Annotated in this window: 156 protein-coding genes and 5 pseudogenes (1 of these 161 running past the window's edge); 73 read left to right on the plus strand and 88 right to left on the minus strand. The window is 61.4% G+C overall.

All coding sequences use genetic code 11. The features are described 5' to 3' along the window. The 5 genes and pseudogenes from U1737_RS07565 to U1737_RS07585 all read right to left on the minus strand — a co-directional run. A protein-coding gene (locus U1737_RS07565) for a glycoside hydrolase family 3 protein (protein ID WP_332796237.1) crosses the window boundary here: on the minus strand, window positions 1-1,516 show its 5' portion. The gene continues 443 nt to the left of window position 1, outside the view; 1,516 of the gene's 1,959 nt are visible here — the first part of the coding sequence; the start codon lies at window positions 1,514-1,516; its stop codon lies off the left edge, out of view. 76 nt (window positions 1,517-1,592) lie between these two features. Continuing rightward, entirely contained in the window at window positions 1,593-2,960 is a 1,368-nt protein-coding gene (locus U1737_RS07570; protein ID WP_332796238.1) for an MFS transporter, read from the minus strand. 12 nt (window positions 2,961-2,972) lie between these two features. Beyond that, window positions 2,973-5,450 (minus strand): TonB-dependent receptor, encoded by a 2,478-nt coding sequence (locus tag U1737_RS07575; RefSeq protein WP_332796239.1) that lies wholly within the window; start codon window positions 5,448-5,450, stop codon window positions 2,973-2,975. A gap of 376 nt (window positions 5,451-5,826) precedes the next feature. Then, window positions 5,827-6,117 (minus strand): annotated as a pseudogene (locus U1737_RS07580) (integrase core domain-containing protein); the annotation flags it as partial. 16 nt (window positions 6,118-6,133) lie between these two features. After that, window positions 6,134-6,595 (minus strand): annotated as a pseudogene (locus U1737_RS07585) (transposase); the annotation flags it as partial. Window positions 6,596-6,847: 252 nt separating this feature from the next. Between U1737_RS07585 and U1737_RS07590 the strand changes: the two are divergent. From U1737_RS07590 to U1737_RS07600, 3 genes are all read left to right on the plus strand, one after another. Next, window positions 6,848-8,284, plus strand: a complete 1,437-nt coding sequence (locus tag U1737_RS07590) for an aldehyde dehydrogenase (protein WP_332796240.1) — start codon at window positions 6,848-6,850, stop codon at window positions 8,282-8,284. 75 nt (window positions 8,285-8,359) lie between these two features. After that, window positions 8,360-9,196, plus strand: coding sequence for a p-hydroxycinnamoyl CoA hydratase/lyase (locus U1737_RS07595; RefSeq protein ID WP_332796241.1), 837 nt, complete (start codon window positions 8,360-8,362; stop codon window positions 9,194-9,196). An 87-nt stretch (window positions 9,197-9,283) separates the two neighbouring features. Beyond that, entirely contained in the window at window positions 9,284-11,401 is a 2,118-nt protein-coding gene (locus U1737_RS07600) for an acetate--CoA ligase family protein (protein WP_332796404.1), read from the plus strand. A 140-nt stretch (window positions 11,402-11,541) separates the two neighbouring features. Here the strand turns inward: U1737_RS07600 and U1737_RS07605 are convergent, their stop codons facing one another. From U1737_RS07605 to U1737_RS07615, 3 genes are all read right to left on the minus strand, one after another. After that, complete coding sequence (locus U1737_RS07605; protein ID WP_332796242.1) at window positions 11,542-12,009, minus strand: MarR family winged helix-turn-helix transcriptional regulator; 468 nt, start codon at window positions 12,007-12,009, stop codon at window positions 11,542-11,544. A gap of 27 nt (window positions 12,010-12,036) precedes the next feature. Further along, a complete protein-coding gene (locus U1737_RS07610; RefSeq protein WP_332796243.1) occupies window positions 12,037-13,302 on the minus strand; it encodes an MFS transporter in 1,266 nt (421 codons plus the stop codon). A 699-nt stretch (window positions 13,303-14,001) separates the two neighbouring features. Then, complete coding sequence (locus U1737_RS07615) at window positions 14,002-14,469, minus strand: DUF3237 domain-containing protein (protein ID WP_332796244.1); 468 nt, start codon at window positions 14,467-14,469, stop codon at window positions 14,002-14,004. Window positions 14,470-15,581: 1,112 nt separating this feature from the next. Between U1737_RS07615 and U1737_RS07620 the strand changes: the two genes are divergently transcribed. Both U1737_RS07620 and U1737_RS07625 read left to right on the plus strand, forming a co-directional pair. After that, a complete protein-coding gene (locus U1737_RS07620; protein WP_332796245.1) occupies window positions 15,582-16,934 on the plus strand; it encodes a transposase in 1,353 nt (450 codons plus the stop codon). A 332-nt stretch (window positions 16,935-17,266) separates the two neighbouring features. After that, the gene (locus tag U1737_RS07625; protein WP_332796246.1) at window positions 17,267-17,905 is read left to right on the plus strand and encodes an HWE histidine kinase domain-containing protein; all 639 of its coding nucleotides are present in this window, start codon (window positions 17,267-17,269) and stop codon (window positions 17,903-17,905) included. Between the two features lie 299 nt (window positions 17,906-18,204). Here the strand turns inward: U1737_RS07625 and U1737_RS07630 are convergent, their stop codons facing one another. Further along, window positions 18,205-21,069 carry a PAS domain S-box protein gene (locus U1737_RS07630; RefSeq protein ID WP_332796247.1) on the minus strand — a complete coding sequence of 955 codons (2,865 nt, stop codon included), beginning with the start codon at window positions 21,067-21,069 and terminating at the stop codon, window positions 18,205-18,207. A gap of 115 nt (window positions 21,070-21,184) precedes the next feature. After that, window positions 21,185-22,420, minus strand: a complete 1,236-nt coding sequence (locus U1737_RS07635) for an integrase (protein WP_332796248.1) — start codon at window positions 22,418-22,420, stop codon at window positions 21,185-21,187. 441 nt (window positions 22,421-22,861) lie between these two features. Here U1737_RS07635 and U1737_RS07640 point away from each other — a divergent pair, with 441 nt between their 5' ends. After that, window positions 22,862-23,662, plus strand: a complete 801-nt coding sequence (locus tag U1737_RS07640) for a hypothetical protein (protein ID WP_332796249.1) — start codon at window positions 22,862-22,864, stop codon at window positions 23,660-23,662. An 83-nt stretch (window positions 23,663-23,745) separates the two neighbouring features. Here the strand turns inward: U1737_RS07640 and U1737_RS07645 are convergent, their stop codons facing one another. The 5 genes from U1737_RS07645 to U1737_RS07665 all read right to left on the minus strand — a co-directional run bounded on the left by U1737_RS07645 (window position 23,746) and on the right by U1737_RS07665 (window position 26,991). After that, entirely contained in the window at window positions 23,746-24,096 is a 351-nt protein-coding gene (locus U1737_RS07645; RefSeq protein WP_332796250.1) for a hypothetical protein, read from the minus strand. Beyond that, window positions 24,093-24,776, minus strand: a complete 684-nt coding sequence (locus tag U1737_RS07650) for an AAA family ATPase (RefSeq protein ID WP_332796251.1) — start codon at window positions 24,774-24,776, stop codon at window positions 24,093-24,095. The genes U1737_RS07645 and U1737_RS07650 overlap by 4 nt, the downstream gene beginning before the upstream one ends. 897 nt (window positions 24,777-25,673) lie before the next feature. After that, entirely contained in the window at window positions 25,674-26,426 is a 753-nt protein-coding gene (locus U1737_RS07655) for a hypothetical protein (protein WP_332796252.1), read from the minus strand. Between the two features lie 81 nt (window positions 26,427-26,507). Then, complete coding sequence (locus tag U1737_RS07660) at window positions 26,508-26,744, minus strand: hypothetical protein (RefSeq protein ID WP_332796253.1); 237 nt, start codon at window positions 26,742-26,744, stop codon at window positions 26,508-26,510. Beyond that, window positions 26,734-26,991, minus strand: coding sequence for a hypothetical protein (locus U1737_RS07665; RefSeq protein ID WP_056414067.1), 258 nt, complete (start codon window positions 26,989-26,991; stop codon window positions 26,734-26,736). The genes U1737_RS07660 and U1737_RS07665 overlap by 11 nt, the downstream gene beginning before the upstream one ends. A 648-nt stretch (window positions 26,992-27,639) precedes the next feature. Here U1737_RS07665 and U1737_RS07670 point away from each other — a divergent pair. The 8 genes from U1737_RS07670 to U1737_RS07705 all read left to right on the plus strand — a co-directional run bounded on the left by U1737_RS07670 (window position 27,640) and on the right by U1737_RS07705 (window position 42,930). Next, window positions 27,640-31,107, plus strand: coding sequence for a DEAD/DEAH box helicase (locus U1737_RS07670; RefSeq protein ID WP_332796254.1), 3,468 nt, complete (start codon window positions 27,640-27,642; stop codon window positions 31,105-31,107). 239 nt (window positions 31,108-31,346) lie between these two features. Then, window positions 31,347-32,609, plus strand: a complete 1,263-nt coding sequence (locus tag U1737_RS07675; protein ID WP_332796255.1) for an AAA family ATPase — start codon at window positions 31,347-31,349, stop codon at window positions 32,607-32,609. After that, on the plus strand, window positions 32,606-33,256 hold the full coding sequence (locus U1737_RS07680) for a retron system putative HNH endonuclease (RefSeq protein WP_332796256.1): 651 nt from the start codon (window positions 32,606-32,608) through the stop codon (window positions 33,254-33,256). Before U1737_RS07675 ends, U1737_RS07680 begins: the two co-directional genes overlap by 4 nt. Window positions 33,257-33,467: 211 nt before the next feature. Beyond that, the gene (locus tag U1737_RS07685; protein WP_332796257.1) at window positions 33,468-35,534 is read left to right on the plus strand and encodes a site-specific DNA-methyltransferase; all 2,067 of its coding nucleotides are present in this window, start codon (window positions 33,468-33,470) and stop codon (window positions 35,532-35,534) included. A 1-nt stretch (window position 35,535) separates the two neighbouring features. Continuing rightward, window positions 35,536-38,130: a DEAD/DEAH box helicase gene (locus U1737_RS07690; protein ID WP_332796258.1), complete on the plus strand. Its 2,595-nt coding sequence runs from the start codon at window positions 35,536-35,538 to the stop codon at window positions 38,128-38,130. Further along, window positions 38,096-39,664, plus strand: a complete 1,569-nt coding sequence (locus U1737_RS07695; protein ID WP_332796259.1) for a toll/interleukin-1 receptor domain-containing protein — start codon at window positions 38,096-38,098, stop codon at window positions 39,662-39,664. Before U1737_RS07690 ends, U1737_RS07695 begins: the two co-directional genes overlap by 35 nt. Continuing rightward, window positions 39,661-41,181: an argonaute/piwi family protein gene (locus tag U1737_RS07700; protein ID WP_332796260.1), complete on the plus strand. Its 1,521-nt coding sequence runs from the start codon at window positions 39,661-39,663 to the stop codon at window positions 41,179-41,181. Before U1737_RS07695 ends, U1737_RS07700 begins: the two co-directional genes overlap by 4 nt. An 891-nt stretch (window positions 41,182-42,072) precedes the next feature. Continuing rightward, on the plus strand, window positions 42,073-42,930 hold the full coding sequence (locus U1737_RS07705; protein WP_332796261.1) for a hypothetical protein: 858 nt from the start codon (window positions 42,073-42,075) through the stop codon (window positions 42,928-42,930). A 190-nt stretch (window positions 42,931-43,120) separates the two neighbouring features. On the opposite strand, the gene U1737_RS07710 is transcribed toward U1737_RS07705, so the two are convergent. After that, window positions 43,121-44,317, minus strand: a complete 1,197-nt coding sequence (locus U1737_RS07710) for a tyrosine-type recombinase/integrase (protein ID WP_332796262.1) — start codon at window positions 44,315-44,317, stop codon at window positions 43,121-43,123. Beyond that, window positions 44,314-45,498 (minus strand): tyrosine-type recombinase/integrase, encoded by a 1,185-nt coding sequence (locus tag U1737_RS07715; RefSeq protein ID WP_332796263.1) that lies wholly within the window; start codon window positions 45,496-45,498, stop codon window positions 44,314-44,316. Before U1737_RS07715 ends, U1737_RS07710 begins: the two co-directional genes overlap by 4 nt. Window positions 45,499-45,939: 441 nt before the next feature. Between U1737_RS07715 and U1737_RS07720 the strand changes: the two genes are divergently transcribed. Next, window positions 45,940-46,164: a hypothetical protein gene (locus U1737_RS07720; protein ID WP_332796264.1), complete on the plus strand. Its 225-nt coding sequence runs from the start codon at window positions 45,940-45,942 to the stop codon at window positions 46,162-46,164. A 728-nt stretch (window positions 46,165-46,892) separates the two neighbouring features. Here U1737_RS07720 and U1737_RS07725 read toward each other — a convergent pair. The 3 genes from U1737_RS07725 to U1737_RS07735 all read right to left on the minus strand — a co-directional run bounded on the left by U1737_RS07725 (window position 46,893) and on the right by U1737_RS07735 (window position 49,693). Further along, entirely contained in the window at window positions 46,893-47,234 is a 342-nt protein-coding gene (locus tag U1737_RS07725; protein ID WP_332796265.1) for a hypothetical protein, read from the minus strand. Between the two features lie 601 nt (window positions 47,235-47,835). Then, a complete protein-coding gene (locus U1737_RS07730; RefSeq protein WP_332796266.1) occupies window positions 47,836-48,924 on the minus strand; it encodes a DUF2493 domain-containing protein in 1,089 nt (362 codons plus the stop codon). A 76-nt stretch (window positions 48,925-49,000) separates the two neighbouring features. Then, complete coding sequence (locus U1737_RS07735; RefSeq protein ID WP_332796267.1) at window positions 49,001-49,693, minus strand: DUF736 domain-containing protein; 693 nt, start codon at window positions 49,691-49,693, stop codon at window positions 49,001-49,003. 791 nt (window positions 49,694-50,484) lie between these two features. Here U1737_RS07735 and U1737_RS07740 point away from each other — a divergent pair. Together U1737_RS07740 and U1737_RS07745 are read left to right on the plus strand one after the other, a co-directional pair. Then, complete coding sequence (locus tag U1737_RS07740) at window positions 50,485-50,895, plus strand: hypothetical protein (RefSeq protein WP_332796268.1); 411 nt, start codon at window positions 50,485-50,487, stop codon at window positions 50,893-50,895. A gap of 276 nt (window positions 50,896-51,171) precedes the next feature. Beyond that, on the plus strand, window positions 51,172-51,384 hold the full coding sequence (locus U1737_RS07745) for a hypothetical protein (protein ID WP_332796269.1): 213 nt from the start codon (window positions 51,172-51,174) through the stop codon (window positions 51,382-51,384). A 41-nt stretch (window positions 51,385-51,425) separates the two neighbouring features. Here the strand turns inward: U1737_RS07745 and U1737_RS07750 are convergent, their stop codons facing one another. Together U1737_RS07750 and U1737_RS07755 are read right to left on the minus strand one after the other, a co-directional pair. Beyond that, window positions 51,426-51,851 carry a type II toxin-antitoxin system VapC family toxin gene (locus U1737_RS07750; protein ID WP_332796270.1) on the minus strand — a complete coding sequence of 142 codons (426 nt, stop codon included), beginning with the start codon at window positions 51,849-51,851 and terminating at the stop codon, window positions 51,426-51,428. Beyond that, a complete protein-coding gene (locus U1737_RS07755; RefSeq protein WP_332796271.1) occupies window positions 51,851-52,159 on the minus strand; it encodes a type II toxin-antitoxin system Phd/YefM family antitoxin in 309 nt (102 codons plus the stop codon). Before U1737_RS07755 ends, U1737_RS07750 begins: the two co-directional genes overlap by 1 nt. A 78-nt stretch (window positions 52,160-52,237) precedes the next feature. Between U1737_RS07755 and U1737_RS07760 the strand changes: the two genes are divergently transcribed. Next, window positions 52,238-52,726 carry a hypothetical protein gene (locus U1737_RS07760; protein ID WP_332796272.1) on the plus strand — a complete coding sequence of 163 codons (489 nt, stop codon included), beginning with the start codon at window positions 52,238-52,240 and terminating at the stop codon, window positions 52,724-52,726. Between the two features lie 448 nt (window positions 52,727-53,174). Here U1737_RS07760 and U1737_RS07765 read toward each other — a convergent pair whose 3' ends face one another. Together U1737_RS07765 and U1737_RS07770 are read right to left on the minus strand one after the other, a co-directional pair. Then, window positions 53,175-53,564, minus strand: coding sequence for a type II toxin-antitoxin system VapC family toxin (locus U1737_RS07765; protein ID WP_332796405.1), 390 nt, complete (start codon window positions 53,562-53,564; stop codon window positions 53,175-53,177). 14 nt (window positions 53,565-53,578) lie between these two features. Then, entirely contained in the window at window positions 53,579-54,055 is a 477-nt protein-coding gene (locus U1737_RS07770; protein ID WP_332796273.1) for an antitoxin, read from the minus strand. Between the two features lie 455 nt (window positions 54,056-54,510). On the opposite strand from U1737_RS07770, the gene U1737_RS07775 reads away from it, so the two are divergent. Then, a complete protein-coding gene (locus U1737_RS07775; protein WP_332796274.1) occupies window positions 54,511-55,617 on the plus strand; it encodes a PAS domain-containing protein in 1,107 nt (368 codons plus the stop codon). Then, the gene (locus U1737_RS07780) at window positions 55,614-56,060 is read left to right on the plus strand and encodes a response regulator (RefSeq protein WP_332796275.1); all 447 of its coding nucleotides are present in this window, start codon (window positions 55,614-55,616) and stop codon (window positions 56,058-56,060) included. Before U1737_RS07775 ends, U1737_RS07780 begins: the two co-directional genes overlap by 4 nt. A 38-nt stretch (window positions 56,061-56,098) precedes the next feature. Here U1737_RS07780 and U1737_RS07785 read toward each other — a convergent pair whose 3' ends face one another. From U1737_RS07785 to U1737_RS07860, 15 genes and pseudogenes are all read right to left on the minus strand, one after another. Further along, window positions 56,099-56,809: a Crp/Fnr family transcriptional regulator gene (locus tag U1737_RS07785; protein WP_332796276.1), complete on the minus strand. Its 711-nt coding sequence runs from the start codon at window positions 56,807-56,809 to the stop codon at window positions 56,099-56,101. 80 nt (window positions 56,810-56,889) lie between these two features. Further along, window positions 56,890-59,301 carry a PAS domain S-box protein gene (locus U1737_RS07790; RefSeq protein ID WP_332796277.1) on the minus strand — a complete coding sequence of 804 codons (2,412 nt, stop codon included), beginning with the start codon at window positions 59,299-59,301 and terminating at the stop codon, window positions 56,890-56,892. Window positions 59,302-59,553: 252 nt separating this feature from the next. After that, complete coding sequence (locus U1737_RS07795) at window positions 59,554-60,591, minus strand: serine hydrolase domain-containing protein (protein WP_332796278.1); 1,038 nt, start codon at window positions 60,589-60,591, stop codon at window positions 59,554-59,556. A 147-nt stretch (window positions 60,592-60,738) separates the two neighbouring features. Beyond that, complete coding sequence (locus tag U1737_RS07800; RefSeq protein WP_332796279.1) at window positions 60,739-62,190, minus strand: serine hydrolase domain-containing protein; 1,452 nt, start codon at window positions 62,188-62,190, stop codon at window positions 60,739-60,741. 289 nt (window positions 62,191-62,479) lie between these two features. Further along, window positions 62,480-63,889, minus strand: coding sequence for a hypothetical protein (locus U1737_RS07805; protein ID WP_332796280.1), 1,410 nt, complete (start codon window positions 63,887-63,889; stop codon window positions 62,480-62,482). A 29-nt stretch (window positions 63,890-63,918) separates the two neighbouring features. Next, window positions 63,919-64,419: a hypothetical protein gene (locus tag U1737_RS07810; RefSeq protein ID WP_332796281.1), complete on the minus strand. Its 501-nt coding sequence runs from the start codon at window positions 64,417-64,419 to the stop codon at window positions 63,919-63,921. A 76-nt stretch (window positions 64,420-64,495) separates the two neighbouring features. Then, a complete protein-coding gene (locus tag U1737_RS07815; RefSeq protein ID WP_332796282.1) occupies window positions 64,496-64,807 on the minus strand; it encodes a hypothetical protein in 312 nt (103 codons plus the stop codon). A gap of 19 nt (window positions 64,808-64,826) precedes the next feature. Beyond that, window positions 64,827-65,123, minus strand: a complete 297-nt coding sequence (locus U1737_RS07820; RefSeq protein ID WP_332796283.1) for a hypothetical protein — start codon at window positions 65,121-65,123, stop codon at window positions 64,827-64,829. Window positions 65,124-65,136: 13 nt separating this feature from the next. Continuing rightward, window positions 65,137-65,781, minus strand: coding sequence for a hypothetical protein (locus tag U1737_RS07825; RefSeq protein WP_332796284.1), 645 nt, complete (start codon window positions 65,779-65,781; stop codon window positions 65,137-65,139). 230 nt (window positions 65,782-66,011) lie between these two features. Then, window positions 66,012-66,617, minus strand: a pseudogene (locus U1737_RS07830) (DUF7007 domain-containing protein). Window positions 66,618-66,668: 51 nt separating this feature from the next. Beyond that, window positions 66,669-67,202, minus strand: a complete 534-nt coding sequence (locus tag U1737_RS07840; RefSeq protein ID WP_332796287.1) for a thermonuclease family protein — start codon at window positions 67,200-67,202, stop codon at window positions 66,669-66,671. After that, window positions 67,193-67,384: a hypothetical protein gene (locus U1737_RS07845; protein ID WP_332796288.1), complete on the minus strand. Its 192-nt coding sequence runs from the start codon at window positions 67,382-67,384 to the stop codon at window positions 67,193-67,195. The genes U1737_RS07840 and U1737_RS07845 overlap by 10 nt, the downstream gene beginning before the upstream one ends. 11 nt (window positions 67,385-67,395) lie before the next feature. Then, a complete protein-coding gene (locus U1737_RS07850; protein WP_332796289.1) occupies window positions 67,396-68,019 on the minus strand; it encodes a DUF6927 domain-containing protein in 624 nt (207 codons plus the stop codon). A gap of 30 nt (window positions 68,020-68,049) precedes the next feature. Next, window positions 68,050-68,958, minus strand: a complete 909-nt coding sequence (locus U1737_RS07855) for an ArdC family protein (protein WP_133032503.1) — start codon at window positions 68,956-68,958, stop codon at window positions 68,050-68,052. 95 nt (window positions 68,959-69,053) lie between these two features. Further along, window positions 69,054-71,306, minus strand: a complete 2,253-nt coding sequence (locus U1737_RS07860) for a ParB/RepB/Spo0J family partition protein (protein WP_332796290.1) — start codon at window positions 71,304-71,306, stop codon at window positions 69,054-69,056. 193 nt (window positions 71,307-71,499) lie between these two features. Here U1737_RS07860 and U1737_RS07865 point away from each other — a divergent pair, with 193 nt between their 5' ends. Beyond that, window positions 71,500-71,997, plus strand: coding sequence for a Ros/MucR family transcriptional regulator (locus tag U1737_RS07865; RefSeq protein WP_332796291.1), 498 nt, complete (start codon window positions 71,500-71,502; stop codon window positions 71,995-71,997). Between the two features lie 290 nt (window positions 71,998-72,287). Here U1737_RS07865 and U1737_RS07870 read toward each other — a convergent pair whose 3' ends face one another. Next, entirely contained in the window at window positions 72,288-72,887 is a 600-nt protein-coding gene (locus U1737_RS07870) for a hypothetical protein (protein ID WP_332796292.1), read from the minus strand. Window positions 72,888-73,013: 126 nt separating this feature from the next. On the opposite strand from U1737_RS07870, the gene U1737_RS07875 reads away from it, so the two are divergent. Then, complete coding sequence (locus tag U1737_RS07875; protein WP_332796293.1) at window positions 73,014-73,160, plus strand: hypothetical protein; 147 nt, start codon at window positions 73,014-73,016, stop codon at window positions 73,158-73,160. 12 nt (window positions 73,161-73,172) lie between these two features. Next, on the plus strand, window positions 73,173-73,316 hold the full coding sequence (locus tag U1737_RS20690) for a GNAT family N-acetyltransferase (protein WP_443027102.1): 144 nt from the start codon (window positions 73,173-73,175) through the stop codon (window positions 73,314-73,316). Window positions 73,317-73,670: 354 nt separating this feature from the next. Here the strand turns inward: U1737_RS20690 and U1737_RS07880 are convergent, their stop codons facing one another. The 3 genes from U1737_RS07880 to U1737_RS07890 are packed head-to-tail and all read right to left on the minus strand — an operon-like array spanning window position 73,671 to window position 75,101. After that, on the minus strand, window positions 73,671-73,907 hold the full coding sequence (locus U1737_RS07880) for a transposase (protein ID WP_332796294.1): 237 nt from the start codon (window positions 73,905-73,907) through the stop codon (window positions 73,671-73,673). Window positions 73,908-73,919: 12 nt separating this feature from the next. Then, a complete protein-coding gene (locus tag U1737_RS07885; RefSeq protein ID WP_503676866.1) occupies window positions 73,920-74,828 on the minus strand; it encodes a transposase in 909 nt (302 codons plus the stop codon). Between the two features lie 48 nt (window positions 74,829-74,876). After that, window positions 74,877-75,101 carry a transposase gene (locus U1737_RS07890; protein WP_332796296.1) on the minus strand — a complete coding sequence of 75 codons (225 nt, stop codon included), beginning with the start codon at window positions 75,099-75,101 and terminating at the stop codon, window positions 74,877-74,879. Between the two features lie 429 nt (window positions 75,102-75,530). Here U1737_RS07890 and U1737_RS07895 point away from each other — a divergent pair, with 429 nt between their 5' ends. Beyond that, a complete protein-coding gene (locus U1737_RS07895) occupies window positions 75,531-76,592 on the plus strand; it encodes an endonuclease/exonuclease/phosphatase family protein (protein WP_332796297.1) in 1,062 nt (353 codons plus the stop codon). Between the two features lie 106 nt (window positions 76,593-76,698). On the opposite strand, the gene U1737_RS07900 is transcribed toward U1737_RS07895, so the two are convergent. Beyond that, entirely contained in the window at window positions 76,699-77,991 is a 1,293-nt protein-coding gene (locus tag U1737_RS07900; RefSeq protein WP_332796298.1) for a sigma-54-dependent transcriptional regulator, read from the minus strand. After that, a complete protein-coding gene (locus tag U1737_RS07905; RefSeq protein WP_332796299.1) occupies window positions 77,988-79,670 on the minus strand; it encodes a sensor histidine kinase in 1,683 nt (560 codons plus the stop codon). The genes U1737_RS07900 and U1737_RS07905 overlap by 4 nt, the downstream gene beginning before the upstream one ends. 220 nt (window positions 79,671-79,890) lie before the next feature. Between U1737_RS07905 and U1737_RS07910 the strand changes: the two genes are divergently transcribed. The 4 genes from U1737_RS07910 (at window position 79,891) to U1737_RS07925 (ending at window position 85,540) form a co-directional block, all read left to right on the plus strand. Next, window positions 79,891-81,237 carry a dicarboxylate/amino acid:cation symporter gene (locus tag U1737_RS07910; protein WP_332796300.1) on the plus strand — a complete coding sequence of 449 codons (1,347 nt, stop codon included), beginning with the start codon at window positions 79,891-79,893 and terminating at the stop codon, window positions 81,235-81,237. A gap of 51 nt (window positions 81,238-81,288) precedes the next feature. Beyond that, complete coding sequence (locus U1737_RS07915; protein ID WP_332796301.1) at window positions 81,289-82,821, plus strand: alginate export family protein; 1,533 nt, start codon at window positions 81,289-81,291, stop codon at window positions 82,819-82,821. A 73-nt stretch (window positions 82,822-82,894) separates the two neighbouring features. After that, a complete protein-coding gene (locus U1737_RS07920) occupies window positions 82,895-84,448 on the plus strand; it encodes an NAD-dependent malic enzyme (RefSeq protein ID WP_332796406.1) in 1,554 nt (517 codons plus the stop codon). Between the two features lie 348 nt (window positions 84,449-84,796). Beyond that, window positions 84,797-85,540 carry an SDR family NAD(P)-dependent oxidoreductase gene (locus U1737_RS07925; protein ID WP_332796302.1) on the plus strand — a complete coding sequence of 248 codons (744 nt, stop codon included), beginning with the start codon at window positions 84,797-84,799 and terminating at the stop codon, window positions 85,538-85,540. 32 nt (window positions 85,541-85,572) lie between these two features. On the opposite strand, the gene U1737_RS07930 is transcribed toward U1737_RS07925, so the two are convergent. The 3 genes from U1737_RS07930 to U1737_RS07940 are packed head-to-tail and all read right to left on the minus strand — an operon-like array spanning window position 85,573 to window position 88,552. Then, the gene (locus tag U1737_RS07930) at window positions 85,573-86,202 is read right to left on the minus strand and encodes a LysE family translocator (RefSeq protein ID WP_332796303.1); all 630 of its coding nucleotides are present in this window, start codon (window positions 86,200-86,202) and stop codon (window positions 85,573-85,575) included. Window positions 86,203-86,233: 31 nt separating this feature from the next. Further along, the gene (locus U1737_RS07935) at window positions 86,234-87,727 is read right to left on the minus strand and encodes an MFS transporter (RefSeq protein WP_332796304.1); all 1,494 of its coding nucleotides are present in this window, start codon (window positions 87,725-87,727) and stop codon (window positions 86,234-86,236) included. A gap of 57 nt (window positions 87,728-87,784) precedes the next feature. Beyond that, a complete protein-coding gene (locus U1737_RS07940) occupies window positions 87,785-88,552 on the minus strand; it encodes an SDR family NAD(P)-dependent oxidoreductase (RefSeq protein ID WP_332796305.1) in 768 nt (255 codons plus the stop codon). 160 nt (window positions 88,553-88,712) lie between these two features. Between U1737_RS07940 and U1737_RS07945 the strand changes: the two genes are divergently transcribed. Next, window positions 88,713-89,600, plus strand: coding sequence for an AraC family transcriptional regulator (locus U1737_RS07945; RefSeq protein WP_332796306.1), 888 nt, complete (start codon window positions 88,713-88,715; stop codon window positions 89,598-89,600). Between the two features lie 59 nt (window positions 89,601-89,659). Here U1737_RS07945 and U1737_RS07950 read toward each other — a convergent pair whose 3' ends face one another. Continuing rightward, complete coding sequence (locus tag U1737_RS07950; RefSeq protein ID WP_332796307.1) at window positions 89,660-90,649, minus strand: saccharopine dehydrogenase family protein; 990 nt, start codon at window positions 90,647-90,649, stop codon at window positions 89,660-89,662. 174 nt (window positions 90,650-90,823) lie between these two features. On the opposite strand from U1737_RS07950, the gene U1737_RS07955 reads away from it, so the two are divergent. The 3 genes from U1737_RS07955 (at window position 90,824) to U1737_RS07965 (ending at window position 94,325) form a co-directional block, all read left to right on the plus strand. Beyond that, complete coding sequence (locus tag U1737_RS07955; protein ID WP_332796308.1) at window positions 90,824-91,714, plus strand: AraC family transcriptional regulator; 891 nt, start codon at window positions 90,824-90,826, stop codon at window positions 91,712-91,714. Window positions 91,715-91,811: 97 nt separating this feature from the next. Continuing rightward, a complete protein-coding gene (locus tag U1737_RS07960; RefSeq protein WP_332796309.1) occupies window positions 91,812-92,246 on the plus strand; it encodes a GFA family protein in 435 nt (144 codons plus the stop codon). A 168-nt stretch (window positions 92,247-92,414) separates the two neighbouring features. Next, window positions 92,415-94,325 (plus strand): M61 family metallopeptidase, encoded by a 1,911-nt coding sequence (locus U1737_RS07965; RefSeq protein ID WP_332796310.1) that lies wholly within the window; start codon window positions 92,415-92,417, stop codon window positions 94,323-94,325. Between the two features lie 139 nt (window positions 94,326-94,464). On the opposite strand, the gene U1737_RS07970 is transcribed toward U1737_RS07965, so the two are convergent. The 3 genes from U1737_RS07970 to U1737_RS07980 all read right to left on the minus strand — a co-directional run bounded on the left by U1737_RS07970 (window position 94,465) and on the right by U1737_RS07980 (window position 96,378). Further along, entirely contained in the window at window positions 94,465-95,031 is a 567-nt protein-coding gene (locus tag U1737_RS07970; RefSeq protein ID WP_332796311.1) for a recombinase family protein, read from the minus strand. Between the two features lie 97 nt (window positions 95,032-95,128). Beyond that, window positions 95,129-95,761: a bifunctional phosphoserine phosphatase/homoserine phosphotransferase ThrH gene (gene thrH / locus U1737_RS07975; protein ID WP_332796312.1), complete on the minus strand. Its 633-nt coding sequence runs from the start codon at window positions 95,759-95,761 to the stop codon at window positions 95,129-95,131. Then, the gene (locus U1737_RS07980; protein ID WP_332796313.1) at window positions 95,758-96,378 is read right to left on the minus strand and encodes a LysE family transporter; all 621 of its coding nucleotides are present in this window, start codon (window positions 96,376-96,378) and stop codon (window positions 95,758-95,760) included. The genes thrH and U1737_RS07980 overlap by 4 nt, the downstream gene beginning before the upstream one ends. Before the next feature lie 87 nt (window positions 96,379-96,465). Here U1737_RS07980 and U1737_RS07985 point away from each other — a divergent pair, with 87 nt between their 5' ends. Continuing rightward, window positions 96,466-97,332: a LysR family transcriptional regulator gene (locus tag U1737_RS07985; RefSeq protein ID WP_332796314.1), complete on the plus strand. Its 867-nt coding sequence runs from the start codon at window positions 96,466-96,468 to the stop codon at window positions 97,330-97,332. A gap of 119 nt (window positions 97,333-97,451) precedes the next feature. Here the strand turns inward: U1737_RS07985 and U1737_RS07990 are convergent, their stop codons facing one another. Together U1737_RS07990 and U1737_RS07995 are read right to left on the minus strand one after the other, a co-directional pair. Continuing rightward, window positions 97,452-97,955, minus strand: coding sequence for an ester cyclase (locus tag U1737_RS07990; RefSeq protein WP_332796315.1), 504 nt, complete (start codon window positions 97,953-97,955; stop codon window positions 97,452-97,454). A gap of 1 nt (window position 97,956) precedes the next feature. Beyond that, window positions 97,957-98,877, minus strand: coding sequence for an aromatic alcohol reductase (locus U1737_RS07995; RefSeq protein WP_332796316.1), 921 nt, complete (start codon window positions 98,875-98,877; stop codon window positions 97,957-97,959). Between the two features lie 67 nt (window positions 98,878-98,944). Between U1737_RS07995 and U1737_RS08000 the strand changes: the two genes are divergently transcribed. Next, complete coding sequence (locus U1737_RS08000) at window positions 98,945-99,403, plus strand: winged helix-turn-helix transcriptional regulator (RefSeq protein WP_332796317.1); 459 nt, start codon at window positions 98,945-98,947, stop codon at window positions 99,401-99,403. Between the two features lie 66 nt (window positions 99,404-99,469). On the opposite strand, the gene U1737_RS08005 is transcribed toward U1737_RS08000, so the two are convergent. Next, window positions 99,470-100,357 carry a LysR family transcriptional regulator gene (locus U1737_RS08005; RefSeq protein WP_332796318.1) on the minus strand — a complete coding sequence of 296 codons (888 nt, stop codon included), beginning with the start codon at window positions 100,355-100,357 and terminating at the stop codon, window positions 99,470-99,472. 106 nt (window positions 100,358-100,463) lie between these two features. Here U1737_RS08005 and U1737_RS08010 point away from each other — a divergent pair, with 106 nt between their 5' ends. Both U1737_RS08010 and U1737_RS08015 read left to right on the plus strand, forming a co-directional pair. Next, window positions 100,464-101,330, plus strand: coding sequence for an SDR family oxidoreductase (locus U1737_RS08010; RefSeq protein ID WP_332796319.1), 867 nt, complete (start codon window positions 100,464-100,466; stop codon window positions 101,328-101,330). A gap of 295 nt (window positions 101,331-101,625) precedes the next feature. Next, a complete protein-coding gene (locus U1737_RS08015) occupies window positions 101,626-102,354 on the plus strand; it encodes a Crp/Fnr family transcriptional regulator (RefSeq protein WP_332796320.1) in 729 nt (242 codons plus the stop codon). Between the two features lie 102 nt (window positions 102,355-102,456). Here the strand turns inward: U1737_RS08015 and U1737_RS08020 are convergent, their stop codons facing one another. The 6 genes from U1737_RS08020 to U1737_RS08045 all read right to left on the minus strand — a co-directional run bounded on the left by U1737_RS08020 (window position 102,457) and on the right by U1737_RS08045 (window position 110,048). Then, complete coding sequence (locus tag U1737_RS08020; RefSeq protein ID WP_332796321.1) at window positions 102,457-103,284, minus strand: IS5 family transposase; 828 nt, start codon at window positions 103,282-103,284, stop codon at window positions 102,457-102,459. Window positions 103,285-103,787: 503 nt separating this feature from the next. Further along, window positions 103,788-103,928 carry a hypothetical protein gene (locus U1737_RS08025; protein WP_332796322.1) on the minus strand — a complete coding sequence of 47 codons (141 nt, stop codon included), beginning with the start codon at window positions 103,926-103,928 and terminating at the stop codon, window positions 103,788-103,790. Further along, complete coding sequence (locus U1737_RS08030; protein ID WP_332796323.1) at window positions 103,921-104,097, minus strand: hypothetical protein; 177 nt, start codon at window positions 104,095-104,097, stop codon at window positions 103,921-103,923. Before U1737_RS08030 ends, U1737_RS08025 begins: the two co-directional genes overlap by 8 nt. Before the next feature lie 592 nt (window positions 104,098-104,689). Beyond that, window positions 104,690-108,919 (minus strand): strawberry notch-like NTP hydrolase domain-containing protein, encoded by a 4,230-nt coding sequence (locus U1737_RS08035; RefSeq protein ID WP_332796324.1) that lies wholly within the window; start codon window positions 108,917-108,919, stop codon window positions 104,690-104,692. Window positions 108,920-108,956: 37 nt separating this feature from the next. Then, complete coding sequence (locus U1737_RS08040) at window positions 108,957-109,811, minus strand: DUF7146 domain-containing protein (RefSeq protein ID WP_332796325.1); 855 nt, start codon at window positions 109,809-109,811, stop codon at window positions 108,957-108,959. Between the two features lie 12 nt (window positions 109,812-109,823). After that, the gene (locus tag U1737_RS08045) at window positions 109,824-110,048 is read right to left on the minus strand and encodes a hypothetical protein (RefSeq protein ID WP_332796326.1); all 225 of its coding nucleotides are present in this window, start codon (window positions 110,046-110,048) and stop codon (window positions 109,824-109,826) included. Window positions 110,049-110,280: 232 nt separating this feature from the next. On the opposite strand from U1737_RS08045, the gene U1737_RS08050 reads away from it, so the two are divergent. Next, window positions 110,281-110,550 (plus strand): hypothetical protein, encoded by a 270-nt coding sequence (locus tag U1737_RS08050; protein WP_332796327.1) that lies wholly within the window; start codon window positions 110,281-110,283, stop codon window positions 110,548-110,550. Window positions 110,551-110,554: 4 nt separating this feature from the next. Here U1737_RS08050 and U1737_RS08055 read toward each other — a convergent pair whose 3' ends face one another. Then, window positions 110,555-111,847 carry a DUF8535 domain-containing protein gene (locus U1737_RS08055; RefSeq protein WP_332796328.1) on the minus strand — a complete coding sequence of 431 codons (1,293 nt, stop codon included), beginning with the start codon at window positions 111,845-111,847 and terminating at the stop codon, window positions 110,555-110,557. Window positions 111,848-111,871: 24 nt separating this feature from the next. On the opposite strand from U1737_RS08055, the gene U1737_RS08060 reads away from it, so the two are divergent. After that, window positions 111,872-112,864: a lytic transglycosylase domain-containing protein gene (locus tag U1737_RS08060; protein ID WP_332796329.1), complete on the plus strand. Its 993-nt coding sequence runs from the start codon at window positions 111,872-111,874 to the stop codon at window positions 112,862-112,864. Here U1737_RS08060 and U1737_RS08065 read toward each other — a convergent pair. The 4 genes from U1737_RS08065 to U1737_RS08080 all read right to left on the minus strand — a co-directional run bounded on the left by U1737_RS08065 (window position 112,861) and on the right by U1737_RS08080 (window position 116,884). Next, window positions 112,861-113,736 carry a replication initiator protein A gene (locus U1737_RS08065; protein WP_332796330.1) on the minus strand — a complete coding sequence of 292 codons (876 nt, stop codon included), beginning with the start codon at window positions 113,734-113,736 and terminating at the stop codon, window positions 112,861-112,863. The genes U1737_RS08060 and U1737_RS08065 overlap by 4 nt on opposite strands. 183 nt (window positions 113,737-113,919) lie before the next feature. Further along, complete coding sequence (gene repC, locus U1737_RS08070) at window positions 113,920-115,269, minus strand: plasmid replication protein RepC (RefSeq protein ID WP_332796331.1); 1,350 nt, start codon at window positions 115,267-115,269, stop codon at window positions 113,920-113,922. 535 nt (window positions 115,270-115,804) lie between these two features. Beyond that, complete coding sequence (locus U1737_RS08075; protein ID WP_332796332.1) at window positions 115,805-116,323, minus strand: hypothetical protein; 519 nt, start codon at window positions 116,321-116,323, stop codon at window positions 115,805-115,807. 81 nt (window positions 116,324-116,404) lie between these two features. Beyond that, window positions 116,405-116,884: a hypothetical protein gene (locus tag U1737_RS08080; RefSeq protein ID WP_332796333.1), complete on the minus strand. Its 480-nt coding sequence runs from the start codon at window positions 116,882-116,884 to the stop codon at window positions 116,405-116,407. Window positions 116,885-117,229: 345 nt separating this feature from the next. Between U1737_RS08080 and U1737_RS08085 the strand changes: the two genes are divergently transcribed. The 9 genes and pseudogenes from U1737_RS08085 to U1737_RS08125 all read left to right on the plus strand — a co-directional run bounded on the left by U1737_RS08085 (window position 117,230) and on the right by U1737_RS08125 (window position 123,358). Then, entirely contained in the window at window positions 117,230-117,550 is a 321-nt protein-coding gene (locus U1737_RS08085) for a TrbC/VirB2 family protein (protein WP_416366575.1), read from the plus strand. Between the two features lie 59 nt (window positions 117,551-117,609). After that, a complete protein-coding gene (traL, locus tag U1737_RS08090; RefSeq protein WP_031439148.1) occupies window positions 117,610-117,900 on the plus strand; it encodes a type IV conjugative transfer system protein TraL in 291 nt (96 codons plus the stop codon). Between the two features lies 1 nt (window position 117,901). Continuing rightward, on the plus strand, window positions 117,902-118,486 hold the full coding sequence (locus U1737_RS08095) for a type IV conjugative transfer system protein TraE (protein ID WP_332796334.1): 585 nt from the start codon (window positions 117,902-117,904) through the stop codon (window positions 118,484-118,486). Beyond that, a pseudogene (locus tag U1737_RS08100) lies at window positions 118,377-118,943 on the plus strand (TraB/VirB10 family protein); the annotation flags it as partial. The gene U1737_RS08095 and the pseudogene U1737_RS08100, both read left to right, overlap by 110 nt. Then, window positions 118,930-119,808 carry a DsbC family protein gene (locus U1737_RS08105; protein WP_332796335.1) on the plus strand — a complete coding sequence of 293 codons (879 nt, stop codon included), beginning with the start codon at window positions 118,930-118,932 and terminating at the stop codon, window positions 119,806-119,808. The pseudogene U1737_RS08100 and the gene U1737_RS08105, both read left to right, overlap by 14 nt. Continuing rightward, window positions 119,808-120,761 carry a conjugal transfer protein TraV gene (locus tag U1737_RS08110; protein WP_332796336.1) on the plus strand — a complete coding sequence of 318 codons (954 nt, stop codon included), beginning with the start codon at window positions 119,808-119,810 and terminating at the stop codon, window positions 120,759-120,761. Before U1737_RS08105 ends, U1737_RS08110 begins: the two co-directional genes overlap by 1 nt. Next, window positions 120,758-121,636, plus strand: a pseudogene (locus U1737_RS08115) (conjugal transfer protein TraC); the annotation flags it as partial. The gene U1737_RS08110 and the pseudogene U1737_RS08115, both read left to right, overlap by 4 nt. A 15-nt stretch (window positions 121,637-121,651) precedes the next feature. Next, on the plus strand, window positions 121,652-122,872 hold the full coding sequence (traN, locus tag U1737_RS08120) for a conjugal transfer protein TraN (RefSeq protein WP_332796337.1): 1,221 nt from the start codon (window positions 121,652-121,654) through the stop codon (window positions 122,870-122,872). Window positions 122,873-123,016: 144 nt separating this feature from the next. Then, on the plus strand, window positions 123,017-123,358 hold the full coding sequence (locus U1737_RS08125; RefSeq protein WP_332796338.1) for a hypothetical protein: 342 nt from the start codon (window positions 123,017-123,019) through the stop codon (window positions 123,356-123,358). Between the two features lie 300 nt (window positions 123,359-123,658). Here the strand turns inward: U1737_RS08125 and U1737_RS08130 are convergent, their stop codons facing one another. The 4 genes from U1737_RS08130 to U1737_RS08145 form a co-directional block, all read right to left on the minus strand. Beyond that, on the minus strand, window positions 123,659-124,165 hold the full coding sequence (locus U1737_RS08130; RefSeq protein WP_332796339.1) for a Ros/MucR family transcriptional regulator: 507 nt from the start codon (window positions 124,163-124,165) through the stop codon (window positions 123,659-123,661). 814 nt (window positions 124,166-124,979) lie between these two features. Further along, complete coding sequence (locus tag U1737_RS08135; protein ID WP_332796340.1) at window positions 124,980-128,243, minus strand: error-prone DNA polymerase; 3,264 nt, start codon at window positions 128,241-128,243, stop codon at window positions 124,980-124,982. Then, window positions 128,240-129,775 (minus strand): DUF6504 family protein, encoded by a 1,536-nt coding sequence (locus U1737_RS08140; RefSeq protein WP_332796341.1) that lies wholly within the window; start codon window positions 129,773-129,775, stop codon window positions 128,240-128,242. The genes U1737_RS08135 and U1737_RS08140 overlap by 4 nt, the downstream gene beginning before the upstream one ends. A 163-nt stretch (window positions 129,776-129,938) precedes the next feature. Then, window positions 129,939-130,643 carry an ImuA family protein gene (locus tag U1737_RS08145; protein WP_332796342.1) on the minus strand — a complete coding sequence of 235 codons (705 nt, stop codon included), beginning with the start codon at window positions 130,641-130,643 and terminating at the stop codon, window positions 129,939-129,941. Window positions 130,644-130,895: 252 nt separating this feature from the next. Here U1737_RS08145 and U1737_RS08150 point away from each other — a divergent pair, with 252 nt between their 5' ends. Continuing rightward, window positions 130,896-131,342 carry a hypothetical protein gene (locus U1737_RS08150; protein WP_332796343.1) on the plus strand — a complete coding sequence of 149 codons (447 nt, stop codon included), beginning with the start codon at window positions 130,896-130,898 and terminating at the stop codon, window positions 131,340-131,342. On the opposite strand, the gene U1737_RS08155 is transcribed toward U1737_RS08150, so the two are convergent. Beyond that, a complete protein-coding gene (locus U1737_RS08155) occupies window positions 131,339-131,515 on the minus strand; it encodes a hypothetical protein (RefSeq protein WP_332796344.1) in 177 nt (58 codons plus the stop codon). The two genes, U1737_RS08150 and U1737_RS08155, sit on opposite strands and share 4 nt — an antisense overlap. A gap of 41 nt (window positions 131,516-131,556) precedes the next feature. On the opposite strand from U1737_RS08155, the gene U1737_RS08160 reads away from it, so the two are divergent. The 3 genes from U1737_RS08160 to U1737_RS08170 all read left to right on the plus strand — a co-directional run bounded on the left by U1737_RS08160 (window position 131,557) and on the right by U1737_RS08170 (window position 133,162). Next, on the plus strand, window positions 131,557-131,826 hold the full coding sequence (locus tag U1737_RS08160; RefSeq protein WP_332796345.1) for an HU family DNA-binding protein: 270 nt from the start codon (window positions 131,557-131,559) through the stop codon (window positions 131,824-131,826). Window positions 131,827-131,878: 52 nt separating this feature from the next. Continuing rightward, on the plus strand, window positions 131,879-132,550 hold the full coding sequence (locus tag U1737_RS08165; RefSeq protein WP_332796346.1) for an SOS response-associated peptidase: 672 nt from the start codon (window positions 131,879-131,881) through the stop codon (window positions 132,548-132,550). Between the two features lie 321 nt (window positions 132,551-132,871). Beyond that, entirely contained in the window at window positions 132,872-133,162 is a 291-nt protein-coding gene (locus U1737_RS08170; RefSeq protein WP_332796347.1) for a DUF1488 family protein, read from the plus strand. Between the two features lie 82 nt (window positions 133,163-133,244). Here U1737_RS08170 and U1737_RS08175 read toward each other — a convergent pair whose 3' ends face one another. From U1737_RS08175 to U1737_RS08190, 4 genes are all read right to left on the minus strand, one after another. Next, window positions 133,245-133,430 (minus strand): hypothetical protein, encoded by a 186-nt coding sequence (locus U1737_RS08175; RefSeq protein WP_332796348.1) that lies wholly within the window; start codon window positions 133,428-133,430, stop codon window positions 133,245-133,247. A gap of 426 nt (window positions 133,431-133,856) precedes the next feature. Further along, on the minus strand, window positions 133,857-134,201 hold the full coding sequence (locus U1737_RS08180) for a helix-turn-helix domain-containing protein (protein ID WP_332796349.1): 345 nt from the start codon (window positions 134,199-134,201) through the stop codon (window positions 133,857-133,859). Window positions 134,202-134,229: 28 nt separating this feature from the next. Then, window positions 134,230-135,237, minus strand: a complete 1,008-nt coding sequence (locus U1737_RS08185) for a class 1 fructose-bisphosphatase (protein ID WP_332796350.1) — start codon at window positions 135,235-135,237, stop codon at window positions 134,230-134,232. A 156-nt stretch (window positions 135,238-135,393) separates the two neighbouring features. Next, window positions 135,394-137,295, minus strand: coding sequence for a phosphoenolpyruvate carboxykinase (GTP) (locus tag U1737_RS08190; RefSeq protein WP_332796351.1), 1,902 nt, complete (start codon window positions 137,293-137,295; stop codon window positions 135,394-135,396). Between the two features lie 114 nt (window positions 137,296-137,409). Between U1737_RS08190 and U1737_RS08195 the strand changes: the two genes are divergently transcribed. Beyond that, window positions 137,410-138,603, plus strand: coding sequence for a LysR family transcriptional regulator (locus tag U1737_RS08195; protein ID WP_332796352.1), 1,194 nt, complete (start codon window positions 137,410-137,412; stop codon window positions 138,601-138,603). Between the two features lie 543 nt (window positions 138,604-139,146). Here the strand turns inward: U1737_RS08195 and U1737_RS08200 are convergent. Further along, window positions 139,147-142,230 (minus strand): autotransporter outer membrane beta-barrel domain-containing protein, encoded by a 3,084-nt coding sequence (locus tag U1737_RS08200; RefSeq protein WP_332796353.1) that lies wholly within the window; start codon window positions 142,228-142,230, stop codon window positions 139,147-139,149. A 488-nt stretch (window positions 142,231-142,718) separates the two neighbouring features. On the opposite strand from U1737_RS08200, the gene U1737_RS08205 reads away from it, so the two are divergent. Genes U1737_RS08205 through U1737_RS08215 form a run of 3 tightly spaced genes read left to right on the plus strand, consistent with a single transcriptional unit; the run spans window position 142,719 to window position 148,005 of the window. After that, window positions 142,719-144,878: a TonB-dependent siderophore receptor gene (locus tag U1737_RS08205; protein ID WP_332796354.1), complete on the plus strand. Its 2,160-nt coding sequence runs from the start codon at window positions 142,719-142,721 to the stop codon at window positions 144,876-144,878. Then, on the plus strand, window positions 144,878-145,549 hold the full coding sequence (locus U1737_RS08210) for a hypothetical protein (protein ID WP_332796355.1): 672 nt from the start codon (window positions 144,878-144,880) through the stop codon (window positions 145,547-145,549). The genes U1737_RS08205 and U1737_RS08210 overlap by 1 nt, the downstream gene beginning before the upstream one ends. Further along, complete coding sequence (locus U1737_RS08215) at window positions 145,546-148,005, plus strand: PepSY domain-containing protein (RefSeq protein ID WP_332796356.1); 2,460 nt, start codon at window positions 145,546-145,548, stop codon at window positions 148,003-148,005. Before U1737_RS08210 ends, U1737_RS08215 begins: the two co-directional genes overlap by 4 nt. Here U1737_RS08215 and U1737_RS08220 read toward each other — a convergent pair. Then, entirely contained in the window at window positions 148,002-148,781 is a 780-nt protein-coding gene (locus U1737_RS08220; protein ID WP_332796357.1) for a COG4705 family protein, read from the minus strand. The genes U1737_RS08215 and U1737_RS08220 overlap by 4 nt on opposite strands. A 129-nt stretch (window positions 148,782-148,910) precedes the next feature. Here U1737_RS08220 and U1737_RS08225 point away from each other — a divergent pair, with 129 nt between their 5' ends. Genes U1737_RS08225 through U1737_RS08245 form a run of 5 tightly spaced genes read left to right on the plus strand, consistent with a single transcriptional unit; the run spans window position 148,911 to window position 156,419 of the window. Continuing rightward, a complete protein-coding gene (locus U1737_RS08225) occupies window positions 148,911-149,900 on the plus strand; it encodes an efflux RND transporter periplasmic adaptor subunit (protein ID WP_332796358.1) in 990 nt (329 codons plus the stop codon). Next, window positions 149,900-153,001 carry an efflux RND transporter permease subunit gene (locus U1737_RS08230; RefSeq protein ID WP_332796359.1) on the plus strand — a complete coding sequence of 1,034 codons (3,102 nt, stop codon included), beginning with the start codon at window positions 149,900-149,902 and terminating at the stop codon, window positions 152,999-153,001. The genes U1737_RS08225 and U1737_RS08230 overlap by 1 nt, the downstream gene beginning before the upstream one ends. Next, on the plus strand, window positions 152,998-154,401 hold the full coding sequence (locus tag U1737_RS08235; RefSeq protein ID WP_332796360.1) for an efflux transporter outer membrane subunit: 1,404 nt from the start codon (window positions 152,998-153,000) through the stop codon (window positions 154,399-154,401). Before U1737_RS08230 ends, U1737_RS08235 begins: the two co-directional genes overlap by 4 nt. 9 nt (window positions 154,402-154,410) lie before the next feature. Continuing rightward, window positions 154,411-155,088, plus strand: coding sequence for a response regulator transcription factor (locus tag U1737_RS08240; protein ID WP_332796361.1), 678 nt, complete (start codon window positions 154,411-154,413; stop codon window positions 155,086-155,088). Further along, entirely contained in the window at window positions 155,085-156,419 is a 1,335-nt protein-coding gene (locus tag U1737_RS08245) for a sensor histidine kinase (RefSeq protein WP_332796362.1), read from the plus strand. Before U1737_RS08240 ends, U1737_RS08245 begins: the two co-directional genes overlap by 4 nt. A gap of 694 nt (window positions 156,420-157,113) precedes the next feature. On the opposite strand, the gene U1737_RS08250 is transcribed toward U1737_RS08245, so the two are convergent. Further along, window positions 157,114-157,617, minus strand: a complete 504-nt coding sequence (locus tag U1737_RS08250; protein WP_332796363.1) for a hypothetical protein — start codon at window positions 157,615-157,617, stop codon at window positions 157,114-157,116. Here U1737_RS08250 and U1737_RS08255 point away from each other — a divergent pair. Beyond that, the gene (locus U1737_RS08255; RefSeq protein WP_332796364.1) at window positions 157,594-159,273 is read left to right on the plus strand and encodes a hypothetical protein; all 1,680 of its coding nucleotides are present in this window, start codon (window positions 157,594-157,596) and stop codon (window positions 159,271-159,273) included. The two genes, U1737_RS08250 and U1737_RS08255, sit on opposite strands and share 24 nt — an antisense overlap. Before the next feature lie 194 nt (window positions 159,274-159,467). Here U1737_RS08255 and U1737_RS08260 read toward each other — a convergent pair whose 3' ends face one another. The 3 genes from U1737_RS08260 to U1737_RS08270 all read right to left on the minus strand — a co-directional run bounded on the left by U1737_RS08260 (window position 159,468) and on the right by U1737_RS08270 (window position 162,391). Then, on the minus strand, window positions 159,468-160,217 hold the full coding sequence (locus U1737_RS08260; RefSeq protein ID WP_332796365.1) for an XRE family transcriptional regulator: 750 nt from the start codon (window positions 160,215-160,217) through the stop codon (window positions 159,468-159,470). A gap of 114 nt (window positions 160,218-160,331) precedes the next feature. After that, complete coding sequence (locus U1737_RS08265; protein ID WP_332796366.1) at window positions 160,332-161,276, minus strand: trypsin-like peptidase domain-containing protein; 945 nt, start codon at window positions 161,274-161,276, stop codon at window positions 160,332-160,334. Between the two features lie 92 nt (window positions 161,277-161,368). Next, window positions 161,369-162,391: a hypothetical protein gene (locus tag U1737_RS08270; protein WP_332796367.1), complete on the minus strand. Its 1,023-nt coding sequence runs from the start codon at window positions 162,389-162,391 to the stop codon at window positions 161,369-161,371. A gap of 490 nt (window positions 162,392-162,881) precedes the next feature. On the opposite strand from U1737_RS08270, the gene U1737_RS08275 reads away from it, so the two are divergent. Next, on the plus strand, window positions 162,882-164,141 hold the full coding sequence (locus tag U1737_RS08275) for a PIN-like domain-containing protein (protein ID WP_332796368.1): 1,260 nt from the start codon (window positions 162,882-162,884) through the stop codon (window positions 164,139-164,141). A 336-nt stretch (window positions 164,142-164,477) separates the two neighbouring features. Here the strand turns inward: U1737_RS08275 and U1737_RS08280 are convergent, their stop codons facing one another. Next, a complete protein-coding gene (locus U1737_RS08280) occupies window positions 164,478-164,927 on the minus strand; it encodes a PIN domain-containing protein (RefSeq protein ID WP_332796369.1) in 450 nt (149 codons plus the stop codon). Continuing rightward, a complete protein-coding gene (locus tag U1737_RS08285; RefSeq protein WP_332796370.1) occupies window positions 164,924-165,658 on the minus strand; it encodes a DUF433 domain-containing protein in 735 nt (244 codons plus the stop codon). The genes U1737_RS08280 and U1737_RS08285 overlap by 4 nt, the downstream gene beginning before the upstream one ends. A gap of 371 nt (window positions 165,659-166,029) precedes the next feature. Here U1737_RS08285 and U1737_RS08290 point away from each other — a divergent pair, with 371 nt between their 5' ends. From U1737_RS08290 to U1737_RS08310, 5 genes are all read left to right on the plus strand, one after another. Next, window positions 166,030-166,425: a helix-turn-helix domain-containing protein gene (locus U1737_RS08290; protein WP_332796371.1), complete on the plus strand. Its 396-nt coding sequence runs from the start codon at window positions 166,030-166,032 to the stop codon at window positions 166,423-166,425. Further along, window positions 166,422-167,315, plus strand: coding sequence for a restriction endonuclease (locus U1737_RS08295; RefSeq protein ID WP_332796372.1), 894 nt, complete (start codon window positions 166,422-166,424; stop codon window positions 167,313-167,315). Before U1737_RS08290 ends, U1737_RS08295 begins: the two co-directional genes overlap by 4 nt. 128 nt (window positions 167,316-167,443) lie before the next feature. Beyond that, window positions 167,444-170,215: a DNA methyltransferase gene (locus U1737_RS08300; RefSeq protein ID WP_332796373.1), complete on the plus strand. Its 2,772-nt coding sequence runs from the start codon at window positions 167,444-167,446 to the stop codon at window positions 170,213-170,215. Beyond that, the gene (locus tag U1737_RS08305; protein ID WP_332796374.1) at window positions 170,212-172,368 is read left to right on the plus strand and encodes a DEAD/DEAH box helicase; all 2,157 of its coding nucleotides are present in this window, start codon (window positions 170,212-170,214) and stop codon (window positions 172,366-172,368) included. Before U1737_RS08300 ends, U1737_RS08305 begins: the two co-directional genes overlap by 4 nt. After that, entirely contained in the window at window positions 172,361-173,407 is a 1,047-nt protein-coding gene (locus U1737_RS08310; RefSeq protein WP_332796375.1) for a GIY-YIG nuclease family protein, read from the plus strand. Before U1737_RS08305 ends, U1737_RS08310 begins: the two co-directional genes overlap by 8 nt. Before the next feature lie 418 nt (window positions 173,408-173,825). Here the strand turns inward: U1737_RS08310 and U1737_RS08315 are convergent, their stop codons facing one another. Further along, complete coding sequence (locus U1737_RS08315; protein WP_332796376.1) at window positions 173,826-175,106, minus strand: three-Cys-motif partner protein TcmP; 1,281 nt, start codon at window positions 175,104-175,106, stop codon at window positions 173,826-173,828. 179 nt (window positions 175,107-175,285) lie between these two features. Between U1737_RS08315 and U1737_RS08320 the strand changes: the two genes are divergently transcribed. The 3 genes from U1737_RS08320 to U1737_RS08330 all read left to right on the plus strand — a co-directional run bounded on the left by U1737_RS08320 (window position 175,286) and on the right by U1737_RS08330 (window position 177,769). Next, window positions 175,286-176,026, plus strand: coding sequence for a DUF5131 family protein (locus U1737_RS08320; RefSeq protein WP_332796377.1), 741 nt, complete (start codon window positions 175,286-175,288; stop codon window positions 176,024-176,026). Further along, the gene (tcmP, locus tag U1737_RS08325; protein ID WP_332796378.1) at window positions 176,026-177,189 is read left to right on the plus strand and encodes a three-Cys-motif partner protein TcmP; all 1,164 of its coding nucleotides are present in this window, start codon (window positions 176,026-176,028) and stop codon (window positions 177,187-177,189) included. Before U1737_RS08320 ends, tcmP begins: the two co-directional genes overlap by 1 nt. A gap of 397 nt (window positions 177,190-177,586) precedes the next feature. Then, window positions 177,587-177,769 (plus strand): hypothetical protein, encoded by a 183-nt coding sequence (locus U1737_RS08330; protein WP_332796379.1) that lies wholly within the window; start codon window positions 177,587-177,589, stop codon window positions 177,767-177,769. An 18-nt stretch (window positions 177,770-177,787) separates the two neighbouring features. Here U1737_RS08330 and U1737_RS20695 read toward each other — a convergent pair whose 3' ends face one another. Further along, on the minus strand, window positions 177,788-178,189 hold the full coding sequence (locus tag U1737_RS20695; RefSeq protein ID WP_443027098.1) for a hypothetical protein: 402 nt from the start codon (window positions 178,187-178,189) through the stop codon (window positions 177,788-177,790). Between U1737_RS20695 and U1737_RS08340 the strand changes: the two genes are divergently transcribed. Continuing rightward, window positions 178,188-178,631, plus strand: a complete 444-nt coding sequence (locus U1737_RS08340; RefSeq protein WP_332796380.1) for a hypothetical protein — start codon at window positions 178,188-178,190, stop codon at window positions 178,629-178,631. The genes U1737_RS20695 and U1737_RS08340 overlap by 2 nt on opposite strands. Before the next feature lie 198 nt (window positions 178,632-178,829). Further along, on the plus strand, window positions 178,830-179,375 hold the full coding sequence (locus U1737_RS08345) for a hypothetical protein (protein ID WP_332796381.1): 546 nt from the start codon (window positions 178,830-178,832) through the stop codon (window positions 179,373-179,375). 147 nt (window positions 179,376-179,522) lie between these two features. Here the strand turns inward: U1737_RS08345 and U1737_RS08350 are convergent, their stop codons facing one another. After that, window positions 179,523-179,750, minus strand: coding sequence for a hypothetical protein (locus U1737_RS08350; protein ID WP_332796382.1), 228 nt, complete (start codon window positions 179,748-179,750; stop codon window positions 179,523-179,525). Window positions 179,751-179,968: 218 nt separating this feature from the next. On the opposite strand from U1737_RS08350, the gene U1737_RS08355 reads away from it, so the two are divergent. Next, window positions 179,969-180,994, plus strand: a complete 1,026-nt coding sequence (locus U1737_RS08355; RefSeq protein WP_332796383.1) for an IS110 family RNA-guided transposase — start codon at window positions 179,969-179,971, stop codon at window positions 180,992-180,994. A gap of 205 nt (window positions 180,995-181,199) precedes the next feature. Here the strand turns inward: U1737_RS08355 and U1737_RS08360 are convergent, their stop codons facing one another. Together U1737_RS08360 and U1737_RS20700 are read right to left on the minus strand one after the other, a co-directional pair. Continuing rightward, the gene (locus tag U1737_RS08360; protein WP_332796384.1) at window positions 181,200-181,355 is read right to left on the minus strand and encodes a hypothetical protein; all 156 of its coding nucleotides are present in this window, start codon (window positions 181,353-181,355) and stop codon (window positions 181,200-181,202) included. Window positions 181,356-181,397: 42 nt separating this feature from the next. Then, window positions 181,398-181,559, minus strand: a complete 162-nt coding sequence (locus U1737_RS20700) for a transposase (protein WP_443027099.1) — start codon at window positions 181,557-181,559, stop codon at window positions 181,398-181,400. Window positions 181,560-181,754 lie beyond the last annotated feature (195 nt).

Here is a 181,754-nt window from a genome sequence, read left to right on the forward strand (position 1 = left end):
GCCCGGCGTCACGGGCAGCGGCGGCATCGACCCCCGACAGCCAGACCCGTCGCCCGCGGGACAGCGGCAGCACCCCACCGCGGTTCTGGATCACCACCTGGGCGGCGCGCTGCGCGGCATCCGCCTCGCGCTGAGTGGCCGGATCGCCGACGATGCGCGTCGCCGCTGTGACATCGACATAGGGGTTGTCGAAAAGTCCTAGCTCGAACTTGAGCGACAGGACCCGGCGCGCCGCCTCGTCGACCCGAGTCGCAGCAATCTTGCCCGCCTTGACCGCAGCAAGCAGCGGGCCGGGATCGTTGATGCCACCGAACTGGTCGATCCCGGCATTGGCCCCCTTGGCGAAGCGATCTTCCTTGGCAAGCGCCTCGACGCCCCATGGCATGCCGATCGCCGGCGGCACCTGTGGTCGGTCCGCGGTGGGTGCCGCGCAGGTGTCGAGACAATCGTTGGTGATCGACCAGTCGGAAACGATCAGGCCGGCATAGCGTTTGGTCCCGCGGAGCAGGTCCGTGAGCAACTGCCCGCTGAACCCCGCGCCGACCGGTTCCAGCGGCCTGCCGTTCACCGTGACGCCGTCGATGATCGGATAGGTCGGCATGACCCCCGCCGCCCGCGCCTTCAGGGCACCGTCGAACGCAGCGACGTGGAGTGCGAAGCTGCGGTTGGAATGGCGCACGATCCGGCCGTACTGGTTGTGGCCATCGAACCCGTCGGGCTCGGCCCCGTAGCCGACCCAGTGCTTCACGACCGCAGCGACGCCGTTCGGACGCAGTCCGGCGGCACCGCCCTGAAAGCCCTCGACATATGCACCCGCAAGCCGGGACACCGTCGCCGGATCGGACCCGAACGTGCCCGTACCGCGCGGCCAGCGAGGTTCGGTGAACAGATCGGCCTGCGGCGACAGAGCCATCTGAATGCCGACCGCGCGATATTCGGCAGCGACACGCTGGCCGAAACGGCGCACGCTCGCCGCATCGCCGAGAGCGCCGAACCCCAGCGTCTCGGGCCAGCGCGAGAAACCGCCAGCGGCGTTGCTCGTGCCGATGACGGCCTGGAAATGGTTGCGCGGATCCGTGCTGATCGTGACCGGGATGCCGAGCCGTCCGCCTTCCGCCAGCTTCTGGACGGCATTGTTCTGAGCCGCAAAGGCGGCGGCCGGGATCGCCAGGCGGGTGATGAAGCTGTTGATCCCGGCGGTGCCGATCAGTTCAGCAACCACCGCCATGTCGTACCCTTGCGTTGAAGCACCGATCGCCGACCCCGTCGCGGGCAGCGTGCCGTGGAGCATTAGCCCGACCCTCTCGTCCAGGGTCATGCGGGCGAGCAGATCGTCGACCCGTCGGGCGACGGGCAGCCGCGCATTCTCGTAAGGATCGAGGCGACCGTTGTGGTTTAGATCACGGAACCGCGTCACCGGTGCCGTCTGCGCTGCTGCCGCCGCCGCCGCCGCCGCCGCCGCCGCCGCCGCCGCGAACGCGATCACCGCTGATCCACCGAGTATCCGTCTCATCATGTCGGTCGTTCCTTGTTGCAGGTGACATAGGCCCGTGCATGCCGGTAGATGGGTGACGACGTTCGCGCCGGGACCGTCATGCGACGGGTCCGGCGGTATCGAGGCGTTGCACGTGCGCCAGTCCGCGCATGCCGATCAGCAGGCACAGTACCGCGAGCGGCGACGCGACTGCACAGGTGATCGCGATCGCGTCGGGCAGGCGCTGCGGGTCGCCGAAGCCGTAATCGGTGACGAGCGCGACTACCGTCGGCCCCAGCGCTGCGCCGACGACGTTGGCGAACACCATGTAGCTCGCCGCGAGCAGCGCGCGCATCCGGTTGGGGGTCATGTTCTGCAGCGTGGCCAGCCCGCCGCCAAAGTTGAACCCTGCGAAAAAGTTCATCGCACCGATCATGGCCAGCGCCGGCCAGGCCGTCGGCACCAGCGGGAAGCCGATCGTCAGCGGCAGGAGCGCGACAAACCCGATCAGCGCGGCGACGAGGTTACCGCGCGACAGCCCGCGCCGTTCCAGCCAGCTTGCAAACACTCCGCCTGCCAGCGCGCCGCCCGACCCGCAGACGAAGACCGTCAGGCCGTATCGGGCGCCGATCTCTGCGGTCGTCCAGCCGAACTTGCGGACAAAGGGGGTCATAATCCAGGCACCGGTGCTGTTGCCGACAAGGATCTTCAGCGCAAAGGCCAAGCCGATGCCGACATACGCCTCGCGACGCTGGACGACGTGCGCAAAGAAGGTGGAAAGCGGAACCACGGCGTCGGTCCTGGGTGCGCCGCGACGGACGGGTTCGCGCAGGGCAAACAAGAGCGCCGACAGCGCCAGCTCGGGCGCGCCGAGGGCGAGGACGACAATATGCCAGCCTTTCACCTTGCCACCCAGCGGAAGCATGATCGGTACGCCGGCCGGCAGCATGCCCGCGTTGAACCCGCCGCCGAGCAGTGCCGCCGCGCCGCCGAGATAGATGCCGGTCTGATAGACGCCGATCGCGGCGGCCAGCCGTTCGCGCGGAAAGCAGTCGGCCAGCATCGAATAGGCGGCGGGATTGAGCCCCGCCTCCCCCGCCCCGATGCAGAGGCGCGCGGCGAACAGCCCAGCGAAGGAACGCGTGAGGCCGCAGGCAGCGATGGCAAGGCTCCACACGACGATCGATCCCGCAATGACGTTGCGCCTGTTCGCCCGGTCGGCAAAACGCCCGACGGGCACGCCTACCGTGACGTAGATCAGCGTGAAGCTCATGCCGTAGAGCAGGCTGATCGCGGTGTCGGACACGCCAAGGTCCGCCTTGATCGGCTCGACGAACGGGGCGAGCCCCTGCCGGTCGACGAACGCCAGCGCATTAGCGAGCGTCAGGACCAGCAGGACACACCGGGCGTTGTCCGGTCGGCTCCAGCGCTCGGTCGCATCGGTCAGGGCAGCTCTCCGGCTAGAGGCGGGCGGCGTGCGGGACACGGCACTGGTTCGTCAGAAGCGAAGACCGAAGGCTGCTCCAAAATAGCGGTCGGCGTCCTTGTTGTAGTTGGCAATCAGATCGAACGGATTGGCTGCGGTCGCCAGCAGCGAATTGTGCGCGATGTTGGTCAAGTAATTCTCGTTGAACAGGTTCTTGACGAATACCGAGACGGTATAGCGGTTGTTGGCGTCGTGAACGCCGACGCTCATGTCGACTAGCGCGTAGGCCGGCTGTACGAGCAGCGGATCCTGTTCCAGCGAGAAATTCTGCTTCGACGTTAGATTGATGCTCGTCTGGACGAAACCGGCGAGCCCGGTGTTACCGATTTCCGCGTCGTAGCGCGGCGTCACCGACACGCGGACGCGCGGCGAGGCCGGAAGTGTTCCGCGGACGTTCTGCTGTGGTCCCGATATGATCGTCGCCCCGTTGACCACGGTCGCACTGCGGAAGCAGGCATTGGTCGGAAAGCCGGATGTGATCGGTGTCGACGCATTGGCCGCGGCCTGGAATTGCAACGGGCAGTTCAGCCCGTCCACAGCGACCGTCGCCTTGGCATAGGTAAACGACGCATTCACTGAGAAGGCGGCGGATGGGCGTAACGTGGCCTCCAGCTCGAAGCCCTGCGTCCGCGACGAGCCTGCGTTCGTGGTCACAAACTGTGTAATGCCGGTGACGGGGTCGGAGCGGTTCGCCTGCACCTGAAGGTTGCTGTAGTCGGCGCGGAACAGGGCTGCTGCGAAGCTCAGCTTCCGATCGGACGACTGGCCCTTGAACCCGATTTCATAGGCGTCGACGGTTTCCGGCTCGACCGGGTTCTGCGTCGCGAAATTCGCGCTGATCTCGGTGTCGAAGCCGGGCCCCTTGTAGCCGCGGGTCCACGAGCCGTAGAACTGCGCATTGCGGCTGACTTCATACTGGAGACCCGCCTTGCCGGTAACCGCGGTGTCGCTGGTCGAACGCCTGCCCGAGATCACCGGGCTGGCCGGGAAGACGGCGTCCCCGGCGACCGCAGGCGAAATGCGCGAGCCCTCAACCGCGACCGTCTCATGCTGGACGCGGATTCCGCCAAGTGCTTTCAGTCCGCCGACCAGACGGTATTCGAGCTGCGCGAAGGCGGCGATGCTTTCGCTATCCAGGTGCGAACGGCTCGACGACGACTGGAAAACCGGGTTGGCGCAGGGCTGGCCGATCGTCCCGGTCGCACAGACCGCGCGGCGTCGCGCATAGGGACGATCGATATCGAGGTTCGAGTAATAGGCACCGACCACATAGGTCAGGTCGCGGCTTCCGTTCGACCCGAGCCGAAGTTCTTGGGTGAAGTTTTTCAGGTCGACCTGACCACCGTTGACTGGCCATGCCGCATACGCCGCTCCAGCACCGACGAAGCGCACCGGATCGCTGTCGATACGGTCGATCGGCTGGTTCACGTCCAGATAATAGTCCTGATAGGCCGTAATCGACGTCAACGTCGCCGAACCGAGATCCCAGTCGCCCTGCAGCGAAAACGTCTTCTGATTGCTGTTTGAGAACGTCTCGACATCCTCGGCAATCTGGCGGTTGCGGCGCGAGGCGACGACTGGCGCGGTCAGTTGAGCAACCACGGGGTTGACAAGGCTGATCGCGACCGAGGCGCAGCAATCGCTGTCGTTCTTGCGGTAATCGGCGGCGAGCAGGAAGTTGAGGCTGTCGGTCGCGTCCCATTCCAGCTTGCCGCGAACGCCCCAGCCCTCTGATCCGTTGACCTCGCGGCCGGTGACGACGTTCTCGGTGATGCCGCCGACATGGTTATAATAGCCGGTAATACGCGCGCGCAGCGTTTCGCCGATCGGGCCGGAGACGGTCCCCTTCGCCCGATATTCGTTGCCCTCAGCGATAGTGACGTCAGCGCGGCCCTCTAATTCGCGCGATGGACGTGCGGTGACGACGTTGATGACGCCCGCGGTTGCGTTGCGTCCGAACAGCGTGCCTTGCGGGCCGCGCAGCACTTCGACCCGGTCGATGTCCGCGAAATCTGCGAAGCCCTGCGCCTGGCGGGCGACGACGACCCCATCGACCACGACCGACACGGCCGCCTCGACACCTTGGCTGAAAAGCGACGTCCCAATGCCACGTATTCGGAAGGTGGTATTTGAAGGATTTGCGCCCTGCTGAAAGGTCAGCGACGGCACCGCCTGAACAAGGCTATTGCTGTCGTTAATCTGGCGACTGGCGAGCATGTCGCCGCCGACCGCGGTGACCGCGAGCGGAACATCCTGAAGACGCTCGACCCGCTTCTGCGCGGTGACCACGATGTCTCCGGGCATGATACTCTCGTCAGCGACGCCCACCTCGACTTGTGCGTTGCCGCTAACTGAGCTGTTCGGCGCGGGCGTGGTGGGCACGTTTGATGCGACCTGTCCCGCGACTACTTGCGCAGATACCGTGCCGGAAAGAGTGACCAGCGTAAGCGCGCTCGCGGATAGCATCTGGATGCGGAAGATGTTCTTCATAGCGTTCCCCTTTAGTATCGATCAAATCGCTGCCGTAGGCGGCATCGAAAGGGGGCGTCGGAACCATTGTGTTCTCTCATCCTCCCTAATAACCGGTCTGTAGCTGGCTTTAGCGCTAAATGCCGTGAAGCGACCTGAGTGTCAATGGATAGCTATGCCAAATAACATTGCGATGTGACGGATGAGGAAAAGGGTCGATAGCGATGGCAGGGGCATTACGACGCGTTGGGGGCGCGATGACAATGAAAATGGTGGCGGCACGCGGGTGTGTCCGCGATGACGGTATCGAACGTCGTGAACGGCTGCCGGGTTAAAGAGGTGGCCCCTGTTGTCTGAACAGGCTCGCGGTCTGGATAAGTGGATCGCCGCTGGTTGATCATGCCGCTGCGAGCAGCGGCTGGTCGAAGTATACCTGGTCCGGTGTCCTGGTACCAAAGGCTGAATGTGGCCGAACGCCGTTAAAAAATGCAAAGTATCGGCCGATGCCGGCGCGTGCTTCCGGGACTGAGGTGTATGCGTTGAGGTACAGCTCCTCGTATTTCACCGAGCGCCAGAGTCGCTCCACGAACACGTTGTTGCGCCAGCAACCCTTTCCATCCATGCTAATGGCGATCTTCTCTCGGTGAAGGACAGCGGTGAAAGCCGCACTGGTAAATTGCGAGCCCTGGATGCCCTTCTGTTTGTCAAGCAGCCGGCCGGAGCTGATTTACATCGAGGCGACGCTGTCTCATCAGGGTAAAGACTTCACGAGCAATGTAGCGCTTGAGGCATCGGATGACCTCCAGCTTCGAATGGCATTCGGCGACGCGCTTCGCCAAGTAAGCTTTCGTGCGTGGGTCGGTGCGTAGCCGGCCGAGCGCGATGATATGCAGCGCGCTGTTTGCCGCGCGATCACCCCCTCTGTTGAGACGGTGACGGGTCGTCTTGCCGGAAGACGCTGGCACGGGGCTTGCGCCGCAGAGGGCGGCAAAGCTCGCCTCGGAGTTGAGTCGCTCGATATTATCTCCAGCCGTCAGCAGCAGCTGCGCGGCAGTGCCGTGACCGATCAAGTTTCTGGCGACAAGTGCTGGAGCCAGTTCATTGACGATTGGGATGATGATGGCGTCAAGATCTGCAATTTCGTCGTGAAGCTTGCTTCCTCTTCGCTGCCAGCATGGCCGCTGTCAGATCGGCAATCCACTTATCCTCGCTGTTCAGATTCCTAGAACCACCTCTGTTTGCGACAGGAGCGATCCGCGGCGCACGCGATGCGGCGGCGATGCAGGCGCAGATTGATACCGAACTGCTCGAGGCTGAGGCGCTGGCATAGCCGTAAGATGACCGCACGTCCCACGTACAAAAGCGATTGCACACACCGCCAAACAAGCTATGGACCATAGCAATTAGGAGAGTGTGTGTTGGATACAGCGATTCATTCGGATACGCCCCGCGCAGCTGCGACGTTCGATCGTCTGAACCCGATGACGGGAGTCGTGGCATCCACCGTGCCAGCCGCGACCATCGCCGATGCGAATGCCGCCTGCGATGCCGCCGCCGCCGCGTTTCCCGCCTGGTCCGCCATTGGCCCGAACGCACGCCGCGCGATCCTAACGAAAGCCGCCGAAGCGCTCGAAGCGCGCGCGCCGCAATTCATCGACGCGATGACGGCGGAGATCGGCGCGACGCAGGGCTGGGCCAGGTTCAACCTGATGCTGGCGCTAGGAGTCGTGCGCGAAGCCGCGGCGATGACCACGCAGATTCAGGGCGAGGTCATTCCGTCAGACAAGCCTGGTTGCATCGCGATGGCGCTGCGCGAACCGGTCGGCGTGATGGTCGGTATCGCGCCGTGGAACGCGCCGATCATCCTGGGCGTCCGCGCGATCGCGATGCCGCTCGCCTGCGGCAATACGGTGGTGCTGAAGGCCAGTGAGCAATGCCCGCGTACCCATGCCCTGATCGTCGAGGCGTTTGTCGAGGCGGGCATGGGCGACGGCGTAGTCAGTCTCGTCACCAACGCGCCGCAGGACGCCGCCGACATCGTCGGCGCCCTGATCGATCATCCCGCGGTCAAACGGATCAACTTCACCGGATCGACGCATGTCGGCAAGATCATCGCCAAACGTGCGGCCGAGCATCTGAAACCCGTCTTGCTCGAACTCGGCGGTAAGGCACCGCTGATCGTACTCGACGATGCCGATCTCGACGAGGCGGTGAAGGCGGCGGCGTTCGGCGCGTTCATGAACCAGGGCCAGATCTGCATGTCGACCGAGCGGATCATCGTCGTCGATGCCGTCGCCGACGCCTTCGCCGCAAAGTTCGCCGTTAAAGTCGGGTCGATGCCGGTGGGCGACCCGCGCGAGGGCAAGGCGCCGCTCGGCGCGGTGGTCGATTCCAAGACCGTGGCGCATGTCGGATCGCTGATCGAGGACGCGCTGGCGCAGGGCGCGGTGCAGCTTAACGGCGGCGCATCGGACGGAGTGCTGATGCCCGCACACGTCATTGACAAGGTGACGCCCGCGATGAAGCTGTTCCGCAACGAGAGCTTCGGCCCCGTCGTCGGCATCGCCCGTGCGCGCAACGAGGCGCATGCTATAGAACTGGCCAACGACACCGAATATGGCCTGTCCGCCGCGGTGTTCACGCGCGATACCGCACGAGGCCTGCGCGTCGCCCGCCAGATCAAGTCGGGCATCTGTCACATCAACGGCCCGACGGTCCATGACGAGGCGCAGATGCCGTTCGGTGGCGTCAAATCGTCGGGCTATGGCCGTTTCGGCGGCAAGGCCGGTATCGACAGCTTCACCGAGCTGCGCTGGATCACCATCGAAACACAGCCGGGCCATTACCCGCTCTGATCGGCGCGCATCCGCGCAGGTCGTCCCCCACCCCCCAGGCCTCTCCCGTGGTGGAGGGGAGCGAGAGAAACCAGCATGACCGAAACTTCGCCCAACGGCACCGTGGCCTACGAGATCGTCGACAACATTGCCTGGGTCCGGTTCAACCGCCCCGACAAACGCAACTGCATGTCGCCGACACTGAACCGCGACATGATGGTCGTGCTCGACGCGCTCGAGTATCGCGACGATGTCGGCGTGCTGGTGCTGTCGGGCGAGGGCACCGCCTGGTCGGCGGGCATGGACCTGAAGGAATATTTCCGCGAGGCCGAAGCCCAGGGCCTGGGCGCGACCCGCGCGGTGCAGCGCGAGGCCTATGGCTGGTGGCGGCGGCTGCGCTGGTATCAGAAGCCGACGATCGCGATGGTCAATGGCTGGTGCTTCGGCGGAGGCTACGGCCCGCTGTTTGCGTGCGACCTGGCCTTTGCGGCGGAGGAGGCGCAGTTCGGTCTGTCCGAGATCAACTGGGGCATCCTGCCCGGCGGCGGGGCGACCAAGGTTGCAACCGAATTGCTGCCGTTCCGCAAGGCAATGTACCACGCGATGATGGGCGAGAATGTCGACGGCCGGACCGCCGCCGAATGGGGCCTGGTCAACGAAGCGCTGCCGCTCGATGCGCTGAAGACGCGCGTGACCGAGGTCGCCAACGTCCTGCTCAAGAAGAATCCCGTTGCGCTGAAAGCCACAAAGGATGCCGTCCGCCGCGTCGGCGTGCTCAGCTATGACGATGCGGAGGATTATCTGATCCGCATGCAGGAAGCCGCCAATTCCTACGACAACGAAGGTCGCAAGGAAGGCATCAAGCAGTTCATCGACGACAAGACGTTCAAGCCCGGCCTGGGCGCCTACGACACGTCAAAGCAGAAGGCCTGACCGGTCGATCGTCTTGTCGGCGTCCACCCGACAGGACGGTTCCCCAAAGCCCCGTGCGCCCAACGGAGACCCACTGTGACCACCGACATGAAGCCCGCCACGCGCTCGCTCGATCGCCTGCTCCGCCCGCGCTCGGTCGCGATCCTGGGTGCGTCGGAGAAGCCGAGTGCTCTCGGCAATCAGGTGCTGGCCAATCTCGAACGCCACCGCTTCACCGGCGATATCCACCTCATCAACCCGAAGCGCGACGAGATTGCAGGCCGCATCTGTCTGCGGTCGGTCGCCGATCTGCCGGAGGGCGTCGATGCGGCGGTGCTCGCCATTCCGGGCGGCGCGGTGCTCGATTCGATCCGGGCGCTGGCCGCACGTGGCGTCGGTGCGGCGGTGATCTTCTCGGCCGGCTTCGCTGAAGGCGGTGAGGAAGGTCTGGCCGCTCAGCGCGAGGTCGCTCGGATCGCCTTTGACCATAACATGGTCGTCGAGGGTCCGAACTGCCTTGGCATGACCAATTATGTTGACGGCATCCCGTTAACCTTCGTCGAGACGCCGCCGCTGCGGCTGAACGGCCGGCCGGGCGTCGCCATCGTCTCGCAGTCGGGCGCGATGGCGGTGGTGCTCGGCACCACGCTGATGAGCAAGAATCTCGGCATCTCCTTCTCGGTGTCGACCGGTAACGAGGCGGCGAGCGGTGTCGAGGATTATGTCGAATTCCTGCTTGACGATCCCGATACGCGTGCGATCGCGATGATCGTCGAACAATTCCGAAAGCCGGCCCGCTTCCTCGCACTGGCCGCCCGCGCCCGCGCGCTCGGCAAGCCGATCGTGCTTTTGCACCCGGGCCGCAGCAGCGCCGCGCGCGAATCCGCCGCCACGCACACCGGCGCGATGGCGGGCGATTATCAGGTGATGCGTACGAAGGTCGAACGCGTGGGTGTCCTGCTGGTCAACGGGCTCGAGGAACTGGGCGATGTTGTCGATATCGCGATCCGCTGCGGCCCGCTCCCCGCCGGAGGGACCGCGGTCCTGACCGAATCGGGCGCGTTCAAGGCACTGACGCTCGACCTATGCGAAACCCTTGGCCTCGCCTTGCCCGCACCCGCGCCCGAAACCGAAGCCGCGTTGCGCGCGACGATCCCCGATTTCATTCCGGTCAGCAATCCGATGGACCTGACCGCGCAGGCGCTGGTCGATCCCGATCTCTATCGCCGCACGATGCAGCCGCTGCTCGCCGACGATGCGTTCGGAAGCATCGTGCTCGGCCTCATCCAGACCGACGCCGCGACCTCTAAGCAGAAATTCGAGGCGATCATCGACGCGATCCGCCGGTTGGAGCCCGACAAGCCGGTACTCTTCGCTGGGCTCGACGAAGGCGCGCCAGTGCCGCCTGCTTATATCGCGACCTTACATGGGTTGAACGTTCCCTATTTTCCGTCCCCGGATCGCGCCTTTCGCGCGCTGGCGCAGCTTGCGTCCGCCAGCGCGCGCGACCCTTCATCCGCGGGTACCGCGCCGATCTCCGGAACGCTGCCGCATGGCGGCGTCATCTCCGAGCATCGCGCGAAGGCGCTGCTTGCACCGCTCGGCATCCCCGTCCCCAATGGCGATTTCGCCGCGACCGTCGCCGATGCGCAGGCGATCGCCGCGCGCGTCGGCTATCCGGTAGTCATTAAGGCGCAAGCACAAGCGCTGAGCCATAAAAGCGAAGCCGGTGGCGTGATCCTGAACCTGGCCGATGCCGAGGCCCTTGCCGAGGGCTGGACGCGCTTGTGCTCCAATGTCGCGGCGCATGCCCCGAACGTGGTGATCGAGGGAGTATTGGTCGAGGCGATGGGTAAGCGAGGCGTCGAACTCATCGTCGGCGCGCGCAACGATCCCGAATGGGGCGCTGTCATCCTGGTCGGTTTCGGCGGGGTCCAGGCCGAGATACTCCAGGACGTCCGGCTGCTGGCGCCCGATCTTCCCCGCGACGCGATCATCGCCGAATTGCGGGCCCTGAAAAGCGGCGCGCTGCTCGACGGCTGGCGAGGTTCCCCCGCGCTCGATATCGGCGCAGTCGCCGATATCATCGGCACGCTCGGGCGCCTGCTGCGTGGCACGCCCGCGATCCGGGAAATCGATCTCAATCCCGTGATCGCCTATCCACAGGGCGAAGGGGCTGTCGCGCTTGATGCACTGATCCTCGCCGACGAACCGGACCGACGATGAGGACAGCGGTCGATATCGCGGATCTCGTCGCGATCGACATCCATGTCCACGTCGAGCACAGCTGCCGCCCACCGAGTGGTCCGATCAATGCCGGTTCGAAACGTTCGCCAGCATCTATGTCATGGCCAGGCTAGACCGAATTAGGCTCGGTCCTGCGCCTCGATCCGGGTAAGTAAGGCGATCAATCGGGTGCGATCGACCAAATTCAGGTCGGACAGCATCTCCTCTTCATGCGCGCCGATACGGTCAATGCATTCGGCCAGCTTCGCAACTCCGGCCTCACTCAGCCGAAGCGCGAAGGCGCGACGGTCGCCAGCGGAGACGCGTCTTTCAATCAGCTCCTGGTCAACGAGCTCGTTAATGAGCGCCACCATGTTGGCGCGCTTAATGCCCAGACTGCGGCCTACCGCCCCCTGGTTGATGTCGGGGTTGGCGGCGATGACCGACAGTATCCCGAACAGGACTTGACGCATCCCCGTACCGTCGAGCGCCCGCAAGAAGTCCGCGGCGAACGCCCCCGAAGCACGGCGCAGGTGATAGCCCGCAAGCCCGCTCAACACGCCGAGCTCGACGGCCTCTTCCGCTCCGTCCTGCGGCACTATCGTCATCGTCACGCACCCCTTGGCAACCACGCATCAGGTCTCCCCGGTCCTGTTGCCCAAAGCAAGCAGCGCAAGCAACGCTATTACCGATCCTGATGCCATCAGGATCGCCACCGTCTGCAGGCCATAGCCGGCGGCGAACAGGAACCCGGCGAGCGCGGGCGCCAGTGCCGACCCCCCGCGCCCTACCCCGATCGCAAAGCCCGTTGCCGTCGCCCGCACCCCGGTCGGGAAGGATCGCGCTAGCATCGCATACAGCCCGACGATGCCGCCGTTGGTGAAGAAGCCGGTGATCGCCGCCATCAGTGCAAGTCCGGCATAGCTTTCCTGCCCATGGCCGAACCACGACACCATCGGCGCCGACACTGCTATCATCCCCATCGTCAGCATCCGCACCCGTACCTTTACGGTTAGGAGGCCCAGCACCAACGATCCGATCAGCCCGCCGCAATTGGTGAACACTAGGATCGTGCCCGCCGAACTGGGCGCGAAGCCCATGTCGACGACGATCTTCGGCACCCACTTGAGCAGGAAGTAAAAGGTCATCAGCTGCGCGGTATAGGCCAGTGTCACCAGCAATGTGATCCGCACCAGATCGCCCGAAAACAGCGTTGCGATCGGAAGCCGCGTACGCACCGCCCGCTCGGCCGGCAGCGCGTCGATCGTACGATGCCCCATCCGCGCTAGCGTGCCATTGACCGCAGCGAGCGTGCCCGGCCCGCGCCGCTGCATTTCGAACGCGATCGATTCGGGCGCGCGCCACAGCACTATCGGGATGAAGCATAGCGTGACGACCCCGCCGAACTGGAACACGATCGGCCAGTCGAAATGCTGCAGCAATGCCGAGGAGATTGCGCCGCCGAGGATCGCGCCGAGGGGATAGCCTGCCGCCATCAGCACCACCGCCAGATTGCGTCGCGCGACGTTCGACGCCTCCGACACCGCCGCGTTGGTCGTCGCCAGCATCCCGCCGATGCCGAGGCCGGTCAGAACCCGCCAGACCGACAGCGTCGCGACGTCATGCGCGGTCGATGCGGCAAACATGCCCGCTGCCATGACGATCAGGCATCCCAGGATCGTCTTGCGCCGCCCCAGCCGGTCCGCCAACCCGCCGAGGATGATCGATCCGATTGCCATTCCGATCAGCTCCATCGACAGCACCAGCCCCAGCGCCGCGCGGTCGATGCCCCAATTTTTGACGATCCCGGGCGAGGCAAAGCTGATCGACAGGACGTCGAACCCGTCGAGCGCGTTAAGCCCGATCATGATCGCGACTATCACCCACTGGAATTGCGACATTGGCGCCCGATCGATAATATCCCGTGGATCGTCCACTACGCTCTCCAGTCCTTGTTATTATCGGGGCAGTATCAGACGAAATGTTATACAAGGCAACAATTACCGTGGCGTGAAATCGTGTATTCTGTCAGTCACTCTGGCATAAAAGCGCTTTGGAGCGCTCGTCGGATGTCCGGTGCGGCCTGTCGCGCCCCGGCTGAACGCGCGGGTCTTGCGGATCAGCCGGTCGAGCTGGTTACGCTCCGCCTTGGTCAGCACGGAAAAGAACTCGCATCATGTTCCGCGGTCATTTGGACGACCTCGCCGCTCAATCGCTGGCCCTTGCGGTGAGATGCAGTGCGTTGCTCCGCCGGTCGCGATCCGGGCGCCGTTCGCCCGCACCGAGCGACGGCGGTTGACCGTCGTCACCGCCTTGGCGCGATTGATACCAAGTTCGTTGTCGAGCGCGTCTGATCGCATGCCGCATGCAACTTGATGAAGACCAGCGCGGACGCACGAGCGGGGGTCAAGCCGACGCGCGACAAGGTCTCACCGTTGTAGGCCATCATCAGCACGTGCATCCGGTGAGCTTGATGACCCATATTAGCGGAAAACGCCCCAAAATCGTCGGCGTTGCGCGTGATTGTTATCTACAACCAATCAACCCCGATCTTTAGCAGCATGATGCCCCGACGACGAACGGGAGGCAGAAGACGTCGCTTAGCCTACGGCATAGACCCGGATGATCGCATGATCGGGCGTTCGCGCGCCAATCGCGACGAACACCGTTTCGTTCAGCCAGCGATGCGGACCGTCGCCTACTTCGAAACTAGGCGACGTGCGGAAATAGTAGCTTGCCGGGGGCACCATCTCGCCTGCCATCAGGCGCTTCATCACCGCAGCATTGGCCCGACGAATGCCCGCATTCTGGACCGAGATGATCTGGCCGTCGTCCGCCTTAACCCAGTAATGCGCAAAAACCCGGGTCAGGAAGTCGCCGGGCCGGATACCCTGCCAGTCGGCCCCGCCCGGCAGGACGATTCCCGACAGCCGCGGCCCGGCGATCGTCCCGCCGACTATCGGGACGATACGCCGCCGGACGCCGTCGATCGTTCCCAATTCCTGAATCGGCCCAAGCGCGACATCAGCCTGAAACGCGTATTCGAGGTAGGGTTCAGGAAAGTCCATACGCCTAAAATCTTGGGTTCCAGCCGGGGAGAGCGCAAACGCCGGGGTCGCCGCCGCACCCATCGCCAGCACCGCGCGTCGGTCAACCCAATCCCGAGGCATGCTCGACCTCCCAGCCAATGATTTGACTCTTGTTAGAAGAACGACAAGCAACCTACCCGTCATGAATCGCAAGAGAATTTATTTCATTATTCAGTATATAAATTTCTGTGTCAACAAATCGAAATCTTTACGCGTCGTATCGGAAAATACGATCGACACTTCGATGATGGTGAACCGGCTGAACATGTATTGGCGTGGAATGGGTTAAAACGGCAGATCTGGCTCGCTAAAGCTCGGTCGATCGTGGCTGACCGGGTTATGCGGGCACGATTTTGATCGCTTCCGCGAACCCAATGGTGTGGACGATAACCCCAGCTTCGTCGTGAACGTCGATGCGGAATTTAAGTTCGAGACGTCCACGGCGGACATCGCCTGCAATACAGTCGCGGTCGGCAGACAAGGCGGTGCCCTAAACTGCCTCAGCAAGCAACACAACGCCATCGGGATCCAGTACTTCGTCAGTGCCGTCGCGTAGATGAAGAAAGTAAAGCGGCAAAGAGGCTCCACGCATTGGGGTACGAGCAATTAACTCTCAGGCAGCAGAGCCCTGAAGAGCCTGGCGATAGATTACACCAATCTTCCGCATATTCTTCAACATGGATCACCTACGAGTCATTAAGTCAAACTGTGTGACGATTTCAGCCAATCGGCTTCCCGATTGGGAACCACACAAGAGAGTCTGACACTTGTTTGGACTTCTATAATCCTGCGTCCGAGCCATTCTCCCGAAATCTGTTCCCAAATCGATTTTTTTCGAAATTAGCCAACGACGATGGAATTTCGGGAATGCGAGAGTGGCTAGAATGACTCGGCCTTGGCTGAGCCAGTTGCCCCCCTGCCCTCAGCGCGGGTGCCTACAATGTTGATCGATCGTCTTGCCCCCGATGCGTTTTGTGCATGGAAGCCTCCTTGTTTTTCAACGCCCGGGGACGCTGCCACCCTGCAGCGTGTTGACGAAGTCGGGCCTGACTGATTCATTGAGCGTCGATCGATGATGCAGGTGTGCCGGTATGGCGATGAAGCGCGACGGTGAGAGTCAGCCGGATCTGATTGTATCGTGGGCCGATGTGCCGCGGTCTCCGGGCCACGCCTTTTACGACAGGCTCCAGAAACTGCTGGTCGAAGCTGGGTTCGACCGCTTCGTCGAGGACAGCTGCCAGGCTTGCTACGCGCCGCGGATGGGCGCGCCATCAGTGCCACCGGGCCGCTATTTCCGGATGCTGTTGATCGGCTACTTCGAGGGCATCCATAGCGAGCGCGGCATCGTCTGGCGCTGTTCGGATTCGCTGTCGCTGCGGGAGTTTTTACGGCTGACGAACCGGGAGAAGGTGCCGGATCACAGCTGGATGTCGAAGATGCGCAGCCGCATGCCGCACGAGGTGCACGACAAGATTTTTGGCTGGGTGCTCGCGCTGGTCGCCGGCCATGACCTGGTGAAGGCCGAGCGGATCGGGGTGGACGGCTCGACCATGGAAACCAATGCGGCGCTTCGCACGATCGTACGTCGCGATACTGGCGAGACGTACCGTGAGATGCTGACGCGGATGGCAAAAGAAAGCGGTATCGATACCCCGACCGCCGATGATCTCGTCCGGCTCGATCGCAAGCGCAAGAGCAAGAAGCTGTCGAATACGGATTGGGAAGGCGCGACCGATCCCGATGCCAAGGTCGCCCGGATGAAGAACGGCTCAACCAGGCTGGGCTACAAGCCCGAGCATGCAGTTGATCTCGACACCGGTGTGATCGTCGCGGCGCCGATCCACGCCGCCGACCAAGGCGATACCAACACGCTTGAGCCTACTCTGGATGCAGCAGTGCAAAACCTCGCCAGCGTCGGTCTGGCGCTGACATGCGAACACCCCTGCGATCTCGTGGCGGATAAGGGTTACCACTCGCGCGGCGTCCTCAAGCAGCTCGACGGCGATGTGTGGAGGAGCCGTATCTCTGAACCCAAACCGGCCAATGGTATTTTGCGCTGGCACGGCGACGATGCAGCGCAAAAGGCAGTCTACGCCAACCGGTCCCGGCTGAAGTCCGCCGTCGGCCGAAGGGCGATGCGCAAGCGCGGCGAGTTGGTCGAGCGCAGCTTCGCCCATGTCCTCGACCGCGGTGGTATGCGCCGTGCATGGCTGCGTGGGCGCGAGAACCTCCACAAACGATACCTAATCCACGTCGCAGGCTTCAATCTCGGCATTCTCATGCGGGCTCTGTTCGGATGTGGCACACCGAGGGAAGCTGCAAGTGCAGCTCCGGTCGTCTTGTTCGTCTTTCAGACCGAGAACATGCTGCTTTTCGCGTTCGTCGCCCGTGCCGGCAACAAGAATGCCGCATTGCTCATCGCCATTTCAACCGACATCGGCTGACGTTCGCGCCGCCAAAAGCGACTTCGTCATCGTGCTGCTAGCCCCAATCCACGGACTTCGCGCGGCGATGAGGACATTGCTCCGGTTGAATACAGGGGCGCCGTCGAGCGCCTGGGCGTGCCCGAAAGCACGAGCAGACTGGTGGCTATTCTGCGATGGTACAGGGGGCCGGCGCCAACGCGCCCTCTAATGGTACACCGTAGCCACTATGAACCAGGTCGACGCCTGGTCTGTACAAGCTTCCCGTGATCCAACGCCGCTTAGGTCCCGACCACTTTCGTTCCCCCGACGCACCTGATGAGTCCGAACGTCGAGCGCTGCGCGATCACGCAATGACGGAGACGCTGCGCAAACAGAGCCGGGAGCACCAAGGCGAGACTTTACGTCATGTTCGTAATGCGCTTGGAGTCGTTCGTACAATCGCATGCCGCCCCGTTGCGGTAGATGAAACCGCTGAGGAGTATCAGGCTCGACTTGTCGGACGCCTTGATTCCTTTGCACGACTTCAAAGCTACCTTTTTCGCGATCCGGCCGCTGGAGTGGATCTCTACTCGCTGATTGCCGACGAACTTGTAGCCTTCTGCGTGCAATTGGGAACAGAAGCTCAGGTTGACGGGCAAGCGGTCTTCGTCAAACCAAAGGCGGCAAGCGCGCTTGCGGGTGTTTTTCATGAGCTGACGCGCATTTCGATCGAGGGTGGCGCGCTGACGTATGGTGACAGTCGGATCACAGTCAGTTGGAGTGTCGAGGGGCAAGGCGATGCCGCTCCCGATCTCTGGATTAACTGGACTGAGAGGGGACGCCAGACGGGACTTTCTTCAGACGCGGAAGACGAGTTCAGCAGGGAACTGGAAGGCCCCATAGCTTATGCACTCGCCGGGACCGTCGCGCTCGATATCACCGGCGATACGCTCAGTTGTCGGTTCCGTATTCCTGCAAGTTGGATAGTCTGCCCGGCAGACGCTCCCTAGATATGTCGGGGCGGCCGCCCGGCCGCTCTGTCCCGAACATCGACCAGCGATATAAAGGTTTTGCGGGGTGACGCTCATTGGCGCTCGTCATATCGACGGGGTGGCTGTCGTCAGATGTGAAGCGTCGAACCGTAACCTTGCCGAACTTTTACCTATAATCGTAATATTTTCCAACTTGAGTCTCCAAGATGACCCGATTAGGCGCTGTTTAAGATCTTCATAAACCTGTATTGTTGGGCGCTGTTAACAAGTCGGAGTTTGATTTGACGCCTTTTTAAACACCCTGGTGAAAAGGTGTACTACGTAGATGTTTTCAGCATTTGCGCGACCTTCGTCGAGATTGCTTCCAGAGTAAAAGGTTTAGTCAGCAATTCCATTCCCGGTTCCATATGGCCATTCCCGACCGCGGCATTCTCCGCGAAGCCGGTGATGAACAGCACCTTTAGCCCGGGCCGTAACATTCTCGCGGCGTCGGCGACTTGCCGACCGTTCATGCCATTGGGCAAGCCCACATCAGTGATCAGTAACTCAACCCTGGCGCCGGACTGAAGCACCTTGATACCTGCCGCGCCGTCGGCTGCGCCAATCACAGTATAGCCAAGATCGTCCAGCACTTCGTCTATCAGGTGGCGGATTGTCGCTTCGTCGTCGACGACGAGCACCGTCTGGGCGTTGCCCCCTTCCACGACAGCGGTTGTTGCCTCTTCATGGTCGTCGTCTGCGTCCCCATGGTGCCGCGGCAGATAAACACACACGGTCGTGCCTTGTCCGACCTCCGAATAGATACGGACTTGCCCCCCTGATTGCCGGGCAAACCCGTATATCATCGACAGGCCAAGCCCTGTTCCCTGCCCAATCGGCTTCGTCGTGAAGAAAGGCTCAAACGCGCGTTGAATTGTCTCAGGCGTCATGCCGGTACCCGTGTCCGTTACGCAGATCGAGATGTACTGCCCAGGCGAAAGATCACGGTCCCGTCCCGTGCGATCATCGATCCACTTGTTTGCAGTTTCGATCGTCAACTTGCCCCCATCGGGCATGGCGTCACGGCCGTTAATACAAAGATTGAGGACAGCGTTTTCAAGCTGCGATGCGTCGATATCTGCGGCCCACAATCCGGCAGCGCCAACGATCTCGATACCGACCGTGGCGCCTACCGTCCGGTGCAACAGCTCTTCCAGCCCCAGGATCAGCCGATTTACGTCTGTCGGCTTGGGATCAAGCGTTTGGCGCCGCGAGAAGGCTAGAAGACGCTGGGTCAAAGACGCAGCACGTCGCCCCGCCCCTTGGGCGGCACTGATAAACCGATCAAGATCGTCAAGGCGGCCTCGCCCAATGCGAAGCTGGAGCAACTCAAGATTGCCCATCATGCCGGTGAGAAGATTGTTAAAGTCGTGAGCGAGGCCGCCAGTCAGCTGGCCGACCGCTTCCATCTTCTGTGCCTGACGAAGCTGTTCTTCGGTTTTGCGTAAGGCGTCTGCTTGCTCCCTCTCGGCAGTAATGTCGCGCCCCGTCGCGTACGTCATATCGCCTGCCGGAACGGCAACCCACGAGAGCCACCGCGTAGATCCATCCTTATGGCGGTAGCGATTCATTACGATAGGTCGGCCACCTTCTGCGGCGATCTCATACGCATTGGTGGTCGCGTCGTGATCGTCAGGCACAACGAATTCATTCACGTGATGGCCTACCAGTTCGCCAACGCTATAGCCTAGCATTGCCGTCCAGGCGGGATTCACACGTCTAAACACCCCGGAAAAATCGATCACGAGCATAAGGTCTGGCGATGTTACCCAAATCCGGTCACGTTCCGCCGTGCGCTCGGCTACCTCCTCCTCGAGTGTTTCATTCAGCCGTTGCAGTTCCTTTTCAGCCCGCTTGCGATCACTGATGTCGATCGACGAGCCCACCAAGCCAGTTACGACACCGTTGGCGTCAAGGAACGGCGATTTGGTCGACAGCCACGTTGCGCAAACGCCGTCCGGAAGACTCACCTCTTCTTCGATGACCTCGCTATTCCGTTCGGTCATGACACGCGCATCGTTCGCCATGACGGCCTCCGCCTGAGCGGAGTCATCGAGAAACTCTCGGTCGGTTCGACCAATAATTTGCGCTAACGGCTTGCCGACCAGGTTCGCCGTGCCACGGTTTGCGGCGAGCATGCGTCCAGTGCGGTCTTTGGCGTAAACCACGCCTGGTACAGCTTCCATGACTGCCGTTAACAAGGCATTTGCACCGCGAAGGGCATCCTCTGCCTCACGACGATCGGCAATGTCGATAACTGAGCCGATGTACCCGAGGAACTCGCCATCAGGGCCAAACCGCGGCGAAGCCGCATCGATCGTCCACCGATACGTTCCATCGGCACGCTGCAACCGGTACTCCAGCCGAAATGGCTCGTGCTTTGCGTTCGCTTCGAGGAATGTTTGACCTGCCGCGGCCATATCTTTGGGATGGATAGCATCCAGCCAGCTGAGGCCCTCGGCTTCACCAGGCGTTTGCCCCGTGAATGCGTACCACTGCCGGTTGAGATAGGTGGAGTTGCCGTCCGGATCAGTGACCCACAACATCACTGGTGCATGATCCGCCATGTTCCGAAACCGCGCTTCGCTTTCGACGAGGTCAATCTGGGCAGCCTTGAGCTTCTCCTCGTTCTCGATTGCTGCCTGATACCGTCGATCCCGGTCCTGGACCGCGCGGCGCAAATCCAGTTGGGCCATGACCTGCCGTGCCAGGACCTGAAGGGTATCCAGCTGCAGCGCAGTGAACGGTCGTGATCGATAGTCCAGCACGCAGAGCGTGCCGATTGCCAAGCCATCTTCCGTCTTTAGCAATGCCCCTGCGTAGGAACGGATGTGAGGGTCGTCGGTCACGAGTGGGTTACGGCTGAACCGTGGATCCTGCGTCAGGTCTGGCACGACGAGCAGCTCGTCTTCCAAAAGCGCGAAAGCGCAAAACGACGTTTCGAGCGGCGTCTCTCGAACATTAAGACCGACCTCTGCCTTGAAGAACTGGCGGCATTCGCCGATCAAGTTGACGACTGCGATCGGAGCTTCACAAAGCCGAGCAGTCAATTCCGCAAGTTCGTCGAATGATTGCTCCCGTGGTGTATCCATCACCTCGTAGCGCGCTAACGCAGCCAGTCGCTCTTGCTCGTTCGCACTCATTGTTTGCCGCCTTCGAATGCAAAGCTGGTGTCAGTTATCTGGGCTGTCCGCGCGTAAGCCTACTGCTACTAGCCCGCAGCACCCTGATGTAAAATGCAAATTTCGCTGTACGCCATTAGCTCCTGATCCGGGATAAAACCCGTGCCGCGACGTTGCTTCGGGCTGCAAGCTTCCGGCCGTAGCGCAGCGCGGTCGACGGCGAGGACCAACGCAGCGCCTGCGCGATCCCGACACCGTCCTCCCCGGCCGCAAACAGGTCCTGCGTAAGTCCAACGCGCAGCGAGTGGCTCGACAGCGCCCTTGCCGCCTCCTCAACTTTCGCGAGCGGCATCTCGACCAGCCCATGATCGAAGGCACTCAGCGCCACACGCCGATAGATCCCATTGACGCCCTGCCGGCTCAGCGACGCGGTACCCACGGTATAGACCGTCCGCGCCGGTTCGGCCTTCTTGCCCTTGAGCTTCTCCTGCCAGTGCCGGGTGTGCCCCGGGATTGCCTCGTACGCCATTGGCGGAACCGCGGCGCGCAGACGTCGACGATCGACCCCGACACGGCGGAAGACAGGCCCCTCGGTGATGGCACTCGCTACCAGCCAAGCGCCGACCCGGCGCATCGTGTCCGCGGACAGCCAGCCCCAGGCCCCCTGCCCTTCCTGATCGGTCTTGGACGACGGAATGAACAGGAGTGCCGAACCGTCGCTGTGCGGATCGATATGCGCGACGGTGACGGCGACGAGCTCGCTGACCCGCAGTCCAGCGTCATAGCCGAGCGACAGCAGCGCTGCGTCCCGCAAGCCTTGTAGATCGCCCCCACAGGCCTCCAACAAGGCAGTTAGGGTGAATCCCTTGGTATGCGGGTCCAGGGTGGCGCCGAAGCGCAACGGCGCAGCCTGGCGTTGGGCAGCGCCACGACGCCGGCGCAGGCCTTTGAGCGCCGCACGGACCATGACGTGGCTCGTGGGCGCATGCCCCCTCTCCTGCAGGCCTGACAGGCCGTGTGCGGTGGCGAGACTGGCAACCCGTCGGGCGACTGTGGCGGGCTTGGCGCCCCGCGCCTCGAGCATGGCAATGTAGCGGACCAGGTTTTCGGGCTCGGCGGGCAGCGGGGCGACACGGATGTCCTCACACCAACGCAGATAGCAGGCCAGGTCCGATGCCAGTGCCGCCTTGCTCGCTGCTGCCATAGCACCAAGCTGCGCTTCGAAGCCGATCTCGCTGACAGGGCCGGCGTTGGCGGGCAGCGCAAGGCCCAGCAACCGTGTCACGCGGGCATCGATCGGCTCAACTAGGCTACGCCGCGCTCGGACCGGAAGCCCCTCCCCGTCTGTGCGGTGAATGACGATCTCGCTCATGCGGCGCCTGCCGGCTGGTCCAATTCACCCTGCATTCCGGCTCCGTAGCACATCTCTGTACTTACCATAATGTCCGATTATGGTAAGTTGGTATACATGACATATAAAGCTGCCTAGCGATCGTGCGATTGCTAGCATATGTCGGGCGCAATGACGTTCGCTTATCATACTTCGCTAGGCTACGCAGTCGGTCGACTGGGGGGTGCAATTCGCTTTGCCTCCCCAGAAATCCGCAAGGTTGCGAGCCTCGCCACCGTGGCTGACGCGTGGCGCGCGTATCGACGCGATGCCGGCGTTGGCAACGTCGGCCCTGCCCACCAACCTTCTACTGACGCCCTCTCGATCCTCCTGACCGACGACCCCCGCCGCGACGCCGTCGTGCTCTGGCTTGCTGCACACGGGGTGCCACCGATTGCCGACGCTGCAACGACGGTCGTTCGCATGGTCAACGCGACGCGCGGGTTCGAGGTCGATGCGCTGGCATTGCTCAACGCCGCCCAGGACGCCTTGGCGCAGGCGACTGCTGGTGGCCCCCTCACCGGTGCCTGCGGACTGGCGGACGCCGGTCCGGATCATCCGCTCCATGGGCTGGCGCGCGCTGCGGTGGCGGTCGACGTTTTGATCCGCGCGCCGGACTTCGCCGAAAGCTCTGGGCACGAGGCGCTACTCCCCCTGCCCTCCCGATCGATGCGGCATTACATTGCGTCCGAGCCGGCCGGATGCTGGGCCCTGAACCTTGTGCTTGTTGCACGCGGCATCGTCCCACAGGTTACCGGGATAGTCCCGCGCACGGTCTTTCGCCTCGATGTCACGGATGCCCAGCGGGCTGCTGCGCTCGTCGACCATAGCACGCATGAAGCGTTGGCCGCGTTCACGAATTTGGAGCGGATAGAATCGGTGTTGGGTCGCGGTCGTGAGGCCCTCGCCGGCTTATCCCGCAACGCCCGTACCTTTCAGGCTTGGACGCTTTTGGCGGCGCTCGGTCCGACCACGCGCAAGCAGCTCATGCGCGCACTTAGCTTGTCGCGCGCCGGTGCCGATATCCAGGCGCGCGCGCTTGCTGCTGCGAGACTCGTTGGGCTCGAAACGGGAGGTTTGGTATCCCCTGCCCTCCCCGGTCCGTCTCCGTCGCCGTCTGCGTCCCTCGATCACGGTCCGCTTTGTGCAGCGGCTGCGGATCTTGATATCGCAATGGCAGAGATTGACCGCCTCCTCACACGGGGTCTCGATAAACGAAACTAGCCAGTGCGATTTTTGGATACCCACGAAAATTATTAGCCCGTTCGCTTGCCTTACTTGCAGGAGGCTCGGTGCCTAGAAAGATCCTAACCCTTCGCGGTAAGTGCCCGCAGTTCCTCAAGTGCCTGCCAATAAGAGCGGTGACCGCGCTGGTTGGTAAATTCAACGAACCAGTCGAGTGTTTCTTGTGGACCCTTAATAAAGAGATTTCCCTGAGCGACGGTTTCCCGCCGACGTCGACTAGGTCGAGCCGAGACACTCTCGCCCTCCCCCTGGGCGCGATCGACGAACCCCATTGCGGCGCCACGCGCAACTGCCTCCTCTTCTCTCACACGATCGATACGAAGGGGCGCTTTCGAGAGGCCGGAAAGATTTAGTTTGTCGGCGACTTCGTCAGCCGATGCCGCATTAGGCTTCTTGAACCCATAACCGCTCATCGGTCAGTCTCCTCACGCACAGCCTCTACGACTGCGTACGCAACTTCGAATGCGTTTCGTTTGGCTGCCGCAAGTCCTGAAGTCTTTTCATCGGACAGTTCTTCCAATGTTGATGCAAAATCGAATACGTCACGGTAAGCCGCTCGTTCTACCAGTCCCTTGCTGAGCAAGGGTAGATCAGCGTCCTTGATTGCTGAGGTAATTCGTTTCGCAGATTTCGTCTCAATCGCCGCGTTGTCACGACTCCGGACGAGGCGGTACGGAATAACGCGGCCTAAGGCTTCCGCCTCCTCGTGTATCAAACCAACGGCATTAGCTGCTAATTCTGCGTCAATCGGCGAGAGATTGAACGGAATCAGTACCAAGTGAGAGCGGGCAAGTGCTCGTGATGTCATTCTCGAAGCAGTCCCCTCAAGATCGATCAAAACAAAGTCGTTCTTCTCTGTGAGGGCGTCGAGCACTTTAACTAGCTCTGACTCTTTAGGGCTTGCTACGATCTCAAACGGAAGTGCCCTCCCCTCAGCGGTACGCCTGGCGCCCCACTTCGCTATGATTGCGTTTGGATCAGCATCGACGACGACAACCGACGCGCCGCTGCGAGCCAACTCCCCAGCGAGAATGAACGTAAGGGTCGTTTTGCCGGCACCCCCTTTCGGGTTTGCTACTGATATCGCTGGCATGCCTGCGTTTCCTCATTAACATCTTACTAGGCTACTAATTGCCTATTGCGATCGATTGGCCACGCATAGGCTGCTGGAGGCCTATCGAAACCCAATTGATAGCGCAATACATATACGATGGATATCCTTTCGGCAGCCTTTGGATAGCCTAGCGATATGGTTGCATAGGGATATGGTTGCATAGGGATATGGTTGCATAGGGATATGGTTGCATAGGGATATGGTTGCATATGGATATGGTAGCCTATGCCTATAGTGGCATATGGATATGGTGGCATATGGATATGGTGTCCAGTGGATGATCGCCACCCGAAGAATATTAACTGGATATCCTTATGGTGGCCAAATCAAATGGATATCCTCGAGATATCCACCCTCCTCACGGGCCTACGTTGTGGTCTGCTGGAGTTAGACGACCACCGCTGCTGCCAGGATCGTTGTCAGAATAGAGTAGCTTTGCATGCAATAGGTAATCTGCCGCCTTCAGCGCAGCCTGATTGTTTGCGCCAGCGACCGATCCACCCGCAGCAAGCTGCCGCCCGCGCCGAAGGCCATCTATACCCTCTCCGCAGGCGACGAGCAGGGGATCACCCGACTATGACACCAACAGCTTCAGCAATGGGGGAGGGGAGGTCAACACCCGGGCATCCACCGCTCTGCGTCAGCCACCCAAATCAGAGCCACCATAACGGCAAAGAGCCCGTTGGCAGAGTTCACCGGGTACGCTTCTAGCTTAGCGCGATTGTCCCTAGCGATCGGTCGCCGCAAGGCACCTCCATGTCACCATCAATGCCGCTGCCGCCCTTAACGAGCTTTTGCGCCGTCGCGAGGGGAGGGGAGGGCGATCGCCAGCATTCCAAGGATTGCGAGTGTCCGATTCATGTCTGTTCCCCTTGTTCAGTTGAGCGGTTTTGGGTTGGTAAAGTTGATTCTGGTGTGGAGGTTGCCGGCCGGCGACCGGTTAAGATCGACTCTCCAGGTGCCCCGGGGCTTAAAGATCATTGGCTTCACCACGGTTTCATAGGTGATCGATGTACCGAACCATGTCGTCAGGCCGTGCCACTTGTCCCCCTCGATGATCTTCATCCGGTAAGTGCCAGGTGGCACCGGTACGGATACATCCTCGTTTCGGTTCACATAGACCGAGATAACGTGCACATCGGTCTTCCGATCGAACAGCTGTACGACAGCATTCGCATCTGCCGCTGTCACCCCAATTTTTGAGGTCGCCGTTTTCGGGTCGACGCTATTGTTAACCGTGACGGTCCCGGACGCGGGGAAGGGCAGCGCCACCGCGCGATCTGGAATCCAGGCTGAGCGTTTTGCCTCACGATACGCGGGGATCAGGATTGGTATCGCCCACAACAGGAACATCCATTTCTGCGCCGGGTGCGCCCGGTTGTGCCGCCTGGGTCGATGTCGGTTCTTCTGATAGTCGAAGCCTCGATTGGCGGCATCGAACCAGCCACCACCAACCCCGCTGCCGCTGCCGCCTCCGCCAATCCAGCTAGCGCTTGCCAGCGGCACCGCCTTGCGGTCTTCATGAAGCTCCCGTCGGCCTTTGCGGTCATTCCACCATGGTGTGCCGGCGCCAAGTCCTTGGCGCTGGCGATAGCGATCGCGCATGTAGTCGCGGTCATCAATGCCCATTGGCGGAACTCCGGACTTCCTGTGCTCGCCGGTTGACTGCGCGGCGGTGCAGGACACCGAGCTGCTGCGCGAAATCGACAATCACGTAAGCGAGAGGATCGTCGAGTACGCTATGAGGAAAATGCCAAGCCACATGTAGATCGGCATTTTGGCGCCCTGTAGCCACATCAGGACCTGGGTGTTGAGAAGCTGGCTACCTCGGGTGAAGTTGCCCGAATTGCGCGGTGCTTCACCGCGCGCGCTATGGTGCTTCTGGGGGATCGGACGCCGGTCGTTACGGATGTCCTCGCGGGGCGCTTTGGGGTCGTCACGCGCCATGATGAAGCTTCATGCGACGGTCGGCCTCGAGGACGAGCGTCTCGCGCAATTCCGGGTGGTTTTCCCGGATGATCGCGTCGATCGCGACCTGCATATATTCCGTTACGCGAAGCTGGCGACGATGGCTCTGGCTCATGAGGGCCGAGCGGCCAAGATGCTGCTCAATTGCGCTTCGGATGATGTCGGACGGCGTGCAGCTCTCGGCTTCCGCCTGAGCATCGATGCGCGTGTACAGGTCGAGCGGCAACCTGACCGAGCATTTACGGAATAGTTTCAACTTCCAGCTCCCTAGCAGGGGGGCTGGTGGACTCTTCGACGGACTTCCTGTTTAGCCGGGACGCGTATACGGTTCAAGGGCCGTCAGGAGACAGTTCGAGAATATGTACTACGTCGTCCGACGAAAAAACGGTTGATAACCGCCATTCCGTGGGCGTCGGACAATGTCCCGCAATCTGTCGGACGTGGTCCGCCGCAACTCGTACTTTCTAAGATGCTGATATAGCTCGGGAAAAGGCAAGCGCAGCTTGCGTAAGGTGTGCTGTCAAATCCGCATGAAATTCGCCTTAACCTGGGCCCACACTCATCCGTTGAAGAGGACCCCATTATTCTTTTTCAACAGTAACTTAAGCGCGCGGGACAGCGCGCTAGAGTGCTGCCCATCTTCCGATGGCAAACTCAATGTTTCTGGTCTGATCCGATTTGGGGATCAAATAGCCATTACGAGGGAGTAAACTTGCTGTCCGGCTCCGAAGCCTCGCAAAGTTGCCCCTACCGAACACCTAAAGGTTGGACACCGGCGACGGCGCCCGCCTTATCCGGTGCGGCATGGCGCATCAGGAATGGCTCACTGGCCATCCATATTGCGTTGTGTCGCCGAGACTAACTAAAGGTGGTCATGACATTTAAGCAACGGCCACTGGCAGCAAAAAGCATTGCCGATCTAGAGATCCTGCATGCAGCCTCCGGCAGTGAACCGGCAGTGTGTGAGATGTTACGCAAAGAGCTGTCGCACCGCTCCACAGAGCGAGCGCGTAAGCTGCGCGAGCGGCTCGGAACACCGGCCGCTGCCACCCAGCAACCGGCTTCCACCACCGTGCCACGATCGAAGCGAATTTTGACACATCCTGACCCGCCGCATCGTGCGGACGAGCCCCGATCGATCCTGTCTGCCTGGGCCGCGCTAGAAGCCTTGTCGCCGCAGACCTATCGGCGTCCAGAAAACTGCGCGAACGATGATCTTAGGTGCGTGGCGCCACTGCATGACCAGCTACCGTGGACACTACGTGAGCGGTCCAAGCCGGACCGGCAACTTTACTATCAGGTGGTTCTCGGCGCGGTCCATGTCGACGGCGCCATGCAACGTCTGATTCAGACGTTCGGCGTGGATGAGGAACGCTCCAATCGAGCCCGCGAAAAGGCCATCGTTGCGGCGCTGCTCGTGGATCGTGAAGGCTGCCTGCTGCCTGAGAAATCTATTGGCATATCGAGCTTTGGATGGGCGCTGCCGCTAGCTCTGGAGATGCGGCTCGGCGAGCTGGGCAACTGGCCTAACGTCGAAAGTGACATGGTCGAACAACTAGAAAAAATGCTCCGCCGCGTTGACGAGGATGGGCGACCGGTGCCGCTTGATTTACCCCTAATCGATCGTGCCTTTCGCTACCTAGTGGAGACCTTTGGCATTCCTAGTGACCTCGTCGAACCACCCAGTTTCGCGGTGCGCGTTTACCACTATTACAAGGCAGCCAAACCCCCTGAAGTAGACCTGCTTAACTCGTTCTTTCTGGGTGATCTCAGCAAGGCCCGCAAGCTCGATCCCACCCGCATGCCCGAGACGCTACGCCGCTATCTTGGTGTCGCCACGTCCGAGCGCACTTTCGACCTCCAACTTGAGCCATCGGCACTGGAAGCCGCGGTAGCGCCCAAGCTTATGCCCGCTGCGCGTTGGCCAAGTCCCAGCGGGCATCCGCTGGTGCTTCTTCAGCAGGCTGCAGTCAATTTGGCGCGACGCGAGCCAGCTATTGGTGGGCTGCTTGCGGTCAATGGTCCACCGGGGACCGGCAAGACCACGCTACTGCGCGATGTCGTCGCCGGCGCCGTGCTCGACAGGGCCCTGGCGCTAATTGAATTTGATGATCCGAATGACGCCTTCACCGTCACCGGTCAGAAGATGGCTGCCGGGCCAAAGGCCTTCTACAATTTCTACCGGCTGGCCCCCAACGTGCGCGGTCACGAGGTGGTCGTCGCGTCCAGCAACAACAAGGCGGTCGAGAATGTCAGCCGCGAGTTACCCGCCGCCAAGGCAGTGGGTCGTCCGCTGGAGGAGTGCAGCTATTTTCGCTCCATCAGCGACCACATGCACGGCACCGCGGAAGGGGAAGGGGAGGGGGAGAATACCGTCCCGATCGAGACGTGGGGACTGGTGGCGGCGGTTCTGGGTAATGCCCGCAACCGCTTCAAGTTCACGCAGCGCTTCTGGTGGGACAGGGATCGTGGCTTCCGGATATACCTGAAGGCGGTAAAGGGCGACTCCGTCCTCCGCGAGATCAAGGACGAGGAGAGCCACGTTATTAGGCGGGAGTTGCCCTCTGTCGTGCTGCGTGAGCAGCCACCGGCTTCTGGCACTGTCGCCAGAGCGTGGCTGCGTGCGCGCCGATCTTTCACAGAACTGCATCGGGAGGTCACTGCGGAGCTGGCCGCATTGGAGGCTGTGCGACAGACCTGTCTGGAGCTTGCCGGCGCCCGTCAGGCGCTTGCCTTGGCGGAGGCGGCGCTGACACCGCTCGTCGTCTTCCAGGTCCACGCCAAAGCCCGCGAGAAGGTCGAGCGCCACTCACGTGCCGATGCCGCCTCGGTACACGATTATCGCATGGCGGCGTTGGCCCAGCATCAGAGAATCCGGCCGGGGCTGTTTGCCCGGTTGTTCCGCACGGTGCCGTGGCGCAACTGGTCGAATGTCTTGGTGGGATTGCAGACCGACGCTGATCGGAGCCGGGAAGTGCTGACCACGAGCGAGCGAGTCCATGCCACAGTAGCCAATGAGCTTCGTACGGCCACTGCTGCGGTTGAGGAGCATCAGCGTGTGCGCGATGGCAAGGCGACCGAGGTGGTGCGGCTTGTTTCTGCCGTAGATGCGCACCGACCGCGGCTGGGCAATCGCATTGTCGACGGCGCCTTTTTTGCGCAGGGACATAACGCAACCAACCTTGCCGCCCCCTGGATCCCCGACACGCTGCACCGGAAGCGAGAGGCGCTGTTCCTGGCTGCGCTTGCGCTGCACCGCGCCTTCATCGATGCCGCTGCCCAGAAGGTCCTTCACAACCTCAGCGTGCTGATGGGCGTGCTGCAGAACGGGCCACCCAAAGATCCGGCCAAGCTCGCGCTGCTCGGCGACCTGTGGTCCACCCTGTTCCTGGTTGTGCCGGTGTTGTCGACCACCTTTGCCTCGGTAGATGCCATGTTCGGCGAGCTGGGGGAGGGCTCGTTCGGCTGGCTGCTGATCGACGAAGCAGGCCAGGCTCTGCCACAGGCGGCCGTGGGAGCGGTGATGCGCGCGCGTCGGGTAGTCGTGGTCGGCGATCCACTGCAGGTGCCGCCCGTCGTGTCGCTACCAGACCGGCTGACGAAAGAAGTCTGTCGATGGTTCAAAGTAGACGCCGACATGTGGGGCGCGCCCGAGGCGAGCGTCCAGACCGCTGCTGACCGAGCCTCACGCTTCAAGGGTGGTTTCGACACTGACCGGGGCCGGCGCGAGGTGGGTGTGCCGCTGCTGGTCCATCGCCGCTGCCAAGAGCCAATGTTCGGGATCGCCAACGCGATCGCCTATGATCACCAGATGGTGCACGCGGCCGGCCCGCGTATGCCGGGGCGGGTTGGCGAATTACTTGGTCCGTCCGGCTGGTTCGACATCGTAGGTGAAGCAACATCCAAATGGTGTCCAGCCGAAGGCGAGCGTATCGTCGGACTGCTACGCACGCTCGCCGATGGTGGCATTGTTAGGCCCGACCTGTTTATCGTCACACCGTTCCGGATCGTCGCGCAGGAGATACGGCGTCGTCTCGATCAGGAGGGGAGTCTATTGTCGACGCTGGGCCTCGAAGGCCGTGAATGGCTGCGCGATCGGGTAGGCACTGTCCATACAGTTCAGGGGCGTGAAGCGGAGACAGTAATCTTGGTATTAGGTGCTCCAGCCGCTTCGCAGGGTGGAGCACGTGCTTGGGCGGCCAGCACCCCCAACATCCTCAATGTTGCCGTTTCTCGCGCCAAGCAAAACCTGTACGTGGTCGGGTCTCACGGTGCTTGGCGAGGCGTCGGGCATGCATCAGAAATGAGTCACCAGCTTACACTGCTCCAGGCCAGAATTTGATCAACTGAGGTTTAATCTGACGTTCTGACATCGTCGATCCGTCAGATTTCTAGTGGAAAACAGCCTCTTCGCTTTCGGTGGCGATCACCGTAAACTGGGCCCAATCAGGTGACAGGCAGTGGCCGGAGACGGCGGTTCTCAGGGCGCAAGTGGACTCAAATCTATGACAGGGCTATTCCGCAATTCGACTAAATATTTTGTCCGTAACGAAGTGTTAATGCATATGGATCGGCTGATAAATGCGTCTTCATAGGCTTGTCCTTCGTGATTTTCGCGGCTTCCATCGTACCGTAATTGATTTCGACAAGCAGCTTACGGTGCTCGTTGGAGCAAATGGCGCCGGTAAAACTAGTGTGCTCGACGCAATTGCGATCTTATTGGATCAATACTCAGCGCGACTATTGTCTACACGGGCTACAGCCCGGCGCCTTAGCGAATATGACGCGCGAGCGAACACGCCGGAAACCAAAATAGCGCTTGAGGTAGAAGAAGGCGGAATGTCATATCGCTGGTCGCTAGCGAAACAAGGAGCAAGAGAACGCGTCCTAAGACCGAGATCGAGCGAATTGGATGGCCTTAATCAGCTCGTGCGATTTATCGCTGACTCGGCGGAAGAGGAGCAGTATTATCTAACTGATACAAGCTTGCCGATTTATTATGACCAACGCCGTGCTCTAGTGGATATCCCGAAGCGTAAGACGGGATCTGCAAAGCATAATGCCCACGATGCTTTTGTAGAAAGCCGAAGCAATTCTGGTTTGGATTTTCGCGGGTTCACGTATTGGTTCCAAGAAAGAGAAACGGAAGAACTTCGCATTCAGCGGCGGGACAACGATTATAAGGACCCGCAACTCGACACGGTGCGTCGAGCTATAAAGGCAGCAACAGGCCTAAGCGAACTAAGTTACAGTACCGTTCCCCCTAGAGGCTTAACAGTTCGAAAGGGCAAGGTTGAACTTCATATAGAGCAGCTCTCGACGGGTGAACGTACGTTTCTATCTCTCGCTGGCGACCTTGCGCGGCGGTTGTCAATGATTAGCAGCATTAGCAAGGATGCTCGTCTGGGCAGTGCAATTGTATTGATCGACGAAATCGAGTTACACCTTCATCCCCGCTGGCAACGCAAGGTAATGCCGTGGTTGATGGAAGCATTCCCCAATTGTCAATTTATTGTTACTACGCACTCTCCGCAGGTAGTTGGGGAGATTGGTGCACACCATCTTCGTGTTCTGGAATTCTCATCTCGTGGCAGCAGGATCAAGAAGGTTGCTGCTACCCGCGGGCGGGATAGTAATTTCATTCTGGCAAGCGCGCTAGGTGCCGATGAACGAAGTGCCGAGGCGCAAAATGCGTTGGAAGCCGTTGAGATCGCACTTTCTGAAGGTGACCTTGAGAGAGCGAAGGACGCACTTGAAGCGGCCGCGTCCGCGATCGAGGGCTCGGCACCCGAAATTGCGATAGCAGAGGCTCGTATCCAACGTCGGACTACGAGGGCGAAGTGAGAACCGTGGTTAAAGGAGCGGCGCCACTGGCGTTCGTCGCGTGGCTAAATCTGGCTAACGAGGACTGGACACCAACCTATGGAAACCTGAGCGGCGAGCCGATGACGGCAGCGCGCGAAGCGCTGCTGAAAGAACATCAATTCCTCTGCGCCTATTGCGGGCGAGCGGTTCTCGCCGATGGAAGCGATAGCCACATTGAGCACTTTTTCCCCCAAAAAAAGTTTCGGAACTGGTCAGTCGAGTGGTGGAACCTCTTTATTTCGTGTGGTCGAGCTACGGGCGACACATGCCCCGCGACGTGCGGCACAGAGAAGGAAGATTGGATACCCAGCCCGAACTTTATCATTCCTTCATCGCCGGATAGCGACAGCCGTTTCAGGTACGACGGCCTAGGCAATATAGGTCCGACCAACTCACCTGATCTCGCTGCGACCACTATGATCCATCGCCTAGCTCTGGATGATGACGCGTTAGCTCTCGAACGAAGGCAAATCATCGCCGCATTGGAAGCCGACGTCGCCGCCGGCGAACTAAGTCCAGCTACGATAGCCGCAGAGATTGAGCGATGGCACACCGCTGACCCTAGTGGCCGCCTTAAGGCATTCAGCCAAGTCGCTGCCCGATACCTAGAGGACGAGCTAATCTAGGAGAACCGCCCGGGTTAAGGCCCGCTCAGCCGCAGCTGCCGAGGTATCGGTTGCGGCAGTGGACGCTGCGGAATAAGCCGTCATAGTAGGCCGTCGAAACGACAGTGGCATGAGGCACAAGCGTGATTATTAAGGTGCGAAACCCCGAGGGCGATAATTTTTGTCGCGCCTGACAGACCTGATCCAGCGAGTGCGAGGCCTGGACACCCATTTGAGCACCGAATTGGAGCACGAATTCAAAGCGATAGCGGCAAGGCGCGCGTTCGGGCTTAACTTCGAACGGCATCAGCCAGAAACTGTCGAACTTCCAGGACGCACGATCAGGAAGGGCGGCAAGGTGCGAGTTTTACCCCAACGCGGGGCGCTTGCATCCGGTGATACTGGCCTATGGAAGGTAATCGGAATTGAGGGTAAGGGGGCTGACCGAAAAGGCGTTCTGACACCTCTGCACTCGCCGGCTGATCCGCCGATGGCCATTCCGGTTGACGAGCTGGTTGCCGTGGCGGAGTTTCGCGACAGCATTTACCCGGGCTTGCTCAGCACTGGGAAGATCGAGAAAGATAAGAATAAACCCTCCCACGTCGTCATTAACGGCGAAAACTTTCACGCGCTCCAGGCCCTGCTTTTCACTCACCGTGGTCGCGTAGATGCGATTTACATCGACCCTCCTTATAATTCCGGCGCTCAGGACTGGAAATATAACAATAATTACGTAGAGAAGGATGACCTTTACCGCCATTCAAAGTGGCTAGCGATGATGGAGCGAAGACTTCTACTGGCTGGTGACCTACTGAATCGCGAGAATAGTGTGATGATTGTCGCTATTGATGACAAGGAAGTTTCGCGGCTTTCCCTTTTGCTAGAACAGACTTTTCCAGAAGCTCGCATGGAGATGATCACGTCAGTAATCAATCCACGTGGGAAGTACCGACAAGGAGAGTTTGGTCGATCAGAAGAGTACCTTTTCTTTCTCGCCTTCGGAAAAGCTTGCGTTCTTGGTGAACCCGACGAGGATTTTGGGACCGGTGCTCAGGTGCCTTGGAGAACACTAAGGCGAAGCGACCTCAGCTCCCGCCGAGGAACGCCGAAGGGCGGAACCGGACAGTTTTTTCCAATCTACGTAGACAGCTTGGGCGTCATTCAGGGTATTGGAGCGGCACTCCCGCACGCTGTCGATCGAAGCACAGCACCCAACCTCCCGGGTTGCACGACTGTTTTTCCAATTCGTGAAGATAGTACTGAGATGAACTGGGGCCTGACAGCCCCCTCTCTAAAAAACCTGCTCGCAAAAGGTTATGTCCGCGTCGGACGGCATGCGCCCGGAAAGCCACAGCCTTTCGAGATTTCTTATCTTACGTCCGGACGGATCGCTGACATTACGACCGGCCGAGCCCAAGTCGTTGGAAGCAATAGCGACGGAAGTGTCATCGCCAAGTATATAACCAGTAAAGTAAAGATGCCGACTTCAACTTGGCTTCGCCCGTCTCATAATGCCGAGATATACGGAACGGATTTGTTGAAAAGTATGATTGGTGAGCGGAATTTTCCGTTTCCAAAGAGCCTTCATGCCGTGGAAGATTGCTTGCGTCTGTTCGTAGCTAACAAACCAGATGCGGTTGTTCTGGATTTTTTTAGCGGTTCGGGAACAACAGCACACGCAGTAATGCGGCTGAACCGGCAAGATGGCGGCCATAGACAGAGTATCTCGATTACCAACAACGAGGTAGGCCCGGCCGAGAATATCGCTCTACGTAAAGCCGGCTATAGGCCGGGCGATGCTGAATGGGAGGCGCAAGGTATATGCGAATTTATCACCAAGCCCCGCATTCGTTCCGCCATTGAGGGAAAGCGTCCGGATGGAACCGATCTTCAAGGCGAGTATCGTGTTAACGACAGTTTTGCCATGGCGGACGGTTTTGACGAAAATGCCGAGTTCTTTACACTCACCTATGAAACCCGAGTTACCATCGAGCATGATCTCGCCTTCGAACGTATAGCCCCCCTGTTATGGATGCGAGCCGGTGGTAGGGGCCCTAGGATAGACCAGATACCATCGTGTGGATGGGGCGTTTCTGAAACCTACGCGATTTTGGCAGACCTTGATCAAGCTGCCGAGTTTTACAATGGAATAGCCAATAGCACTATCGCCGTCACTTACATCGTGACTAACGACGACGGTCTATTTCAATCCGTTGCTCAAAAACTTCCGCCTGGTATCGAGCCAATACGGCTTTACGAAGCCTACCTTTCCAACTTTCGCCTCTCTGCTGGTCGCTGATATGAAGTTCACACTTAAAGATTACCAGGACGACGCCGTCCGCGACGTTCTTCAGAATCTTCGCAAAGCGACGCGACGCTGGCACGAAGACGGCGAACGCAGCGCATTTTCTCTGACCGCCACAACAGGCGCTGGAAAAACCGTCATGGCGGCAGCCGTCTTTGAGTCATTGTTTTATGGCGATGACGCAAGTGGCGCGGCGCCTGATAGCGGGGCTGTAGTGATATGGCTAAGCGACGACCCATCCCTAAATGAGCAGTCCAGATTTCGTCTGCGCGAGGCGTCTGACCGTATACCGATCTCCAGTTTAGTAACGATCCAGAACACCTTTAATCGGGACAAGCTGGAAGGTGGAAAAGTCTACTTTCTAAATACCCAAAAGCTTGGCCGAAGCAGCCTGTTAGTTCGCGGCGCCGACGACACCATAGACGGTTCGGGTGCCGACGGCCGCCAAGGGGTAATGCCCGATTTGCGATCGTTCACGATCTGGGACATCATCCAAAACACGATCGACGATCCAAGCCTGACGCTTTTTCTCGTTCTTGACGAAGCTCATCGCGGAATGAAGACCTCGACCCGGTCGTTAAGCGATGAACGCCCGACGATCGTCAAAAGGTTAATCAACGGCTCAGGCGGTACCGAAGGAATTCCTGTCGTTTGGGGAATATCGGCCACCGTCGAGCGGTTTAACTCAGCTATCTCGGAGATGGAAGATCGTACCACTCTTCCGAACGTAGTAGTTGACGCAGTCAAGGTTCAGAGTTCCGGCCTTCTCAAAGATACGATTATTCTAGACGTGCCAACCGGGGTTGGCCAATATGACACTGTTTTAGTTAGGCGGGGTACAGAGAAACTTAAAGATATCTCAAAAGCCTGGGACGCTTACGCAATTGAGCAGCGTTTGACTAACGGGGTTGTCCCGTTAATGGTTCTTCAGGTCCCAAACACGCCTGATCATGCCGAAATTGGCGCCGCGATTGCGACTATCTACAAGCATTGGCCGAGCTTGCCTGACGACGCAGTTGCTCACGTCTTTGGGGAGCACACCGTACAAACGTTTGGGCCATATAACGTACCTTATATTTCACCAGAGCGTGTACAGGAGTCCACCTGGGTGCGGATATTAATTGCGAAAGATGCAATTAGTACCGGTTGGGATTGCCCGCGAGCCGAGGTGATGGTCTCGTTTCGCCCGGTCAAGGACAAGACCCAGATAACTCAGCTTCTTGGCCGGATGGTGCGAACGCCACTTGCGAGACGTATACCGGGCAATGAGCGGCTTAATTCGGTCGACTGTCTTCTACCCTTTTTTGACGCCCGTTCGGTAAAGGAAGTAGCCATCGCGTTGATGTCCGGCGTCGATAGCGGCGAAGAACTATCTGAACGTCGCGTTTTGATTAACCCGAAAGAAATGCGGCCAAATAAAACCATATCATCTGACGTTTGGGACAAACTTCTTTCGTTACCTTCGCAGTCGCTTCCTCGCCGTCAAACCCGGCCTGTGAAACGGCTTATGGTACTTGCCCACGAGCTTGCGGTTGACCGTCTTCTCGATGGTGCGGGTAAATTAGCGCGAACCGAAATGCACAAGAGCCTTGATGCGGCGAGTGCACGATACAGCGTCCAGATAGCAGAGGCCCGAACAAGCGTCTTGACCGTAGAAGGCAAAAGCCTCCGAGCCGAACTCCACTCAAAGCGCATGTCATTCGACGACTTCGTTGAAGCAGCAGACAACGCGGCCATCGAGGCAGCGTACCGTCGGTCTGCCCGGGTGATCGGCTTTGATCTAGCGAAGACGTACGTAGAGTATTTGGCAACGTCGCTCGGCGACGGCGAACTTGATGAGGAAACGCTGAATGAAGCTCATACAGTCGTAGCTGCGCTGGGTATGGTTTCCGAAGTGTCCCAGTATCTCGACGCCGAGGCTGACAAGCAGGCAAACTTATGGCTCACCACATACCGCGTGCAAATCAAGGATCTTGGGGATGAACGGCAAGATGTATACCGGCTGATCCGCGAGATGAGTCCCACTCCGATGGACATCGACCTGGCTAAGCCAAGGCTGTGGATGCAGCCGACGGTCGCACGCGGTCTTGATGGAACAGAGACTCCGATACCTCGTCTCAAAAACCATTTACTATGCGATGAGGAGGGCTTGTTCCCCGAGCAGCTTAATGCGTGGGAGGAGCAGGTAGTCGCAGCGGAACTTGAGCGGGCTAGCACGGTTGCATGGTATCGTAACCCACCTCGCGCCAGCCAGGATTCGTTAGGAGTCACATATGAGGATAATGGCTCTATTAAAATAACCCGCCCGGATTTCATCTTTTTCTCTGAGCTACCTGATGGTTCTATAGCTGCAGATATCGTCGATCCACACGGTATTCACCTAAGCGACTCGGTCCCAAAACTTCGGGGGATGGCTGAATATGCGAGAGTTAACCATGCTGCCTATCGACGCGTCGATGCCATTGCCAAGGTAGGCGACAGGTATAGGGTTTTGGATCTAACCGAACCAACCGTACGGGCAGCCGTTAATTCTGCATCGTCAATCCAAGCGTTGTATGAGAGCGGCGCAGCTGCCGATTACGTCGCTTGATATACCTAAGCGACCTTGTGCGCGGCGCGCTTTGCGAGCGGAAGTTCAAGGAGGTATCATTGCTTTGAGCTCCTTGAAGTCAACCACTCCCGTTAGCGGTCGAAACGTCATCTTCCTCAGCCACGCGATGCCTGAGGACACCGAGTTTGCAGTTTGGTTGAGCATCCAGCTTGCTAACGCTGGCTATCAAGTTTGGTCCGAAGCGACCCGCTTGATTGGCGGCGAGCGATTTTGGACGGATATCGAGGAAGCCTTCGATACTGTTATTGGTAAGACAGTCGTAGTGGTCTCACCAATTACACGCCTCAAGAACGGCGTTCTAGACGAGATCGAGCGTGCTACAGCGACCGCTGAGGCACACAGCATTCCGCACGACAAGTTTCTGCTTCCAATAACGCTGGCGCCATTGAGCCGCAAAGACATGCCAATCCAGTTGGGCCGGCAGAACGCCATACCTTTTCATCCGTCATGGGCTGAGGGGCTGGGAAGGCTAATGAAAGTGTTGACCAAAGAAGCGTTTCCCAAAACAGCTCAGCCTGCGGCCGTTGGAGCTTGGGTCGCCGATTGGTTCGAAGGCCGACATCGAGTCATCGAACGCGACGAGTTGCATATGTCAAATACCTTAGGACTTGCACAATTACCCGCGGCTATGAAAATTTATAACCTATCGGTAGCACCAGGCGCGTTGAAGTCAGTCGCGAGTACGCTGCCCATATCATGTGCCGTACACGACAACTTACTTCTGTCTTTCTGCGGTTTAGACGAGATTCAGGCGCTTCTACCGGAATGTGAGATTCGTACCCGTGCTGAGGTAGAGATTAATCGCTTCCTTGACGGCCGCCCGGAAAAGGGTGCCCCGAATATACTTTCCAGGGATGCCAGCAATCATACTGCTAATATTCTCCGACAAGCCTGGGACAGGCATTGCGTAAGCAGAGGATTGGCAGCCCTCAATCTTTCGTCAGGACGAACCGGGTGGTACCTACCCGCGGGAACTATACCTGATCGGTATGTAAATTTCGAAGATCTTGATGGCCGTCGCCGTAAGAAGGTTTTGTACGGAATAAAAACCAAGCAAGCGGCAGAGGGGCGGGTGGTCGACATGCACTGGCATTTCGCACCCCGAGTTTGGTTTTCGCTTGGTCGTAGCCGCGAAGAGGTTATTGTCGAGCCACACGTAGCATTTACTACCGATGGTAAGTCCCTACTGGGAGACGCGGAACGTGCTCACAAAATACGTCGATCCTTTTGTAAATCGTGGTTCAATGAGCAATGGCGAACTTTGCACCTTGCATACTTTTCTCATCTTGCGGACGCAGACGGCTTTGTAGATCTGCCCGTTTCGCGCGACCAAGTATGTGAACTGGACGTTCGGCCCGAGCAGTTTTTGAGTCCCGTGGGTTTCGACCTGCCAGTTAAAAGGGCTCGGCCTGGCGCCCCAGTTACAGAAGTCGACGCCGTCCCCGATGAAGATCCGTACGCCGAGGATGACGGTGGCGATGATTGGGTTGAGATAGAGGGATCTGACCTTTGAAAGATTTACTCTATATACCCGAGCCGCGCTGCCTTTTCGGCTTTAACCAGTCGATGGAACATCCAAAGGACGGCTTAACAGCGTTTGGACCGGTCAGCGACCGGCGTCAGCCCAAGCAGCTACGAATAGGCGCCATCGGCACCCGCGCAGGCTTAGCGCACCTGAATACATGGGTATCTGGTATTCAGATGCCAGTTGCGGTGTCAGTGCCGGGAGATCCGAAAGAGTCAACTTTTCCGGGCTTTCAGGTGACGTTTCGCTGCGAGTGGCCAACAGAGCCAGTCGCCAGCATCGAAATCGATGCTGGCACTATTACCGATGTCCTGCGCCATGCAGATCCCCATCAGCGGATTTACAACGCTGTGAGCATATACCGGGATCGTATTGCGCAATATGTGAACGAAGAAGAATTCCCGGTCGATTTCTGGTTTGTGATCGTTCCAGAGGAATTGTTCGAACGCGGACGGCCACTGTCACAAGTCCCAATGGCCGAGCGTACTAATCAGGCTCAGCGACTGAAGCATAGCGATGCAAAATCGATGGCGGCCTCGCCTCTATTTTCTTTTTTAGATGATGTTAATGAAGCTGCTCAGAAACACCGCTATGCTCGAAATTTCCATGACCAACTGAAAGGTCGGCTGTTGGAAGTTCGTGCCGTGGTGCAGGTGGTCCGGGAAACGACGCTAAATCCCAAGGCTTTCGTTCGGCCGGACGGCCGGCCCGGTAGAAGGCTCCAAGGACCGGCAGATATCGCTTGGAATTTGAGCACTGCAGCCTTTTACAAGGCGGGGGGGCAGCCTTGGCGAATTGAAGGAATTCGCCCAGGGGTTTGCTACCTGGGCATGGTCTATAAACGTTTAGACGAGAGTTCTGGAAACCAGGCATGCTGCGGTGCCCAGATGTTTCTTTCAGACGGCGATGGTCTTGTCTTCAAGGGCGCAGTTGGCAACTGGTACTCTGATCGAACCGGCGAATACCATCTTGATAGATGCAATGCCGAATTGTTGATGAAAAAGGCTATCGGCGCCTACACCTCACAGCATGGGGGGCCGCCAAGCGAGGTATTTATCCATGGAAAGGCGCGCTTCACCGACGCCGAATGGCAAGGATTCTTAGACGGCGTTCCCGACACTACCAAACTTGTTGGAGTGAGAATACGTCGGAGTGGTCAGCACAAGCTATATCGAAGTGATCGGTTTACAGCTTTGAGAGGCCTGGCACGTAGGTTATCGCATACCCAAGGGCTGCTTTGGACGATCGGTTTTGTACCTCGCCTACAAACATATCAAGGCCGAGAGGTTCCGAGTCCGCTTTTGATTGATATTTGCAGAGGAGAAGCCGATCTCCAATTAGTTATGTCGGATGTTCTTGCTCTCACTAAGGTTAACTTCAATACTTGCATTTACGGCGACGGTATTCCGGTAACGCTACGTTTTGCCGATAGGGTAGGAGCGGTACTAACGGCAATCCCACCAGAGATAAATCCACCACCGCTGCCATTCCGACATTACATTTGATTTTTTAACTCACTTGTTTTGCGACCCTCCGCTTTAGGATGCGATAAATGTGATTTGTGAGGCTGCCTTTCTGGTATAGTATAGAACGCGAACGCACATGCCGCCAGGATAGGATAGTAAAACAATAGCAAGGATGGGCTTCGCATAGCCTTCGCCACGTTACTAGTTTTTATCTTTCGAGGGGCAATGGCTAGATCCGCTTTTATGAAGCTCCTCGACGATATATCGGAGTAGAGGTCTCGAAAACTTCTTTCTAAGATAAGATAGTATAAATCGATAGAACCTAACAATATCGTTAGCGATATTGCACCTAGCAACAGCTTACCTGCATTTTCTTGGCTTGATAGAGCAATAAGTGCCGCTAACACTGTAACACAGAAGTTTTTGGCGGTAGCGCTGTACCCTGCCATTCGCGATATGGTAGCTTGGATCATGCTCAAATGGGCGATCCGAAGGTTAACCAGGTTGTCCATAGAGGGTTTTTCATCAAGCTCGGTAGGAGCGGAATTTACTGTTGCCATTTAAAAGCCCTAAGTTTGGACGGTTTTTAGTAACGTTAAGCTTCAAAGATATGCCAGCTTCGCGGAGTTTGCCAGGTGCCGACTGTTGCCATGCGACACCTCTATCGCGTGCGTACAAATCGCTCCCGATATAGGCACGTTAATTCTTTAAGCAGGAGCATTGGCCGTTGGGCAAATTCAGTATGCCGGGGTTGGATTGATCGGTTCCATATGTTCGGAAACCTTATCCGGGTAGGGGGCTATGGTCTTTGCCGAAGAGGATCGTATCCTCGCAGCTCAGAAATGACGGGAGGGGAGACCGATGGTTACGAGCCGAGCGCGATACGCGGCGACGAACGACAACCTGCTCCAGCATGGGCTGGCGCCTACTATGCGCTGGCTGATCGCAGCGGCTTTGGACGGGGCAACGATTTCATATGGGGAGGTGAAACATCGACTGGAAGCGGAAGCCGGCTTCTCCACCGTGTTTGCGACCCGGATCGGGCTTGTGGCTGGAGAACTCATGAACCACATCCAAGCTGTCGAGCCGGATGCGCCGCTAATCAACGTCCTCGTGGTTAATCAGAAGGACCGCATGCCTAGCAAGGGAGCGGGTTCTTACATGGCGACCCGGTTCCGTAATCCAAAGCTGGCGTCCAAGAGCTACAAGCAGCGATACCCTGCGAGCTGGCGGGAACACTTTGAGAGGGCCGCGGCGGAGGTCTATGCCTATTCCCCGGCCGAATGGTTTGCGCTGTACCAGCGCGTATTCGGTGACGAGCTCGACGACGCCGTCATCGGCGCCGAGCGCGACCGACGCCACAAAGGCAAAGAGGACGACTACGGAACCGGTTCGCACAAGTATGGCGCGGGCGGAGAAGGCGACCACCATCGTGCCCTACGCCTGTGGGTGACGGCCAATCCAGCTGAGATACGCCGCGGATTCGCCGCAGCCAGGACCGAGACCGAGTTTCGGCTCGATTCGGGCGACCGTATCGATTCAGTCTACCATCTGGAGAACCGTACCGTGGTGCTTGAGATCAAGTCCCGCATCTCGAACGAGGTGGATCTACGGCGCGGCGTCTATCAGTGCATCAAGTATCGCGCCGTGAAGGAGGCGATGGATGTGCGTGAGCAAGTGCCCGTTGAGGCGTTCCTTGTGACAGAGGTAAAGCTATCGGGGGAGATCGCAGCCTTGCTCCGATTGCATGAAATTCGTCATTTCTTGGCGCCGTTGGTCAGACCGTGAGCAGTCCCGGTGTGAAATAGACCGATCTGCACGGCAAGCGGGCGGTCAGCCGACTGACCAATTTGAGCCATATCCTAGCCGGTCCGGCATACTTCTTGGTACCAAACGGTAGCCATTGCGTTGGTACCATCCGGTACCTTTCGTCGGTCGTTTGGTCGGCGATGCAGCCATACCCCAGTAGCTGGTATGATCAGGCGATCATTCGCTCGATAGCTGCGCCAATCTGTTCGGCTGCGCTGAGCACATGCTCGTCGTCGAGATGCGCGTAGCGGGAAGTCGATTGCGTGTTGCGGTGTCCGAGTAGGCGCCCGATCATTGGCAGCGTCTCCCTGTTCATTGCCGCATGGCTGGCGAACGTGTGTCGCAGATCATGAAGCCGAACTGCGAACAAGCCAGCTCTGTCGCGGATCGATGCCCAATGATTGCGGATGTGCAGCACCGGCTTGCGCAGTACCGGATTCCAAAACAGCCATGGCACGTTAGGCTGGCGGGGCAGGCCGGCAATCACTGCCCGAGCCTCGTCACCCAGCCAGACGGTGCGCGGCCCGGTCTTGCTGTCGCGCAGCTTGAGCCGGTTGCCCTTTACGTCCGACCATTGCAGGCTTGCTACCTCGCCTGAGCGACACCCCGTCAGCAGCAACAGGGCTACCGCCGACGCCGTCACCGCCTTAAGCCTGTCCTCGCCGGTCCGATCCTCTGCCAGCACTTTTCCCAACCGCGCCAATTCCGCGTGTGAGAGAAACCGCTCGCATCGGTGCTTTCGATTGGGCCGGACAACCCGGCAGGGATTGGTGTTCTCTAGGCGGTAGCCCCAGCTCTCCGCCTTGGTGAGCATGTTGGCGAGGATCGTCAGACAACGGTTAGCGGCCCCTGGTCCGGTCTCGTTGTTAAGCGAGGCGAACCACTTGGTGACGTGGGCCTCGTTCAGCTCGTCAATGAAGATGCCGGGGAAGGCGTCGTCGAGATAGAGCCGTCGGTAAACTCCGTGCGTGGCGAGGGTGGAGGCTTTCCACTGAGGTGACCAGCGCCGCCAATACTCATCGAGGAAGTCATCAAAGCGTGGTGCGGAGCGGATGCGTTTGCGATCGGTCGCCGGATCGTGACCGACCTGTGCATAGGCGATCACGCGGCGCGCGACCGTCAGCGCCTGATGCTGCGTAATGATCGTAGTAGGTGCGATCGTGACGGTGCGAAGGCGACCTACCATGCGGGTCTGGACTATGTAGACCTCACGGCCCGTTGCATAGTGACGCAGGCCGAAGCCGCGCTCGTGCGCAAACCACGTCGTGCTCCGGGCCCTGGTTTGATATTGATATGGATATTGAAAGGATATCCCAACCTCGGCCAGAGCCTGATTTACGATTTTTTGTAAAACCAGCGCGGTCATGGCCGTAGCCCAATCGCTTGCGCCAGCCCACCGGATATCCGCTGCGCTGCGTCCGCAATGACGTCGTCGGCAAGGTGGGCGTACCGGGCGGTGGTCTCTGGAAGGCAGTGACCGAGCAGCTTTCCGATTGTGGCCAGCGGAACATTGTCCATGATGGCTGTGGACGCGAAGCTATGGCGGAGGTCATGGATGCGCAGGTCAGGCATCGAGCAGCGACGCCGCAATGCGGTCCACCAGCTGATCACGGCAACGGGTGCCTTGCCGGTTTTGTCAGGGAACACCAGCGGGCAATCTGCGCGGCGGGGAAGTGCCTCTAAGATCGCGAGAGCTTGGCTGTTCAGCCAGATGGTCTTAGGCCCCGTCTTGCTGTCCGGCAGCGCTAAACGGGGCGGCTGGATCCATTCCCACCGAAGGTCGCGGATCTCGCCGACCCGCGCGCCCGTGTAGAGCAGTAGCCTGATGATCGCGACCTGCGCCGGGTGGGTCGCTTCCGCGTCCCGAAGCGCCGCACCCAGTCGGCAATATTCGATCTGTGACAGGTAGCGCTCCTTTGCCTCGCGCGGGTAGCGCGGCAGGCTCCGACACGGGTTTGAGCCCCTGCGCCGGAAATGAAGCGCCTCGGCATATTTGAGCAGGCTGGCGAGCACCGGCACGGCGCGATTGTAACGGGTTTCCGCCGAACCCGCGCAATCGTCACGCCAGCGAACCACGTCGGCGGGCAACACCTCAGCCACCCGCATCGCGCCGAAGACCGGCGCGAGATCGCGCCGCCATGCGTCGCGGTTGCGCTTGGCCGTGGATGGTTTCCAGTAGCGGGCAATGTCGTCCCAGTAAGTCTCGACGTAGGCGGACAGCGTTGGCGTGGCCTTGACCGCCGTCCGCTTGGGCAAGCCGTCGAGCGCCACCTCGGCGAGCAGGCGCCGCGCTTTGCCACGGGCGAACGTCGCCTCGACATCTTCGGCACGCCCAAGCGTGACGCGGCGCTGCTTTCCGCGATGGCGTAGCCGAACTGTCCAGAAAGCGTTGCCACTCGGTCGTATCCGAAGGCCAAAACCGGCAAGCTCGGTGTCCCAGATCATATATTCCAAGGGGCGGGCAGGGTGGCTTTTTCGGGCAAAATTGCCGTCCAGGAAGGCCTGTTGAGCGGCTCTACCCGCGTTGGGGAGCAGATAGCCGTCCAAGGCTGTCAAATCTCGGTTGCAAGCTTCTGACAACGCTAACTTTTCGGGGAGCATATGGCCATCGCCACACCCCAAACTGCTAGGTGTTTCTGAAACTACTACCGTTGATTTCGTTGATCTTTTTTCCATTCTGCAAGCGTAGCTTGCGTAAGGTGTGCTCTACTGTAGTCCCGGTTCCCATTTGTCGATTTGATCTCCCCAGTCCTTCGTATCGATATGATGGCATCTCTGTTTTCCTCGGGGCAAAGGCCCGCCCTCGCGGCGGAATGATGGTCGAACTGGTTGCTTTGGCGTGGTGTCTTGGGATCGTTCTGCGATGATCGTCACCGGGGTTTCCTTGGTGTTCGAAGCTGGTCGTGGGTTGCCGCTTTTCCCTCGCCTAATCGATAGCTATACCGGTCCCGTTCAGAGCCCGATCAGCCTGACCAAAAGGCAAGTATTATGGCGAAGTCACTGGACGCTGAAATGGCCGCGATCGAGGCCGAGGAACGCAAGCTGGCAGATCGCCGAAAGGCGCATCTGAGGAAGCTGCGGGATACGGCTATTGGGACGGTCGAGAAGGTAGGGTTGCTCAAGCTCCCGCTGGATCGACTGGAGCGGTGGATGGAGGCGGTGAAGACGCTGGGCGTGGACGAGGTCGAGAAGCGGCTCACGGCGAAAGCCTGAGACGGTTCGAGACCGAGGCCCACGCTAGTGGCCGCACGGGTTTGCTACCTCGTGCGGCCATTCCCTTTTTGGACAGGGAGAGGCGCAGCCGGCTTAGTAGCATCAGGCAAAAAAAGGGACGCGCCAGCCGGTAGGCTGGGCGTCCCATGCGGTCGTTTTAGTTACACGCGGACCGATCAGACCCACGCGAGTAGGTACTCCCCTTCGATCGGTTTGAGTGCCGCCATCGTCGCCAGCGTTTCAATGCTCTCGGCCATGTCCGGATGCGAGCTGGTCGGATGTGATGATTGCCGCCACTGGCGCGAGGATGGCGCGGCCGTCTTCTACGCGGAACGTAATGGTCATGGTGACCTCCTTCGTTGAAACCGCACATCCCTCCCTCCTCTCCGGAGAGGTTTCGCGACGCCTGCGATCGAGCACCACGGTCGAGGCTGCGACGCCTATTTAGCGCACGGCCGAAGGGCCGCTGCGCGCAGGCGGGCGAGGCGTGCGGGGTAACGCTGTCGGATGTTGGAAAACCGCGTCAGCAGCGCCGGGCAGGCTCGATGCCCGCACCAGCGCTTCACCGGCCGATACGTAGCCAGGGGAGGCCCGACGGGGCCGTACCGACGCGAGCGAGCCGGTGCCGCGCGCCCGTCGAAATCAGCAACGGAAAAGGGCCACCCGATTTCCCGGATAGCCCTTATCATTTGGAGAATGAAGGAAGGGGCCGGAGCCCCTCCCGGACGTTATTTGATGAACTGCGCCCAAGCGGTCAGACCGCCTCCGAGTGCGATCGCGAACGTCATTACCGACCCCGTGATGATGACGTACCATTTGAGACCGTCGATCGACGTCTGCATGCCCTTCAGTCCGGCGTCTAAGCGCGCCTCGATCCCGGTCTGCATGGCTGTTATCTTGCCTTCGAGCGCCCCGATCTTGCCTTCGAGCGCGTCGATTTTGTGTCCCATCGGCTGCATTGCGCGACTTACGGCCATGTCGATCTGCTCCTCGACGACGACGACTGCCTTTGCAGCTGCCTCATCGTCGATATTAGCCGATTTTAGTGCTCTGAACAACGCGACTTGCATTTCGTCCTCCTTCTTCTTCAAGACGCATTCCGGATTAGGGCGGCGCGGCGAGGGTCAAGGGATCGCTCTTGCGACCGCTTTAGCGGCGGTAGGGGCAACGATTTTTCGCAGAAAAATGGTGGGACCCTGCCGTCCCTTGAGGCTCGTCGCGCCGCCCGGGATAATAGGACGACTTGAGATAGATTTTTCCCCCGCGGCAGCAGCGCCAGGGCGGGCTCGATGCCCGCACTGGCGCTTCCCCGGCCGAGGCGTAGCGAAGGGCAGGCCGAGGGGCCTGACCGATGCGAGCGAGCCGGGTGCCGCGCCAGCCTCAAACCGGACGGTCGGGCAGCTCGTTCGCGATGCTTCCAAAGCTGCGGCAGCGCAGTACCGGAGGGGGGAAGGCGACCGGCTGCGCGGCGTCAAGGTGCGGCCCGACGGGGCCGTGCCAAGGATGTCGCGCGGCCGGTCGCCTGGCGTGGGGGGAACCGTAGGGTTCCCCCCACAGCAACGCTGACAAAAAAGAGCCAGCGCCGGGATTTCGCCCGTCGCTGGCCTAGTGTTTTCCTGCCAAGGAAAGGGGAGGGGGCGGCGCGCTCTGGGCTGGGCCGCCCGGATAGGGTTAGCCGACTGCCTGCCGCTTGGTTGCGGTCGGTGCCGGTGCCTGTCCGTCGATGCGGAAGGCGTGGGTCGGGACGCGGGCGTCCTTCAAGGTCTGCAACAGGTTCGATTGCAGGCCGGAACCTTGGCAAACGACGGCTTCGACGGGGGCGAGTTTTACAAGCTGCTCGTTGCGAACGAACCCGGCGCGGTTGCCATAGCGGCCCGTCTGCGGTGTGAAGGCAACCACGGTAACGCCACGGCTTGCGGCCCATGATGCGGCGATCATGTCGCACCCCTTACGCTGCGCGGTGGTGCAAAGCGTCATGTGCGGGATACGGGTTTTAATCTGGTCGAGGCGGTCCCAAAGCTGTTTGAAGTCGTGCCACTCCTGACCGCCCGAAAAGACGACAAGCGGGCCGGTGGGGTTGCGCTTTTCGCGGTGGTCCTGCGCGCGGGCCTTGAGAAAATCGAGGGCGGCAATCTGGCTTGCGGTCCCTCCGCTGGAAACCTTCGATCCGCGCGCGGGGGACCAAGGGTGGCCGGACTGTGCCCGGTAGCAGTCGGCGGCATAGTCGCGCATGCATTCGATGGCGGCGCGCTGTTCGGTCTTGGTCTGCGCGCGGAGTTGCAATTCCTCCATTTCGACGGCGTAAATCTCGGACGGATCATAGCGGCGCGTCATCTCGCCAAGGTCGCGACAAAGCGTGTCTTCCTCGCGTTCCAGTTTCTGCGCTTCGTAGTGAAACGAATTGACGAAACCCCATGCAATCGCCTGTGCACTCGCTTCTAGGCGGGTATCGCGGAACAGGTCGAAAAGCGTTGCCATGATCGCCGCGCAATCGTGCTGCGCCTCGATCGGCTCGGGCATGTCGAGTTCGGCGCGCTCGTCGCCCATTTCGACAATCGAAAGCGCACCAACGTCGCCGAACGCTTCCTGAAAATTGGTCGTCGCGGTCTCTTCGGCCAAGCTCTCGGCAATCTCTGCCGTGCGGGGGTCGGTCGCGTCGTCGGACGCGCTGCCGGTCGCGGGCTTGGCGTTGGTGCCGTTCATGGCTTCGCCCAAGTCGGCAAAGCTGGTAAGGCGCGGGGAGGTCGTTTTCTTGGTCATGGTGCTAACCTTTGGCAGGGATTGCGGTTTAGGGTCGGGGGAGGGTTGCACCCCTCTCCCCGCCCGTCTTGGTTGCTTAGAACGCGGGGATTTCGTCGTTCAGCGGTTCGGAAAGCTGGCCGTTGTCGGTGGCGTTGCCGGTGCCGAAACCATCGTCCGTTGCCTTGCGGCGGTTCTGGCGGGTGCCGTCCAGATTTTCGCGGCGCGTGGTCGGGCGGTTCCAGACGACGCGGAAACCTTCCTCGTTATTGCCGAAAAGCATGATCTGGAGGGGTTCGCTGATGCTCGGGTCGTCCAGCTTGCCCTGATAGAAAACTTCGCCGCTGCTGTTGCTGGTCATTTCCCAAAGCGCGCCGATCTGCACCCAACGCTTCGCGACGTTCAAAACCATGATCTCGAACGCGGGGGCCTTGTCGTTCGTGCTTTCGACGGGCCGGAGGCCAAGCCGCGCGAGGTCGATGGTTGCCGTTGCGACCGAACCGAGAAGCTGACCGCCGACCGACTTGAAAGAACCAATGTTCATAGTATTCACTCCACATTGCGGGGGCCTATCCCCCTGTTTGCCGGTGCTTGGGGCCTTTCCCCTCCGGCATCTTCTTTTTACCCCCTCCACTCTGTTTGGCCAACCTGATTGATTACTTGACGCCCAATCATCGTACACGGTGAGTCCGAGCATCAAAAAGCCCCCGACTAGGGGGCGTAAATAACAAATCAAAGACGCATTGATCGCGATAGCGAGCAATTCTGTTTCTACCGTGCTGATGGGCAAGGCCCGGCCTTTGTTCTCATCGCACCCGGAGCCGTCCTCGCAGGGGCTCAAGAGGCAGGCACGGCTGGCGGGGTCAACACGAATGACGGAGGCTCCGCGACGCGCAGCGACGTGGAAACCGTAGGGCCTTTAGGCCCGGTATTCTTGTTGAGGCGTCTTCAAATCAAACAAAAGCATTGTCCGCTCCAGCGGACAATTCTCCTTTGACGCCGACCCCGTCGGACGGGTCTGCCACGCCGAGACACTGAGAGACGGCGAAGGGTGTGATGAGAACACAGGCCCACAAAGCACACATCATGCGCCTAGCGCATGATTCCACAGCCGAAGGCTGCCTGCGGTGGTCATCGTCCTAGATATGACGTCAGTGTGGATCGACACCCCCGCCCCACGCCATCCGCAAACCTGGCGCACGAGCCCTGTCAGCGTGCCCTGGGAGCCCGACAAGTGATTGTACCCGAAGGGCCGAGACCCGCTCTTCGCGGGGCTCGGGGAGGTCCGTGCCGACTATTGAACGGTCCCGCCCTCTTGGGCGGGATGTCCCAACCCTTCCTATTCTTGCTTGGACTCTTCGAGAATTTAAGCCGGCTGTTCCCCGGCCATAAGCCACATTCGAGACGGCCCCATCGACAGACAGGCTCCCCGGTTCCGTAGCGGAAAAGCTTGGCTTGAGCCGATCAATCAAGTGTTTAGAGGGACATATTTCGAAGGGCGAACGTCGCGTCGACGCTGGTCGAAAACATGAAACATGTGCCTCGCGATTTATGATCGTCCGGCAGGGTAGGGTTACAAAAATGAATCCGGAAGCGATGCTCGGCACATTGGAAGGGCATCATCGAGAGATCATGGCTGGCCTTCGCGAAATCAGGCGGCACTGCGGCGAAAAAAACCCAAACAGTAGTAAGCTGGCGGACGCCCGTGAACAGTTGACCGCAGCCAGCCTGGCGCGGTCCAGGTATGTCAGCGAGGTGATCGTTCCCACGTTACTAAAAGATGCCGACGATGGCTTGAGGACAGAGTTGTCCGAGTTACTTTTTGCGACCGCAACGATGCGAATGTTTTCGCGAGCGCATATTGCCCAGTGGACGTCGACGTCGATCGAGGCGGACTGGTCAGGTTATTGCGCCGCGGCGCGTGGTATTTGGCCAATGATGGAAGAGCAGATTGAGCGTGAGACGAGGGTGTTGGCTACACGGCTCAAGTAGCATAGCGACATCAAGCCGGGTTGGGTTCCTTCAGACCAAGGCTGTGCCGAAGGTACCGTCAGGCGCACCGGGCAGCGTTCGGCAGACAAAAAAAGGGCCAGCGTGAGCCGGCCCGGATAGTTTTTAGGAGAGGATGCCTGAAAGGCGTCGCCAAGCTGCATTTGCGAAGAACATATTGCAACCGCGAACAGGCTTGAACCGCATAATTTTTTGGTCGTTAACCGGCGAAAGCCGGCAGCCGCATTTCGCGCGATCGATCGGCTATCCGGGGGGACATTGAGCGACACGCGCATCGGCACTGTTGAGCGGGCATTCCAGCTGGCGAGGGAAGGGGCCTGTCGCTCTGTTTCGGACATTCGAGAACGCCTTACCGCCGAGGGTTATGAGGGCGTGTTTAGCCACCTGAACGGCATGAGCATCAGGCGTCAGCTGAATGCCGCGCTCGTAGCGCGTGGCGTGATGGCGCCGGTCGAGAGCGACGACGTCTGAACCACGCCGTCCTACCCGGCTCAGGCCGCGTTCTTGAGCAGTCACTGAGGATAGGTCCACGGATCCAAAAGCGTAACCTCTGTGCCCGCGAAGTCGACGACATTCCGGGTGACGATCGTCAGGTCGTGTACGAGGCCCGTCGCTGCGATCCAGGCGTCGCGTTCGCTCTTGGTGTCCGGAACGTGCAGCCGCGCGCAGCGCAGCGCGATCGTTGTGTCGACGGGGAGTATGCGGCCGGCAAAGGCGGGCATGACCTTGTCGTGTAGCCAGAGCCGCAACACGCCGGCTTGCCGCGTATCGCGCCGTTCGAGCGATGCGATGCCAAGCTCGATCTCCATGATCGTGATGACCGAAAGGTACATGTCCGCCTGATCGACGCTACCGGCCCACGCTTCGACGGCTGCGCTGATCTTACCGCTGCGCCGCTTACGCAGCTCGGATAGGGCGTTGGTATCGAGCAAGTACATCAGTCGAAGACCGCCGGACGCGGGAACGATGCTGCCCGGCTGAAGTCTACCTCGATGTCTCCGACCTCATCCATGTCGAGGGCGTCGAGGATGTTGACGGGAGGCGCTTTCAGCCGCTCGTATTCGGCAAAGGGCATGACCGCGATGATAGGTCGACCGCGCTCAGTTATGATGACTGGGCCATCAACCGCGGCGCGCTTGATGCGACCTGGTTCGCGATTGAAGTCGCGACTGGAAAAAGTTTGCATGGCGGCTTGACCTTCTTTGTCGTGACGTACAGACATTGCCGCAGGCAGCGGAATTGTCAATGTTCGTCACGCGACCGGGTATTGCTCGATTGCATGACAATCCCGCCAAATCCGAGGCCTCACCCGAAGGAGGATATGATGAAAGTACAGGATATGATGCGGGGGTACGACTATGACCTCCCGCTATACGACGTGCTGAACAACAGCGGCACCAACGAGAACGGCGACCCCGAAATATCGACCGATCGCCGGGTGCTGGCAGGCGCCACGATCGGGATCGGGCTCGACGTCGCCTATTTCGCGATCACGGAGATGCAGGAAGCGTTCACCGCACTGGCGAGCGAAACGAGCAACGGCATGGTCCGTGGCAAGGGGCACAAGGATCTCGAAGAGATCCTGTGCGACAAGAGCCCGTTCCAGATGCGGCTTTGGTATCTGCTGTACGACACACCTATCGAGCAGGCGATTACAGAACTCGCCTGGTTGCAGAGCCTGACGTACCGTCGTGGTCGGATGTGCATGGTGATGCGCGACGAGAAGCTCGCGGTGATTTACGCCACGAACGCCCAGTTGTGCGAGAGCCTGACGGCCGCGCAGATCATGGCCAACGTGACGACTGAGGGCTGACAATAGTCGCCCGGTCAGGCGACCAGGGCGAGAAGACTCTCCGGGTGATGTGGCCGGCACCGGGAGACACGAAAAGGCTGAATGGGATTGTCAGTGCGGACCACAAACTGGTCGACGCCAGTGCTCTCACGAAACTGAATAGTAACGGCGTAGGCGTTCTCGAGTGAACTCAGTGAACTGCGTCGGGCTGAAGGTGCAATGACGGTCATGGTGATGTCCCTTCGGGATGAAGTCCTTCGGGTGAAGTGCCGTATGGCGGGTGGAACGGCCGAAAGGCCCGTTCATGGAAAATTGACGACGATCCGTATATCGAGGGTGGTGGACCGGATTCGACGCAGATGCGTTATGCCAGTCTATCCACCGTTTTGACGGAGGATCCTTCGATCGACGGGGTCGAAACCGCTGCTATCGGTTCCGACTCCGTTTTCGTCTGCGGCAGCCATCAGCGTTAGCAAAGCCAGTTTTCCACACTAAGGCCTCGGACTTTCGCGAACTCGCCTACGTTGGCAGTGACCAGAGTGGCCCCCAGCGCGTAGGCGTGCGCCGCGATCAGGAGGTCATTCGGACCGATCGGTCTGCCAGCGGCCTCGAGCTCGGCACGGATGCCGCCATATTCGACATCAGCTGGGACATCCAGCGGAAGGATATCGAGGCCGCCCAGGATAGCTTCGACCTGCTGAAGAAGGCGAGGGGAGCCTTTACGGGCGCAACCGTAGCGGAGCTCGGCCGCGGTGATGATGCTGACGCACAAATTGTCGCTTCCGATCTTGACGATCTTGTCGAACACTGCGCCTTGCGGATTTCGAACGAGATCGGAGACGATGTTGGTGTCGAGCATGTAGCGCGAGCCGGTCACAGGTCGACTGCCTTGAGCGGAAGCAGCGAGGCATTGAGATCGTATGGCAATTGATCGTCGGAGGGGAGGGGGGCTAGCCCTCTCAGGATGTCGAGCAGTCGAGCCTTGGGTTCGGGTTCGATAATGAGCTTGTCACCTTCCTTGTGGATGAGCACTCGGCTTCCCGAAAACTCAAATTCGACTGGTATACGAACTGCCTGACTGCGATTGTTACGGAACAGCCTGGCTTCGCGCACGTCGAAGTTCGAAGATGATTGTGACACGACACGCTCCTTGCATATGCCATGTATATACCATGCGAGCTGGCGTTTATCAATTGCGATGAAACGAGCATCGCGGATGCTACCGTATCGTCTATTACGATTTGAGCGCAGCCCAAACCAGCCCCGCCGATACTGTCGTGCACGACAGTAGCTACCGTCCATCTCGGGAAAACTCAGAACGAAAACTTCGCGCATCGTGAGGATGCTCAAAGGCTCGTCCTGCAGCACTTTGTTCCTATATCGACCTAGGCAAGATCGGTGCCCAATATGCCACTAAGTCACTGATTTAACATAAATACTATTATCGATCCGGACAGTTCGAACTGGGTGTAAGCGCAACGTAGAAATGGCATGATCCCGCTACATAGAGATGGCACAACGAGTGCCGTTCTATAATCAGCTCGGCGCCTTGGAACCGAAATCCTCCCGCTTTCCCATATACGACAGGCCGTTTTGAGAAAACTCAATCGGGAACAGTTTCGAGAAAGTAGCCCCTTGGACTGATCAAAAGAACGGTGCTAGCCGGCTTTCCTCGCTGCACCTCGCTCTTTGAGAAGGTGTGTACCAGACCAAAGCGATAGTCCCCGATCTCAAGGGGTTGGAACCGATTTACGCTATGGACGTTCTACGGACGCGTAGCCCTCTGGCATTCGCCGGAGGTACCTTTGAAGCAACGTGAAGACTGGCATCTAACTGACAAGCTTGCATATGAGCATGGTCGAGGCGATCCATTTGCGGCTGCAGTCCGCGCTACCAGAATGCCGATGGTCGTTACCGATCCGTCGCTACCAGACAATCCTATCGTGTTCTGCAATGTCGCGTTTCAGGCGCTAACGGGCTACGAGCGAGAAGAAATCATCGGCCGCAATTGCCGGTTCTTGCAAGGGCCGGACACCGACGCGAAGACGATCGATCGAGTACGGGCAGCGATCAAGGATGGTCATGACGTTGACGTCGACCTGCTGAATTACCGCAAAGACGGAACGACGTTCTGGAATGCCCTTTATATGTCGCCGGTGCGCGACAAGGATGGCGTCCTGCGGTTCTTTTTTGCCTCGCAGATGGACGTGACAGATCGCGTCGAAGCTCAGAACGTTATCAGCCAGCAAAAAGAGTTGGTCGAGCGTGAGGTGGAACGCCGAACAGCCGATCTACGCGCCGCCCTCGATGCGAAGACTATCCTTCTTCACGAAGTCGATCACCGGGTTAAGAACAATCTGACGATGATCGGTTCGCTGCTTCGGTTACAGGTCCGGTCGATCGACGATCCAGTCATGACCGCAAGACTGGATTCGATGCTGGAGCGTGTCGATGCGCTCGCCGTCGTCCATCGTCAGCTATATCAGTCGTCCGACATTTCTTCATTCGACATCGGTACTTTCGCTGAGAATCTGACTCTTGATGTCGTCGGAGCAAGCGGACGAACCGACATCGCGATCAGCATCGATGCGCAGCCGTTGTTCATAGATGCCGCCAACGCATCAGCACTCGGACTCATTCTCAACGAGATCCTGACCAACTCGATCAAGCACGCCTATGCAGATGGGCGGCCGGGAAGCCTGTCGTTGCTGGTCACGAATGTCGATGATCGCGGCGTCATTCGGCTCTGTGATGATGGCCCGGGCGTACCATCGACCCAGCGGACGAAGAGCATCGGAACGTCGCTCATAACCCGGCTTGCACGACAGGCAAAGGCGGAAGCGGTCTGGACCAGCAATTCGCCCGGTACATGCGTGACTATCACCTTCCCAAAACGCGAGGCAGCAAAATGACCAACGCGATGGGCGTGCTGATTGTCGAAGACGAAATGCTACTCGCGATGGACATCGAAGCCATGGTCGAAGACAGCGGCCACCACGTTCTTGGTGAGGCGGCAAGTCTAAGGGACGTGGAGGCATTGCCCGACGGCATCAGTCCGCAGCTGGCTTTCGTCGATCTCCATCTCGCTGACGATTCTAATGGGCTTGAGGTAAGTCGTTTCATTCAGGGGCGCTGGCCTGACGCTTTAATCGTATTCATAACGGCAAATGTAGCACGAATACCGGCGGACTTCGCTGGCGCTCACGGCGTCATTGCAAAGCCCTTCTCCCAAGCCGGCATCGTCAATGCGATCAACTATCTCGCCAATGGCGTTTTTGATCCGCCGCCAACCACCCCACAACCGGCTAGCTTCACGCCGTCCCCTCTTCTCCAACGCCGCTGGGCCTCGGCGTAGCCGTCCGGAACTGCATCGATCTCGAGAACGCTCTTGCCTTAGATCGCAACGGCCTGCAAATATCCTGGATCAAAGCTAGCTGCTTTGGCCAATAGCGACGCATCCAAAAGCGTAAGCATACGATTTTGCAGTGTCATCAAGCCTTCGTCGCGTAGTCTTTTGAGCACTCGGTTCACGTGAACCGCAGTTAGGCCAAGGGCGTCGCCAAGATGCTCCTGCGTCAGTGGCAGATCAAATTCAATTTGCTGGAGTAAGCCCAAATTAGACATACGAGCGTGAAGTTCGCAAATTAAGTGGGCGACCCGAGCGTACGCGTCACGGCGCCCGAGATTGATCAGCCAAGCGCGCAGCACGGCTTCGTCGACCAAGGTAGCTCGCCAAAATGCCTGAACCAATTTCGGCCGTTCCAGTGTCGCTGCGATTAGGGCATCCCGACCGATTACCGCGACAGTAACCGGAGTAAGCGCGATTACATTGTAATCCATCTTCTTGAGGACGGTAACTTCGCCATTGCAAAGATCTCCCGGCATCAAAAACGCTGTGAATTGCCGGGATCCATCGGGTAAGGTCTTGTATCGTGCGGCCCAGCCGTTTAGCATGATATACACGTTCTCAGGGTTTCCGGCCTCACGAACTATATCCCTACCACGATCCACGGCCTGTTGGTGTTCACAAAACGACGTCAACTTTGCCCGATCATCGTTGGATAGCGTGGCAACTATCTCAAGTTTGCTTATGAGGGGATTCATATTACCCGAGTTTTTTGAGTGGATTATACGCAGTTACTGGATCGTATATCGATATTTACGTCTTCTGCTCATAACCGGGATCAGTGAGAGGATTGCCAAACGATGGCCTTGCGAAGAACCCGCGATAACTGCTCGATTGAATAGGGTTTATGCAACAGTTCGAAGCCATGGTGCCCACTCTGCGCCAGTACGTGACTGTAGCCGCTGGTCAGAATGACGGGTAGGTTTGGATAGATGCGCCGTACCTCTTCGGCGAGTTCGACGCCGCTCATGCCCGGCATCACGACGTCAGAGAACACGGCGTTGAACCGGTCGGCGTTTTCCTTAAGCGTTGTAAGTGCTGCTTTGGCGTCGATAGCTAGTTCACTTTCGTAACCCAGTTCGCGCAAGGCAGCCGTCGCAAAATTACCGACGTCCCGATTGTCCTCGACTACCAGCACGCGCGCGCCGTTCCCGTTGACACGGTCAGGCTCTCCTCTTTCCACGGCGTTCGTCCTATTGTCCGGAAATGCTCGCGGAAGGTAAAGGGTGAACACCGTGCCGGTACCCGGTGTGCTATCCACACGGATGTCGCCGCCCGACTGTTTGGCGAACCCGATTACCTGACTTAGCCCTAGGCCAGTGCCCTGCCCGACACCCTTGGTGGTGAAGAACGGTTCGAAGATGGTATCCACCTGGCTAGGCGCGATGCCACCGCCGGTGTCGGCGATCGTCACTACGATAAAGTCGCCTGGGACGGCAGCGTCGCCCCTTATCGACGGGATGCCTGACACGGGCCCCATTGCGATTGTGAGCCGGCCCTCGCCATGCATCGCATCGCGGGCGTTAATGCCCATGTTGACGATCGCGGTATCGAACTGGCTTTTGTCGGCAACAATCCAGAAAGACTCGCGCGGCATTTGCAAGTCGAGCACGATGCGCGAACCGGTCATTGTCCGGAGCATGGTTGCGACCTCATTCAGCGATTCCGCAACATCGAATAAATCGGGACTGAGCGCCTGCCGGCGTGCAAAGGCAAGAAGCTGACTGGTCAGCTTGGCGGCGCGGTCAGCCGTGTCGCCGATCGCGTCGATGTAGCGGACGCGTTTTTCTTCACTAAGATTGTCACGGCGGAGGAGATCGACAGAGCCGCGGATCACAGTCAGCAGGTTGTTGAAGTCGTGTGCGACACCGCCTGTAAGCTGGCCAATTGCTTCCAACTTCTGGCTTTGGCGAAGCGCGTCTTGCGCGGTCTCAAGCGCGATCGACCGTTCTCGATCGACAGTGACGTCTCGTCCGGTTGCGTAGGTTATGTCCTCAGCAGGGGCTGCGGTCCATGAGATCCACCGCGTCGAACCGTCCTTGTGCCGGTAGCGGTTGACGATGACCGGCAACCCGCCGGCCGCTGCTAGCTCATAGGCACCTACGGTCCCAACGTGATCTTCAGGGACCACAAACTCGGTAACGTGACGCCCGACCAGATCGTCGGACGCGTAGCCTAACACCCTGCCCCAGGCCGGGTTCACGCGCCGAAATACGCCGTCAAAATCTATGACGAGCATAAGATCCGGCGAGGTTTCCCACATACGGTCACGCTCGGCGGTTCGAGCAGCAAGTTCCGCTTCCCGCTCCTTGTCGTCGGTAATATCGCGCGCGCTGCAATACACCTTGCCATTGTCAGGCACCGCCACCCACGACAGCCATCGCCATCCGCCGTCTTTCTTCCGGTAGCGGTTGTCGAACCGCAACGCGGGCGAGCCTCGTTCCGTCGCATCCGCCCACGCAACCTGCGTCTTTGCGAGATCATCGGGGTGGATAAGGTCGAGGAAAGGCGTGCTTCGGATCTCCATCTCCGACCAGCCGAGGGTGGTCTCCCAGGCAGGGTTCGACTGCTCAAAATATCCGTCAGCGTTGATAACGCCCATGAGGTCAGGACTGACCAACCACGTCCGGCTGCGTGCCATCGCGCGCTCAGCGATTTTACTCTCCAACTCGCGCTGGGCGTCTTCGCCATCCTGGATAACGCGACGTAATTCCAACTGTGCCATAACCTGGCGGGCAAGCTGGCGAAGCGCACGCTGTTGGATCTCGGTCAGTGCCCGCGGCTCATAGTCCAGCACGCACAACGTACCAATCGGTAGGCCGTCAGACGTTTTCAGGAGCGCGCCAGCATAGAAACGCAATCCCCCATGCACTGTTACTAACGGATTACAGGCAAAGCGCTCATCCCGGGTAGCGTCGGGGACCAGCAGAAAGTCTTCTTCAAGGATCGCAGTTCCGCAGAATGACGTCTCCAATGGCGTGGAATCGACGCCTAATCCAACTTCGGCCTTGAACCATTGCCGGTCGCTCGCGATCAGGTTGATGATCGCGATCGGCGTGCTGCAAATTTCGGCCGCAAGCGCGGCCAGATCATCGAACCCGCCCTCGCGCGGCGTATCCATGACATTGTACCTGGTCAGGGCTGCCAATCGTAGCTCTTCTCTAGCCACCGGAGAATGGTCGTTCTTCATGCGTGACGATACGTAGCGACGAAAATGCGTATGAACCAGAGCCAGTTACCGCCCAAAACTGGCAAGGAATCATCGCCACGCGGTAGAAATCCCCCTCCCGTTTCCACGTTCGAGCCGGATGTTGAGAACCCATCGAATTTCCCGAGTCACCATCGATTCCCAGAACACCGATACCTTCACGTCCGCCGTTCGTTGATCGGCAACGCCGCTGCGGTCTTACGGGCCGCTACGATCCCTTTTTCGAACGCCGTTTTAAGCGCGCGCTATAGCTTCGACCCAGGTACCGATCTGTGATTGCTCCAGGTCTGTTGTGTTGAAGATCACAATCGTTTCGCTCCGGTCGAGCCGATGCGCGATGTGGGCGCGATACCCTTGGACCTTGCCTGTCTCCCAAGCCCAAAGTGTGCCGTCGATCGGATGTACGCGACCCCCAAGGGTATATTCCTGTTCCGGCCATCGGATCGTCGTGAGTTCACGCCGTGAGGCTGCGCTCAATAACGGGCCATGGAAGATGCCATGTGCCGCACGCACTGCGTCACGCACGGTTCCAGCCACATTGCCGCTTGCGGCAATGAACGGCGGGATCGGGGCCATCTTACGCACTGGCGGCAATGCACTGCCGTAGGCAGCAGCCAGCTTCGGCATCAGCGGTTGGTCTGATTGCGCAAACCCGGTAGCCGACATGCCGAGTGGGCGAAGCGTCTGCTTCGCGACGACCTCTGGAAATGACTCTCCGGTCATCCGTTCAAGAATTGCCGCAACAATCACCCAATTTAGCGCGGCATAGTCCCACCCCTTGCCGGGCACGAACGACAAATCACCACCACCGAAGCGCGAAACCATAGCTGCCGCGCTCGCGGACGAAGTTCGCAGATCCGGCTCTTTCCCAAGCTGGAGGCTCAATAGATCAGGGATGCCGCTGGTGTTCGATAGCACATGCTTCAACAGCACCTGTTCGCCGGTATCGGGCCGGAAATCCGGGAGATACGCGGTGATCGGGGCATCGAGAGCCAATCGCTTCTGTTCGACGAAGCGAAGCACGGTAACGCTCGCCAGCCACTTCGATGCCGAGCCCCATTTGAATTGGGTATCGGGTGAAATAGCCTTACCTGCTTCAACGTCGGCCATGCCGACATACCGGGCATGTTTAATGTTGCCGCTACTCGCGTAGGCGAACGTACCATTGAAGCCGGGCGGTAGCTGGATCGCGTTAATGGCCGCGCGCTTTGGGTCTGGCGATGGTTGCGCTGCCAATGCGCGTGTTGCACCCAACGCAAGGCCACCAGCCATGAGCATACGTCTATCAATCATGTATTTCCCCCCGTCTTTTCAAGATCATATGCGAGCAAGACCGTCCCGGCCAGCCTTCCTCAAAGTGGGCCTCAAAGGAGACGGCACCACCCGTCTCGCGGCCATTCCCGGTCGGAACATCAAAATTTAAGGTTTGGCATCCGTTTCTCTCGCGAACGGCCAGTCGAAAGATCCCATAACAAGCCGCCCAGTGGCCTTAGGCTCGCGACTGTTCACCCGCAGCACCAAGTCGGTTGAAAGGACGAAATAGCTGTCCGGCGCCGACGCATAGAGCGGTTCGCTGACACCCTCCTTGAGCGAGATAGCCAAGCCCGATCCGTCCGCGGTGATCGAAAAGGAGCCGAGATCGGAGACAGTGTAGGTTCCGATCAGACGAGTGCGGATGTCGGCCGGGATTGGCACGCTCGCGCGCTCGATGCTGTGGTAGCTCGGCCAGCCGTAGGCGGCTGCCACGCGGCGGGTGATTTCCGATCCCAGCTCGGCACCCTGGGCCCCGTTCGTCATGACCGCCACCCCGTCGCCCGACCCGGTATAGGCGACCATGAAGTTCTCGTATCCCTCGTTGCTGCCGCCATGCGCGAAGGCGCGATCGGCAGGTGTTGGGTGGACTTCAAGGCCGAGGCCCCATTCCCCCTTGCCGGGCGTCAGCATTGCTGTCGCCAGCGATTGATCGAGAATGCTGTCCTTCTCGCCGCGCGCACTGTCTCGCACGGCGATAGTGAAACGCAGCAAATCACTTGGCGTACTCCACAGACCAGCGGCGGCCAGCTCCGGATAGATGTGTGGCCCGCCGGGCACTGGCTTGCCCGACCCGTCATGCGGCCATGCGGCAGTCGCCAGCGAAGCGGCGTCGAGCGGCTGGGCGAAGCTGCTGCTCGTCATGCCGGCGGGCTGAAGTACCTCGCCTAGGAGAACGTTGGCGAATGGCCTGCCCGTCACATCGCCGATGAGTTTCTGAATGACCGTGTAGCCACCGCCGGAATAGCGCCACGTCGTCCCCGGCTTCGTATCCACGACAACCGGTTTGGTGTTTGCAGGCGCACGCCCGGCAAGCACGTCGTCCACGCTCGGCACAGCGCTCCCGACAGCGTAGCCGGGGAAGCCATGCACCGTAGTTCCCGCCGTATGCGACAGTAATTCGCGCAGCGTGACGTGTTCACCGGGTGGCGTCGGCAGCTCCCATTCCTTGAGCTGCACATTGACATCGCCGTCCAGCGTCAAGCGGTGCTGCTGGACAAGGCGCAACGCAGCCAGCGCCGTGATCGGTTTGCTGATCGAGCCCGCCTGGAACAGCGTATCCGGCGTTACGGATGGCCCACCCGCTCGCGTGGTTCCGTACCCCTTCGACCATTCAATGATGCCGCCATGCAGAACGGCGACGCTGACCCCGGGCACATTCAGCCGGCGCATCTCCGCTTCGATCGTGCGGCGCGGGGCTGGCGTACCCGACAGCACAACAGCCGGCGTCAGTCCCTGCTCGACCACAGCGATCTTCGATGGTGTGGAAGCGGCCTGCTGGGCTGCCGCAGGGAGAGGCAGCACGGCCATTACGTACGCCACTCGGATCAACTTGCTCATCGCCTCACTCTCTCGTGTATTATCCATGCAATACACCTGGCATTATTGCGTAGCAAGCGCCCTTCGCGCTTTGGTGTCTTTCAAGCGGCTACCTCCGCGGATTCCAATTTCGCGATCCTTCTCGAGAAAGGCAGCAACGCGACACAGTGGCATCTATTAAGCCTACCTCCCGGAAAGCGGTCGGATTGCTTCTCTCCAAGCTTCGTCGTTCGTTGTCCGTTCGCTCCTAGCGTACGCAGGTTCCACTTTCGTGTTGTGACCCCAAGTTGGAAAAGCGGGTCCCGCCGCGTCAGCCGCAGGCGTCCATCAGACGGGTTGCGCCGCCAAAGGCGCGCAGGGCCGCTGCCATTTCGCGGCGGATGTTCGTCTTGTTGGAGACGGTGATTTCAGTCGCGAGGCGTTCGCCGGTGGAGCTGGCGTAGCCTTCGGCAAGCATGCCGCCTTCGGCATCGATCCGGATCAGGTGGCCGCGGCGCGGCGCTGGACCGACATGGCGGGCGGTGAACTCCCCGAGCTTGCCAGTCAGACCCTTTATGGCCTTGCCCCACCGGATGTGGCCGGCGCCCAGATTGTCCGCGCCGTCATAGCCTCGGTCGAGCCAGCAGCGCAGATGCGCACGCTGTTGCAGGAGCGAGTTTTGCGATCGCTCCATGTTCGCACACAGCGGCAACGCGCTTGCGAAGGCGTCGACGATGCGAAGGTAGTCGCCCTGAACCGCTATCAGGACGTCATCGATCTCGTGTTCACTGAGGATGGCGCGGAGGGCATCGCCGTGGCTAGGATCCGCGATCATTTCGTCGGCGCGGGAAGCCGCGATCGGCACTTTCGTCTCAACCGGGCAGCCATTCACGACGAAGCCGTCATGGCGGTCGATCGTGACGATCGTCATGGCCTCGGTGCCGGGTCGGGCGCGGATCTCATCAACGAGGCGCAGACTCGAGACGCGCATCAACCCTGGCGTCACCTCTTCGATCGTGGCGTCAGAGACAATCAGCAGACGCCTTGACCACCGCGTTGGGCGGGCATGATCGTTCGGCTTGGGCCAGCTGCTTGGCGCCGGTCGTGCCCTCGGCGGTAGCGGCGCTACCGGGCGTTGATTATCCCGGCGAATGGCGGCGAGGTTGCTGCGGCGCGCGGCGTCGAACAGGTCGCCCTGGTCACCGCCGCCATCGGCAAAACCACGGTCATAGGCCTCGCGCTTGGCGTCCTGCCTGCGCGAGCCATCGGCGCAAAAGCGATGCTCGCAACCGGCATCGGCCGCGGTCCAGCCGCTCGCGTAGGCAACGGCCAGATCCCAGTCATAGCCGTAGCGATCCCGGCCACGCAGGATCGCAATCTCGCTATCGACGATCGTCCCTTCCTGGGCGCGCGATTCGATGAAGGCGAAGTTCCGGGTCTGCCGTTCGGCCTCCGTCCTGGCAGCGATCGAGTCGTTCAATGGCTTCATCGCCGCGATACGTTCGCGTCCCCTTGCCATCCGGTCCTCCAGTGGCGCCGTGGGTGGCAAGTCCGGATAGGATCCCCAGATCAGGGCCAGCTCCGTTGCCTGTTCGACCGACCGGCCACGCGTCAGCCAGCAACGTATATCGGTGGAATCAAAATAGTCCGGCTCCACGGCCTCGGCGTCACGCGGTGACCGGACAAGGGGGAACGCTCCCGCCGGGACGATCCCGGCGGGCTGCGATTGCAGCATCGGCATTGGCTCAATCCTTCAGAGGATGGGCGGGATTACGCTTCGGCCAGACGTTGGCGCGCGGCCTCCGCCTGTTGTGGAAAGGCCGCTGCGAGGTGGCCGTGAAGGATACCGAAGTCAGCGGTCGGGAACGTCCCGTCGGCGTTCGGCCTTGTCGCCAGCAGCGCACCGATCACCAGCTCGACGTGGTCTAGGCGTTCGATCTTGGCGACCGAACCAGCGTAGATGACCGGGGGCGTAAATCCGGCCTCGAGCCATGACCCCAGGCCTTCCTCTACCGCCTCGGCATACGCCTGAACGGCTTCGTCTTCCTCGTCCTCGATGTGGAGGGCAAGCGTCCGATAGACACCAAAGTCATGCCGGTTCGTATGCGGGCCAAGCTTGCAGCCGGCAGGCGGCATACCGTGCCGCGCGATGATCGCCAGCTTATAAGCGAGGACCTCGAACGTGTTCACTGCCTCAAAGTCCGGCGTCTGGCCAAGTTGGGCGCAGTCCTCGTTGGCCGGTGCGCCACCAATATCGATAATGTAGGACATGGGGTATCTCCATCGATCCACCTGGATCGACTCAATCCCCATCCCCCTTCCCTCTAACGCCTGCGAAGCAGGTTGCTCAGGATCGATAAAGGAACGGGCGCACCGCGCGCTGCGCCGGTCCATCGACCGATCCGAGCGTCTTGAGGCGGTCGGTCTCAAGCGTAGCGCCGAGCGTTTCCGGCAGGTCGGCATAGCGTGCGGCGATCTCGATCGCCGTTGCTGCGCTCGGTAGCTCGTCGGGCTCCGTACCCTGCCATTCGACCATGTCATCTTCGCCTTTCAGGGACGGGTGAGGACGCAGGACCTGAACGAAAAACGTCGCCAAGGGTCGATCCCAACCGATCGCTACGGTGGTGCCGGCGTTGCCGGTGAAAGTATGACGGCTCATCAATTGATCCCCCAGTCGGTCAGGAAGCGAGCGTGATCCACGCAAGCTGCCACGGGCGCGGATGCGGCGTAAAGCGGAGTACGCCGGGGACCTGTTCAGCATCACCAGCCAGCCGCTCGACCAGCCAGTCGATATAGAGGATGGCATCGGCCATATCCCCCTCGAGCAGGTCGTCGAGCATCGCCGACTGTCGCGCGTGATCCTCGGTCAGCATCGACCAGTCGAGCGCATCAAGGAAACGCTCCCGTCGCTCGATGAAGTGCGCAATGCGCGTGGCGTCGGCTCGTGCAATCGCGAGCGCGTCCTGGATGTGCATGGGCATCACTCCTTCAGGCGGCGATCAGGACCGGGGCGACAGGCGCGACCGGGCGGACTTCGATCGACAGATCACGGCGCAGGCGATCAGCGAAGCGGTCCGGCTTCAGCAGATCGGCCATCGGTGCGTAGTGGTTGGGCGGGCTCGTGCTATCGCAGACAGCCCGGTACGCTACCTCGCGACCCTCGTGACGTGCGCCGATCCTGACGGTGACGGCAAACTCGCCGGCCGCCAGCAGGACATGGCCGGATTGATCGCGTTCGCCCTGAAGCGACACTATCTCGAATGTCCCCGGTGCCAGGCCAATGCAGACGGTGAGGGCGTTCATCGCCTCGGTCGCTTCGATATGAAAACGCTCCTTGGCGCCGGCGTCATATTCCACGCCGCGGATTGCGAGCGCCAGCAGCGTCGGGAACCGCTTCAGGTCTTCGAGGCGGCGCCTGCAGGCGTGGCGAAGTACGTCGCGGGGCGCACGATTGGTCGACACGGTTGCCATGTGACGCGCCAGCAGGACGACAGCGGGGTCGCTGTTGGGATCGACGCCGGCATTGCGGCAGTCGTCGACCGCTTTTCCCATTGCGTGCAATGTCGCGACGACGGTGGTGAGGGCGCTCGGGTCCAGCGCTTGTTGGTGGCGGAAAGGCACATCGTAAATCATCGACGCATGCTCCGAATGAGGACCGTGCGCTCTTTCGGCGCACACTCTTCACCCCCCTCTCTTCTCCCGCGACACCCGGTTTGCGCTCGTATCGTCAGCCCCTCAGGGCTGGGCGCCTGGGCACGCCTCGGGGAAAGATGTTGCCGGATTTTGGCAACATCTTTCCGGTCCCTTAGTCGGCCCTCGCCCTCCGTTACCCAGAGGGGGTAGAGCGACGGTGCTCTTGATCGTCACGGTACCAGTTCAACATCAAGTTCGGCGAAGGTGTTGACCGGGCGGGAGCTGTCGTAGCGCGCTGCATCACATAGGCCTTTGAAGTCCGGTCCTTCATACTGTGCGAAGCCCAGGTGATCGCAGCCGGTGATGCGCTGCCCGGTGACGCCGACCTTGCCCTTGGGCACCCAGTCGGCCCAATCTCCGGATGCTGAGCGTACCCCGATCTCTCCGATCGCGGCCTCGTAGAGCGCTACCTTCTTCAGGACGTAGCTATCGCTTGGGCTGATAACCTCGCCGGTGAAGGCACCGTATTGCATCGGTCGCCAGTGACGTGCCGTTTGATGGGCAAGGTTGCGCTCGATGTCGAACAGCGGGTCTTTCAACGCTGCGAACTCGGTTTCGAACCCGACGACCACCAGCGACCAGTTGACGTCCTCCTCTCAGTAGATGCTGTCGAGGCGCAGGGCTTCCGGCATTGCAGCCTGACGCTCATCCGACAGGACGAAGCCACCATGCGAGGGAGTCGTAACGAACCAGATACCCGGCAGGCGCTGGATCGCGGTATCGGGGGTGTCCCAGAGCGTATGCACGGGCGCGGTGGTCGAAGTGAAAGCGGGCATGATCGTCTCCTTGATCGATGCCCTTCCCCTCCCCCTTCTCTCCCACGCGATTTAGCGCTCTCGGCTGCTTTTGCCCCGCGCCTCGCACGAGAGGCGTTCGCCGTGACGCCATTTTGCCGGATCGATGAAGTAGCCGGCATGGACGCCGGCATGTCTGGCCTCGGCGTTTTCATAAGCGGCGAGATAACGCTGGGCGCGCTCGGGGTCGCTTTTCAGGTAGCTGGTCGCCGGCACGGCAAGCCCCGCGGCGATCATGCTCTCACCAAGGTCCTGGCCCCCGATCTCGACCGTTCCGATCGGACGACCGTAGCTTTGCTTGCCCGTCAGGCGGATCGTGCTGCTTCCTGATTTCAGGAGCTTCGACGCGTAGTCCTGCGCTGCCTTGCCGCACGGCCAGCAGCCATCCGTATTTCGACACAATTGCCGCTTCTCGAAGGCATCAGCCCCAAAAATCCGGACGTCGAACGATACGGTGTCACCGTCAATCGCGCGACCGTCGGCGCGTATCAGCGCTGTGTCTTCGGCTTGGGAGGCGGCTCCTCCGCAGGCGGCAAGGGCAAAAGCGAGGACAAGGGTCATGCGCATGCGAGTGCGTCCTGGATCAGGGCGGCGGTCGTCTCGACGATCAGCCACGGCTGCAGCGGCTCGCCCGTAGCGACGATGTCGGTGTGGATCCCGTCAAGGCGCATCCATGCGGCGACCCTGACGGCGTTGGATCTGCTGCACAGGACACGGCGCAGCGGCGAGAGGGGAGTGTCGGCAGACATGGGGCTATCCATCATGCAGGTGTCGCATACGCGGTAGGAGCCGCGAAGACGGTGCGGTGAACTTTGGTTTCTGGAACGACAGACCAGGCCAGGTCGCGGAAATGCGAGATGCGGTAGTGGCCGTGCCCCTTGTCGCTCCGGAAGGTGATCTTTTCGCCGCGTTTCACGACGATGAACTCGGTGCCGGTATGGCCGTCGCTGAACGAAACCGGGCGGGGAAGTTTGATCCGCATCCCGTTATCGATTTTGCGGGCGTGCAGCCTTAGCCGAACGAGACAACGGCGCCGCCAATCCAACGCGCTTTCTTTGCTAGTTGGCGACAGGAGACGCAGGATCCGGGCCGGGCATCCGGCCTCGCAGGGGCCCATCGATTCTTCCTGGTCCTTGTACGCAAATACGTATCCGTCTCTGGCCTTGGGGTTCCAGCGGACCAGACACACGAGTGCGATGACGTAGAGCGTATCGCCGTCTGAAATGATCTCAGCTGCTGCGTACCAGACGCGGTTTCCGACGAACGCGCTGTCGATAACGCGCATGCCGCGCGTGCCGCCACCATCCAGCGCACGACTGTAGGTGAACTGGTCGTCGAGATAGGCCTTGGGGTTCGGGTGGCCGGCCATGCCGGCGCTGGTCATCGAGAGCCAACCCATGTCGTTTACTCCGGTTCATGCGGCGAGCCGCGTTTCTGCTGCAGCCTCGGTCGAGAAGGCGCGAAGGTAGGAGAAGGCCTGTTCAGCCTTGGTCGCGGCGAGGAAGATCGCGGTCTTGTCGGCGCGCAACACCCCCAACCAGTTGGCGAGGTAGGAGGCATGGCTGTCGTGCAGCTCGGTCGGAAGGCCGAGATCGCCGCAGATCATGGCCGAGCCAAGCTCAGCGACCAATTCTTCGACGCAATATGCGTTGTCGCCGAAGCGCTTCCCGAAGGTGCGATCGAGTCGGGAGGCATGGCCCGCCCAATGGACAGTCTCGTGCGCCCGAACTGATGCGTATGCGTCGCCTGACTTGAAGCTGCCGGTGTGCGGCATCTGGATATAGTCGAAGGTTGGGTGGAAGAAGGCGCGGTCACCGCCGTGACGGACCTTGGCCGGAATACCGCCAAAGAAGGCGTCGATGCGATCCTGCCGTTCTGAGATCAGCAAAGGGGTCGGTGCCACCTCTCGCGGGTAGTAATAGTCCGGCAGGCCAACGATTTCGTCGGCGTTGAAGACGACATAGGAGCGCAGAAAGCGGATCATCTGGTCGGCGGTCGCGCCGAGGAGGTTGGGCATTCCGGCCTTGCGGAAGGTCGACGCGTAGACCGAGAACGATGGCCTCGCATCGCGGTTGATCTCGCCGCCCAGTTCGCGGGCCTGACGGGCGGTCATCCAGTAGCGGCTGCGATAGCCATAGGTGTCGGCGGTCGCCCAGAGCCACAGGGCGTTTATTCCGGTGTACGGAACGCCCTCGTGGCGCAGTGGCCTGCCGCCCTCGCCGGTAACCGACCAGGAGCGCTGCCACGGCAGGGTCCCGGCTTCGAGCCGTGCGATGATGGCGGCGGTGATGTCGGCTGCGATGTCGCGGGTTGTAGCGGTCATGACGCTGGCCTCGTTAGCGATGAGGAAAAAGCACCGCCGGCGCCACGAAGTCGCGGGCCGGCAGTGAGGCTGCTCAGAATTGAACCGTCGTGCCGCTATTCGGCCGCGACGATCTCGTTCACATCGTCATCGTTCTGGTGATCGAGTTCGATCTGGGCGCTGCCATTCGTCTCGACCCCGTCCTTCCCGACATCGTCCGGGCCGTCACCGACCAAGGGGGCAAGATCGTCCTCGCCGGTGTCGTCGCTGTCCGCCTCGATCAGGTCCGCGAGATCGCACTGCGCGCCGTCGTCTTCGCTCTCACCCGCGACGACAGTGTCGCTGAAGCGCATCGCGGTCGGCACCCATTTCAGGGCAGCTTCCTTGACGTCGGTCTCGACGATCGCCTCGCCAGCGAAGAGCTTCTGGCAGGATGCCGAGATCTCGGTCTTCTTCTCGCTGGCGTGGCGGCTCGACAGCGCTGGGCCTCCGGCCTCGTGAAGCAGTGAGATCAACGCCCCCTTGGAAACCCGGTCGAAGAAGTTCTCCGACGTCGGACGCCACCAGCTGGCGACATCGACCTCGAGGATGCTGGCCATGCGGCCGTGGAGCGGGTTCTGGCGATTGGAGCCGTAGGACTCCTTGGCCTCCAGCGACGTCGCGACAATGTAGGCCAGCCATGCGCTCTTCACCTCGTCGCCGAGCGCGCGGAATGCCTGGAACCGCATGACCTTATTGTCGGACTCGCCCCACGATTCATCTAGCCCGTCCCGTACCTCGGCGAGGTAGTCGCGCGCGCGCGATCCCGGCATGTTGGTCGACAGGATCGGATCCTGCGGCGCTTGAGCGCTGATCGTCGTGCCGTCGTTCGACGAGGTGCCGCGCCGTGCATCCACCATGGCGAACAGCATGTAGTCCAGCGCCAGGCCGGGACTGGCGATCAGTGACGCCGCCAGGACATCGCGACGCTGCATCGCGAGTTGGTCGCTCAGGACCTGGCTGAGTGCCTTGCCGCCCGGCGCCGCGTTATCGGGGTCGACCTCCTTGGGACCGCCTGCCGTCACCGGCGTCACCGCGCCTTCCTCGATGCGGAAGGTCGGCTCCGCCCGGACCCGTTCCGACCCCTCGCTCTCGCTGTCGGCAAACCCGTCGTCCGTCTCGTCGGTCTCCCCGTTATCACCTTCGACCGGCTCCGGCTCGACCACTGTCACGCGGATCGGCGTTTCGCTGTAATAGGTCTCATCCAGGACCATCGTACCGGTCTGCGACAGCGTCAGAAACGCGCCGACCCTCGACACGAGTTCAGCGGGGAGTACCGAGGGGCGACGTTGCAGCGCTTCGAGTTCCTCGCCAAGCGCATCATGCTCTGCGTCGCAAGCGGTGAACGCTTCTTCGGAAAGCTCGTCGTTCTCCATCTCCTGCTGCAGTTCGCCCATGCGCTGCTCGATCTCGTCTACGCGCTGTGCCTTGGCCGGCGACATAGGCTGGACCGGCAGGGCGATGCGGTGGAGGCTGCGGGCCGCATCCCAGGTGCTGTGGCTGGCGACAGGCCGGATCCAGGCAAGACCGCGTTCCTCGCCGATACGCTTGGCTTCCGCTTCCATCATCGCGCCCGCGAGGGTCTGTGCGATCTCGGGGTTGGTCCAGCGCTCGCCGGCGTTGCTGAACAGGTCGCGGTCAACGACGCCGCCTGCGGCCTCGTAAGCCTCGACGCCGATCAGGAGCGCGATCGGATCGTTGGCCCGCATCGTGTCGTTGGCGATGACCCGGCGGATGGCGTCCGCGTTGTAGTGGACCATCGAGCTGTAGGTCTGCCAGACGCGCAACTGACGCTCGTGACTGCCGGTCGAGGCATAGGCCTTGGCCATGTCGAGGGTCAGGTCGCCGTTGGCGAGAGCAGAGAAGATCGGCTCGGCAAGATCGGCGAGGCGTAGGCGACCGTCGATGAAACGGCGGGTAACGCCAAAGCGCTTGGCCACAGCGTCGATATCGGTACTGCCGTTCAAAAAATGCTGGAAGGCGCGGCATTCCTCGGCCGGGCTGAGCTTCATGTGATGGAAGCTGACCGCGAGCGAGGTTTCAGTCAGTTCGGCATCGTCACCCTTCAGGACACGCACCGGCACGTCATACTCGTCGGGATTGATGACGCCGCGAGCGACCAGCATGTTGAGCGCACGCCAGCGCCGGCCGCCGTCGAATACCTCGAACGTCCCGCGTGGCCGCGAGACCGGCGTAACGAGCAGGTTCTGGAGGACGCCGCGGGCTTCGAGGTCGGCTGCGAACGGCTCGATCTGCAGCGATTCATCGGGCGCGGTGCGGACGTTGCTGGCGGAGAGGCGGAGCTTCGAGAGTTTTACGGACTGGATCATGGGAAATCACCCTTCGTTTCTGAGCATCCGGAATCTTTTCCGAACACCCATCCCCTCCCCCCTTCCTCTCCTTGTCGTTTCGTATTTCCCGGTTCATCTCGATGTTATTGTTAGATTAAGTATTGCCTGTGATGCCTCGGCTACTATCTAGCGGCGATATTCAAAGCGTTCTCACCTTATCACGGGAAAATTGATGACGAATGATATCAATGCGGTCGAACTTGCAACCGAACTGACCATTGCATGGCTGGGTAACCCAAATACGCGGACCACAGCTGACGACGTTCCTGCGTTTCTACAGTCGATGCATGCGGCTGTGGCGAAGCTAAGCGGTGAACAGAGCGTAGAGGCTCCGGAAGCGTCTGCGCCAGAATACACGCCTGCGGTAACCGCGCGAAAGTCGCTTGCCAGCAAGGATCACATCATCAGCATGATTGATGGCAAGCCTTACAAGACGCTGCGGCGTCACCTCGCTACGAATGGAATGACCCCGGCCGAGTACCGCGAACGGTATAATCTCAAGGCGGATTATCCCATGGTTGCGGAAACCTACAGCGAGAGCCGTCGCGCCATGGCCAAGAAGATCGGTCTAGGTCGTAAGCCTGGCCAGACGGTTCAAAAGGCCGCTGAACCTGCCGCTGCCAAGCCACGCCGTAACACGAAGCCCGCGGTAACGAGCGACGCTGAATAAGCAGATGTGAGGATCAGCGCGTGGCATAATACCATGCGCTGAGACCTCCAGCGGTATCACGTCCATGGGGTCAACACGAACGTAAGTTGCGTGTCCGCTAGGAGCGACCGGTAACAATGGGTGAAAGCGGTCCGTTCGTTTTGGGGATGAAGGTAGGATAGCTGACGCGGAGTGACGTTGCTGGCTTTCTCGAAAAAGATCGAATTTTGGGAATGTACCCGACCTTCCCGATACCCAATCCAATTTGATTTCGGGAAAATAAAGCGATCTCAATATCCCTGCCCCCAGTCCTAGCTGACCGGCATAGGACAGCGGTACGCGGCCTTATAGCTCTGCCCCCAACAGCGGAGAAAACTGTCGAGAACGCGAATGTTCATCGGCCAACGAACTGCCTTCGGTTTGCCTTCAGGACCGATCATCTCCTTGAGTTCGAAAGGGCGAGGCAGCGCCGCGAGTTTGGCGCGCGTCGTTTCTAGATCGCGGCGATTACCGCGAAGGAACGCGACAGTGCTGTCCACGTACAGGTTCCAGCCCCATTTCGCATCCTCGGTGGCGGGGTGCCTTCCTGCCTCAAAGAGCCTGATCGCATCGGTATACTGGCCTACGTCGGCTCGCCGCTGTCCCTCATGCCTTGAAAGAAGGGTGTCCGCAGCCCCCATGCTTCCATGCGCCTTTCGCCAATCTCGGATCAAATCGGCAGCTTCGACAGTGCAACCTTTAGTTTCCAGGGTCCGCCATCCGCCGTTCATATCCTGATCGAACGCACGAAGGTCGAGCGCCAGTAAGGAAGATCGATCATACTGCCCCGCCATTCGGGCGGTATGACCGCTGTTCCCCTTGGCCCGATCGTCCCCGAAGCAATCCGGCCTTTGCCGGGGTTTGAGCGCCATGTTGGCAAGGCCGTTACGCTCGAACCGCTCTCTACTCGGCACGTCGACGATCTATGGGAGGCGGGCCAGGCAGCGGACGCGTCGTGGGCATATCTGAAGTACGGGCCGTTCCCGACCAAGGATGACATGGCCGGGCATATCTCGCGGATCAGTGGTCTTGAACAGCAGCCCTTTTTCGCTTTCATTCCGGCATCCAGCGGCAAGGCCGAAGGACGGGCGTCGTTCTGTGATATTGCGCCTAACGACGCCGCGATCGAGATTGCGAGCATCTGACTATCGCCCCGGCTGCAACGCACGCGCGCCGCCACGGAAGCCATTTTCCTGATGATGCAGCACGCCTTTGCACTTAGCTATCACCGGGTCGTGTGGCGCTGCAACGCGCTGAACGCTGCCTCCATGCGGGCTGCGCGCCGGTTCGGCTACCTATGAAAGAACGTGGCGCGGTGACGGCATCGTGAAGGGCCGCCGGCGCGACACCGCCTGGTTCTCGACCCTGGGGGGAGAGTGGCCGGCACGACGCGCCCTGTTCGAGACATGGCTGGACGACAGCAAGTTCGACGCGGAGGGCATAGCGTTCAAGCCGTTATCGCCCAGCACCTGACGGAGACCGCGCCTTCCCTAAAGGATCCAGACTGTGCGGAAACTCGCCGTTGGCTGATGCCGCGCCTGGAATGCGCGGGATGAGGGCGGGGATAGTGGCTGAGGATTATAGGGGGCACAGGGCCACCGATAGAGCGCCATCAGCCGCCGAGCCTGGCCGGGATGGGGCATTTTGGCGTTAGATCAGGCCTGCACTGCGCGGATCAGCCCTTGGACGCCGACCAGGTTTATCGCCCGCCTGAGATTATAGGCGAGTGCCGTTAAACTGAGCTCGGCCCGCACCTTGTCGAGCCCGCGCATCAGGAAGGCACCCTGGTTCATCCATTGCTTGAGCGAACCGAACGGGTGCTCGACCGTCTCGCGGCGAATATCCAGGATCCCGGGCCGGGCGGCGAGGCGTATCGCCATGCGGTCGAGCACGGCTTCGCCTTCCTACCGCGTGATGCAGCGGAAGTTTCCGCGGGCGCACTGCGCCTTGAGGCCGCAACCGCCACAGGCGCGCGGGTTTGAATATTGCACGATGATATGACCGCCCTGAAGCCAGCGGTACCGTGTATCGAGCCGTTGGTCGGCGGGGCAGTGGTAGCAATCCGTGGCTTCATCGTAGCGGAACCGCTCATTGGGAAAGCGCCCGTCGCCAACGGCCGTGCCGCGCTGCGGGCGGGCGACATAGGGCGTGATGCCGGTCCGCTCGCACGCGGCGATGTCCTCGCCCATGTAGTACCCCATGTCGGCGACCACATCGATCCGCTCGACGCCGAGGATGTCCTTTGCGGCGCCGGCTGTCTCAGCCAGAAAACCCAGATCGCTGCCCGCGTTGGTGACATGCTGTTCGGCAATCAGCTTGTGCTTGGCATCGACTGCGACCTGAGCGTTATAGCCGACGCCGACCTTGGGATGGGCTGCCATCGCCCGGGCGTCCGGGTCGGTGAGCGAAATCTGACTCTCTCCGCTGGCCTTTAGTTGCTCCAGCATCGCCTGGTTGACCTGACGCTGTTCGCGCACCTTCGCGATCTTGGCCGCCAGTGCCTCGCTCCGTCTGGTCGTACCGGCCTCCTCGCCACGGTCGGCATTATCCAACTGCCCGAGGTACGTCTCGAGCCGCTCGTCGGCAGACTTGATGTACTTGTCGAGCTTGGCCTTCGTGAAGTTACGCTCGCGGCTATTCACCGCCTTCAGCCGCGTACCGTCCACCGCTAGCAGCTCGCGCCCGAACAGGTCGAGCTTGCGGCACAGGAGTACGAAGGCGCGGAAAATCGCCTTGAAAGCGGAACGGTTGTCGCGGCGGAAGTCAGCGATCGTCTTGAAGTCGGGCCGCAGCCCGCGCAGCAGCCAGATCACCTCCAGATTGCGTACCGCTTCCGCTTCCAGGCGACGGCTCGACCGCACTCAGTTGAGATACCCGTACAGGTACAGCTTCAGCATATCGCCCGGATCATAGCCCGGTCGCCCCGTCGCCTTCGGCCGCGACCGCAGGAAACCTGCATCGCCCAGATCAAGATCGTCGACGAAGGCATCGATGAAGCGCACCGGGTTGTCCGCCGATACGTAATCCTCAACCGATGCCGGCAGCAGCAGCGGCTGGTCGCGCGCATGACCTTCGATATACGCCATGCCCGAATAATACGCCGATCTGCAGTCTAGGGGAATCGCAGATGCGACTTTTCACACGGTCTGGATCGTGGACCAGGAAAGCGTGAGTTAGGTGGTGCTAGCCGACTGTGTATACCTTTTGCACGATGCCTTCTGGCGCACGGTAGTTTTAGAGGCCCATCGCCTCATAGTAGGGGGCTGAGTAGCAACGGAACAGAAAACCTACATAAGACTTAGCCCGCCTCGACGATAAACATGCGCGCTTCCTGCGCCTCGTGGCGCTTGGTCTTGATCGGCACGCTTCCGCTACATGAACTTCGTGAAGGTCGGCTTGCCACTGAACCTCATTACCTATGCCGTGGCGATCCTAGCGATCCGGCCGTTCTTTCCCTTCTCACAAAAAAGTGATCCTCGCTTGGTCAGGGCCCATGCCGCCCCTAAGCGGTCAATATGCGCATAGTCATCATTCTGATCCGGGTCCTGGCCAGTCTGCTAGTCGCCGTCACTGGCCTCAGTCTTTTCGAGTCTAACGAATGGTGGATCAGGATCTGGGATTTCCCGCGCGTCCAGATCCTTGCCGGGCTGGCGCTGACGGGCGGGCTATTGCTTTGGCTGGATCGACGGGTAGGGCGGTGGACGGCGCTGCTGTGCGCCGTGGCGGCAGGGTGGCAGCTGTATCGCATCTTTCCATACACCCCGTTGGCCAGGACAGAGCTGGCTTTTGCCGACGATGCCTCGGTCGCAAAGGACAAGTGCTTCAGCGTGCTGTCGCTGAATGTGTTGGAATCCAATCGGGATTATCGGCGGACGGCGCAGCTGATCGATAGGCTTCACCCGGACATCTTGCTTCTCATGGAGACGGACCAGCGCTGGGCGGATGCCTTGGCTACCCAACTAGGGCGCTATCCCAACCGTCTAGAGCGCCCCATCAGTAACACCTATGGCATGATCTTCGCCACGCGCCTGCCGATGCGCGATGGCCGGATTGAAACGATCGCTCAGAAAAATACGCCGTCGATCCATGTCGAACTGACTGCGGGCGATTCTTTCCGATTAATCGCGCTGCATCCGCGGCCACCGGTTCCCGGGCAAGATACCGAGGCGCGTGATGCCGAGATCGCGATCGCCGCAGGGCGCGCCGCACGTATGAAGCTGCCCGTGCTTGCTATCGGCGACTTCAACGATGTTGCCTGGTCCCACACGTCACAATTGTTCAAACGCGTCGGTGGCTATCTCGATGCGCGAATCGGTCGGGGGACGTTCCCAACGTTCCCAGCGCGCACGCCGCTGCTCGGCTGGCCGCTTGACCACATGTTTGTCACCCCCGAATTCAAGGTTCGCAATCTTGAGGTGACAGACGATGTCGGCTCCGACCATCTGCCAATTCACTCGCGCGTTTGCCTCACCGGACGAACGGTCGCCAACGGGACGCCCGAGGCCGTATCGCGTGAAGACCGCAAGGACGTGAAGGAGGTTCTGCAGGACTATCGTGAGGAACGTCGCAACCGCTGAGCGGGCGAACGATTTTTGTGCAACATTGACTGATCTTTCGGTGTCAAAACCGACCGTGGCTGTTAGAAATCTCGTTGATCGCTGATCCTGTCCCGATTGAGAGAAGTTAGCTGGCAAGACGCCTCACTCGTGATGAGGCCCTGATTGATGGAAGGTCGATGTCGAGGCGCTTGATGCGGTAGTAGAACGTTTCCCGCTTCATACCGAGCGACTGGATCGCGGATGATACATCGCCGGAGGCCTGAGCAATCGCCTCGACGATGGCTGCCCGCTCGAAAGCATGGAGGCGCTCGTTGAGAGGCGTTTTGATCACAGCTTTTGGCCCGCTGTCTTCCAGGCCAAGAACCAGCCGCTCCACGGCCATTTCGAGCTCTCGTACGTTGCCGGACCAGGTTTGGCGCGCCATCAATGCCGCGGCGTCCCGCAGTGTTGGCACTGCACGCCGATGCGTCTCAGCGATGCGTCCGAGGAAATGTGCTATCAGAATGGAAATATCATCCGAACGCTCGTGAAGCGGTGGCAGGCGGAGCGCGATACCAGCCAGGCGATGATACAGCGCGGGCTGCACATGCTCGCGGCCACCGTCGTCGATCGCGGCGATGATCCGCGCGTCGATCGGCTGAGGTTCGCGCGCGTCGAGCGCCAAAGCGCGATGCTCGACGAATTGCGATAGCCGGTGCTGAAGCAGAGGATCGGCGCGATCGAGATTGTCGAGGAACAGCGTCCCGCGATGGGCGCGCGACACCAGGCCAGCGCCGTCGAAAAGGTCGCGACCGGCCCCTGAGGGCGGCGCGGCGCAGTCGATCGCGACGAACCGGTGGCGAGCCCGACGCCCCGCCCGGTGGATCAGGCGCGCCACCAACTGCTTCCCCGTCCCGGTCGCACCTTCCACCACCATGTCGAGGTCGAGGTCGCCTACCGCCGGGATCATCGACCGCACCTGACGGATCGCAGCGCTCTGCCCGACGAGATCCCCGGCGCCGGTCGCTTCGGCAGCAGCCCGCAGGCGACGGTTCTCGATAACCAGCGTCCGGGCGGCCACACCACGTGCGACCGCCCCCTGCAGCGTCTCGGGATCGCATGGCTTGACCAGAAAGTCCCAGGCTCCGGCCTTGAGCGCGTCGACCGCCGTTTCGACGTCACCGTGACCGGTGATGAGGATGACCGGCAGTTCCGGATCGATGCGATGCACCGCCCTGAACAGATCAATGCCCGACATGCCGGGCATCCTGATGTCGGTAAGGATGACCCCGGGAAAGTCGATGCGGACGGCAGCGAGCGCGGATTCGCCGTCGGGATGAGCGAGAACGCTGTAGCCGGCCACCGTGAGAAGCTGGACGGTGGACGCACGAAGGTCGGCGTCGTCCTCGGCCAGCAGGATCGTCCGAAGCTCACTCATGCAATCACAATCACGATCTCGAACCGCGCGCCGACTGGAGTGTCGGCATGACGGAGCGTGCCCCCAAACTCAAGCATGATATCATGGGCGATGACGAGCCCGAGCCCGAGACCTTCGGGGCGGCTGGTCACGAAGGGCGTGAACAGCCGGGACCGCACCGCGTGAGCAAGGCCCGGCCCATTGTCATCGACGGTCAGCACGACCGTCTCACTATCATATCGCAGATGCAGGTCGATGCGGGGGTCGGCTCGTTCCCGCACGGCCTCCAGCGCGTTCTGAAGGATATTTACCAACACCTGTTCCAGTCGGACGCGTCCCCCTCGGACCATCACAGCGGGATCGATCACGGGACGATCGCCGGCGACGGCGCGCAGCTGCTCGCGCAGGATCAGGAGCGCGCCATCGACGACTTCCGCGAGCGAAACGGCGCGAACCGGACCCGTCCTGCGCCGCGAGAAGCCGCGCAGCTCGGCGGTCACCGTTCCGATCCGGTCCGCGAGACGCGCGATCGCTTCAAGGTTCTCAAGAACGTCGTGCGCGTTGCCCCGTCTAAGCAGCGTCGCACTCACCGCGGCATAGTTGCGAATGGCGGCTACGGGCTGTGCCGTCTCGTGCGCCACGCTGGCGGTCACCTGCCCGAGCGTGGCGAGCCGGTTCGCCTGGCGCAAGCCTTCGCGCAACTCGATGGCGCGCGCCTCGCTCGCTGCCCGCTCCTCGATTTCACGCGTCAGCTCTGCCGTCCGCGCCGCCACCGCTTCCTCAAGGTCGGCGGTCCGGCGTCGCTGGAGAAGCCGCCGCTGGCGGAAACCCCAGGCAAGCGCGCTGATCGCGGCGACGATGATGGCGGCCACGGCGCTGGCCGTGCGCTCGGCGAAGCGCGCGTCCGCCTCCGGCCGGCGCCGGGCGGTCAGGGTCCAACCAGGTTGCGTGGTCGCCACCGTATCGGCGACCATCTCCGCCGGTCCGGGCAAATGCTGCAACGTGGTGGCGGGCAGGCTCGACTCAATCCGGACTGCCGCCAGACGCGGGGGCGACAGCGGCTTCGTTATGGCGAAGCGCCACTGCGGACGGCTGCTGACCAGCACCAGCCCGTTGGGATCACGGACATAGGTGTCGCCGCCGGCCTTCGCCCAGTCGGCTTCGACCCGGTCAAACTCCAGCTTGACCACGACAACGCCGCCTTCGGCGGCCCGTTGCGAGAGGTAGAGGCCGGGGCGACCGCTGACCGTCCCGCGCGCGAACTGACTGGCCGATCCCGTGCGGACCGCGTCCCGCACGTAGCGCCTGAAGCGATAGTCGGTGCCGACGAAGCTGTGCGCGGAGCGCCAGTTGCTGGCCGCGATCGCGGTGCCGCTGCGGCCTACCGCGTAGATCGCCGCCGCTCCCGTCTCACCGGCGAGGCGCTCCAGCTTGCGATCGAGAGCGATAATCGCTGCGGCGTCGCCGCGGACCGCCGCGACGACGTCCCGGTCGTCTCGCAGCGCAACGGGCAACAGGCGAAACCGAGCGACCTCGCTGTCGAAGAGTGCCGCCCTGAGCGTGGCGTCAGTCCCGACCCGCCGCGCAAGCGCGCCACGCGCGCGGTCCCTCGCCACGAGACCAATGATGGTCGCGGCAAGCGCCGCGAGGAGCACGGTCGCCGCCAACCATCGCCATTGCGTTACCCATGCGCGAGTCATGTCGCTTCCTTAGAAACGGTCCTGGCAAATGTGCAATATTCTGCACGCGGTGGTGAAAAGGCGTGCAGAATCTTTACTAGCATTTGTCGCCAAAGATCGAACAAGCCGTTGATATATAGCATTAAAGATAATTCATAGAAACTCTCTAGCACCGCATGCTCATAGGCGCACGATCTGCCTTCAAGCCAGTCGCCGGCAAGGCGCGCGAAGGAGAGGTGGAATGAGATATAATACGATGGCGAAGCCCTATGCTGGAGCGCCCTATGGCGCCAAGCCGTGGTACGCGCATCTCTATGTCCAGGTCGTGATCGCAATCACTGCCGGCGTGCTGCTCGGCCACTTCTATCCGAGCGTCGGGGAGGCGATGAAGCCGATCGGTGACGCCTTCATCAAACTCGTCAAGATGATCATCGCTCCGGTCATCTTCCTCACCATCGTCACCGGCATCGCCGGCATGCGCGACTTGGCCTCGGTCGGGCGCGTCGCCGGCAAGGCGTTCATCTACTTCCTGTTCTTCTCGACCCTGGCGCTCATCATCGGCCTGATCGTCGCGAATGTCGTACATCCGGGAGCAGGCCTCAACATAAATCCCGCCACGCTCGATACATCGAAGATCGCCGACTATACTGAAAAGGCGCACGAGACTACGATTACAGGCTTCCTGACCAGCATCATCCCCGACACCTTCGTCGGCGCGCTGACCGAGGGTAGCATCCTCCAGACGCTGTTCGTCGCGATACTGTTCGGCGTCGGCCTCGCCCTCATCGGCGAGCGTGGCGCTCGGCTCACGCGCGCGCTCGAGGATATCTCGCTGGCGATCTTCAAGGTGGTCGCGATCCTGATGAAGGCGGCGCCGATCGGCGCGTTCGGCGCGATGGCCTTCACGATCGGCAAGTACGGCGTCGGCTCGCTCGCCAACCTCGCCGCACTCGTCGGCACCTTCTATCTGACCAGCTTCCTGTTCGTGGTCGTGGTCCTCGGCATAGTCAGTCACCTCGCCGGCTTCTCGATCTTCAAGCTGATCGCCTATCTCAAGACTGAACTGCTGCTGGTGCTGGGCACTTCGTCTTCCGAGAGTGCCTTGCCGGCGCTGATCGAGAAAATGGAGCGGGCGGGCTGCCCCAAGTCGATCGTCGGGCTGGTCGTGCCGACCGGCTATTCGTTCAACCTCGACGGCACTAACATCTACATGACGCTGGCGGCGCTGTTCATCGCCCAAGCCTGCAATGTCGACCTGACACTCGGCCAGCAGCTCCTGCTGCTCGGTGTCGCGATGCTGTCGTCCAAGGGTGCCGCCGGCGTGACCGGAGCGGGCTTCATCACGCTCGCGGCCACACTCTCGATCGTGCCGTCGGTGCCGGTCGCCGGCATGGCGTTGATCCTCGGCGTCGACCGCTTCATGTCCGAGTGCCGCAGCCTCACCAACTTCATCGGCAACGCGGTTGCGACCATCGTCGTGGCGCGGTGGGAGGGGCGCCTCGATCGTGAGCAGCTCGCCCGCGCCCTGGCCGGCCACGCCGGTCCGCGCGTCGACGAACTGCCGGCCGAGGCCGTCGCTGCCGAGTAGATAACACGGACGGGCGGCGATGACCGCCCGTCCCCGGAGGGGAATACCACCATGAAATGTTTGTCGCGGCGCTGCATCGGCGCTGCCACCCTGGCACTCGCCTTCGGCACGGTGCATCCGACCGCTCTTCTGGCACAGACGGCGAGCCGGTCCGAACCCGTCAGTCAACTGCCCGGGCCGATCGACCGTCCCCGTCAGACGCTGGCTGCGCCGCTATCGGAAGCTTATCCGCTGGAGGGCGCCGGTGACGGCGTCACGACGAGCGGGTTCAATCAATCGCGCTGGGTTGAGGACTGGTCCCGACTCCGCGATCCCAAGAAGCGCAAAGGACCATTCGACCGGCTCAAGTTCATCCCGTTCGATAAAGCCGGCGACATCTATCTCACGCTCTCGGGAGAGTTTCGTCAACGTACCAACGTCACCACCAACCCCGACCTGCGCGAGACCGAGCACCAGCGTCAGGACTTCACCCGCATCGTGGGCGGCGCTGATCTCCACATCGGCACGCACTTCCGCGCCTATGGCGAGATCGCGCACGCCGGCCTGTCCGGTATCAACCTCGGCACCCCCTCGGGCTTCTTGCGCAACGACGCGATCGTCCAGCAGTCCTTTGTGGAACTGACGGCGCAGGTTGCCCGGGTCGATCTCGGCGTCCGCTATGGGCGACAGACGTTCGCGGATGGTCCCAACCTCTTGGTCGTACCTCGCGACAACAACACGGTGTTTCTTAGCTTTAACGGCGTGCGCGGCTGGGCGAAGGCCGCGGGCTTTCGCGTCGACGCCTTCGACTTCACGCCGACCAGGCCGGGCAACGAGGGGACGGACGACGACCTCAACAAGGACACGAGGCGTTTCTCAGGTGTCTCGGGCGGCGTCGCCGTGCCACACACACTGTTCGGACAGTCCAAGCTGTTCGTCGATCCCTTTGTCTGGCGACTGCGCAACACGGCGGCTGTCTGGGGAGGACGCAGCGCCCGTGAGGTCCGTAATTTCTACGGTATCCATACCTATGGCGATATCGGGCCGATCAACCTGGACTGGACCGTCAATCATCAGGGCGGAAGCTACAACGGCCGCGACATTTCGGCGTGGCAGCTTCTTTTCGCGCAGAGCTATCGGGTCGGCAAGGATCGCAGCGCCCCTCGCGTCGGCTTCCACGCCGACTATGCAACGGGGGGCGGTGCTTACGGCACGGGCAAGCTGCGGACCGCGCTCGCGCCCTTCGGCAACAACATCTATTACAGCTACCAGCTCTACGCGACGCCAACCAATCTGATCGCCATCGCGCCGAACGTTAGTTTCCAGCCGGTCGCTAAGGTGCGGATGGCGCTCGAATATCAGTTCTCCTGGCGCGACGACGTGCGTGACGCCGTCTACCGGGCGAACGGCACGGCTCTGCCCCGCACGCAGTTGTCCGACGCTCGCAAGATCGCCGAGACGGCACGAGCGCAGGTGGTCTGGACGATCTCCCCCTATCTCTCGATCACCGGTCGCTACGAGCATCTCGACGCCGGTCCGGCCCTTACCGACGCCGGCCTGCACAGCTCGGACTTCTTCGCAGGCTGGGTCAGCTTCCGCTTCTAAACGGCCTTAGGAGGACGTCATCACTACCCCGAACAGCGCTCATGCCGCCGCGCGTGCCATTCTGGCGGACCCGCTGACCAACAAGGGGACGGCATTCACGGAGGCCGAGCGCGACCGGCTCGGCCTCCACGGCCTGCTGCCGCCGCACGTCGCGACGCTCGAGACGCAGATCGAGCGTCGCCGCCGCGCGCTCGACGCGCTGCCCGACGATTTCCATCGCTACGCCTTCCTCCGCGAACTTCAGGACACCAACGAGGTGCTGTTCCAGGCGTTGGTACAGAGCGATCTGCCGCGCATGCTGCCGCTCGTCTATACGCCCACGGTCGGCGAGGGCTGTCGGCGCTTCAGCGAGATCTGGCGCCGCCCTCGCGGGCTGTTCCTGTCCTGGCCGTACCGGGAGCGCATCGCCGACATCCTGGCGGACCCGGCACTCGACCGGATCAAGGTGATCGTCGTCTCCGATGGCGAGCGCATCCTGGGCTTGGGCGATCAAGGCGCCGGTGGGATGGGAATCCCGATCGGCAAGCTGGCACTCTACACCGCCTGCGCCGGCTTCCACCCGGCCGAGGTGCTGCCGATCCTGCTCGACGTCGGCACCGATAATCCGGCGCTGCACAGCGATCCGCTGTACGTGGGCTGGCGCCACTCCCGTGTCCGCGGTGCGGACTATGACGATTTCGTCGAGCGTTTCATCGAGGCGGTCGTGGCCCGTTGGCCGGGCGTGCTCCTCCAGTGGGAGGACTTCGCTGGGACGAATGCTTACTGCCTGCTCGATCGTTACCGTGACCGGCTGCCGAGCTTCAACGACGACATCCAGGGCACTGCGGCGACGGCGCTGGGCGCGTTGCTGGCCGCGGTAGGCCGGACCGGGAGCCGTCTTGGCGAACAACGGATCGTCCTCGTCGGGGCCGGCGCGGCCGGGACCGGCATCGCCGAATTGGTCATTCAAGCGATGGTCGCCGACGGCGTGGCGGCACCGGACGCGCGTCAGGCGATCTGGGCGGTCGATCGGGCGGGACTGGTAATCGCCAGTCAGGCAGGGCTCACCGACGCGCAGACGGCGCTCGCCCGCGACGCGAGCGAGACGCTGGACTGGACGCGCGACGCAAGCGGGGTGATCCCGCTCGTTGAGGTCGTGCGGCGCGTCCATCCGACCGTGATGATCGGGACGACGGGACGACCGGGCACTTTCCGAGAAGACGCCGTGCGCGAGATGGCGGCGGGCACGGCACGGCCCATTATCCTGCCCTTGTCGAACCCGGCGACCCATGCCGAGGCGCATCCCTCGTCGCTGCTAGAGTGGACCGATGGACAGGCAATCGTTGGCACTGGCAGCCCGTTCGGCGTCCCCGGCGTCTCGCAGGTAAACAACGTCCACATCTTCCCCGGCATCGGGCTCGGTGTCGTCGCAAGCGGCGCGCGTTATGTGAGTGATGGGATGTTCCTGGCCGCCGCCCGTACACTTGCCGGTGAAGCGGCTCGTGCCGATGCCCTGCTTCCACCGATCACATCGTTGCGTGCGACCGCCTGCGCCGTTGCTCGAGCGGTTATTGCGTCTGCCCAGTCCGAAGGTCTCGCGGTCCGTGAACCGTCACCGGCAGAAACGCTCTGGGAAGCCACATATTAGCAGTCCTTCCCGAAAACGCAGGTTGGTCGGGACGGCTGCCGCAGCGAGACACGATGGATGGCAAAGTGGGTGCCGTTTTTTCGAAATCTGTTCTGAATCGTATTTCTCCCGAAACTGCCGGCCGGACTGGAAAGCGGGACGCTCAGACCGGTCATCATCGCCAGAAAAACGACCGGGGCTGTTGAAAAGGTCTGACGTTCCCCTGCTCGTCCCGATTGGGATGCTACTTCGAGAATCCATATGGTGCCTACGATTGGAGCAGAAATAGGCAGGTTTGAGATAGGAACGCTAGCAGCCAGCGAAGCTTGGCACCCGTAGACCGTCTTCAGCACCAAGCGGAGACGACATATGACAATCGCAATCATCACCGGCGGAAGCCGCGGCCTCGGACGCAGCGCCGCGCTGCAATGCGCAGCACGGGGTAGCGGGGTCATCCTGACCTATAACAGTCATCCTGAAGGTGCCGACCAGGTTGTGCACGAGATTGAGGCAATCGGAGGCCAAGCCGTTGCACTGAAGCTCGACGTTTCGGACACCCGTTCTTTCTCGGCGTTCAAGGACGCTGTCGCAACGGCTCTGGCTGGAACATGGGATCGGACGGAGTTCGATCACCTCGTGAACAATGCCGGCTACGGACTTTTCAAGCCAATCACCGGCGTCACCGAGACCGAGTTCGACGGACTTTTTGCAGTCCACCTCAAGGGCCCGTTCTTTCTCACGCAGACACTGTTGCCGTTAATGGCCGACGGCGGATCGATCGTGAATCTGACGAGCGCGACGATCCGCGTGGCGACCGCAGGTGTGGCCCCCTATGCCGCGTTCAAGGGCGGGCTTGAGGTTCTGACCCGCTACATGGCGAAGGAGTTCGGCGACCGCCGCATCCGCGCCAACGCGGTATCTCCTGGACCGATCCGCACTGAGCTAGGTGGCGGGCTGAACGATGAGTTCGAAGCGCTCCTTGCTGGTCAAACAGCGCTTGGTCGCGTGGGTGAGCCCGACGATGTCGGTCGCGTCGTTGCCAGCCTTTTGTCGGGCGACAGTGGCTGGATCAATGCCCAGACGATCGAAGTCGCTGGCGGCTACATCATCTAACCAAGCCATTGCAGAATGTCGTGCAGCTCGCGCTATCGGGCGGATAATGCGAGCTTCACACCAAACCCAATGAAGACCCCACCCGTCATCCTGTCGAGGATTCGAACAACCGCGGGCCGGCGCAACTGCCGGTTCAACGGGGCAGTCGCCGCGATCAGGATAGCGAACCACGCCGTGCCGAGCGTGACATGAATGCAGGCAAGCGCGAAAGAGAAGAGAGCGACATTCGTGCCGACCGGTACGAACTGCGGCAGGAAGGTCACGTAGAACACGCCGATCTTGGGATTGAGCAGGTTCGTGAGCAAGCCGCGTCGCATGGCGCCACTACGGATGAGGGGAACAACCAGGCTTGCCGCTTCGTCAGCCATTTGGCTTCTCGGTCGGAACACCAGGTTTATCCCCAGCCAAAGCAGGTAGGCCGCACCGGCCCATTTCAGGATAGTATAGGCAAGCGTCGAGGCCGTCAGGACGATCCCAAGACCCAACGCGACGGCCGCGCCCCACGCAAGGCAACCGAGACCAATACCGATCGCCGTCGCGATCGCCTGGCGCGGTCCGCCCGCTACCGCGCTCCGCAGGACCATCGCCGTATCTAGCCCTGGAGTGATCGTCAGTAGCGTGGCCGCCAGGCCGAACGCCAGCAGGGACGGAAGAACGGTCATTCGAACCTCCCTTCGGAAATCGGCGTCATAGTCATGGCCGTATAACGGGAGTTGGCCCCGATGGCGTCGCAACACCCTTCGCGGACGAACCCATCGCTCGCCATGCGACGATCGCTGCCAGAACGGCAAGAATGGCACCGCCCTTGAACGCTTCAGGCAAGCCCGCAGCAAACGTGCCGGGAACGCTCGCGAACGCGTAAATCGCCGTCATCACAGCAATCCCTAGCGCCCCGCCTATCTGCTGGTCCATTTGCAACAGGCCCGACGCCGTGCCGGCGTGTTCTTCCGGAACGCCGTCCATGATCGCAACAGTACCCGGCGCGAAGATGAGGGCGATACCCGTTGCATGGATCAACAGCGGGATGAAGACAGCCGGGAAGTAGCTGCTGGCATTGTCGAGCATCGCAAATCCGAGAAGGCTGACGGCGACGATCGCGCTTCCCGCAACCATGAGCGCGCGAGCTCCAAATCTGACGATCAGACGGGGTGCGAAATGGCTGATCGCGTAGACCGTAATCGTGAGGGGCATGTAGCCGAGGCCGGCCCCGAGCGGGGTCCAGCCCAAGACGCGCTGAAGGTACTGCACGAGCATAAAGAGCACGGCGAAATGTACGCCGACGATCAAGGCCATTACCGCCAGCCCGCCGAGCCGAGCGCGATCACGGAGCAAGCTCAAGTCGAGGAGCGGCGCTGCGTGGCGTTGCTCGATCTGGAAAAAAGCGACGAGCAGGATTGTCGCCGCAAGGAAGGACCCCAGCGTGCCGGCTGCGATCCATCCATGATCCGCAGCACTGATGAACCCGTAGACCAGTGCTACCGAACCAATTGTCGCAGTGAGCGCCCCGGACACATCGAGACGGGCGGGCTTTGGATGGGTTTCTGCCACCAGACGGCCTATCGCGATCACCACGAATATGCCGACAGGCACGTTGATGAACAACGCCCACCGCCATGAGAGGAAGTCGGTGAGGATACCGCCAAGGATCAGGCCGGCAGACGCGCCGATCGACGAGACGGCGGTGAACAGCGACAATCCCCGCGCCCGCTCCGCGTCGTCACGCGACATCACCATGACAAGAGCCAGGACGCTTGGCGCGGCAAGCGCTGCGCCGATGCCTTGCACGACACGGGCTGCGATCAGGATCATGGGCGCTTGCGCAAGACCGCCGACCAGCGACGCCGCAACGAAGATTGTGAGCCCCATCCTGAATGCGCGAACCTGACCGATAATATCCCCGAGCCGACCGCCAAGCAGTAGCAGGCCACCAAATGCCAACCCGAACGCGTTTGGTACCCAAGTCAGGGCAGCAGGGGTGAATCCAAGGTCTAACTGGATTCGCGGCAAGGCGACGACGACGATGAGAAAATCCATGGCGAGCATGAGTTGCGCTGCCAGGACGATCCACAGCGCGAACGCGCGCCGGTGCGACACGGGAGGGCTGCCCCCGAGGGTTAAGCTTGGCATGTGCATGTTCCCATGTGGCTGATTGCAGGCGAGCGCCTGGAAGAAAGCGAAGGATGCCATCGGCTTCAGCTAGCCGATGGCATCCAGATCAGAGGCGCGTACCCCCGACTTTTTGTGTCAGAGGCCGCGTGCGCCGCCTGTGACACGGATTGATTCACCACTGATCCAATGGGAGTCATCGGAGGCCAGGAACACGGCAGTCGGGGCGATATCCTCCGGCTCGCCAACGCGGCCCAGAGGTGTCTCTGCCAGCAGCCGGTCACGCAGATCTCCGACGAACGCGCCGTCCGTAGCTGGCGTGTTGGTATAACCCGGCATGATGGCGTTGACGCGAATGTTGCGCGGACCGAGTTCCCGCGCGAGGCCATAGGTCATGTTGTCGACAGCGCCTTTGGTTGCCGAGTAGACGCTGCCGCCAGCGGACGGGTGCGTGCTGAGGATCGAGCTGATGTTGACGATGCTACCGCCCGCCTCGCCAAAGTGCTTCACCGCTTCGCGCGTTGCGAGGAAGTAGCCCAGCACGTTGACGTTGAACTGCTTGTGAAACGCGTCCTCGGTCAGGTCGGCAACCATTTCAAAAACCGCAACGCCGGCATTGTTGACGAGTACGTCGATCTTGCCGTGATCGGCGACGACGCGATCGAACAGGCGCGCGACGTCAGCCGACTTCGACATGTCCGCCTGGACGGCAAACGCCGTACCGCCAGCGGTCTCAATCGAGGCAACGACAGCGTCGGCACCGCTCTTGCTCGAATTGTAATTCACGATGACAAGCGCGCCTTCGGCACCGAATGCCTTGGCAATGCTTGCACCGATGCCACTCGACGCACCTGTGACGATCGCGACTTTGTTGCTGAGTTTCATGGGACTGTCTTTCTCGATCAAAGGATCTGGTGCGAAAGGCACAAAGCCCCTCGTTCGCCTTTCCGATATGGCAGCGCGGGGTATGGAGCCCATGCCGCTTATTCTCTCATTCCTGCCTAATCTTCTCAAAGCAGGTTGTTCGCGCTTACCAGCGGGCCATGTGTGATGGATGAAAAATGTTATGGACGAGCTCCGCGGCATCGTGATGCGTGCCGGAAGCCGGTGGACGGACACCGGCATTCCTCGTGTCTCAATGGTCAGATCGGAGGGATGTGCTGACCAGGTTTACGAGCCAATGCTCCACCTCGTGCTTCAAGGCTCGAAGAGCTTGTCGATCGGAGACCAAAATCTGCGCTTCGATGAGGCGACCTACTTCGTCGTCCCCGTCCACGTTCCCGCAACCGGCGAAGTCCAATCGGAAGGGACGGACCAACCCTACCTCGCCGTCAGTCTGAAGCTCGATCCTACGATCATCGCAAATCTAATGGCGGAGATGCACAGCACCGGGACGACGCCGAACCCGAGCGGCTTTTCCGTTTCGACGGCCACGCCCGAGTTGATTGATGCCTGGTTACGCATGATGCGGCTTATCGACCGTCCTAACGAAGCACCTATCCTGGGTGCCATGATCGAGCGCGAAATCCTCTTTCGTGTGCTGATCGGACCGCAGGGGGACAAACTTCGGGAGGTCGCATGTGCCGACAGCCGGCTTGCGCAGGTCCGGCCCGCCATCGACTGGATTCGCGACAATTTTGCGGAGACGATCCACTCAGAGCCGCTGGCCGGGATGACCGGCATGAGCGTTGCCGCATTTTATCGCCACTTCAAGGCGGTGACGTCGATGGCCCCGATCCAGTATCAGAAGCGACTTCGCCTGCTGAAGGCCCGACGGCTCCTGCTGTTCGAAACGCACGATGTCGCCAAGATTGCTTACGGCGTCGGATATGAAAGCGCATCGCAGTTCAGCCGCGAATATGCGCGCATGTTCGGTATGCCGCCAGGACGGGACGCGGCCCGCTTCCGGGTCGAAGCGACGGTAGATAACGTCGAGTTGGCTGCGGCAGAATAGATATGGATCGGCACCGGGGAAAGGCATGGCCCTTACCCGGCGCCGATCACTGATATCGCTTAAAGATCGACGATAGTCGTGTCAGCAATCGTCTCGGCAAAGCCGTCGCCGAACAGACCAGCCGGCGTTTGGAAGCCTGGGCGCGCTTCACCATTCAGCACGCGACGAGCCGCTTCGGCCGCGGCAATGGTCGTGAACGTATAGCCGTTGACCGTCTCCAGGATTGAACGGGCCACCGTTCCGTCCTCGCCGGTAACTTCGACGGACGCATGGTAGCGATTGGCGTCGCGCTCGGCGGACGTCGGGCCGTCAGGCATGGCGGTAACATCGCCTTCCGGAAACGCAGTGTCTGTCAGGTAGACGAAGGTCTCAATGTTTGGGATGTCCGTGGCACGCCAGATCGTGATCAGATCCGGCAAAGTCACCGGGAACGATGACGCGGGGCCATTGCCGAAGTCGAAATCGCGAACATCCTGTGGGCTCCAGCTGACCAGCTTTCCATCCACACGGTGCAGCAGACCAGTGGTGACGTTTTCGCTCGCCGAGATGGCCGAACCGCGAGAAAAACCGCCTGCCACGTGCATGGCAATGCTGACGCTGTGAGGCTTGCTGACGCGCTTTGCGGCATGGGCCGCGAGCGATCCAAGCATTGCAACACTGCCACCGCTGCCTGGGAGAAGCATCACGCCTGCCGCAGTTGCAGCTTCATTCAGCGTCTCGGCCAACTGGTAGCTGTCCAGTTCAGCGGCGATATCGAGGTAATGAACGCCCGCCTCGATGCACGCCTTCATCAACGGCTCGGCGGTGAGCATGAATGGCCCTGCGCAATTCAACAGGACGTCGATATCCGAAAGGGCCGCCTGGACTGCGGACAGATCGTCCGCGGCAAACAGGCGGTATTCCACACCTAGCTCGCTACCCAGTATGGCGAACTTCACCTTGTCCTGCTCCCGGCCCGCAAGGACGATCTGGACGCCTGCCTTTTGCGCATTCGTGGCGGCCATTTTACCAGTGTATCCGGCTGCGCCGTAGATCATCAGTTTTGCCACGTCGGTAACTCCAATTTGCTGAGGGCAATCGCCGCAACGCCGCATTATCCGGTCGCTGCTGCCTGCACCTCAAATGGGCACGCGCGCCATCGCATGCCTATCCGATCCTCTTCGAAACCTGCCTGATCCTGCTTGATGGTAGGTCGATACGGTTGGATCGAGTACCATGGTGATATGAACACCAACCTCGAAGAGCTTCGCCGCCTGGCTGCGCGGGCCCAGAACCGGGCTACGCCAACCGGCATACCACGGGTTGCCATGGTCCAGGGCGAGATCCCCGAGCACAAGCTGGCGGCTGTTTACAGTCCAATGATCAACCTCATCCTGACCGGTTCGAAGACGATGACAGTGGGAGCACGCACCTTCCAATATGATCCCGCGACCTATTTCGTAATGTCCGTCGATCTTCCTGCGGTCGGGTCCGTGCATCCGAGCGATGCCGGTGCTCCCTACCTTGCGGTCAGCCTGACGCTCGAACCGTCGATCGTTGCGAACCTACTGGCCGATATGCCTAAACCTGCCGGGGGCGAACTCTACAGCTCCGGCTTTTCGGTGGCTCCCGTCACTGATGAACTCCTTGATGCTTGGGTCCGTATGCTGCGGCTGATGGACCGGCCTGACGACATACCCGCACTTGCCCCCGCCTATGAGCGAGAATTGCTCTACCGCGTCCTGCAAGGCCCGCATGGCTGGATGCTGCGTGATATCGCGGCACCAGGGACCGCCCTGTCGCGGATAGGCGTCACAATCCGCTGGATTCGCGACAACTTCACAGTTCCCCTTAGGGTAGAGGCACTGGCATCCATGGCGGCGCTCAGCATCTCGGCGTTCCATCGGCACTTCAAGGCGGTAACGGCGCTCAGTCCGCTCCAGTATCAGAAGCGGATCAGGTTGTTGCATGCGCGGTCCCTGCTAATTGCCGGCGAAGGGAATACGACGTCGGTTGCATTCGGCGTCGGCTATGAAAGCCCGACCCAGTTCAGCCGGGAATACTCTCGTTTCTTTGGTCTCCCGCCATCGAAGGATAGCCGGCAGATCGTTCGAGCTTTGCAGACGACTGGCTAGAAGTTGCCGATCCTGGCGAGACGGTTGAGACGGCGTTTCCACAACGGAAGGTCGATCGAGAAGCGTGGGAGTTCTCGAACGGGATCGAGAAAGGAGAATGGCCGATGCAACCGCCGGCGGTCGATCTATAGATGACCTGCGGGAGGAGCGAGCGATGGAATGGCAGGCAGAATGCAATTGTGGCCAGCTTCGTGCAACCTGCGCCGGCGAGCCGGATCGCGTCTCCGTTTGCCACTGCACGAACTGCAAGCGGCGGACAGGCAGCGCCTTTGCATGGAACGCCAGCTTTCCTGCCAAGGCGGTAACGACCGCTGGCGAACGACAGAGCTTTGCCCGTGCGACGGATTCCGGGCGAACCAACGTCTATCACTTCCGCCCGACCTGCGGCTCGATCGTCTTTTACGACGTGGAGATGCGTTCCGGCATGATCTCCGTGCCGGCTGGGGCATTCGCATCCGCCGACTTTCCTCCGCCTACTGTGCAGGTGTTCGACCAGCGGCGCGTAGCCTGGTGCACGATCGAGGCGGAGTAAGAGGCGCTTCCCAAAGGGATGGTAATTTGAGAAAACATCGCAGCGGGCACACTGGGACCAACGCTGATTCCCTCGCGGGTTTGTCTAATCGCCTGCTAACGAACGGGCAAAAGGTGCTCGTCGCGTAAAGTTCGGCGGAGCTGGGCAACCGCAGATAAAGGGGAAAAAATGACGAAGCGCCATGTTGGCTTGGCTCTAGCGAGCTTAGGCTTTTGGGCAACGATCGCGGGCGCACAAAGCGTTGGCGGACCGGTGCAGGTGATCGCCAGCGCGGAGACCGTTCCGGTGCCGGTCGACCATGCTTATGGCGGCGTGATCGCTCTCGATATCAACGCTACCGATGTGGGGCATAGGGTCTTTACCGTGCAGGAGCGAATTCCCCTTCATGGTGAGCGGACGGTAACGCTGCTCTATCCTCGCTGGGAGGCGGCTAGCCATGGTCCAAGCCTGACTGTTACCAACCTTACTGCCCTTGAAGTTCGCGCAAGCGGCCAGCGGGTTGCTTGGCGGCGTGACCCAATCGAACCGCATGCCTTCCGCATCGACGTGCCGAACGGCGCTGGCGAACTCGATGTGCGCTTTGAAATGGTGGCCGGCGCCGATCTGCTTACGCCCGATGTCGTCGCAATTTCGTGGCAACAGCTGATCTTGTACCCGGCGGGCTGGTATGCCCGCAATATACCGGTCTCCGCGACGTTGGCGCTACCTGCCGGCTTGCACCCCTTCACGTCGCTTGCCACGAGGAGCGTAGACGGCACGACGGTACGCTTCGTCACTAAATCGATGGAAACGTTAGTGGACTCGCCGGTGCTCGCGGGACGATATGCAGCCAGCATCCCATTGGCGGAGCAGCAACCCGGCGCGGTGATGCTCGACCTAGTGGGCTTGCGGCAAGGCGATCTTTCCATTCCAACCCCGCGTCTTGACGAGCTTCGCCGGCTGATCACCCAGATGCGCCTGGTTTTTGGCGAAACGCCGTACCAGCAGTACCGTGTGCTGGTGCGGCTCAGCGACGATGGCTCTGCAGGGGGCACCGAGCATCGCGCTTCAACCGAATTAGCTCTGAGATCTTCGCTGTTTCGCGAATGGGACAAGCAGCTTCTCTCCCGCGACCTCATCGCGCATGAAATGGTCCATGCCTGGAACGGGCTCTACCGGACGCCCGCCGATCTATGGGCTCCAACGCCCAACGTACCGGTCAGCGGCAGTCTATTGTGGGTTTACGAGGGGCAGACGGAGTTCTGGGGACGTGTGCTGGCAACCCGCGCCGGGCAGTTCACCTCTGCTGAGTTGCGTGATCGCGTGGCGATCGAGGCGGCAGAGATGGCCGCGCGACCTGGCCGTGCCTGGCGGCCCTTGTCGGATGACGTCAACTATCCGTCGTTCATGCTCCGCCAACCGGTGCCATGGCGCGATTGGCAGCGGCGACGCGACTATTATTCGGAAGGCGTGCTGCTGTGGCTCGATGTAGATGCCGAGCTACGCGAACGAAGCGGAGGAAGGCGCAGTATCGACGATTTCGCTCACCTCTTCTACGCTGGAGCCAGCCCAGAGGCGCCCGCACGCCTCTACGATTTTGATGCCATCTGCCGCACCCTTGATGCGGTCGCACCGAGCGACTGGCGCTACTTCTTGGGTAGTTGGCTCGAAGCGCACGAGGAATTGGACGTAACTCGCGGTCTCAAGCGTCACGGCTGGCGCCTTGTGTTCACCGACGTTCCGACGCCGGCCTTCGAGCAGAGTGAGGCCGAGGATGGCGTGGCCGATCTCTCCTATTCAGTCGGACTGACCGCTACGGATAGCGGAATGGTGCGCGCGGTGTCTTGGAGTGGCCCGGCCTTTCGCGCTGGTATGCGAACAGGCGTTCGGATCGTAGCGGTTGGTGGCGTGCCGTACACGCGCGACGTACTGCTCGCGGCAGTCCGGGCCGCACTGCACGTACCGATCGTCCTGAGTGTTGAGCAGGATGGTACTCGCTCCGATCGCATGATTGGATACCGTGGTACGCTTAGATATCCTCGTCTGGGGCGGATCACCGAACAAGCTGACACTCTTACGAAGCTGCTTGTTGCACGTTGACAACAACCAACGGCATTACGCCTGCTCTGAGCACCACCCGTTCTTTCAGTAAGGTAGAGCTTCCCAGAAACGAACGGTGAATGAGATGGCCAAAGCCTTCCCAATCGCCCTTGCTTCCAGGGCAATGAGAAAAATCGTTTTAGTCGGGTGGAGCTTGGCCACCTGGGCAGTGGCGGTAAAATGTCGATACACCGACATTTAGCAGCTTGGCGATCTTGGCAGGCTTATCTCCCGCCGCGAGCAACTTGCGTGCAGTGTCGATCTTCTCCGGCGTCATCGCCAGCTTCCGCCCTCCGCAGCTGCCCCCCTTCGCGCGAAATACGGCCAAGCCGGCGATGGTCCGCTCTTTGACCAGTTCGCGTTCCATCTCGGCTACGGAAGCGGGAATATGAAATAGAAGCCGTCCAGAAGGGGTGGCCGTGTCGAAGCCATCAGTCAGTGATCGAAAGTCGACGTTTCGAGCCGATAAACCGGCCACCATTTTGATGGGACCACGGATCGACCGGCCAAGCCGATCCAACTTCCAGATGACAAGCGTATCACCGCCCCGGGCAAATTGCAGCGTATCGGTCAGGCCCGGACGATCCGATTTCGCCCCGCTCGCCTTGTCGGTGAAAATCTTCTCGCAACCGGCTTTCGTCAGTGCATCAATCTGTAAAGACAGATCCTGATCGGCCGTCGATACACGGGCATAGCCTATCAGCATCGTCGGTCGTCCCGTTGCAGCCCGCAACCGGCTCCCTCTAGATCGAGAAGCTGGCGCTTGCGTTCAGCGCCCCGGCGGTAGCCGGATAATCCTGTTCTCAAAATTCACCCTGATCGAGAACACCGGTGCCTTCGTGTATCGCGAAGGCGTCGGTCACTTCCGTATAAGTCGTCGCGACCAAGAGGCTCCCACCTGCCCGCCTCGTCTTCGGAGAGGGCCGGAACAGGATGCTGCAGGTCGCTGCGTGCAGCAGCGGGAGGTAGTTAAAGGCGTCGCCAATCGCCACCGTGGCGTCTTTGATACCGGCCAGGCAATGCTGCTTGCCGGCCAGACCGTTCCAATAGACGCAATGGGCGATGAAGCCTCGGGCGTCGGGGACGAACCGATGGTTCAGGACGCGATCCACCTTGAAGGCGGCGATCAGGCCCGTGTTCATCGGAGCGAACGAGTCGGTCACCAGCGTGACCGGTCCATGCCGGCGTAGCGTGGCAATGAAGGCGACAGCCCCTTCATAGGGCGTCACGTCGGCGACGGCGTCACTGAGCGCGGCCAGAGTGACACCATGCGCGCGCAGCGTCGCGATCCGCGCGGCGACAAGGCCCGCGTAATCGGGATGCACCCGCGTGGTCGCGGCGAGGGCCGGTATGTCGAGCCGCACTGCGACATGCGGCCACATCTCCGGCACCAGCACGCCTTCGAGGTCGCAGAAGATTTGCAGGGGCGGCCTCATACGCGCGCCCCTAAGTCAGCAAAGCCCAGCGCGATGCCGAGCAGGATCAGCACCGTGCCGATAATCCGATTGACGACATGCTGCCGCGCCAGCACCCAAGCCCGGATCGAGGGATGCGACAGGAAGACCGCGACCGCCGCGAACCAAGCGAGATGCGAAAGCGAGATGACAGCGCCGTAGCCGAGCTTGGCGGCCAACGGCGTACCCGGCCCGATCGCTTGTGCGTAGAGGCTGACGACGAAGATCGACGTTTTCGGGTTGAGGGCATTCGTCAGCAGGCCCGTCGCCAACGGGTGCCTGCGGCTTTGCGAGGATGCTCCCTCAGCCGCGGCAGTCACCATCTTGGCCGTTGCCATCGTCCAGCCGAGCCATATCAGGTAGAGTGCGCCAGCGACCTTCAGCACCGTCAGGAACTGCGGAAACAGCCGGGCGACGACGCCAAGGCCGAAGACGGCATAGGTAATGTGCAGCCAGCAACCGAGGGCGATGCCAAGCGCGGCCATGATGCCGGCGCGGCGGCCATCGATGCAGCTCACCCGCGAAATCATCGCAAAATCGGCACCGGGGCTGACGACGGCCAGCCATATGACGGGAAGGATCAGGAATAGGTGGGACATGACTGGAATCCGGGTTCGAGGGACCGCATTTCATCACGCACACCGATCGTCTGGAAAATCGAATGTTCGTCGCCTAATCCGTGAATGATGCTCACCGATGCCCAACCCCGCCTGCCGGCTCTTGGTTCGCTCCGTGCGTTCGAGGCGGCAGCCCGTCACCGCAGCATGATGGCCGCCGCAACTGAGTTGAACGTCACGCATGGCGCGGTGTCCAAGCAGGTGCAGTCGCTTGAGGCCGAAATCGGCACGCGGCTCTTCGAGCGCCGCAATCGGGGCATCCACCTCACCCGGCAAGGGGCGTGGCTGGCAGAGCGCCTGAAGGCCGCGTTCGCCGATCTCCATCGGACGATGCGCGACTTCCGGAAGCTGGACGACGTTGCCGGCCCGCTTACCGTATCGTGCGAGCCTACCCTGTGCCTGCGGCTGCTGATCCCGGCGCTGGGCGAACTGAAGCAGGCGACTGGCCTCGATGTGCGCTTGCTGGCGGCCGGCGGGCCGGTCGATTTTGTTCGCGACCATATCGACGTAGCAATCCGGCGGAGCGATTTCCCCCTGCCGCCCGGCGTGGGTACGGCCACGCTCGCCGCCGAGCACATGGGGCCGGTGCTGCGCCCCGACCTTGCCGGGGCGAACAGCGGCGCGCTGCCGCGCCTCCGCAGCGAGACACGGCCGGATGCCTGGCAAGGCTGGGACAGTGCATCGTTTAGTGGGCCGGCGATCGGCTACCAGCATTTCTACATGGCGATCCAGGCGGCCGAAGCCGGTCAGGGCGTCGTAATGGCCTCGTTCCACATGGTTGCGGACGCGCTTGCGAGCGGGCGGCTAGCTGCGCCGTACGGCTTCCTGCCCGATGGGACGCACTACCTTGCCATCTGGCCTACCAACTCGATCGATCCGCGACGCGCAATGCTCACGGAGTGGCTGAAAAGTCGGATGATCGCGCCGTACACCTGACTGGCATAAATCGCCCGACCTTTCCTGGTTGGGCGGGCGGTCGAGACGGTCCGGGGTTTTTCGTAAGGATCAAGAAATGGGAAAGCTTCAGCTTTCTCAAAACCCGTGTTGCGGGAAGGTTATGCCGAGACGGCGAGCTGCCGGTGCAGCGTCTCATGATCCTCGACGTGCCAATTTTCGACAATCAGCCCGTCAGCGACCCGCATGATGTCGGTCGCCAAATAGTCTATGGTCTGTCCGGCTCCTTCCGCACCTCTGCGGCTCCCCGTGAACGTGCCCGTGACGCGAAGATGGCTGACGATACGATCGCCTACCAACATCTGTTGGAGAACCTTCACCCGGCCGTCAGGGAACGCCGCGAAGAAGGCCGCCCCAGCATCGGCCAGACCTGACGGGCCTTGCTGCCGACCGGCAGGCAAAGTGCGATCCGTGTAGCCGGGAGAAACGGTCGCCTCGAACAGTGCGGTGCTGCCGTTGTTCCAGAAGCCGTAATAGGTCGCGGCAAGCTCCGCGAGCATGGAAGCGGCACCGTCGTCGGGGCTGACCAGCACGTCAGGACGGGCGAAGGCCACCGCCGCAGCATCGTGTAGCCTCGAAGGATCGGCAAGCAACGAGGCGACCATATCAAGCGGCCTCCCGCTGATCCAGCCACGCCGGCACGTCCACGACCGCGATGCCCTGCGCCGCATTGAAGGTCTGCTCCTTGTCCCATGCGACGCCGGTGTCGCGGGCAAAGGCAAGGCGGTACTTCCGCATCCCGTCGTCCGGGTGTGACGCGACTTCGGACCGCAGCCGATCCATGTCCCACAACACCCGCTCCGCATCACGACCCACATGCCCTTCAACCATGTCGGCGAGCTGGGCGTAGGAGAACGTATCCCCCGCGACGTACACCACATCATCCCGGATGCGCGGATCATGCGCGAGGATCGCGGCGGTGAGCCGTCCGATATCGCCGGAGGTGGTCACGGTCAGGCGATTGTCCCAACTGCCAAGCGCATGAACCTTGGGGCGTTCGAGATCGACCAGACCGAAGACCGGCTCGAACAGGAAGCTGGTGAACATGCCTGTTGAGACGATGACCCATTCCGTGGCGGATTGCCCGCGCAGCATGTCGCGCACGTCCGCCTGCTCATCGAACACCGGCTGCCCGCTGCCATGCCCGATCACGTCGTAATCGACACCGAACTGCCAAGGCACATAGCGTTCCACGCCGGCTTGCAGGACGGCCTTGGTGATCTTGCGTTGTGTGCCGGGGCCACCGACGAACCCGGTGCAGCAGATAACCGTATCGAACAGGGCCAAGATCGCGGCAAGGCCATCGACCGCTTCCGTCGCAAGATCGCCGTGAACGATCTGGAGTCCCTTGTCCTGCAACTGGCGGATAACCTGCTCTCCGGCTGCGTCGACGGGTGGACGCAGGAGTATGCTGATCGATCCGGCGCTTGCCGGGTTCTGCTCCAGCAGGCCGTTGATGACGGCCAATCCCAATTCTCCCGCGCCGATGACAAGGGTAGTGGTGGCAGGGTTCTTCGTTTCTGGCATCAGGCGCTCCTTATGATCCTGATGACAAGATGAGATGCACGGTCGGGATGAAGAAGAAGGTACACGCGTGATACCGCTTGATGACTTGGACTTTGAAGCAGTGATTGCCCGCTCGCGAGCAGCCTGCGACGCACTCAGCGACGATGATGACGGGCTTAAGCGGGACGTGCTCGCTCATGCCGGCAACCGATGGTCGCTCGGCATCGTCCATGCCCTGGGGGTCGGCGGTACGCTACGACACGCCGAGCTGGCACGACGGCTCGCAGGGGTCACGCAGCGCATGTTGACCCGATCCCTGCGTCATTTGGAACGCGATGGGCTCATTCTCCGCCGCGACTACGGCGAGGTGCCGCCACGGGTCGATTACACGCTGACGCCCCTGGGACGGGGATTGCTTGTCGGGATGATGCCGCTTTGGACTTGGATCATCGACAACGCCTCGGAGTTCAGGGCAGCACGCACCCAGTTCGACCATGATGGACCAGTTGCTAACCATCCTGCGGAAGCCCGAAGCTTTCCCGATTAGGAAAGGCAAGGGAGACGGCGACGGCATTCCCATTGGGATGGTGAAATGAGAAAATCACCAGCGTTCTCACCTGGCAAGATAGGCGGCAAGCTCCTCCGGTGCGGCCTGAGGAAAGGATTGCCGCAGCAAGTCTAGGAACGCCGCCACCCGGGCGTTGAGCAGTCGGCGGGATGGGTAAAGCGCCCATAGCGCTATACCCGATTCCGCCACATCGCCCCAGTCCACAAGCCGCCCGCTGGCGATGTCGTGCATAACCAGCGAGAGCGGCAGGCGCGCCGCTCCGGCTCCGGATCGCGCGGCGTCACGGATCATCATCAGCGACGACAGGCGCAGCACCGGCTCGATCGCGAGCGTTACCGTTCCATCTGGCCTCTCGAGCGTCCAGGATCGTGCGGGATCGGCCCCGCGCACGACCGCTGGCACAGCCTTGGTCATGGGGCGTGGCAGGTCGGGACCGGCAACCACGATCAGGCGGTCGTGCACGAAGGCACGCCCGACCAGCGCGTCATCGGCCGCAGGGTTGACGCGAATCGCCAAGTCGTAGCCCTCCTCGATCATGTCCACGGCGCGATCATCGGTCGTCACTTCCAGCCGTACCTCCGGGTGGCGGCGCGAGAACTCGGCCGCGAGCCGGCCCATCGCGGTCTGAGAAAATAGCAGCGGCGCACTGATCCGCAGCCGCCCCCGCACTTGACCGCCACCGGACGCGAGGGAGGTAACCGTCTCCTCCAGTTCGGTCAGCAGAGCGCTAGCGCGCTCGAACAGGGCTCGTCCCTCTTCGGTCAACTTAAGGTCGCGCCGTCCGCGCTCGAACAGCCTGAGGTCCAGCGCCGCCTCTAGCTCACCGATCCGCCTCGACAGTGTGGCTTTGGGTCGCCGGGCGGCGCGGGATGCCGCGCCGAAGCCACCGTGGCGGGCGACGAGCGTAAAATCGGCGAGCGCGAGAAGGTCCATGTCGTTCCATCAGCGAGACGGTGTGTCCAGATTGTGCGTCTAGTTGCAATGATATGGATCGCGCATCTTCTCCTCGTCAGCAAGACCTAACGAAGGAGCCCATGCCATGACCATTCTCGTAATCGGAGCCACCGGCCGCGTCGGCCGCCACGTCGTTGACCAGCTCATCAAGCGCGGCGCCGGTGTCCGCGTCCTCACCCGCGATCCCGCCAAGGCAGACTTTCCTGCCGGTGTCGAGGTGGCGCAAGGCGACCTTCTCGATATCGACGCGGTGCGATCCGCCTTGGCCGGCGTCCGTACGCTGTTCCTGCTCAATGCGGTAACCGGCGACGAATTCACTCAGGCGATCGTCACGCTCAACCTGGCGCGCGAGGCGGGCGTGACGCGCGTCGTGTACCTGTCGGTGTTCGAGGCTGATCGGGCGTACAATGTGCCGCATTTCGCGGTCAAATACGGTGCCGAACGAATGCTGGAGGCGATGGGCTTCAGCGCCACGATCCTGCGTCCGACCTACTTCATCGACAACGAGGTCATGGTGCAGGACGTGATCTTGGATCACGGCGTCTATCCGATGCCGATCGGCGGCAAGGGCGTTGCGATGGTCGATGCGCGCGACATCGCCGAGGTCGCCGCGATCGAGCTGATCCGCCGCGATATCGCCGAGGCGTCGCTGCCGATCGAAACGATCAACGTCGTCGGGCCGGACACGCTGACCGGCGAGGCGGTGGCCGCGATCTGGTCGGACGTGCTGGGCCGCACGATCGCCTATGGCGGCGACGACCCCAGCGGGTTCGAGGCCAATATGGCGAGGTTCATGCCGAAGTGGACTGCCTACGAGATGCGGCTGATGGCCGAGCGCTACGTCAGCGATGGCATGATCCCGCATGACGGCGACGTCGCACGCCTGACCAACCTGCTCGGGCGATCACTCCATAGCTACCGCGAGACAGCGATCGCGCTTGCGCAGGCTTGATCCGACGATTCTTGATCGAGAAGTCGCACGCAGAACGCGGTTTCTTGATCAGGATCGAGTTTCGAGGATGCCCGGTTCGGGAGGTAAGATGGTATCGGCGGGCCATTCGCGTATCTCACCAAGGCTATCGGGCATCACTGCATCATTGAACCGCAGAAATGCTTAGGGTCGGCAGCGATATATAAAAAAAGGGCGATTTGATGCGAGCAGACCATGGTTCGTCGTTTGCGAAAGAACGTATTTCCCATAGCTCGGTCAAAGTTTCGATGACGATCGCCTGTCGGGCGGTGAGCTGATGAACCCACCCTTACATCGCTTCGAGGAGTTCGGGCGCTTAAGCGAGGCCGAGCGCCAAGCCGTACTTAGAATGGCGGACGCACCACGCAGCATAAAGAAAGGCTACGCCATTCAGGGTGAGGCCGTGCCCGTGACGGGCTTCTTCATTCTTCTGTCGGGATGGGCGGGGGCTGCCTTGACACTATCGAACGGCGGCAGGCAAATTATGAAGATCCACCTTCCTGGCGATGCGCTCGGGACACCAAGCATGGCTATGCGGCGAACCACCGAAGAACTTGTCGCGCTAACCGACGTTACGGTAGCTCACGTATCGCTTACTGACTTTGGCCAGCTCTTCGACGATCATCCTCGAATTGTTGCACGGTTCATGTTAAGTGTTCAGCAAGAGCGAATTGCTTTGATGGATCGTTTGGCATCGAACGGTAGAACTCCTGCTGAGGCACGCACTGCGGCTTTTTTGCTTGATCTTTTGGACCGTCTTCGTCCGCTTGGTCATGTAGAAGATGACAGCTTCGAAGTTTTTGCTTCTCAAGAGCAAATTGGCGACTTACTCGGGCTCACTGCCGTTCACGTTAATCGCATGCTACGTGGGCTTACCGATTTAGGCTTTCTTCGGCGAGAAGGTAGGCGCTTCCATCTGATCAATATCGACGCATTGGAACAGCTCGGCGCTAGACCGAATCGTCAGCCATTTATGGATCAAGCGTGGCTTCCAAATGCACGATGAACAACGTCAGCGGTGATTCACCTGATATCATACAGCTTTGCTAAAGCAGTTATGTAATATTTTTGTAGAAATGCGATGTGGTTAGCAACCTAAGAGCCCGACTCATAATTCGAGTTTAGCGATACGGCGCGTCATGCGCCTGATGGATGAGACGACCATCCAGGCCTCGGACGAGGCGATGGAGGTCTCCCAGTCCTTGGCGAGACGCCGGCATCGGTTGAGCCACGCCAGGGTACGTTCGACCACCCAGTGCCGGGGCAGGACGACGAAGCCCACAAGGTCGGAGCGCCTGATGATTTCGATCGTCAGCCGATCGATGTGCGCGACGGCTGCTTTGAGCTTCTGCCCGGCATAACCGCCATCGGCATACAGTCTGATGAGCGCGGGATACGCGTCGCAGGATCGCTCGATCAGGCCGGGCGCCCCGTCGCGGTCCTGCACATCGGCGCCGTGCACTATGCCTTCGAGCATATTGCCGAGCGTGTCGGTCACGATGTGGCGTTTACGACCCTTGATCTTCTTGCCGGCGTCGTAGCCGCGCGGCCCGCCTGCTTCGGTGGTCTTAACGGACTGGCTGTCGATAATGCCCGCGGTCGGTTCGGCCTCGCGGTCCTCTGCGACCCGCACCCATGCCACCAGCACCGAGTTGATGACATCAAGCAGGCCGCTGTCGCGCATCCGGTAGAAATGATACTGTACCGTCGTGAAAGGCGGAAAGTCCTTGGGCAGTTGTGCCCATTGGCACCCTGTCGATGCGATATACTGGATCGCATCCCACAGGGTCCGCGCCCTGTGCTTGCGGGGGCGTCCCACCCTGGAGGTTCGCCTCAATAGCGGCCGGACGACAGCCCATTCCTCATCGGTGCAGTCGCTTGCATAGCGCAGTCTGCTTCTGTCATGCTCGCGTCGAGCGGTTTCAGTCCAGCTCATGTGATCCTCGTGGTCTTCGCAACCCTCGGTGAATCACAAGCTAATGAAATCGCTCAACTCAATTTTCGGTCGGGCTCTAATACCATTAACAGCTTAATCGACCGAGTCTCGTACTCGGCGGGCCCTGGCCAAGACTATTTCAATTATATCTAGTGCTTTACCTGATAGCGTCAGTAGATCATCAAGATTGCCATCACCATCTCCGACTATGTAGCCAATTTGAGTAAGGTGGATAAGCCAACGGGATAGCACAGTGGGCGGTATATTGTCCCGATCGCTAACCTCACGCGCAGTAAGGCGATCCCCGTGAGCATCGGCGACGAACAATTCCAGTAGCAGGTCCCACCCCGGCTCTGCGAACAGTTCACGCGGTAGGAGATCGGAGCGTATGCGTCGAAATTTCAGTATAGCTTCTGCTGTGGCAGCCGCGCGATCCCTTTTCTCCACATAGCTCTCCCAGTTACTTGATTTCTTATTGCCCCACAAATTGCGCCAAAATCAAGTCAGTCCTTGGCCTGCCCGTACCGCTCGATAAACTGAACCCGCGCCGCGTCGAGGGTGGCAGCGAGAACGAAATTTTTGTCGTGATCGGCAAATGCAATCAGCGCGTCCAGGCTCCGGGCTAACGCCTCTAAATCAGTCACGGGCACTATTTCTTGCATCCGAAGTCTCCGCATCCGCCTGCTCTCGCAACGTGGCATACTCTGCCGCCATATTCAGGTGTAGTGCTTTCACAATCGGGTCCGTAGCCAGCGCCGCCAAATCAAGCTCCTGCTGTGCCCTCATCCCGTAATATTGATCATCAGACGTCACGTTCAGTTTCCTCTCCCAAGGCCCGGTTTAGAACGCGTACAGCGTTGTTTCTAAAGCATCTTACCCCTGTCACGGGGACGCGCACTGATCCAGTTTATCGCTCGTGACCTTTTGATCAGGCCCGTCATCGAACGATGAATTTTGGGTCAAGCTATCAGCTTTCCGATCGCGGACCGCGATTAACGTAGCCGACGCTGTCTCGCGGGAGATGGCATGCGGGCGGAACCGGGCAACTAGTCGCCGAGCGACGTTCTCGAAAAGGAACGTAGAGCGAAAAAGCCGGACATAACCATTTTCGTGATGGGCCTAGGGGTGCTATTTTCTCAAAATCTGTTCCCGATTTAGTTTTCTCAAAATGGCCTGTCGGACATGGGAAAGCGGGAATTTTTCGGGACGGCAGAGGGCCGGTTACAAGACAGCGACCCGATTTATTGAACTGCAAAATTTTAGGCCGTTCCCGTCGTTAGGCATCAAACGTCGTTATCTCGGCCAGCGTCAATTGTCGGGGCTTACCGTTTTGATGATTTGCCGGAGACCTCGGTGGGTAACCGTTTGGGGACACGTTCTGTGCGCTTCTAGCGCAAGCAAAAAACTACTCTCGCGTTGTGCCCTCTTTCAGGACGCGGCCGAGCACCGTCTCGGCATCGGTTGCCGGCACGAAGACGCGGGTCCGGTAGGCGATGATCTCTGTGAAGCAGCCTAGCGATTTAAGCCAGGGCAGCTGCGAGGCGGGTGCGTCCACGATCTCCACCCTCGGGTTGCCGTTCACGATCGAGCGCCTGAGCGTCATCGGGAACGGCCGGACGACGTCGACACTGCGGCCTGAGAGGACCGATCGTGCGATCGCGTCGACCGGTAGATCGTCGGTCTTGGCAATCCCGAGCTTGGTATAGAGCTGGACGACGTGCTGATCGAATACGAGGCGGCCTAGCCACGAATTGCCATGCGCGTCCGCAATTCGGTTCACCGCGAGATGGTCTGACGGTAGCGCCGACCAGATTGGTAGCAGCAGGCCGGTTGCCAGACGGATCGTCTCGGTATCGAGTTGACCCGCCGCGTCGGCAACCTCTGCACTCCATTTGGCCTCGAAGGTTCCCCGGTCAACGACGTCCCATGCCGTTTCCAGCAGATCGGCCTCGCGCAGATACTCACGCCGGCAGGGACGCTGCAGTTCGATGCGCGCGATCGGCTGACCATCGTCGTTCATCCACGACCGCGCACGCGTGCGCAGCGCGACGCGCCCCGACCGGGCGTTGACCACGAATACAACGTCGTCCTGCCATTTCGCGAGGTCGAGGATACGCTCGAGCGAGATGGGGTTCTTGCGGCGCGCGATCTTGATCGTGAGAAGGTGCGACGTCGCGCCCGACAGGGGATCAGTGCCCAGCAGCGTGTCGTCGAGGACCGTCGCTGTATCCGCGGTGATTGTTTCGACGCCGACATCGAGAGTGCCGGCTTCTCGGGCTGCGGCGACGCGGGTTTCGACGAGTGCCAGAAATTCGTCGAAGATCAGGTTCTGGAGGCCGATCGGCAGAGCCAGCAAACGGTTAAGCCAGCGCTGGATGGGCGGCAGCTCCTCCTTCAGGACGCCGTCATTGTCGTGCAGCTCGAGGCCGGTGCGCGAGCAGAAGTCATCCATCGTTGTGCTGGTCAGCTTGCCGCTATCGAGGAGGGCGAACCATGTCAGGAGTGCGTCCTTGGCATACTCGCTTTCGAGATTGTCGGCCGGATCGAACAGGTTTTGCCCGCCGGTCTGCCGCTGACCACGCGTGAGCGCTCCAAGGCTGTCGAGGCGCCGCGCGATCGTCGAGGTGAAGCGCAGTTCGCCCTTGCAGTCGGTGGTCACCGGCCGAAACAGCGGTGTCGTCGCCTGATGGGTACGGTGCGTGCGACCAAGCCCCTGGATCGCGCGATCGGCACGCCAGCCTGGTTCGAGCAGGAAGTGAGCGCGCTGCTGCTGGTTCTTCGCATCGAGGCTGGCATGGTACGAGCGCCCGGTGCCGCCAGCGTCTGAGAACACCAGCACCCGCTTGGTGCCGGCCATGAACGCCGCGGCCTCAACCTGGGAGGACCGCCCCGAGCGGGTCTCGATCTTCTGGCGACCGTCCGACGTCGGTACGAGACGCCGCGAGCGCCCCGTCACCTCGGCAACCATGTCGGTGCCGAAATGCTCGATCAGCGCGTCGAGGGCGGATTTAATCGGAGGCAGTGCGCAGATGTGCTCGAGCATCTGGTCGCGCGCGGCGAGCGCGTCGGGGTTATGGACCGGGTTGCCGAACTCATCGCTCATCGGCGCCGAGCGCGCAGTGCCGGTGTCGTCGGTATAGGTCTGCATCTGCCGCGTGGGGAACGCCCGCATCAGATAATCGGCGATATACTCGGTCGGTGACAAATCTATCGTAGGATCCGCGCGCTCTTCGGCCGACATCTGGGCCAGGCGGCGGTCGAGGATGGCCTCGGCAGTCGTGACCAGCTGCAGCACCACGGACTGGTCAGCCTTCAGATGCTGTTCGACCGCGGCAATGACCGTCGGGAGCTTCATCGAGAGCAGGACCTGCCCGAAAAAGCGCTGCTTGGTCGATTCCAGCCGCGAGCGTGCCGAGGCCTTGGCACCACTGTTGAGCGTCGTCTTCTCGAACCCGTCGACGACGCCCGTCAGCTCCAGCGCCTCTTCCATGTTCTGGTGAATGACGCTCCAGGCCTTGGCATAGGTGTCGTAGATCTCGATCTGCGCTGGCGTCAGCACGTGCCGCAGCACGTCATACTCGACGCCGGCGAAGCTCAGCGCGCGCGAGGTGTAGAGACCAAGCGCCTTCAGGTCGCGGGCTACCAGTTCCATTGCCGCGATCCCGCCTTTACGGATTTCGGCAATGAACGCTTCACGGTCTGCGAACGCAGTGTCAGGTCCCCACAGGCCAAGTCGCACCGCGTAGGCGAGGTTGTTTACGTCGGATGCGCCGGTTGCCGAAGCGTAGAGGACCCGGGCACCGGGCAGGTTGTTCTGAAGCAATACACCGCAGATACCCTGCTGAGATCCTTCCTTCTTGCCCACGGCACCCTCCCCACCGGCGACGCCGCCCATCTCGTGCGCCTCGTCAAAGGCGATCACCCCGTCGAAGTCGGAGCCGGCCCAAGCGAGGATCTGCTGCAGGCGGCTATGGTCGGAACGCATCGAGCGCAGCGTCGGATAGGTGACGAAGAGCACGCCCTCGTCCAGTTTGATCGGCTGGTCGATCTTCCAGTTGGAGACCGGCTGTACGTCGCCCGACATGCCACCGAGCGCCGTCCAGTCGCGACGCGCGTCTTCGAGCAACGGTTCGTTCTTCGACACCCAGATATGTCGGCGACGACCCTGTAGCCAGTTATCGAGGATACACGCTGCGACCTGTCGGCCCTTGCCCGCCCCAGTGCCGTCGCCCAGAAAGAAGCCCTTCCGGTAACGGCTGCCCTCGGGTTCGATGGTGAGCCCGACGCCCTCCTTGGCAGGCTTGAACGCCCCGGGGAGCAGCTGACCCCAGGCATGGCCCGCATAGACCACGGTCTCGAGCTGCGATGAGGACAGCATTCGCTCCGTTACGGTCCGCTCCGGAAGGTGGGCAATGTACGTCGGAATCGGTGCGGGTATCGAACCCATCGCCACCGACTCCACCAGCGCGGTCGGGTGGTCGCCGGCGACGTCGAACACGATCCGGCTTGGCCGGTAGGGAAGATAGCAACCGACCTGGTCGGCCAGCGGTGCGGCCGTAGCCAGGGTTCTGTAGCTGACCGGAAGTACGTTGTTGCGCACCGGTGCGTGATAAGTGCGAGCGACCGTAGCCCTGGCCTGCCGTGCCGCGCCGAACAGGCTGGGTTTGGGCACCGGCAGTGCCGCTATCGGGGTATCAGCCACCAGCGAGGCCCGCGGCGGGATGGTCACGGCGTCGAGGAAACCCGCGACCGAACTGCGCTGGATGACAGTGTGCGAGGTGCCGCCTGCCACCTTGTCGATGACGTACAGCCGCACCGCGATATCGGTGCCGTGCTTGCGGTAGCAATGCTCCAGCCGGAGCGAGGTGCGAACCATGCAGCCGGTCAGCACCGCCTCATAGGCTGCTTTCAGCCGTGCGCTCGGTGCGAACCAGTCGGGCATGATCGCTACCACCCGTCCGCCCTTTGCGAGCCGCCGGATCGCAGCCTGCAGATGGCGGAGTGCGGCAAGATCGTCGGCGCCGCGACCGACGCTGCGCGAGAAGGGCGGATTCATTATCACCACGGTCGGCTTCGGCAGTCGCGCGTGCAGACAGACCAGCGCCGCGCCGTCGTGACCGGTGACGATCGCGTCCGGGAAAATGCCGGCGAGGCGGTCGCGGCGTTTCGTGTCGATTTCGTTCAGCTGCAGGCTGGCGCACGCCGGTGCCTGGACGATCAGGAGGCCGTTGCCGGCGCTGGGTTCGAGGACGATGTCGTGCGGACCGATCGCGGCCATCAGCACGGCGATCGCCGCGATATCGACCGGCGTTGAGAATTGCTGGAGGTCGATCTGCTCTTCGCTGCGGACCGTCTGGGTCGGCAGCATCGCCATAATCGCCGACGCCTGTGCCACGTCAGCCATGCCATTAAGCTGGTACGGCCGCGACGCGAGATGGAGCGCAATGCCGTGTTCGAGCATCTCGAAGCTGTCGCGCTGCGTCCAATGACCGTCGGCGTCCGAGCCGCCAAAGGCCGCTGTCATCGCCTGATTGAGATCGCGGCGGGCGATCGGCGTGCCCGATGCCAGCAACCCGGCAATGCGTGCCGCGGCACTGTGATCGGTGACGGGCGGAAGATCGAGCAAATCGAACATGGCAGGTTCCCTCAGGTTGCACTGCCAATCCGACAGCTCACCGCCTCCCTCCCTCTCCCCTCTTTGCCGCCTCGAGCGCTTCGGCCCAGTCCTTGTAGCCCACCGGGTAATCGACCTGGATGACACGACTATCGGATGCGAAGCGGGCAATGCTTCGCGCGACCGCACGGCGTCCGGCAAGATCATTATCGCCCGCGAGGATCAGCTTTGTAACGCTGTCAGGGATCGTCACTAGATCGAGCCGGCGCGATCCGAGCGTTGCCCAGCAAGGTAGTCCGCGGATCCGGGACCAAGCCCGCGCCGTCTCGAATCCTTCAGCCAGGCCAATGGTCGCACCCAGTCCGCCGCCCCGCCATGCCCCGGTACCAAGCGTGCCGAGCGTCGCCTTCTGAGAATAGCCTCCATCGGGCTTCAGGAAGATGCGCTGAAAGGCGACCAGGCGCTGCGCTTCACGGACCCCGATCAGCAGTGCCGGCTTGAAGACAGTCATGGGTTTGGGACCTAGCGGACAGCGCGGATGGAAGCGGACGTCGGTTGGCACCGGCAACAGTCCTCTCGAGGCGAGGTAGCGCTCGGCCAGGTTACCGGAGACACTTACCGCCTCCCTCCACAGCCGGTCGATGTTGGCCGTACCCTTTGCCTGGGCCGGAACGGGCGGTTCATAGCGGCGCCCGATTGGTATCCGGTCCAGCTCACGCAGGATGTCGCCGGCGTCGCACCCGGCAAAGCAGGTCACCAGCATGCCGCGGTCACCCTGCCTGATCGAGAGGCTTGGTGTACCGTCGGTATGCGCGGGGCACCGACACATCGCACTGTTCCCGTGCCAAGTGCCGCCAAGCGCGCCGACCAGATCGACGAGGTGCTGGGATGGTCGATTGGCGATGATAGCCATATCCGATACCCTTTAGCGCGCACCGGCAGGGACGCCGGCGATCGCGTAGAAGGTCTTGTCACGATTGAAGTAGCTGGCGATCTCCTCGACAGCCGCTTCCGGGTCGGATGGCAGATCGCGCCCTGTCTTCGTCGTCACATAGGCGGCCAGAGCCTTTTTGGCGGACATCTCGCTCGGATGGAAATCCAGGTCGTCCTTGGCGCCGTGGTCCCTTATGAAAAGGACGTACTTGGTCATGGCTACAGGCCTCGTGCTGAAGGCTGCCTTTTCCGGCCGCCCTGGGATGGAAGGTTAAGGCCGCTTTCCGCGACCCTTTTTTTACCCTCCCTCTCCACTCCAATTTTTTGACGGACTAAGTGGCGCACCGTCTCATTTACCAGCTGCTAAAATCTCGCCGCTAAGCTGCTCTTGGAACTAGAATCATTCTGCGCAGGTTTGTCGACCGCGCCCTTTTTCATTCGAGGTGTCGATGAACCAGTTTTCGCAGGTCGAGATTGCCAACTGGATCGCAATTTATTTGGCAGCGGCTATGTGCTGCGCAATCGCTATGGCTATGTCAGTCTCCGTGACGGTCCACGGTTTGTACCGTGACAAGGCATGGGAAGATGTTCGTAGTGTTTGTGGAGCCTTACTTTTCCTGCCAAAGGCGTGGTGGCGCTGGCAGAAGCTGTATCTACTGTCGACACCGGTAACGCTTGGAATCGTTAGTTATTTCGCTGCAACGATGACTTGGAGCTGATCGCTCAGATATCCAGAACCCGAAGCAGTTTGGTCGACGCAGAATCCTGATCCATTTCGGACCTATCTAGCGTCACGAGTTCACCCAGGACTGCCATGCGAGGGTGTGTCACCGCCTTGGCAGCTTCGTACTCATCGCTGTCAAATCCCATCGCCTCCACCACCACCGTCCGCAATTCCCCCGTCATTCGCGACCTCGCCTCCAGAACGAAGTCCGGCCGGCAGGGGCCGTTTGGTGTCATTGAATCGAAGAGCGGCTTGCTGATTGCCATGTCTACACCCCGGGCATGCAACACGCGCTGGGTATCGAGGATCGCGCGTAGCGCCTTGCGCTCGAAGTCGGACTCGACAGGCACGAACATACTTCCGTTGTAGATCGGCTGCGCATAGGCGCGCAGGGGCGCATAACCGCGCGCCTCGGGATATTCGCCAGTGACGACAAGGACGATGTACGGTCCGCTGATGTGGTTACCCCGGATCGAGGGCGATTGGACGCGCGTCGCGATGGTGACCGGTTCACCGTCAGGCACATGGATTTCATTGCCTTTGATCGCCTTTGCATAGAGCGCCACGAAGCCTTGCGGAGCATGCGTCTTGGGCCACTTCGGCGCCAGTGCGCGTAGTGTGCCATAGACCGTGTTCGTCTCGAGGGGGCGCGCGTGTGTCCAGAATGCCCTGGCCAGCTCGACGCCCGGCGCGATCTCGATCTTGGCAGCCGCACGGCCGAGCGATGCAAACTCTTCCCTGATCGACCATTCATAGCCCATACCCAACGGGGGAATCGTATTGCAGCCGGCGCTGTCGAGCAGGCGCCATAGAAGGCGCGCGAGCCGCGGGGTCGAGGCGTTGCGGGTCCGATCGTCGAGACTGTCGTCCTCAGGCCGCTGTGCGAGCTTCTCCGGCGCTGGTCGCAAGACCTCGAAAAAGCCTGAAGGTGGATCGGTCGGGGTGTTGTGAGACCTGACCTCCGTGATGCGATTGGTGGCCTGGTCGCGGAAGAAGGGGCAATCGGTGCGGTGCTCCGGCCGCTTGGTGCTGGTCAACCGGCGCAAATAGTAGGTTTCGGCTTCGGAGAGGTAAGCCGGCGTCAGGATGGGCGGGGCCTTACCCGGTCCCAGACAGCCGCAGGCGATCCAGCGATGTCCGATCCGGGCATTCTGGACGAGCGTCACGCCAGCTTGTTCGTCATGGAACGAGCCGTCGCCGACATACCAGCGCACCAGCGCCTCATGCAGGGATGCAGGCAGCGGGATCCGATCCCCGTTGTTTCCGTCGGTATCGCGGTGGATCAACCACATGTTCGAGTGACCTTCAGGCGCTGATTGGGACCAGTTTCGGCAGGTCTGGTAGTCTTGACAAGCACAAACCGGTTCACCTCAACTCTTGGATATCAAGGTCAATGGGGGTTTTCCGTGCGTTATCCACTCGCTGCTGCTGGCCTTTGCGCCGCTCTGATCGTCGGTTCGCAAGCCGGTGCCGCTCCAAAGGGCCCAGCGTTCCGGAAGGTTCAGCTGATCTCGATGACGGGGAGCCTGCCCACCGAAGCCACGAGCTTTTTGCCCGAGATCCCTCCATCAGCGGCAATAGTCGAGGCGTCGCCGCTGCCGGACGCCTTTCAGGTCCATGATCTTAGTCGCAGCTACGTTCAGTTCCGCATGCAGCAGGAGATCGCTGCAGCGGGGGTAACCCCGGTGGATGCTCCTATTATGAGTGGCGAGCCCACGGGTGTTGCGGCGTTTTCATCTATCGAGGTTCCGGGCTGGCTACGCCGCGGGATCGCCGTCCAGCCCGTCTCGTTCAAACCCGGTTGCGCTCCGCTGTCCTATCGTCCGTCAGGGTTTCTTGCACCGAGTGCGGAGGCGCGCCGTGCCGCCTACTATGGGATGATGAGCGCGGTGGCCTGCGAGAATGGTATCCCGACCGGCTTGTTCGATGCGATGATTATCCGCGAGAGCGGGTACAATCCGATCGCGACATCTACGGCGAACGCCTACGGCCTCGCGCAGCTGATGCCGGGGACGGCGGTTGGCCTCGGCGTCGATCGGTATGATCCGCTGCAGAACATGCGTGGTGGTGCCCGTTATTTTCGGCAGCAGCTTGATCGTTTCGGCCAAGTTCACTTGGCGCTGGCCGCCTATAACGCAGGTCCAGGTCGCGTGCACGGCGGCATGGTCCCGCGCATCACCGAAACACAGGCTTACGTCTCAGCCATTATCGCGAACTGGTCGCGGCTGACGTCGCCAGCTCGCTCGCCTTCCCCGATCTATAATCGGTCAGCGGGCTATACCAAGGTCGCCGCGATGCAGCGCTTCTAAGTAGAAATTGACCTCTGCTTAGGCTTCATGCGAACCGATGTAGTGACGGATTTACGGCGACGACCAAGCGAGTCTGTTCGTTCGCCGGATACGACCTCGATCAAGCTAACGTCATACTCTGGTAGCCGGTTTTCTGCTTCAATACTCTTGAGAAGCTGCTTTAGCCGTTTCATTGGACCCATAGAACCAATTTTGTGATGAAGCTCCTCAAGATTGATGTCGATTGGACCAGCTTCGCAGTAACAATGGGCAATTTCGTAAAGACGACGTTCGATTGCACCCAAACGAAAATAGTCATGGTGATAATGGTAGATGCGCTGATCACGTTTGATTGCGCGGTATAGCCAATTGCATGGGCGGACGCGCACATAGCGAAGGACTTCGTCCCCGTTCGCCATTTTCTCGTACTCGACCTGCGCCTCGGACAGCCACGAGAACCAGCCCCGGTCGATTTTTGATCCGGTCTCGATATTCGTCTTTATCTGAGTGCCTTGAAGGCGTTCCAGCGCTTCACCGAACCGCCGGTAATCGCGTACCGACGGTCGCTCGACTCCGGTAATGCGAAAGAAGTCATGAGCTGAAAAAGTCACGTCCTCATCTGAGATCTGGCCATCAGCTATCGCCTGCGCAACGAGGGAGGCAACATACAGAAGGATTTCCTTGTCCCACATTGTCGCAACACCGGTTGCGCTTGGCCGGATTTGAATGGTCACCTGGTCATGCTTGTACTCGATAGGCTCAAGGTGCGCATTCTTCGAAAGCACGAAGAACGGGTAGTCCATGATGCTCCGCTCGCCGCGGACTTTTCCGTGAAGCGGGCTGTCCATGTCGAACAGTGAAATCTGCCGCGCTATCGCTGGTGATTTCGCCATCATCGATCCCCTTTGCAATACACCCCCTTCTTATCATTCTATCCTCTAGAATCACCCCTAGTCGAACATAGGGTAACTGAAAGCACGAGCTTTGGCGGTTCAATCGGTCGCGATCGCCGGATCTCGTCCGGGTACAACGAAAGGAGACGCTAGGCCTCGTGCTTTCGGTTACCCTATCCTCACTCACAGCAATGCCGGCCCGACCCGACTTCCAGACCTCAACGCCGTCGCCAAAAGCTGGCCTACGGATCGAAGGTCTAAGCTGCTCGATAGCGATCGGACTGGTTGCCTTTTGGCGTGGTCCTTCAGGCCATGAAAAGTCCGCCCCAAGTTCAGTTTTCCCGAGGCGGCGTTCTTATTCATTCCGCGAAGATACGCTCCGGGGCGGTCGACATCGCCTCGAACGTGTTTATGGGCCGTCGCGATGACCGAGGCTGCCGCGCCTTTCTGACCCATTAGTCGACAAGCCTCATGCCAAACATTGGCTGGGATTGCAGCCTGGGCAATGAGCCTCTCGGCGTCACCGATGATAATACCCCATGTCATTTGCTCGGGAGGACACGAAATGAACTCGGGAGCCACGGCGGCAATAAAGCTCGGATCAACGCCGTGATGGGCTAGGTCCGCCTCGACTTCACTTTGTGGCTCGTTGTTACGGACGTCGTAGCCTCGCTCACTACTGGGTTCCGCCAAGCCCCTACAGTACGTTGCTTTAGCAATGGGTGGTTGTTTTGTAGTTGTATAGTGGGTGTCGTTTAAGACGCCCGAGGGTGAATCTTTTACCGGCCCCAGTTCCTCGTTATCCCTCGCTGAAACCGTCCTAATGCGCTCATCGAGCGCTGCCGCATGACCTTCCAGCTTTAAAACACACGCCTGGAGCAGGCGTTCATCCCGAACCTTCCGCATCTGGTGAGTAGCCAACTGAGTGCTTTCGATGATGCCGGTTGCATCGACACCTCCGATCTCCTCGTCGATGATAAGCTGCACCAGGCTGCTGATGCGGCGGCGGGCGGCGGTAAGACGCTTTCGAAGAACATTTATGCGCAAGTCCGCCTCTGTCCCCTCGTCAGCTATGCGGACGAATTCATCGTAGCGCACGCCAAGCGGACTAAGATCTATCCCGTAAGCATAGATCAGCCGGCCGTCTTTTCCCCTTGCTCCGATACGCTTGCCATTGGCGCTGTCGCGGTGTGCAACCAGACCCCACCGCGTTGCACTGTTCAGCAGCTTTTGAAGCTGCCGAATACCAATTCCAAGCTTTTGACTGAGCGTTTCGTTAGAGGGAAAGACAATCGGGCGCTGTCCTTCACTCCAGTCTACCTCCCGCGACCAGCTCATCAGTGTGTCAACCGCATGCACAAGGCGAGATGGTACACCAATATAGGGAGCCGCACGTTTAAAAGCTGTTAGAACATGCCGATGACTTACGCGTTCGGGAAGCCCGGAAAAGCCTTCAGCGATCCGTCCAGTCGATGCTGTGCGTTCGTCTACTCGCCGATGGCCAGCCCCTGGAGCGAAGGTAATAGAATTCATTCGGAGAACCCCCTTGGATTTCCGTGCGGACGCAGAAGTCCGTGGCGCGCTAGGCACGCATTCCCGCTGCATCATCGTAATCTGGCTATGCCGCTGTTGTTACGCAGCACTTCCGAAATTCCGAAAGCTCCGACCTATTGCCGGGCTTTTCTTCTTTGCACGGCATTCCCTCAATTAGGTTTCGCGAGGCCAAGCGACCTCGAGATCGCCTCCCGTGATTCCGGACTCGGCGATAGCGACAGCCTAAACGGCAGCGGCATGGGAAGTCGCTCGCGTTGGCTCGTGCTTTCGGTTTCTTTGACGAGGAAATTCTCGTGCTTTCAGTTTCCGTATGTCGGACGCACCAAAAAAAGGGCTTCACTAGATAGAGTAACTGAAAGCACGAGAGGCACGTCGCCACGCGACGCGCCTCTCCCTCGCCGAGAGTAGCAGCTTAGAGTATCGCTCGTGCTTTCAGTTACCCTATCTCACTTAGTCCGCGAGAGGGGGGAAACGGTGCCATCCCGGCATAACCAAACGAGCCGTTTGGGACCCGTTATTCCTCCCCAAACTCGTCGAGCCGTTTGGACCGGCGCATACCGATTTTTTGGTATTCCACCTCTATGGCTCGTACTATCAGCTCTTGAGCAGCTTCGCCGTGCTCAGGTCGAACATCGTCAAAACCGAGACCGTCAACATGCCTTACAACGGTAATGATCTGCTCAGGAAGGCCGGTCACGACGCCGAGTACCATTGATATGACCTTCAGGAGGTCTCTTAGTTCGACTCCCGCCTCGTTTTTTTGGAGCAGATCCTGAGCATACATTGCTTCGATTTTGCTGATACCCAATGCCTCGAGGATAGCTGCTATCTCAGGCATCTTGAGAGCAACACGCTTTTCGACCTTACGGTGAAGCCCGTCATGGAGACGGCTCCGACCGATTTTTGTCAATGTCGCCAGTTCCCTGACGCTTAGCCGTGCAAGGTCCATCCTGGCAAGGATGTAATCCTCTAACTCGAAACTCGGAATTGCCCCCGCTGGGTTTTCCGCCCAACTTCGCGTCGCTTCGCCCATCGCCATTCTCCCGGCTGATGACTTATGGGTAGACTCACCAAATCGTAAAAGGCAACCCTAAAGCTGGTTCGAAACAAGTGGTTATGGCCGTTTAGGTCGCAACGGAATGACGTTCGCATCTTTCTTCTTCAAGAAAACGCGATAATTTTCGGCCTCAGAAGCGGAAAGCCCAAGCTTTGTGAGAACCTCCGTAGCATTCCGTTCAACAATGAGGTCAAAAAGTATCAGCGACACAGCGTCAGCTAAGAGAACCTTTTGCCCGAGTGCCTCACCAAGCGAGAGTGCAGCTGCCTCGATCGTGCTGGCGCTCGTCTCTAGGATAGAGAAGTCAATCTCGACCTCCCCCTCGCTCGAAATTATGCGAAGATGGTTTCGCATGTCCTCAGCGTCATAGCTATTTACCAAGTCGGAAGCACGCTCGGCGCGTTCGTCTATGACCATAGGCAAAGAATAATACGAACGATGCTTGTTCGACAGAAGTCTGACACCTTCGGTGGTCAGCCGGAAATAGTGATCCGAGACGGAAATATAAAACGCCTTCTCAGCCGTCACTTTGGTCAACCTTCAATCCCGGGTCCACTCCGGACCCTTGCATACTCATAAAAGGGGAAAACCGCATTCTGCAGCATAACAGCTAAACCAGTTACGATCTGGATGCCAAACTAGATGACCAGGTACCCCAAAACAGGCCGCCCGCGTTTTTCGGGCAGGTGCCCTGAAATTCCGGGCGGGCGCCCGGCCCAGTCGGGCAAGGTGATTCGCGAAAGGCAAAATAGGCTCTGAATGTTAATAAATGCATAAGCTTTAGCAATGTTCCGACGATTTCCGTTTGCGACTGAAGATTGCTGCCGGCCAATCTCCTCTTGGGCGCGCTGAACAGCGCTCGATCGAAGGAGACTCTCTACCATGAAGACCATGCTCAAGATCGGCCGTTACTCCGAGACGACCGCTCTGGCGGTCGTCGGTACCGCAGCCGCGGCCGTCCTGATGGCTCATCCTGCTTTCGCCGGGGCAGATGCCACGTTTAATACCGCCCTCGCAAAATTCACCGGCTTCCTCGAAGGTTCGGGCGGCAAGATCATCACCGTTCTGTCGCTCGCTGGCGGTGTCGTGGGTCTCGCTTCGGGCCGCTTCTCGCTCGGCCAGGTTGCGATCCCGGTCGGTGTAGGCGTCGGTGCCGGTACCGGCATTCCGATCGTCACCTCGACCGTCACCGCCACCATCTGACCCGACCCGGTGCCGGCGTTGATAGCAGCTTCGCCGGCACCGTCTTTGAAGGTGGCGTGATGTCAGCCGATAAGTACGTGATCCCATCGCACCTCGACGACCCTGAGCTGATCGGGTTCTGGACGCTCGACGAGTTCCTCGCGATGGTCATCCCCTTCACATGGGGAATCCTGTCCCAACACATCGTCATCGGGATCGGCCTGGCCGTCCTGGGTTGGTGGGCTCTTCGACGGGCCAAGGCGGGGCGGGCTACTTCGTGGCTGATCCATCTGGCGTATTGGCATCTTCCAGGCGGCTTTCCGTCGCTTCGCGCCACGCCACCTTCCTACCTCCGACTGATGGTGGGCTGACATGGATTTTTCCTACCAGCACGCGCAAAGCCAGCGCGTCCTTCGCCAGCGTAATGTCCTCGGTATAGCCGCACTGGTTCTTGCCGGTTTTGTTGCGCTCCTGCTCCTGATGTCGGCGACACGTAGCCGCGAAATCGTGCTGCAGCCGGTTCTCGGCTCGCCGGTCACGCTGTCCACAACTGGCGTCTCTCGCGAATATCTCGAGCTTATCACCCGCGATACTGCCGTGCTCACGCTCAACCGCACGCCGAGTAGCCTCGACTATTGGATGAAGTCCGTCCTCGCAATCGTGTCGCCCAAGTCTCAGGGCAAGATCAAGGCAGACCTCCTCAAGATCGTTGATGAGCAGCGCGGCTCCAGCATGTCGCAGTATTTTACGCTCGAGGGCATGGAGATCGACCCCAAGGCGCTCCAGTCCCCCGAACTCCTTTGCGAGCGCCAAGGTTATCGTCGGCGTCGATGCCGCGGCCGGCGTCAACAGTCAGACCGATCCGCTCCCGGTCGTGCTGCGCGTCACCGGCCCTGCGCGTTCGGTGCTGCAGAACGGCAAGCTGCTGACCACCAAGATCCAAGGCTGCCTCATTAACGGCGCTGCCCGCGGCGAGCTGTCCAGCGAGAAGGTCTATGTGAAGCTGCAGAAGATGACCTGCCCGCAACCGGGCGGTCGCTACGCGGTATCCGAGGTCAAAGGCTTCATCGCGTTCGGCGGCAAGACCGGTGTTCGCGGTCGTGTCGTCAGCCGCGAAGGATCGCTAGTCAGCCAGGCCTTCATTGCCGGCCTCGTCGGCGGGATCGGCAAAGGCTTCGCTGCCAACTCGAACTCCTTCCTTCAGGGTACCAACGTCCAGGTCAACGGCAAGCGCCAGCAACTAGGCCTCGGTGACATCGCACAGGGTGGCGTCGGCAACGGCGTTGGCGAGGCCGGCGACATGGTCTCGAAATACCTGATCGAGCGTGCCGAGCAGTACCAACCGGTCATCGAAATGCCGACCGGCGTCGACGTCGAAATCGTCTTCCTGGAGGGTGTTTATGTTCGGAACTGATAGCAGCGCCGACAAGCGCCTGACTGCGGGGCGGGTGTTGGTTCTCCTTCTGATCGTCGCGGCGTTCACCGCTGCCGCAATCGGTGCGAAAGCCGCCTATGCCGCGCTTCGTCCGGCCGACGCATCGGTGATCGCTCTTTTGAAGGCCCGCCTGCCCAAGACGCAGGTCAGCAAGGTCGATTGCGCTGTCGTCGATGGCCTTTGCGAAGTGACGGCCGGCAACAACCTGTTCTACGTCGATCGCTCGGGGCGCTACCTCGTCATCGGTCGGGTCTACGACATGGAGACCCGTCAGGATCTGACCGCGACCCGACTTCTCGAGATCAATCCCGACACGCTGATCGGCGGTGCTGCCAAAGCCAACAATGCAGCCGACAGCGGTGAAGCCCCGATCGCCAAGGTGGTCGGTGCCGGTACGCAGCCCACGGCGCCGGCGACGCCATCGCGTATCTCGCTCGACGGTCTCCCCAAGGATGGCGCGATCGTCTGGGGCAACCAGTCGGGCAAGACGGTCACGGTCTTCAGCGACTTCCGCTGTGGCTATTGCCGGGCTCTGTCGAACACGTTGCGGTCGATGAACGTACGTGTCGTCGAACGGCCGATCTCGGTACTAGGAAGCCGCGACCTCGCCAATCAGGTGTATTGCGCCAAGAACCGCGAGACCGCCCTCCATCAGGCTTATGCCGGCGAGCCTCTTCGCAACGCCGCCACCTGCGACACGTCGGGCCTGGACGCCAATGAGCGCTTCGCTCGCTCGCACGGGCTGAACGGCACACCCGTCATCGTCCGCGCCGATGGCGCGATGATCGAGGGCTATCGTCCCAAGGAGGCGCTCGCCTCCTTCATCGCTGGAGGCCGGTCGTAATGCGCATAAAACTTGGGGCGCTCGCGCTCATCCTAGGGGGCACGGGCCTCGTCAGCTGCACCACGATGGGCGGCAACATCAAGGGTAGCTTCTCTTGCGTGGCGCCTGACGGGATCTGCGCGCCCAGCTCGACGATCGACGATCGCGCGCTGGCTATGATCGCTGGCGAGGACGGCGATCGCATGATTACGCCTGCCGGTCCCTACAGCGCGCCGCAAAGCGCAGGCCGTGGCTTCGATACAGCGGCCGCTACGCCTGCGCGTAGCCAGGAGCGCGTGCTGCGCATCGTTTTCCCGGCGCAGATCGATGGTGCCGGCCGCCTGCACGAGCAGACCGCAGTCCATGCCGTCGTCGAGCGCGGCGAATGGCAGCGCGCGCTGGCTAGCAACGCTGTCGCGACGACCCCGGCACAGGTCCAAGCTGCAACGGGCGGCGACACGCTGCTTGCGGCCGTCGACCGTGCCGATCCCCCCGTCATGATGGAGGATTCCTCCGTTGCTGATCCGGACATGCCGAGCGCGGCAGCTGTTGCCGCAGCACGGGTCCAGGCCGATCCGGTTGGTGACATCAAGGACCAGGTCGCGCGTCGCCTCTCGAAGATGCCGCGCCGCCTTTCAGTGTCACCCTCTGCTCTCCGAACTCCCACCGCTTTGACCTATGGCTCGAAGCAAGCGGCCCCCACGACAAACACGCCGGTCGCGGTTGGCACGACCACCAACGCCAAGCCTCTCCCGTCACACGCGCCTGTCCGCCCGGCCGTCACGTCCACCTCGGCACTCACGGTGCCGAAGTATGCAACCCCGGCTGGTCGCACCGCGATCGCTGCTGTCGGCGCCAACCCTGCCATCCGTGCAGGTCTTGCTCGCGCCGAACCTGAAGCGCGGGAGGCGGCAAAGAGTGCGAACCCGCTGCCGGTGCTGCGCGCGTCCTCGTTCCCCGGAGTTGTCCAGTGAGCATCTTCAAAGGCCTGCTTGCCACGCTCCTCGGCGACTCCGCCAAGCCTGAGAACGGCCGTCCGGACTCGGCTGTCCCGCGGTTTGTGCATTGGCTGCCCTACCGTAGCTATGATCCGAAGACACAAATTTACTACAACAGCGCCTCGCGCGGGTTCTTCCTCGAGGCGACGCCTATGATCGGCGCAACCGAGCAAAGCCACGAGATGCTGGCCCAGCTGCTGTCTGAGGGCATTCCCACGCCGGGTGCCCTGCAGGTGCATGGCTGGATGAGTCCGCGGATCAGCGAGAAGCTCTCGCAGTGGTACATGCCGCGCTATTCGGCATCGGGCATTTACGAGCGGATGGCGCGGCACCGCACCGAGTATTTGATGGGCGGCGTTTGGAACTCGTTGTCGGCATCAGCTCCCTTTTGCCTGCGCAATCACCGCCTCGGCCTGTCCTACTCGACCCCGGAATCGAGCCGCGTCTCGAACGAGGAAATTACTTCGGTCATGGAGGGGCTGATCTCGGCGCTGGAGTCGCTCGGCGTCCATGCGCGGGCCGTCGACCCAAAGGGCCTCATCTCGTGGATCGATGACATCACCTCGCCGACGATGGCGCCCGGTGACGACACGATTACCTACAATCCGTTCGACCCGATTGCTGACCAAGCGGTGCGCCACGATCTGGAAATGAAGATCGAGCCGGACCGCATTCTGCTGCGCACCGAGCGCTTTCGTCCGACCGGCAAGACCGTTGAGAACGCGCCCGAGATTGGCGAGATTTATCCAGACACGTTCGACGTGCGCTCATTCTCGGTACGCAACCTGCCGCAGCGCTGGGCGCCGTGGGACATGGCCAAACTGATCGGCGACATGTTCGCCGACAACCTCAGCAAGGGCGTCTGAGTGAAGCGCGTCGCTTTCTCTTTGCTACTAAGCGTCCTGGCGGGCGCCACCAGCGGCGTCGTCGCACAGACGACGATCGAGGAAGCACGCAAGCAGGGCGCTGATCTTGGAAAGTCGATGCGTGCTGACGAAAGCCTTGGCCCGAACGATGCCAAGCTCGCGCAGCTGCCGGGATATGGCGGCACCGATCTGGCAGAGAAGGTCTATTTCGACGATCCCGACCGGCTGGTGGTCGATGGTGGCTCGAAGGCTGGCACCGACGAGGCGTTCGGCACGGTGACCGATCGCGCACGCACGCGGGCGACCTTCAGCAATGCCGAGATCCTGGCGGCGACCTCGCGCGGCACCGCGATCGAGAAGGACCCTGACACCTATCTGGGCGGTCAAATCCTTGGCGGTGCTGAGGGAACATGCACTGCCCTTCCTCCTTCCGTCGGCTCAAAGGGCTATTACGAGGCTACCTGCAACAAGGGGTCGAAAGTTACGGACACGGTCGAGGCCTGCCGCGGAAACCTCGTGCCGACCGTCGTCAACACCGCGCGCTGGTTCTACTACGGCGTTCTCGACAAAAACGAGGGCTACGGGTTCGCCAAAAACAGCGTCATGCAGGCGAAGGTCAATGCCGGCGTTTGCCGGGCAGAACCGGTCTCCAAGCACATCTGCGACGCGCAGATCGATCTTGGCGGTGGCGCTAACGACGTCGAAGGTTACCGCAAATACTGCAAGAAGAATGTCAGCGGCACGGCGCAGCTGTATTCCTGCAATGCCGAATTGTCGGCCGCTGAGATCGCCAGCCACCACAACTTTGCGACTGGTACGGCCTATCTGAAGAAGGAAGGGACGCTCAGCGTTACCGTCGCCCGCAACGAAGGCACCTGCCCGGCGCTGGCGGCCGACACGACCTGCGTTCCGCAAGCCGCCGAAGTCTGCACCGAAGGCCCTGAAACCCGGATTATCGACGGTGTGCCGGTGACGCAGGCGTGCTGGGCGTGGTCGCGCTCCTTCACCTGTCAGCGCCTCACGCCGGCCAGCGATTGCAGCGCGCTCGACGACAACAAGCTGTGCAAATTCCTACGTGACGAGTGCCTCGACGATCCGCAAAGCGGCGCCTGCAAGGTACCTAAGAAACATATCCAGCGCACCGAGGGTAATGCCGCCAACAATCATCGCAAAAACGATGCGTTGAATGACCCTCGCGGTCCCTGTGTCAGCTCTAGGTGAACTCTCGTCATCCCATTCGCGGCCATGATCGAAATTGTTCTGCCAGTACCCGATGCCTCGGCCAGGAGCCGAGTCAGTATCGAAAATGATGGGTTGGCTAGGATCAATTTGCATGGCGCACCTCACCCATAAAGGTAGAGCGACATGAACATCTTGGCAACGCAGGATCAGCGGCAATTTTTGGTCACGCAGCACCGCCCACCGGCGCTGAATGACATGCCGGGAAGCCTTATCTTCAGTCTCTCGTGGCTGCTTGTGATGGCGATCGGGCTAGTGCCCCTGGCCGAGGCATCGTTGGCACGTTCGCCATCAATCACGATGCCAACGACGATCGCATTCTTCGTCGCTGTTGGAAGCGCAGTCCTGTTGCGACGTCGCTACTCGTGGATTGGGCTTATGCTCCACATCTTCGGGCAGATTGCCACTTGGCTGTCGTTATTCGTCATGTCGCTCGCAATCGTGCTCATAGCGATCCCGCACGGGTGATCCGTTGGGTTTTATCATCGGCGATAGCGCTGCCCTAGGGACTGCGGATGCGCTGGTCGCGCAAGGCATCTGCTGCGCCGTTAATGCCCGCGTCGGTGCCCCGCCGGAGTTAGGCATTCTGTTGCGGGCGTCATGATCGGGAAGCGGCTGCAAAATGGCATTCACCGCTAACAGCGGGTGTCAGTTAACACTTATATCTACGAATCTGCTGCCGCGAAGCGTGGTATTTGGCTGAAGCTGAAAACCCGAGGACGCGCACCCCGATATCCGTATTGCGCGCCCAAGGATCAAACGAGCTGATTATTCCGCCGCGGCTTCTTCTGTTTTGCGCTTACGAGGTGTGGGAGCGGGCTTGGTATCGGCGTTTGCAGTGTTGGTCTGACCCGGCTTGCGGCCTAATCCGATCTTCTTGGCCATTGCACGGCGACTTTCCGAATACGTCGCAGCGACCATGGGATAATCGGCCTTGAGTCCATACCGTTCACGATATTCCGCTGGCGTCATACCGTTGGTCGAGAGGTGGCGGCGCAACGTCTTGTACGGCTTGCCGTCGATCATGCTGATAATGACATCAGGGTTCGCAAGCGACTTACGGGCAGTGACGGCGGGGGTGTATTCTTTGACCTCTGCCTCGGGCGTAGCCGGATCTAGATTGCCACCGACAAGCGACGAAACAGTGTCATACATTTTCCCGAGGAAGGCGGGTACATCGTCGGCCGAGGTGCGGGTATTTGGGTTGGTCAGCCAAGCAATCGTCAACTCAGTTGCAAGTTCGACTGGATTTGGTGCGTATGCGTCATCGGCCATTTTAAATCTCCATTCAGGGGAGGCCCGTTATCCAACTGCTCCGTGGTTTTCAACCTGGTCACCGCCAGATCGTTGAGTTGGCTGGTTTAGTTAGTGAATTGAGGCAGGAAGGCTGACATCAAACTGTTTGTCACTCGATTTCTGGCAGTATCGCAAACCGCTATGCCGAAACCCCGCGTGCATTGTCGATCGGTCTGTGCGCAGAGGAACTGTCACCAACGGACTCAGCACCTTGAGACGAATGAGGCGAAACGGCCGGAATAGCGCGAGATATCCGCCTTCTATCGCTTGAGAACGTGAACCTGCGTTACGATCGCATGGCCGCGGCATCGGCACCCGGTACACCGGAGGCGAGTGACCGCCGCTGCGACGGTGCCATCCAGGCGGAATTGTGCCAGGATTCTCTCAGCAGGGACGTTTATCGTTCGGCCGCACGCACACACGATCCGCATGTCGGCGCGCGCTACAGCCCATTCGCCGAGGGTCCTAAAGTCCGATTGATTGCGCACTAGCATCCGGCGCTCACGACGGTGTCATTTCCTCGTAACAACCGGCGCGACGGAGCTGGCGAACGATCCCGTTAAACGCCGCTGTGACGCCCTGGGCGCGACCGATCTCGTTCGTCTGCGATCCAGAGTCCCAGTAGAGAGCCAACGGCCATTTCTCGGGGCAATGCGGCAGCAGGCATCTGAGCGCCAGCCTGATCTCTGGAACATCGACGCGGGCTTCGGAACAGCGCGACACACCACAGCGCAGAATATGTACGGAGAGCGCAATTACGACGCGCTGATGCCTTGGCAGCGTGGACACGGGATTAATGGAAGTCATGCGACTTGAACCGCACGACCTCCTCCGGATCCATGCCTTCAGCGTGCGGTGGCCAGTAGCTGTTGCGCGGCTCCGGCTTCCAGCCCTTGTCGCCGCGATCGGGCGACCCCGGATGCTGACCGGCATCGCCGCGGCCCGTACGGTGCGGGAACGACATGTCGCCCACCCGGTGGAGCAGGTCGCCGTGGTCGATGATCCGGTCGCAGATCACATGGATGATCTCGCCTTCCTTCTGGATCCTCCCTTTAAGGCCGACCATCGAGGCGGACATGATCGTACGGCGCTGCGCCTCAAAGCGATCAGGCCAGAGGATGCCGTTGGCGATCCCGGTCTCATCCTCGATCGTGATGAAGAGCACGCCCTTGGCAGATCCCGGCTTCTGGCGGACCAGAACAATGCCGGCGACCTCGACATGGCGGCCGTCGCGGATGTTGACGAGGTCGCCGCATTTGATGACGCCGCGCCTGACCAACTCGTTACGCACGAACGTCAGCGGGTGGGCGCGAAGCGACAACTGCAGCGCGCGGTAGTCCTCGATCACCTCACGGCCATCAGTCAGCGCCCGCAACGCGACGTCCGGTTCCATCCCTTCGGCGCTGAAGGTCTCGGCCAAACGGTCGGCAGCAGCAAACAGAGGTAGCGGCGCGTCACCAAGACCCCTCACCTTCCAGAGACCCTGCCGGCGATCGACGCTGAAGCCGTGGAAGGCGTCGCCATCGGCCAGCTTCTCGATCGCAGCGCGCTGGACGCCCGATCGCCGCCAAACATCCTCGACGCTTTCGAAGGCGGTAAGCTCGCGTGCACCGACGATCTTTGCGCCATCTGCGTTTGACAGCCCGCGGATCTGTCGCAGCCCGAGCCGCACAGCGAGATAGCGTCCGCCGTTCTTCTCCAGCGTACAGTCCCACCGGCTCGCGTTGACGCATGGCGGTCGAACCTCGACGCCGTGCGCGCGCGCATCGCCGACGATCTGTGCTGGCGCGTAGAAACCCATCGGCTGCGCGTTCATCAGGCTCGCGCAGAACACGTCCGGGTGATGATGCTTCATCCACGACGATGCGTAGGAAATCTTGGCAAAGGAGGCGGCATGGCTTTCCGGGAAGCCGTAGGAACCGAATCCCTCGAGCTGGCGGAACGTGCGCTCGGCGAAATCGCGCGGGTATCCACGCTCGACCATGCCCTCGACCAGCTTCTCCGAGAAATGGGATACCCCGCCCGTAACCTTGAAGGTCGCCATGGCACGGCGCAGCTGATCCGCCTCGGCCGGCGTGAATCCGGCGCCGACGATCGCGACCTTCATCGCCTGTTCCTGGAACAGCGGCACGCCGAGCGTCTTTTCCAGCACCGCACGCAGTTCAGGCCGCAGGTATTCCGGTTTCTCCAGACCCTCCCGCCTGCGCAGATACGGATGGACCATGTCGCCCTGGATCGGTCCCGGCCGTACGATCGCGACCTGAATGACCAGATCGTAGAAGCGGCGCGGTTTCATCCGCGGCAGCATGCTCATCTGCGCGCGACTCTCGATCTGGAAGGTCCCGAGCGTGTCCGCCTTCGAGATCATGGCGTAGACGTCGGGATCATCGTCCTGCAGGTCAGCAAGGCCAACGCGCAGCCCCTTGTCCGCCTCCAGCATGTTGAAGGCCCGGTTCATGCAGCCGAGCATGCCAAGACCCAGCACGTCGACCTTCATGAACTTCAGCGCGTCGATGTCGTCCTTGTCCCACTCGATGATCTGCCGGTCTTCCATCGCAGCGGGCTCGATCGGCACTAGGTCGTCGAGGCGGTCATGGGTAAGGACGAACCCGCCTGGATGCTGCGACATGTGGCGGGGCACGCCGATCAGCTTGCGCGCCAGTTCCAGCGTCAGGCGCAGACGACGATCGCCAATGTCGAGGTTCAGCTCCTCGACCTGCTTCTCGCCCACGCCATCGGCTGACCAGCCCCACACCAAACCCGCCAGCGACGACGTCAGGTCTTCAGGCAGTCCAAGCGCCTTGCCGACGTCGCGCACCGCGCCCCGCGCCCTGTAGCGCGTGACGACGGCGGTCAGCGCAGAGTGATTGCGACCATAGGTCTCGTAGATCCACTGGATGATCTCTTCGCGCCGCTCATGCTCGAAATCGACGTCGATATCGGGCGGCTCGCGACGCTCGCCACTGACGAAGCGTTCGAACAGCAGCTCGTGCTTGATCGGGTCGATCGAGGTGACGCCGAGTACGAAGCAGACGCAGGAATTGGCGGCCGAGCCGCGGCCCTGGCACAGGATGCCGCGCCGACGGGCTTCGCGCACGATCGCGTAGACGGTCAAAAAGTAAGGTGCATAACCGAGTTCGCCGATCAACCGCATCTCGTGCGTGATCTGGTCGGTATAGGCTTGCGGAACGTCGCCATCGAACATCCGCCCGACCGCATCGGTTGCCAGCTTCTGAAGCGCTTCTTGCGCCGTCAGTCCGTCGATCAGCTTCTCATGCGGGTATTGATACTGAAGCTCGCCAAGGTCGAAGGTGCAGATCCGCGAAATGTCGACGCTGGCCTGCAGCGCGTCGGGGTAGGCGCGAAAGCGCCGAACCATCTCGTCGGGTGATTTCAGCGCGCGATCGGCGTTGACCTCGCGGCGATAACCAAGCTCGTCGACGGTACATTTCTCGCGCACTGCGGTCACCACGTCCTGCAGCAGCCGTGCGTCAGGTGCGTGGTAGAGCACGTCGCCGGTCACGACGGCGCGCACGCCCGCACCGCCCGCCTGTCGAGCAAGCGCATCGATGCGGAGCGCGTCTCCCGGTCGGCGCCGCTGGAACAAGGCCATGTAGCTGCGACGACCGTAGATCGCCTTCAGGTCGGCCAAGGCGGCAAGGTTCTCCTCGTCGGCCTCATGCGGCAGCAGGATGGCGACGACGCCTTCAGACCATGGCTCGAGGTCATGCCAGTGCAGCAGGCAACCGCCCTTCCCTGCCCGCTTCTTGCCGACGGTCAGTAGCCGCGTAATCCGCGACCAGGCCGATCGATCGATCGGGTACAGCAGCAGGCGCCGGCCGCAGGACAGATCGACGCGCGTGCCGGCGATCGAGCGGACACCGGTCGCCTTCTGCGCTTCCCATGCCCGCACGACGCCGGCGACGGTGCCGATGTCGCTGACGCCGATCGATGGATAGCCAAGCACGGCCGCAGCCGCGAACAGCTCGTCGGGACTGGATGCACCCCGCAGCAGCGAGAAGTGCGTCAGCACCTGAAGCTCGACATAATGGGTCATCCAAAGACCCCGTGCATCAACCAGGACAGATCACCGGTGTCGTCCTCGAAGCCGTCACCGCGTCGGAATACCCAGTAGCGGCCGCCAGTCTCGTCCTCGACGCGGTAATAGTCGCGGACCGCCCACACTTCCGCATCGCGGCGCCACCATTCGCCGTGGACGCGCTCTGGTCCGTCGCCGGCGACGACCTTGTACGTCTTGCCGCGCCACTCGAACCGGCGCGGTGGCTGGTCGGGCATCAGCGCCATGACCCGGTGCAGAGGCTCTGGATGCGCGAAGAGACGGATCGGGCGTTGCCAGATCGGCCAGTCTCCCGGCACCACGTTCGGATCGGAACGGACAACTGCCCGCTCCGGCACATGGCTTTCGACAGGCGCGATACGGAAGACGGCGTTCCCGCCGATCCGTCCGGCGATGAGGTCAACCAGGCGCGACGGATCACGCACCAGCGTCTCACCGGCAAGAACGGCGCCAAGGTCGACCGCATCAAGCGGCTCAGTGTGCGGGGCGACCAAGCAGAATTGCTCGAGCCCCATGCCAGGGTCGATGCGCTCGATGCGCAGCTTCAGCAGCCGCAGGAGATGCGTCACTTCGCGTGTCGGCCGGGATGTGCCGACCGCCACAACCTGCTCACTGCCGTCGACACTCAGGCCGGTCAGGCGCAACGACCTTGCGCCAAGCCCCTTGGTCTGCAGCAGCTCCGCGAGGTCGCGCAGGAGGTCGCCCATGACCTGCTCGATCGCCTCGGCCGTGCTGATCGGCTCCAGCAAGCGACGCTCGACGGCCGGCACCTCCGCATCCTCGCGCGGGGTGATCGGCTCTGCCATCCCGCCCAAGGCCTGATCGAGCCGCGTTATCGCCGGTAGCCCAAGTCGCCGCGCCAGCGGCCCGCGTGCGACCGGCAGGAGATCCGCAATCCGCTCGAAGCCGAATCTCCGCGCCGCGGTCAGCGCCGTGGGCGTCAGGCGCAGCGCGGCGATCGGTAACGGGCTGAGCGCCTCGACCGTGCCACGCGGTTCGACGCGCGTCAGATCGTCCCGACCGAAGCGCGCCAATGCATGCGCGGCCCCCGGCGTGTCGGCGACCGCGACGCGCGCGGTGAAGCCTGCGCGACGGCAGAAGGCGATCAAACGACGACAGAACCGCTCTTCCCCGCCATGCAGGTGATCGCAGCCGGCGAGATCGATCCAAAGGCCGTCGGCCGGCGTCACTGCCGCAATCGGTGACCAGCGCCGGACCGCCAACAGCGCAAGGCGATCGAGTAGTGCTGCATCGGCTTCAGGTTCGACCGGACGGAAGTCGAGATCCGACACCAGCGCGCGTGCATGGGTGGCAGCCATGCCGGGGTGGATGCCGAGCGCTTGTGCACCAGTGCAGGCGTGCACAACCTCTTCGCGCCGTCCGACCTTGCCGATCAGCGCAAGCGGTGCGTGCTCAAATGGCGGCGCTACAGGCGCGATGACATGCCGGGCGGGTGCCGGAGCCTTGTACGGGTGGCTTGCCGCCTCTGATCGCCGGCCAAGCTCGCGCATGGGCGGTTTTGCATGAACTGGCAGCGCAGCGATCTGTGCCTCAACATCTCCGCGGGATTGTGTACCCTCGCGTGCCCAGCGAGCGCCAGGACGCCAACCGCCACCCCGCGGTACCGAACAGGCACCCGGATCGTCGTCGGGAGGTAGTTGAAGGGCTGGCCGTTCAGGCAGCCGCGTAGCGGGCCGTTCCAACCGTCTCAGCCGCTCGATGGCCAAGTTCGGCAGGAACAGCGAGACGACCCGTCTCATCGCTGCCCTCCACTATCAGGGAAAAGCCCTCACCGCCGCGTTGCCGCGCCAGTTCGACCGACCATCTCGCTCGTCCTACACCCGCGATTTCCAACCGCGCCGAAGGCGCGGAACCGATCCGCCAGCGCGTCCACGCGGCGGAAGGTTCGGAAAAAGGATCCTGGTCACGCCCGCGTCGACGACGAAGAAGCAGCACAGGCATGTCGGCTTCGGCCGCCACCAGCTGAAGGCGGCGAGTTGCAACCATCGATACCCTGCTCGCTTCCGCGACGATCGCCGACGGGGTGCCATCGCGAACCGCATCTTCGATGACGGCGAGCAACGCCGCGTCATCGTATGGTTGAGCGTAGATGACATCTGACGACGATAGGCCTGCCTGGGCCAAAGCCGGCGCATAGAGGTCGGTGCGGCACGTAGCCCACAAGACAGGACCGCCGGCATTGGCAGCTTCGCGCGCTGCAATGCCGGCAAGGAACAGCGTCGTTGCCGCATCGTCGACAAGCGAAGCGCTGCGCGCCGTTGCCTCGTGAAGCGCGCCCGCTCGCAACCCCCCGGCCCCAAGCCGGCCATCTATCGCGGCCACGCCGAACGGCATGATGCGGTAGTCGGCCACTGGCATCGCGATCGTACGCAGGTGCGCGATGCTGTGGGGTAAGGACTCGGAAGCGACGGATGACATACTGGCTAGACTCTACCTGTTCCCTTTATGTTCCGTCACCAACTGGTGTTGGTCAACGGGTTTATGTCGATGGTTCGGACTCTTTGCGCTTGACCGCGGCCGAGCGCGGTACGGAACGGGTGCGAAACGTATCGTAAACAGAGCAGAACGAATTCGCTTTCGTTTCGGCCGCGCCTGACTCATAGAATCGTCATGCCGATCCGACCCGAAAACCGCTGGCTCTATCCGATCGACTGGCGGCAGCTGTCGCAGACGGTCCGGTTCGATCGCGCCGGTGCCAAGTGCGAGGGATGCGGCCGGCCACATCTACGCCGCGTGGTTCATCTTGGCGACGGACGCTGGTGGGATGCCGATATTCGGTGCTGGCGGTCGGACCGCGGCAAGCGTATTTCGATGAAAGCCGGTTTCGCGCTGGCGTCGGTTCGGGTGACCTATGTCGTCCTGGCCTGCGCGCACCTTGATCACGATCCCGGCAACAGCGCGTCTTCGAACCTCAAGGCGCTCTGTCAGCGCTGCCACATGATCCACGATGCAGCCGAGCATCGCTGGCAGCGCTGGTGGAATGTCTTTCGGCTCCGCGCAATCCGTGATCTTTACGAGGATCCTCGCGTCACGCGAGAACGCATCGCCAGCCGCTAGAGATCGATGTTGCGGGCGCGCATCGCTTCGACTGCGAGATCGGCGATCGGCCCCTCCCCTCCTGTCACCTCGTAGGCTTCGGCGACATCGTGATCCGGGAGCTTATCCAGCATGAAGCGAACCGTCGCAACGCTGGCGTCGTCCAATGCGGTCTTTGTCTTGTCGTTCGCCATGGCTAAGGTCCCGCCGGTGTTTCCAACGGAGTACGAATAACATGAACGTAAGTGACCTGGCCAAGGGCGTCGCGGAAGCGACCGGTTCGAACGATGCCGATGCGAAGAAGGCGATCACGGCCGTGTTCGACCAGATCGCGGCAGCAGCCGTGAAGGGCGAGGAGGTTTCGATTCCAGGGTTCGGCAAGTTTACCGTCAAGGACCGCCCGGAGCGCGAAGGCCGTAACCCCGGCACCGGTGAGGCGATCACGATCGCGGCTTCCAAGAAGGTTGCGTTCACAGCCGCCAAGGGGCTGAAGGACAAGATGTAAGACGTGTGCGCCGGCGAGCGGTCTCGTCGGCGCCAACCCGAGGAACAGGCTCGTGTGCAACCGGTATCGTATGACCGCAAAAGAGGTCGACCTTGCGGTCACCTTCGGTATCCAACCTCCTTGTGAAAAGGATGAGGAATACCCCGCCGGTGACATCTTCCCGACCGGCAAGAAGACCCCGTTCTACGGCAAGGTGATCGTGCAGGACGGCGCCGAGCGGAAGCTCGAGCGGATGGAATGGGGCGTGCCGACGCAAGTACCCAGCGCGCGCGACCCCTCGGTCAAACTTACCAAGTACGTGACGAACGTGCGCAACCTTAACTCCGGCTTCTGGCGATCGATGCTGACGACGCCAGCGCGACGCTGTCTCGTCCCGGTCACCGCTTTTTCTGAATATGGATTAGCGCCGGGCGAAGACAGCAAGAAGCCCTTGCACTGGTTTGACGTGCCCAGCCGCCCAATCTTCGCCTTTGCAGGGATCTGGCGTCCGACCGAGCGCGACAATGCCTATGGTTTCCTGACGACCGAGCCGAACGCGATCGTGGCGCCGATCCACCCCAAGGCTATGCCGCTCATACTACATGACGAGGATTACGATCGTTGGCTGACAGCGCCCTGGGACGAACTGAAGGACTTGGTCGCGCCCTACCCATCGCAGTTGATGCGCGTTGAGGGCATGGCATCGGCGGACGCGGAGGATGCCCGATCGCCTGTGCTACTCTAGCCGTTGAACCCCGAAAAGGTAACTGACAAAGACAGAAGCGACATGGGGCGAAAGCGCCAAGACCCCGGACATCAACTGGCGCATGAGCGCGTCGTTGGAAAACGTGCCCTGCGGTGACACCGACATCGCCGAAGTGACGAACCTGGAGCGAGCCGTGCGGGATTGGGTCAGGCTGGACCCTGAACATAGGAAAGCGGCGACCTTGACCACGGATCATGCCGTTCAGCTCGAAGGGGTTTCCAGTACGACGTTCACTGGCGAAGCTATCGCGGCCCTAGCCGAGCATTTGCCGTCCACTCCAACCGTGGAGGAGTAATTACTATGGCGAAAGCCAGCGTCCGGTTCGAGCGCGGCGACGGATATTGGGTGGCCGAGCGCGATAGCATCGGCTTCACCGGCACGACCGACTTTGGTCCCGTCGAGTTTCTGATCACCAGCGAAGCGTTGGCCGAAATGCTGAACCCGGCGCTAGAGGGAATTGACCCAGAAACTGCGGTCGAGGTCTTCATCGAGTTCGAAAGCGACATTCACCGCATCGCCCAGCGTGAATTTGTGAAACGCCTTGGTGGTGAGCCACCAATCCTGCTGACGACTTCAGATGTGGCGCTTTAGCGTCGAAGCACGTTTGCGATTCAACTGGTTCAATGGTCCGGAGCGGGTTACGCTCCGGACCCACGTCGTCTCCATGCCTATTTCAGTATAAGCCGCCCTCTTCTCGCTCCTCCGCGCCTTCCTTTTGCGCTTCCTCAAGATCGTTTGGCTCTTGTTCGCCGGCGATTGGTTTATCCTCAAGGGTATCTTCTGGCCCGTTGTTGTCGTCCGGTAGTTCGTTGACGTCGGCTTCAAAACCGGGCTCTTCGGCTTGCGGGGCAGTCACCATCGTTGCTCTCCTTCATACAACCAAACGATCCAAGAAACCGCTCGGTTGCGAACCGGCGGACGATACCTGACACGCCCAGGAGGGCTCGCATTACCGCTCCTGGCAAATTCGATGATGGTATACTTTCAGACGACCGATAGCCGAATGCCTCACAAGCAAACGTTCGCAAGCTTTTCGGTCACCCAACGTCGGCTATTCATTGATGGCCCAGGCGAGGGGCTTCTATCGGCATCTTCCCTGCCCGATTGCGTATCGCCGGCGAACACGCGCCCCCGCTTTAAGCAAGCAAAACAAACTGCCCGAATTTATCCAAAAGAATCGGTAATGATGGGGATTCCGGCGGCTGATCTGGCCCCCTGCTACGTTAGACGCCAAGATAGATACATCAGCTTGACCAAAATCCTTCGGGATCACGCTGATCTGAAGTCAGAAATGCGCAATCAACGCGTCGGCTGGAACGGCGAGTGCGAGAGCAAGCTTGTCCCGGACCTGACTGCCGCTGTTAAGCCCGCGCTCGATGCTGGACAGTCCGGCAGGATTCACCCCGGCCGCTTGCGAGAGCGAAACGCGCGTCATCCCCCGGAACATTCGCCAAGCGGCGGTGGGCGAGGCCCCGCCGAGCAGTGCGTAGACGACGTCGACAGGATAACGAGTGTCTCGAGCGACCCGTACCGCCGCAAAGCAGAACTCGGTCGAAGACAGCGTTGCCTTCACCTCCCACAGATCGTCCAACTGTCGTCGGGTTATCGGTTTGACGTCGATATATTCCAAATCCACCGCTCCGTTCGGCTGCGCGGGGCTACGCGTGATAGGCTGACGAGACCGCTTCAACTTCCTTTGAATCGCCCATGACAAGCCCGACGCGCTGGTGAAGGGCGGTCGGGACGATCGACATGATCCGCATCTCCCCGTCACTCGCGGCTCCCCCGGCCTGCTCCATGAGCATGGCCATCGGGTTGCCTTCGTACATCAGGCGGAGCTTACCAACCTTGCCGGGCTTGCGTACATCGCGCGGATACAGGAACACCCCGCCTCGCTTCAGGATGCGATGGACGTCGGCAACCATCGAACCCGTCCACCGCATATTGTAGTCAACGCTAAGATTACCGTCTTCGCCTGCAACGCGGTCCTCGATGAAGCGCGCAATTTCAGGGGACCATTGCCGAGCGTTGGACGTGTTGATCGCAAATTCCCGCGTGCCGGTCGGGATGATCATGTTAGTATCAGTCATGACCCACGACCCGATTTCGCGGTCGAGCGTGAACTCGTGCACGCCCGCACCGAGTGTGAGCACAAGGATCGTCTGTGGCCCGTAGACGGCGTAACCAGCGGCGACCTGGCACTCGCCCCTCTGCAGGAAGTCCTCCTCGGTGACGTCCGCGCCGCCTACCCGTTCAGGCGCGCGCAACACGGAAAAGATCGTCCCGACCGAAAGATCGACATCGATGTTGCTCGACCCGTCGATCGGGTCAAACAGCAGCAGGTATTCCCCCTGAGGATAGCGGTTCGGAACAAGATGGATCGTTTCCATCTCCTCCGACGCCATAGCCGCAAGATGCCCGCCCCACTCGTTGGCCTCGAGCAGCATCTCGTTGGCAATGACGTCGAGCTTCTTTTGCACCTCGCCCTGGACGTTCTCGCTGCTCAGACTGCCAAGCACACCGCCAAGGGCGCCCTTGCCTATCGAATGACTGATCGCCTTGCACGACCGTGCTACGACTTCGATCAGAAGACGGAGCTGAGGCTGCAGTGTTCCAGCCTCACGCTGCTGTTCGATCAGGAACTGCGTCAGGGTCTTGCGCTTCATGTAACTACCGCCCGTTATGAAGGAGAACAGTGCGAACGTCGGGTGAGATGCTGTCGCATTGTCATACCGCGCAGTCCGCCTTTGAGCAGCATATCTACCAACCAAGGCGGGAGCGGCCGCAGACAGCCCAATGCCCCGTACTCTGAATGTCGAATTTTACTCGCGGTTCGCCATGTCCAGCATTCGCGTATTGTCACCCAAAGCAAGCGTGCTTCCATCGTCGAGTGCCTCTAACCTCGATTCAAGCGTCTCCTGCTGGCGAATTAGACCTGCCGGTAGGCGGCCCCCGAACGTTTCAAGGTAATCCCGGTTGAGCTGAGCCTCTCTAACCCAGACGGAAGGGTCAACGGACAGCAGCGCCTCGGACTCGACCGACGATAGCGTCAGTCCGGTGAGGTCAAGCGACCCAGCTTCAGGGAGCAGGCCAATCGGCGTCGACCTCGCCGTTGCCTTACCATCGATCCGTTCGGTCACCCACTTCAGCGCCCGGACATTGTCCCCAAAGCCGGGCCAGATGAACTTTCCGGTGGCGTCCTTCCGGAACCAGTTGACCATGAAGATCCTGGGCAGCCGTGCTGCATCGGATTGTGCAGCGGCGCCGATCCGCAGCCAATGAGCGAAATAGTCGGCGATGTGATATCCGCAGAACGGGAGCATCGCGAATGGATCGCGACGCAGTTCACCGACCGTGTTTTCCGCAGCAGCGGTACCCTCGGATGCAATATTTGCCGCAAGATAGACACCGTGCTCCCAGTCGAATGCCTCCGTCACGAGCGGAACCGCCGTCGCACGGCGACCGCCGAAAAGGATCGCTGAGATCGGCACGCCTTCGGGCGACTCCCATTCGGGCGCAATGGTCGGACATTGTGACGCAGGAACCGCGAAGCGAGCATTGGGATGTGCAGCCGGACTTGCGCCGGCCGGGTCGTGGGGATTGCCACGCCAGTCAGTAAGGCCTGCTGGCGGCTCCTTCGTCAGCCCTTCCCACCAGACGTCGCCATTGTCTGTAAGAGCAGTGTTTGTGAAGATGCAATTCGCACTTAGCGTGTTGATCGCGTTGCGGTTCGTGCCAGGACCAGTTCCGGGCGCGACGCCAAAGAAGCCGGCTTCGGGGTTGATGGCATACAGGCGCCCATCCTTGCCAAAACGCATCCAGGCGATGTCGTCACCGACCGTCTCGGCCTTCCAGCCGGCGATTGTCGGCTCGAGCATTGCAAGGTTCGTCTTGCCACAGGCGCTCGGGAACGCCGCAGCGATATAATGGCTGGCACCGTCCGGATTGGTCAGCTTCACGATCAGCATGTGCTCGGCGAGCCATCCTTCGTCGCGGGCCATTACGCTTGCGATCCGCAGCGCGACGCACTTCTTGCCGAGCAAGGCATTGCCGCCATAGCCGGAACCATAAGACCAGATTTCTCGGGTCTCGGGAAAGTGAACAATCCATTTGTCGTCATTGCAGGGCCAAGGAACGTCCGCGGCACCGTCGACGAGTGGTGCCCCGACGGAGTGCACGCATCGAATGAAGAACCCATCCTCGCCGAGCACGTCCAGTACCGGCGTTCCAATCCGGGTCATAACCCGCATGGAAAGTACGACGTACAGGCTGTCCGTGATCTCGACGCCGATCAGGGACTTGTCCGAACCCAACGGTCCCATGCAGAACGGCACGACATACAACGTCCGGCCACGCATGCAGCCATCAAACAGGCCGTCGAGCCGAGTCCGCATCTCCTCGGGTGGTGCCCAGTTGTTCGTAGGCCCTGCATCGCTCTGTGATTCCGAACAGATGAAAGTGCGGCTCTCGACCCGCGCGACGTCACGAGGATCGGAGCGCGCGTAAAAGGAGTTCGGTTGTAACGTAGGATTCAGCGGCGTGAGCGTACCCGCCTCAACCGCTTGGTTGGCAAACGCCTTTGCTTCGGTCTCAGAGCCATCGCACCAGTGAATGCTGTCAGGCTTGGCTCTGGACGCAATGGCGTCGACCCATGCCCGTAGCGCGCGATGCTGCGTCGGAACTTGCGGCTCAGACGCATGGGCGCTTGCAGGTTGGGTCAGCATTCCAGTTTTCCTCCCGCGAAGACCGCGCTCATTGTTGATCGAGGCGTACATTCAGGGCGCCAGTCCCACAAATATCATTATCGGAAGGACATAAGCTCCGGCTAATGCATTCCCATGGCTTCACCATACGACCTGAACCTCCGGCACCTTCGTATGCTCTTGGCGATATCAGACGCGGGTAGTCTGAGTGCGGCAGCCCGAGCGACGTCAGTATCGCAGCCTGGTCTGACGCAGGCGCTCAATCGGCTCGAGACCCTGTTCGGCACAATGCTGTTCGATCGGCGAACTACTGGTGTAATGGCGACGCCCAACGGGCAGCGCATTCTGCAGCGTACCCAGCGGGCTCTGCAAAGCTTCACACGTGGCTGCCGGGCCGTGACCGGGGCTTCTGGAGTAGAGAAGCTCGATCGCTACCTTACGACAGCCCACGTCCGCGGTCTGATCGCGCTGGGGGAAGCTGGCGGCTTCTCGAGCGCGAGTGAGACCGCTGGCATCTCCGCACCATCACTGCACCGTGCCGTTCGCGGATTGGAAGCGCTGTCAGGCACTGGTCTTGTCGAGCAACGAGGCCGTGGCGTGGAACTCACGCGTGCAGGCGCAAGGCTTGCGCGAAGTTTCATGATCGGCGTCGCAGAACTTGCTGCTGCGCTTCAGGAGACCGCGAACCAGGGCGGCCACCTCTCCGTGGGGGCGATGGCATTGTCGCGCTCCCTGCTGCTGCCAGCGACGCTGGCGGATCTACTGCGCGAGCAGCCGGGTATAACGGTGGACGTTCTGGAAGGGTCGTACCTCGAGCTGGTCGAACTGCTCCGCAGCGGCAAGATCGATATCCTCATCGGCGCGCTCCGTGATCATCCCGGGACGGATCTACTTCAGGAACCACTCTTCGATGATCGGCTCACCATCATTGGTCGAGCCGAGCATCCGCTTGCCGGCAGCGTTGCCGGGTTTGAGGAGTTGGCGGCCTACCCTTGGATTGTTGCCCGTCGAGCGTCCGGCTTGCTTGATCGGTGGCAGAAGATGTTCGATCGGTCCGGGATGGTACGTCCGGAGGCACCCATACAGTGTGGCTCCGTGGCACTTATCCGAGGCGTTCTGGTGCGCAGCGACTTCCTGACCCTTCTTTCGAAGGATCAGGTAACCGCGGAGATTGAATCCGGCACGCTCGTAAAGATCGATTCCTGCATACCAGATACCATGAGGACTATCGGCGTGATCACCCGTCGCGATCAGATCCCGACCAGACTACAAATATCGTTTATGAACTGCCTGACAAAAGTTGCATCGGATGTGGGAAACGAGGTCTAGGTATGACCCCAAAGCTGTCGGTCATCAGCGACGCCGAATGGTCTAAGTCGTTCCGAAACTCACGTAGCTGTTGAGACCTATCCCCAGACGCTAAACACACTGACAATGCTGCTTATAAACATACAGACATTCATCTCATATTCTGATACCAAATTTTCGTTCGCACAGGTCAGGAACTAATCTAGTAATAGATGGTTTTTCCGCCTTCACCACAAGATAGTATCTACTAAAGCAAAGCAATGGCGAAGAACGAACATACGAGCGAAAAGGCTGGCAAGGCGGCCTCGAAGGTCCTGAAGGACGGACGAGCCGGAAAGGACTCCAAGACGGCCACTGGATCCGCGTTATCTCAGCGCCCTGACAAGAAGAAGAAGTGATCGACGAGGCCGGTCGGTACCGGCCCCACCCATAAACACGTCGACCCAGAACCGGACGTTTCCGATCAGTTAGCGTTTGTTTCAAACCAGCCATCTGTTCATTATTCAAATTGGCTGAGCGAGGCAACGAAGCGGTGACGGTTGTCATGTCACCGCTTCGTCTGGATCAAAACCCGAAAGCGAGCGCGATCCGGAACACACTGTCGTCGCCGCGGTCACCGATCGATCCCGAATAGCCCGAGGTGATCGTAATGGCCTGGGTCGGCATCCAGGCGAGATCGAGCGCCACCACTGCCGCATCGCGCGACAGCGTTGTGCCGGTTACCGAAAACGGCACGCTGGCGCCCGCAAACCGGAGCCGCGCATCTGGGCTCGCGTCGCCGAACGCATGCTGCCAACCGATTCGAGACCGAGCGCTGAGCCCTTCGGCGATCGGCGTCTGCCCCCGGATACCCAGCGTCGAGAGCGTGAAGCTTTCCTTGCGCGCCTCGCCCGACAACGCCGCGCTCCCCCCGGCCTCGGTGAAGGCGTCGGTGTGGACGCGGTACGCCTCGACGCCTGCGAACGGCTCGACCGTGCCGCCAAACATCGCATGCGGCAGGCCGATCTCGGCGAACCCATGCAGCACGTCGCCGTCATAGTTCGATGTCAGCCGCGCGGCATAGCCAGGGAACATCACGCCCCGCGTCAGGTCGGTCTTCGTCCAGGCATAGCCCGCCCCGGTGCGCAGCACGATTGGGCCCAGCGTCCCACCGGCATAGGCGAGCGCGTGCGTGCTCTCGACCTGGCCGAAGCTGTCGCGCGCGTCGATCCCGACCTTCGTGCGGGTGTAGCCGCCGGCGATCCCCACCCGCGCCTGGTCGTCGAGCGCGATGTCAACGCCGCCCAATCCGCCCCAGCCATGACGTTTGGCCGACGCAGTGCCGATGGCGCCGTCGTCCTCGCCGCTATGCCCGAGCGCCTGCGCCCAGATCCCCGAGCCGGTCGTCGGCGACAGCAACCGCGAGCGCACCGCGTCCTCGGCGCCCTGCGCGTCCTTCAGCACCGTCGTGCGTAGCGAGGCATGCGCTTCACCCGACAACGCATCTAGCCCGGCGCGGACTGCATCGTCGCTCGGGATCAGCGTCAACGCGGCATAAGCGGCGTTGCCGACGCCGAGTGCCGCCAGAGCGGGGGCGACCGTGGCCTGGTTGCGCGTCGCCGCAATCGACGGCAGCGATGCCGCAGTGCGGGCGACGTCGACGAATACGCCGGTCCCGGTCTGCGCCAGACGGAACTCGGTCCCGCCGCTGGCGGTCTGGACCATCGTGTAGGTGCCGCTGACGCCACCCGTCGCGGTCAGCAGCGTGTAGCGTTGGCCGATGCCGTAAGTCCCGGTGCCGCGCGTTACCGCCAGCTGCGCGCCGCTCGCGATAGTTGCGGTACCGCCGACCGTGATACGATCTGATAAGCCGGCTGCGGTCGTCTCCGCTGCGTAGATCGATCCGCTGGCCTGAGCGAAATTGCCGGTGACCGCGATCGTACCGACGCCGGTACCCGGAGCGACGTTACCGCCGCTGGCTACGGTCAGCGCCGCGATCGTGCCAGTGCCGCCGAGCGTCGCGCCATTCGCTACGGTGACCGTAGAGGGCAACGAGCCGGCGAGAATCAGACGGCCAGCGTTGACGGCGGTCGGTCCGGTGAAGCCGGTCTGGCTGCCAATGGTGAGCGCACCCGCGCCCATCTTGATCAACGCACCCGTGCCCGACAGCGTGCCGACGAAGCTGCCGTCGGTCGCCTGCTGGAAGACGACCGTGCCTGCATTCGCTATTCCGCCGGTCAGCGTCATAGTGTTGCCGGTAAGTGTCGCCGGTGTGGCTATCGTGATGCCGTTCGCAAAGGTCGATGGCGCGGTTAGCGTCCAGTTGCCCGTATTGACCGCCAACGTCTCGAAATTCACAGCGCCCGCAAAGTTGCCCGCGCCGGTGCCGCCTAGGTTGATCCGATCGTTGCCCGCGCCGCCATCGACGGTCCCGCTGATCACCGATCCGCTCTGGATGTTCAGAATGTCGTTGCCGTCGCCCATGTCGATCGCGCCGGCAGTGCCGCCGGTGATAGTGCCGGACGTCGTGATCGTGTCCGCGAAATTGCCGACGAACTGGATCGCGCGGCCCGTGGTGGCGCGGATCGTGCCCGTATTGGTGATCGTCGTCGCGTCGTCGGCGACACCGCCGACATTGGTATCGTGGTTGATCAAAATCGCGTTGCCGGCGCCGAAGATCACACCCGAGTTGACGATCGTACCGCCACCCATCGCGATACCCTCAGCGCTGTTCGGGCGGCCACCCGAATCGACGCCGGTTGCGCTCAGCCCTTGGATAGTGCCGCTGTTAGTGACCGATCCGATGAAGTCGATATCGACGCCGTCGCCGTCGCCATTGGTGGCGACGCCGTCCCATTGGCCGGTGATTGTCCCGCGGTTGACGACCGTACCGGTGCCATCCGAACCGATGCCCGACCCATTGCGACCAGTGATCGCGCCATCGTTGATGACGTTGACGTCGACGTCACTGGTAATGCCGTGGCGCAAGCCCGAGATCATGCCCGTCGTTTGGTTGATGACGGTGCCAGACTTCTGCTGCCAATCGATACCATCGTAATTGTTGTTGGCGGCGCCGTCCAAGCGGATGAGTCCGGCATTGGTGACGATTGCCCCCTGCCCCGGCCGAATGCCATCCTGTCCGACCGAACTAAGCGTCGCGCCCGCATAATTGTTGATGATCACCGTCGCGCCACCCGCGACCGCGTCAAAATCGAGCGCTTGGCCACTGCTGGTAGTACGGATGGTGCCGAAATTGTCGATCCGGATTGTACCACCGGTCGGCGCCACGTTGATCCGGAACGCGTCGTCCTGCGATTCGATCAGCGCGCCCACATTGTTGACCAGCGTCACGGTCCGCGCGTTATTCGCTCCCGACGCGTTGATCGCGCGACCACCATTCGCGGTCGATCGGATGATGCCCGAATTGGTGATCCGCAGGTCCGTGGAACTCGTCGACCAGTTGATCGCTGGGTTCGTCGTCGTCGCCAGCGTACCGTTCGCCTGGACGGTTGCGGTATCGGTGCCGCCCACGGTCTTCGAAGCCGTATCGATCGTACCCGACGCGACCACGATCCTCTGCTGCGCCTGCGCCGGAGCACTCGCCAGAACGACAGCGCCAAGTGCGCATGTCAGAGCTTGAGCGCTAACGCCCCACCAAAAAGACGACATGAATGAATTCCCCCAAGACAACGCATCATGGTTGCCCATCGCGGGCGTTAGCGGTCGAGTTTGATAGTTATGTGACAACATCTGACCCCCGGAACAGATGGCATTCGATCGCATTCTCGAACGATGAGGCCTGGTGCTCTCTGTAGCTAAGTCCGGCCAACAGACAGCACGCAAGTCGTCACCACAAGCGCCGGCAGACCCATTTGCAGACGCTCAGTTTGCCCTACCAGCTTCCCAACTTCCGCCATTCATTCAGAAGGCGCGGTCACTGACAGGGGACGTTGAAAATGGGCCACCTCAGCAAGCAATATCATCGAACTTCCGGCCGAAAAGGGCAGAAGTAGCGTACTCGTACATTCTCCGCGCAGCATCGCGATAAAACCACCACCCGCTTGAAACGACCGCAGCGTCCATCAACCGCGCGCATTGTTGCTATTGCGAACCTTTCTCATAATCCGTAAGCGCCACGAGCTTCTCGGGGGAATGTCGTGCGTAATAGTTCATGCTGCCTGCTCGCCGTAACCGCGTTCTGCACACCGTGGGTCGCATCGGCGGAGACGATGGCGTCGCCTGTCGATCCAGATCAGGAGATCGTCGTTACCGCGCGGGCATCGCCCACCCCGAAAGCTGCCGACGATCGCTACAAGCCGACGCCCGACGCATCGACGCTGCGGTCCGCGGCATCGCCGCTCGATACGCCGCAGACGGTCAACGTCGTACCCGCGCAGGTCATTCGCGATCAGCGGCCGCGCTATCTCGACGACGTGCTGACCAACGTCAGCGGGATCACGCAGGGCAATACGCTGGCGGGCACGCAGGACACGGTGCTCAAGCGCGGCTTCGGCGGCAATCGCGACGGATCGGTCATGCACAACGGGACGCCGGTGGTGCAGGGCCGCGCGTTCAATGCCGCCACGCAGAGCGTCGAGGTGCTCAAGGGCCCCTCCTCGCTGCTCTACGGCATCATGGATCCGGGCGGGGTCATCAATATCGTGAGCAAGAAGCCGCTGCTCGAAACGCATCTGAACGTCGCGCTGACCGGATCGAGCTATGCGGCGGGCCGGTCGGGGCTGGAGGGTATGGCCGACCTGACCGGATCGCTCGGCGGCAATTTCGCCGCACGGCTCGTCGTCGATCATCAGGACGAGGATTACTGGCGCAATTTCGGCGAGCGCCGCGACACGCTGATCGCGCCGTCGCTTGCCTGGTACGGGACGAAAACCCAGGCGGTGATCTGGTACGAGTACCGGAAATTCGACTATCCGTTCGATCGCGGCACCGCGCTCGATCCCCGCACGCTGACGCCGCTCGCGGTCCCGCGCCGCCAGCGGCTCGACGACGTGGACAACATAATGGCAGGGTCGAGCCATCTCGTGCAGCTTGCCGTCGACCACCAGCTTGGCGGCGGCTGGGCGGCGCATCTGGCGTCCAGCTTCAACAGCGAGACCTACGACGCGGGCCAGCTCCGCGTGTCCGGTGTCAACGTCGCGCGGGGTACGCTCACGCGCAGCAACGATGCGACGCTTGGATCGCTCAGCACCGACGCCTATGCGCAGGCCTATGTCGATGGCGGGTTCGGACTGCTCGGGCTCGACCATCAGGTGATCGTCGGGATCGAGGGCGAGTATCGCCGTTATTACCGTCGCGACCTGATCCGGCAGGCGGTCCGCGCGACGTTCAGCTATGTGAACCCGGTCTATGGACTGGAAGCATTCCCGACGACGGTCTCGGCAAGCGACAGCGACCAGACCGATCGCCTCTACAATTACTCGCTGTTCGCGCAGGATTCGATCCATCTCGGCGACCGCTGGATCGTCAGCGCCGGCGGACGGCTGGTCGGGTTCGACCAGCGCGCCGGACGCGGACGCCCGTTCGTCGCCAACACCGACCTCAACGACTGGGAGTTCGTCCCCCAGGCCGGGCTCGTCTGGAAGGCGGCGGACGTGTTCTCGCTGTATGCGAGCTATACCCGCTCGCTGAAGCCCACGTCGACGATCGCGCCGCTCGCCAGTGGCGTGACGATCGGATCGGGGTTCGCACCCGAGCGTGGGCGATCGTTCGAGGTCGGTGCGAAGCTCGACGTGCCCGACCGGATCACCGCGACGCTCGCGCTGTACGACATCGACAAGCGCAATGTGCTCGTCTCGCAGTTCAACACCGCGACCGGCCTCACCGAATACCGGACCGCGGGCCGGGCGATCTCGCGCGGTGTCGAGTTCGATATCGCCGGACGGATCACCAAGGCGCTGAGTTTGATCGGCAGCTATGCGTACACGCACGCCCGCACCACCGAGGACCCGGTCTTCGCGGGCAAGGAACTGGCCAACGTCGCGCCGCATACCGCGTCGCTGTCGGCCGCGTACGAGGTCGGGCGGATCGCGAGCGACGACAGCCTGCGGCTGGGCGGCGGTGCGCGCTATGTCGCGCGGCGGCCGGGCGACAACGCGAACAGCTTCCGCCTGCCCGAGTATACCGTCGCCGACGCGTTCGTGACCTATGACACGATGCTGGCCGGGAAGGCCGTCACGTTCCAGTTCAACCTCAAGAACGTGTTCGACAAGACCTATTACACCTCCGCGGTGAACGTCTACGGCGTCGCGATCGGCGATCCACGCCGCGCGATCGGCACGATGAGCTTCCGCCTGTGATGAAGTGGGCTCTGTTTCTCGCGCTCGCCAGCGCGTCGCCGGTCGCCGCCAAGGCACCGACGGCGGCGCTGGTGATGCAGCACGGTGGCCCCTCCGCCGCCACCGACCTGAAGGTGCGCGATCACCTCGCCGCGCGGGGCTTTGCGGTACGCCTCGTCGATCAGGGCGCCGATCCCGCCTCGGCACGCGACACCGATCTGGTCGTGATCTCGTCGAGCGTCTCAGGCAAGGACGTGAAGCCCGGCTGGCGTGCCCTCGCGGTGCCGCTGGTCACCTGGGAGAACGATCTGCTCGACGACCTCGCGATGACCGGCAAGCGTCACGACGTCGATTTCGGCGAGGCGGAAAAGGAGCGCTTCGTGTGGATCGTCAACGCGCCTCAGACGATGGCGGCAGGGCTGCCCGCGGGCATTGCCAACGTCTATGTCAGGCAGGCGCCGATGAGCTGGGGAAAGCCGGGCCTCGGCGCGACGACGATCGCGACGATCTATGGCCAGCCCGAAAAGGCCGCGGTGTTCGGGTACGAGGCCGGCGCGACGATGGACTACGAGACGCTGGCGCCGGCGCGGCGCGTCATGCTGTTCCTGAACAACGACGGCTTTACCAATTTGTCGCCGGCGGGCCTTCGCCTGTTCGACGCGGCGATCGACTGGGCGATCGCCCGGAAATGACCCGCCGCGTCCTGTTCCAGATCCACTGGTTCCTCGGCATCACCGCCGGCCTCGTGCTCGCGCTGATGGGCGTCACGGGCGCGACGATGAGCTTCGAGGACGAGATCATGGCCGCGCTGAGCCCCGGCGTGGTCACGCTGGCGCCCTCGCCCCTGCCCCGCCTCTCCCCCGACCGGATCATCGCGGCCGCCTCGCACCAGCGCGACGGCGCACGCGTGACGCAGATCGTGATCGAACGCGATCCGACGCTGGCGGCCGAGGTGACCTTCGCGCCGCCGAAGGGGGTCCGCCGCGGCACGCACCTGTTCGTCGACCCGCGCACCGGCATCCTGCTCGGCCCCGCGACCGGCGAGGCGTTCTTCCGCACGGTCATGGACCTGCATCGCTGGTTCGCGCTGCCCGGCGGACCGAACGGCGTAGGGCGGCAGATCACTGGGTTTGCCGCGCTGTCGCTGATCTTCTTCGCGCTGTCGGGGCTGTATCTACGCTGGCCGCGGCGCGCGCTCGACTGGCGATCCTGGCTCGTGCTCGACCTGCGCAAGACCGGGCGTAACCTGTACCGCACGCTGCATGCGGTGATCGGCGGCTGGCTGGTCGTGTTCTATTTGCTCAGCGCGCTGACCGGGCTGACCTGGTCGTACGACTGGTACAAGCGCGGCGCGACCTATGTGCTGACCGGCAAGGTCGGCAAGGATGATGGCCGACGCGGCGACCCTACCGGCACCCCGCAGGCACTGGCACCGGCGTGGACGCGGTTCGTCGCGAGCGAAGGCAACCGCTTCGACCGCGTCGCGATCACGGTTCCGACCGGCGACAAGCCCGTCGTCATGCGCATGCTGCCCCACGCGGCACGGTTCGACCGGATGACCGACGAGCTGCGGTTCGACGCGGCCACCGGCGCGCTCCTGAAAGCCGAGCGCTACGCCCAGCGCGGACCGGGCGCGACGATCGCAGCGAATTTCTACGCGCTGCATACCGGCGCCTTTTTCGGGCTCGCCGGCCGCATCCTGCTGTTCGCGAGCAGCCTTGCCATGCCGCTGTTCGCGGTCACCGGGCTGTTGCTGTATTTCGCACGGCGACGGTCGAAGCGCGCGCTTGCGGCGGTGTCGGCGGCGACCACCCCATCGACCGGTACGATCGGTCGCGACATGCTGGTCGTCCACGCCTCGCAGACCGGCAATGCCGAACGCATCGCCCGATTGAGCGCGGCGGCCTTTCCCGGCGCGACCATCCGCGCGCTGGCGACGCTTGATGCCGAGACCTTGCGTGCCGCCGACCGCGCGCTGTTCGTGGTCGCGACCTACGGCGAAGGCGACGCCCCCGATCGTGCCCGCAAATTCGAGGCGACGACGATGGCGACCTCGATCGATGTGGGGTCGCTCGACTATGCGGTGCTGGCACTTGGCGACCGCGAATATCCCGATTTCTGCGCGTTTGGGCACCGCGTCGATGCGTGGCTGCATGCCAGTGGTGGACGTCGGCTGTTCGACCGCGTCGATCTCGATGGCGCGGACATCGATGCCGAGCGGCACTGGCAACAACAGCTCTCCGCGATTGCGGGCGCCGCGATCCAGCCCGACTGGCAACGCGCGGACTATGCGCCGTGGACGCTCGTGTCGCTCGAGCACGTCAATCCGGGCAGTCCGGGCGGCGCGGTCTACCGGGTCGTGCTGACACCCGACATGCCGGCCATCTGGGCACCGGGTGCGATCGCCGAAGTCCTGCCGCGCCACGATCCGGCCCGCGTCGATCGCTGGCTGGCCAGCGTCGGTCGTTCCGTCGATCCGGCGTCACGTGACACGCTGATGGACAAAGTGCTGCGCGACGGCGACGGCGACGCTCCGCTGCAGGCCCTCGCGCACCGCGACTACTCGATTGCCTCCATCGCAGCCTCCGGCGCGGTCGAACTTCTTGTCCGGGCATGTCCGGCTCCGGACGGCGGGCTCGGTATCGGTTCGGGCTGGTTGACGCAGGTCGCGCCGATCGGTGCCGCCGTCCTGCTGCGCATCCGCGACAACCCGGGGTTCGCGCCCGCCGACCCGACCGTACCGATCGTCCTGATCGGCAACGGCACCGGACTTGCCGGCCTGATGGCGCATCTGCGCGCGCGCGCCGTCGTTGGCGGTGCTCCGGCATGGCTGTTGTACGGCGAGCGGTCGGGTGCTCACGACCGGCCTTTCGCCGCGGAACTGGAAGCGCTGTCCGCCAAGGGGCCACTGACCCGGATCGATCGTGCCTTTTCGCGTGACGCGGCGTGTGGCCGCTACGTCCAGCATCTGGTTGCCGATGCTGCCGACGAGATGCTCGAATGGGTGGAACGTGGCGCCGCCATCTATGTGTGCGGCAGCCTGGCCGGCATGGCGGGCGCCGTGGACGCTGCGTTACGCGCCATCCTGGGCGATGCGCGGCTCGAGGAGATGGCCGAACAGGGCAGATATTGTCGCGACATCTACTAAGCAGGTCCCACGGTCACGGCAGCCGAACGGTCCCTGTTCCTGGCAAGGGCGATCAGAAGCGCGATCGCCACGCCCAACGCAGCTGACGCCAGCGGACGGCTGAAGGCGAGCCCGCCATGATCGACCGGCTTGTCGAGGAAATCGCCGACCGCGGCGCCGAGCGGGCGGGTCAGGATGAACGCTGACCAGAACAGCGTTACCCGGCTAACGCGCGTCGTGACATACAAGACCATCAGCAGCGCGAGGCCGGCCGCAAAAATGGCCGCCGCACCCGTATAGCCAAGCCCGCCGGTGTCGGCGAACCAGTCGCCGAGCGCGGTGCCGAGCGTCTGCGAGACGGTGATCGTGATCCAGTAGAACAGTTCCGCGCGCGGTTCGTGGACCGTCGCGACCGCGATCGAGCCGAGCGTGCGATACCAGGCGAACAGCGCCGCCAGCACGAGCGTCAGCAGCAGCGCCGACCCGCCGGCATAGCCAATCCGGAGCGAGCGTGTGGCGAAGTCCGCCATCGTCGTGCCCGCGGTGGTCGAGGCGATGATCGTCGCCCAATAGAGGAACGGACGATGGCGCGTCGCGCCGATCTGCAAGGCGACCAGGATGACCAGCGCCCCGAGGAAGAGCGCGCTGCCGACCAGATAGCCGAGGTTCATCGACATGCTGACGGTATCGCCGGCGGTTTCGCCCAGCGTCGTCGCGAGGATCTTGATGATCCAGAAACCGAGCGTGACCGCCGGCACCTTGATAAGGGCGGCACGGGCTGGGTCTGACAGGGGCATCGCGCGATCTCCAACGAACGCCGCGACGTCTAGACCTCCGCCTACACCCCGCGAAGGGGCGCCCGCGAACATTGGGAAATGGTATAGTGGCCGCAAGCTGCTCCCAATCGGGCGGTGCTAGGACGGGGCATGACCATGCCCCGTCCAATCCTGTTCTTCGCTCCCCTGCTGGCGCTGCCATCGTGCGGGAGCGAGCCCGCGCCTGCACAGACGCAGCCCGCGAAGACCGAGGCGGTCGCGCATGAGAGCGACCTGCTGAAGCTGACCTTGACCCGCGAGGCACAGGCGCGGCTGGGTATCGTTACGGTCCGGGTCGGCAGCGGGAGCGCATCGGCGACGCGGGACACGAGCGGCGAGATCGTCGTCCCGGCGGGCGCGGGTGGCGTGCCCACCAATTCCGTGAGTAACCTGGCACAGCTTGGGACGCAGCAGGTCGCCGCCGACGGCGAAGTCGCGCGGAGCCGGGCGCAGGTCGGGCTGGCACGAATCGCACTGGGACGTGCCGAGGCGCTGGTGCGCGAGGAGGCCGGCAGCATCCGCGGTCGCGACGAAGCCGCCGCCGCACTGGCCACCGCGCAGGCTGCCGCCGACGCAGCGGTCGCACAGCGCCGGTTGCTCGGCCCGGCGATCCAGTCGCTCGGCAACCAGTCGACGGTCTGGGTCCGCGTGCCGGTGTTCGGCACCGACGTCGCCGCGATCGAGCGCGGTCGCGGCGCGACGATCCGCCCGCTCGGCGAGACGGGCACGCTGCGTGCCGCGCGTCCGGTGCAGGCTCCACCGTCGGCCAATGCCGTCGCGGGAACGGTCGACCTGTATTTCGCGCTCGACAACCGCGACCGCGCCTACCGGATCGGCCAGCGTGTCGGCGTCGCGCTGCCGATGACGGGCGCGACCTCCAGCGGCATGTCGGTGCCGACCAGCGCGATCGTCCGCGACATCAACGGCGGCGAATGGGTGTATGCGAAGACCGCACCTAACACCTATGTCCGCCAGCGGATCGAGGTCGCCTCGACGCAGGGCGACCGCGCGATCCTGTCGCGCGGGCTATCGAATGGCGCGGAGGTCATCACGATCGGCGCCGCCGAATTGTTCGGTACCGAATTCGGGGTGGCGCACTGATGCTCGCCGCACTCGTCCGTGCCGCGCTCACCCAGCGTGTCCTCGTCCTCGCGATGGCGGCTCTGCTCGTCGTGCTCGGCATCCGCGCGTCGACCGACGTGCCGCTCGACGTCTTCCCCGAATTCGCGCCGCCTATCGTCGAGATCCAGACCGAGGCACCGGGGCTGTCCACCGAAGAGGTCGAGAGCCTGATTACCGTGCCCGTCGAGACCGCGGTCAACGGCGTGCCCGATCTGGCGACGCTGCGCTCCAAATCGGTTCTCGGCCTCTCGTCGGTGACGATCCTGTTCGACCGCGGCACTGACGTCATCCGCGCGCGCCAGCTGGTGCAGGAGCGCGTGACGCAGGTGCAGGGCCGCCTACCGACCGCGGCGCGTCCGCCCGTGATGCTGCCACCGCTGTCGTCAACCAGCCGGGCGATGAAGATCGGCATCTCGTCGAAAAAGCTCGACCAGATGCAGCTGTCCGAACTGGTTCGATGGACGATCCGGCCGAGGCTGATGGCGGTGCCCGGCGTCGCCAACGTGGCGGTGTGGGGGTATCGCGATCGCCAGTTGCAGGTACTGGTCGATCCGGACCGGTTGCGCGCGGCGGGCATCACGTTGAACGAGCTGCGGCTTGCGACCGGCGATGCGGTGCTGGTCGGCGGCGGTGGCTTCGTCGACACGCCCAACCAGCGGCTGGCCGTGCAACAGGCGGGCGCGGTGCAGACCGCCGCCGACCTCGCGCGCACGGTCGTCAAGATCGCCGGCGATGCGCCGGTCCGCGTCGGCGATGTCGCGCGCGTCACGGAGGGCTTCGCTGCGCCGATCGGCAACGCGATCATCGACGATGGCCCCGGCATCATGCTGATCGTCGAGAAACAGCCGACCGGCAACACGCTCCAGCTCACCCGCGATGTCGAGAAGGCGATCGCCGAACTCCGCCCCGGCGCGCGCGACGTGAAGATCGACACGACGATCTTCCGCCCGGCCACCTTCATCGAAAAGTCGATCGACAACCTCACGCACGCACTGATGATCGGCTGTCTGCTGGTGGCGATCGTGCTGTTCGTGTTCACGCGCGACTGGCGGCAGGCGACGATCAGCCTCGTCGCGATCCCGTTGTCGCTGCTCGGCGCGGGCCTCATGCTGTTGTGGAGCGGCGCGACGATCAACACGATGGTTATCGCCGGGCTCGTCATCGCGCTCGGCGAGGTGGTCGACGACGCGATCATCGACGTCGAGAACATCGCGCGACGGCTGCGGCTCAACCGTGAGGCGGGCAACCCGAAATCGGCGTTCGACGTCGTCCTCTCCGCCTCGCTCGAGGTGCGGACTGCGGTGGTGTTCGCATCGCTGATCGTGATGCTCGTGTTCCTGCCGATCTTCTTCCTCGGCGGCGTCGCGGGGACGTTCTTCCGGCCGCTCGCGACCGCCTATGTGCTGGCGATCGGCGCGTCGCTGCTGGTCGCGCTGGTCGTGACGCCCGCGCTCTGCCTGTTCCTGCTGCCGAACGCGCCGATGACGGCGGAGCGCGACACGCGACTGGTGGCCTCGCTCAAGCGTCGCTACGCGGGCACGCTGCCACGGCTGATCGCGCGGCCCGTGCTGGCGATGGGGATCGTCGCGGGCGGGCTGCTGCTCGCCGGGATCGGCTACGCGAGCTTCAAGGACCAGTTCCTGCCCGATTTCCGCGAGACTGACTTCCTGATGCACTTCGTCGAGAAGCCCGGCACCTCGATCGCGGCGATGGACCGGATCACGATCCGCGCCTCGAAGGAGCTGCGCGCGATCCCCGGCGTGCGCAATTTCGGCGCGCATATCGGCCGCGCCGAAGCTGCCGACGAAGTCGTAGGTCCGAACTTCACCGAACTCTGGATCAGCCTCGACGACGGCGTCGATTACGATGCGAGCGTCGCGAAGATCAAAAGCGTGATCGAGGGCTATCCGGGTCTCTACCGCGACGTGCTGACCTATTTGCGCGAGCGCATCAAGGAGGTGCTGTCGGGCGTCGGCGCGACCGTGGTGGTGCGGATCTTCGGCCCCGACCAGGTCGAACTGCGCGCCGCCGCCGAGCGCGTGAAGGCGAAGGTCGCTGGGATCCCCGGCGTCGCCGACCTGCGCGTCGAGCAACAGGTGCTCGTCCCGCAGATCCAGATCCGCCCGCGCCCCGCCGATCTCGTGACCTTCGGGCTGACGCCGGGCGAGGTGCGTCGCCAGGCGCAGACTCTGGTGGCGGGGCAGAAGCTCGGCGAGATCTACCGCGACCAGAAGGCGTTCGACGTCGCGCTCTGGGGCGAACCCCGGATCCGCGGCGACGTGCAGGCGCTCGCCGACCTGATGATCCAGGCACCGACCGGCGCGCCCGTGCGCCTGCGCGACGTCGCCGACATCCGCATCGTCCCCGCCCCCAACGAGATCAAGCGCGAGAACGGCCAGCGCCGGCTCGACGTGACGTTGAACGTGCAGGGCGCCGATCTCGGTTCGGTCGCGCGCGGGGTCGAGGCTGCGGTCGCCGGCGTGCCGTTCGCGACCGGCTATCATCCGCAGATCATGGGCGAATATGCCGCGCTGAAGGAGTCGCGGCAAAAGCTCTGGACGATCGGGCTCGCCTGCCTCGTCGGCATCCTGCTGCTCGTCTGGATGGAGTTCCGCTCGACCCGGATCACCGCGCTGGTCGGGCTGAGTCTCCCCTTCGCGCTGGTCGGCGGGGTGGTCGGCGTCGCGTTGACCGGCAGCGTGCTCTCGCTCGGATCGCTTGTGGGGTTCGTCACGGTCATCGGCATTTCGGCGAGGAACGGGATCATGTTGCTGTCGCATTACGACCATCTCCGCCGGGTCGAGGGCGAGGATTTCGGCCCGCGCCTGATCGTCCGCGGCGCGGAGGAACGGCTGATCCCGATCCTGATGACTGCGGCCTGTGCGGGGCTCGCGCTGCTGCCGCTGATCGTCGCGGGCAACGCACCGGGCCATGAAATCGAGCATCCGATGGCGATCGTGATCCTCGGCGGGCTCGTCTCGTCGACCATCCTCAACCTGTTCCTGATGCCCGCGCTCTATGCCCGCTTCGGCAGGGAAGCGCCGACACCGGATGCCACGCTCACGGAGATCCCGGCATGAAGCGCCTCGCCCCCGTGTTCGCGTTGCTGGCGAGCGCGTGCATGACGGCCCCCGCCCCGCCGCCGACGATCGCCCCCGCTTCCGCGACCGGCCCGTTCGCCAATCTGCCAACGGCGACGATCGGATCGGTGCCCGACGACTGGTGGCGGCTCTACAACGACGCGGCACTCGATCGGCTGGTCGCGGCAAGCCTCGCTGCCAACGCCGACCTGCGCGTCGCCTATGCCAATCTCGATGGCGCCCGTGCGGCGTTGCGTCAGGCTCAGGCTCTCCGCCTGCCGCAGACGACGATCGAGAGCGGGCTGACCGTCGACAACGGCGCCGGCCAGCCGAGCGCCTCGTCCAACGTGCCGACCACCGACTATGACCTCGCGCTGACGGCCAGCTGGGATACCGACCTGTTCGGGCGCCTGCGCTCCGCCGCGCTCGCCGCGCGTGCCGATGCCGACGCGCAGGCCGCAGCCCTCGACAGCTTACGCGTCGCGGTCGTTGCGGACACCGTGCTCGCCTATGTCGACCTGTGCGGCGCGACGCAGGCGCTGGCCGTCGTCGGCGAGCAGATGCGCGTGCAACAGCGGTCGGTGGCTCTCGTCCGCGATCAGCTTGCCGCCGGCGAGATCTCGCCGCTCGAAGTGTCGCAGGCCGCCAATCTGCTCGCGTCGACCCGCGCGACGCTCGCCCCGCTCGAGGCGTCGCAAGCCAATGCGCGCTACCGCCTCGCGACGCTGGCGGGCCGACCGCCTGCCGAGGCTCGTACCAACCCGACGATGTGCGCGGCGCCGCCAAAGCTGCGCGGCGCGGCACCGGTGGGCGACGGCACCGCACTGCTGCTCCGCCGCCCGGACGTCCGCGAGGCCGAACGCCGCCTCGCTGCTGCCGCGGCACGGATCGGCGTGGCACGCGCCGACCTGTATCCGCGCGTCAATCTGGGCGGGGCGATCGGCCTGCTGACCGGCGGACTGGTCGCGACTGCCTCGCCGCTGGTAAGCTGGGCGTTCCCCAACCAGGCGCCCACGCGCGCGCGGTTGGAGCAAGCACGCGCGACCGAACGCGCCGCGCTCGCCGGCTGGGACGTCACGGTGCTGCGGGCGTTGCGCGAGGTCGAAACCGGGCTCGTCGCGTATGACGCCGAGGTCCGCCGCAACCGCGCGCTGGGCGAGGCACGCACGCAGGGCCAGCTTTACGCGCGCCGGGCCGCAGCCCGCGTCCGGCTCGGCGATGCCGCGCCGTTGCTCCGGCTCGACGCGGATCGCACCGCGACGCAGGCCGCACTGGCGCTGGCGCAATCCGACCAGAGCGTCGCGCAGGCGCAGGTCGCCTTGTTCCGCGCGCTCGGTGGCGGCTGGCGTACCGCCGCGGGTCGGTCGGTGGCGGCTGGCATACCGCCACGGCGGCGCTAGACTGAGGCGATGCGTATCCTGATCGTCGAGGACGACCCCGACACCAGCCGTTTCATCGCTCGCGGGCTGACCGAACTCGGCCACCTCGTCGTCGCGAGCGGCGATGGCCGCGACGGCCTGTTCCAGGCGACCGAAGGCGGCTTCGACGCGCTGGTCGTCGACCGGATGCTGCCGGGCCTCGACGGCCTGTCGCTGGTCAGGGCCTTGCGCGCGGCCGGCAATGCGACGCCCGTGCTGATGCTGACCGCGATCGACGGCATCGCCGACCGGGTCGCGGGGCTGGAGGGCGGCGCCGACGATTATCTGGTCAAGCCGTTTGCCTTCTCCGAACTTGCCGCCCGCCTCCAGGCGCTCGGCCGCCGCCCGGTCGCGGCGATCGAGCCGGCGCGGCTGGTCGCAGGCGACATCGTCCTCGACCTCTACCGCCGCACCGTCGCGCGCGCGGGCCAGCGCATCACGCTCCAGCCACGCGAGTTCGCGCTGCTCGCCGAACTGATGCGTCATCCGGGCCGGGTGATGACGCGGACGATGCTGCTCGAACGCGTCTGGGATTTCGATTTCGACCCGAAGACCAATATCGTCGAGACGCATCTGAGCCGCCTGCGCTCGAAGCTCAACGCAGGGTTCGACAGCGATCCGATCGAGACGGTGCGTGGCGCCGGCTATCTGATCCGCGACGCGACATGAAACGCTGGTGGCGTGGCACTTTCGGGCTCGTCGCGCTCGTCGCTTTATGCTTCGCGCTGGCGACGCTGGCGATCGGTGTCGTCGCCTATGAGACCACGCACGAGGCACTCGAACAGCAGCTCGACCACCGCATCGCCACCGAAACGCAGGCGCTGATCGACGAAGGCGACGACGGCGCACAGGGTGTCGCCGCGGCGATCCGCCGCCGCGAAGCCGCACGCAGCACGGCCAGCCTCGACTACCGCCTGGTCGACGCCGGGGGCCGCACGGTCGCCGGGAGGCTTTCCGCAGCCGTGCCGACGACACCGGGCTACGTCGAACTCCTGGCCTATACCGACCGCGGCCACCGCAAGATCGCGCAGTCGCTGACGACGCTGTTGCCCGGCGGCGACCGCCTGCTCGTCGCCGCCGATCGCGCAGTGATCGACGAGATGGACGCAACGCTTCTCCGGCTGTTCGCGGGCGCGTTCGGCGCGATGCTGCTGCTCGGGATCGTTGCGGCCTGGGTCGTAGGCGCGGTCACCCGCACGCGGCTCGGCAGGATCGACCGGACCGCGCTGGCGATCATCGACGGCGATCTCGGCCGCCGCGTCACGCTGACCGGCAGCGGCGACGAGTTCGACAGCGTGGCAACCACGCTCAACCGGATGCTCGACCGGATCGGCGGACTGATGGACAATCTCCGCCAGGTCTCGAGCGACGTCGCGCACGATCTGCGCACCCCCCTTACTCGTCTACACCACCGCCTGGACGAAGCGCTCGATAGCGACGATCGGGCCTTCCAGCGCACCGCGATCGAGGCAGCCTCAGGCGAAGCGCGCGAGCTACTCGACATCTTCGCTGCCTTGCTGCGCATCGCCGAGGTCGAGGGCATGCACGCGCGAACCCAGTTCCGCGCGGTCGACCTGAGCCTGGTCGCAACCGAACTGGCCGATGCATACCGACCGGCGATGGAAGTCACCTGCCACATGCTGGAAACCGCCATCGCGCCCGCGACGATCGCAGGCGACCGCCGGCTGCTCCAGCGCCTGATCACCAACCTGTTAGACAACGCGGTCATGCACACCCCAGCGGGAACGCAGATCACGATGAAACTGGAACAGGCCGGGCGGCGTGTACAACTAAGCCTTGCCGACGACGGTCCTGGGGTCAGCGCGGAAGAGGCCTCGACCCTGTTCCAACGCTTCGCCCGCGCCGATCGAAGCCGATCGACAGAAGGTCACGGGTTAGGCTTGGCGCTGGTTTCTGCTATTGTGACTATTCACCGCGGCACTGTATCGATTCAGTCAAGCCCCGGCTTCGGCATCATTCTGGAATTCGAAGCAACGTAATTTGTCCCATTATATGCATCGACATAGTTGGCTGCGACCAAACAGACGAAGTCCCAGACGCAGCGCTGACCCAGAAGACGACATTCAGGGCTCCTTACGGCCTCGCCGAAAGCAGTCGTTCGTTCATCGGGATAATGCCATCCGGCCGCTGTCGAGACCATCAAGGTCGTGTTGGCCTGTGCACACCTTGGCCATGATTCCGGCAACAGTGCGCCTGGCAACCTCAAGGCGCTGTGCCAGCTCTTCCACATCATTAACGACGCGGCTTAGAGAGCTCCTCTTGAACGAAACGCCTACCTGTAAGTCGACTGGGCGGCCGGCAGCATGACGCCTGACAAACTATTCCGAGTGTGGACTTACCGTCATTCGAGATCGACTGTCCCGGCCACCGGCACGATCCTGCAAATCGGCTTAAGCCACCGCTGCATGTGGATCAGTTATTCCGCTACGACGCCAACACGCCGAGGGTATCCTTTGCAGGCAAGGCTGCGCTGATTCTGCAAAATCCGTGTGCGAGCCTGGTGCCGGCTCAGCCGCACCGAACCATTTTCCTAGGCGATCCTTTGTAACTTGTTTTAGAATGCCCGAACCAACGGAACGTCAAGCAGGCAGGTCGGGCACTAGGATGTCGAAGAAGCGGTCTCCGCGGACCAATGGCCGACTGAAAGCGAAAGGGGCGCGCGAGCCTGGACAGTCATCGAGCGCCATCCCGGGCTACGGCGAGATCGATCCGACCCAGTTGCGCAGCGGCCGCATCGAGGGCGACGCCGCCGCCGCCTTGGCCGAGACGACGTCTTCCCTTCTCGGGTCCCTCCGGGCGCGGAACGTCGTCGCGCTTCTCGCGAAATCGGGTGAGCAGCTCCTGCGGGAGATGCGTCCCGGCGAGATCGGCGCGGGACGATCGGGGCTTGATCAGGTCCATGTCGAGATCCTTCAGGCGTTCGCGATCGCCGCCGGCGCCGGCCGACAGGTGCCCGCGTCTCCGAAATCGATATTCCGGATGTGGGAACTCGCACGGCGAAACTTGGCGGCCTACCTGACCGCGACCGAGCCGGGCGAGGATGCGGATGACGCTGCGCACCTCGCCCGAAGCGTGCGATTGCGAACGGTCTACTACCGGAACGTGTTCAACAGCGACGACGCGGCGGACGTCCTGCCCGCGCTGTTCAGCCGCGTGGACGCCGCCGCCGAGAAGCACCTGGGTTTCCGCACATCGGACTTCGCAAAGGCGCTGTTCGAGATCTTCAATCAGATCGGGCCGCGTTTCTACGACCGTATCAAGGCGGAAGAGAACCTGCGGGCCGGCACCGATCTGGGCGAAGTCGTGCGGGCCATGCTCGAGGGGTCGAGCTGGGCCCGCCGCCTGTGGCGGTCCGCGGAAAGGTGTCCCCTGGAAGCGGACGGGATGGGATGGGCCGGCTTCCAGGTCGCGGAGATGCTATGCGCACCGTTGTTCTTGTTCGATCGCGCCGACCTCGTCGCCAAGTTCGGCGACCCGATCACGGAAGCACTGTTCTCCCGCTCGATGCGGCTCGGTGACATCGCCGAGGCCGATCTGCCAAACATCTACCTCGCGAACCCGATCTGGGACCGACCTTTCATCGCCCTCGACGACGACACACTGTTCATCCCCCTGCCCGTCCTCATCGTGAGCTTCCCCTTCCGGATCATCGAGGGGCTGCTGGGATCAGATGCCAAGTTGAACAAGGCGTATTCGGACGCCCGCGCACGGTATCTTGAGGACGATGTCGAGAGAATCGTCTGCCTCTCCCTCCCGTCGGCCAAGGCCTATGTTGGGGTAAAGTGGACGGATCCCGACACGAAGGTGCTCTACGAGCATGACGTGGTCGCCGTCATCGGCATGCAGGTCCTGATCTTCGAGGCAAAGTCGGGCAAGCTAGCGGCCGCTGCGCGGCGGGGCGGCATCAAAAGCCTCATGACCAACTTCGAGGATCTTTTCATCGAGCCGGGCCGCCAGGCCGCACGGCTGGAGGCGCTGCTCGCGACCCGTCGCGACGACATCAAGATCGTTGATCGCACAGGAAAAATCGTCGAGTTCGACCGGGGCTGGCCAAGCGTCGTCCACAAGTTCGGCGTCTGCATCGAGCAGTTCGCCTCGGTAAGCAGCAGCCGCCGCCCGTTCCGCGAGATGGGACTACTCACAGATGACCAAGAATGGGCGCCGATCCTGACCCTGGCGGAGCTCAGGATGATATCCGAGCGGCTGGATACCGAGATCTCGTTCCTCCATTACATGACGAGGCGGGCGACCACCGACGACGTAATGGACTTCGTCGGCGACGAGCAGGATCTGCTATCTATGTATCTGAGAAACGGGTTCGTGCTGGATGCACGCGCCCTCGATGGGAGACAGGTGACCTTCCTGCAGGCTGACGGGGCCGTGCGCGGACGCGCGTCGCCGCGGGCCGATCGCCGCGAGTTCGCGACGCCGGGCATCACGCTGCCGCCGATGTGGGCGCTGATCGCAAGGGAGATCTACGCGGCCGACGATCGCCACCGGTTCGACATCCTGCTAACGATCCTCAACCAGAGCCCGGCGACGCTCGCGGGGATCGCTGCGATGGTCCGCAGATGGCGCAACGGCGGGGGCAAGGGTGCCGGGAACACTCCATCGGCGAGGATGGTGGTGGGTGACCGGGTGTTCGTCGTCGGAGTCCACATGGCGAACGAGCATCCGGAAAACGCGAAAGCCTGGACGGACCAATCACGCTTCATCGGCCACGACCTCGCGGAGAAGCTCGGCGCGACCGACTGCGTGGTCATACTGAAGACGCGCAGATCGAAGTCGCCGACGTTCGATGGTATCAGCTTCTTCAGGTTCCCCAAGGACTGAGACCGGCGTGAACACCAACGGGACGGTCGGCCCGCGTCGTGGTTCCGTTCACGGCAGCCGTCAGCTCTGGATGTAGCGGACCAACTCCATCGCGACGAGCCCGGTCGCCACCACGGCACCGCGCGCCAGGCTGCGGGCGAACTCTCCGACGAACACGTCGCCGAAGCGCGCGCGCAAGCTGTCGCGATCCCTCCTCACCGGTCCCACGCGACCGACCCGCGATCGATCCGACGCTCGGCGAACAGGGTGTCGCCCTTGATGGCAGCCGGATTGTATCTCTTCGACCTCAACGCCAGCACGCCGACATGCGCCTTGGAAAGGTATTCGATGTCGGTCTCGGCCGTATAGGTGCCGACAAGACAGACCGCCTCATGCCGCCGCTCCATCTCAAGGACATGAGCGAAGATGTCGGCGTAGAGCGTGCGCATCCGGAAGCCTCGCTCGGGCGGCGGCGAGATGGTCCCGTCGACCGTGCCGAGAATGAAGCCGGCGAGATCGAGACAGTCCCTCAGCTCGCCGAGATCGTCGGCGGCCGCCTCGCCAAGGTCGCCATCGAAGACGACGAACTGGGTCTCGGCGAGCGAGCGCAGCTGCGCCTCGTTGCGGAGCAGGGCGACCTTCACGGGCACGTGGGTCTCGAGCCAAATGCGCATCCGGTCTAGCCAGTCCGCCTGCTCCCGCTCATTCAGCTCAGGGCGCGGCCGGGTGAAGGCGTCGCGTTCCAGTCCGAGCGCACCTGCGACCGACTGGGGCGCCGCCGGACGGACCGGCTCGCCGCACTCGACGCGCTCGATGCGCTCGATGCGATCGATCGTGGAAAGCGAGACGCCAGCCATCGGCGCCAAGAGTTCGCGCTTCCACTTCAGCTGCTCGCGCTGAAACTTTACGTATGCGGCCAGCCCCGTCCGGTCGGCTATCGCCACGCTGTTCACCTGCATCGACATGAGACCATTCTGGCATCGGCCGCTGCGGAATCGAGGGCGAAAATCCCTTCAGTCGTCGCGGGCGATCCGGCAAGAAGGGACATCATGCCAGCGGCAGGGCCGTGGAGGACCGCCTCAGCCTTGCGCGAAATTGGGTGGCCCGATGAAATCCGGGCTACCGCCCTCGAGGAACGCCAGTTCGCCCGCGGTGGTCGCGAAGACCCTCCACCCGTCGCGAACGTAGGCGTCCCGCAGCGTAGATCCGGCAGGCAGCAGACCTTGTGGCCAGACGCCCTCGAACTCGAACAGCGTCGCGGGCCATATCAGCGACACGAACGTCACGTAGTCGTCGACGTCGTCGTTCCCGATCGATTCCGAAACGATGCCAACCACGTGCCCCGTCTCGTCGAAGACCGGTCCCCCGCTCATGCCGCCGATCGAGAACACGTTGGCCGCGAGGCAAGGCGCCGCGATCCTCGGGATGCCCTTCGGATACCTGTCCTCGACGGCGCCGGTCGATACCACGGTGGCGATCGAGATCACCGGCAGCTGCAGATCGCCATGTAGAAGAGGAAGCACGGCCTCGGCGGGTTCGAGACGCATGCCGAGCGCCGTCACGTGGCTGCCGACCCCCGGGAAGGCGGCAGCCAGGGCGAAATGGTAGACGGCGACCTCCTCGCCCAGCTCAAAGCGGGGTGCCAGGATCAGCATCGCGACGTCACCGCCGGCCACCGGCCCGTTGATCGAACGCACCTCCCAGACACGCAGCTCGGCACCGATCGCTCCGCACGCGAAGATGGCATGATCCGGCTCCCCGAAATGCCCCTCCTCCTCCCATGCACTGATCGTATGCCAGGCCGTGAGAGCTATCCCAGGCGCGACGAGGAACGCAGTCCCGTGAACATGCGCACCTGCCGGGGTAACGCTCTCGATGAACAACACGGCACCACGCGCGTCCTGATCGACCAAACGCGTGCGGGGATGCACGTCATCGAAGGGGATCAGGACCGACCCGATGTGAAGCCTCTGCCCATGAAAAGGCGTCAGATCCGGTTCGGCCAGCTTACCCGTGACATCCATGGATCCATGGTTGGCATGCGCATGGGCGATGGGGAAGGTTGACGCCCAGATTGGCGCCGGCCACGAAGGGGATCGCGAACGTCCCGGTAGGATCAGGCGAGGTAGGAGTCGGGCCCGGTGCCGGCGATCCGCCGACCGTCCGGGCCGTAGACCGCGGCGATGTCCGCGATCGAGCCGATATCGACGAAGAACGCGTCCTCGCCGAGATCCTCCCGGTCGCCGGGATCCAGCGTCATGCGCCACTCGCGCTGATACGCGAAGCGCGTGTCCTTCATCGTCAGCGGGTGCAACCGCTGCGATGCGGGATGGTAGGCGTCGTAATAGTCGATCTGGTCAAGCCGCTTCTCGCTCAGGGGCGCTGCGCGGTTCAGGTGCGGCAAGGACCGCCTGATGAACTCCATCGGATCGAATACGACAAGCGCCGCATCGTCGCCGTCACCGCTACTGAAGTCCGCGAACAGGCGTGGATCGAGATCGCTGCTATATGAGGTAAGCCAGTATGGGGTCTCGACATGACCATCGCCGACCGCACGAGCGGTCGAGAAAGTCACGTCGCCCAACGCATCGATCCGCTGACCATCGGGACCAGTAATCGTTATCTCGCGCCCCGGCCGACGGTAGGCCTTCACCATCTCGTCATCGGTCCGCGCCTCGTCGCCCTCGATCAGGCGGTATGAGCTCGCGGGCGCGAAGCGGTGCCGACCATGTTCCAGCGCGTCGATCATCCACTCGCGGCGACTGATGCGGACGAGTCGCTTCTCCCCTCCCGCATGGATGCCCCGGAACTCGGGGGCCATCGCGGGCATGGGCTGAATGTCGAGCGGGGCCGATGGATCGACGCCGCGCAGCTTCATCTCCTCCAGGACCCAGTGACGGAGGCGGAACCAGAACCATGGAGACAGCCAGCCCCGTTCCGGTGGCAGTTCGTCCCGCGGACCGCTCGCCTCCTCCAGGAGCTGGATGTTGCGATCGATCCGCGCGAGCCTCACCTGGAGGTCGGCCTCGCTGAAGTTCTCAAGGCGGCGCCCGTCGACGTGCACGAAGAAATCCCAAAGCTCCTCGTCGTAGAACCTGTGCCCGCGCCGCGCAGCTATGATGTCGTCGATCCTCGCCATGCAGCGAACATGGGGATTCTCGCGATGGGTTGAACCCCGGATCGAACCCCAATGCGACCAGCAAACAGGAGCGTCGAAGGTGGCTATTCCTTACAGCCACGCTTCTGGCCAAGGTCGTGCCCAAGATCACGGCAATACTTTTGCCCGTCGGCGTAAGCACTTGCCGACCGTGACCGAAATGGCTGCGATTTCACGAGCGTTCCTTTAGGTCGGATGGCAGAAACGCAGTCTCGGCTGATGCCGAGGCTGTCATCCCGCGCCCGTGAGCTCTCCGTTCCGCCGAGTCGAAGAGATCCTAGGCGGACATACAAGCTATCAGCCCGCGCTTTGAGGCCGTGGCTCGCTGAAGTTGGACCCAACTACGGTTGCTAGGAAACTTGAGGCGCATTTTCCAAACCGGTCGCCTGTTCACTGGTAAGCTCACGCTTTCTCAGCAGCATGCGGTCTGTCAACGCTCGCCATGACACGAAAGAGACGTTATGCGAATCTAATGCGCAACGATTTCGCCTGGTACTTGAACTCCTCCAGCGCGGCAGCCCGCGAAGCTTGGGGAGGCGCGATCCTAACGGTGGACACTAACGTCCTACTGGATCTCTACCGCTACCATTCGAAGACCTGCGAAAGCATTCTCACCGCTCTCGAGTCGTTCGAGGAGAGGGTCTGGCTTTCGCACCAAGCGGCGACCGAGTTCTTTCGCAACAGAAAGAAGGTAATCTCCTCTTCCGAGAAGACCTTCAGGGAAGCGGCCAAGAGCTTAGACGATCTGGACAAGACGCTCGCGGGCGGCATTTCTAAGCTTAAGGGCCACCGCCTGATTCCCACCCCAATTCTTGACGATCTATCGTCGGCGATATCCGGCGCAGTGGCGAAGGCGCGTGGAAATCTCGACGACGTGACGACGGATCATCCAAAGTACCTAGACGAGGACCCGGTTCTGGAGCGCCTGCTAAAGTTATTCGACGGGCGGGTCGGTCCGGCTCCGTCCCCTGAGAGGCACGCTGAGCTGTTGGCCGAGGGAAGGAGGCGGCACGAAGCGAAGATTCCCCCGGGCTACCTTGATAAGAAGGAGGGTGACCGGAGTTTCGGCGACTACCTGCTGTGGGCGCAGACCATCGATCATGGGACGACGGCGGCCGCCCCGGTTATCTTAGTCACCTCGGAGCGTGACGAAGACTGGTGGCAGATAGAATCCGGCAAGACGCTGGGACCCAGGCAGGAGATGGTCGAGGAGTTCTGGCACGCAACCGGCCAGCCGGTCTTCCTTTATCAGACCGAGCACTTCTTCCGCTTGGCCAACGAGCTCGCCGGCCGGAAGGTTAGCGAGGAGGCGGTCGCAGACATCAAGAGCGTCGGCGTCAGACGCGCGCACGGTCGCGCCGGCAGCTCGCCCGCTGCCGAAGTTAATCAGATTGTCCACGATGCGGAGCCCGAAGCGAACCACGGCATCCTCGAGATCGACCTCCAGCGCGCGGTCCTTAACCTGACAAGCAGCGGGCGCTTTGATCCTGAGTTGGACGATGTCCCTGCGCTCGCCGTCTCCGTCATTTCCTCGCCCGACGGCTGCCCACCGCTCCGGGTCACCGCCAAGACTGGAACAACCTTCGACTTCAATGTCCACCTCCGACCTGCGGAGTGGGGTAGCACCCTGCCGATTGGCATGTACCGAATCGACTATTCCGCAGTTTGCCTTACGGAAGAGGCGTACTCGAGCGATGCAACTGACGATGATGATCACCATCCTGGCCCTTGACGACCTCGCTGCCCAGGCGGGGCTGCAGGGCGAATATTATCGATACTATTAGGATGTGCCGTTGGGCATGACAGTTGTGATCGTCGTTACGACCGCGATCTTGCAGGCGAAGATGCACCAGCTGTTTCTGGTTTAGTGTTTTGATGCGCTTCTGCGCACAATCGCCTGCTTTAACGGCGATCCAATAGGGATTTCTTTACTTGATATGTCGGTGCTGCGCCTCGAACTCGCCGAACAACCGGACGGAACGATGAAGACGTCGATAATCCGTCCGGTTACAGGCTATGGCGTTCGCTATTTCATCCCGCTGCGGCGATGAGGCGCCGGTGAGCAAGCCTAGACGCGCTTTATCACCGGCTTGTTGACGAACGGATCGAGGACTTGGACGTCGCGCCCGATCATATGTTTGACGTTGCGTGTCACGAGAACGAGGTCATGGACGCGGGCTGTTGCGGCGAGTGCGGTGTCACGGTCGTGCTTGCCGGCAGTCGCGAGCATCACAGCCCATTCCTCGGCGACCCGGCGGTCGATGTCGATGATGCGATCGACGAACTCGACCGCCATCAGCTCCAGCCCGGCAAGTTTGGCTAACACGTCGCTAGCGTCTTTTGAAGCACTCTCCCGCCGCAACCTTTCGCGTTCAAGACCGAGACGCGCTTCGTGGAACGTAACGACACTCAGGCGTAGCAAATTATCATCGACGCTCGCTTGCCAGGCGCGGACCTTGGCATGTCCCCCAGCGTGCATTTCCTGAAGAACGTTGGCGTCGATCAGGTAAAGCGTCACTGGAAATCTTCCGGCCTCATCGCCTGGGGATCCTCAATCGGCGCAAAGACGCCGACAGCAGCAAGCTCGGATACGGCAGTTTTTAAGCTGCGGGTCGGATAGGGCCGGCCCTTCTTCGGATAAGCGCGGGCATAGTCGCGCGCGCGTTCGACTTGCTTGCGCTTGAGGGTAGGATAGTCCGCTAAGGTCGCCTCGACACCCTGCCCCTCAGCCAGCGCGGCGATGAGATAGACTGGAATTCCGGCGCTTTTGAACACCGGCTCCGAGCCCGAACGCTCGAGTATGCCTGTGCGGATATCTTGCAGCGCCCGATAGCGCTTCATGAGCTGGATGATCGCGGGTTTGAGTGCGATATCAACCGGGCCGATGCTGACCTTGTCGGCGCCGGTCGGCCGGGTCTTGATCGCCTGGTACAAAAGCTTACGGGCGCTGGGCGTAAAATTCTCCTGCACATCCCGCCCAAGCGCCAAATAGACCAGATCGTCCTCGCCAAGCTTTCGGACCTTCTGTGTGACGGTCTTTGGCATGACATACCCGTGCACGGTCTGAGTGGGAGAACGCCGGCCGCGAGGTCCGCGGCGCATCTTCTTGCGCGGAGACTTGGCGGGCTCGACGACAAGGACGATCCGCTTCTCCACCTCACCGCGTTCGATCGCCTTGCTGATCTCGTCGACGGGCCTGCCAACGAGAAACTGGGCTTCCTGCAGCGTGACAGGTTCAATATCGGGCATGATTCCTCCAATGGATCCCAATCTAGGGATGAATTGCAAACATGGCAATTCGCGTTTGGACAGCTGTGCCGGGACCTATCTCACCTGGGCGTTGCCCAGATATTTCATGAGCCGCCCCAGTCAGCGGGCATAACCCACTCGAGTGCCAAATTACGAATGGGCCCGGACAGGCGATGCGGCGCGACTAACGTTGGGCAGAAAGCAGAAGGACCACTTTTGGGTCGGCGACGCGGTAAGCTGCCGTTAAAGGCCGAAACCGAATGGCGGCAAATCGCAAGCGTTAGTAAGGTTCATGGGCAAGTATGCTTAGTACGACCATTTCAATCCGGAGACCGTCTGATGGACATTCGTCCGCCGAGCACTCAAGCCGATTGCGATTTGGCCTTGCTGAGGCGGAGCGCCACTTCAGCCGCGAGCTCAAGGCGGGCACTAAGGAGGCCGATCGCTTTGGCGTTTTGTCCTCTTTGATAGCGGCCTATGAAGCGAAGGCCTGGCATATCAAGGCGGTAGATGCTGTGGACGCCTCGAAAATGCTCGTGGCTGATCTCCATATTTCGCGTGAAAAGCTTGCCCCGGCGCCTGGCCCAAATTTGCGCCTGTCGGAGTTCCTGAACCACAGACGTACGCCAATCATGGCTATCGGGAACCGGCTTCATGACGAACTCCAGATCCCGGCTTCGGTCTTGATCCGGCCCTATGCCATGGTACCTCGTGCCGCGTCCGGAAGAAAGCTGGAGAAGGTTCAAGCTGGCAGGACCGTGGTATGATTGCCAACCAGCTCAAAAAAGACGATTTCTACCTTCCAATCATCCGGCTCCTGGACGGGCTTGGGGGGTCAGCTACGATCGAGGAGATCGAGCAGAAGCTGATTGAGGAATTCGCGTTCACGGACGAGGATCTGACTGCCGTCCACGAAAAGAGCGGTACGCCGATCATTCCCAACAAGGTCGCTTGGTCACGGAGCTATCTCAAAGAGGCAGGGCTGCTAGCCAACGAACGCCGCGGCGTTTGGGTTCTGACGGAGGCTGGGCGCAACGCTCTGGCTACTGGCGAGGAAGGCATTCGCGAGCGCGTTGTGAACGCCATGCGCGAATACCAGGCAAGGCGGAAGGCAGCCGTCGAGGCGAAAGCTGCGGAAGAGGTGCCACCCGTCGAGGTACTGTCAGAAGACGGTACCACGACGGGAGAAGTGACAGACTGGCGGGACCAGCTGTTGGCGACGTTAAAGGCCATGGACCCTTCCGCCTTCGAACGGCTCTGCCAGCGGCTTCTGCGCGAAAGCGGCTTCGTGAAGGTCGAGGTCACGGGAAAATCAGGTGATGGCGGCATAGACGGGGTCGGTGTTCTTCGCATGAACCTGATCTCGTTCCAGGTCCTGTTTCAATGCAAACGTTACGCGGGCGCCGTCTCGTCTCCCATGGTGCGGGATTTTCGGGGTGCCATGCAGGGGCGAGCCGACAAAGGATTAATCATCACGACGGGCAGCTTCACGGCAGACGCACGGCGTGAGGCAACGCGCGATGGCGCGCCTGCCATCGATCTGGTGGATGGCGAACTTCTATGTCAGCTGCTGAAGGAACGCGGTCTTGGTGTCATCGTCCGCGAGATTCGTATAGAGGAGGTGACGGTGGACAGTCACTTCCTCTCGTCGGTTTGAGGTTGCCGTTTTCAATGTTTGCGGGTCCTCCACAGCCCGGGAATGGCGGTTGGCAACGACGTGGGTGGTCGTCGCAGGTGGATTTGGTAGAATATGGTTTTTCGTCTTCACAAGCTTGATCGTGCGCCATGCTGACCCCGGGGGAAATCTATTCTAATCTAGATAACCTTGCCGCTGAGCCCCCGGCAGGGGGCGCGTTCGGCTTGGCGTTGATGGAAGCGGTGGGAGCCCCGCGCGCCACGATCACGAAACTGCGTGACACAGCGAAAGGCGGTGCATTCACCTGGACCAGGATGCTGCGCTTTGAGACGAGCGAACCGGGAATGGCTGACGCGACGCTGGATCGAATGCGAGCCGAAGTCGAGACGTCGCCGAAGGGGCGCCGTCCCCGCATACTACTCGCCTATGACGGCGAACGGATCTCTGCCTACGACACGAGCCCGCGCTTTGACGAAGAGCCGCTGCGTGTAGGTCTCGATATGCTCTCACTGGAGGGCGACGTGTTCTTCCCGCTCGGCGGTCACGAACGCTATGTTCCGAAGAAAGAGCGCATGGCCGACGTGCGGGCTACACGATTCATCTCGCGCTTCCACGATGCGGTGCGTGACGCGAATCCGGCTTGGACGAGAGACGTCGACCGGCATGCGCTTAACATCTTCATGGCACGCGTGCTGTTCTGTCTGTTCTCAGACGACGTTGGCATTTTTGAAAAGGATGTATTCGAGGCGGCTGTTCGCCTTTCCAACGTGGACGGCAGCGATCTGTCCGAGTTCCTTCAGAACGCCTTCGACCATATGGACACGCCGCCGAAGCGTCGATCATCTGAGACCCGCCCCTGGTCGAGGCTGAAATATGTCAACGGCTCCCTTTTTGAGGAAAATGTGGACATGCCAGCGCTCGATGGGCGCTGCCGTAAATTGCTCCTCGACTGCGCCGGGCTAAACTGGAAGCTCATCAATCCCGATATTTTCGGCTCCATGCTTCAGGCGGTCGTCGACGTCGAGAAGCGCGGCGAACTGGGGATGCACTACACCTCGCCCTCGAACATCATGAAGGTGTTGGAGCCGATCCTTCTCGACCAGCTCCATGCGGAGCTGGAGCGGGCGGGGGCGAACAGGGGTCGACTGAGCGCCTTTCTTCAGCGTCTTAGCCGCATCCGCGTGTTCGATCCGGCTTGCGGCTCGGGCAATTTCCTGATCCTCGCCTACAAGGAGATGCGGGCGCTCGAGATGGAGGCCATGCGCCGCTTGGCCGCACCACGCTTGTCAGGCATCGCGTTAAAGCAGTTTTTCGGGATCGAGATCGACGACTTTGCCTGCCAAGCGGCGCGGTTAGGCCTATGGATCGCCAAGTACCAGTGCGACCAGCAGCTGGAACTGGATCTTGGCCAACATACCGACTTCCTGCCGCTCCAAAAGGCCGGTGTGATCGAAAGAGGCAACGCGGCGGAGGTGGATTGGCTGGCCGTCTGCCCCGCCGAAGACGGGGCGGAGACAGTCGTGGTCGGGAACCCGCAGTTCCGGGGTTCATCCTATTGGTCACCAGGGCAGAAGGCCGACATGGCGCGCGTGTTCAAAGGGCGTGTCAAGAACTGGGGCAATCTCGACTACGTCAGTCTCTGGTTCGCTAAAGCACGGGATTACGCGCTGGCAACCGGCGCGCCTTTCGCCTTCGTATCCACAAACTCCATTGTGCAGGGTGTCCAGGTGCCGGAGCTTTGGCCGCATCTTATGGATGGCCTGGAAATTCGCTTTGCCCACCGTTCGTTCAAGTGGTCGAACCTTGCCGCCCACAATGCGGGCGTGACCTGCGTGATCGTCGGCATGGGGCTGAAAGTCGAGAGGACGGAGGCCGCGCCCGATCGCCGCTACGACTTGATTGACGACCTCGGTTCTCTTGGCAGCGCGAGCCGCTCCGTGACCACGCCATCCAAGCGCTTGTTCGACGGCGACACTGTCCGAGACGTGGAGGTGATCGGTCCCTATCTTGCGCCTGGCACCACGGTAATAGTTGCGAAGGCGAGCAAGCCACTCGCACCCGACCTCGAACCGATGGTGTTCGGTAACAAACCGACCGACGGCGGTAACTTGCTCCTCGACCGCAATGAACGGGACGCACTGCTTTCCACGCATCATAAAGCAAACCGCTTCCTACGTAGGCTCTACGGCTCTCAAGAACTAATGAAGGGCATCGAGCGATATTGCCTTTGGGTTGGAGACGACGAAGTCGATGAGGCAAAAGCCATTCCCGAGATCGCAAGGCGCTTCGAAGCTGTTACACGTGATCGTTCGAAGGAGAAAGCATCGGACGTTTCGAAAGCGTTCGCGGATCGACCTCATCGCTTTCTCCAACGCGCAGGCGCAGCGACATCGCATACGATTATGGTGCCACGAGTTTCATCACTCAACCGCATTTGGCTTCCGGTAGACGTGATGAGCGCGGATGCGATTACCCATGATCGTCTGTTTGGAATTTTTGATGGTACTATTTGGCAGGCCGGCGTGCTTTCCTCACGTCTCCACCGGCTTTGGCTCGAAGGAGTTGGCGGACGACTAAAAGAAGATCCATCATATGTGAACACCCTCGTCTGGAACACCTTTCCCCTGCCCTCCCTTTCGGAACGCCGCAAGGCCGACCTGGAAGAGCACTGGTGGACGATCGATCTCGCCCGCAAGGAGGCGGGGTTTGGTCAATCACTTGGCGAACTATACGTCCCCGCCGCCATGCCGCGCACCCTTCGCCGCGCCCATGAAGAGCTGGATGCGACAATGGAAACCATCTTCGGTTCGCGCCGCTATCGCTCCGATGCCGACAGGATCGAACATATGCTGCAACTTTACGAACGAATGGCCGCCGGAGAACGAGCGCCTACCACCGCGCAGAAAAGGGCGAACGCATGAGTAAGGCAGTTGAGAATGGGCTTGGCTCGATTACGCTCAACTACGACGGAACGGGCGCGTCCAAGGCGATTAATAATCTCGGCATGCGGGCTATGCAGGCCCGCGTTTGGGACAAGCGGGATGCGCAACATCTGCTAGTAAAGTCGCCGCCCGCCTCGGGCAAATCGCGCGCGGCCATGTTTATCGGACTTGAGAGGCTGCGCACCGGTGCTGTCGACCGCGTGGTGGTCGCGGTGCCGGAGCGCTCCATTGGCGCATCGTTCCGGGATACGGATCTTACAACGGGCAATTTTCACTCGAACTGGCAGCTTGATCTTGATCTCTGCTCCGTCGGCTCAGAAACCGGGGGTAAGGTGGATGAACTCATAGGATTCCTCCAGGGCGGTGGCGGTGGCGGTGGCCGGACGGCGTTGTGCACTCACTCAACTTTGCGTGCTGCATATGCCAAGACGAACGATGTGGCCCTCTTCGATCGCGCGCTAGTCTGCGTGGACGAGTTGCATCACGCGTCTTCCGACGAGAACAGCCGCCTGGGTAATCTCTTGCGCGGGCTGATCGACCGTGCAGGGGAAGAAGGGCACAATGCGGCGCATATCCTCGCCATGACTGGCTCCTACTTTCGCGGCGACGGCACGGCGGTGCTGCACCCGCAGGACGAGGCGCGCTTCGAGAAGGTGATCTACACCTATTACGAGCAGCTCAATGGCTACGAGTATCTCAAGACGCTGCGTATCAACTTCCGCTTTTACCAGGGAAGGTATCTCGACGCGATCGGCGAAGCTCTCGATCCAAGTCGCAAGACCATCGTGCACATTCCGCATGTCGGCTCCGCTGAGGGCAGCGGAGTGAATAAGATGTTCGCGGTAGACGCGATCGTGGATGCGATCGGCGACCGCCTGGGCCAGAACCCCAAGACGAGCGTCGATCGCACGACGGGTTTTGTTCACCTCACGGTTGGTCATCGCACGCTCAGAATCGCTAACCTTGTGGACGATAGCGCCGATCGCGAGAAGGTGCTGGCATCCTTGCGCGCAGTGAAGGACCGCAACGACGTCGACATCATCATCGCACTTGGCATGGCCAAGGAAGGCTTCGATTGGATCTGGTGCGAGCATGTTCTTACGGTAGGCTACCGAGGCTCGCTCACCGAGGTCGTGCAGATCATCGGGAGAGCGACACGCGACGCGCCAGGCAAGACGGAAGCGCAGTTCACCAATCTTGTATCAGCCCCTTTCGCCAAGGACGAAGCGGTAAGCCGCGCCGTCAACGATATGCTCAAGGCGATTTCAGTGTCCCTCCTGATGGAACAGGTGATGGCGCCCGTCTTCAAATTCCGCACTCACAAGGGCGCAGATGAGTTCGACGGCTCGCAGGGCGAAAAGTCTAAATCAGAGCCCGTAACCAACGCGGGCGAAATTGAGATCGTCGGCATGCCCGAAATCGACGAGAAGGCTGTCGAAGCGATCGAGACCGACTTCAACGACCTATTTGCCGATGTGCAGAACGACTCGCGCACGCTAACGGTGATGATCAATCCCGATGATCATCATACCGACGTGATGTACGACCTCGTCGTCACGGATGTGATCAAGCGGCGTTACCCCGGCTTCTCCGAAGAGCAAGTTCGAGACGCCGTTGGCCTGTTTGGCGTGCGCGCCGAGCTAGGCCGTGAGGTCGCCAAAGACCCGAGTATCATTCAGACGCCTAGTATGTCTGAAGACGAGCAATCTTTGTTTTCGGGGCGGGAAGAAGTGGGCGGCGAACGAACGGCAACCGGCCCAAACGCCGGCGATCGCTTCGTGCAGCAGGCGCGGCGGTTCATCAATGTGCAGGAGTTGCAGGTTGATCTCCTTGGCGGCCGCCGCGATTTCGACGACGCCTACGAGCTGCTGTCCAAAGAGCTTTCGGAGGAGTTGCTTGCCCGGCTTCATGGCGAGGTTCGCGCCCTAAAGGTCAGCATGACGCGGGAAGAAGCGGAAAAGCTCTATCCGCGAATCAAGGAATATATTGAGCGCGAAAGCCGCGAGCCCAATTTAAACTCCCCGAATGGCCGGGAGGTACGTCTGGCTGAGGCGCTGGCGTTCCTGCGCAAGCTTTCGCGAGAGAAGCGGGCTGCCATGGCGGGCGCGGATGAAGGGCAGGTCGATGCCTGAAGCGATCGACTACTTCAATGACGAGCTTCTCCTGACGGCGGACGAGAAGCCGAAAGCGGCGCCGACGCCGCTTCTCGTTCGTGCGGTTGAGATACTTGAACGCATCAACGGTTTCGTTGACGAGACGGATTCCGAGCCGGTGTCGGAGCCAGGCCGAAGCGTGCGCGAGCGCATGCTTGCGAACGAGCTTGCCGGGCTGAGAGCATCGAAGGCGGACCTGGGTGGTCTCGCATCCTACGATACCCGTAACCTCGTGTTTGGTGTGGCGAGCGATGCCGATCCTCTAGACGATCCGCTGCTTTCGGCCGGCCTGGACATTTTTGAGGTTCGTGACGAACTGAAGTCGACGGCGCGCCCGGATTTCGTGGCCGACCGGCGCCCGTGCCCGGACTTCGAACGCTTTGACCCGCTGTTCGAGCACGTTAGGAAGGACGTTGAGGGAGAAAGACGGAGACCTCAGCCCTTTCGGCAGGAGCGGGTCGAGTTGGGCGAATTCTTCGTTTTGAAAGGGCAGCTCGTTCATGTTGCCGACCTTCGCGACGAACATCGACGCAATGGCAAACCAGATGCACGCTTGCGCGTCATCTTCGACAACGGCACGGAGTCGAATCTATTAATGTCGTCGCTCGTTCGGCGGCTCTACGAGGACAAGGATGCTCGTCGAATCGGGACGGCCGATGTGGGTCCTTTGTTCGAGGGCACTCGAACCGGGTTTGTGTATGTGCTGCGCTCTCGGTCCGATAAACCCGAAGTACGGGGTCTGTTGAAGGTTGGCACGACGTCGGGCGCCGTGGAAGACCGCATCGCGCGTGCTGAAACGCAGTCGACGTTTCTCTTCGCGGCGGTGGAAATTCTAGCAACCTACGAATTGAGTGGGCACTCGGCAAAGGAGGCCGAAAAGCGCATCCATCGCGTACTTCAATCCCACCACGTCGCGCTGAGAGTCACTGGGCCGGACGGACGAACCTTCAGTGCGACGGAATGGTTCAAAGCGACACCGGATCTCGTAGAAGAGGCCGTTGATATAGCGCTCAAATGAGAGTGAATCGATTCATTTGCGCAGTGACCCAACACCCTTCCCCATCGGGCACGATCATAATCATAACGTCTGCTTTCTGAGAGCCGAACGTTGCGCTTGAACGACCGGTATTGGGGGGGGGCGCAGCTGCACGAGCGTAAAGCCAATTCGCCGCCCCAAGGCGGCAATTTACTTCCTGCTAGGTTTCCATAAACTTGGAATGCGAGTAAGGTTTCTGATAGCGCTCACCACTATAGATAAAAAGATCGTCGAATTACGCACGAAACGCGTTGAGACCTTTTCTAGGACCCCGCGCGGATCGTGCCAAGCCCCCGGTCGATCGCTACGCCCAGGGCCGAACCTGGAAGAAGCGGCCGATTGACCGAATTTACCAAAACAAGCCTTAGCTTCAAAGCAGAACGATTTCCGCCAATCTGGTTCAGGCGGCACGCTGATCAAATACCGAGAACAGCCCTGGCTCGCGCGAGAGCCTGATCTGATCATCCCATGTGAAATTCTTGACCGAGCGTCGTAGCGCTCCGTCCGGAGCGGTGATGACCACGTCCTTGGCACCACGAAGCTCGACAAGAGCGGCGTCGACGATGTCGCCGATCACCGGCGCCTCGTTGCAGTGAGACGCGAACAGCTCCTTCTTCGTTAGGGCGCCTTTGCCTGCGAGGGCGCGATCATGAAGCATGCGGGCCAGTTGATCGACCACAGTCATCTCGGACCGGGTCCGGGCGTTGTCGTTGAATCCGAAATCGAGCATATCCTTGCGTACGTCCTCGCCGGGATTGAAGCCGAGCGCATTGAAGCCAGCACGCCCAAAGTGCTCGAACGTGTTCTCCTTCGACCAGTGGATTTTGCCCATCTCCTCGCGAGCCTGATGATGCTTTGAGAGATGCAGGAGCCAATAGTCGCGATTCGATCCACCTTCAGGATGGATGAAGAAGGGCGTGTAGTAGTCCGCGCCCGTATTCCGCTGAATGTGCTCATAGAGTGTATTCTGGATGTATCTCTTCCAGCCACGCATCTGCTTCATCTGCAGCATGTCCCTGACATCCGAGCGATCCAGATCGATGGCGGCGAGTCCGGCCGTGTCGATCATCCGGTCGTTCAGCAGATTGACCAGATGGTCTACCATGAATGTTAGGACCACCTCCGGATTCTGTAGAGATCCCATGATCCGCCGGATCGTCGCGAAGGTCACGGCGCTCCAACCATATTGGTCGAGGAAGAAGAGCGAGCGGTGCGCACGCCCCTTCGCCTGGATGCGCGAAATCACGCCATCGGCGGCCTCCTCGAACTTTGACTTGACGATGTGGATGTCGCGGCCAATGCGGGCGCCATGTCCCTGACGCTCGAGCAGGTCGCGCAGGAAATCGATGTGGTTGCGATTGGCGTCTACGAAGACGAAGTCTGCCTTGATTCTTACGCCGCGCGCGCGCGCGGCCTCGACCTCGGCCTGTGCTCTCTCCACCGAGGCCAGCATTCGCAACGGCGATCCATCGACCTGGGTGCCGTCCATAACATAGCGCCCTCCGCCGCAAAAACCGTCGACGATCGTCAGGTTGAGTTCGCGTGTCAGATGGCTCTTGGTCAAGGTGCGGATGTACGCGCCGATGTACGCATCGAAGATCTCGTGCTTGGCCGCACTGTGCAACCCGAGTTCGGGCAAATCGCCACCGACTATCCAGTCGTATCCCGTATTTCCCGCCATGGAGTGTTGCCTCCGCGGCACCCTGTCACCGCTACGGACAATATGGGTGCCATTTACGACCTGTGTCCAGCCCAGAGAGAGCGATGTCGCTCGCCCTTGCCGACCATCGTCGTGCAAACTCGTTGCGCCGAGACTCGCGATATGGCAGGTTCGCGGTTCGTTCCAAGGGCGCGTGAACAATGGCCGATGGCAGTGCGATCGAATGGACGGATGCGACGTGGAATCCGGTCACCGGGTGCACGAAAATCACGGCCGGCTGCGACAATTGCTACGCCGCCCGCTTCTCGGAGCGCTGGCGCGGCATCCCCGGCCACCCGTTCGAGAACGGATTCGATCTGACGCTGCGGCCCGAGCGGATTGGGCAACCGCTCGTCTGGAAGCGATCGCGGATGATTTTCGTTAACTCGATGAGCGACCTGTTCCATAAGGAGGTGCCGCGCAACTTCATCGACCAAGTCTTCGATACGATGGAGAAGGCGGACTGGCACGTCTTCCAGGTGCTGACCAAGCGCAGTTCCCTTATGGGAGACTACCTGAAGCGCCGATATCACACCATCGCACCACCCGCGCACATCTGGCTGGGTGTCTCGGTCGAGGACAGCCGCTCCGCCGCCCGCATAGCGCATCTCCGTCAGGCACCGGCGGCGGTCCGTTTCCTCTCCGTCGAGCCGCTGATCGGAGCCGTCGGACCGGTCGACCTGACCGACATCCACTGGGTGATCGCTGGCGGGGAGAGCGGGCCCGGTGCCAGGCCGATGATGATCGACTGGGCACGGGAGATCCGTGACCAGTGCGCCGAGCAAAACGTGGCGTTCTTCTTCAAGCAGTGGGGCGGCATCCGGCCCAAGACGGGCGGACGCGATCTCGATGGTCGTGAATGGAACGAGCTGCCTGTAGCAGTGGCATCGCGAGCCGCCTGATGCGACCCGACCGCGCGAACTACGTCGGTCGCGAGCAGGCCTACGTTAAGCATCACTTCCTCGCCGAATATGTCGAGCAACTCGTGTTCAAGGTCGCGAGTCGAAGGGACGTCGTCTACGTCGATGGGTTCTCGGGTCCTTGGAAAGATCAGGGCGAGAAGTTCGAGGACACATCGTTCGGCATAGCATTGGAGGCCCTCCGGGCAGCGAAGCAGGCATGGGCCAGACTCGGCCGCGGAGATCGCACGATGACCGCTCTGCTCGTGGAAAAGGATGCTGACGCATACGCCCGATTGCAGGAGATCATTCCGCGATACCCCGACATCACAATCAAGACGTTTAACGACGACTTCGTGAAGACGGTGCCTGACCTTATCGATGCGATCCCCACGGACGCCTTCTCGTTCGTTCTGATGGACCCGAAGGGTTGGAAGATCGACATGAAGGCTGTGGCGCCTCTCCTTCGACGAGCGAACTGCGAAGTCGTGTTCAACTTCATGTTCACGATGATTAACTGGTCGGCTTCCATGCCGAACGCCGCCATCCAAGACGGCCTGAAGGCGCTTATGCCGGAGACGGACTGGAAGCGCAGCCTCGACGATCTTGAGGTGATGAAAGGCGAGACGGTGCCTGAGGCGAGGAAGCGGGTATTGGTCTCTGCGATCAACGCCACGATCGCACGGCTAGGAGGCTATCCGTACGTCATGGAGACGCCGGTCCTGTTCCCAACCAAGGATCGTACCTACTACTCACTGATCTACGCGACGCGGAGCACTAAGGGAATCGAAGTCTTCCGCGACTGCCAGCATGCGACTCTAAAGGAGCAGGATAAGGTCCGAGCGGATCTACAGACCGCAAGGCGTGACGATCTGTTCGGCACAACCGACATGTTCGGCAGTGTCGTGACAGGCAACGAGTTTGCCGGAAGATGGATCGCGGAGCAGGAGTCATCTGCCCATGCCGCACTTCTTGATGGCGTACCTGCCGATCCACTAACCATCACCTACGGTGATCTGTGGCCACAAGTGCTAGCGAAGTTCGGCATCCGTAAAGTGCGATTGGGGCGCATAGCGGCTGCGCTGAAAAACGAAGGTCGCATTCGGTTCATCGACTGGGGCCATCGGAAGCAGGTGCCAGACGAGACTTACCGGATGACCCGCTAGTCCGTAGAGCGTCACTTCACGACATGCACTGGGAAAGCGCTGGTACCACCGTCGAAATCGTCCAACTACCTCCATTGGTAGACGGCTTGAGCCGCCTGCCTCATTACCTGAACAGGCGGCGGGTCACCGCGATCGCCGCCCAAAAGCAGACAGGCCGCTTTCCACCAGTTTTACCCTAAATGCGGACAGTCCGCATGCACTTTGGTTACGCGGTTTACTGTCAAAGCTGTACGTTCCTGCCGCTACGACATCTGCCAGACCGCGGTGCGGTTCTCCATTGGAGCGCTTCCACCTGCAGATAGCCCGCATTTTAACTGGATGACCTCGGCCACCGGCCGTTAATTCCCCTGCCGCCCCCACGACGTATGTGGTAGAAGGCCACATGCTCAAGACAAGAATGAAGCGGGTCGCACATCAAGGCGATCACGCGGTGCAGCGCCTTGCCGAGATCGAAGCCTCAATCGCGAACCTTTCCAACGAGGATCTGCTTGATTTGGCTGATATCTTCAAAGCCGAACCTCGTCCACCAGTCGGGGATATGGCGTTCGGTGAAATGGCGCAACGTAATATCAGCCTTTGAAGGCCCCTCGGGATCGGATCAGCAGAATGCTGAGGCCCAGCGAAGCACATCGGTTACGCGCAGGATCGCCCGCAGCTTTACACGATCATGATGGATTAACGACGCAGCGATGGTAGCGATTGGCACCCGAGCCACGAGATAGGCACGCTGCTCCGCAATGGCGGGGCGTTCTATCTTCGTCGCGATATCGTTGGGCGCTTCGAACTGGAACTGAACCGTACCCCCGTCGATCTGGTAGAAAAGCGCGTCCGGCTTATCGGCACATTGGTTGGCCCGGGTCTGGTAAATGCTGACGGCGTCGCGCCAGCTTAGCCGGTCAAAGATGCCTTTGGCTCGGTCGTCAGCCACTAGGCGCAATTCTGAGTCAACCTGACTCATTGCCGTTGCGCACAAACCACGAACAGCCATCACCCCGGCCATGGAACAGCGGATCATTCACGCCTGCGGTCATGAGCAGGACCATTATCTCACAGGCTACGACAGCCAGCAGGAACGCAAGGCCAATTGGCTGAAGACGACGACCTGTCGAGATTGCTTCGTTGCGGAGAAGCGAGCAGAGGAAGCCGCTGCAGCCGCGTTGAGCAACGCCGCTATCTCTCATCTTGATCTTCCACCGCTAACCGGTACCGATCGGCAAATTAGCTGGGCGTCGACAATCAGGACCAAGCGGCTCGCAGCGCTAACCAACCCAAGCAGCAACGCCGACTGTAACGCATGCCTTTGGGTCACTGACGCCAAATGGTGGATCGATTGCCGCGATCTTACTGACATTAATCTGATGGCAGCCGCGAACCAGGCGTCAAACAGGCAAAGCGTGCCGACGCCCATGTCATCGACTACTAATCCCTTAATTTCCCTCTAAAGGACACAGGCTGACTCAGCGATCCACGCGGGTAAGCAAGACGAATCCCCTAATGCGTTCAAGCAGGGTCTAGACCTCCTGAATGAGGCGTTCAATTTCGATGTCACCGACCCTGTTTGAACAAGATTTGTGTTCCAAACCGCCTTCTCACTCAGGGTATATCAGTATGGTCATCATCTGTGCGGCCGATTCGGCTTGATGTCCGAGAACGCTTTGAGCCATGTCAGTCGTGGTAGCGTGGAGGCGACACATGATCTTGACAAGGAGCGCTGTCGTGGCAACGCAGACCATGGACGTGAAGGTCTCAGTAACATCCACATGATCCTGCCGGCTTCGGTTCGCAAGCCAATGGGCTTGCAAGGAGATGCCGAGGACATCCTTACGGTAGAAGATGATCAGGTTCATCTGGCTCTAATCGGCATTGGGTATCGCGCGCGCAAGCGTTCTACCGGGAATATATTAGGTAGGTCCGCACGATTGATGACTTTCCGTCTGATCGAAAGGCAGAAGTTGCCACGGAGGCAGGCTAGACTGCACCCGCAGACCGGCGGCCGAATCCGGCATGACATCAGTTGTGCTGGTGCATCCGCGGTGCTGGCGCGGGTTCGGGACGAGCGAGGTGCAGACAAGGAAACGCCAGATGCTGGGCGAACCGCGCTCGCGCGCGACAACTTCCAGGAGCGTCGTCAAGTAGCTGCTTCACAACGGTTTGAATACATCGACTATCCGCGAGTTGCTCGATGAGCTTCGTCCCGACCGTAGATCTCACGATGTGGATGCAGCCTATGCAGCCGCCGGACTAAATGTTCCGACTAGGCCACGTGGACAAATGGTAGCCACAGCGTAAATGATGCGAGCGCGAGGAAGCTGAGATAGGACTCTGCGGTCTTGTCATAGCACGTAGCGAAACGGCGCCAGTTCTTGAGCTTGCTGAACAAGCGCTCGACGAGATTGCGCCAACGAATTTCTCGCGATTATGCGGGATCGGTATGAGGCGGCTACTTTGGGTGGAATGACCGCCTCGACATCCGCCATGGCGAGCTCCTGGCGGATGGCATCGGCATCATAGCCCTTATCGGCAAGCAGAGCCTCGATTTGGTCTGCCAGCATCCAGAACAAGGGCCCGAACCCCTTCTAGTCGTGAGCCTGGCCCGGCATCAGGATGAAACATGGCGGTCGCCGCTGACCATCACAGCGGGCGTGCAGTTTGGTCTTAAAGCCGCCTCGCGAAGGGGTGAGCCCGTCGCGTTCCTGATCCCCCTTTATGGATGGCTCGCCCCTTATCCGAATCGTTGTCATCCTACGACAGCAGTTCGTTTGAGGAAGGAGCGAAGGTCATGGACGTATCGGTTCTGGGAATTGATCTAGGCAAGAACAGCTGCAGCGTGGTTGGGCTGGATGTGACCGGCAAGGTCGTCGTCCGTCGACGGATGCGCCGCGACACGGTCATCACATACGCCGGAGGCTTGCCGGCCTGCGTCGTGGCCATGGAGGCCTGCTGCGGAGCTCATCACATGGGACGGGCGCTGGCCCGACAAGGCCATGTCGTTCGGCTGATGTCGCCGGAATATGTCCGTCCATACGTTAAGGCGCAGAACAACGACGACCGCGACGCTGAGGCGATCGCGGAAGCGGCAACCCGGCCGACCATGCGGTTCGTCGAGTTGAAAACCGAGGAGCAACTCGACATGCAAACGCTGCATCGCATCCGTGACCAACTTGTCGGTGATCGCACCTCGTTGATGAACCATATCAGGAGTCTCCTTCTGGAGCGCGGCTACATAGTCCCGCAAGGACGTGCAAAGCTTGCCGTCCGGCTGGGTGAGATGCTCGATGGTGACGAGCCAGTGCTAGGGTCTCGTATCCACCGGCTCGTCAGCGATATGCGTCTGCGCTGGATTGCCCTTGATGACCGGATCGCAGATCTCAATGCCGAGTTTACCGAGGCTGCCCGCTCGGATGAGCGAACGCGGCGCCTCCTGACTATTCCTGGCATCGGCGCGCTAAACGCGACGGCGCTGGTAGCTGCAGTTGGCGACGCTCGAACTTTCGGACGCGGCAGGGATATTGCCGCCTGGCTTGGGCTCGTGCCCCGTCAAGCGACGACCGGGGGTAAACCGCGGTTGCTCGGCATCACAAAGCGCGGAAGCCGCTATCTGCGGAAAAACCTGATCCAGGGTGCCCGCGCATCACTGCCGACGATAAGCAAGAGCGACACACGACTTGGCGCCTGGCTGCGCGGCCTTTTGTCACGTTCCCATCACAAGACCGTCGTGGTGGCGCTGGCAGCCAAGATGGCGCGCATCGTGTGGGCGCTGCTGCGACACGAGCGCACCTACGATCCAGCTGCACAGGCGGCGTGAACGAGATCAGCCGATGCACCTTGCACCGGCTGGATGATGTCTGCGGGAGGTAAGTGAAAGATGGCCTGACAGTCGACCGGTGACCTGGAACCCTATGGCTTAAAATGGCACTCGATGCCGGCCCTTTGTGAGGACCAGGACGCGCGGATCTCCATCTTGGCCAATGACCTCGCGTCGAAAGGCCGGATACGTTTTCGCAGACTGCTCAGAACATCAGACACAAACCGCTTGCCGACGGGGCGAGCCATACGTTTAGCCCGACGGCGCAGTGGTGCGCACGGACTACGGTGCTGTCGAACATGTCGGCGCTGATATCCCGCTCGACGACAGCGGCCGGGGTCTCCAGCATGGCTTCGAACACGCCAGTCACGATCCAGCGACGATACCGCCGGAATACGCTGCTCTACTTACCGTATTCATGCTGCAAATGCCGCCATTGCGCGCCTGTCCACGCCGTACACACCATGCCTTCAAGATAGGGCCGGTTGTCTCCCGCGGGTCGGCAGCCGTGTCCTCGCTCCGACGGCAAGAGGGGGCCGATCAGAGCCCACTTATCGTCCAACATCCCAATCCGCTCGCGCAATGACTCCAAAAGACAGCCTTGAACAAGCGATCAGACGTGCATCAACCTTTGTCCACGTGGCCTAGCATTACAGTTGCATTCTTGATTTGAGATGTGCGTGGCGGGCGGCCGCTTGGTGCGCTCGTCGCCATAACGACCATGCGATGATGTGGGCGGGGGCGATACGGCGCTGGGCAA

Source organism: Sphingomonas fucosidasi (assembly GCF_036663855.1).
Classification (GTDB): domain Bacteria; phylum Pseudomonadota; class Alphaproteobacteria; order Sphingomonadales; family Sphingomonadaceae; genus Sphingomonas; species Sphingomonas faeni_B.

Excerpts from the sequence above, each read along its gene's own strand:
- U1737_RS08055 (WP_332796328.1), bottom strand. The coding sequence starts at position 111,847 with ATGTGGTTGATCCACCGCGATACCGACGGAAACAACGGGGATCGGATC.
- U1737_RS07595 (WP_332796241.1), top strand. The coding sequence starts at position 8,360 with ATGACCGAAACTTCGCCCAACGGCACCGTGGCCTACGAGATCGTCGAC.
- U1737_RS07925 (WP_332796302.1), top strand. The coding sequence starts at position 84,797 with ATGACAATCGCAATCATCACCGGCGGAAGCCGCGGCCTCGGACGCAGC.
- U1737_RS07995 (WP_332796316.1), bottom strand. The coding sequence starts at position 98,877 with ATGCCAGAAACGAAGAACCCTGCCACCACTACCCTTGTCATCGGCGCG.
- U1737_RS08045 (WP_332796326.1), bottom strand. The coding sequence starts at position 110,048 with ATGACCAAGTACGTCCTTTTCATAAGGGACCACGGCGCCAAGGACGAC.
- U1737_RS07725 (WP_332796265.1), bottom strand. The coding sequence starts at position 47,234 with ATGCAAGTCGCGTTGTTCAGAGCACTAAAATCGGCTAATATCGACGAT.
- U1737_RS08210 (WP_332796355.1), top strand. The coding sequence starts at position 144,878 with ATGAAGTGGGCTCTGTTTCTCGCGCTCGCCAGCGCGTCGCCGGTCGCC.
- U1737_RS07730 (WP_332796266.1), bottom strand. The coding sequence starts at position 48,924 with ATGACCAAGAAAACGACCTCCCCGCGCCTTACCAGCTTTGCCGACTTG.
- U1737_RS07695 (WP_332796259.1), top strand. The coding sequence starts at position 38,096 with ATGAGAGCGGCGCAGCTGCCGATTACGTCGCTTGATATACCTAAGCGA.
- U1737_RS08005 (WP_332796318.1), bottom strand. The coding sequence starts at position 100,357 with ATGGACCTTCTCGCGCTCGCCGATTTTACGCTCGTCGCCCGCCACGGT.
- U1737_RS08085 (WP_416366575.1), top strand. The coding sequence starts at position 117,230 with ATGAAGACCATGCTCAAGATCGGCCGTTACTCCGAGACGACCGCTCTG.
- U1737_RS07795 (WP_332796278.1), bottom strand. The coding sequence starts at position 60,591 with ATGGCTGGTGGCCTTGCGTTGGGTGCAACACGCGCATTGGCAGCGCAA.
- U1737_RS07790 (WP_332796277.1), bottom strand. The coding sequence starts at position 59,301 with ATGAAGAACGACCATTCTCCGGTGGCTAGAGAAGAGCTACGATTGGCA.
- U1737_RS07750 (WP_332796270.1), bottom strand. The coding sequence starts at position 51,851 with ATGTACTTGCTCGATACCAACGCCCTATCCGAGCTGCGTAAGCGGCGC.
- U1737_RS07675 (WP_332796255.1), top strand. The coding sequence starts at position 31,347 with ATGCGTCTTCATAGGCTTGTCCTTCGTGATTTTCGCGGCTTCCATCGT.
- tcmP (WP_332796378.1), top strand. The coding sequence starts at position 176,026 with ATGCGACCCGACCGCGCGAACTACGTCGGTCGCGAGCAGGCCTACGTT.
- U1737_RS08155 (WP_332796344.1), bottom strand. The coding sequence starts at position 131,515 with ATGGCGAACGACAAGACAAAGACCGCATTGGACGACGCCAGCGTTGCG.
- U1737_RS07740 (WP_332796268.1), top strand. The coding sequence starts at position 50,485 with ATGAATCCGGAAGCGATGCTCGGCACATTGGAAGGGCATCATCGAGAG.
- U1737_RS07985 (WP_332796314.1), top strand. The coding sequence starts at position 96,466 with ATGCTCACCGATGCCCAACCCCGCCTGCCGGCTCTTGGTTCGCTCCGT.
- U1737_RS07610 (WP_332796243.1), bottom strand. The coding sequence starts at position 13,302 with ATGTCGCAATTCCAGTGGGTGATAGTCGCGATCATGATCGGGCTTAAC.
- U1737_RS08225 (WP_332796358.1), top strand. The coding sequence starts at position 148,911 with ATGACCATGCCCCGTCCAATCCTGTTCTTCGCTCCCCTGCTGGCGCTG.
- U1737_RS07890 (WP_332796296.1), bottom strand. The coding sequence starts at position 75,101 with ATGGCGTATATCGAAGGTCATGCGCGCGACCAGCCGCTGCTGCTGCCG.
- U1737_RS08285 (WP_332796370.1), bottom strand. The coding sequence starts at position 165,658 with ATGCCCGATATTGAACCTGTCACGCTGCAGGAAGCCCAGTTTCTCGTT.
- U1737_RS07820 (WP_332796283.1), bottom strand. The coding sequence starts at position 65,123 with ATGCACATCCAGGACGCGCTCGCGATTGCACGAGCCGACGCCACGCGC.
- U1737_RS07630 (WP_332796247.1), bottom strand. The coding sequence starts at position 21,069 with ATGAGTGCGAACGAGCAAGAGCGACTGGCTGCGTTAGCGCGCTACGAG.
- U1737_RS07945 (WP_332796306.1), top strand. The coding sequence starts at position 88,713 with ATGGACGAGCTCCGCGGCATCGTGATGCGTGCCGGAAGCCGGTGGACG.
- U1737_RS08270 (WP_332796367.1), bottom strand. The coding sequence starts at position 162,391 with ATGGCGAGGATCGACGACATCATAGCTGCGCGGCGCGGGCACAGGTTC.
- U1737_RS08230 (WP_332796359.1), top strand. The coding sequence starts at position 149,900 with ATGCTCGCCGCACTCGTCCGTGCCGCGCTCACCCAGCGTGTCCTCGTC.
- U1737_RS08110 (WP_332796336.1), top strand. The coding sequence starts at position 119,808 with ATGCGCATAAAACTTGGGGCGCTCGCGCTCATCCTAGGGGGCACGGGC.
- U1737_RS08215 (WP_332796356.1), top strand. The coding sequence starts at position 145,546 with ATGACCCGCCGCGTCCTGTTCCAGATCCACTGGTTCCTCGGCATCACC.
- U1737_RS07660 (WP_332796253.1), bottom strand. The coding sequence starts at position 26,744 with ATGGCGCGTGACGACCCCAAAGCGCCCCGCGAGGACATCCGTAACGAC.
- U1737_RS08140 (WP_332796341.1), bottom strand. The coding sequence starts at position 129,775 with ATGCGCGAGCTTGGCCGGCGATCAGAGGCGGCAAGCCACCCGTACAAG.
- U1737_RS08355 (WP_332796383.1), top strand. The coding sequence starts at position 179,969 with ATGGACGTATCGGTTCTGGGAATTGATCTAGGCAAGAACAGCTGCAGC.
- U1737_RS07855 (WP_133032503.1), bottom strand. The coding sequence starts at position 68,958 with ATGACCGCTACAACCCGCGACATCGCAGCCGACATCACCGCCGCCATC.
- thrH (WP_332796312.1), bottom strand. The coding sequence starts at position 95,761 with ATGAGGCCGCCCCTGCAAATCTTCTGCGACCTCGAAGGCGTGCTGGTG.
- U1737_RS08125 (WP_332796338.1), top strand. The coding sequence starts at position 123,017 with ATGAACATCTTGGCAACGCAGGATCAGCGGCAATTTTTGGTCACGCAG.
- U1737_RS08185 (WP_332796350.1), bottom strand. The coding sequence starts at position 135,237 with ATGAAGCGCAAGACCCTGACGCAGTTCCTGATCGAACAGCAGCGTGAG.
- U1737_RS08340 (WP_332796380.1), top strand. The coding sequence starts at position 178,188 with ATGGAACAGCGGATCATTCACGCCTGCGGTCATGAGCAGGACCATTAT.
- traL (WP_031439148.1), top strand. The coding sequence starts at position 117,610 with ATGTCAGCCGATAAGTACGTGATCCCATCGCACCTCGACGACCCTGAG.
- U1737_RS07970 (WP_332796311.1), bottom strand. The coding sequence starts at position 95,031 with ATGCTGATAGGCTATGCCCGTGTATCGACGGCCGATCAGGATCTGTCT.
- U1737_RS07875 (WP_332796293.1), top strand. The coding sequence starts at position 73,014 with ATGGCCGGGCATATCTCGCGGATCAGTGGTCTTGAACAGCAGCCCTTT.
- U1737_RS08200 (WP_332796353.1), bottom strand. The coding sequence starts at position 142,230 with ATGTCGTCTTTTTGGTGGGGCGTTAGCGCTCAAGCTCTGACATGCGCA.
- U1737_RS08300 (WP_332796373.1), top strand. The coding sequence starts at position 167,444 with ATGCTGACCCCGGGGGAAATCTATTCTAATCTAGATAACCTTGCCGCT.
- U1737_RS07710 (WP_332796262.1), bottom strand. The coding sequence starts at position 44,317 with ATGACCGCGCTGGTTTTACAAAAAATCGTAAATCAGGCTCTGGCCGAG.
- U1737_RS07670 (WP_332796254.1), top strand. The coding sequence starts at position 27,640 with ATGACATTTAAGCAACGGCCACTGGCAGCAAAAAGCATTGCCGATCTA.
- U1737_RS07760 (WP_332796272.1), top strand. The coding sequence starts at position 52,238 with ATGAAAGTACAGGATATGATGCGGGGGTACGACTATGACCTCCCGCTA.
- U1737_RS07785 (WP_332796276.1), bottom strand. The coding sequence starts at position 56,809 with ATGAATCCCCTCATAAGCAAACTTGAGATAGTTGCCACGCTATCCAAC.
- U1737_RS07605 (WP_332796242.1), bottom strand. The coding sequence starts at position 12,009 with ATGACGATAGTGCCGCAGGACGGAGCGGAAGAGGCCGTCGAGCTCGGC.
- U1737_RS07915 (WP_332796301.1), top strand. The coding sequence starts at position 81,289 with ATGAAATGTTTGTCGCGGCGCTGCATCGGCGCTGCCACCCTGGCACTC.
- U1737_RS07965 (WP_332796310.1), top strand. The coding sequence starts at position 92,415 with ATGACGAAGCGCCATGTTGGCTTGGCTCTAGCGAGCTTAGGCTTTTGG.
- U1737_RS07600 (WP_332796404.1), top strand. The coding sequence starts at position 9,284 with ATGAAGCCCGCCACGCGCTCGCTCGATCGCCTGCTCCGCCCGCGCTCG.
- U1737_RS08175 (WP_332796348.1), bottom strand. The coding sequence starts at position 133,430 with ATGGTGACTGCCCCGCAAGCCGAAGAGCCCGGTTTTGAAGCCGACGTC.
- U1737_RS07860 (WP_332796290.1), bottom strand. The coding sequence starts at position 71,306 with ATGATCCAGTCCGTAAAACTCTCGAAGCTCCGCCTCTCCGCCAGCAAC.
- U1737_RS07980 (WP_332796313.1), bottom strand. The coding sequence starts at position 96,378 with ATGTCCCACCTATTCCTGATCCTTCCCGTCATATGGCTGGCCGTCGTC.
- U1737_RS08220 (WP_332796357.1), bottom strand. The coding sequence starts at position 148,781 with ATGCCCCTGTCAGACCCAGCCCGTGCCGCCCTTATCAAGGTGCCGGCG.
- U1737_RS08170 (WP_332796347.1), top strand. The coding sequence starts at position 132,872 with ATGGCGAAAGCCAGCGTCCGGTTCGAGCGCGGCGACGGATATTGGGTG.
- U1737_RS08245 (WP_332796362.1), top strand. The coding sequence starts at position 155,085 with ATGAAACGCTGGTGGCGTGGCACTTTCGGGCTCGTCGCGCTCGTCGCT.
- U1737_RS07655 (WP_332796252.1), bottom strand. The coding sequence starts at position 26,426 with ATGGGCATTGATGACCGCGACTACATGCGCGATCGCTATCGCCAGCGC.
- U1737_RS08275 (WP_332796368.1), top strand. The coding sequence starts at position 162,882 with ATGCGCAACGATTTCGCCTGGTACTTGAACTCCTCCAGCGCGGCAGCC.
- U1737_RS08265 (WP_332796366.1), bottom strand. The coding sequence starts at position 161,276 with ATGGATGTCACGGGTAAGCTGGCCGAACCGGATCTGACGCCTTTTCAT.
- U1737_RS07720 (WP_332796264.1), top strand. The coding sequence starts at position 45,940 with ATGGCGAAGTCACTGGACGCTGAAATGGCCGCGATCGAGGCCGAGGAA.
- U1737_RS07930 (WP_332796303.1), bottom strand. The coding sequence starts at position 86,202 with ATGACCGTTCTTCCGTCCCTGCTGGCGTTCGGCCTGGCGGCCACGCTA.
- U1737_RS07955 (WP_332796308.1), top strand. The coding sequence starts at position 90,824 with ATGAACACCAACCTCGAAGAGCTTCGCCGCCTGGCTGCGCGGGCCCAG.
- U1737_RS07990 (WP_332796315.1), bottom strand. The coding sequence starts at position 97,955 with ATGGTCGCCTCGTTGCTTGCCGATCCTTCGAGGCTACACGATGCTGCG.
- U1737_RS07935 (WP_332796304.1), bottom strand. The coding sequence starts at position 87,727 with ATGGCATCCTTCGCTTTCTTCCAGGCGCTCGCCTGCAATCAGCCACAT.
- U1737_RS08320 (WP_332796377.1), top strand. The coding sequence starts at position 175,286 with ATGGCCGATGGCAGTGCGATCGAATGGACGGATGCGACGTGGAATCCG.
- U1737_RS07765 (WP_332796405.1), bottom strand. The coding sequence starts at position 53,564 with ATGCTCGACACCAACATCGTCTCCGATCTCGTTCGAAATCCGCAAGGC.
- U1737_RS08035 (WP_332796324.1), bottom strand. The coding sequence starts at position 108,919 with ATGTTCGATTTGCTCGATCTTCCGCCCGTCACCGATCACAGTGCCGCG.
- U1737_RS08345 (WP_332796381.1), top strand. The coding sequence starts at position 178,830 with ATGTCCGAGAACGCTTTGAGCCATGTCAGTCGTGGTAGCGTGGAGGCG.
- U1737_RS07615 (WP_332796244.1), bottom strand. The coding sequence starts at position 14,469 with ATGGACTTTCCTGAACCCTACCTCGAATACGCGTTTCAGGCTGATGTC.
- U1737_RS07690 (WP_332796258.1), top strand. The coding sequence starts at position 35,536 with ATGAAGTTCACACTTAAAGATTACCAGGACGACGCCGTCCGCGACGTT.
- U1737_RS07825 (WP_332796284.1), bottom strand. The coding sequence starts at position 65,781 with ATGATTTACGATGTGCCTTTCCGCCACCAACAAGCGCTGGACCCGAGC.
- U1737_RS08305 (WP_332796374.1), top strand. The coding sequence starts at position 170,212 with ATGAGTAAGGCAGTTGAGAATGGGCTTGGCTCGATTACGCTCAACTAC.
- U1737_RS07650 (WP_332796251.1), bottom strand. The coding sequence starts at position 24,776 with ATGCCAGCGATATCAGTAGCAAACCCGAAAGGGGGTGCCGGCAAAACG.
- U1737_RS07800 (WP_332796279.1), bottom strand. The coding sequence starts at position 62,190 with ATGAGCAAGTTGATCCGAGTGGCGTACGTAATGGCCGTGCTGCCTCTC.
- U1737_RS07625 (WP_332796246.1), top strand. The coding sequence starts at position 17,267 with ATGACGGAGACGCTGCGCAAACAGAGCCGGGAGCACCAAGGCGAGACT.
- U1737_RS07845 (WP_332796288.1), bottom strand. The coding sequence starts at position 67,384 with ATGTCTGCCGACACTCCCCTCTCGCCGCTGCGCCGTGTCCTGTGCAGC.
- U1737_RS08040 (WP_332796325.1), bottom strand. The coding sequence starts at position 109,811 with ATGGCTATCATCGCCAATCGACCATCCCAGCACCTCGTCGATCTGGTC.
- U1737_RS07840 (WP_332796287.1), bottom strand. The coding sequence starts at position 67,202 with ATGCGCATGACCCTTGTCCTCGCTTTTGCCCTTGCCGCCTGCGGAGGA.
- U1737_RS20695 (WP_443027098.1), bottom strand. The coding sequence starts at position 178,189 with ATGGCCGGGGTGATGGCTGTTCGTGGTTTGTGCGCAACGGCAATGAGT.
- U1737_RS07780 (WP_332796275.1), top strand. The coding sequence starts at position 55,614 with ATGACCAACGCGATGGGCGTGCTGATTGTCGAAGACGAAATGCTACTC.
- U1737_RS07575 (WP_332796239.1), bottom strand. The coding sequence starts at position 5,450 with ATGAAGAACATCTTCCGCATCCAGATGCTATCCGCGAGCGCGCTTACG.
- U1737_RS07865 (WP_332796291.1), top strand. The coding sequence starts at position 71,500 with ATGACGAATGATATCAATGCGGTCGAACTTGCAACCGAACTGACCATT.
- U1737_RS08235 (WP_332796360.1), top strand. The coding sequence starts at position 152,998 with ATGAAGCGCCTCGCCCCCGTGTTCGCGTTGCTGGCGAGCGCGTGCATG.
- U1737_RS20700 (WP_443027099.1), bottom strand. The coding sequence starts at position 181,559 with ATGTTGGACGATAAGTGGGCTCTGATCGGCCCCCTCTTGCCGTCGGAG.
- U1737_RS07805 (WP_332796280.1), bottom strand. The coding sequence starts at position 63,889 with ATGCCGATGCTGCAATCGCAGCCCGCCGGGATCGTCCCGGCGGGAGCG.
- U1737_RS08330 (WP_332796379.1), top strand. The coding sequence starts at position 177,587 with ATGAAGCGGGTCGCACATCAAGGCGATCACGCGGTGCAGCGCCTTGCC.
- U1737_RS07810 (WP_332796281.1), bottom strand. The coding sequence starts at position 64,419 with ATGTCCTACATTATCGATATTGGTGGCGCACCGGCCAACGAGGACTGC.
- U1737_RS07895 (WP_332796297.1), top strand. The coding sequence starts at position 75,531 with ATGCGCATAGTCATCATTCTGATCCGGGTCCTGGCCAGTCTGCTAGTC.
- U1737_RS08160 (WP_332796345.1), top strand. The coding sequence starts at position 131,557 with ATGAACGTAAGTGACCTGGCCAAGGGCGTCGCGGAAGCGACCGGTTCG.
- U1737_RS08190 (WP_332796351.1), bottom strand. The coding sequence starts at position 137,295 with ATGCTGACCCAACCTGCAAGCGCCCATGCGTCTGAGCCGCAAGTTCCG.
- U1737_RS08195 (WP_332796352.1), top strand. The coding sequence starts at position 137,410 with ATGGCTTCACCATACGACCTGAACCTCCGGCACCTTCGTATGCTCTTG.
- U1737_RS07900 (WP_332796298.1), bottom strand. The coding sequence starts at position 77,991 with ATGAGTGAGCTTCGGACGATCCTGCTGGCCGAGGACGACGCCGACCTT.
- U1737_RS07640 (WP_332796249.1), top strand. The coding sequence starts at position 22,862 with ATGGTCAACGCGACGCGCGGGTTCGAGGTCGATGCGCTGGCATTGCTC.
- U1737_RS08260 (WP_332796365.1), bottom strand. The coding sequence starts at position 160,217 with ATGTCGATGCAGGTGAACAGCGTGGCGATAGCCGACCGGACGGGGCTG.
- U1737_RS08145 (WP_332796342.1), bottom strand. The coding sequence starts at position 130,643 with ATGCCAGTGGCCGACTACCGCATCATGCCGTTCGGCGTGGCCGCGATA.
- repC (WP_332796331.1), bottom strand. The coding sequence starts at position 115,269 with ATGAATTCTATTACCTTCGCTCCAGGGGCTGGCCATCGGCGAGTAGAC.
- U1737_RS07620 (WP_332796245.1), top strand. The coding sequence starts at position 15,582 with ATGGCGATGAAGCGCGACGGTGAGAGTCAGCCGGATCTGATTGTATCG.
- U1737_RS07635 (WP_332796248.1), bottom strand. The coding sequence starts at position 22,420 with ATGAGCGAGATCGTCATTCACCGCACAGACGGGGAGGGGCTTCCGGTC.
- U1737_RS08310 (WP_332796375.1), top strand. The coding sequence starts at position 172,361 with ATGCCTGAAGCGATCGACTACTTCAATGACGAGCTTCTCCTGACGGCG.
- U1737_RS07815 (WP_332796282.1), bottom strand. The coding sequence starts at position 64,807 with ATGAGCCGTCATACTTTCACCGGCAACGCCGGCACCACCGTAGCGATC.
- U1737_RS08065 (WP_332796330.1), bottom strand. The coding sequence starts at position 113,736 with ATGGCGAAATCACCAGCGATAGCGCGGCAGATTTCACTGTTCGACATG.
- U1737_RS08105 (WP_332796335.1), top strand. The coding sequence starts at position 118,930 with ATGTTCGGAACTGATAGCAGCGCCGACAAGCGCCTGACTGCGGGGCGG.
- U1737_RS07645 (WP_332796250.1), bottom strand. The coding sequence starts at position 24,096 with ATGAGCGGTTATGGGTTCAAGAAGCCTAATGCGGCATCGGCTGACGAA.
- U1737_RS07850 (WP_332796289.1), bottom strand. The coding sequence starts at position 68,019 with ATGACCAGCGCCGGCATGGCCGGCCACCCGAACCCCAAGGCCTATCTC.
- U1737_RS07870 (WP_332796292.1), bottom strand. The coding sequence starts at position 72,887 with ATGGCGCTCAAACCCCGGCAAAGGCCGGATTGCTTCGGGGACGATCGG.
- U1737_RS08295 (WP_332796372.1), top strand. The coding sequence starts at position 166,422 with ATGATTGCCAACCAGCTCAAAAAAGACGATTTCTACCTTCCAATCATC.
- U1737_RS08095 (WP_332796334.1), top strand. The coding sequence starts at position 117,902 with ATGGATTTTTCCTACCAGCACGCGCAAAGCCAGCGCGTCCTTCGCCAG.
- U1737_RS08010 (WP_332796319.1), top strand. The coding sequence starts at position 100,464 with ATGACCATTCTCGTAATCGGAGCCACCGGCCGCGTCGGCCGCCACGTC.
- U1737_RS07905 (WP_332796299.1), bottom strand. The coding sequence starts at position 79,670 with ATGACTCGCGCATGGGTAACGCAATGGCGATGGTTGGCGGCGACCGTG.
- U1737_RS08015 (WP_332796320.1), top strand. The coding sequence starts at position 101,626 with ATGAACCCACCCTTACATCGCTTCGAGGAGTTCGGGCGCTTAAGCGAG.
- U1737_RS07910 (WP_332796300.1), top strand. The coding sequence starts at position 79,891 with ATGAGATATAATACGATGGCGAAGCCCTATGCTGGAGCGCCCTATGGC.
- U1737_RS08315 (WP_332796376.1), bottom strand. The coding sequence starts at position 175,106 with ATGGCGGGAAATACGGGATACGACTGGATAGTCGGTGGCGATTTGCCC.
- U1737_RS08075 (WP_332796332.1), bottom strand. The coding sequence starts at position 116,323 with ATGGGCGAAGCGACGCGAAGTTGGGCGGAAAACCCAGCGGGGGCAATT.
- U1737_RS08020 (WP_332796321.1), bottom strand. The coding sequence starts at position 103,284 with ATGAGCTGGACTGAAACCGCTCGACGCGAGCATGACAGAAGCAGACTG.
- U1737_RS07705 (WP_332796261.1), top strand. The coding sequence starts at position 42,073 with ATGCGCTGGCTGATCGCAGCGGCTTTGGACGGGGCAACGATTTCATAT.
- U1737_RS08050 (WP_332796327.1), top strand. The coding sequence starts at position 110,281 with ATGAACCAGTTTTCGCAGGTCGAGATTGCCAACTGGATCGCAATTTAT.
- U1737_RS08135 (WP_332796340.1), bottom strand. The coding sequence starts at position 128,243 with ATGACCCATTATGTCGAGCTTCAGGTGCTGACGCACTTCTCGCTGCTG.
- U1737_RS08130 (WP_332796339.1), bottom strand. The coding sequence starts at position 124,165 with ATGGCCGATGACGCATACGCACCAAATCCAGTCGAACTTGCAACTGAG.
- U1737_RS08240 (WP_332796361.1), top strand. The coding sequence starts at position 154,411 with ATGCGTATCCTGATCGTCGAGGACGACCCCGACACCAGCCGTTTCATC.
- U1737_RS07960 (WP_332796309.1), top strand. The coding sequence starts at position 91,812 with ATGGCCGATGCAACCGCCGGCGGTCGATCTATAGATGACCTGCGGGAG.
- U1737_RS08150 (WP_332796343.1), top strand. The coding sequence starts at position 130,896 with ATGCCGATCCGACCCGAAAACCGCTGGCTCTATCCGATCGACTGGCGG.